General features: G+C 73.0%; 193 protein-coding genes, 2 tRNA genes and 4 pseudogenes (2 of these 199 running past the window's edge). 117 read left to right on the forward strand and 82 right to left on the reverse strand.

Annotated elements, in window-relative coordinates; all coding sequences use genetic code 11:
* The 6 genes from OG309_RS31470 to OG309_RS31495 all read left to right on the forward strand — a co-directional run.
* Positions 1 to 254 carry the 3' portion of an MBL fold metallo-hydrolase gene (locus tag OG309_RS31470; protein WP_329426032.1) on the forward strand. Its footprint begins 1,033 nt before the window's first position, so 254 of the gene's 1,287 nt are visible here — the last part of the coding sequence; its start codon lies off the left edge, out of view; its stop codon occupies positions 252 to 254.
* Between the two features lie 324 nt (positions 255 to 578).
* Positions 579 to 2,489 (forward strand): sensor histidine kinase, encoded by a 1,911-nt coding sequence (locus OG309_RS31475; protein WP_329426033.1) that lies wholly within the window; start codon positions 579 to 581, stop codon positions 2,487 to 2,489.
* Between the two features lie 7 nt (positions 2,490 to 2,496).
* The gene (locus tag OG309_RS31480; RefSeq protein WP_329426035.1) at positions 2,497 to 2,931 is read left to right on the forward strand and encodes a roadblock/LC7 domain-containing protein; all 435 of its coding nucleotides are present in this window, start codon (positions 2,497 to 2,499) and stop codon (positions 2,929 to 2,931) included.
* Positions 2,932 to 2,933: 2 nt separating this feature from the next.
* Entirely contained in the window at positions 2,934 to 3,305 is a 372-nt protein-coding gene (locus OG309_RS31485) for a DUF742 domain-containing protein (protein ID WP_329426037.1), read from the forward strand.
* Positions 3,283 to 3,906: a GTP-binding protein gene (locus OG309_RS31490; protein WP_329426039.1), complete on the forward strand. Its 624-nt coding sequence runs from the start codon at positions 3,283 to 3,285 to the stop codon at positions 3,904 to 3,906. The genes OG309_RS31485 and OG309_RS31490 overlap by 23 nt, the downstream gene beginning before the upstream one ends.
* Positions 3,903 to 4,475 carry a GAF domain-containing protein gene (locus OG309_RS31495; RefSeq protein ID WP_329426041.1) on the forward strand — a complete coding sequence of 191 codons (573 nt, stop codon included), beginning with the start codon at positions 3,903 to 3,905 and terminating at the stop codon, positions 4,473 to 4,475. Before OG309_RS31490 ends, OG309_RS31495 begins: the two co-directional genes overlap by 4 nt.
* Before the next feature lie 84 nt (positions 4,476 to 4,559).
* Here the strand turns inward: OG309_RS31495 and OG309_RS31500 are convergent, their stop codons facing one another.
* Entirely contained in the window at positions 4,560 to 5,759 is a 1,200-nt protein-coding gene (locus OG309_RS31500; protein ID WP_329426043.1) for an acyl-CoA dehydrogenase family protein, read from the reverse strand.
* Between OG309_RS31500 and OG309_RS31505 the strand changes: the two genes are divergently transcribed.
* Both OG309_RS31505 and OG309_RS31510 read left to right on the forward strand, forming a co-directional pair.
* Positions 5,703 to 5,918: a hypothetical protein gene (locus OG309_RS31505; RefSeq protein ID WP_329428762.1), complete on the forward strand. Its 216-nt coding sequence runs from the start codon at positions 5,703 to 5,705 to the stop codon at positions 5,916 to 5,918. The genes OG309_RS31500 and OG309_RS31505 overlap by 57 nt on opposite strands.
* Before the next feature lie 389 nt (positions 5,919 to 6,307).
* Positions 6,308 to 6,670 (forward strand): MmcQ/YjbR family DNA-binding protein, encoded by a 363-nt coding sequence (locus tag OG309_RS31510; RefSeq protein ID WP_329426045.1) that lies wholly within the window; start codon positions 6,308 to 6,310, stop codon positions 6,668 to 6,670.
* Here OG309_RS31510 and OG309_RS31515 read toward each other — a convergent pair.
* Positions 6,663 to 7,556: a transketolase family protein gene (locus OG309_RS31515; RefSeq protein ID WP_329426047.1), complete on the reverse strand. Its 894-nt coding sequence runs from the start codon at positions 7,554 to 7,556 to the stop codon at positions 6,663 to 6,665. The two genes, OG309_RS31510 and OG309_RS31515, sit on opposite strands and share 8 nt — an antisense overlap.
* A 136-nt stretch (positions 7,557 to 7,692) precedes the next feature.
* Positions 7,693 to 8,424, reverse strand: a complete 732-nt coding sequence (locus OG309_RS31520) for a transketolase (RefSeq protein WP_402544631.1) — start codon at positions 8,422 to 8,424, stop codon at positions 7,693 to 7,695.
* A gap of 125 nt (positions 8,425 to 8,549) precedes the next feature.
* Between OG309_RS31520 and OG309_RS31525 the strand changes: the two genes are divergently transcribed.
* Positions 8,550 to 8,623, forward strand: a tRNA-Pro gene (locus tag OG309_RS31525).
* 153 nt (positions 8,624 to 8,776) lie between these two features.
* Positions 8,777 to 9,439: a deoxynucleoside kinase gene (locus OG309_RS31530; RefSeq protein WP_329426049.1), complete on the forward strand. Its 663-nt coding sequence runs from the start codon at positions 8,777 to 8,779 to the stop codon at positions 9,437 to 9,439.
* Here OG309_RS31530 and OG309_RS31535 read toward each other — a convergent pair.
* The 3 genes from OG309_RS31535 to OG309_RS31545 are packed head-to-tail and all read right to left on the reverse strand — an operon-like array spanning position 9,402 to position 12,722.
* Positions 9,402 to 10,526: a TolB family protein gene (locus tag OG309_RS31535; protein WP_329426051.1), complete on the reverse strand. Its 1,125-nt coding sequence runs from the start codon at positions 10,524 to 10,526 to the stop codon at positions 9,402 to 9,404. The two genes, OG309_RS31530 and OG309_RS31535, sit on opposite strands and share 38 nt — an antisense overlap.
* Positions 10,523 to 11,839 carry an MFS transporter gene (locus OG309_RS31540; protein WP_329426053.1) on the reverse strand — a complete coding sequence of 439 codons (1,317 nt, stop codon included), beginning with the start codon at positions 11,837 to 11,839 and terminating at the stop codon, positions 10,523 to 10,525. Before OG309_RS31540 ends, OG309_RS31535 begins: the two co-directional genes overlap by 4 nt.
* A 1-nt stretch (position 11,840) precedes the next feature.
* On the reverse strand, positions 11,841 to 12,722 hold the full coding sequence (locus OG309_RS31545; RefSeq protein WP_329426055.1) for an alkaline phosphatase family protein: 882 nt from the start codon (positions 12,720 to 12,722) through the stop codon (positions 11,841 to 11,843).
* A gap of 610 nt (positions 12,723 to 13,332) precedes the next feature.
* On the opposite strand from OG309_RS31545, the gene OG309_RS31550 reads away from it, so the two are divergent.
* From OG309_RS31550 to OG309_RS31565, 4 genes are all read left to right on the forward strand, one after another.
* Positions 13,333 to 14,748 (forward strand): family 2B encapsulin nanocompartment shell protein, encoded by a 1,416-nt coding sequence (locus OG309_RS31550; RefSeq protein ID WP_329426057.1) that lies wholly within the window; start codon positions 13,333 to 13,335, stop codon positions 14,746 to 14,748.
* Between the two features lie 140 nt (positions 14,749 to 14,888).
* Positions 14,889 to 16,127 (forward strand): family 2 encapsulin nanocompartment cargo protein terpene cyclase, encoded by a 1,239-nt coding sequence (locus tag OG309_RS31555; protein WP_329426058.1) that lies wholly within the window; start codon positions 14,889 to 14,891, stop codon positions 16,125 to 16,127.
* Between the two features lie 8 nt (positions 16,128 to 16,135).
* Positions 16,136 to 17,038 (forward strand): geranyl diphosphate 2-C-methyltransferase, encoded by a 903-nt coding sequence (locus OG309_RS31560; RefSeq protein ID WP_443067604.1) that lies wholly within the window; start codon positions 16,136 to 16,138, stop codon positions 17,036 to 17,038.
* 170 nt (positions 17,039 to 17,208) lie between these two features.
* Positions 17,209 to 18,480 (forward strand): serine hydrolase domain-containing protein, encoded by a 1,272-nt coding sequence (locus OG309_RS31565; protein WP_329426060.1) that lies wholly within the window; start codon positions 17,209 to 17,211, stop codon positions 18,478 to 18,480.
* Between the two features lie 76 nt (positions 18,481 to 18,556).
* Here the strand turns inward: OG309_RS31565 and OG309_RS31570 are convergent, their stop codons facing one another.
* Complete coding sequence (locus tag OG309_RS31570) at positions 18,557 to 19,237, reverse strand: hypothetical protein (RefSeq protein ID WP_329426062.1); 681 nt, start codon at positions 19,235 to 19,237, stop codon at positions 18,557 to 18,559.
* Between the two features lie 27 nt (positions 19,238 to 19,264).
* Positions 19,265 to 27,055 carry a ricin-type beta-trefoil lectin domain protein gene (locus OG309_RS31575; RefSeq protein WP_329428648.1) on the reverse strand — a complete coding sequence of 2,597 codons (7,791 nt, stop codon included), beginning with the start codon at positions 27,053 to 27,055 and terminating at the stop codon, positions 19,265 to 19,267.
* A gap of 655 nt (positions 27,056 to 27,710) precedes the next feature.
* Here OG309_RS31575 and OG309_RS31580 point away from each other — a divergent pair.
* Positions 27,711 to 30,836 (forward strand): DNRLRE domain-containing protein, encoded by a 3,126-nt coding sequence (locus tag OG309_RS31580; RefSeq protein ID WP_443067605.1) that lies wholly within the window; start codon positions 27,711 to 27,713, stop codon positions 30,834 to 30,836.
* Between the two features lie 76 nt (positions 30,837 to 30,912).
* Here the strand turns inward: OG309_RS31580 and OG309_RS31585 are convergent, their stop codons facing one another.
* On the reverse strand, positions 30,913 to 31,509 hold the full coding sequence (locus OG309_RS31585; RefSeq protein ID WP_329426065.1) for a carboxymuconolactone decarboxylase family protein: 597 nt from the start codon (positions 31,507 to 31,509) through the stop codon (positions 30,913 to 30,915).
* 98 nt (positions 31,510 to 31,607) lie between these two features.
* Between OG309_RS31585 and OG309_RS31590 the strand changes: the two genes are divergently transcribed.
* The 16 genes from OG309_RS31590 (at position 31,608) to OG309_RS31665 (ending at position 49,252) form a co-directional block, all read left to right on the forward strand.
* Positions 31,608 to 32,315, forward strand: a complete 708-nt coding sequence (locus tag OG309_RS31590) for an HAD family hydrolase (protein WP_329426067.1) — start codon at positions 31,608 to 31,610, stop codon at positions 32,313 to 32,315.
* A 327-nt stretch (positions 32,316 to 32,642) separates the two neighbouring features.
* A complete protein-coding gene (locus OG309_RS31595) occupies positions 32,643 to 33,443 on the forward strand; it encodes a hypothetical protein (RefSeq protein ID WP_329426068.1) in 801 nt (266 codons plus the stop codon).
* 182 nt (positions 33,444 to 33,625) lie between these two features.
* Positions 33,626 to 34,762 carry a hypothetical protein gene (locus OG309_RS31600; RefSeq protein ID WP_329426070.1) on the forward strand — a complete coding sequence of 379 codons (1,137 nt, stop codon included), beginning with the start codon at positions 33,626 to 33,628 and terminating at the stop codon, positions 34,760 to 34,762.
* A 21-nt stretch (positions 34,763 to 34,783) separates the two neighbouring features.
* On the forward strand, positions 34,784 to 35,176 hold the full coding sequence (locus tag OG309_RS31605; RefSeq protein ID WP_329426072.1) for a hypothetical protein: 393 nt from the start codon (positions 34,784 to 34,786) through the stop codon (positions 35,174 to 35,176).
* 2 nt (positions 35,177 to 35,178) lie between these two features.
* The gene (locus OG309_RS31610; protein ID WP_329426073.1) at positions 35,179 to 35,448 is read left to right on the forward strand and encodes a hypothetical protein; all 270 of its coding nucleotides are present in this window, start codon (positions 35,179 to 35,181) and stop codon (positions 35,446 to 35,448) included.
* A gap of 3 nt (positions 35,449 to 35,451) precedes the next feature.
* Positions 35,452 to 35,952: a hypothetical protein gene (locus tag OG309_RS31615; protein ID WP_329426074.1), complete on the forward strand. Its 501-nt coding sequence runs from the start codon at positions 35,452 to 35,454 to the stop codon at positions 35,950 to 35,952.
* Positions 35,953 to 36,028: 76 nt separating this feature from the next.
* Positions 36,029 to 36,379 carry a hypothetical protein gene (locus tag OG309_RS31620; protein WP_329426075.1) on the forward strand — a complete coding sequence of 117 codons (351 nt, stop codon included), beginning with the start codon at positions 36,029 to 36,031 and terminating at the stop codon, positions 36,377 to 36,379.
* Positions 36,376 to 38,079 carry a hypothetical protein gene (locus OG309_RS31625; protein ID WP_329426076.1) on the forward strand — a complete coding sequence of 568 codons (1,704 nt, stop codon included), beginning with the start codon at positions 36,376 to 36,378 and terminating at the stop codon, positions 38,077 to 38,079. Before OG309_RS31620 ends, OG309_RS31625 begins: the two co-directional genes overlap by 4 nt.
* The gene (locus OG309_RS31630) at positions 38,079 to 38,423 is read left to right on the forward strand and encodes a hypothetical protein (RefSeq protein WP_329426077.1); all 345 of its coding nucleotides are present in this window, start codon (positions 38,079 to 38,081) and stop codon (positions 38,421 to 38,423) included. Before OG309_RS31625 ends, OG309_RS31630 begins: the two co-directional genes overlap by 1 nt.
* A 14-nt stretch (positions 38,424 to 38,437) precedes the next feature.
* The gene (locus OG309_RS31635; protein WP_329426078.1) at positions 38,438 to 38,836 is read left to right on the forward strand and encodes a hypothetical protein; all 399 of its coding nucleotides are present in this window, start codon (positions 38,438 to 38,440) and stop codon (positions 38,834 to 38,836) included.
* Between the two features lie 3 nt (positions 38,837 to 38,839).
* Entirely contained in the window at positions 38,840 to 40,150 is a 1,311-nt protein-coding gene (locus OG309_RS31640) for a baseplate J/gp47 family protein (protein ID WP_329426079.1), read from the forward strand.
* Positions 40,147 to 42,363 carry a hypothetical protein gene (locus OG309_RS31645; protein WP_329426080.1) on the forward strand — a complete coding sequence of 739 codons (2,217 nt, stop codon included), beginning with the start codon at positions 40,147 to 40,149 and terminating at the stop codon, positions 42,361 to 42,363. Before OG309_RS31640 ends, OG309_RS31645 begins: the two co-directional genes overlap by 4 nt.
* Entirely contained in the window at positions 42,360 to 42,977 is a 618-nt protein-coding gene (locus tag OG309_RS31650; protein ID WP_329426081.1) for a hypothetical protein, read from the forward strand. The genes OG309_RS31645 and OG309_RS31650 overlap by 4 nt, the downstream gene beginning before the upstream one ends.
* An 11-nt stretch (positions 42,978 to 42,988) precedes the next feature.
* Positions 42,989 to 43,963 (forward strand): hypothetical protein, encoded by a 975-nt coding sequence (locus OG309_RS31655; protein ID WP_329426082.1) that lies wholly within the window; start codon positions 42,989 to 42,991, stop codon positions 43,961 to 43,963.
* Positions 43,964 to 43,979: 16 nt separating this feature from the next.
* On the forward strand, positions 43,980 to 47,693 hold the full coding sequence (locus OG309_RS31660; protein WP_329426084.1) for a hypothetical protein: 3,714 nt from the start codon (positions 43,980 to 43,982) through the stop codon (positions 47,691 to 47,693).
* Positions 47,690 to 49,252 (forward strand): hypothetical protein, encoded by a 1,563-nt coding sequence (locus OG309_RS31665; protein ID WP_329426085.1) that lies wholly within the window; start codon positions 47,690 to 47,692, stop codon positions 49,250 to 49,252. Before OG309_RS31660 ends, OG309_RS31665 begins: the two co-directional genes overlap by 4 nt.
* Here OG309_RS31665 and OG309_RS31670 read toward each other — a convergent pair.
* From OG309_RS31670 to OG309_RS31680, 3 genes are all read right to left on the reverse strand, one after another.
* Entirely contained in the window at positions 49,239 to 50,342 is a 1,104-nt protein-coding gene (locus tag OG309_RS31670) for a trypsin-like serine peptidase (RefSeq protein WP_329426086.1), read from the reverse strand. The two genes, OG309_RS31665 and OG309_RS31670, sit on opposite strands and share 14 nt — an antisense overlap.
* Positions 50,343 to 50,376: 34 nt before the next feature.
* Positions 50,377 to 55,677, reverse strand: coding sequence for a trypsin-like peptidase domain-containing protein (locus tag OG309_RS31675; RefSeq protein WP_329426088.1), 5,301 nt, complete (start codon positions 55,675 to 55,677; stop codon positions 50,377 to 50,379).
* Between the two features lie 111 nt (positions 55,678 to 55,788).
* Positions 55,789 to 56,649 carry a DNA/RNA non-specific endonuclease gene (locus OG309_RS31680; RefSeq protein ID WP_329426089.1) on the reverse strand — a complete coding sequence of 287 codons (861 nt, stop codon included), beginning with the start codon at positions 56,647 to 56,649 and terminating at the stop codon, positions 55,789 to 55,791.
* A gap of 107 nt (positions 56,650 to 56,756) precedes the next feature.
* On the opposite strand from OG309_RS31680, the gene OG309_RS31685 reads away from it, so the two are divergent.
* The gene (locus tag OG309_RS31685) at positions 56,757 to 57,566 is read left to right on the forward strand and encodes a caspase family protein (protein ID WP_329426091.1); all 810 of its coding nucleotides are present in this window, start codon (positions 56,757 to 56,759) and stop codon (positions 57,564 to 57,566) included.
* Positions 57,567 to 57,758: 192 nt separating this feature from the next.
* On the opposite strand, the gene OG309_RS31690 is transcribed toward OG309_RS31685, so the two are convergent.
* The 7 genes from OG309_RS31690 to OG309_RS31720 form a co-directional block, all read right to left on the reverse strand.
* Positions 57,759 to 60,815 (reverse strand): helix-turn-helix transcriptional regulator, encoded by a 3,057-nt coding sequence (locus tag OG309_RS31690; protein ID WP_329426093.1) that lies wholly within the window; start codon positions 60,813 to 60,815, stop codon positions 57,759 to 57,761.
* A gap of 227 nt (positions 60,816 to 61,042) precedes the next feature.
* The gene (locus OG309_RS31695) at positions 61,043 to 62,737 is read right to left on the reverse strand and encodes a S8 family serine peptidase (RefSeq protein WP_329428651.1); all 1,695 of its coding nucleotides are present in this window, start codon (positions 62,735 to 62,737) and stop codon (positions 61,043 to 61,045) included.
* Between the two features lie 706 nt (positions 62,738 to 63,443).
* The gene (locus OG309_RS31700; protein ID WP_329426094.1) at positions 63,444 to 64,292 is read right to left on the reverse strand and encodes a GNAT family N-acetyltransferase; all 849 of its coding nucleotides are present in this window, start codon (positions 64,290 to 64,292) and stop codon (positions 63,444 to 63,446) included.
* Positions 64,293 to 64,591: 299 nt separating this feature from the next.
* Positions 64,592 to 65,485, reverse strand: a complete 894-nt coding sequence (locus tag OG309_RS31705; RefSeq protein ID WP_329426096.1) for a hypothetical protein — start codon at positions 65,483 to 65,485, stop codon at positions 64,592 to 64,594.
* Positions 65,482 to 66,486 (reverse strand): SPFH domain-containing protein, encoded by a 1,005-nt coding sequence (locus OG309_RS31710; RefSeq protein ID WP_329426098.1) that lies wholly within the window; start codon positions 66,484 to 66,486, stop codon positions 65,482 to 65,484. The genes OG309_RS31705 and OG309_RS31710 overlap by 4 nt, the downstream gene beginning before the upstream one ends.
* A gap of 220 nt (positions 66,487 to 66,706) precedes the next feature.
* Entirely contained in the window at positions 66,707 to 67,759 is a 1,053-nt protein-coding gene (locus OG309_RS31715) for a DMT family transporter (protein ID WP_329426100.1), read from the reverse strand.
* Positions 67,756 to 68,562, reverse strand: coding sequence for a phosphatase PAP2 family protein (locus OG309_RS31720; RefSeq protein ID WP_329426102.1), 807 nt, complete (start codon positions 68,560 to 68,562; stop codon positions 67,756 to 67,758). The genes OG309_RS31715 and OG309_RS31720 overlap by 4 nt, the downstream gene beginning before the upstream one ends.
* A 168-nt stretch (positions 68,563 to 68,730) precedes the next feature.
* Between OG309_RS31720 and OG309_RS31725 the strand changes: the two genes are divergently transcribed.
* From OG309_RS31725 to OG309_RS31735, 3 genes are all read left to right on the forward strand, one after another.
* Complete coding sequence (locus OG309_RS31725; RefSeq protein ID WP_329426103.1) at positions 68,731 to 69,369, forward strand: TetR/AcrR family transcriptional regulator; 639 nt, start codon at positions 68,731 to 68,733, stop codon at positions 69,367 to 69,369.
* A gap of 29 nt (positions 69,370 to 69,398) precedes the next feature.
* Positions 69,399 to 69,788 (forward strand): DUF488 domain-containing protein, encoded by a 390-nt coding sequence (locus tag OG309_RS31730; protein WP_329426105.1) that lies wholly within the window; start codon positions 69,399 to 69,401, stop codon positions 69,786 to 69,788.
* Positions 69,789 to 69,949: 161 nt separating this feature from the next.
* Positions 69,950 to 71,218 (forward strand): cytochrome P450, encoded by a 1,269-nt coding sequence (locus tag OG309_RS31735; protein ID WP_329426107.1) that lies wholly within the window; start codon positions 69,950 to 69,952, stop codon positions 71,216 to 71,218.
* Here OG309_RS31735 and OG309_RS31740 read toward each other — a convergent pair.
* A complete protein-coding gene (locus tag OG309_RS31740) occupies positions 71,208 to 71,699 on the reverse strand; it encodes a DUF309 domain-containing protein (RefSeq protein WP_329426109.1) in 492 nt (163 codons plus the stop codon). The genes OG309_RS31735 and OG309_RS31740 overlap by 11 nt on opposite strands.
* A gap of 116 nt (positions 71,700 to 71,815) precedes the next feature.
* Between OG309_RS31740 and OG309_RS31745 the strand changes: the two genes are divergently transcribed.
* A tRNA-Pro gene (locus tag OG309_RS31745) sits at positions 71,816 to 71,889 on the forward strand.
* A 407-nt stretch (positions 71,890 to 72,296) separates the two neighbouring features.
* Here the strand turns inward: OG309_RS31745 and OG309_RS31750 are convergent.
* Positions 72,297 to 72,479 (reverse strand): hypothetical protein, encoded by a 183-nt coding sequence (locus tag OG309_RS31750; RefSeq protein ID WP_329426111.1) that lies wholly within the window; start codon positions 72,477 to 72,479, stop codon positions 72,297 to 72,299.
* A 205-nt stretch (positions 72,480 to 72,684) separates the two neighbouring features.
* Here OG309_RS31750 and OG309_RS31755 point away from each other — a divergent pair, with 205 nt between their 5' ends.
* Entirely contained in the window at positions 72,685 to 74,523 is a 1,839-nt protein-coding gene (locus OG309_RS31755; RefSeq protein WP_329426113.1) for an APC family permease, read from the forward strand.
* Between the two features lie 34 nt (positions 74,524 to 74,557).
* Here OG309_RS31755 and OG309_RS31760 read toward each other — a convergent pair.
* A pseudogene (locus OG309_RS31760) lies at positions 74,558 to 74,833 on the reverse strand (TetR/AcrR family transcriptional regulator); the annotation flags it as partial.
* Positions 74,834 to 74,847: 14 nt separating this feature from the next.
* On the opposite strand from OG309_RS31760, the gene OG309_RS31765 reads away from it, so the two are divergent.
* Positions 74,848 to 75,111 carry a hypothetical protein gene (locus OG309_RS31765; protein WP_329426114.1) on the forward strand — a complete coding sequence of 88 codons (264 nt, stop codon included), beginning with the start codon at positions 74,848 to 74,850 and terminating at the stop codon, positions 75,109 to 75,111.
* Here OG309_RS31765 and OG309_RS31770 read toward each other — a convergent pair.
* The gene (locus OG309_RS31770) at positions 75,108 to 77,063 is read right to left on the reverse strand and encodes an amino acid transporter (protein ID WP_329426116.1); all 1,956 of its coding nucleotides are present in this window, start codon (positions 77,061 to 77,063) and stop codon (positions 75,108 to 75,110) included. The two genes, OG309_RS31765 and OG309_RS31770, sit on opposite strands and share 4 nt — an antisense overlap.
* A 183-nt stretch (positions 77,064 to 77,246) precedes the next feature.
* Between OG309_RS31770 and OG309_RS31775 the strand changes: the two genes are divergently transcribed.
* Positions 77,247 to 78,005, forward strand: a complete 759-nt coding sequence (locus OG309_RS31775) for a DUF4118 domain-containing protein (protein ID WP_329426117.1) — start codon at positions 77,247 to 77,249, stop codon at positions 78,003 to 78,005.
* On the opposite strand, the gene OG309_RS31780 is transcribed toward OG309_RS31775, so the two are convergent.
* The 4 genes from OG309_RS31780 to kdpB (OG309_RS31795) form a co-directional block, all read right to left on the reverse strand.
* Positions 77,991 to 78,548 carry a hypothetical protein gene (locus OG309_RS31780; RefSeq protein ID WP_329426119.1) on the reverse strand — a complete coding sequence of 186 codons (558 nt, stop codon included), beginning with the start codon at positions 78,546 to 78,548 and terminating at the stop codon, positions 77,991 to 77,993. The two genes, OG309_RS31775 and OG309_RS31780, sit on opposite strands and share 15 nt — an antisense overlap.
* A 45-nt stretch (positions 78,549 to 78,593) precedes the next feature.
* Positions 78,594 to 79,379, reverse strand: coding sequence for a GNAT family N-acetyltransferase (locus OG309_RS31785; protein ID WP_329426120.1), 786 nt, complete (start codon positions 79,377 to 79,379; stop codon positions 78,594 to 78,596).
* A gap of 153 nt (positions 79,380 to 79,532) precedes the next feature.
* Entirely contained in the window at positions 79,533 to 80,342 is an 810-nt protein-coding gene (locus tag OG309_RS31790; RefSeq protein ID WP_329426121.1) for an SDR family NAD(P)-dependent oxidoreductase, read from the reverse strand.
* A 265-nt stretch (positions 80,343 to 80,607) separates the two neighbouring features.
* Complete coding sequence (gene kdpB, locus OG309_RS31795; RefSeq protein WP_443067606.1) at positions 80,608 to 82,749, reverse strand: potassium-transporting ATPase subunit KdpB; 2,142 nt, start codon at positions 82,747 to 82,749, stop codon at positions 80,608 to 80,610.
* Between the two features lie 879 nt (positions 82,750 to 83,628).
* Between kdpB (OG309_RS31795) and kdpF (OG309_RS31800) the strand changes: the two genes are divergently transcribed.
* Positions 83,629 to 83,718: a K(+)-transporting ATPase subunit F gene (kdpF, locus tag OG309_RS31800; RefSeq protein WP_329426123.1), complete on the forward strand. Its 90-nt coding sequence runs from the start codon at positions 83,629 to 83,631 to the stop codon at positions 83,716 to 83,718.
* The gene (locus tag OG309_RS31805; RefSeq protein WP_329426125.1) at positions 83,715 to 86,246 is read left to right on the forward strand and encodes an ATP-binding protein; all 2,532 of its coding nucleotides are present in this window, start codon (positions 83,715 to 83,717) and stop codon (positions 86,244 to 86,246) included. Before kdpF (OG309_RS31800) ends, OG309_RS31805 begins: the two co-directional genes overlap by 4 nt.
* A gap of 33 nt (positions 86,247 to 86,279) precedes the next feature.
* On the opposite strand, the gene OG309_RS31810 is transcribed toward OG309_RS31805, so the two are convergent.
* A complete protein-coding gene (locus OG309_RS31810; protein ID WP_329426126.1) occupies positions 86,280 to 87,011 on the reverse strand; it encodes a MerR family transcriptional regulator in 732 nt (243 codons plus the stop codon).
* Between the two features lie 54 nt (positions 87,012 to 87,065).
* Between OG309_RS31810 and OG309_RS31815 the strand changes: the two genes are divergently transcribed.
* The 8 genes from OG309_RS31815 to OG309_RS31850 all read left to right on the forward strand — a co-directional run bounded on the left by OG309_RS31815 (position 87,066) and on the right by OG309_RS31850 (position 96,646).
* A complete protein-coding gene (locus OG309_RS31815; RefSeq protein ID WP_329426128.1) occupies positions 87,066 to 87,353 on the forward strand; it encodes a hypothetical protein in 288 nt (95 codons plus the stop codon).
* A 231-nt stretch (positions 87,354 to 87,584) separates the two neighbouring features.
* Complete coding sequence (gene kdpF / locus OG309_RS31820) at positions 87,585 to 87,674, forward strand: K(+)-transporting ATPase subunit F (RefSeq protein WP_190102311.1); 90 nt, start codon at positions 87,585 to 87,587, stop codon at positions 87,672 to 87,674.
* Between the two features lie 8 nt (positions 87,675 to 87,682).
* Complete coding sequence (gene kdpA, locus OG309_RS31825; RefSeq protein WP_329426131.1) at positions 87,683 to 89,347, forward strand: potassium-transporting ATPase subunit KdpA; 1,665 nt, start codon at positions 87,683 to 87,685, stop codon at positions 89,345 to 89,347.
* Positions 89,344 to 91,455: a potassium-transporting ATPase subunit KdpB gene (gene kdpB / locus OG309_RS31830; RefSeq protein ID WP_329426133.1), complete on the forward strand. Its 2,112-nt coding sequence runs from the start codon at positions 89,344 to 89,346 to the stop codon at positions 91,453 to 91,455. Before kdpA ends, kdpB (OG309_RS31830) begins: the two co-directional genes overlap by 4 nt.
* A gap of 2 nt (positions 91,456 to 91,457) precedes the next feature.
* Positions 91,458 to 92,135 (forward strand): potassium-transporting ATPase subunit C, encoded by a 678-nt coding sequence (locus OG309_RS31835; protein ID WP_329426135.1) that lies wholly within the window; start codon positions 91,458 to 91,460, stop codon positions 92,133 to 92,135.
* Positions 92,136 to 92,238: 103 nt separating this feature from the next.
* The gene (locus tag OG309_RS31840; RefSeq protein ID WP_329426137.1) at positions 92,239 to 92,940 is read left to right on the forward strand and encodes a response regulator; all 702 of its coding nucleotides are present in this window, start codon (positions 92,239 to 92,241) and stop codon (positions 92,938 to 92,940) included.
* 53 nt (positions 92,941 to 92,993) lie between these two features.
* The gene (locus OG309_RS31845) at positions 92,994 to 95,537 is read left to right on the forward strand and encodes a sensor histidine kinase KdpD (protein WP_329426138.1); all 2,544 of its coding nucleotides are present in this window, start codon (positions 92,994 to 92,996) and stop codon (positions 95,535 to 95,537) included.
* 86 nt (positions 95,538 to 95,623) lie between these two features.
* Entirely contained in the window at positions 95,624 to 96,646 is a 1,023-nt protein-coding gene (locus OG309_RS31850; protein ID WP_329426140.1) for a hypothetical protein, read from the forward strand.
* A gap of 138 nt (positions 96,647 to 96,784) precedes the next feature.
* Here the strand turns inward: OG309_RS31850 and OG309_RS31855 are convergent, their stop codons facing one another.
* Positions 96,785 to 97,651, reverse strand: a complete 867-nt coding sequence (locus OG309_RS31855; RefSeq protein WP_329426141.1) for an SPFH domain-containing protein — start codon at positions 97,649 to 97,651, stop codon at positions 96,785 to 96,787.
* A gap of 187 nt (positions 97,652 to 97,838) precedes the next feature.
* Between OG309_RS31855 and OG309_RS38180 the strand changes: the two are divergent.
* A pseudogene (locus OG309_RS38180) lies at positions 97,839 to 97,952 on the forward strand (hypothetical protein); the annotation flags it as partial.
* Positions 97,953 to 98,089: 137 nt separating this feature from the next.
* Here the strand turns inward: OG309_RS38180 and OG309_RS31865 are convergent.
* The 3 genes and pseudogenes from OG309_RS31865 to OG309_RS31875 form a co-directional block, all read right to left on the reverse strand.
* Positions 98,090 to 98,371 (reverse strand): annotated as a pseudogene (locus OG309_RS31865) (NAD-dependent epimerase/dehydratase family protein); the annotation flags it as partial.
* On the reverse strand, positions 98,310 to 98,978 hold the full coding sequence (locus OG309_RS31870; RefSeq protein WP_329426143.1) for an NAD-dependent epimerase/dehydratase family protein: 669 nt from the start codon (positions 98,976 to 98,978) through the stop codon (positions 98,310 to 98,312). The gene OG309_RS31870 and the pseudogene OG309_RS31865, both read right to left, overlap by 62 nt.
* A 32-nt stretch (positions 98,979 to 99,010) precedes the next feature.
* The gene (locus tag OG309_RS31875) at positions 99,011 to 99,265 is read right to left on the reverse strand and encodes a hypothetical protein (RefSeq protein ID WP_329426144.1); all 255 of its coding nucleotides are present in this window, start codon (positions 99,263 to 99,265) and stop codon (positions 99,011 to 99,013) included.
* A gap of 441 nt (positions 99,266 to 99,706) precedes the next feature.
* Between OG309_RS31875 and OG309_RS31880 the strand changes: the two genes are divergently transcribed.
* The gene (locus tag OG309_RS31880; protein WP_329426146.1) at positions 99,707 to 102,256 is read left to right on the forward strand and encodes a discoidin domain-containing protein; all 2,550 of its coding nucleotides are present in this window, start codon (positions 99,707 to 99,709) and stop codon (positions 102,254 to 102,256) included.
* A gap of 276 nt (positions 102,257 to 102,532) precedes the next feature.
* Complete coding sequence (locus tag OG309_RS31885; RefSeq protein ID WP_329426147.1) at positions 102,533 to 104,950, forward strand: SpoIIE family protein phosphatase; 2,418 nt, start codon at positions 102,533 to 102,535, stop codon at positions 104,948 to 104,950.
* A 19-nt stretch (positions 104,951 to 104,969) separates the two neighbouring features.
* Here the strand turns inward: OG309_RS31885 and OG309_RS31890 are convergent, their stop codons facing one another.
* The 8 genes from OG309_RS31890 to OG309_RS31925 form a co-directional block, all read right to left on the reverse strand.
* Positions 104,970 to 105,368: a gas vesicle protein K gene (locus OG309_RS31890; protein WP_329426148.1), complete on the reverse strand. Its 399-nt coding sequence runs from the start codon at positions 105,366 to 105,368 to the stop codon at positions 104,970 to 104,972.
* A complete protein-coding gene (locus OG309_RS31895) occupies positions 105,358 to 105,669 on the reverse strand; it encodes a gas vesicle protein (RefSeq protein ID WP_329426149.1) in 312 nt (103 codons plus the stop codon). The genes OG309_RS31890 and OG309_RS31895 overlap by 11 nt, the downstream gene beginning before the upstream one ends.
* Positions 105,666 to 106,580 (reverse strand): GvpL/GvpF family gas vesicle protein, encoded by a 915-nt coding sequence (locus OG309_RS31900; RefSeq protein WP_329426151.1) that lies wholly within the window; start codon positions 106,578 to 106,580, stop codon positions 105,666 to 105,668. Before OG309_RS31900 ends, OG309_RS31895 begins: the two co-directional genes overlap by 4 nt.
* On the reverse strand, positions 106,577 to 107,035 hold the full coding sequence (locus tag OG309_RS31905; protein WP_402546591.1) for a gas vesicle protein: 459 nt from the start codon (positions 107,033 to 107,035) through the stop codon (positions 106,577 to 106,579). Before OG309_RS31905 ends, OG309_RS31900 begins: the two co-directional genes overlap by 4 nt.
* Positions 107,036 to 107,132: 97 nt before the next feature.
* A complete protein-coding gene (locus OG309_RS31910) occupies positions 107,133 to 107,381 on the reverse strand; it encodes a gas vesicle protein GvpG (RefSeq protein ID WP_329426153.1) in 249 nt (82 codons plus the stop codon).
* A 31-nt stretch (positions 107,382 to 107,412) separates the two neighbouring features.
* Positions 107,413 to 108,126, reverse strand: coding sequence for a GvpL/GvpF family gas vesicle protein (locus OG309_RS31915; RefSeq protein WP_329426154.1), 714 nt, complete (start codon positions 108,124 to 108,126; stop codon positions 107,413 to 107,415).
* 2 nt (positions 108,127 to 108,128) lie between these two features.
* Positions 108,129 to 108,644, reverse strand: a complete 516-nt coding sequence (locus OG309_RS31920; RefSeq protein ID WP_329426156.1) for a gas vesicle structural protein GvpA — start codon at positions 108,642 to 108,644, stop codon at positions 108,129 to 108,131.
* A 28-nt stretch (positions 108,645 to 108,672) separates the two neighbouring features.
* A complete protein-coding gene (locus OG309_RS31925) occupies positions 108,673 to 108,984 on the reverse strand; it encodes a gas vesicle protein GvpO (RefSeq protein ID WP_329426158.1) in 312 nt (103 codons plus the stop codon).
* A 201-nt stretch (positions 108,985 to 109,185) separates the two neighbouring features.
* Here OG309_RS31925 and OG309_RS31930 point away from each other — a divergent pair, with 201 nt between their 5' ends.
* Positions 109,186 to 110,382 carry a histone protein gene (locus tag OG309_RS31930; RefSeq protein WP_329426160.1) on the forward strand — a complete coding sequence of 399 codons (1,197 nt, stop codon included), beginning with the start codon at positions 109,186 to 109,188 and terminating at the stop codon, positions 110,380 to 110,382.
* 4 nt (positions 110,383 to 110,386) lie between these two features.
* Positions 110,387 to 111,466, forward strand: a complete 1,080-nt coding sequence (locus tag OG309_RS31935; protein ID WP_329426162.1) for an SRPBCC family protein — start codon at positions 110,387 to 110,389, stop codon at positions 111,464 to 111,466.
* An 89-nt stretch (positions 111,467 to 111,555) separates the two neighbouring features.
* Here the strand turns inward: OG309_RS31935 and OG309_RS31940 are convergent, their stop codons facing one another.
* The 4 genes from OG309_RS31940 to OG309_RS31955 all read right to left on the reverse strand — a co-directional run bounded on the left by OG309_RS31940 (position 111,556) and on the right by OG309_RS31955 (position 114,015).
* Positions 111,556 to 111,729, reverse strand: coding sequence for a CsbD family protein (locus OG309_RS31940; RefSeq protein ID WP_329426163.1), 174 nt, complete (start codon positions 111,727 to 111,729; stop codon positions 111,556 to 111,558).
* Between the two features lie 293 nt (positions 111,730 to 112,022).
* Complete coding sequence (locus OG309_RS31945; RefSeq protein WP_329426165.1) at positions 112,023 to 112,286, reverse strand: GlsB/YeaQ/YmgE family stress response membrane protein; 264 nt, start codon at positions 112,284 to 112,286, stop codon at positions 112,023 to 112,025.
* Positions 112,287 to 112,416: 130 nt separating this feature from the next.
* On the reverse strand, positions 112,417 to 112,947 hold the full coding sequence (locus OG309_RS31950; RefSeq protein WP_329426166.1) for a GNAT family N-acetyltransferase: 531 nt from the start codon (positions 112,945 to 112,947) through the stop codon (positions 112,417 to 112,419).
* A 24-nt stretch (positions 112,948 to 112,971) separates the two neighbouring features.
* Positions 112,972 to 114,015, reverse strand: a complete 1,044-nt coding sequence (locus OG309_RS31955) for an AraC family transcriptional regulator ligand-binding domain-containing protein (RefSeq protein WP_329426168.1) — start codon at positions 114,013 to 114,015, stop codon at positions 112,972 to 112,974.
* Between the two features lie 341 nt (positions 114,016 to 114,356).
* Here OG309_RS31955 and OG309_RS31960 point away from each other — a divergent pair, with 341 nt between their 5' ends.
* Together OG309_RS31960 and OG309_RS31965 are read left to right on the forward strand one after the other, a co-directional pair.
* Positions 114,357 to 120,482, forward strand: a complete 6,126-nt coding sequence (locus OG309_RS31960; protein WP_329426170.1) for a DNRLRE domain-containing protein — start codon at positions 114,357 to 114,359, stop codon at positions 120,480 to 120,482.
* Positions 120,460 to 120,657, forward strand: a complete 198-nt coding sequence (locus OG309_RS31965; protein ID WP_329426172.1) for a hypothetical protein — start codon at positions 120,460 to 120,462, stop codon at positions 120,655 to 120,657. Before OG309_RS31960 ends, OG309_RS31965 begins: the two co-directional genes overlap by 23 nt.
* Positions 120,658 to 120,716: 59 nt before the next feature.
* On the opposite strand, the gene OG309_RS31970 is transcribed toward OG309_RS31965, so the two are convergent.
* The 3 genes from OG309_RS31970 to OG309_RS31980 all read right to left on the reverse strand — a co-directional run bounded on the left by OG309_RS31970 (position 120,717) and on the right by OG309_RS31980 (position 124,303).
* On the reverse strand, positions 120,717 to 122,111 hold the full coding sequence (locus OG309_RS31970) for a cytochrome P450 (RefSeq protein WP_329426174.1): 1,395 nt from the start codon (positions 122,109 to 122,111) through the stop codon (positions 120,717 to 120,719).
* Complete coding sequence (locus tag OG309_RS31975; RefSeq protein WP_329426176.1) at positions 122,108 to 123,697, reverse strand: prenyltransferase/squalene oxidase repeat-containing protein; 1,590 nt, start codon at positions 123,695 to 123,697, stop codon at positions 122,108 to 122,110. Before OG309_RS31975 ends, OG309_RS31970 begins: the two co-directional genes overlap by 4 nt.
* A 96-nt stretch (positions 123,698 to 123,793) precedes the next feature.
* On the reverse strand, positions 123,794 to 124,303 hold the full coding sequence (locus tag OG309_RS31980; protein ID WP_329426178.1) for an NUDIX domain-containing protein: 510 nt from the start codon (positions 124,301 to 124,303) through the stop codon (positions 123,794 to 123,796).
* Between the two features lie 142 nt (positions 124,304 to 124,445).
* Between OG309_RS31980 and OG309_RS31985 the strand changes: the two genes are divergently transcribed.
* From OG309_RS31985 to OG309_RS32025, 9 genes are all read left to right on the forward strand, one after another.
* Positions 124,446 to 124,691: an acyl carrier protein gene (locus OG309_RS31985; RefSeq protein ID WP_329426180.1), complete on the forward strand. Its 246-nt coding sequence runs from the start codon at positions 124,446 to 124,448 to the stop codon at positions 124,689 to 124,691.
* Positions 124,688 to 125,890, forward strand: a complete 1,203-nt coding sequence (locus OG309_RS31990) for a beta-ketoacyl-[acyl-carrier-protein] synthase family protein (RefSeq protein WP_329426182.1) — start codon at positions 124,688 to 124,690, stop codon at positions 125,888 to 125,890. The genes OG309_RS31985 and OG309_RS31990 overlap by 4 nt, the downstream gene beginning before the upstream one ends.
* Complete coding sequence (locus tag OG309_RS31995) at positions 125,887 to 127,119, forward strand: wax ester/triacylglycerol synthase domain-containing protein (RefSeq protein ID WP_329426184.1); 1,233 nt, start codon at positions 125,887 to 125,889, stop codon at positions 127,117 to 127,119. Before OG309_RS31990 ends, OG309_RS31995 begins: the two co-directional genes overlap by 4 nt.
* 51 nt (positions 127,120 to 127,170) lie before the next feature.
* The gene (locus OG309_RS32000) at positions 127,171 to 128,496 is read left to right on the forward strand and encodes a cytochrome P450 (RefSeq protein ID WP_329426186.1); all 1,326 of its coding nucleotides are present in this window, start codon (positions 127,171 to 127,173) and stop codon (positions 128,494 to 128,496) included.
* Between the two features lie 142 nt (positions 128,497 to 128,638).
* Positions 128,639 to 129,226 (forward strand): hypothetical protein, encoded by a 588-nt coding sequence (locus tag OG309_RS32005; protein ID WP_329426188.1) that lies wholly within the window; start codon positions 128,639 to 128,641, stop codon positions 129,224 to 129,226.
* Between the two features lie 108 nt (positions 129,227 to 129,334).
* Positions 129,335 to 131,182, forward strand: a complete 1,848-nt coding sequence (locus OG309_RS32010) for an ABC transporter ATP-binding protein (RefSeq protein ID WP_443067607.1) — start codon at positions 129,335 to 129,337, stop codon at positions 131,180 to 131,182.
* A gap of 102 nt (positions 131,183 to 131,284) precedes the next feature.
* Positions 131,285 to 132,337 (forward strand): Dyp-type peroxidase, encoded by a 1,053-nt coding sequence (locus OG309_RS32015; RefSeq protein WP_329426192.1) that lies wholly within the window; start codon positions 131,285 to 131,287, stop codon positions 132,335 to 132,337.
* A 6-nt stretch (positions 132,338 to 132,343) separates the two neighbouring features.
* On the forward strand, positions 132,344 to 133,168 hold the full coding sequence (locus OG309_RS32020; RefSeq protein WP_329426194.1) for a family 1 encapsulin nanocompartment shell protein: 825 nt from the start codon (positions 132,344 to 132,346) through the stop codon (positions 133,166 to 133,168).
* A gap of 8 nt (positions 133,169 to 133,176) precedes the next feature.
* Positions 133,177 to 133,812 (forward strand): DUF1345 domain-containing protein, encoded by a 636-nt coding sequence (locus OG309_RS32025; protein WP_329426196.1) that lies wholly within the window; start codon positions 133,177 to 133,179, stop codon positions 133,810 to 133,812.
* A gap of 2 nt (positions 133,813 to 133,814) precedes the next feature.
* On the opposite strand, the gene OG309_RS32030 is transcribed toward OG309_RS32025, so the two are convergent.
* From OG309_RS32030 to OG309_RS32055, 6 genes are all read right to left on the reverse strand, one after another.
* Positions 133,815 to 134,279 (reverse strand): GreA/GreB family elongation factor, encoded by a 465-nt coding sequence (locus tag OG309_RS32030; protein WP_329426198.1) that lies wholly within the window; start codon positions 134,277 to 134,279, stop codon positions 133,815 to 133,817.
* Positions 134,280 to 134,464: 185 nt separating this feature from the next.
* Positions 134,465 to 135,460, reverse strand: coding sequence for a LacI family DNA-binding transcriptional regulator (locus OG309_RS32035; RefSeq protein WP_329426201.1), 996 nt, complete (start codon positions 135,458 to 135,460; stop codon positions 134,465 to 134,467).
* Positions 135,457 to 137,247 carry a glycoside hydrolase family 36 protein gene (locus OG309_RS32040; protein WP_329426203.1) on the reverse strand — a complete coding sequence of 597 codons (1,791 nt, stop codon included), beginning with the start codon at positions 137,245 to 137,247 and terminating at the stop codon, positions 135,457 to 135,459. Before OG309_RS32040 ends, OG309_RS32035 begins: the two co-directional genes overlap by 4 nt.
* A 14-nt stretch (positions 137,248 to 137,261) precedes the next feature.
* Positions 137,262 to 138,098, reverse strand: coding sequence for a carbohydrate ABC transporter permease (locus OG309_RS32045; RefSeq protein ID WP_329426205.1), 837 nt, complete (start codon positions 138,096 to 138,098; stop codon positions 137,262 to 137,264).
* On the reverse strand, positions 138,095 to 139,024 hold the full coding sequence (locus tag OG309_RS32050; protein ID WP_329426207.1) for a carbohydrate ABC transporter permease: 930 nt from the start codon (positions 139,022 to 139,024) through the stop codon (positions 138,095 to 138,097). The genes OG309_RS32045 and OG309_RS32050 overlap by 4 nt, the downstream gene beginning before the upstream one ends.
* Positions 139,021 to 140,385 (reverse strand): ABC transporter substrate-binding protein, encoded by a 1,365-nt coding sequence (locus OG309_RS32055; protein ID WP_329426209.1) that lies wholly within the window; start codon positions 140,383 to 140,385, stop codon positions 139,021 to 139,023. Before OG309_RS32055 ends, OG309_RS32050 begins: the two co-directional genes overlap by 4 nt.
* Positions 140,386 to 140,555: 170 nt before the next feature.
* On the opposite strand from OG309_RS32055, the gene OG309_RS32060 reads away from it, so the two are divergent.
* Positions 140,556 to 142,538, forward strand: coding sequence for a hypothetical protein (locus OG309_RS32060; protein ID WP_329426211.1), 1,983 nt, complete (start codon positions 140,556 to 140,558; stop codon positions 142,536 to 142,538).
* Complete coding sequence (locus tag OG309_RS32065; RefSeq protein WP_329426213.1) at positions 142,535 to 143,773, forward strand: aminotransferase class V-fold PLP-dependent enzyme; 1,239 nt, start codon at positions 142,535 to 142,537, stop codon at positions 143,771 to 143,773. Before OG309_RS32060 ends, OG309_RS32065 begins: the two co-directional genes overlap by 4 nt.
* A 101-nt stretch (positions 143,774 to 143,874) precedes the next feature.
* On the opposite strand, the gene OG309_RS32070 is transcribed toward OG309_RS32065, so the two are convergent.
* On the reverse strand, positions 143,875 to 144,837 hold the full coding sequence (locus OG309_RS32070; protein ID WP_329426215.1) for a GlxA family transcriptional regulator: 963 nt from the start codon (positions 144,835 to 144,837) through the stop codon (positions 143,875 to 143,877).
* A gap of 70 nt (positions 144,838 to 144,907) precedes the next feature.
* Between OG309_RS32070 and OG309_RS32075 the strand changes: the two genes are divergently transcribed.
* Positions 144,908 to 145,873, forward strand: coding sequence for an NADP-dependent oxidoreductase (locus tag OG309_RS32075; protein ID WP_329426217.1), 966 nt, complete (start codon positions 144,908 to 144,910; stop codon positions 145,871 to 145,873).
* Here the strand turns inward: OG309_RS32075 and OG309_RS32080 are convergent, their stop codons facing one another.
* A complete protein-coding gene (locus tag OG309_RS32080; RefSeq protein ID WP_329426218.1) occupies positions 145,874 to 146,689 on the reverse strand; it encodes an alpha/beta hydrolase in 816 nt (271 codons plus the stop codon).
* A gap of 155 nt (positions 146,690 to 146,844) precedes the next feature.
* Here OG309_RS32080 and OG309_RS32085 point away from each other — a divergent pair, with 155 nt between their 5' ends.
* The gene (locus tag OG309_RS32085; protein ID WP_329426220.1) at positions 146,845 to 147,462 is read left to right on the forward strand and encodes a LysE family translocator; all 618 of its coding nucleotides are present in this window, start codon (positions 146,845 to 146,847) and stop codon (positions 147,460 to 147,462) included.
* Between the two features lie 12 nt (positions 147,463 to 147,474).
* Here the strand turns inward: OG309_RS32085 and OG309_RS32090 are convergent, their stop codons facing one another.
* A complete protein-coding gene (locus tag OG309_RS32090) occupies positions 147,475 to 149,925 on the reverse strand; it encodes an endo-beta-N-acetylglucosaminidase (protein ID WP_329426222.1) in 2,451 nt (816 codons plus the stop codon).
* 158 nt (positions 149,926 to 150,083) lie between these two features.
* Positions 150,084 to 151,109 (reverse strand): LacI family DNA-binding transcriptional regulator, encoded by a 1,026-nt coding sequence (locus OG309_RS32095; protein ID WP_329426224.1) that lies wholly within the window; start codon positions 151,107 to 151,109, stop codon positions 150,084 to 150,086.
* A 196-nt stretch (positions 151,110 to 151,305) separates the two neighbouring features.
* On the opposite strand from OG309_RS32095, the gene OG309_RS32100 reads away from it, so the two are divergent.
* From OG309_RS32100 to OG309_RS32140, 9 genes are all read left to right on the forward strand, one after another.
* Positions 151,306 to 152,601: an ABC transporter substrate-binding protein gene (locus tag OG309_RS32100; RefSeq protein ID WP_329426225.1), complete on the forward strand. Its 1,296-nt coding sequence runs from the start codon at positions 151,306 to 151,308 to the stop codon at positions 152,599 to 152,601.
* An 8-nt stretch (positions 152,602 to 152,609) separates the two neighbouring features.
* On the forward strand, positions 152,610 to 153,488 hold the full coding sequence (locus OG309_RS32105) for a carbohydrate ABC transporter permease (protein WP_329426229.1): 879 nt from the start codon (positions 152,610 to 152,612) through the stop codon (positions 153,486 to 153,488).
* Between the two features lie 3 nt (positions 153,489 to 153,491).
* The gene (locus tag OG309_RS32110; RefSeq protein ID WP_329426231.1) at positions 153,492 to 154,331 is read left to right on the forward strand and encodes a carbohydrate ABC transporter permease; all 840 of its coding nucleotides are present in this window, start codon (positions 153,492 to 153,494) and stop codon (positions 154,329 to 154,331) included.
* A gap of 61 nt (positions 154,332 to 154,392) precedes the next feature.
* Positions 154,393 to 155,697, forward strand: a complete 1,305-nt coding sequence (locus tag OG309_RS32115; protein ID WP_329426233.1) for a glycoside hydrolase 5 family protein — start codon at positions 154,393 to 154,395, stop codon at positions 155,695 to 155,697.
* A gap of 150 nt (positions 155,698 to 155,847) precedes the next feature.
* Positions 155,848 to 158,901: an alpha-mannosidase gene (locus OG309_RS32120; RefSeq protein ID WP_329426234.1), complete on the forward strand. Its 3,054-nt coding sequence runs from the start codon at positions 155,848 to 155,850 to the stop codon at positions 158,899 to 158,901.
* A 133-nt stretch (positions 158,902 to 159,034) separates the two neighbouring features.
* Complete coding sequence (locus OG309_RS32125; RefSeq protein ID WP_329426235.1) at positions 159,035 to 159,829, forward strand: maleylpyruvate isomerase family mycothiol-dependent enzyme; 795 nt, start codon at positions 159,035 to 159,037, stop codon at positions 159,827 to 159,829.
* Positions 159,830 to 159,919: 90 nt separating this feature from the next.
* On the forward strand, positions 159,920 to 161,137 hold the full coding sequence (locus OG309_RS32130) for an ROK family transcriptional regulator (protein ID WP_329426236.1): 1,218 nt from the start codon (positions 159,920 to 159,922) through the stop codon (positions 161,135 to 161,137).
* A gap of 98 nt (positions 161,138 to 161,235) precedes the next feature.
* Complete coding sequence (locus tag OG309_RS32135; RefSeq protein ID WP_329426238.1) at positions 161,236 to 162,708, forward strand: ABC transporter permease; 1,473 nt, start codon at positions 161,236 to 161,238, stop codon at positions 162,706 to 162,708.
* Positions 162,709 to 162,744: 36 nt separating this feature from the next.
* A complete protein-coding gene (locus OG309_RS32140) occupies positions 162,745 to 163,437 on the forward strand; it encodes an ABC transporter ATP-binding protein (protein WP_329426240.1) in 693 nt (230 codons plus the stop codon).
* A gap of 33 nt (positions 163,438 to 163,470) precedes the next feature.
* Here the strand turns inward: OG309_RS32140 and OG309_RS32145 are convergent, their stop codons facing one another.
* On the reverse strand, positions 163,471 to 164,463 hold the full coding sequence (locus tag OG309_RS32145; protein WP_329426242.1) for a M23 family metallopeptidase: 993 nt from the start codon (positions 164,461 to 164,463) through the stop codon (positions 163,471 to 163,473).
* Positions 164,460 to 165,521: pseudogene (locus tag OG309_RS32150) on the reverse strand (SPFH domain-containing protein); the annotation flags it as partial. The pseudogene OG309_RS32150 and the gene OG309_RS32145, both read right to left, overlap by 4 nt.
* A gap of 234 nt (positions 165,522 to 165,755) precedes the next feature.
* Between OG309_RS32150 and OG309_RS32155 the strand changes: the two are divergent.
* The 3 genes from OG309_RS32155 to OG309_RS32165 all read left to right on the forward strand — a co-directional run bounded on the left by OG309_RS32155 (position 165,756) and on the right by OG309_RS32165 (position 169,160).
* Positions 165,756 to 167,192: a WGR domain-containing protein gene (locus OG309_RS32155; protein ID WP_329426243.1), complete on the forward strand. Its 1,437-nt coding sequence runs from the start codon at positions 165,756 to 165,758 to the stop codon at positions 167,190 to 167,192.
* Positions 167,189 to 167,656 carry a hypothetical protein gene (locus OG309_RS32160; RefSeq protein WP_329426245.1) on the forward strand — a complete coding sequence of 156 codons (468 nt, stop codon included), beginning with the start codon at positions 167,189 to 167,191 and terminating at the stop codon, positions 167,654 to 167,656. The genes OG309_RS32155 and OG309_RS32160 overlap by 4 nt, the downstream gene beginning before the upstream one ends.
* A 289-nt stretch (positions 167,657 to 167,945) precedes the next feature.
* A complete protein-coding gene (locus tag OG309_RS32165) occupies positions 167,946 to 169,160 on the forward strand; it encodes a serine hydrolase domain-containing protein (RefSeq protein WP_329426248.1) in 1,215 nt (404 codons plus the stop codon).
* A gap of 16 nt (positions 169,161 to 169,176) precedes the next feature.
* Here the strand turns inward: OG309_RS32165 and OG309_RS32170 are convergent, their stop codons facing one another.
* The 3 genes from OG309_RS32170 to OG309_RS32180 all read right to left on the reverse strand — a co-directional run bounded on the left by OG309_RS32170 (position 169,177) and on the right by OG309_RS32180 (position 171,741).
* Positions 169,177 to 169,599, reverse strand: a complete 423-nt coding sequence (locus OG309_RS32170; protein ID WP_329426250.1) for a DUF350 domain-containing protein — start codon at positions 169,597 to 169,599, stop codon at positions 169,177 to 169,179.
* Between the two features lie 134 nt (positions 169,600 to 169,733).
* Positions 169,734 to 170,336, reverse strand: a complete 603-nt coding sequence (locus OG309_RS32175) for an HdeD family acid-resistance protein (RefSeq protein WP_329426252.1) — start codon at positions 170,334 to 170,336, stop codon at positions 169,734 to 169,736.
* A 4-nt stretch (positions 170,337 to 170,340) separates the two neighbouring features.
* Positions 170,341 to 171,741, reverse strand: coding sequence for a dipeptidase (locus tag OG309_RS32180; protein WP_329426254.1), 1,401 nt, complete (start codon positions 171,739 to 171,741; stop codon positions 170,341 to 170,343).
* Between the two features lie 234 nt (positions 171,742 to 171,975).
* Between OG309_RS32180 and OG309_RS32185 the strand changes: the two genes are divergently transcribed.
* From OG309_RS32185 to OG309_RS32200, 4 genes are all read left to right on the forward strand, one after another.
* A complete protein-coding gene (locus OG309_RS32185) occupies positions 171,976 to 172,536 on the forward strand; it encodes a DoxX family membrane protein (protein WP_329426256.1) in 561 nt (186 codons plus the stop codon).
* A 4-nt stretch (positions 172,537 to 172,540) separates the two neighbouring features.
* Entirely contained in the window at positions 172,541 to 173,470 is a 930-nt protein-coding gene (locus OG309_RS32190; protein WP_329426258.1) for an NADP-dependent oxidoreductase, read from the forward strand.
* A 100-nt stretch (positions 173,471 to 173,570) separates the two neighbouring features.
* Entirely contained in the window at positions 173,571 to 174,482 is a 912-nt protein-coding gene (opcA, locus tag OG309_RS32195) for a glucose-6-phosphate dehydrogenase assembly protein OpcA (RefSeq protein WP_329426260.1), read from the forward strand.
* 184 nt (positions 174,483 to 174,666) lie between these two features.
* The gene (locus tag OG309_RS32200) at positions 174,667 to 175,083 is read left to right on the forward strand and encodes a hypothetical protein (protein WP_329426262.1); all 417 of its coding nucleotides are present in this window, start codon (positions 174,667 to 174,669) and stop codon (positions 175,081 to 175,083) included.
* A gap of 234 nt (positions 175,084 to 175,317) precedes the next feature.
* Here OG309_RS32200 and OG309_RS32205 read toward each other — a convergent pair whose 3' ends face one another.
* On the reverse strand, positions 175,318 to 176,454 hold the full coding sequence (locus OG309_RS32205; RefSeq protein ID WP_329426264.1) for a winged helix DNA-binding domain-containing protein: 1,137 nt from the start codon (positions 176,452 to 176,454) through the stop codon (positions 175,318 to 175,320).
* 200 nt (positions 176,455 to 176,654) lie between these two features.
* Here OG309_RS32205 and OG309_RS32210 point away from each other — a divergent pair, with 200 nt between their 5' ends.
* The 6 genes from OG309_RS32210 (at position 176,655) to OG309_RS32235 (ending at position 187,594) form a co-directional block, all read left to right on the forward strand.
* Positions 176,655 to 177,974 carry a nucleotide disphospho-sugar-binding domain-containing protein gene (locus OG309_RS32210; protein WP_329426266.1) on the forward strand — a complete coding sequence of 440 codons (1,320 nt, stop codon included), beginning with the start codon at positions 176,655 to 176,657 and terminating at the stop codon, positions 177,972 to 177,974.
* 131 nt (positions 177,975 to 178,105) lie between these two features.
* Positions 178,106 to 179,143: an alpha/beta hydrolase gene (locus OG309_RS32215; RefSeq protein ID WP_329426267.1), complete on the forward strand. Its 1,038-nt coding sequence runs from the start codon at positions 178,106 to 178,108 to the stop codon at positions 179,141 to 179,143.
* The gene (locus OG309_RS32220) at positions 179,140 to 181,311 is read left to right on the forward strand and encodes a hypothetical protein (protein WP_329426269.1); all 2,172 of its coding nucleotides are present in this window, start codon (positions 179,140 to 179,142) and stop codon (positions 181,309 to 181,311) included. The genes OG309_RS32215 and OG309_RS32220 overlap by 4 nt, the downstream gene beginning before the upstream one ends.
* Before the next feature lie 34 nt (positions 181,312 to 181,345).
* Positions 181,346 to 182,290: an AAA family ATPase gene (locus OG309_RS32225; protein WP_329426271.1), complete on the forward strand. Its 945-nt coding sequence runs from the start codon at positions 181,346 to 181,348 to the stop codon at positions 182,288 to 182,290.
* A complete protein-coding gene (locus OG309_RS32230; RefSeq protein WP_329426273.1) occupies positions 182,283 to 187,106 on the forward strand; it encodes a NaeI family type II restriction endonuclease in 4,824 nt (1,607 codons plus the stop codon). The genes OG309_RS32225 and OG309_RS32230 overlap by 8 nt, the downstream gene beginning before the upstream one ends.
* 281 nt (positions 187,107 to 187,387) lie before the next feature.
* On the forward strand, positions 187,388 to 187,594 hold the full coding sequence (locus tag OG309_RS32235) for a hypothetical protein (RefSeq protein ID WP_329426275.1): 207 nt from the start codon (positions 187,388 to 187,390) through the stop codon (positions 187,592 to 187,594).
* Here the strand turns inward: OG309_RS32235 and OG309_RS32240 are convergent.
* On the reverse strand, positions 187,579 to 188,325 hold the full coding sequence (locus OG309_RS32240; RefSeq protein ID WP_329426277.1) for a 4'-phosphopantetheinyl transferase family protein: 747 nt from the start codon (positions 188,323 to 188,325) through the stop codon (positions 187,579 to 187,581). The two genes, OG309_RS32235 and OG309_RS32240, sit on opposite strands and share 16 nt — an antisense overlap.
* Before the next feature lie 180 nt (positions 188,326 to 188,505).
* Here OG309_RS32240 and panD point away from each other — a divergent pair, with 180 nt between their 5' ends.
* From panD to OG309_RS32260, 4 genes are all read left to right on the forward strand, one after another.
* Positions 188,506 to 188,931, forward strand: coding sequence for an aspartate 1-decarboxylase (gene panD / locus OG309_RS32245; RefSeq protein WP_329426278.1), 426 nt, complete (start codon positions 188,506 to 188,508; stop codon positions 188,929 to 188,931).
* A 50-nt stretch (positions 188,932 to 188,981) separates the two neighbouring features.
* Positions 188,982 to 189,326, forward strand: a complete 345-nt coding sequence (locus OG309_RS32250) for a GNAT family N-acetyltransferase (RefSeq protein WP_329426280.1) — start codon at positions 188,982 to 188,984, stop codon at positions 189,324 to 189,326.
* Positions 189,323 to 189,988, forward strand: a complete 666-nt coding sequence (locus OG309_RS32255) for an aspartate/glutamate racemase family protein (protein ID WP_329426282.1) — start codon at positions 189,323 to 189,325, stop codon at positions 189,986 to 189,988. The genes OG309_RS32250 and OG309_RS32255 overlap by 4 nt, the downstream gene beginning before the upstream one ends.
* 354 nt (positions 189,989 to 190,342) lie before the next feature.
* Positions 190,343 to 191,785: a transglycosylase family protein gene (locus OG309_RS32260; RefSeq protein ID WP_329426284.1), complete on the forward strand. Its 1,443-nt coding sequence runs from the start codon at positions 190,343 to 190,345 to the stop codon at positions 191,783 to 191,785.
* On the opposite strand, the gene OG309_RS32265 is transcribed toward OG309_RS32260, so the two are convergent.
* On the reverse strand, positions 191,666 to 192,661 hold the full coding sequence (locus OG309_RS32265) for a DMT family transporter (RefSeq protein ID WP_329426285.1): 996 nt from the start codon (positions 192,659 to 192,661) through the stop codon (positions 191,666 to 191,668). The genes OG309_RS32260 and OG309_RS32265 overlap by 120 nt on opposite strands.
* Positions 192,662 to 192,778: 117 nt before the next feature.
* Entirely contained in the window at positions 192,779 to 192,970 is a 192-nt protein-coding gene (locus OG309_RS32270; protein ID WP_329426287.1) for a hypothetical protein, read from the reverse strand.
* 52 nt (positions 192,971 to 193,022) lie between these two features.
* Between OG309_RS32270 and OG309_RS32275 the strand changes: the two genes are divergently transcribed.
* From OG309_RS32275 to OG309_RS32285, 3 genes are all read left to right on the forward strand, one after another.
* The gene (locus OG309_RS32275; protein ID WP_329426289.1) at positions 193,023 to 193,736 is read left to right on the forward strand and encodes an IucA/IucC family C-terminal-domain containing protein; all 714 of its coding nucleotides are present in this window, start codon (positions 193,023 to 193,025) and stop codon (positions 193,734 to 193,736) included.
* Positions 193,737 to 193,801: 65 nt separating this feature from the next.
* Positions 193,802 to 195,286: an SDR family NAD(P)-dependent oxidoreductase gene (locus OG309_RS32280; RefSeq protein ID WP_329426290.1), complete on the forward strand. Its 1,485-nt coding sequence runs from the start codon at positions 193,802 to 193,804 to the stop codon at positions 195,284 to 195,286.
* A gap of 240 nt (positions 195,287 to 195,526) precedes the next feature.
* Entirely contained in the window at positions 195,527 to 195,697 is a 171-nt protein-coding gene (locus tag OG309_RS32285; RefSeq protein ID WP_165961965.1) for a hypothetical protein, read from the forward strand.
* 94 nt (positions 195,698 to 195,791) lie between these two features.
* Here OG309_RS32285 and OG309_RS32290 read toward each other — a convergent pair whose 3' ends face one another.
* From OG309_RS32290 to OG309_RS32305, 4 genes are read right to left on the reverse strand one after another with little or no spacing between them, the layout of a single operon-like run.
* Positions 195,792 to 197,216, reverse strand: a complete 1,425-nt coding sequence (locus OG309_RS32290) for a lipase maturation factor family protein (protein ID WP_329426293.1) — start codon at positions 197,214 to 197,216, stop codon at positions 195,792 to 195,794.
* Positions 197,217 to 197,246: 30 nt separating this feature from the next.
* Positions 197,247 to 197,402: a hypothetical protein gene (locus OG309_RS32295; protein ID WP_329426295.1), complete on the reverse strand. Its 156-nt coding sequence runs from the start codon at positions 197,400 to 197,402 to the stop codon at positions 197,247 to 197,249.
* A 48-nt stretch (positions 197,403 to 197,450) separates the two neighbouring features.
* Positions 197,451 to 198,035 carry a DUF1990 family protein gene (locus OG309_RS32300; protein WP_329426297.1) on the reverse strand — a complete coding sequence of 195 codons (585 nt, stop codon included), beginning with the start codon at positions 198,033 to 198,035 and terminating at the stop codon, positions 197,451 to 197,453.
* Entirely contained in the window at positions 198,032 to 199,129 is a 1,098-nt protein-coding gene (locus OG309_RS32305; protein ID WP_329426299.1) for a YndJ family protein, read from the reverse strand. The genes OG309_RS32300 and OG309_RS32305 overlap by 4 nt, the downstream gene beginning before the upstream one ends.
* Before the next feature lie 158 nt (positions 199,130 to 199,287).
* Between OG309_RS32305 and OG309_RS32310 the strand changes: the two genes are divergently transcribed.
* The 7 genes from OG309_RS32310 to OG309_RS32340 all read left to right on the forward strand — a co-directional run bounded on the left by OG309_RS32310 (position 199,288) and on the right by OG309_RS32340 (position 207,921).
* On the forward strand, positions 199,288 to 200,472 hold the full coding sequence (locus OG309_RS32310) for a DUF6777 domain-containing protein (protein WP_329426301.1): 1,185 nt from the start codon (positions 199,288 to 199,290) through the stop codon (positions 200,470 to 200,472).
* 207 nt (positions 200,473 to 200,679) lie between these two features.
* Positions 200,680 to 202,671 (forward strand): SpoIIE family protein phosphatase, encoded by a 1,992-nt coding sequence (locus OG309_RS32315; protein WP_329426303.1) that lies wholly within the window; start codon positions 200,680 to 200,682, stop codon positions 202,669 to 202,671.
* A 76-nt stretch (positions 202,672 to 202,747) separates the two neighbouring features.
* Complete coding sequence (locus OG309_RS32320; protein WP_329426305.1) at positions 202,748 to 203,620, forward strand: Fpg/Nei family DNA glycosylase; 873 nt, start codon at positions 202,748 to 202,750, stop codon at positions 203,618 to 203,620.
* 28 nt (positions 203,621 to 203,648) lie between these two features.
* A complete protein-coding gene (locus tag OG309_RS32325; protein WP_329426307.1) occupies positions 203,649 to 204,416 on the forward strand; it encodes a LytR/AlgR family response regulator transcription factor in 768 nt (255 codons plus the stop codon).
* A gap of 82 nt (positions 204,417 to 204,498) precedes the next feature.
* A complete protein-coding gene (locus tag OG309_RS32330; RefSeq protein ID WP_329426309.1) occupies positions 204,499 to 204,897 on the forward strand; it encodes a hypothetical protein in 399 nt (132 codons plus the stop codon).
* Between the two features lie 10 nt (positions 204,898 to 204,907).
* Positions 204,908 to 206,719 carry a sodium/solute symporter gene (locus OG309_RS32335; protein WP_329426311.1) on the forward strand — a complete coding sequence of 604 codons (1,812 nt, stop codon included), beginning with the start codon at positions 204,908 to 204,910 and terminating at the stop codon, positions 206,717 to 206,719.
* A complete protein-coding gene (locus OG309_RS32340) occupies positions 206,716 to 207,921 on the forward strand; it encodes a histidine kinase (RefSeq protein WP_329426313.1) in 1,206 nt (401 codons plus the stop codon). The genes OG309_RS32335 and OG309_RS32340 overlap by 4 nt, the downstream gene beginning before the upstream one ends.
* Positions 207,922 to 207,925: 4 nt before the next feature.
* On the opposite strand, the gene OG309_RS32345 is transcribed toward OG309_RS32340, so the two are convergent.
* The 3 genes from OG309_RS32345 to OG309_RS32355 all read right to left on the reverse strand — a co-directional run bounded on the left by OG309_RS32345 (position 207,926) and on the right by OG309_RS32355 (position 209,558).
* Complete coding sequence (locus tag OG309_RS32345; protein WP_329426315.1) at positions 207,926 to 208,396, reverse strand: hypothetical protein; 471 nt, start codon at positions 208,394 to 208,396, stop codon at positions 207,926 to 207,928.
* A gap of 182 nt (positions 208,397 to 208,578) precedes the next feature.
* A complete protein-coding gene (locus OG309_RS32350; protein WP_402546647.1) occupies positions 208,579 to 209,001 on the reverse strand; it encodes a PaaI family thioesterase in 423 nt (140 codons plus the stop codon).
* Positions 208,989 to 209,558 carry a sigma-70 family RNA polymerase sigma factor gene (locus OG309_RS32355; protein WP_329426320.1) on the reverse strand — a complete coding sequence of 190 codons (570 nt, stop codon included), beginning with the start codon at positions 209,556 to 209,558 and terminating at the stop codon, positions 208,989 to 208,991. Before OG309_RS32355 ends, OG309_RS32350 begins: the two co-directional genes overlap by 13 nt.
* Positions 209,559 to 209,786: 228 nt before the next feature.
* On the opposite strand from OG309_RS32355, the gene OG309_RS32360 reads away from it, so the two are divergent.
* The gene (locus OG309_RS32360; protein WP_329426321.1) at positions 209,787 to 210,977 is read left to right on the forward strand and encodes a CapA family protein; all 1,191 of its coding nucleotides are present in this window, start codon (positions 209,787 to 209,789) and stop codon (positions 210,975 to 210,977) included.
* A gap of 57 nt (positions 210,978 to 211,034) precedes the next feature.
* On the opposite strand, the gene OG309_RS32365 is transcribed toward OG309_RS32360, so the two are convergent.
* Positions 211,035 to 211,481: a universal stress protein gene (locus tag OG309_RS32365; RefSeq protein ID WP_329426324.1), complete on the reverse strand. Its 447-nt coding sequence runs from the start codon at positions 211,479 to 211,481 to the stop codon at positions 211,035 to 211,037.
* Positions 211,482 to 211,571: 90 nt separating this feature from the next.
* Here OG309_RS32365 and OG309_RS32370 point away from each other — a divergent pair, with 90 nt between their 5' ends.
* Positions 211,572 to 212,435, forward strand: a complete 864-nt coding sequence (locus OG309_RS32370; protein WP_329426326.1) for a polysaccharide deacetylase family protein — start codon at positions 211,572 to 211,574, stop codon at positions 212,433 to 212,435.
* An 81-nt stretch (positions 212,436 to 212,516) separates the two neighbouring features.
* On the opposite strand, the gene OG309_RS32375 is transcribed toward OG309_RS32370, so the two are convergent.
* A complete protein-coding gene (locus OG309_RS32375) occupies positions 212,517 to 213,176 on the reverse strand; it encodes a class F sortase (protein WP_329426328.1) in 660 nt (219 codons plus the stop codon).
* Positions 213,177 to 213,502: 326 nt separating this feature from the next.
* Between OG309_RS32375 and OG309_RS32380 the strand changes: the two genes are divergently transcribed.
* Positions 213,503 to 214,030: a hypothetical protein gene (locus OG309_RS32380; protein WP_329426330.1), complete on the forward strand. Its 528-nt coding sequence runs from the start codon at positions 213,503 to 213,505 to the stop codon at positions 214,028 to 214,030.
* A 135-nt stretch (positions 214,031 to 214,165) separates the two neighbouring features.
* Here the strand turns inward: OG309_RS32380 and OG309_RS32385 are convergent, their stop codons facing one another.
* The 3 genes from OG309_RS32385 to OG309_RS32395 all read right to left on the reverse strand — a co-directional run bounded on the left by OG309_RS32385 (position 214,166) and on the right by OG309_RS32395 (position 216,357).
* The gene (locus tag OG309_RS32385; protein ID WP_329426332.1) at positions 214,166 to 214,726 is read right to left on the reverse strand and encodes a hypothetical protein; all 561 of its coding nucleotides are present in this window, start codon (positions 214,724 to 214,726) and stop codon (positions 214,166 to 214,168) included.
* A 166-nt stretch (positions 214,727 to 214,892) separates the two neighbouring features.
* Entirely contained in the window at positions 214,893 to 215,657 is a 765-nt protein-coding gene (locus tag OG309_RS32390) for a bestrophin-like domain (protein WP_329426333.1), read from the reverse strand.
* A 28-nt stretch (positions 215,658 to 215,685) separates the two neighbouring features.
* Positions 215,686 to 216,357: a hypothetical protein gene (locus tag OG309_RS32395; protein WP_329426335.1), complete on the reverse strand. Its 672-nt coding sequence runs from the start codon at positions 216,355 to 216,357 to the stop codon at positions 215,686 to 215,688.
* Positions 216,358 to 216,863: 506 nt separating this feature from the next.
* Here OG309_RS32395 and OG309_RS32400 point away from each other — a divergent pair.
* Both OG309_RS32400 and OG309_RS32405 read left to right on the forward strand, forming a co-directional pair.
* The gene (locus tag OG309_RS32400) at positions 216,864 to 217,676 is read left to right on the forward strand and encodes an SAM-dependent methyltransferase (RefSeq protein ID WP_329426337.1); all 813 of its coding nucleotides are present in this window, start codon (positions 216,864 to 216,866) and stop codon (positions 217,674 to 217,676) included.
* Positions 217,673 to 219,847 (forward strand): putative bifunctional diguanylate cyclase/phosphodiesterase, encoded by a 2,175-nt coding sequence (locus tag OG309_RS32405; protein ID WP_329426339.1) that lies wholly within the window; start codon positions 217,673 to 217,675, stop codon positions 219,845 to 219,847. Before OG309_RS32400 ends, OG309_RS32405 begins: the two co-directional genes overlap by 4 nt.
* Positions 219,848 to 219,886: 39 nt before the next feature.
* Here OG309_RS32405 and OG309_RS32410 read toward each other — a convergent pair whose 3' ends face one another.
* On the reverse strand, positions 219,887 to 220,789 hold the full coding sequence (locus tag OG309_RS32410) for a LysR family transcriptional regulator (protein WP_329426340.1): 903 nt from the start codon (positions 220,787 to 220,789) through the stop codon (positions 219,887 to 219,889).
* A 227-nt stretch (positions 220,790 to 221,016) separates the two neighbouring features.
* Between OG309_RS32410 and OG309_RS32415 the strand changes: the two genes are divergently transcribed.
* The 5 genes from OG309_RS32415 (at position 221,017) to melC2 (ending at position 225,880) form a co-directional block, all read left to right on the forward strand.
* Entirely contained in the window at positions 221,017 to 221,643 is a 627-nt protein-coding gene (locus tag OG309_RS32415; RefSeq protein ID WP_329428657.1) for a succinate dehydrogenase, read from the forward strand.
* The gene (locus tag OG309_RS32420) at positions 221,644 to 223,587 is read left to right on the forward strand and encodes a fumarate reductase/succinate dehydrogenase flavoprotein subunit (RefSeq protein WP_329426342.1); all 1,944 of its coding nucleotides are present in this window, start codon (positions 221,644 to 221,646) and stop codon (positions 223,585 to 223,587) included.
* Complete coding sequence (locus OG309_RS32425) at positions 223,584 to 224,330, forward strand: succinate dehydrogenase/fumarate reductase iron-sulfur subunit (protein ID WP_329426344.1); 747 nt, start codon at positions 223,584 to 223,586, stop codon at positions 224,328 to 224,330. Before OG309_RS32420 ends, OG309_RS32425 begins: the two co-directional genes overlap by 4 nt.
* 287 nt (positions 224,331 to 224,617) lie before the next feature.
* Positions 224,618 to 225,010, forward strand: a complete 393-nt coding sequence (gene melC1, locus OG309_RS32430) for an apotyrosinase chaperone MelC1 (protein ID WP_329426346.1) — start codon at positions 224,618 to 224,620, stop codon at positions 225,008 to 225,010.
* A 42-nt stretch (positions 225,011 to 225,052) separates the two neighbouring features.
* Positions 225,053 to 225,880 carry a tyrosinase MelC2 gene (gene melC2, locus OG309_RS32435; protein ID WP_329426347.1) on the forward strand — a complete coding sequence of 276 codons (828 nt, stop codon included), beginning with the start codon at positions 225,053 to 225,055 and terminating at the stop codon, positions 225,878 to 225,880.
* Between the two features lie 4 nt (positions 225,881 to 225,884).
* On the opposite strand, the gene OG309_RS32440 is transcribed toward melC2, so the two are convergent.
* Positions 225,885 to 228,389, reverse strand: a complete 2,505-nt coding sequence (locus OG309_RS32440) for an excinuclease ABC subunit UvrA (protein WP_329426349.1) — start codon at positions 228,387 to 228,389, stop codon at positions 225,885 to 225,887.
* Positions 228,373 to 229,440: an LLM class flavin-dependent oxidoreductase gene (locus tag OG309_RS32445; RefSeq protein ID WP_329426351.1), complete on the reverse strand. Its 1,068-nt coding sequence runs from the start codon at positions 229,438 to 229,440 to the stop codon at positions 228,373 to 228,375. The genes OG309_RS32440 and OG309_RS32445 overlap by 17 nt, the downstream gene beginning before the upstream one ends.
* A gap of 101 nt (positions 229,441 to 229,541) precedes the next feature.
* Here OG309_RS32445 and OG309_RS32450 point away from each other — a divergent pair, with 101 nt between their 5' ends.
* Complete coding sequence (locus OG309_RS32450; protein WP_329426353.1) at positions 229,542 to 230,030, forward strand: phosphatase domain-containing protein; 489 nt, start codon at positions 229,542 to 229,544, stop codon at positions 230,028 to 230,030.
* 11 nt (positions 230,031 to 230,041) lie between these two features.
* Here the strand turns inward: OG309_RS32450 and OG309_RS32455 are convergent, their stop codons facing one another.
* Entirely contained in the window at positions 230,042 to 230,257 is a 216-nt protein-coding gene (locus OG309_RS32455) for a dodecin (RefSeq protein WP_329426354.1), read from the reverse strand.
* 264 nt (positions 230,258 to 230,521) lie between these two features.
* On the opposite strand from OG309_RS32455, the gene OG309_RS32460 reads away from it, so the two are divergent.
* Positions 230,522 to 230,686, forward strand: the beginning of a protein-coding gene (locus OG309_RS32460) for an extracellular solute-binding protein (protein WP_329426356.1). It continues 1,083 nt past the right edge of the window; the window shows 165 of its 1,248 coding nt (coding positions 1-165); it begins with the start codon at positions 230,522 to 230,524; its stop codon lies off the right edge, out of view.

Below are 230,686 nucleotides of genomic sequence, written 5' to 3' on the forward strand. Positions count from 1 at the left end.
CGCTGCCCCGGCCCGGCGAGCCCTTCGAGCCGGGCGCGGCGACGCTTCCCGACGCCCCCTGGTGGCGGACGGTCGCGCACGCCCCCGCGGGCGGCTGGGACGCCCCCGACGGAGTCGACCGGCACGGGGCGCGCCCCGGCGGGCCCGACGCGAACGCGAACGCGAACACGGGCGCGGTGAACGAGGGCGACGCGACCGAGGAGCGGCGCGCGGACAGCGGGCGGAGCGCGCAGGAGGCCGCTCCCACCCCCTAGTTTGCGCCCCCGCATCGGATTCCGGTCGCGGGCGAATTCCGTGCAGGGCGGAGGTGTATGTACACCTCCGCCCTCTTCCGTTCCCGCCTCCGGAACCCCTTCGTCGAGTTTCGGCCGACAGGTATCGGCCTGTCGTGCGACGGGTGCTAGCAGACCGGGGCTCCCGACGGGGTAAGTTTGCCAACTGCGCACCGCACATGAACGGTTGACCACTACAGTGGCTGCTTGGTGATCATCGGTAGGCTCATCACACCCACGTAGTCCACCTCCTCGTAGTGCACCCCCCGTAGTACGCCGATTCCTGGGCACGTACCAAGGACACTCATGTCTCAACTTCGCGCACCCGCCGCGCGGTCCGAACGCCGCGAGGGCGGGCGTCACGGCCGGTCGGGCGCCCGCAACGCCGGTCCGGCCGGCGCCGGCACCGCACAGTCCCCCGCGCAGCTTCCCACCGAGGCGCGCATACGCCCCCAACTCCTGCGTACCTCCGTGCTCCCGGCCGTCGCGGTCGCGCTCGGCGGCGCCGCCGCCGTGCTCTTCACCATCCGCTCCAGCGGAGCCGAGGTCACGCCGGGCCTCTGGGCCGCGCTCACCGGGGCCGCCGCGCTCACGGTCGCCTCGGTGACCGCCGCCGCGCTCGGCGCCGACCGGGCGGCCAAGGCGGTCATCGACCGGGCCAACGCGCTGCGCCGCACCAGTGCCCGCGGCCAGAGCGAACTGCGTACGGTCGTCGAACAGTTGCGCAGGGGCGAGACGCCGGAACCCCGGACCACGGCCCCGGCCGGCACCGGGTCGAGCGACGAGTTCGACCTGCTCGCGCACGAACTGACGCGCTCTCACGAAGCCGCCGTCAGCGCCGTCGTGCAGGCCTCCCGGCTCTCCAGCAGCGTCGGGAACGAACAGAAGGTCGAGGTCTTCGTCAACCTCGCCCGCCGGCTCCAGTCCCTCGTCCACCGCGAGATCCAGCTCCTCGACGAGCTGGAGAACGAGGTCGAGGACCCCGAGCTGCTCAAGGGCCTGTTCCACGTCGACCACCTCGCGACCCGCATCCGCCGGCACGCGGAGAACCTCGCCGTCCTCGGCGGCGCCATCTCCCGCCGCCAGTGGTCCAACCCGGTCACCATGACCGAGGTGCTGCGCTCCTCCATCGCCGAGGTCGAGCAGTACCCGCGGGTGAAGCTGGTCCCGCCGATCGACGGTACGCTGCGGGGCCATGCCGTGGCCGACGTCATCCACCTGCTCGCCGAACTCGTCGAGAACGCCACCCTGTTCTCCGCACCGCACACCACGGTGCTGCTGCGCGCGCAGTACGTCACGGCCGGCCTCGCCATCGAGGTCGAGGACCGCGGCCTGGGCATGCCCGTCACCGAGCAGAACAAGATGAACGCCCTGCTCGCCGACCCCGACCAGGTCAACGTCGCGCACCTGCTCCAGGACGGGCGCATCGGACTCTTCGTGGTCTCCGCCCTCGCCCGGCGCCACGGCATCGCCGTCCGGCTCCAGTCGAACATCTACGGCGGCGTCCAGGCCGTCCTCGTCCTGCCGCAGGGCCTCCTCGGCGCCGACCCCGAGGGCCTCGCCCGCACCGAGAACCGGAGCACGGCCGCGGCCCCGGCCGCCGCCCCGCACGTCCAGGCCGCACCCCCGGCGGCCCAGGCCGTCCCCGCGCCCGCACCGATCCCGGCGGTCGCCCCGGTCGCGGCCCCCGCCCCGGTCGCGGCCCCCGCCCCGGTCCGGGCCCCGGCCCCGGTGGCGCCGGCCGCCCCCGCGCCCGCGCCCACCCACGTAGCCGCCCCGGCGCCCGTACCGGTGCAGGCGCAGGCACAGGCGCAGGTGCGGAGGCAGGCACCGCAGGGCCCGGCGTACGGGCAGGCGCCGATCCCGCCCCTCCCGGTCTACGCCGAAGCGGCCCCCGCCGCCTCGGGCCTGCCCGGAGTCCCGCCCCAGCCCAGCCACGCCGAGCCCGCACGGCCCGGCGGAGCCTTCCCCGCCCCGACGCCCGAGGTCCCCCCGGCCCCGCGCGCCGGAGCATCGGGCAGGCCGGTCCTCCCCAAGCGGCGCGCCCAGGAGCACCTCGTCCCGCAGCTGCGCGACGAGCCCGCGGCCCGCAAGCCCGAGGAGCACGCCCTGCACGACCCGGGCCTGATGGCCGCCTTCCAGCGCGGCATCGGCCTCGCAGAATCCCAGCCCGCCCCCCGTGAACCGCTGCGTCCAGGCGACGAGCACAAGGAGTAGATGCACCATGGCGAGCAATGTGCCGAACGGCCATTCCTCGGATCTCGACTGGCTGCTGAGCGGTCTGGTCCAGCGGGTCCCGTACACCCGTAACGCCGTTCTGCTCTCCTCCGACGGCCTCGTGAAGTCCGTGCACGGCCTCGACCCCGACGCGGCCGACCACATGGCCGCGCTGGCCTCAGGGCTCTACTCGCTCGGACGCAGCGCCGGCGCGCGCTTCGGTGACGGCGGCGAGGTGCGCCAGGTCGTGGTCGAGCTGGACTCCACCCTGCTCTTCGTCTCCACCGCCGGGTCCGGAACCTGTCTCGCCGTCCTGGCGGGCCGCGAGGCCGACGCCGCCGTCCTCGGCTACGAGATGGCGATGCTCGTCAAGAGCGTCCGGCCGTATCTGGTCACCCCGGCCAGACAGGCCGCCGGCGCGGCGGGCAGTGCGGGACAGTGAGCATGGGGTCCCACCAGGAAGGACCCTGGCTCGACGACGCGGCCGGCCGGCTGATTCGTCCGTACACCGTCAGCGGTGGCCGGACCCAGCCGACCGCCGCGCTCGACCTGCTGTCGATGGTGATGGCGACCGGCAGCAGCCCGCAGCCGCACATGGGGCCCGAGCACAGCCTGGCTCTCGGGCTGTGCGGCGGGCCCACCTCGGTGGCGGAGATCGCGGCGCACTTACGGCTCCCGGCCGTCGTCACCAAGGTCCTGCTCTCCGACCTCGTGGACTGCGGGGCGATCACCGCCCGCGCGCCCCGCTTCCACGCCAATCCAACCGACCGTTCCTTGCTGGAGGCAGTGCTCGATGGCCTACGACAACGGCTCTGAGCGCCACGAGAGTTTCGCGGCCGACCCCTTTCCGACCGCGCTGAAGATCCTCGTGGCCGGCGGGTTCGGGGTGGGCAAGACCACCTTCGTGGGCGCGGTGAGCGAGATCGAACCGCTCAGCACCGAAGAGCTGCTGACCTCGGTCAGCGCGGCCACCGACAGCCTGGAGGGCGTGGAGTCCAAGACCACGACCACCGTCGCCATGGACTTCGGGCGGATCACCCTCGACGACCGCAACGTGCTCTACCTGTTCGGCACCCCCGGCCAGGAGCGCTTCTGGTTCATGTGGGACGAGCTGTCCGAGGGCGCGCTCGGGGCGGTGGTCCTCGCCGACACCCGCCGCCTGCAGGCCTGCTTCTCCGCCGTCGACTTCTTCGAGCGGCGCGGCATCGGATTCGTGGTGGCCGTCAACGAGTTCGACGGCGCCCACCGTTACGACCCCGACGAGGTGCGGTCGGCCCTCGACCTCAAGCCGACCGTGCCGGTCCTGCTCTGCGACGCCCGGATATCCAGCTCCGGCATCCGTACCCTGCTGACCCTCGTCCAGCACCTCCTCACCACCATCCCGGCCGCCGTGCCGAGCTACGGAGCCACGACATGACCTACGACCCGACCGGTCATATGCTGCTCACCCCCGTCGACAACGAGGCGCCCGCCCGGGTCCGCCGACTGCGCGAACTCGGCCTCGGCGAGCAGCCCGACCCGGCCTTCGACGAATTCGCGCGCCGGCTCGCGGACGTGACCGGCGCGCCCTTCTCGATGGTCAACTTCATCGACGAGAACCGGCAGTTCTTCGCCGGGCTGCACACCCCGGCCGGCACCCACTCGGGCTCCGACCTCGGCGCGGCAGCGGCGAGCAGCGGCGGTGTCGGCCGCTTCATGGCCCGCGACCACGGCTACTGCCCGCACGTGGTGGTGCGCCGCAAGGCCCTGGTCCTGGAGGACGTCTGCGACTACCCGCGGTTCGCGGGCAACCCGGTGGTGGACGAGATCGGCATCCGTTCGTACATGGGCGCCCCGCTGATCGACCGCACCGGGGTCGCGCTGGGCACCATCTGCGTGGTCGACACGGACGTACGTCCCTGGGGCCGGGCCGGCCTGGAGACGATCAAGGCGATGGCGGCCGAGCTGGTGGAGCAGATCCACCGCCGCGAGGAGGGCATGATCTGACGGCCCGTGCCGTCGCCTCGTACGGGTGCCCCGGTGTTCGGCTCCTTCGCCGGACCCCGGGGCACGGTTCTTCGGTGGACTCCTTCAGCAGCCCGCGGGTTCCATGCGGACCACGTCGGACAGGCGCTCCGACCAACTGCCCTTGTCCTGTCCGAGGGCGACCTCGGCGAGGCGGAGGAGCTGGATGTCGGAGGTGCCGGCGGGGGCGAAGATGTGGTGCGCGTCGCGGAGGTACCGCTCGATGGAGCGGTCGGTGAAGAGACCCGCCGCGGCGTGGATCTCCATGGCGTTGCGGCCGGAGTCGATGGCGGACTCGACGTTGACCAGTTTCGCGTTCATCAGCTCGGTGTCGCAGGACATGCCCTGGTCGAGCAGGTGTACGGCGTGGTAGGCGGCGAGCCGGGCCGTCATCAGGCGCGACTGCATCTGGCCCAACTTCAGCTTGACGGTGGGGAGTTCGGCGAGTGGGTTGCCGTAGCGGATCCGCTCGGTGGCGAATTTGGTCGTCTCCTCCAGAATGGCCTGATGGATACCGAGCGACACGGCCGTCAGGTTGGCCCTGCCGTAGAGGACGCTGGACGAGTACGCGACGGCGAGGCCGTCACCCTCGTCGCCGAGCCGGTTGGAGGCCGGAACGCGGCAGTTCTCGAAGACGAGCTCGCCGAAACTGAACCCGTGCAGGCCCATGGCCGGCTGCTGGGGACCGGTCCTGAACCCCGGGCGATCGGACTCGACCAGGAAGGCGGTGAGCCCCTTCGATCCCGGACCCGTCCTGACCACGACACCGTGGAGGTCGCCGACATGGCTGTTGCCGACGTACACCTTGCGGCCGTTGAGGATGTAGTCGTCGCCGTCGCGTTCCGCGGTCGCGGACATGCCGAGGACATGGCCCCCGGACTCCGGTTCGGTGACCGCGATGGTCGGCAGGCACTCGCCGGCCGCGATGGCCGGAAGCCAGGTCTTGCGCTGCTCGTCGCTCCCGAAGTGCACGATCTTGGCCGTGCCCAGCTGTGAGGCCTGGACCATGGCGCCCATCGCGCCGCTGACCCGGGACAGCTCCTCGATGATGATGGTTTTGGCCAGATGGCCTGCGCCCATCCCGCCGTACTCATGGCTGATAGTCGCGCCCAGCCAGCCCTGCTCGGCGATCAGCCGGGACAGCTCGTGGTGGACCGAGCGTGACGCCTCCATCTCGGGTATCCGTGGCCGAACCTCACTCTCCGCGAAGTGCCGCACCGTCTCTCGGAGTTGATGATGCAGTCGGCTGCTGAAGTAGCCGTCCATACGAGTCCCTCCCCTGCGAAACGCCTGCTCGCCTCGTGGTCCGAGCAGGTGGTGCATCGGCAGTGGTCCCGTCCCGAGCAGGCCGACCACTTCATGGTGTTGATCTTTCTCGGGCGGATCAATATCGCCACCAAGTTTGTCCGAAACCGGAATGGTTGACGATTGTTTCCGACTGTGTTGTGCGCGATGTTGGCCTGCTCAGTCCGGCCCGAAGGTCATTCCCCGAGGGCATCTTTCTGCCACATGCCAACGGCAAAGGTTTCGTGGGCATATGGCGGCGAGGCCCCTCGGATCGCATCATGCGCCACTTCTTCACCAAAGAGGCGGCATTCCGGAAGTACCCCGGAGGGGCGTGAAGCCAGGAACCGCAAGGCCTGTGAGCGCTTCGCGCCTCCCGGAAGGGCCCTGCGCGGCGCGGAAGGGGCGCACAGAGGCATTGGCGAGCGCAGCAGCGCGTCACTGAGCGTAGGGGGTGCGAGTGACGGAGCGTGCGCGGGCGCGTACGCCGTTCCGCGCCCCTCGGCCGCCGGGGGTCGTACGGTCGGAACATGGCCACTTCCGATGACGTGCGCAGGATCGCCCTCTCCCTGCCGGAGGCGGTGGAGAAGCCGGCGTGGGGCATGCCCACCTTCCGGGCGGGCCAGGGGGGCCGGATGTTCGCCTCGCTGGACGACACCGATCAGGTGAGGGGAGTGAAATGCCCGAAGGAGGACCGGGAGGAGCTGATCGCCGCCGAACCCGAGAAGTTCTTCCTGCGCGAGGGGCACGACGACGGGTACGCGTGGATCAGGGTCGGGCTCGGCGCCCTCGACGACGAGGAGGAGCTGCGGGCGATCCTCTCCGACTCCTGGCGCCAGGCCGCGACCCGCGCGCTGCTCGACCGGCACCCCGGGGTCGGCGGGATCACCTGAGGAACGCGCCGATCCGCGCCCGCAGGCCCGCCGGGTCGAGGCCCTGACCGGTCAGGTGCTCCTCGACCGTCCCGTACCGGCGCAGCTCGCGGCGCCCGATGCCGAGCCCCAGCACCCGGTGGGGCACCTCGGCCAGGGCGTCGTTCGCGGCCGCCGTCGAGGTCCCTTCGAGATACGGCTCCACCAGGACCACGTCCGGCCGGGCGGCGCCCGCCGCCCGCCGCAGCGCCTCCCCGTCGAAGGGACGCACGGTCGTCGCGTACAGCACGCTCACGTCGAGCCCCTCCGTCGCCGCCAGCACGTTGTCGAGCATCGGCCCGACCGCGACGACGACCCCCCGCGAGCCCTCGCGCAGCAGGCTGAAGCCGCTCCGGGCACGCGGCCGCGCGACGGCGTTCGCGTGCACCGACAGGCGCACGTACACCGACCCCTCGCCCGCCACGGCCTCCCGCACCAGGGCCTCGGCCTCGTCGGGGTGCCCCGGCACGTGCACGGTCCAGCCGTCCAGGGTGTCCATCAGCGCCACGTCGCCGGGCGCCATGTGCGTGAACCCGCCGGCCGGCCAGTCGTACGCACCGCCGGCGCTGACCAGCACGCCGTGCACGCCCTGATGCCCGAAGTCCAGCTTCAGCTGCTCGAAGGGCCGCTCGACGAGGAAGCTGGCGAAGGTGTGCATGAGGGGCCGCATCCCGGTGAGGGCGATCCCCCCGCCCGCCCCTATGAGCAGCTGCTCGCGGATCCCGACGTTCAGCACCCGGTCGGGGTGCCGCTCCAGCGCCTGCTGGAAGCCGTCCTTGCTGATCTCGGCGAGCACGACCGCGAGCCGGGGGTCCTCGTCGAGGAGGCGGGTGGTGGTGGCGATGAAACGATCACGCATGGTGTCCATGGGGACGGGTCTCCTCGGGATGCTCAGGGGATGGGGGGAACGGTCGGCCGCGGGTGCCGGGCTGGATGTCGGGCCGGGTGCCGGGTGCCGGGTGCGGGGAGAGAGGGGGAAGGCGGAAGGTGCAGGCCGCCGGCCGTCACGCGCCCTTCGCCTCGACGCGGGCGACGACGGCGCGCGGGCGTCCGGGGTGCGGGGCGGTGAAGGCCGCGTACAGGGCCTCGTGGTCCCGTCCGTCCACCGTCTCGGCGGACCACCCGGCGGCCTCGAACCGCGAGGCGATGCCCCCGGGCCAGCCGTAGGTGGCGGAACCGTTGTCGATCACCAGTGTGTGCAGCTGCTCGAGACCGGCCGGCCCCGCGTAGCCGATGGCCTCGTGGTTGCTGCCCTCGTCGAGCTCGGCGTCGCCGATCAGCACCCACACCCGCGGGTCGGTGAGTCCCTGCGCCCGCAGCCCCAGCACGCTCCCCACCGCGAGCGGCAGCCCGTGCCCGAGCGACCCGCTGCCGATCTCGGCGCCCGGCACGAGCGTCCGGTCCGGGTGGTGCCCGAGCGGAGACGCGTACTGCCCGAACCCGCCGAGCAGCTCCTCGCCGAAGAAGCCCTTGGCGGCCAGCACGGCGTAGTACGCCATGGGCCCGTGCCCCTTCGACAGCAGGAACCGGTCCCGCCCCTGATCGTCCACGGTCCCGGGCGAGACCCGCAGGACGCGGTCGTAGAGGACCCAGAGTGCGTCGAGGGTGGAGGTGGCGGCCGTGGAGTGCTTCTCGTCCCCGGTCATGAGGGCCATCAGGCGGTGCAGCTCGCCCACGGCTTCCTCCGGCGCGGACGGCGCGGACCGTGCGGACGGCGTGTACGTCGTGTTCGTCATGGTGTACACCGTGCTACCTCAAGCGCACTTGAGGTCAAGCGTCGAACTGGTTCGTGACCACCCGGGGAAGTGCGGTATGGTTCTCATGCGCGTTCGGCCGGGGAAACCCCAGGTCAGACGGGCACCGGGACGTGGCGCAGCTTGGTAGCGCACTTGACTGGGGGTCAAGGGGTCGCAGGTTCAAATCCTGTCGTCCCGACTGTGCGGAAACGCAGTCGGAGGTCGTTCTCTCGTTCACGAGAGGACGGCCTTTCGTGTTCTCCGGGGGGCGTGCCGATCGCGGCCGCCTGTCCCCGTGGTGTGGGCAGCCCGTCCCCGCCCGCGAACAGAAGTCCCCAGGGAGAAGTGAGGTATGTCAGTGATCTGCGTCGGCGGCATGATCGGCATCGGCAAGACGTGTGTGGCCGAGCTGCTGGCCAAGGAGCTGGGCAGCGAGGTCTTCTACGAGAGCGTGGACGACAACCCGATCCTGCCGCTCTTCTACACGGCGAGCGCCGAGGAGATCCAGGCGAAGCGCTACCCCTTCCTGCTCCAGCTCTACTTCCTGCAGACGCGGTTCGCCTCGATCAAGGAGGCGTACAAGCAGGGCGACAACGTCCTCGACCGCTCCATCTACGAGGACTGGTACTTCGCCAAGGTCAATCACGACCTGGGCCGCATCAGCTCGCTGGAGATGCAGGTGTACGAGGGGCTGCTGAACGAGATGATGCGCGAGATCGACGGCCTGCCGTACCGCAAGGCGCCCGACCTCATGGTCTACCTCAAGGCGGACTTCGAGACGGTGCTGCGGCGCATCGGGCTGCGCGGACGCGACTTCGAGCAGGACGAGGCCCTCGTCGAGTACTACCGGGTGCTGTGGTCCGGCTACGACGACTGGGTGCACAAGCACTACTCGGCCAGTGAGGTCCTCGTCATCGACATGAACCACACCGACGTGGTGAACAGCCCGGACGACGCGGCCCGCGTGGCGCGCGAGGTCAGGGAGGCCCTGGCCGCCGCCAAGAGCCGCGCCTGAGGCACCCCCCCGTGAGGCCGTTCTCCCGTCCCTGGGAGAGCGGCCCTTCGCGTTCCCCCGCACCGCCCAGCACGACCGGTGCGAGGCCGGCCGTCAGGAGGCGCTTCGGGGCGCCCGAGCCGTCGGCGGGGACCGCGTAGAGGTCGGCGCCGAAGTCGCCCGGGAGGGAGTACGCGACGGTGCGCGCGTCCAGCCAGACCGCCTGGTCGTCGACGCTGCGACGGTCGGCGAGCGGGGTCTCGCGGAACGTGGACAGGTCCAGGGCGTAGAGCCGCCAGGGCGCGTCGGCGGGTGCGCCGGCGACGCGCTTCTTGTAGACGACCCGGGTCTCGTCGGGGGAGAGCGACGGGCACTCGACGTTCTGGTGGAGGGTGGTGACGGTGCGCGCCCCGAGGTCGCCGCGCACGAGGTAGGTCTTCCCGCCCGTCGCCATCGTCGCGTAGAAGTGCCGGTCGTCGCGGGAGAAGGTGACGCCCCAGAAGTTGGTGTCGGCGGCGCGGTGCTCCGTGCCGTCCTTGATCACCGTGAACTCCTCCAGGGACGCCGTGAGCCGGTTCGTCCCGGTGTCCAGGACGGCGGTACGGGTGGAGAAGTCGGTGCCCGCGTACGAGTCGCCCCCGACGAACACCGTCCACGCCACGAACCGGCCGGACGGGGAGACCCGGGCCCGGGTGGGGATGCCGGGCAGCGCGTAGTGCGCCCGCTCCTTGAGGCCCGCGTCCAGGACCACCGCCCGGTAGGCGTCCTCCACCGTGCCGCGCTCGGCCTGGAGGCAGATCCCCGTTCCCGCGGCGGCGTGGAAGCGCAGGCACTTCACCCCGGACGCCGTGCGCGGACCGCCCGGCGCGTCGGCGGGCACGGTGGCCAGCTCGTCGCGGTGCGGACCCCAGGCCATGTTCCGGAAGACGATCCGTCGGGTCGCGTCGGGCGTCAGGGTGATCCGGCCGGACGCGACCGGCGGGCCGCCCGCCTGCGCACGGTCCTTCTCGGCGGCCCGGTCCGAGGCGTGCAGCAGCGAGGCCGCCGCGACGCCGCCGAGCACGGCCAGCGCCGTCAGCAGGACGAGCAGTTTGATGCGCAGGGTCATGCGGGCCTTTCCTTCGAGTCCGTCGCGCGGCTCGGCGCGGTGTCGCGGGAGGGCGCGGGGAGGAGGGCGAACGCCGCCGCCGCGCACACCGCGAGCGCGCCCGTCGCCGTGCCGAGGGCGGTGCGGTCGCCCCACGCGCTCCAGGCGGCGCCGAAGGCGATCGAGCAGCCGAAGCGGGCGAGCGCCTGGCCCGTCTGGACCAACGCGAGCCCTGAGGAGCGCAGTTCGGCGGGGACCACGCCGGCGGTCGCGGCCATCAGGACGCCGTCGGTCGACGCGTAGAAGCCGCCGTGCAGCGCGAGGACCAGGTAGGGGAGTGCCGTGCCCTGCCAGCCGCTGAGCAGCGCGACGTACGCCAGGAGCAGGGCGAGGTGGCCGCCGAGGAAGACGCGTCGGCTGCCGACGCGGTCGGCGAGCCGGCCCAGCGGTACGGCGAGCAGCAGGAAGGCGGCGGCGGTGCCCAGCGGCAGGAGGGCGAACCACTGGTCGGAGACGCCGAGGCGCCGTTGGAGCAGCAGGTAGACGAAGGAGTCGCTGACCGTGGCGAGGCCCAACAGAAGGGCGCAGAGGGCGAGTCGGCGGACCTCGTGGACCCGGAGCAGGGCGAGCGCCGCCTTCAGGGAGGCGCGCGGGGCGCCGGCCGGAGCGGTGGCGGGGGCGTCGGCGGGCGGGCGTCGGCGCGACGGCACGAAGAGGACCAGGACCAGGACGCCGACGGCGGCCACGCAGAAGCTGACGGTGAACACGGCGTCGTAGCCGTCCACGGCCTGGCGGAGGATCAGGAAGGCGACGAGCGGCCCGATCAGGGCGCCCGCGGTGTCCATCGCCCGGTGCACGCCGAACGCGCGGCCGCGGGACTCGGCGGGGGAGGCCAGCGAGATCAGGGCGTCGCGCGGGGCGGTCCGCAGGCCCTTTCCGGTGCGGTCGGCGGCCAGCACGGCCCCGATCAGCGGGAGTGAACCCGCCACCAGCAGAAGGGGTTTGCACAGCGCCGACAGGCCGTAGCCGAGGACGGCCACCGTCTTGTGGCGCCCGCCGCGGTCGGCGAGGTGTCCGCCGACCAGCCGGACGAGGGCGCTGAAGCCGTTGTAGACGCCGTCGAGCAGGCCGAAGCCGAGCGGTGAGAGGCCGAGCCCGGCGACGAGGTAGAGCGGGAGCACGGCCGTGACCATCTCCGAGGACACGTCCGTGACGAGGCTGACCGTGCCGAGGGCGAGGACCGTGGGGGCGACGGCGGCCCGCCGCCCGGAGCGGGTGCTCCGGGCGGCGGGCGCGGGTGTCGCGGGGGTGCTGCGACTGTCCGCTACGTACACGTCACGGAGTCCAGATGCCCGTGATCGGGGTCGCGTTGGCGGCCTGTCCGGCGTGCGAGGTGCCGTACATGTCCTCGATCGTGCGGAGCAGGTTGTAGTGGTTGTACGTCGTCGCCGAGGTCGATCCCGGGGTGACCTGCTGACCGTAGAACACGGTCGGGATCTTGTTGCCGGCGAGCCGGTTGTCCTCGTCGAAGGTGACCACGAGCAGGCTGTTGTGGGTCTTCGCCCAGGTCGCGTAGGCGCCGAGGTTGTTCTTCAGCCAGGTGTCACCGGTGCCGACCGAGCAGTCGTGCATGTCGCTGCACAGGTTCGGGACGACGAAGGAGACCTGCGGCAGCTTGGTGTAGTCGGTCGGGAACTGCGTGAACGTGTACGCCGACGAGGTCGGCACGTTGGAGAAGCCGAACCAGGGGTTGTGCTTGCGGGCGTACTTTCCGCTGCTGCACGTGGTCGAACCCTGGCTGGGCAGCGTCTCGTTGTAGCTGGCCCAGGTCTTGCCCGCGGCGATCAGCTCGGAGGCCAGGTTCGGCGCGGACGAGAAGCCGGGCGTGTAGCAGCTGTCGTCCGTGATGCCCTGGGTGGAACCCGAGAACATCGCGAAGTAGTTGGGCTGGCTCGGGTGCGTCTCCCCGTACGACTGGGTGAGGTTGGCGCCGCCGGTCTTCAGCGAGTTGATGTACGGGGCGCTGGAGCTGCCGATGACCTGGCTGTAGGCGTGGTTCTCGAAGACCACGACCACCACGTGGTCCGGGGTGGGCACGGTCGCCGCGGCCTGGGCCGAGGACGTCCCGCCGAAACCGGCCCACAGGCCGAGCGAGGCGGCCGCGAGGCCGAGGGCGGAAAGAAGGGCGGTGCGGCGTTGTCTGGGCGCGCCGGACACGGCTACCTCCGGTTGAGGGGGATGACTTGGGGGCGGTGCAACCGAAGGGTAGGAGTGTCCATGCCAACCCGGAAGGTGTCCCATGTGAAGACCCGGGAAACGTCTCGTGCCGCGCGCGTATGCGCGCGCGGAGACGCCGCGGAGACGCCGCGGATGTCCGCACGAGAGGGGAACGGTGGGCGTCGCGGCGGCCCGGGCGAGGGTGCCGCACGGACGGCGCGGTGCGCCTCTCGTACGCCTTCTTCCGCAACTCCGGTCCACAGCACGGCCATTCGAGTGGGGTGAAGCATGCGTGTGCGCTCCCTGGCCGGATCCGGCGCCTTTGCCTCCGTGCGCCTTGCGGTGTTCTCCGGACTATGCCGCGGGTTTGTGCGCGGCCCCTCTCGCGCGATGGCCGGAATGTCGTCGTTCACGCGAATAAACCCCGCACGCAACAAGATCACCGCTTCGAGGTAATGCCCCCGGTCCGACGAGGTGAGCCGGTCTCCCAGGCCGTTACTGTTCCCCGGGATCTGGGGCGATTCCCAGAGATTTCCACCACTGTTCCCCTCTTCCGGTGATCTGTACAGGAATGCGCAGATCGCCGCCTTCGTGAAGGAGAGCTCGCCCGATGACCGTTGACACCGGCGCGGAAGCCCAGCTGGAGCCATCCCGGCCGCAGTCCAGCCTGAGCACCGCGGCTGCCCGCAACCTCGCCACCACGACCAAGTCCGCCCCGCAGATGCAGGAGATCACCTCCCGCTGGCTGCTGCGGATGCTTCCCTGGGTCGAGACCAAGGGCGGCGCCTACCGGGTGAACCGCCGGCTGAGCTACACCGTCGGCGACGGGCGCATCGAGTTCGTCCAGGACGGCGCCACCGTCCGGGTGATCCCCCGGGAGCTCGGCGAACTCGCCCTGCTGCGGGACTTCGACGACGTGGACGTCCTGACCGCCCTGGCCGACCGCTGCGAGCAGCGTGAGTTCCGCACCGGCGAGGTGCTGGTCGAGCGGGGCGCGCCCGCCGACAAGATCCACCTGATCGCCCACGGCCGGATCAGCCAGACCTCCGCCGGCAAGTACGGCGACGAGATCTCCGTCGCGGTCCTCGCGGACGGCGAGCCCTTCGGCGAGAACGCCCTCCTGGACGCGGACGCCAAGTGGGACTACACCGCGACCGCGGAGACCTCCGGCACCCTGCTCACGCTCTCCCGGGCCGACTTCGCCTCCGTGCTCTCCTCGGCGCCGAGCCTCCAGGCCCACATCCAGGAGTTCAGCTCCCTCCCGCTCCAGCGGCAGAACAAGCACGGCGAAGCCGAGATCGCGATGTCGGCGGGCCACGTCGGCGAGTACGACCTGCCCGGCGCCTTCGTCGACTACGAGCTGAAGCCGCGCGAGTACGAGCTCTCCGTCGCCCAGACCGTGCTGAAGGTCCACACGAGGGTCGCCGACCTCTACAACGGGCCGATGAACCAGACCGAGGAACAGCTCAGGCTCACCATCGAGGCGCTGCGCGAGCGCCAGGAGTACGAGCTGATCAACAACCGCGAGTTCGGCCTGCTCCACAACGCCGACTTCAAGCAGCGCATCCAGACCCACTCCGGACCGCCCACCCCGGACGACATGGACGAGCTGCTCTGCCGCCGCCGCGGGACCCGGCTCTTCCTCGCCCACCCGCGCACGATCGCGGCGATCGGCCGCGAGTTCAACGCCCGCGGTCTCTACCCGGACCACGTCGACCTCGGCGGACAGGCGGTCCCGGCCTGGCGCGGGGTGCCGATCCTGCCCTGCAGCAAGATCCCGATCAGCAAGGACAACACCAGCTCGATCATCGCCATGCGTACCGGCGAGGACAACCAGGGCGTCATCGGCCTGCGCCAGACCGGCCTGCCGGAGGAGTACGAGCCGGGCCTGTCCGTGCGGTTCATGGGCATCAGCGATCAGGCGATCATCTCGTACCTGGTGACCACCTACTACTCGGCCGCCGTCCTGGTGCCCGACGCGCTGGGTGTGCTGGAGAACGTCCAGATCGCCCGCCGCCGCGACTGAGCGGCGCGAAGGAAGCGCGCGACCGCAGGGCGCGACCACAGGTTCCGTCCGACGTCCGCGACCCGGCCCGGACCTTCCCGGGCCGGGCGAGCATGTCCGGGAGCCGGGGACAGCCCACTCACCTCAGCAAGGAGCCACGGATGCCCGACCCCGGGCTTTCCCCCCTTCCCCCCGTCTCCCTCCCCGCCCCTCCTCCCACCTCTCCTCCCGCCCCTCCTCCCGCCTCTCCTCCCGCCCCTCCACCCGCTGGGCTCTCGCCCATCGACCGGATCCTGCGCGGGCCCAGCGGTCTCGGCACGAGCACACTGTCCCTGGCGCGTCGCCCGGAGCCGGCCGCGGTGCCGGAGCCGCCGGAGGCTCCCGCACCACCCGCACCGTCCGAGCCGTCGGCGCCGGTGGACGCGCTGCACATCCCCGGCCTCTACTACCACCCGGTGCCGGAGCCCGATCCGGTGCGGGTGGCGGAGGTCAGCCGCCGCATCAAGGACTGGGCCGTCGACGAGGTCGAACTGTTCCCCGACGACTGGGAGGGCGAGTTCGACGGCTTCTCCGTCGGGCGCTACATGGTCGCCTGCCACCCGGACGCGCCCACCGTCGAGCACCTGATGCTCGCCACGCGCCTGATGGTCGCCGAGAACGCCGTCGACGACATGTACTGCGAGAACCACGGCGGCTCGCCCGTCGGCCTCGGCGGGCGCCTGCTGCTCGCGCACACCGCCCTGGACCCGCTGCACATGCCGGCCGAGTACCAGACGGCGTGGGCCGAGTCGCTCGGCTCGGACGCCCCGCGGCGCGCGTACCGCTCCGCCATGGAGTACTTCGTCGGCCGGTCCACCCCCTCCCAGGCCGACCGGTTCCGGCACGACATGGCCCGGCTGCACCTGGGATACCTCGCGGAGGGGGCCTGGGCCGAGACGGACCACATGCCCGAGGTGTGGGAGTACCTGGCGATGCGCCAGTTCAACAACTTCCGTCCCTGCCCCACCATCACCGACACCGTCGGCGGCTACGAGCTGCCGGCCGACCTGCATGCCCAGCCCGCCATGCAGCGGGTGCTCGCGCTCGCCGGGAACGCCAGCACCATCGTCAACGACCTCTACTCCTACACCAAGGAGCTGGCGAGCCCCGGCAGGCATCTGAACCTGCCCGTGGTGATCGCCGAGCGCGAGGGCCTCTCCGAGAAGGACGCCTACCTGAAGGCCATCGAGGTCCACAACGACCTGATGCGCGCCTTCGAGGCCGAGAGCGCCCAGCTGGCCGCCGCCTGCCCCCTGCCGTCCGTGCTGCGCTTCCTGCGCGGGGTGGCCGTGTGGGTCGACGGCAACCACTACTGGCACCAGACCAACACCTATCGATACAGCCTTCCCGACTTCTGGTAATCGAGAGAATGGATTCATCCGTGACCAGCACCGAGTTCACCACCCTCGACAGCACCTCCTCCGCGGCGTTCGTCCCCTCCCCGGCCTCGCCGTACCAGGGTGACATCGCGCGTTACTGGGACGCGGAGGCCCGGCCGGTCAACCTGAAGCTGGGCGATGTCGACGGCCTTTACCACCACCACTACGGCATCGGCGACATCGACCGGGCCGCCCTCGGCGACGTCGAGGACAGCGCTTACGAGAAGAAGCTGATCGCCGAGCTGCACCGCCTGGAGTCGGCCCAGGCCGAGCTCCTCCTCGATCACCTGGGGCCCATCGGCAGCGAGGACACCCTCGTCGACGCCGGCTGCGGCCGCGGCGGTTCGAGCGTCATGGCCCACCAGCGCTTCGGCTGCAAGGTCGAGGGCGTCACCCTCTCCGCCGCGCAGGCCGAGTTCGGCAACAAGCGCGCCAAGGAACTGGGCATCGAGAGCCACGTCCACGCCCAGGTGTGCAACATGCTCGACACCCCCTTCGAGAAGGGCAGCATCGCCGCCTCGTGGAACAACGAGTCGAGCATGTACGTCGACCTGGACGACCTCTTCGCCGAGCACTCCCGCTTCCTCAAGGTCGGCGGCCGCTACGTCACCATCACCGGCTGCTGGAACCCGCGCTACGGCCAGCCCTCGAAGTGGGTCTCCCAGATCAACGCCCACTTCGAGTGCAACATCCACTCCCGCCGCGAGTACCTGAAGGCCATGGCCGACAACCGCCTCGTCCCGCAGGCGGTCATCGACCTCACCCCCGAGACCCTGCCGTACTGGGAGCTGCGCGCCACGTCGTCCCTGGTCACGGGCATCGAGGAGGCGTTCATCAACTCGTATAAGGACGGCTCCTTCCAGTACGTGCTGATCGCGGCCGACCGGGTCTGACGCACCGGACGGCCCCCGGGGCCCGTCACCGGACGGGTCCCGACCGACCGGCCGGGCGTGTCAGGAACCGTTCCCCCGCTCCGGCACTCATGATCCATGGTGGCCGCGTTCGACCGACGACCGCGGCCCGCCGTACCGATCGAGCACGAGCAAGAAGCCGAGGAACCACCGTGTCCCTGCCGTCCCGCCGACGCCTGGCGCTGAGCGCCACCCTGATCGCCGCCCTCGTCGGAGCCGTCGCCCCGGGGGCCCAGGCCGCCCCCGCACCGGCACCGGCCCCCGCCTCGGCCCCCGCGCCCGACATGGACGGCGTGACCGCCGCCCTGAACTCCGCGATGGCCAACGGCGCGCCCGGCGCGATGGCCCGTTACACCGCCCCCGACGGCGTCCGCACCCGGACCGCCGGCGTCCGTGACCGCGTCTCGGGCGCGCCCATGGACATCCACGCGCGCTTCCGCATCGGCAGCGTCAGCAAGACCTTCTCGACGGTGGTGCTCCTCCAGCTCGTCCAGGAGGGCCGCCTCGAACTGGACGCGCCGGTCGACCGCTACCTGCCCGGGCTGCTCCCCGACACCCGCATCACGGTCCGCCACCTGCTCACCCACCGCAGCGGCCTCTCCGACTACACGAACGCCATGTTCAACGACACCGTGCCGGGCTTCGAAGCGGTACGGAACAAGGTCTTCGGCTACCGCGACCTCGTCGCCCTCTCCCTCGCCGAGCCGCGCACCGGCGAGCCGGGCGCCGCGTACTCCTACTCGAACACCAACTTCGTGGTCGTCGGCATGCTCATCGAGGAGCTGACCGGCCGGCCGGTGGCGGACGCGTACGAGCGCCGCATCTTCAAGCCCCTCGGCCTGCGCGGCACCTCGTACGTCCACCCGGACACCGCCATCAAGGGCCTGCACGTCAACGGTTACCTGCACCCCGACGCGGAGGGCGCGCCGCTCGTCGACTCGACGGAGCAGACGGTCTCCTGGGCGCAGTCCGCCGGCGCGATCATCTCGACCCCGGCCGACCTGAACACCTTCACCAGCGCCCTCATGCGCGGCCGCCTCCTCTCCGCGCCGATGCTGGACGCGATGACGACGGTGACCCCGACCGACACCACGAACACCCGCTTCTACGGCCTGGGCCTGCGCCGCTACGACCTGACCTGCGGCACCCAGGTCTACGGCCACACCGGCACGGTCCAGGGCTACTACACGTACGCCTTCTCCACCCGCGACGGCCGCAGGAGCCTGTCGGCGGTGGCGAACACGTCCAACCACGGCGCGGCGAACACGGCGCTGGGCGGGGTCCTGGAGTCGGCCTTCTGCGGGAAGAAGCCGACCACGGCGAAGACGGCCGCGCCGTCCACGCGGGCGGCGGGCGGCGCGGGGCGCGCGGTGCAGGGGGCCACGGGGTACGCGGCGGAGCGTGATCTGGCCGAGCGGCACTGACACACGCCGGGCCGACCGAGGCCGGAGACGCGGGAAGCCCCGCCGAAGTGATTCGGCGGGGCTTCCAGGACGGGTCTCAGACCCATCGGGCCGGGAGTTCGGGGAACTCCTGCCCGACGGTCGAGATCATCGGACGCGGCAGGGATCCGACGAGGTCGGATCCGACGAGCGGCGCCGGGTCCGCCACCACGAGATGAACCCGCGGCGGGCGGTCCGGGTCGCCGGTCAGGAACGGCTCCTCCAGGACGACCGCGTCGTCGAAGCGCGTCCATCGGGTGAGGCTCCCGCCCGTCACCGGGCGGGTCCTTCCCCTGGAGACGAACTCCACGGCGTCGTCGTACCGGAGGCCGAAGCCCGTCAGGACCGTCCAGCCCCGTAGCGTCGACCACAGGGCCACCGTCTCCACGAACTCCGTGAAGCCGGCGAACATGTCCGTGTACTCACCGTTCCAGGAGACCCCGACCCTGCCGTCGCGCCGCAGCACGATCGCGCAGGGAAGGCCGTGGTTGCCGGCGATGCGCACGAACTCGTCCCCCGAAGGGGAGGAGGTCCAGCCGCCCGCGGAGACCGAGAGCCGGTTCCATCCGTGGTAGTTCCCCCCGTAGCAGGGAAGGACGCAGCCCTCCCACTCCTGTGTGAGCACGTCGATCAGGGCTCCCGTCTCGGACGGGAAGTCGATCGAGTCGAGCTCGCGAAGACCACGAGGGGCACGTACCTCCTCGTTGAGGAACCGGACGGACTCGGCTGTCGGTTTCACGCGGGCTTTCCTTTCCGGGGTGGCGGGCTAGTGATTGACGGTCAGCAGGTAGGTGAAGAGCTTCCTACAGGAGGGGCACATCTCCCGGTGAGCGCCATGGCGCTCCCATTCGTAATCGTCGGATCCGCCATGGACGTCGACGGCCTGTGACCTTGCGCCTCCGATCGGCAGTCCGCGCCGCTCGAGTTCGCACAGGGCGCCGATCTCTCCGCAACCGCCGTGGTGCTCCTGCAGCTGCACCGCGGTCCGCACGTTCGGGGTGAGGCCCGAGATCGAGCGGTTCATGCTCATGCCGAGGGCGAAGTGCTCACCATCGGCCGTGAAGACCTGGGCCACCACGTTGGTCTGGCCCTCGTGCTCGTCGGCGTAGTCGAGCAGCTCGTCCGACGGGTCGCCGGTGATCTCGCAGACGTGCGGCTCCTGGCCGCCGTCGTTGTGGACCAGGACCGGCGTCGCACCCGCGAGCGCGTAGTAGGTGTGGACGTCGGAGACCGTCAGGTTGTAGACGGTCGCGGCCTGCGCGGTCCAGCGCCGGACGGACGCGATCTGGACGTAGGTGCCCTTGCTCGTCTGGAGCCACTGACCGGTCCGGAGATCGGTCGCCTTGATCCACTCGCCGAGCTCGGGGACCCAGAAGGGGTGGCCGTCGGTCGCGGTGACCATGGCCGTCTTCGTGCCCTTGGCGCCGTCGACGTCGATCGTGACCTTGACCAGCTTCTTGAGGCCCTGGCCCTTGATCTCCGCCGTGACCGTCTCGACCCGGGTCTCCCCGGTCTTCTCGTCGGTCGCGAGGACCTTGTCGCCGGCCTTGACCTGGTCGATCGGCTTGGTGGAGCCGTCGGCCATCAGCACCTTGGTGCCCGGCACGAAGCTGTTGCAGCCTCCGCCGCCACCGCTTCCGCTGCGCTGGGAGTCGGCCTTGCCCGAGCCGCCGCCGCCGCTGGTGCCGCCCTTGCCACGGGAGGAGCCACCGGAGGAGCCACCGGGCTTGCTGGTGTTGACCTTGCTGCCGCCGCCGGCCTTGCCACCGCCCTTGTTGGACTGCGAGGACGCCTTGGGAGCCGACTTGGCCTGGGCCTGCTTGTGGACCGGGTTACCGGTCTTCTTCGTCTGCTGGACCGCCTTGTCGGCCGTTCTCTTGGCTTGCTCGGCGGCCTTCTTCTGCGCTCTCTGAGCGGCCTCCTTCTTCGCCTTCTCGATGGCCAGTGTCTTGGCCTTCAAGGCTGCTTCCTCGGCGGCCTTGGCCGCCTTCAGGACGATCTCGGCCGCCTTCTTCGCGGCCTTGAACGCCTGGATGGCGTCGATGGTGCGGTTGACCGCCTTCAGGACCGACGGGATCTTGCCCAGCTTCGACCACGGGATGGCCCCGATGATGAGGCTGCCGCACGACCACATGTCACCGCCGAAGCAGGCCATGGCGTCGTTGATGCCGATGAAGTCCTTCAGCGTCTCCCACGCGACCGCGAGGATCACGGACGTCAGGGACTTGCCCTGCATCGCCTCGGCCTCCGCGACCTGCGCCGCCGACAGACCCGCGCCCGCGAGGGCCGCGGCCCGCTCGGTAGCGGTCAGGCTGATCGACAGACCGGTGGGGTCGGCGAACGTCACCGGGTTGTTGTGCGCGTAGCCGTACCCGTTGGACTGCAACGGGTCGTTCAGGTCGAGCACCGGGTCGACGGAGAGGAAGCGTCCGACCGCCGGGTCGTACAGACGGGCGCCCAGCGGCTGGAAGCCGGAGGCGTCGTCACGCGCCTTGCCGAGGAACCCACGGTGGTTCTGGATGTTCTGGCCCGCGGTGTCGGCGCCGCGCTGGTTGCCGTACGGGTCCTGCTTGCGGATCCGGACCGGCATGCCGCTGTAGAGGCCGACCTCGGTGTACGCGCTGCCCTGGTGGTCGGCGGTCTGGGCGAGCAGGGTCTCCCCGCCGGTGCCGTTGGCGTAGCGCATGACCGCACCGCCGGGGACGGAGTACGTGCGCTGCGTCTGGACCAGGATGCCGCCCTGCTGGACGGTGACCTCGGAGTCGCCCAGGGTCAGCGTGGCCTGCTTGCCCTTGATGGTGAGCAGACGGTTGCCGTCGGGGCCGTAGATGTGACGGGTGTCGTTCTGCGCCAGCCACTGCTGGGCGGCCTGGGCCGCGTCACAGGTGGCGAGCACGATGGCGGTGCCGTTCACGTTCGCCGCGCCCTGCACCGCGAGGCACAGGCCGGAGGCGACGTGGGTCAGCTGCCCGGACGCGTTGCGCTTGAGCTGCTGCGCGGTCGCGGCCGCGGTGGTCGTGCCGCACTTCTGCAGCTGGACCGCCGAACCCGCCGTGTTGCCGGTCGGCTGGAGGCACCAGGTGTCGTAGACCTCCATGGTGCCGAGGTTGGCGTCGGCCTGGCCGGGGACCGGGTCGAAGTGCCAGGCCTGCGCCACCGTGGCGTTGCACTGGTAGAGCTGGACGGCGTTGCCGGCGCTCGCGAGGCCGGACTTGAGGTCGAGGCACTTCTGGCCGAGGCCCACGTACGGGGTCTTGCCGCCCGAGCCCTGACCGGTGATCCGGTCGATCTTGCCGTCGTAGGTCCAGCTCAGGTCCTGCTTGTCACCGTTCTGGATCGAGGTGATCGACTTGGTGTCGCCGGTCAGCTCGTACAGACGCGTGGCCTCGGCCGTGACCTGCGCCCCCGCGGGGGTCTTGTAGGTCTTCGACACCTTGGTCAGCGTGTGCGGCTGGTCCTTGGCGACGTTCTTGCCGTAGGCGTAGGTGGTGACGGCGTTCTTGGTGGTGTCGCCGGTCAGGTCGTTCTCGGTCAGCTTGGTGCGGTTGCCGAGAAGGTCGTACTCGTACTCCTGCCAGTAGCCGGAGTTGTCCTTGCCGGCGGCCACGTTGAGCGTGCCGTCGGTGTTCTTCGGGGTGGAGCAGGCCGTCTGGTCCTTGGAGGTCCAGGCCGACTTCAGCTGACCCAGCGGGTCGTAGGAGAAGCACTGGCGCTCCTCGATCCCGACGGACTTCTCCTGGATCGAGGTGACGTTGCCGGCCGGGTCGTAGGTGTAGCCGCGGTTCGACACCAGGTTGCCGCTGACCAGGCCGGGGTCGTTCTTCTCCCGGTACACGGCCTGCTCCTGGAGCGCGCCGCTGCCCTCGTCGTACGAGTTCTGCGTCCACACGCGGTACGGCTGCGAGCCGAGGGTGGAACGGAGCACCTGGCCGTACGGCGAGTACGTGGTCTCGGCGCCGTACCAGTCCTTGCCGGACAGTGAGAGGGCGTTGCCGTCCTTGTTGTAGCGGACGACCAGCTTCTCGGCGTCCAGCTTGCCGATGGCGGGGACCTGCGCCTCTTCCAGCGCGCCCGTGTCCGAGTAGGAGTACCCGTAGGTGTAGTCCTTCTTCAGACCCCACGTGTCGACGATCGACTGCGGGAGGGACAGCGTGGTGGAGGTCGGGTCGTAGTCCTCGGTGTAGCCGTTGACCTTCTGCGTGTACGCCAGGCCGTCCGTCCAGCGGGTGGCGGTGGCGGGCATGCCCTTGCCGCCCGGGACGGTGTCGTACGTGTAGTCGGCGAGAACGGTGCCGTTGGCGTCGTTCAGGCGCTGCTGCTTCGGCCGCGACAGCTCGTCGTAGCTGTTCCAGACCTTGGTGCCGACGGCGTTGGTGCTCGTCAGCGGCCGGCCGAGACTGTCGTACGTGTTACGCGTCGTGCCGGAGTCCGGGTCGGTCGCCGTCTCCAGACGGCTGCGCCGGTCGTAGGTCCAGGACCACGGGTGGGCCTTGTCGGCCGAGCTGGTGGCCTTCACCATCAGGCCGCGCGTGTCGTAGTCGTACGACATCGACGTGCGGCCGTTGGGTGCGGCCGGGTTGAACGTGTCCGTCCGGACGGTGCGGCCCAGGGCGTCGGTGAAGACCTGGTAGGACGAGGCGCCCTGCGGCTGGATGACCTTCGACCAGTCCTGGCCGTACTCGTACTTCGTGGCCCGCTCCTCGAAGGGTTCGGACGAGGCCTCACCGGCCGCGTTGACCTTCTTGAGGTACGGGGTCTCCTGCACCACGCGGCCGAGGCCGTCGTAGGAGTATCGGGTGATGTTCGGGATGGCGGTGTCGGCGAGCGGGGTGAAGAGCTCGCCGGGCTTGGCGTCCTTGGTGAGGTAGGAGTTGTTGGTCTGCCAGACCTCGCCGGAGCTGTTGTAGAGGGTGTCGGTGACGAGCCAGCCGGCGTCGTTGTCGGCCTCCTCCAGCGCCTGCCGCTCGCGGCCGAGGCCGTCGTACAGCGTCACCGAGGTCTCGACCCGGTCCTCGTAGCCACGCGCGTACGTCGTGACGAACGGAGGCTTGCGGATCTTCTTGTTCGGGTCCTCCGGGTCGTTCTCCTCCGCGGGGATCGTGTAGACCGCGCGGAAGTCCGGCACGGCGCCCGTCGTCGGCGTGCGGCCCGGGGACCAGGCCTCGGCGAGACGGCCCAGCGGGTCGAACTTCGCCTCGCTCACGTTGCCGTTGGGGTCGGTCGTCTTCAGCGTGACGGCGCGACCGGGCTCCAGCTCGCGGGTCTGCTCGTGCAGGAGCGCGTTCTTCTCGGTCACCTTGAAGACCTGACCCGTGGGCGGGTCGTAGGTGATCGTGGCGGACTTCTGCGCGGGGTCGGTCTGCCGGACCACCCGGCCGACGGCGTCGAAGCCGGTGGTGCCGTTGGTCTGGAAGCCGGTGCCGTCGCCGTTGAGGGACCAGGACTCGGTGGCCAGGCCACGGGTGGTGTCGGCGAGCGCGGTGCCGTAGGCCGTGCCGTCGTACGCCGTGCGGTTGGCGCTGGTCAGCGTCTTCAGATCGGCGAAGTTGGCGTTGGCGCAGGTGCCGGGCGAGACGAGGACCTGCTTGGACAGACCGATGAGGTTCTTGCCCGGGTGGTGCAGGTACTCCAGCTTGGTGCAGGTCTCGTCGCCGGGCTTGGTCGTGTCGCCGAACGACTCGACCTGCGTCGGCAGACCGTACGTCGGGTCGTACGTCGTCAGGGTGCGGACCGAGCGCAGGGTGCGCGGATCGTCCTCGTTGGTACCCGAGGACTTCGTGTACGCGAACTCCTCGGGCGCCGTGACCCGCCACGCCCGCAGCGGCTCGAGGCCGTCGTCGCGGTCACGCTTGGCCAGCTCGGTGGCCTCGGGGACCGTGACGCTGCGGGTGAGCCAGTCGGTGTCGGCGTCGGTCGCGTTGGTGTACGTGAGCTCCTCGGCGACGCGGCCGGCGAAGGGCTGCCTGTCCTTGGCTATCTCGGCGCCGGTGATGTCCTTGACGGACACCGTGTCGCCCAGCCCGCGGAAGTAGCGGGTGACGGCCTTGGACTGCCTGCTGTGGATCGCCGGGTCCTCGGAACCGGTGAGCACCGTGGTCTGCTCGAAGCCCGCGAACTGCGAGTAGGTGCGCGTGGACTTCTTGCTGAACTCGCCGTCGGCGAACTTCCAGGCCGGGTTCTTGTACTGGTACGCCGTCCTCGTGGCGTACGAGCCCTCGATGTTCGGCAGTTCCTCGATCGACTCGACCGCGTACTTGTGGAACCAGTCGATGTCCTCGAACTCCGGGTCCGGGTTCCAGTAGACCGGGTAGCACAGGCGGTCGTTCGACTTCAGGGCCGCGGTGTCGGCCTTGCCGGGCAGCGGCCCGGTCTTGCACTCGCCCTCGATGGGCTTGTAGGTGACGTAGGTCTCGCCGCCGTACTCGTTGATGACGCGCGCGATGCGCAGGCGGGAGAAGCCGGGGCGCTGCGGGTTGACCGCGAGGACGCGGTTCGGCATGTCCTCGGCGTTCGGCTCGAAGCGGACCGCGTTCAGGCTGACGCTGGCGTCGGTGGAGCCGTTGCGCGCGTAGCCCGTGCGCTGGACGGACTCCAGCCACAGGGCCGTGTTCGGGCCGGTCTTCAGCGACGCGAAGGACTGCTTGAGCTGGTACTCGTCCACGACCTGGCGGGCCGTGGTGTCGGTGCGGCGCTGGGCCGAGGTCGTGATCTTGTCCAGGCGCTTGCGCGTCCAGAAGGACGGGCCCGCGTTCCAGCACTTCTTGCCGGACTCACAGCGCAGGTCGGCCGGGGTGTCGAACCAGGGCCGGTACTGGCCCGGGTCCTTCGACTTGAAGTTGTCCTCGGTGCAGGCCACACCCCCTACTTCGTAGCAGCGCTCGGCGACGGTGAAGCCGATGCGGGCCGGGGCCGTCGCGGAGAAGATCGAGTCCTTGCGCTGGCCGTAGTAGATGTGCGACAGGTAGCCGTCGCGGTCGTAGATGACCGGCGCCTTGAAGTTGAAGTTCTTGGCGTAGTAGTTCTGGTCCTTCTTCCACCACAGCGACATGGCGTTGCCGTGGACGTCCTCGACGTAGTCGAGGCCCCAGCGCCAGCCCTGCGTGCAGGAGGAGTTCTTCCAGTCCTCGGTGGTGGAGCCCTTGTAGCAGGGCTCACCGGCGTGGTTGCCGTAGACCGGGACCGTCAGGACGGAGTCCGTGGTCGGGTCGTCGGCGGCGGTGCCGTTGTCGGACCAGCCCGGCAGCTTGTTCAGGCCGAAGTGGTAGCGGATGCCGTCCTTGGTGGTGACGACCCAGTACTCACCGTCCTTCGCGCCGTTGCCCGTGGCCTGGCCCTTGACCTGCTGGACGGTCGAACCGTCGCCGTTGGCCGTGAACCACTTGCCCTTGGTGTCGTCCCAGACGAGCTCGGTCGTCATGCCGCCCAGTGAGAGGGTGGCGTTCTCCGAGCCCCAGCACAGGTCCGCGGTGCGGTGCGTCTTGTTGTTCGCACCGGTCTTCTTCGAGTCCTGGCGGCAGTTGACGTACGTGCGGGTGATGGAGCCCGCGTTGTAGTCCCAGCCGTCGCCGATCCAGGAGGCCTGGTTGTTCGACGACGAGGTACGGCCGTCGACGGACTGCGAGGAGTAGGAGAGGTTGACCTTCGGCATCAGGCCGCCGGCGGTCTCCGGGACCTGGACCTGGTAGCCGTAGGTGAAGGCACCGGAGGAGGAGCCCGCCGACCAGGAGCCGGAGGACAGCAGCGGCGAGGCCGTGAAGTCACCCTGCGCCGAGGAACCGGTGTCGAGCATGCCGACCGCGCTGCCGCCGGCCGCGTTCGCGACCGGCTGCACGCCGTCGCGGTACGAGGCCTTCGTCTGCGAGGAGGTGAAGCCCTCGCCCAGCAGGCTGGAGACGGGGATGGTGCCCGTGACGATGCTGCGGGTCTTGGCGTTCGGCGCGGCCTTCGAGTGGGTCGGCGCGTCCTTCGCGGGGACGGTCTCCGCCTCGGAGCTCAGCCGCTTGAAGGCGCCGGAGTCGTCCTTGCCGGACATCGGGGTCGTGCCGCCGTCGTCGGCGCAGTCGCCCGTGGTCGGGGAGGAGTAGACGCACTCGGGCAGCAGCATCAGACCGAAGCGCTCGGCGGCCTGCGGGCCGTAGAGGTCCTTGAAGCCGCTCGTGTCGACGGTGAGGGCCACCTCGGCGGCCGGGTCGGCGGTCGCCGGCGGGGTCACCTTCATGACCAGACCGGAGACGCCCGCGTCCTGCGAGGTGGTCGCCGGTGCCAGGCCGACCTGCCAGTCGCCCGCGAGCGCCGTCGCGTCGCCGCCCTCGGGCACACCGATGGCGATCGGCAGGTTGTTCGTGACCGGAACGGTGTCACCAGGCGTACTGGTCGACGAGAGAGTCGCGTTGCCCGTGCCGGAGGCCCAGGCCGCCGTGTCCTTCGCCGTGTACTGCGGGATCACGGTCTCGGGCGCGAGGGTCAGGTCCTTCTGCGCCGTCGCGTCGCCCTCGAGCTGCGTGCTCTTGGGTATGTCCGGCAGGTCGACCTGGGAGGTCGTCTCCTCACGGCTCATGCCCGGGCCGGGGATGGCCAGGGCCTGCCCGCCGAGGCTCGTCACCGTCAGTGTCGAGGACAACAGAAGGACGGTCGCCGTGCGGCTTCGCCGCCGGCGCCGTCGTTGTGACTCCGTCATGGCTGGGCGTCCCCGCCCCAGCCATGACAGCGGACCTGAAGCACGCATACGCGTCGACTCCCACCCAGCGCAAAGAAAAAGAAAAGGAAGAGGAAACTCGGTGCGGAAACACCAAAGAGCGCACCTCTGTCGAGGTGCGCGCGTCGGCACTCTCCGTCATCGACACTGCGTAATCAAGGTCACTCATGGTGACGGAGGGTGATTTCCGGTGAAGTGGATCACAGTGCAGGATGGGGTGAATCGGGGTGATCACGCGCAAGCGGACTAAACGTCAGATGAGGTTCGCCGAGGGGGATTTAGGGGGGGTGTACCGGGTGGTTCGTGTCAATTCGGGCGTCACTATGGTGCGTTCATCCGAATGGATAACGTCTTCATAAAGTTCTCATTTGTGGACTGGCGAACCCCGGCGTGTGATTGTTTGCCCGCCTTCTGCCCCTCGGTCCGCCGTACGGGGCTGTTTGTGCTGTCCCTGATCCGCCTGGTCCACACGGGAGAGACCGCCGTGACCGCGCCGCCTCGTTTTCTCAGCCCATTCGTGCGCACGCGCACACGGCTGTCCTTGACCCTCGGCCTCGTACTGGCCGCCCTCACCGCCGCCCTGCTGCCCTGGTGGCAGCCGGCCGGCACCGCACCCGCCGTGGCCGGCGGTGCCGCCAAGGCCAAGCCCGCCTCGACCGGCCTCAAGGACGAGGCCACCGCGATGGCTCAGGCCATTCGCACCCGCAAGCAGGTGCTGATCGACACCGCCACCACCGCCACCTCGCTGACCTGGGCCCTGCCCAACGGGCAGCTGCGTTCGCGGATCACCGCGACGCCGACCCGGGCGAAGAACGCCGAGGGCGAGTGGGCCCCGATCGACAACAGGCTGAAGCGGTCCGCGAAGGCCCCGCGGGGTCTCGGCATCGCACCCGCGAACGCCGCAATCCCGGTGCGCTTCGCGAGCGGCAGCCCCGACAAGGGCCGTGCCGACCGCTCGTTCGTCCGGAGCGAGGCCCCCGGCGAGACGCCCCTGGCCGAGATCGAGCTCGGTGGCCACACCGTCGCCTACACCTGGCCGGGTGCGCTGCCCGAGCCGGTGCTCGACGGCCCGCGCGCCCTGTACTCCGAGGTGTTCCCGGGCGTCGACCTGCTGCTCGTCGCGCGTGAGGAGGGCGGTTTCGCCCAGGTCCTCGTCGTGAAGAACGAGAAGGCCGCGCAGCAGGAGCAGCTGAAGACCGTCTCGTACGGTCTGCGTTCCGCGACCGCGACCTTCCGGCAGGACACCAAGGCCAGCCGGGTCCAGGTCCTCGACAAGAAGGGCAAGGAGGTCGGCTCCATTCCGACCCCCTTCGCCTGGGACTCCAGCGGCCGCGACCCCGAGCTGCCCCAGGGCACCCCGAACCGCACCGCCACCGCCACCCCGGCCGACGTCCTCAAGCTGTCGGGCCTCACCGGCATCGAGCCCGGTGCCGAGGCCGCCCCGCTCCCGATCGAGCTGGTCGGCGAGAACACCGGTTCCGTCCGCCTCGGCCTCGGCGTCGCCGCGTCCGGGCTCCTCGCCCGCAAGGGCGTGACGTACCCCGTCTTCATCGACCCGCCGATCAACGGTCCGTGGCAGGCGTGGACGGTCGCGTACAAGCCGTACCCGAACACCAGCTTCTTCAACGGCACCAACTTCTCCTCCGGCACCTCCGACGCCCGCGTGGGCCACGAGAGCGACACCGGCGGCACCGCCCGCTCCTTCTGGCGGATGGGGTTCCCCACCGGCATCGCGGGCGCCGCGTTCACCCGTGCCGACTTCAAGGTGCTGAACAACCACTCGTGGTCCTGCACCACCCGCACGTTCCAGTTCGCCCTGACCGGTTCCATCTCCTCCGGTACGACCTGGAACGCGCAGCCGAGCTGGTCGACCGTGCAGGACACCAAGTCCTTCGCGCACGGCTGGTCCTCGACCTCCTGCCCGGACGACTACGAGTCCTTCTCCGTGATGGACGCGGTCCAGAAGGCCGCGACGGCCGGCTGGTCGAACATCACCCTCGGCATGAAGACGACCGCCGAGTCGGACACGCAGACCTGGCGCAAGTTCAGGGCCACCTCCGCGGTCCTGGAGGCCGACTACAACCGCGCCCCGAACGAGCCCACCGGCGGCACCACCACCCCGGGCGGCGCCTGCGTGCCCGGTCCGGGCACGGGCGTCACGGTCGGCAAGACCAACATCACGCTGAAGGTCACCGCCAAGGACGACGACAACAACCTGAAGCAGGTCCGCTTCCGCTTCTGGAAGACCGGCGGCACCGTCCCGGCCGGCTGGCTCGTCCCCGCCCCGGCGGCCGGCGGCACCGTCTCGTACACGGTCCCGGTCACCTTCCCGCTGGACGACAAGGCGACCTACTCGTGGGACGCCCAGGCGCAGGACTCCGCGGGTGCGGGGTCGAACAACTACCCGCCGGGCGACGAGCCCTGCCGGATCACCATCGACGGCTCGGCTCCGCCGGCGCCGACGGTGGACGAGTCCACGACCCCGTTCAAGCGGGCCACCTCCGACGGGGCCACCTGGGCGAGCGTCAAGTTCGGCCAGACCGGCGCGATCACCTTCAGCTCGGCGGGCGCGGCGAAGTTCCGCTACGGCTTCGAGGGCTTCTACGGCCCCGACGTGACCGCCGTCAACGGCTCCTACACGGTCCCGAACCTGGCGCCGCCGCACGCCGGCCCCAACTGGCTGCACCTCTTCGCCCTGGACGCGCTCGGCAACGTCAGCGCCCGCACCGACTACGCCTTCTACGTCCCGCCGCGTGACACCGGCGACGGCCCGGGCGACGTCGGCGGCGACGGCATCGCCGACCTCCTGGTCATCGACGCCAACGGCAACCTGATCTCGTACGCCGGTGGTCCCGGCGGCGAGTTGTACGGCGGCATGGCCGGTTCGTACACGAGCGACAACAAGCTCTACCCGTCCGGCCACTGGTTCGACAAGACGACCGGCAAGGCCGCGCTGATCTCGCACTACCAGGACGCCTACCCCGGCGACGGCTCGACCGACGTCTTCGCCCGCACCCCGGACGGCAAGTTCTGGCTCTACCCGGGTGACGGCTACGGCACGTTCAACGTGGACAAGCGGCTGAGGATCCGGCTGCCCGCGAACATGCCCGACCCGAAGGACTGGATCCAGATGAAGGCCGTCGGTGACATCACCGGCGACAAGCTGCAGGACGTGGTCGTCCGCGTCGGCACGGCCTTCTGGTTCCTCTCCGGCTACACCGGCGCGACCTTCCAGACCGCCACGCTGATGGAGGGCACCGTCTGGGCCCGCCGCGAGATCGTCAACGTCGGCGACATCAACCTCGACGGCACCCCCGACATGCTCTGGCGCAGCCTGGACAGCGGCACCATCTACATCCGCCACGGCAAGCCGGGCGCGGTCGCGGGCAGCGTCGACATCAACTCGCTGATGGTGTCGGCCAACTCGCTCAACGGTGACCAGACGTACGGCACCAACTGGACCGAGGCCCACGTGACCGCGATCGTCGGCATCCCCGACGTCAACGGTGACAGGATCCCGGACCTCTGGGCCCGTTTCGAGGACGGTCAGATGCGCGTCTACTACCCGTCCGCCACCAACACCAACGGCGCCGTGAAGGTCGTCCTGTCGGTGGACTGGAACGCCATCAAGGCCTTCGGCTGATGCCGTAGGCACCCCGCAGGACCCGATCCACAGGAAGGGCCGTCCCGGAACGATCCGGGGCGGCCCTTTTGCCGTCCTAGCCGAGCTCCTCGTCCTCCGGCTGGATCCCCGCCAGCAGGTTGAACGCCCCCGTGAGCAGGTTGAGCGTCACCACCCCGACCACCTCCGCGATGACCCGGTCGCTCCACCCGTGCGCCCGCAGCCCGGCCACGTCCTCGTCGCCCAGGGCGCTCGGCTCCACCAGCACGCGGAGCGCGACGGCGATCAGCGCGGCCTCGCGGGCGTCCGTGGAGGTGCCCTGGCGGGCCAGCTCGATGTCGGCCTCGCTCAGCCCGGCGGCCCGAGCGGCGGCCGCATGCGCCTCGCGGCAGGTGCCGCAGCCGATCCACTCCTGGACGGCGAGGGAGAGCTTCTCGCTCAGCGCCCGGGGGATCTTCACCCGCTTCATGGCCCGGGACAGGCTGAGGTAGCCCTCGATGAGCGCGGGCGAGTGCGCCATCGTCGAGACCATCTCGCCGGCCGAGCCGTGCCGCTCGACGATGTCGGTGAGCAGCTCGCGCGCCTTCCCGGTGGCCTGCTCGGGTTCGAGCGCGGCCAAGCGCCGCGCCCGGCCCGGGGTCCCGCCCGACGCCGTGCCCCGTGCCACGCCCTGGGTCTCGTCTTCCGTTCGCACCTTGCCTCCTCCTCGGCACACCGCACCGGCATACCCATGGGGGGTATAACGTCGCCGGGCTCTCCCGAGTTCCCGGCCGGGCGTTCTACGATCGGGGGATGATCAAAGGCGTGATGTTCGACTTCTCCGGCACGCTGCTGCGTGTCGAGTCCACCGCGCACTGGCTGGACGCCGTCCTGTCCGACACGGGCGCGCGGCTGTCCGGCGACGAGTTCGGCCACGCCGTGGAGCGGCTGACCCGGTACGGGGCGCTGCCCGGCGGCCCGTCGCCGCGCGAGGTGCCGGCGCGGCTGCGGAAGCTGTGGGACGAGCGCGACCTCGACGCCGAGCGGCACCGCGCCGCGTACTCCGGGCTGATCCAGGAGGCCGGGGTGACCGAACCGGAGCTGGTCCGCGCCCTGTACGACCGGCACATGGACCCGGCGGCCTGGCATCCGTACCCCGACACCGCGCGGACGCTCGGCGAGCTGAGCCGCGGCGGGGTGCTGGTCGCCGTCGTCAGCAACATCGGCTGGGACCTCCGGCCGGTGTTCCGCGCGCACGGTCTCGACGAGTGGGTCGACCTCTACGCGCTCTCCTACGAGGTCGGCGTCCAGAAGCCGGACCCGGAGATCTTCCGGTTCGCCTGCGACGGGCTCGGGCTCGCCCCCGCCGAGACGCTGATGGTCGGCGACGACCGTACCGCCGACGGCGGCGCGCTGGCGCTCGGAGCCCGGGTGCACTTCGTCGACCACCTCCCCGTCGACCGGCGGCCCGACGGCCTGCGTCCGGTCTTCGGGCTGCTGGGTGACGCGGGCCGCGCCTGAAGGGACCCGTGTTGACGCCGGCGTGGGTTTCCGGCTGAGGTGATGTGGCCTCAGGTCTGCCTGAGGGAAGGGAAGTTGTCCGCGAGGTGAGCGGGGGCGTGCGCTCCGGCGCACAACCTCGCGCCCTGCTCGCGCGCTCACCCGAAGGGGCGGGGGAGGCCCTCGAAAACACCGATCGGAGCGCAATCGCCCGATCGGTGTCTCTTCTCCTCCGCACGGAGTAGAAGCCCTTGTCGGAGGGTGTGCGGACATGCGTCCCTATGTCCTGCCGCACGCCGGAGTCGCGTTCTCGCTCCGCGGTCCGCCGCGGCGCGAAAGGACGCGTGCATGGGTGTCATCCAGGACCGGGCCATGGTCCGGCTCGCCGACCCGGCGTTACTCGGCGCGCTGCTCGAACCCCGGGCCCGGTTCCTCGTCGAGCGGACCCACGAGCTGGAGTACGAGCGGATCGACTCCGTGGCGGCGCTGCGGGTCCGCAAGGTCTCGGCCCAGTGGCCGCTGTTCCCGCCGGACTCCCGACGGGGCAGCTGGAGTCAGGTCGTCCCCGGCACGACCCTCGCCGACTTCTCCTGGTCGGGCGAGACGCCCGAGCCCGTGTGGATCGACGTCCTCGCCGAGCTGGAGATCGACGTGGTCGCCGAGACCGACCCCGGCGGCCTCGACTCCCTCGTGGTCAAGGCGGTCGACGAGTACGCCACCCTGGACGAGTTCCGCGCCCAGTTCCGCTTCCTGGACCTGGACGCGTTCATGCGCGGCCACGGTCTCGTCACCGTGGAGGACCTGCGCGAGTCCGGCGAGTACCTCCGTACCGAGGTGAGGCTGCGCCGGCCGCCCGTCTTCGACCCGGGGCATCCCGCGAACCGTCGGACCGTCGCCGTGGACGCCGCCGTGGTCGTCGGGGCCTCCGACGACGTCGCCGGTGCGGTACGGGCGGCCCGCCTGGTCGCCGCCGCGGCACGCGACCGCCCGCTGTCGCCGGGGGCCTTCGGGACGCGCGTCGCGCCGTACGCGCTGGTGGCAGCCTTTCCCGCCCCCGTACCGCAGCCGCCCGCCCAGCCGGGGCTCACCCAGGCGCAGATCGAGAGCCTCCTCGAAGGCGCGGGCATCGCGGCGCTCTTCCTGACCTGACGCGACCGCTGCCTCCGTTCCGCCGCCTCCGCGCCGCTGCTCCTGTTCCGCCGCCTCCGCGCCACCGCCTCCGCATCGCCGCTCCCGCACTGCCGCCCGGGGACCCTCCGGGGCCGACGCCCCGCCCGATCCCGACCGGCGAGCCCCGAAGACCGTCCCCGTTCCGGAAGGAAGCAGGTCCCATGCCCGACAGTCCCGTCCGCTACGTCCGCGTCAAGACCGAGGGCGTCCCCTTCGCCCCCGCCGTCCGCGCCTACGGGAACATCGCCGTCATCGGCGTCGCGACCCCGCCGACCAACCCGCCCGCGGACTTCCTCCCGCCCAACACGCCCTACCTGTTCACCGACGTCAACGAGGCCCGCAGGATCGCCGCCGGGCCCCTCGGCGACGCCATCGCGACGGCCCTCGTGCAGGAGCCGGGCCCCAGCGAGGTCTGGGGCGTACGGCTCGCGCAGTCCAACGCCCACGACGACGCCTTCACCAAGGTGGGCACGCTGAACGTGCAGATCGTCGTCGTCGCCGACACCGAACTGACCCTCAGCGCTCCGCCGGGCGGCGGCCCGGTCGCGCCGACCCCCGGCATCGCGAAGCTGGCCGAGCACGTCGCCGCCCCCGCGGCCGACGGCATGGAACGCATCGGCGTCGCGATGCTCGCCAAGGGCGCCGCCGACCCCGCCGTGGTGACCGGCAACCTCGTCACCGAGCGCATGGTCTACGTGGCGCACAAGAGCGACGAGGACGTCGCCGCCGCCGTCGCCGGGACCATCGCGGGCCACGAGCCGCACGTCTCCCTGCTCCTGAAGAGGGTCAAGGTGCGCTCCGACGCGTTCTCCGCCGCGGACCTCGTCAAGCTGAACGACTCCGAGGGCCCGAACAGCGCGGGACCGGCCGGCAAGGGCGTCAACTGGCTGGTCGACCCGCCGCTCATCCCCGGCGCGGGCGTCTACCTCGGCGAGGGCTACACCGGCAATCCCCGCGGGAAGAAGTACATCGACATCGTCCGGACCGTCGACGACATCACCTTCCGGCTCAAGGCTCGGCTCATCGGCACCATCGGCAACCTGCGGATCAGCCGCTCCGGCCTGCGCGGACTCGTCGCGGAGATGGAGACCGTCCTCGAACCCCTGCGCAGGTCCGAGGTCATCGAGGCGTACGAGATCGTCGTCCCCATCCTCTCCCTGCTCGACAAGCCGCAGCGCACCCCGGTCGAGGACGCCCTCGTCCAGGCCGCCCAGACCGACCGCGCCGCCGAGGCCATGGTGCGGGTCGACTACGCGGGCGCGATCCACCGCATCAACATCACGCTCAAGTTCGACTGATCCGACCAAGGAGCCGTCCCCATGTCCGACTGGAACACCCGGCTGGAAGTGAAACTCGCCGGCCGGACGATCTCGCCGATCACCAACTTCTCCCCGTCGTTCAACGTGCCGCACACGGTGATCCACAGCCTGGAGGCGGACGGCGTCGGCTATGTGCGCCAGCCCTTCACCTTCACCTTCACGCTCACCATCCCGGCCATCGCGTCGGCCGTCGCCGATCTCACCGAACTCGCCGTCAACGGTGGTGAGTTCGCCATCGCGGTCGCCGAGAAGAAGGGCACCGACTGGGCGTTCTCCTCGCTCAAGTTCAGCCGCTGCGTGGTCAGCGCCGCCCAGCCCAGCAACATCACCGTCGACGGCGTCCCGCAGGCCACCTTCACCTGCATGGCCCTCAACGTCGGCGTGGAGGACTGACCATGACGCCCGACGACGCCCCCGAAGCGACGGCCCGCGCCGGCGACCGGGTGGAGCGCACCGGCATCGCCCTCGTCCACGAGGGCGAGTACATCGTGCCCGCCCCCGGCAGCGAGGCCGTGGTGTCGCACCAGAGCGACGCAGGACAGGTCGTCCACTACCACTTCCCCGTGGAGGTGGAGGTGGTCGGCGCCCTCCAGGACCACCACGTCCGGCGGATCGCCGCGCACGTCTTCGAGGAACTCGACCGTGAACTCGGCAGCCGGGGATAGCCCGTGGCGGACAAGGTGCTCGTCGGCACGATCCCCCTGCTGTACGTGCAGAGCATCACCATGACCGAGGGGTACCGGGTCGAGCGGATCCTGGGCAGCAGGTTCTCCCAGGCCACCCAGCCGTCCACGAAGACCCTGACCGTCGAGGCGGTGCTGCTCGGCCCGGACCGGTTCGCGACGAAGAAGGCGCTGGAGGTGCTCGCCCTCACCTCACGGGCGCTGCTCTCCGCCGCGGGCCCGACGCTCGCCGCCACCGGCATCCCCGTCGTCTGCGGGCTCACGCTCAGCCTCGACATGCAGATCACCGACCTGCGGTTCGCGCAGAGCGTGCAGAAGCGGGACGCCTTCGACCTGTCCATGACCCTCCAGTACGTGCCCCGCTCCAGCCTGAGCGCGTTGGCCGGCGAGGCCGCCGACTTGGCGCTGGCCGCCGGGAGCGCCGGCGTCCCCTCCGTACCCGCCCCCGGAGCCGTACCCCGCTCACCCGGCCCCCCGCTCCTCTGAGCCCGGCCCCCCACCCCGACCCCCATCCCGATCCCGACCCCACGAGAACGCCGCCCCGTCCCGAGAGGAGGCCCCGATGCAGGCGAGTCTGCCCGTCGACGCCGACGAAGGATTCCCGCAGTCCTTCCGGCTGCGCTTCGGCGAGCGCGTCTACCGGATCGAGCTGTACGTCAACGCCGCCGAGGAGACGGTGGCCGCCGGCGGCGTGCTCGACCTGCTCGGCGGCGGCCCGTTCCTCGTGATCGCCGTATCCCGCGAGGAACCCGGCGGACTCGTCCCCCTGCTGCGCCGCAAGGCCGTCCGCGACCTCCCCTGCCCGGCCGGCGAGCTTCGGCTCGTCTTCCGGGAGGCCCGCGTCGACGTCCGCAACCTCAACGGCACCGGCAGCTACGGCTCGAAGGTCCTCGCGGGGGTGTCGGCCCGGTGAGCTTCGCCATCCGCTACAGCCTCACCGTCGCCGAGGAGGAGAGCACCGACGTCGCCGCCGCGGGCCGCCTCGCCGAGGCGGCCGCCACCGAGGCCGGCCCGCTCGCGGGCCTCGGCGGCCTCACCGCCCTCCCCCTGACCGTCTCCAACGACGTCTTCGGCGGCTCCCTCGTCCTCGACGCCGACATCACCGTCACCATGGGCGAAGGCGCCGTCGCGAGCACCTTCGATGCGGTCCTGGTCAACCTGCCCGCCGAGACCGTCAAGACGCTCCGTGACACCCTCGCCCGCCGGCCGCTCGCCGCCACCGTACGACTCGGCTACTTCGACGACCCCGGCATCGGCCGCCGGCCCGTCATGACCGGCCGGGTCGTCAAGCTGACCTCCTGGGTCGCCGAGGACGGCCTCAGCCGGGTCAGGCTCACCGGCCAGGACGCCGGGGGCTACGCGCTGCGCATGACCTCCGCGGCCGTCCACCGGGCCCAGTCCACCGACGCCCTGGACTTCGCCGACAAGGTCGTCCACGCCGCCGGCCTCACCCTCGCCGAAGGCTCTGCCCTCGCGACCCGGCTCGCCGACCACACCGTGCGTAACCCCACCGCGCTCGACGCGCTCCGTGAACTCGCCCGCACCGCCCGCGCCCCCGTCGTCATCCGCGACCGGAGGGTCCTCATCGGCCCGGCCGTCGGCACCGACGACCCCGCCCCGGTCGCCTTCGACCCGGAGGTCAACCTCGTCTCGTACGGCGACGCGCAGGGTGAGGAGACGCTCGTCGTGGCCCCCGGAGAGGAACGCCCGCCGGTCCGCAACTCCTTCGACCTGGTCGTCCTGGGCCACCCCGACCTGCGGGTCGGCCAGGTCGCCACCTTCCACCGCTTCCCCGACGCCCCCACCGGAACGCTCCGCGTCAACCGGCTCGTGCACCGCTTCGGCGTGCGCACCGGGTACGTCTGCGAGGTGCAGCTCGTCGCCGCCCGCGCCGGGGAGTCCGTCGAGGCCGTCGACGGGGTCCGCGCCTTCACCGACCGCCTCGACGCAGGCGCCGAACGCGCCCTGCTCGCCCGCCCCTCCGTCGACGTCGGCGAGGTCAGCGCCTACAAGGGCGCGGGCCACCAGGTCTCCCTCCGCTACGGGCAGTCGCCGCCGCCCTCCATGACCATGCCCAGCGTCACGGGGCCGGTCGGCGACGACGTCCTGCTCGACAAGCCCGTCGCCGCGCCCTTCGCGTTCGGCCCGTGCGGGCTCATGACGCCCGTCTACCCCGGCATGCGGGCCCTGCTCGCCCACAACCGCAACCTCGTCAACGACGCCGCCGTCGTCGGCTACCTCTGGCCCCGTACCCCCGGCGCCCGGGCACCCGCGCCCGAACCCGGCGACTACTGGCTCGCCCTGCCCACCGGCACCGACGCCGACGGGCAGCCCACCGGCCCCGGCGTCAACGACCTCACCGACGCCACGGGCGGCCGGATCGTCCAGGCCCGCGGCCTGCACATCCTCGTCGGCACGCCGAAGCTCCCGCAGGTCGGCACCCGCCCCACCCCGCCCGACGACGACTCGATCACCATCGAGCACCACACCGGCACCACCATCGAGATCGACGCCGCCGGCGCCGTCACCGTCCGCACCGAAGGCGGCGGGATCACCCTGACCAACGGGACCGTGAGCCTGTCCCTCGACGGCGCCTCGGTCCAGGTGACGTGATGCCCGAAGTCCTCACCACCGCCTCCGTCCTCACGTGCGCCCACGGCGCCACCGTCCTCACCACCGCCTCGCAGAGCGCGCTGACCATCGACGGAGCCCCCGCCCTGCTCGTCACCGACCTGCTCACCGCCACCGTCCCCGCCTGCCCCAACACCGACGTCAGCAAGGGCCAGACGCCCTGCGTGAAGATCACCGCCGTCAGCGTCGGCGCCAGCCGCCTCCTCAAGGTCAGCGGCACCCCCGTCGCCCTCGCCACCGCGAAGGGCACCACCCAGGCCACCCCCGTCCTCCCCTTCGCCTGGCAGGTCGAGGACCCGGGCCAGACCCTGCTCCGTACGGACTGAGGAGCCGCAAGCCCATGCCACCCCAAGCGCCGCTCGAACCCCTCGGTCACAGCCTCCTCCTCGACGACGGCGACCTCGTCGTCCGCGGCACCGGCCTCGCCGAGGTGCGCGGCCTCGCCAACCTCGTCCAGGCCCTCACGCTGCGCCTGCTCACCCCGTACGGCAGCGACCGCTGCGACCACCGCTACGGGCTCAGCGCAGGGCGGGCCTTCACCCACCCCGGCGGCACCCGCGTCCTCAAGGACCTGCTGCGCCTGGAGATCGTCCGCACCCTGGCCGCCGACCCACGGGTGCGGGAGGTCGCTGACGTCGCCTTCACCGAGGACCCCGCCGACCGGGTCCTGACCGTCCGGGTCCGCGTCGAGGCCCTCGACGGCCGGACCACCGCCCTGACCGCCGAAGTGGAGGTGTGAACCATGGCGTACGGCGTGACCCCCGACGGCTTCGTCCTCAAGGGTCTCGACGTGATCCTCGCCGAGAGCAAGGCCCGCACCCGGGCCGCGCTCGGCGCCGACGTCGACCTGTCTCCCACCAGCCCCCTCGGCAAGATCCTGGAAGTGGTCGCCCAGGAGGACGCCGAACTGTGGAAGCGGATGGAGGCCCTCTACTACGGGCAGTTCACCGCCACCGCCGACGGCGCCGCCCTCGAACTCCTCGGCGACGACGCGGGACTCGCCCGCCACGCCGCCTGCCGCGCCGGGACCGTCGCCCTCACCCTGACCGGTGGCGTCCCCGGCCGGACCTACGTGGTGCCCGAGGCGACCGTCCTGCTCGGCGACGGCGACCCCGCCCGGGCCTTCGCCACCACCGCCCCCGTCGAACTGACCGCCGCCGCCCCCGCCCGTACCGTACGCGTCCTCGCCGTCGACCCCGGGGAGGCCCCGGTCGCGGCCGGGACCGTCGACGACGTGCACCCGGTGCACCGGGCCCAGTACCTCGCCGACTGGCCGCCCGCCGCGCTCGTCGTCACCAACCCGGCGCCCTTCGACGAGCTGATCCCCGAGGACGACGACGCCTACCGCGCCCGGATCATCGCCCTCCCACGCGCCCTGTGGACCGTGGAGAGCGTCCGGCAGGCCGCCCTGGGCGTGCCCGACGTCATCGACGCCCGCGTCTCCGACCCGCTCGGCGGCATCGACGTCTCCCAGGCCTACTTCGGCGGCTTCGACTTCGGCGGCCGCACCTTCAGCGACGAACGCCGGGTCGGCGAACCGTACTTCGCCGAGGTCGCCGTCGCCCACCGCGGCCTGCGCCCCTGGCGCACCCTGCCCGCCCCGGGCTCCGTGACCGGCGTGTACGAGCTCGTCGAGGCGGCCGTGGACCGCGTCCGGCCGATCGGCGTCCACGTGGACATCGTCGAGGCCGACCACATCGACGTCGCCGTCCGCGCCGAGATCGTCCTCGCCGCCGGCTTCGACGGCCCCACCGTCATCGACCGCATCCGGGCACGCCTCACCGCCGACATCGGCCGTCTCCGGCTCGGCGACGACGTCCTCTACGCCCGCGTGATGTGCGCCGTCGCCGAACAGCCCGGCGTCGACGACGTCCGCCGGCTCCACCTCCGACGCTGCCCGCCCGCCTTCGGCCGCTTCGGCTTCGGCGGCGTCCCCTACCAGCTCGGCATCGTCGAGGCCGCCATCGGCGAGTCCCTCGCCATGGGGCCGACCGAGATGGCCGTCTTCGCCGCCGACGCCGCCCTCGGCAGCATCGAGGTGGTCGGCCGATGAGCGCCCCCGCCGTCCCGGTCGCGCCCGCCGCCCCGGCCGCCGTGCCCGACCCTCCGCGGCTCGCCGCCGCCGACATGGCCGCCCGGCTCACCGTGCCGTTCGCGCGCGGCGCCGACCGGCTGCGGCTCGTGGTGCGCGGCACGGCCGTCGCCCCGTACGACTTCCAGCTGCACACCGCGCAGTTCGGCGTCACGCCCCGGCCCCTGTACATCCTCCAGGCCCGCCAGGACGTCCCCGCCGGGACCACCGTCACCCTCGGCGTACGGGGCGGCCCGGCGCTGTCGCTGCCCGTGCCCGACGGGCTCACCGCCGGCACCTCCGTCCCCCTCCCCGACGGCACCGGCATCCTCACCGGCATCCAGTCCGCCCTCGCCGGACCCCAGGAGGACTGGTGGCAGCTCACCGCCCTCCTCGGCACCATGGGCCGGCTGCTGTGGGCCGTCGGCTGGGAACGCGACCACCTGCGTCGCCAGCTCTCCCGCACCGCCGCCCAGCGCACCGTCGCCCACGCCTTCGGCATCCACCTCGACCGCAACGGCGCGGGCCTCGGCGTCGTCCGCGCCCCCGGCGAGACCGACGACGCCTACCGGCGCCGCCTGACCGTCGCCCGCCGCTGGACCCTGCCCACCCCCGCCGGCCTCCTCGCCGCCCTCAACGACGCCGTCGGACCCGTCGACGGCGTCGCCGACCCCCTCGTCCTCGACGACACCGACGCCGAACTCCGCCGCGGCCTGCTGCCGCTGCGGGTCGCCCCCCTCGACCTGCCGCCCGGACAGAGCGTCGACCTGCTCGGCACCGTCGGCACCGACCTGCCCCGGCCCCCCGTCGAGGAGGTCTTCCATCCCGGCCTCCTGGTCGCCCTGTCCCCCTTCGCCGCCGAGTCCCGGCCCCTCCCCGGCACCCCCGACCCCCTCCTCGTCCAGCCCGTCGTCGCCGCGGCCATCGCCCGCCTCAACCTCTTCGCCTCGCGGTCCGTCGTGCACGCCGGATACGACCCGAGGGCCACCGACGCCCGCGCCACCGGACGCGCCGTCCTCCTCAGCCACGACACCATCCCCACCGAACGGATCGCCGCCCTCGCCCACTGGTCCGGATTCGACCTGGTCACCCACCGCACGGACGGACTCGCCTACGCCGAATGCGCCCCCGGCGAGCTCCTCGGCATGGAGACCGGGGACGGCACCCTCCCCGTCGACGGGACGACCACCCTCTCCGTACGGCCCCTCACCCCGCCGCCCGGCTCCCTCGTCCGCTGGTACGTGCTGCGCGGCGGCGCGGGCCGCGCCGAACTCGTCGGACCCACCGAAGGCAGCTCCGTCGTCCTCCGCGGCAAGGCCGCCGGCCGGGTCGTCGTGGTCGCCGAACTCCGCCTCGCCGACCTCACGGCCTCCGCCACCCGCGAGATCGTCGTCCGTCCCGTCACGCTCGCCGACACCACCGCGATCGGCGCCGACGGCACCCTCGACCCGGCCCCACCACCCACCATGCCGCCCGGCGAGGGCCTCCATCCCGCCTTCCTCGTACGCCACGACGACCCCGCCCACGCCGAGTACGGCACCGACGCGGAGACCCACCGGATGCGGCGCGAGGTCGCCGAACACCTCGACGCGCTGATCGCCCTCCTACCTCCGGCCACCACCGGCAAGCTGGCCGTCCGCAGGGACCTGAGCACGACGGCGAGCCCCCTCGCCAAGGAGGCACGCGAACTGCGCCTCAGCCACCCGGGCCTGCCCCCGGGAACGCTCGGCGCGCTCGCCCACCGGGCCGGCTTCAGCTACGTCCGCGTCGCCGGGGGAGTCGTGACGGTCTCCCAGGAACACCGGGACCCGGTCAGGGTCACCGCCCCCGGGATCTTCCGCGACGTCCTGCCGATCGGCACCACCGTGCCCCTGACCGTGACACCCTCGCCCGCCGAGATCGGCGCCGCCGGAGTCCTCGGCTGGTCCACCGGCGACGGCGCCGCGACCCTCCTGACCACCGCCCCCGGCGCGATGTCCGTCCGCGGCGAACACGGCGGCCCCGCCTGGGTGCAGGCCTCCTACCGGATGGGCGACAGAACCGGCGCCTACCAGTTCACGGTCCGGCTCCGCCCCGAACTCGCCGGCCACACCCTGCCGCCCGCCACCCGAACCCTGATCGTCCGACTCCTCGACGACCTGCGCCCCCTGGGCGTCGAGGTCGTCACCCGTCTCCTGCCCGGAGGGAACCCGTGACCGACATCGTCTTCAGCCCCACCTTCAAACACGTGGCGTGGGTCGACAACCGCGACCGCGTGGCCGCGAGCGGGCAGAACGGCTTCAACGTGCGCTTCGACGCGATCCAGAGGGACCTGGAGAACCTGTCGAAGGTGGTGGGGCAGGTCGACGTGGGGCTGAAGGCGGCGGGGCAGCGGCCGTTGGTCGAGCGGAAGCTGACGCTGGCGCCGGCCTTCGTCCCGGTGGAAGGTAGTCCGCCGTGGACCATCGACGGCCACGGCGTGGCGATCAGGCAGGACGGGAACCTCCTGCCCGTCCGAGGCATCATGAGCGTCACGCCGCCCGACGGCGTCGTCCTGCGCAAGCTGCGCGCCACGGGACAGAACAGCGCCACCAGCCCCTTGCAGGTCACTCTCCACCGCATTCCGCTCGCCGACTCCACCAACCTCGAAACGGTCGCCCAGGTGTCGTGCTCCGGCGGCCCCTTCGGCGATCCGGCGGAGGTGCCGGCCGACCGGAACCGGGTGGACATGGGCACGTACCGCTACTTCATCGAGGCGTACGTGGCGAACGCCCCCGCCGGAACCACGCTTGGCATCACGAGCATCCAGCTCTCCTACCTCGGAATCTGAACGGAGGCCCCATGACCGACCACCTCTACATCCGCATGTCCGACACCGACGACGGCGTACGGCCGTGGCCCGACAGCAACACACCCAAGTTCTGGGACAACGACGGCCTCTGGATCCGCACCTTCCCCGACCCGAACCACCCCCAGGACCACGTCGACGGCAACACGACCCGGGTGGGCCTGAAGACCCTCGTCATGGTGCGGGTCAAGAACAAGGGCCCGGAACTCATGCAGGACGTCCGGATCCAGGCGTACCTGTTCCCACCGGGGTTCGGCGCCATGACCCCCTCGGCCAAACAGGCGGTGTTCAACCTCGCGCCTCCGACGAACATCAATCCGGGGGCCGTCGTCGAGATCGAAGTGCCGCCGCAGTGGACGCCCCTTGATTCCGACTACCAGAAGACGAGCGGCGGGCACTTCTGCATCGCCGCCAACGTCTACACGAGCACGGACGGCAAGGAGGTCGGGGCGTTCGAGACTTTCGAACCCGTCAACAACGCGCACCACGCCCAGCGCAACCTCGTCCTGAACGACGCCCCGCACGGCCCCGGAACGTCGTCGAAGGTCCCCACGACGCAGTACCCGCCGCCGGTGAGCGACATGCTCTACCTCGTCACCGCCGAGCACGTGACGACGAAGCCCAGCCCGGGCCAGCTCGACATGCTCGTGCACCATCCCCGTGTCGTGTCGACCGAGGCCGGGCTCGCCAGGGGAGAGGTCGGCCTGAGCACCTCCAGCGGGACCGTGCCCATCACGGTCGGCACCGAGCCGCCTGTCTTCGGGCTGAGCTCGGACTTCATCCCCGGGCTCGACACCCGCTTCAGGTTCGCCCCCGACCGGCCCGACCGGATCGACACCGACCTCATCGTCGACCTGCCCAAGGACGCCCCCCTCGGCAGCCTCTACACCTTCGACATCGCCCTGTGGAGTGAACGGGGCGACATGGTCGGCTGCCCGCTGCGCGTGATGCTCCTGGTCACCGAGTAGCCCCGGCCCGACCGCGATGGAGATCCACGTCCACGTGCCGGTGAGGATCACCCTCACCGGCGAGCCCGGACCCGACGAGCTGGCCGCGCTCACCCGCCGGCTGACCGCGCTCGTCGCCCGGCGGCTCGCGCAGGCCGAGCGCGAGGTCGGGCGCGGGCACCGGACCCCGCCCTGGGCGACGGCGGACGGCACAGGGGCGCAGGAGCTCCACGAGCCGGAGCGGGACGTGGAGGACGGCTACGCGCTGCCCTCGTACGCCGGCGCCGGCCGCCGCACCAAGGTCCCCGTGCGCCGCCGGGAGCCCTGGACCGTCGTCCGCACCGTGCGGGCGCGGGTCGAGGTGGACCGGTTCCTCGGCCACGTGGGGGAGGTGCTGGGGCAGCCCTTCCCCCAGGCCGTGCTGTACCGCGGGCTGGCCGGGACCGTCCGCGACGTCGACGTCTGGCTGGTGCGCCTCGACACGGCGTACGTGCCCGAGGCGCTGGGGCAGGAGCTCATGGCCAGGAACGCCGCCGCGGAGAAGGGCGGGAAGAGCGATCAGGCCTGGGCGCTCTCCGCGTCCGAGACCCTGCTGGGGCGGCTCGCCGAGGCGGACGAGAGCGGGACCGTCGCCGCCCGCATCCCGCACGTGCCCCTGCGGCACGCCGTGTTCGCCGCGATGCGGCTGCCGCACGTCGACCTCACCGAGGTCGCCGTCCTCGGTCGCCCCAACTGGGTCGGGGTGACCGTGCGCGAGGCCGGGTTCTGCGTGGACCCGGACGTCTTCCAACGGGCCACCGGCGTCCCGTGGAGCCGGTACGCCGAGGAGTTCGGGAGCGAGCCGATCACCGTCGCGACCCAGCCCGCCGTGCTGCGCGCCGCCTCGAACGCGGTGCGCACCCCCGCCGGCATCGAACGCGAGCTCCTCCTGGCGCTGTTCGACCGGCACGCGTTCGACGGGCACCCGCACCTCCAACCGGCCTCCCGCCTCTTCGTCGCCGAGGGTGACGCGCTGCCCGGCGTGCCCGACTCCGTGCGGCAGGAGATCCTGTGGCCGGATGCGGAGGGCGAGCGGGTGCTCTACTGCCGGGCCCTGCTCGATGTCAGCGCCGAGACCCTCGGCGCCGCGGTCTTCCGGCCGCAGGCCCGGAAGCTGGCCGGCGGCCTCGTCCCGCTGATCGGGGACGACCGCTTCGGCGCCGCGCTCGACACGGTGCTCGCCGAGACCCTCTCGCAGGCGGGCGGCCGGTTCGGCGGCCTCTTCGCGTACGTGCTGGACAGCATCGAACGGCACGGGAAACTGGTCGAGTTCTTCGACGCGGCCGACGCCACCCGCCGGTTCGACCTGCGGCTGCGCCTGCTCCAGCAGTGCGAGACCACCCGGTACGCCCGTCACGGGCGGGTACGCGCCCTGCGCACCACCCTCGCCAAGGAGCGGGCGGTCACCACCGCCCACGCCTACACGGTCGGCGGCACGTTGCGGGGGGCCGTCCAGCTCGACCGGCGGGAGGACGGGACCGTGCTGGCCGGGCAGCTCCTGGGGGACGTCGACCTCCTCTACGAGAAGACCCGCACCGTCACGCGCCCGAAACCGGGCAGAGCGGAGGCACTGCTCGCCGCGCTCGACGTCGAGCGTGAGCGGATGATCGAGGACATCCTCGCCGGGCGAGACCAACACAGCTACGAGGAAGGGGAGTTCCTCTCCGTCGCGATGGAGCGGGCCGCACGGGCGGCACATATCACCGCCGACGACTTCGAGAAGGTCGACATCGAGTTCGGCATCAGGCTCGTGGAGGTGTACGCCACCCAGGAGCACGGACTGCCCTCCTACGACGTGGGGTTCGAGATCGTCTCGCGCGAGAAGGGTTCCGGTGCCGGGTGGGGACTCGCCGTCGGCCCCCTGCGGGAGACCGTCGGCGCGTTCGAGGCACGGCTCGTGGAGTGGCGACTCGGCCGCGCCGGAGAGGCCTACCGGATCGCGGGCTTCGCCGTGGTCGCCATCGGCGGACTCGCCCTCGCCTGGGAGGCGGGCGTCGTCGCCTCCCTCGTCCGGCTGGGCGGCGGGATCGGCCAGATCGGCTTCGGCATCACCGTCTCGGAGGCCGTCTACCTGTACAAGATCCTGCGCCGTCAGGAGGAGGCCACCGCCGGCGGGTTCCTCACCGCCGCCGTCGACGGCTACCTCGGCACCGTCGGCTACCGGATCGGCGGCGGGCTCGGCGGCTGGGCCGGCAGCCGGATCGGCAGCGCCCTGCTGCGCGCCCGGATCGCCGCCTGGATCACCGGCAAGCTGGGCGCCGGCGCGGTGGGCGGCGCCGCCGGGGCGGTCCTGGTGACCTTCGGGCACGACATCGTCGACGCACGCTCGTCGGGCATCGACGCCTATGTGGCCACCATGGAGTTCCCCGCGGTCCTCGGCATCGTCGCCGCCTTCACCGTCGAGCCGTTCCTGCACGCACTCCTGACCCGGACCGGGCCGACGGTGATCAAGGCCGCCCTGCTGACCCGCCTCCTCAGTGCCGAGGGCGTCACCGCCGAACAGTGGGCCGAGGCCATGGCCCTGACCCGGCGACGGATGCAGAGTGCCCTGGGGCAGAGCCTCCCGGAGGCGGAGGCGCAGGCCTGGGCGCGGGCGCTCGGCGCCCGTGCCGACGAGGCGGCGGAGGGGCTCGCCCACGCGCGCCCCACGGGGACCGAGTCCCGCGTCCCCGCGCGCATCACGTCGGCGCACGAGACCCCGGCGCCCGCGCCCGCGACGGAGGCCGCGCCGGTGTCGCAAGCCGCGCCCGTGACGGAGACCGCGCCGGTCTCGCAGGGCGCGCCTGTCACGGAGGCTGCGCCCGTCACGGAGGCCGCTCCCGTCACGGAGGCCGCTCCTGTCACGGAGGCCGCTCCCGTCACCGAAGAGGCGAGCCCCGCGGCTCAGGCCGTACGGCGGCGGACCCCGCCCGTCTCCACCTGGCCGAGCTGGGCACGCCTCAGGGAGGCCTCGCTCACCGACCGGGAAGCGGCCCACGACCGGCGGTGGTACGAGACGGCGAGCATCGACGAGCTGCGCGCCCGCGAGGCCCACGACCCCGTGGCCAAGCAGTTGCTCGACGCGGAGTGGGGCGGTGCCAAGCGCCCGTACCAGCCCGAACGCCCCACCGATCCCGCCGTACAGGCGCGGCTGCGCGAGGACCTGCGCGCTGCGCGCGTCGCCGTGGAGGCCGAGCGACGGCGGCAGGTGGCGGCAGGGCTGCGTAAGCGGTCCGAACGGGAGCGCGCCGGGTGGGTCAAGATCAAGACCCGGGCCGGAACGTACTGGCTGGAGCCGACCGACAAGGCGGCCGCCGGGTACGAGGGCACGATCGCCGTCGCCCGCTCCGACATCCCCGCCCTCGCCGGGGAGCTGTTCACGGGCGGATCGCCGCGCGCCCTCGGCTCGTACGACGCCACCCATGACATCCGGCCGGCGGACAACGTCGTCGTGCCGCAGGCCCACGGGCACGCCGAGCAGGACGTCGGCCAGCAGATCGACGCGCGCCTCGCCCGCCTCACCGAGGCCGAACGGGCCGCCGCGCGCGGGCACACCGTGTACGTCCGGGTCGACCAGGAGGTCTGCACCGTCTGCGCCTCCGGACTCGGCGGCGGGCCGCGCGGCGGGGTGCTCGCCCGGCTCAGCGCCCGGCACCCCGACATCGTCTTCGAGATCACCGCCGACGACGTCAGCACGGTCTACCGGATCATCGCCGGAAAGAGGGTGAAGTGAACACCGGCCGCCGCGAACGCCGTTTCCACCCGCCCGACGTGCCCGCCCGGCCCGAAGGGATCTCCCCGGAGACCGCACGGCTCCTGGAGAGCGCCGTCCGGCAGGCCCTGTCGGACGCGGTACGGACGCTCGGCGACGGCACGTCCGGCGCGACGCCGACGTCGGCAGCCGCACCCGACGGGGCCCGCGACGCGGCGGCGCCGCCCCGGCCGCCCGGCGAGGGCACCTCCGGCGACGGCTACGAGGTGCCCAGCTACGCCGACGCCGGCCGCCCGGTGACCGTGCCGCTGCGCGACGGCCCGGGGGTGCCGGCCACCGGGCCCGTCGGCCGCCCGGCGGGCGGCCTCGGTCCCGCCGAGGTCACCGGAAGCGGTACGCGCGACCTCGGCGGCGGCGCACGCCCCTGGGACGCGCCCGCACCGCCTGCCCGCCCGGGGGAGTGGGCGCCGGAGCGGCTCGCCACCCTGCGGACCCGGATGGGGGACGGCTTCGAGCACGCGCCGCTCGGCAGGATCTCCCTCGACGACCTCACGGTCGGCTCCACCGAGGTCGCGCTGGTGCCCGCGCTCGGCGACACCGGCCCGGGGCGGACCGTGGCCGACCGGCTCGGCCCCGGGGCCTTCTACCTCGACCCGGTCGCCCGCGAACGCCTCGGCCCGGCGGCGACGCCGGTGCCCGGCGCGGGGTACGCCGTGCACCGGGTCACCGCGGACGGGCACCGCCACGACACCGGGCTCCGCGTCGTCACCCAGGACACCGGTACGGTCCCGTCCGGCATCCTCGCGTGCACCGGAGACCTCGGTCCCGTCCGCGAGCACACGGGCGCGGTCAGGCCGCGCGTCCCCGAAGGCGCCGACGGGGCAGGCCTGTTCAGCGGTGTCCTGTGGGGCGCGGACGAGCACCTGGACCAGGTCGTCGAGTGCGTCCGCGTGCTGGCGGAGGCGGTGCGCCCCGAAGGGCCCGGACGGGACCGGCACTGGTTCTGGGACGCGACCGCCGACTGCGTCGAGCATCCGCTGGTGGTCGCCTCCCGGGGCCCGAGGGAGCTGCGCGAGCTCTACGTGGACAAGCTGGATCAGGGCGAGTTCTTCCTCGCGGGGCGCGTCCTGTGCCAGCTGGTCCTCATGCTGCTCAGCCTTCCCGGACGGCTCGCCGACCCCGGCCCGCTCACCCTGAGGCGCGTCGGCCCGGCGGACCTCGGCGCCCTCGGACTGCGGGCCGCGGACGTGATCCGCTTCCTGTTCGCCGGGCCGCACGCCGTGCTCACCGCCGAGGGCGCCCTGCTCGGCCTGGGCGGCGGCGCCGACGTCCTCGTGGCCGGGCCCTGGGACAAGGGCACCTCCGCGCTGTGCCGGAGCGGGCTCGCCACGGCACTGGAGGAGGGCGACCTGCCGCTCGTCCCCGGCGAGACCGAGGAGCTGGCGCGGGCCCTCGGACTGCCCCCCGGACCCGGCCCGCACGAGGACCGCGTCCGGCGGGAGACGGCGCGCAGGCTCAGGGAGCGACACGAGCGGCACGATCCTCCGGGGCCCGACGCCCCGCCCGTCACACCCAGTTGACCTTCGCCTGCGCCAGCAGCGGATCGTCCACCATCTCCCACAGCGGCACGGCCACGTTGCCGATCCGGTAGCGCCCGCCGAAGTGGAGGCCGAGGACCCGGTGGTCGGTGAGGTCGAAGACCGGGGAGCCGCTGTTGCCGCCGAGCGTCGAGCAGTCGTGCTTCATCACCCGGCCGCCGGGCGTGAACTCCGTGGTCATGCCCGGCTGGAGCCGCTTCACGTTGTAGATGTCCATGAAGATCCGGCGCATCGACTCCGGCTCGTTGCGGCGCCCGTCCCACGCCGGGTAGCCGACGACGTACACCGGCCGGCCCGGCACGCTCGCCGGGGCGTCCGCCGCGACCGCCAGCGGGGTCGGCAGCTGCTCGCCGTCGGGCGGGGCGATCCGCAGCAGCGCCATGTCGACCTCGGGGTGGATGCCGATCACCTCGGTGATCTCGTACGGGAGGGAGGCCGGGGTCGGCACCGGTCCCGGGGCCTGGGCGGCGGGCAGTTCCTCGCCCGGGTCGATCCGGGCGGACATGCCCTGCTGGAAGGTCCAGCCGGCTCCCTCGGCGCGGCTGAACTCGGCGGCCACGTGCCGGTTGGTCATCACCGCGTCGGGCCCCACCTGGAACGCCGTGCCGATCCACGCGAGGCTCGGGTGTCCGGTGACCTCGACCCGGCCGACCCGGGCGATCGACTCGTGGATCGCCGGCCGGCTCGCGTCGAGGACCGCCCAGTCGCCCGGCTGGGAGGGGAAGTCCTGTCCCTGCACCAGGATCGCGGGCCGGCCCTCCAGGAGGACGATCGCCTCCACGCCGAAGTACTCGTCGTCGTCGATCTCGTCGGCCCGGCCGTCGGCCAGCTTCTCCAGGCCGGAGACGCCCGCCTCCAGGACCCGGGACCGTTCCTCCTGCGCGAACTTGGCGATCTGGGCCGCGGAGGCCACGCCGGGCGGCAGTTCCGCCGCCGACTCCTCGTACTCGATCTCCGCCTCCAGGCCCGCCCGGACCCGGGCGGCCACCTCGCGCAGATCGCCGAAGACCCGTTCGGGTCCGGTCGCGACCGGTGACCCGCCGTGCGAGCCGCCGCGTGATCCGTAGCCCATCTCCCGTCACCTCCGTCTGCCCCGCCCGCGTGTGTCACGACTGGCCGAAGAGGGCGGCCTGGGCCGCCATGATCTCCTCGTACAGCTCCGGCCGGTGCTCCCGCAGGTGGGCGAGGACCTGGCTCATCTGGGTGCCGACGTTCACGAACGCCGTCGCCCTGCCCTGGAAGTCGACCTCCTCGATCCGTTTGGTGCCCCGGTGCAGCGCGACCACCGTCCAGCCGTCGTCGAGGACGGGCGAGCCGGACGAGCCGCCGCGGGTGTCGGTGAAGTAGACGACGTCCTTCTCGTCCGCCTGGTAGACCAGGTTGTTGCGCAGCGCCACCCGCTTCGGCCGGCCGCCCGGGTGCTGGATGATGTTGACCGCGACCGGCTCGCTCGCGGCGGGGGCCAGCGGCACGGTCGCCACCCGCAGGACCGGGCGCTGCGGCTGCTCCGCCGACAGCCGCATGATCGCGTAGTCCAGGGCCTCGTCCCAGGCGACCAGCGCGCCCGCGGTCGCCTCCTCGGTCTCCGTCTCGTCCGAGCCGTAGTCGAAGCGCGAGCGCGAGTTGCGGACCTGGAGCTGGAGGTCGTCGTCGGTGACCCGGGCCCGGGGGGTGCCGGGCGTGCGGGTACGGGCAATGACCACGTGGTGGTTGGTGACGAGCAGGCCGGGCGCGATGAGCCAGCCGGTGCCGGCGTGCGGGTACGCGGGCTGGAGCGGCGCCCCCGACTCGTACGGCGGGACGCTGATCCGGGCGACGGCGGCACCGGCCTGGAAGCCGCCCTGGAGGAACTCGAAGGGGACCGTGTCGTCGCGGAAGACGATCTCCTCCTTGGCCTCGCCGGGCAGGAAGTCCGCCGACAGCTCGGGTTCGCCGGCCGCGTCGCGGGCCACGTCGTCGAGGGCGCGCTGGAAGACGGCGACCGGTCCCGGCTGGGTGGTCAGGGTGAGGGCGTTGCGCAGCCAGACCTCCAGCGGGACCGTGCCGTCGATCAGCCGCTCCACCCTGTTCACGATCCGCAGGTCGGAGCGGATCTGCTCGAACGGTGTCTTCCGGAGCGGCAGCCCGGCCCGGAAGTGCCGGGTGGTGCCGGCGAACAGCCGGGGCCGCAGTTCGGCGTCGGCGAGCCCGGCCTCGACGGCCGCGCTCTGCACCCGCAGCAGCTCGTCGTCGGTCAGGTACGGCACCGTCCGCCAGGCCGCCTGGGCGGAGTCGGGCGGCGGGGCGAGGCCGGCCTGGCCGCCCGACCCCGGACCGAAGCCGTGCCCGTGGCCCGGGGCGGGCACCGGGGTGCCGGCGTCCATCGCGGCGGCCACGCCGAGCAGCAGGTCGCCGCTGTGGTCGCGCAGGGCCAGCGCCCGCCGCGCGACGCTGTCCAGGGTGCCGTGCCGCAGGGCTTCCCTCAGGGCCTCCTCGACCTGGGCGTACGGCAGGGCGTGGACGGCCGAGGAGGAGCCCGGTACGGCGTGCACGGCGCTGACCTGCTTGGCGCGTGACGGGTCCGTGTCCGGGAGGTCCGGCCGGTCGTCCGCCCCGGCTCCGGCTGCGGCCGACTCCAGGATGCGGGTGAGGGGTTCGCGCAGCTGCGGTTCGTCGGCCATCGCGGTGTCCATCCAGCGGGCCAGCGCCGCCAGCACCGCCTCGTCGTCGCCGGGCAGCCCGACCAGCCGCAGGGTGTGCTCCAGGACGTGCGGGTCGACGCGCCCGGCGGAGGCGGCGGCGGCCCGGGCCAGGGCGGGCTGCTGGGCGAGCGCCTCGTCAGGGATCCCGCGCAGCGTGCGGGCGAGGCGCCGGTCGGTCTCGTCGGAGTCCTCGTCGGCGACGGCGGCGAGCCGGGAGCGGGCGACGAGGACGCCCATCGACTCGTACGGCAGCCCGAGGCCGGCCGCGAGGGACTCGGCCTCCTGGAGGGACCGGTCGGCGTCCACGAAGTCGCCCGCGTCCTGGGCGAGCCGGGCGGACAGCTGGAGCAGTTCGAGCCGGCTCTCCGCGCAGCCGGCCTCCTCCGCCCGGTCCACGGCCCGGTCGGCGGTGTCGCGGGCGTCCGCCGAGCGGCCCGAGCGGGCCAGGGTCTCGACGAGGAGGGCGTGCAGCCTGCTGCACGGGGTCCACGGCAGCCGCTCGGCGAGCCGTTCGGCGGCGGCCTCCACGTACCCCTGGGTGAGCAGGTCCTCGACCTCGCGGGCGGCGATCCGCTCCCAGTCCTCCTGGTCGGCCTCTGCCATGATCTGGTCGGGGACGTGGCCGCCGATCCGGGCCAGCAGGAAGGCCGCCGAGCGGGGGGACATGTCGTGGTCCGCGTCCACCAGGTAGCTCTCGACGCCCGGCTCCCACCGCAGCTCGACCGTGCGCGGGTTCTCGCCGAGCCGCAGCCGGTGGTAGATCTCCTCGGCGCGCGCCGACGGCCCTTCGCGGGCGGCGTAGTAGGCGACGGCCCGGGTGTCGACGGCCCGCATCAGGTCGGTGCGGGCGCTGTCGGAGAGCCGCAGCACGATCGTGCGCAGGTCGGCGCGGTGCCGGATGGCCTGCGGTCCGGCCGACTCCATGAGGTCCAGCCGGGAGACCAGCTTGCCGAAGAGCAGGCCCGCTTCGGAGGCCGAGGTGACGGTGAGCCCGGCCGGCACGGCGAGGACCTCGCGGACCAGTTCGGGGGTGATGACGCGCAGCGCGAGGCCGGCCTGCACCAGGGACCGGACCGTGTCGTCGGAGATGTGCTTGAGGATCCGGTCGTACAGGGTGCCCTGGATGAGCATCTGGTCGACCTTGTAGTGGAAGTACCGGCGCCGCGACGGCAGGGTGGTGAGCAGCTCGCCCAGGGTCTCGGACTCCTCGCCGAGGAGGACGGCCGTGCGGGCGGCCAGCTTCAGGCTGAGCGGATGGCCGCCGACCCGGTCGTACAGGTTCCCGGCGACGTCCTCGTCGTCGACGCCCGAGGACATGAGCAGCTCCACGGCGGCCGGTTCGTCGAGTTCGCCGAGGGCCATGGTGCGCGGGGTCATCACCTTGGCGGGGTGGTCGATGGGGGCCCGCCCGGCGACCACGTAGCGCAGCCGGGGATAGGCGGCGCGCAGCGCGGTCCAGACGGCCCACATCCGGGACATCACGGGGGAGCCGCGGTACTGGGCCTGCTCGAAGGAGTCGAGCGCGATCAGCAGCGGCGGGTCCATCCCGCCGGCCGGGGTGGCGGCGGCACGGGCGACGAGCTCGGCGAGCTCACGGGCGAGCTCCTGCTCGTGGGCGGAGGCGCGGGCGTGGAAGCCGGCCGAGTAGTCGCGGCCGAGGGTGGCCCGGGTCGCGGAGAGCTGGTACAGCTCGTCGAGCTGGTTGCGTTCGCCGCGCTGGGCGGCGGCGGTCTCGCCGCACCGGTCGGCGAGCGCGTCGAACGCCTCCCGGTGGGCGGGGTACTGGATGCCGAGCTGCCGGGCGGCCTCGGCGATCATCGTGGCGGGTTCCTGGATGGAGAGCGTGGGGCGCTCGAAGTCGATGTAGGCGAAGGGGAACCCTTCGGGCGCGGACTCGGCCAGGCTGTCCAGGAGGAACTTGGCGAGCAGGGTGCTCTTGCCGATGCCGCCGATGCCGTGGATGAGCACGGGGGGTTCGGCGGGCTCGGCGGGCAGCGCGAGATAGGAGCGCAGCGCGTCGAGTTCGCGGATCCGGCCGTGGAAGGTGCCCTCGACCAGAAGCCGCATCGGCTGGAGCAGCCGGGCCCGTTCGAGCCGCCGCTGGACGTCCTCGGCGTCCGGCAGCAGTCCTTCGGTGCCGGGCACGTGGCGCAGCCACAGCACGGCCTGCAGGAGGTCGGACAGCTCCTCGACGCTCGGCTCGGAGCCGGTCGGCAGGGCGCCCCACAGCAGGGCGGCCGCGGTGCGTTCGACGCGCGGGCCCTCGGAGAGCGCGTCGAAGTCGGCGGCGCCCAGGGCGGCCTTCGCCGCCGCGGGCCCGCTGAACCCCTTCAGCGTCGCCTCCCGCACCTCCGGGGTGAGCACCCAGCGCAGGGCGTGCTGGGAGGCGGCGAGCGCCGTGCAGTCGTCGACGAGCTCGGCGACGGCCCGGCCGGTGGCCCGCTCCTCGCCGGGCAGCCGCAGGCGCGCGGGGTCGAAGTCGTCGAGCAGGCAGGCCGCCTCGCGGTAGGCGCGGCGCAGTTCGGACACGGCGGGGGTCGCCGGTGCGGCGGGGGTGCGCAGGGCCCTGCGGAGCGGGCCCGTGACGTCATGGCCGGGGGCCAGCGCGAGATAGGTCCGCACGGTCTCCTCGACCGCCGTGCAGACCCGGCGCATGTAGCTGTCGGCCGGGTCGGCGGCCCCGACGGCCCGCAGCACCTCGGCGACGGTGGTCTCCACGAGCCCCGGCAGCAGCTCCTCCTCCGGCGGGGTCGGCGACTCCCGGAAGAACTGCCCGAAGAACGCCCGCAGATCGTCCGCGTCGGCCGCCCGCGAGGTGTCGCGGACCTCGTTCTTGCGGATGTCGTACGGGAGTTGGCGCATCGCGCTGGAGTAGCCGAGCAGGACGAGCCGGGGCACGGTCTGGGAGCGGACCGGGGTGTGCTCGTAGATCGCGAGGGCCAGTTTGCCGATGCAGTCCCAGACGTCGGAGTTCGGGTCGAGCGTGTCGCACTCGTCGAGGACCAGCCAGTAGCGCTCCTCGGCGGCGGTGGCGCGGCTGACGAGCCGGTGCACGGCGTCGTCGATCGAGGGCAGTGGATCGTTCAACTGTGTGGGGTTCAACGGAACTCCGTCGAGGCCGGGCTCCGTCACGAACTCGTCGAGCCGCCCCACCAGCCGCGCCGCCGTCGTGGTCCGCGACAGCGTCACCCGCACCGGACGGAACCCGCAGTGCTGCCCCAGATGGCGGATCAGCTGGTACGTGTACGAGCGCCCGGTGTCCGGCTCGCCGTCCACCACCAGGACCGTCTGCTCGGGATCGGCGACGAAACGGCGCAGCTTCTCGCGCAGCTCGGCCCGGTCGATGAAGACCGCCGTGCCGTCCCGCAGCACCACCGTCGAGAACGGGTCGCGCTCGGAGTGCGCGACCTCCTCGTCCTCGCGCAGCCGGCCCAGCAGCGACCGCAGCTCGGTGCCCCGCCCGGCCGCGTCCTTGGCGTCGAGGCGGTCGAGCGTGTCGAGCCGGGCCAGCGTGGCGAGCAGCCTCCGCTGGTGCCCGATGTCCTTGCGCGCGGCCCCCACGATCCGGCGCGCGTTCTCGTCCCGGTCCGGAGTGAGCGGCAGGTCCGCCACGAAGATCCTGCTCAGGGCGGAGCGCAGCAGCCCTCTGCGGGGGTCGGGGTTGTCGAGAAGGTGGTCCCGCACCCAGCTGGTGACGAGGCCCCACTCCGTCTCGGTGAGAGGCATGGCTCACCTGCCCGCCGTCCTTGCGCCGAATGAGGACGGACTTCCCTGCCATCCTCTCCCCGGGCCCGCAGCGCCGCAATCGCTGCCGGACCCGGGGCGCGCGAGGCGTACTCAGCCCTGCATCGCGATGTCCTCGAAGCTCTCCAGCCGGCGCCAGCGCTCCTCCGGCGCCCGCGTCGGAGGCATCAGGTCCACGTCCGGCAGCGGCCCGAACTCCAGCTCCGTGATCTCCGCGACGTCCGAGACCGGGACCTGGTACGTGCGGTACGGGCCCAGCGGCGGCGGCGCGCCCGCCGTCGCCCCGGCCAGCGCCCGCTCGGCGTCCTTGCTGAGGTCGGGGCTCTGGTCGAGGACGTACGCGGTGGAGGCGAGCGCCCCGTCCTGCATGAAGGCGACCACCTTCCAGAAGCGCAGCGGCACCTGGATGCCCCGGTAGGGCGGGTCGGCGTCCTGCAGCACCGGCCCGGTGAGCACCACCAGCTTCCGGTCGTACTCGGCGGCGTGCTCCAGGAGGTAGTTCTCCAGGCCCTGCCACAGCTGTTTGCCCTGGTTGAACACGTCGGCCTGCGGGGCCGCGTTGGTGTAGTGGAAGGTGTCGGCGTTCGCCGCGTCCGCCACGCCCGCGGCGCCCCACACCGGATCGAGGCGCCGGACCAGGTGCCCGCGGTCCAGGCTGTTGTTGCGGTAGACGTCGTTGCCGGCCTGCTGGTCCTGCGGCACCCGCGGGTCGAAGTTCCAGACGTCCTCGCGGGGCACGTCCTCCAGGAGCTGGGCGCCCTCGATGCAGACGCCGGTCGACGCGGCGAGCCGCCGGTCGGGCCGGAAGACGACGGTGAAGTGCGTGTACGGCAGGAGCACGGTCCGCACGGACTCGCGCACCGGCAGGGGCAGGGGCACCACGGGGCCGAGGAAGGCCTCGTCGTACCCGGCGCGGTCGGAGAACTGGTCGTGCCGGGAATCGCTCGGGTTCATACGATGTAAGTACCGCGCGGGGGAGGGCTGCCCACGGCACCGGACCCGTAGGCCACTCGAACAGACGCCCCCCGGTGCCCCCTCACCCCGGCCAAGGAGGCACCACCATGCCCACCGGCCTTTCACTGCACGTCGGACTGAACAGTGTCGATCCCGACCGCTACGACGGCTGGGACGGCACCCTCGTGGCCTGTGAGAACGACGCCCGCGACATGGCGAGGATCGCCGGTGCCGTGGGCTTCACGCCCACCGTCCTGCTCACCGAGGAAGGAACCGTCGACGGGATCACCGCCGCACTGCGCGACGCGGCGGGCAAGCTGTCGGGCGGGGACATCCTGCTCTTCAGCTACTCCGGCCACGGCGGCCAGGTCCCGGACGTGACCGGCGGGGACCACGAACCCGACCGGCGCGACGAGACCCTGGTCTTCTACGACCGCCAGTTCCTCGACGACGAGGTCCACCAGGAGTTCCTGCGCTTCGACGACGGTGTACGCATCGTCACCTTCTTCGACTGCTGCCACAGCGGCAGCAGCATCGAGTTGCCGGGCACGGCGGAGGTCAGAGGGCGCTATGTGCCCGAGCCCCGGCAGATCGCGCTCTACGACCGCGACCGGGACTTCTACGACGACCTCCAGCGCTCGCTCGCCAAGGCGGCGGCCGCCGACGGCGACGGACAGGGACCCCCCGTGATCCTCGTCTCCGCCTGCCAGGACAACCAGGTCGCCGCCGACGGAGCCGTCAACGGCGCCTTCACCGAGGCGCTCCTCGAGGTCTGGCGCGACGGCGCCTTCCACGGCGACTACCGCACCTTCCACAAGGCGATCCAGGCCAAGCTGCCGCCCACCCAGAGCCCCAACCTCTACACGACCGGCTCACCTACGGAGGCCTTCCTCGGTCAGAGACCCCTCACGGTCTGACATCCCTCCCCGACGACGGTCCGGACGGCCCGACGCTCCACAGGCTGCCTCCCCGGACCGCCGTCCCGTCCCGGCCGGACCGCGCCCCCGGCCACGGCTCCACGCGGCCGCGGTCACGGCGCCGGCGGCCCCGGGCACTGCTCGGCGCTGCCCCGGCCACGGTCTGGGCCCGCGGTCCGGGCGCTGCCCGTTTCACGGCCTGAGCGCGGTCGCCAGCTGGGCGCGCGAGCGTACGTCCAGCTTCTGGTAGATGCGCGTCAGCCGTGCCTCGACCGTCTTCACGCTCAGGTACAGCTTCGCCGCCGCCTCCTGGTTGCTGGCCCCCTGCCCGACCAGCCGGGCCAGACGCAGCTCCGCCTCGGTCAACGCGGACAGCGCGGGCAGCGCCTCCTCGCCCACCGGACCCTCACCCGCCGGCCCGGCCGGCGTCTCGCTCGTCAGCACGAGCCAGGGCGCCGCCCCCGCCCGCTCGAACACCCCGGCCGCCGTCTGCAGCGCGGCCTGCGCCGCCGACCTGCGCCGGCGCCTGCGCTCGACCCGGGCCAGCGCCACCAGCGCCCGGCCCCGCTCCAGCGGCAGCCCCGCCCGCGCGAAGCGCTCCGCCGTGCGGGTGAGCAGCTCCGCCGCCTCGTCGGTGCGGCCCTCCGCCGCCAGGCACAGCGCGTACGCCCGGTCGCAGCCGAGCAGCACCGAGGTCCGCCCGAGCCGCTCGGCCACGGGCCGTACCTCCGCGAGGACCGCGACGGCCTCCTCGACGGCGTCGTGCGCGAGCAGCGCCTCCGCGAGCTCCTCGTGCCAGCGCAGCATCGACGGGTCGACCGTGGACTGCGCGCGCTCGTTGGCCTCGACCCGGCGCAGCGTCTCCAGGGCGGCGGCGACGTCCCCGTTCACCAGCTGGACCCGGCCCAGCGCGTACAGGCTGCGGGAGAGGAAGACCCGGTCGCCCTCCTCCTCGGAGGCCTGGACGCTGCGCCGGGCGTAGCTCGCCGCCCGGCCGAAGCTGCCGCCCGCGGTCTCCGCGAGCGCGAGGGCGTACCACGCGGGCCCCGGCGACAGTCCGGCCTCCAGGGTGAGCCCGAGCGACTGGCCCGCGTGCGCCAGGGCCGCCGAACAGGGGCCCAGCCGGGACTCGATCTCCGCGAGGGTGCTCAGCAGCTCGATGGCGTCCTCGACGGAGCCGCGCCGCTGCACCAGCGGGAGCAGCGCGTTCAACTGGTCGCGGGCGTCCACGAGACGTCCGTCGAACAGGGCGTGACGGATCGTCAGGATCTGTGCCGCGTTACGGATCCCGGACGGACGCTCGGCCGTCTCCAGGGCCCGGGCCTGTGCGAGCACCGCGTCCGCGTCCGAGGAGCCGAGCGCCCGCTCCATCCGCGCCTGCACGGTCAGGGCCTGCGCCGCCGTGCGCGGATCGCCCATCGAGGCGGCGAGCGCGGCCGACTCCACCGCGGCCGCCCGCGAGCGCAGCGGATCGCCGTCCGCCAGCACGTACTTGACGGCCAGCCGGAGCTGCACCGCCGCCCGCAGCGCGGTGTCGCCCTCGGAGTCCTCCATGGCGTGGACGTACATCTCGTCGAGCCCCGTCAGGCCCTGCCCGGCGGTGTCCAGGACGGCGAGCCGGGCCCGCACCCGGTCGGCGGGCACCGCGTCCCGGGCCAGCAGGTCGGTCGCGGCCCGCATGGCCAGATCGGCGCGGGCCGCGCGGGCGGCCTCCTCGGCGGCGTCGACGAGCCGGGCGATCCGCCGCGGACCGTACTGCCCGGGGGTCGACTCGGCGGCGAGCAGGGCGAGTTCGGCGGCCAGCGCGCGGTTGCCGCGGCCCCGGGCCAGGTCGGCCGCCGCGCCGACCTCCGCGGCCAGCTCCTCGTCCGGTGCGTCGGTGGCGAGGGCCCGGTGGCGTACCGCCTCGACGGGATCGTCGACGACCTTCGCCAACGCCGCGTGCCCCGCACTGCGTTCGGCCCAGCAGGCGTCGTGCACCAGGGTGGACGGCAGCAGCCCGGCGGTGAACGCGACCGTGCCGTCCTCGGCGAGCGACACCAGGCCGGCCCGTTCGGCCGCCGCGAGGTCCGCCTCCGCGTTGGGGCGCCCGGCCCGGCGGACCAGCGCCGCCGAGGGGCGCAGCGCGAGCGCCGCCAGGAGCAGGGTCTCGCGCACGTCCGGCGGCGCGGTGCCGAGGAGTTGCCGGGCCAGGTCGCGGGCCCGGCCGGACAGGGTCAGCGCCTCGGCGTGGTGCACCGGCGTGCGGGCGTCGGCGAGGGAACGGCCCACGGCCAGCGCGAGGCGCGGGTTGCCGCCGCTCGCCTTGTGGATGCGCCCGGCCATCCGGGAAGGCAGCCGGTGGTGGATGAGGAGTTCGGCGATCTCGTCGGCGTGCAGCGGCGGCACGAGCAGCACGTCCGCCTCGGACGGCACCCACAGGTGCGTGTCGTGCGCGTCCTGCGTGCCGTACGCCTCGTACGCCTCCGGCGTCTCCACGGAGACCACCCGCAGCGTGGGCGGGGCCAGGTGCAGGGCGAAGCGGAGCAGGTCGGCGCTGTCGGGGTCGATGTGCTGCACGCCGTCGACGACGAGCAGCGCGGGGCCGCGCGCGGTGATCGCCCGCAGGATCCGGGCGATCCCGAGGCGCAGCGCGATCGGGTCCCAGCCGCCCTCGTGCAGCGGGGCCTCGCGGCAGAGCATGGCCACCGCGGTCCGCTGCGGGCCCGGCAGCGCGTCGAAGACCCCGGAGGCGGAGACGCCGAGCGGACCGTGCGCGGCTGCCGGGGGACCGGACGGCGCGGTGTCGTACGCGGGGGTGGAGTCGTACGCGGCGGTGGATCCGTACGCGGGGGCGGCGCCGTCGGGGGCCGGGGACCGCGGCTCGGGGAACGCGAGGTCCTCGTCCGCGGCGGGCACGCCCCTGGGCGTGCCGTGTGCGGCCCCGGGCGTGCCGTACCCGGCGCCCGGCGGCGTGCCCGTGGGCGCGTCCGGTACGGCCGGGGCGGCGGGCCAGGTGACGGTGGCCGCGACCGAGGCCAGCAGCGCGGCAGCGGTCGCGCCCGGTATGTCCCGGTCGGAGGGGAGCGTGGCCAGCCACAGCACGGTCTCGCCGCGCGCCTCGGCACGCGCCGCCGCGGCCAGCGCGACCTCGGTCTTGCCGACCCCGGCCGGCCCGGTGAGCAGTGCACGGCCCCGCGACTGCAGCACGCGTTCGAGGCGGGCGAGGAGTTCCTCCCGGCCCACGGGCGCTGGGGGCGCTGTCGTCATGCTTCCACCACCCTCCGGCCCTCGGGGCCCGGCCCATGAGCCCCGTTGCGCAGAGAATACGGAGCCTGTCGCCCCAGTCCAGGCCCTGTGTCCGGCATACGGACAGCGGGTGCCGGTCGACGGTCCGTCACCGGCACCAGGAAGCGCCCGTGGTGTAGACCACGAGCGCTTCGCTGACCAGCGGTGATGCTGATGTGGGGGGTGGTTCTGACGAGAAGCCGACCGAATCAGAAGGTCAGGCTCCACGAGTCGATGTAGCCGGTGTCACCCGAGGCCACATCCCGGACCTGCAGCTTCCAGGTGCCGTTGGCGACCTCGCTGGACGCGTCGACCGTGTAGGTCGCGAGCACGTTGTCCGCGCTGTCGGACGAGGAGGACGCCTTCAGGTTGCGCACGGTGCCGTCGGGGGCGACCAGGTCGACGACCAGGTCCCCGCGCCAGGTGTGCTTGATGTCCACGTCGACCTTGAGGGCGGCCGGCGCGTTGCCGGTGCGGCCGGTGACGGCGATCGAGGAGGACACGGTGGTGTTGTCCGCGATGGTGACGTCGGTCGCGTTGGTGAAGACGGTGCCGGCGGGCGGCGTGGTGGTGACCGCGTCGACCGTCTTGGCGGCGTCGGCGATGCCGGTGCCGCAGCCGCCGGTGCAGGTGCCGGGCAGCGGGCGGGCGTTGGTCTTGATCGCGGACTCGATGTCGGCCGGGGTCAGGGTCGACTTGGCCGACTTCAGGAGCGCGGCGAGACCGGCGATGTGCGGGGCCGCCATCGAGGTGCCCTGGTAGGGCTTGTAGGTCTCGGTCGACTGGACGGTGGCGCCGGAGTTCAGCGTGGAGTAGATGCCGTTCTCGGGCGTGGTGACGGTGCCGGGGGTGTCGGTCGCGCGACGGGTCTCGCCGCCCGGGGCCGCCACGTCCACGATGGTGCCGAAGTTGGAGTAGAAGGACCGGTTGCCCTCGCGGCTGGTCGCCGCCACCGTGATGACGTTCGAGCAGTTCGCCGGGGTGAAGCCGGACGCGTTGGCGTTGCTGTTGCCCGCGGCCACGACGACGGTGGTGCCGCGCGAGACGGCGCCGTTGATCGCGTTCTGGTAGACGCTCGGGCAGGTGGCGCTGGCGCCGCCCAGGCTCATGTTGATGACCTTGGCCGGGGTCGGGTTGGCCGGGATGCCCGCGACCGTGCCGCCGGAGGCCCAGGTGATCGCGTCGGCGATGTCGGAGGACGAGCCGCCGCACTTGCCGAGCACGCGCACGGGCTGGATCTTCGCGTTGTACGCGATGCCCGCGATGCCCTTGGTGTTGTTGGTGACCGCGGCGATGGTGCCCGCCACGTGGGTGCCGTGCCAGGAGGAGTTGGAGGCCTTGGAGCCGGTGCCGCACTCGCCGTCCGTGGCGTTCCAGTCGCCCTCGTCCTTCGAGTCCGCGTCACGGCCGTTGCCGTCGCGGGCGTCGGCGGAGGTGGAGATGAAGTCGTAACCGGGGACGACGTTGGCGGCCACGTCCGAGTGGGCGGCGTAGCCGGTGTCGATGACGGCGACGGTGACGCCCGAACCGGTCGTCTTGTTCCAGGCGGTGGGGACGTTCATGCCACCGGTGGGCTCGAAGAGGTCCCACTGCTTGGCGTAGTCGGTGTCGTCCGGGGTGACCGCCATGGCGTACGCGCGGATGTCCGGCTCCACGGAGGCGACCTGCGGGTCGGCGCGGAAGGCGTCCATGACCTCGGCGACGTCCTGCTGGGAGGCGGAACCGCCCAGGTCGACCAGCGCGGCACCGCCGGACAGGCGGCGCTCGAAGGAGAGCTTCTCGCCGGTCTTGGCGGCCTTGTCGGCCGCGTCGCTCTTGGCGGCGGTGTTGGAACCCGCCTCGGCGGACGAGGACTTGTAGGTCACGATGACCTTGTCGACCGGGGCGCTGGGCAGCGCGGTCATCGACTGGGAAGCCGGGACGGGCTTCGGGGTGGCAGCGGCCGGGACGGCGGCGAACGCCCCGGTGGTGGTGGCAGCGGCGCCGAGGATCGCGGCGCTCGCGACGACCACGGATATGACTCTCCGCCTGGAACCGTTCAAGGTGTGGCCCTTTCGAGTACGACGTGAGTGGAGCAGTGGCGGCGGCGCGGGATCCGCGGGGCGAAGTGGGGTCGCTTCCGTGTCTCCCTGGGCGTGGGGGCCCGTGCGCCGCCACCGGCGCGACGGCCCGGGTCAAGGCCGTCCCCGACGGACATCACTGACCCTTCTCATGCACCTGACAGGTGGAGAAGGGGGAGGGGATCCGCCGGTGCGGCAGACAGTAGGGAAAGCCGAGGTGAACTCGATACGGGGAAAACCCTTGTCACCCCTCGGGGGAGGGAGGGGGAGGGGTGGGGAAACCGGCCCGCGAGGAAAGGGGAGCCGCGAGGTTTACCAGGTGACGGCGCCTGAGGGAGGGGGCGGGACGGGGCCGGAGGGGCGCCGGACACAGGCCGGGCCGGGGCGGATCCGAGGGGCCGTCGGACGGGGCGGCGACGGGGTGACGCCCTGGTGAGGAGGGCGGGGGAGGCTTCGGAGCGGGGACGGTGGACGGTGGGAGGAGGAGGGGCCGTGGGCCGGAGGGGCGGGGCGGCGGGGTCGCACCGCCTCCGCCCGCTCGGCCTCCGGGTCAGCCGAGTTCGAGGGTGGTGACCCCGAACACCCGGTCCGCCGCGACCGGGCGGATCGGACCGGTGTACATCCGGGCCGTCTCGAAGGTCGGCTCCAGACCCCGCTCCTCGGCGAGCCGGGCCGCCGCCGGATTGGCCTCCGGCATGTCGACGGCGATCCGCTCCGAACCGAACGCGCGGGCCTCCGCGGCGAGGGCGTCCAGGAGCGCCGCCGCGTCGGCGGGGGTGTCGGCGAAGAGCGGTCCGACCCGGGCCTCCTGCTCGGCGGGCCGGACCACGCCGTAGCCGGTGACGCGCCCGTCGGTCAGCCGGACCAGCGCGCGGTGGCCGGGCGTCGCGAGCCAGGACGCCAGGAAGCGCGGGCGGTCGGCGGGGTGACAGGCGCCGTCGTACGCGGCGAGGGCGGCCGGATCCACCCGCTCCACGGGCACCACCCCGGCAACCGTCCCCCCGGACAACGGGACTTCCCCGACGAAACGGGCGGTCCGGTAGGCCGGGGCGAACCCGGACCTGCGGTAGTTGTCCTGCTGCGCCGGCACCCCGTCGAGCCCGACGGTCCGCTCACCCGCGTGCGCGAGCGCGGCCCGCCAGGTCGCGAGACCGTGGCCGAGACCGCGCTGGTCGGGGCGGACGAGATAGAACCCCAGGAAGGAATACGCGTCGCTGTAGTTGACGACGGAGATCGCCGAGACCGGCTCCCCGTCGAGCCGTCCCAGGAAGAACCCCTCGGGGTCCTGCGCGAAGAACGCCGGAGCGTCGGAGACACCGGGGTTCCACCCCTCGTCGGCCGCCCAGTCGCGCACCAGCGCCCAGTCCTGGAGCGAGGCGCGGGTGATCTGCAGGGTCATGGAGGTCCCTTCGGCGGAGGACGGAGCGCGGCGCGCACGGGGAGGGGAGCCGCCGAGCATAGCGGCGCGGCCCCGTCCCCCCGACGTACCGCAGTCGCTTTCCGGCCGCCCCCGGTCAACCCTCCCCCGACCCGACCCGACCCGACCCGACCCGACCCGACCCGACCCGACCCGACCCGACCCGTTCCGATCCGCCCCGTTCCGATCTAACCCGTTCCGATCCGACCCGATCCGACCCGAGCGGCCGCCGACTCGTCGGGCGCGAGAGGTGACACCGGCCCCGGCCCGAGCGCCGACGGTCACCCCACCAGCCGCAGCGCCGTCTCCGCGACCCCCACCCGTACGGATTGACCCCAGGTCAGCTCCAGGGCGTCCGACTCCATCCCGTCCCCGAACGCCACCAGCCGGTCCGACTCGACCACGAGCCGCAGCGTGTCGCCGGCCCCGAGCAGCCCCTCCACGCGCCCGGTGCCGGAGGCCGGCGAGGGCCAGGCCTCGCGCACCGACCAGGCGAGGCGCGGGGCCGTCGGGGCGGGCAGCGGGACGGGGCTGGAGCGCTGGTGCCAGAGCGAGCGCAGCCAGCCGGTCGCGCCCGTCCCGGTGCCGACGAGGACACCCGAGGAGGCCTGCCGCTCCGCCGGTCCCGACGGCGCCTGGAGGGTGTAGCGGGCGGTCTGGTGGCCGGGTGCGCCGACGTAGACCTCGTTGAGCGCGAGCAGCCGCTGCCCGTCGTCCGTGACGGCCTCGGCCATGGTCAGGCTCTCCACCGCCGTCCGCACCCCCGTGGCGGACGGCAGCAGCCGGTGGGCGTCGGCCGCCCGGTGACGGACCAGGACGCCCGGGTTGCGCCCCGGGTCGACGTCGATGCCGACGACCGGCTGACCCGTCAGGTACTTGGCCGCGTTGGCCACCAGGCCGTCCTGGCCGACCACCACGACCACGTCCTCGGGGCCGAAGAGGAAACGGTCGAGGTCGGCCCTCTCGACCTGGGCCCGCCGCCACCGCAACGGCACCGCGGCCGCCACCTCGGCGAGCGCCCGCGCGGACCGCTCGTGACGGTCCCGGACCTCGTCGGCCGAACGCCCCCGCGCGGCCAGGAAGAACGCGGCCTGCCCGTGCGTCCCGTGCCGGGCCAGCAGCTCCTGGTACTCGGTCGTGCGGTGCACGAGCACCGCGCGCGGGGCCAGGCTCACGAGCCCGTACCGCCGCCCAGCCGGGCGAGCAGCCCGGTCAGGACGTCCGGCGAGAGGGTGAGGTGCTCGATCCTCGGCAGCTGCTCGGCCGCCCGGGTCGCGGCGAGGGCGTGCAGCGTCGCCGCCGGGACGTCCGCGTGCGCCCGCAGCCAGGCGGTCTGCGCTTCGGCGCGCGCGGCGCCGACCTCGCGCGCCGCCTCCGCCTCCGCGCGCGCCAGCCGTACCGTGCGCGCGGCCTCGGCCTCGGCCCGTACGGCGTCGGCGGCCGCGCTCTCCTCGGCCTCGCGCCGGGCGTTGATGCCCCGCTGGTCGACGAGCCGCTCCTCCTGCCGGGCCAGCTCGATCTTGCTGGCCAGCTCGTTCTCGGCGATGGCGCGCTCGCGTTCCACCGCGACCGCCCGCCGCTCGTAGGTGGCCCGGTCGGCCTCCTGCTGGATCTGCTCACGGGCGGGGGTGCGCAGGGCGCGCTCGACCTCGGGTTCCGGGCGCAGGGCCACCACCCGTACGGCCACCACCTCGATCCCCGTGTCCGGCAGTCGCGGTTCGGCGCCGAGACCGGCCGCCATCCGGTCCCGTACCGCCGCGACCCCGTCGACGAGCGCCTCGGCCAGCGGGATGCGGGCCAGCACGTCGAGGGCGTGCTGCTGGGCGCTCTCGGTGAGCAGGCCGGCGATCTGCTCCAGCGGGGTGCCGCGCCAGACGCCCGTGTCCGGGTCGACGGAGAAGTCGAGTCGGGTGGCGGCCGCGCCGGGGTCGGAGATCCGGTACGTGACGGTCGACTGGACGCTGACGTCCTGGAAGTCGGCGGTGCGGGCGTGGAAGGCCATCGCCAGCTCGCGGTCGTCGACCGGGACCTCGGAGAGGGCGGCGGACAGCGCCCGGAACCAGAAGCTGAGCCCGGCGCCGTCCTGGACGATCCGGCCGCCGCGCTGGTAGCGGATGTGGGCGGTGGGCGCGGAGCGCAGATGGCGCCAGCCGGCCCGCCGGGTGATGTCGGCCATGTGGGACCTCCCCTTGTCGTCAGGATGACGATAGGAGGGGATTCCGCTTGTCGTCAAGATGACGAGATGACGAGATGACGAGATGACGAGATGACGAGATGACGAGATGACGAGATGACGAGATGAGGGGATGAGGAGATGGCGGGATGGCGGGATGGCGGGAGGGAGATGCAGGGAGGGGAGGGGCTGGGCTCAGGCGCCGGGAGGGCCGGTGCCGGGCTCAGCGCGCAGGCTCGGGTACGGGCGAAGGAACGGGCACGGGCACGGGAACGGCCAGGCCGGGCAAGGGGCCGGCCGACGGCGGCGCGGTCAGCGGTCCGGACTCGACGCCCGTGGCGCGCCCGGCGGGTTCCGGGATGCCGCTCAGGAGGGTCTCGTGCGCGGGCTCCGGGCCCGCCGCGGACTCCTCGGTACCCAGCCCGGTCGTCAGCAGGACCACCCCGCGGGCCGCCACCAGCGAGGCGGTGGCCGCGACGGCCCAGCCCCAGGCGCCGGCACGGAAGGTCTCGCCGAGCAGGGCCACGCCGATGACGGCGGCGGCGGCCGGGTTGGAGAGGTTGACGACGGCGAGCGGAGCGGCGAGCCCGCCCCGGTAGGCGGCCTGGGAGAGCAGCAGCCCGCCCACCGCGAAGGTGGCGATCAGCACCGCGAGCAGAGCGGTCTGCCACCAGCCGGTCGGGCCGCCGGGCAGGTCGCGGGCGAGCGCCGCGGTCAGGGTCTGGGTGAGGGCCGAACCCACCCCGGAGGCCATCCCGGACGCGGTGGCGTGGCCGAGGCCGCGCCCCCGGGAGGCGGTCCCCGCGCGGGCGCGTGAACGGGAGGCGAGCAGTCCGATGAGGAGCAGCGTGGCCGCCGTGACGATCAGGGCCTCGCGCAGGTTCAGGGCCTCGCCGGGCGCGGCGGGTCCGGTGACGGCCACCAGGCCCACCAGGCCCACCAGGGTCCACAGCGCGCCGCGCCACTCGGCGCGGGTGACGCGCCGGTGGGCGCCGTACGCGCCGATGGGCAGGGCCGCGACGAGGGTCAGCGCACCCAGCGGCTGGACGAGGGTGAGCGGCCCGTAGTGCAGCGCGGCCACGTGGGCGAGGGCCCCGGCGGCGTTCAGGCCGACCGCCCACCACCACTGGGGGCGGGCGAGCAGCCGGCGCAGCGCCCCCGGCCCGCCGGCGGAGGCCGAGGCGAGCCGCGACTGGGCGACGGCCGCCAAGGCGTACCCGGCGGCGGAGACGAGGGAGAGGAGGATCGCGACGGCGGTCCCGGTGGCGGGGCTCATCGCAGCGCTCCGACGGTGGCAGTGGTGGGGGAGAGCGGCACCAGGGTGCCGGGTCCGGTCTTCCGGCCCGGCACGGGCACGACGAGCAGGGCGAGGCCGAGCAGGACGGCGGCGGCGAGGGCGTCGGACCAGTAGTGGTTGGCGGTGCCGACGACGACCAGCAGCGTGAGCAGCGGGTGCAGCAGCCACAGGAAGCGCCACCGTGAGGAGGTCGCGGCGATCAGGCCGACCGCGACCATCAGGGCCCAGCCGAAGTGCAGGGAGGGCATCGCGGCGAACTGGTTCGCCATCGAGTCGGTCTCGGGCGTCGCGCCGTACACGGAGGGTCCGTACACCTGGGCGGTGTCGATCAGGCCGGTGGCGGCGAGCATCCGCGGCGGCGCGAGCGGCAGGAGCAGGTGCAGGCCGAGGGCGGTGGCGGTCAGCAGGGCGAGGGCGCGGCGCGACCACACGTAGTGCGCGGGCCGGCGCCAGTAGAGCCAGGCGAGGAAGGCGAGGGTGGCGGGGAAGTGCACGGCCGCGTAGTACGTGTTGGCGGCCCGGACCAGACCCTCGCCGTGCAGGAGCAGCTGCTGGATCGTTCCCTCGCCCGGAAGGTGCAGGGCGCGCTCGAAGTCCCACACGCGGTCGGCGTTGTGGAAGGCGCGGGTCTCGTGCCCGTTCGCGAAGAGCCGGCCGAACTTGTAGACGAGGAAGAGCGCCGTCACCAGCAGCAGCTCGCGCACGAGGGGCGGTCTGGGGGTAGCCGTCACCCCCGGTCCTGCAGGACGTGGTCTCCGTATCCCGCGTATCCCGGCAGCCATGGCTCGGCCCCTTTTTCCGTCAATTCGGACAGCAAACGGAGGAACTCTAGATCCGAATTCATCGAGACGCAAGCGTCTCGATACGTTTGCGTCTCGATTGTGCACCCCCTACTCTCGTATGTGCAGAGACAGCTGTCCGCTGGGTACGGGGTGTCCGGGAGGAAATCGATGTCCACGCAGGCCGCGACCGCCGCCGCGAAGCGCGGCAAACTCACCCCCGAGCGGGAGACGGAGCTGTACGAGGCCGTCATCTGTCTGCTCCGTGAGGGCGGCTACGACTCGGTCACCATGGAGGGCGTCGCGGCCCGCACCAAGTGCGGCAAGGCCACGCTCTACCGCCAGTGGGGCACCAAACCGCGCCTCGTCACCGCCGCTCTCGACAAGCGCCGCTGCGCCGTCTTCACCGGCATCGACACCGGCACCCTCGTGGGCGACCTGCGCGCGGCCGCCGGTGTGGCCGCCTCCCGCCGCGAGCGGGACGCGGAGCTGATGGAAGCCGTCAGCCAGGCGTACATCCAGCACCCCGACCTGCGCGCCGCGCTGCGCGAGACCGTCATCGAACCCGAGGTAGCCGCCCTCGACGCGATGCTGCGGCGCGCCGTCGAACGCGGCGAGATCGACGCCGGAAACCCCGCCATCGGCTTCGTCGCCCCCAGCTTCCTCGGCATGCTCCGCATCGAGCGCCTCTTCGAGGACCGCTTCGCCGACCCCGACACCCTGCGCACCTTCGTGGACGCCGTCCTGCTGCCCGCCCTCCGGGTACGGGACATGCCGGCCGCCGGGCCCCCGCACACCTCCGAGATGTGAACCGCCCACCGCTCCGGCACCCTGAACCCATGCCCGAGCCCACGCCCCCCACCTCCCCCTCCGGCGTCCGCGTGCGGCGGATCTACGAGCCGCCCGAGCCGGACGACGGACTCCGGGTGCTCGTCGACCGCCTCTGGCCCCGCGGCCTGGCCAAGGCCGACGCCCGCATCGACGAGTGGCCCAAGGCCCTGACCCCCTCCACCGAACTGCGCCGCTGGTACCACGGCCCGGACGGCGCGTACGAGGAGTTCCGCCGCCGCTACGAGCGGGAACTCGCCGAACCGCCCGCCGCCGAGGCGCTGGCGGCCCTGCGCGCCCGCGTGGCCGAGGGCCCGGTGACCCTGCTGACGGCCGCGAAGGACCCGACGGTGAGCCATACGGCGGTGCTGACCGCGCTGTTGGGGCAGGGCGCGGGCTGAACCGCGGCCGGCGGGACGCCGTCACGGTGCGGTCCTTTCGGGCCACCTCGGCCCCGGCCCCTGTTCAGCGGCCGGACCCGTCGGCACCATGGGCGGCGGGACCCGGCGCGGCAGCGCACGGCCCCACCCCTCTCGTCTCGGCGCTCGCGAGGAGGCACCGCGTGGACCCGGACCAGGCCCGCCGACGACGGCACGCCGTGCTCGACGCGCTCCAGCGCGACCCGTACCCCCTCTACGCCCGCGCGCGCCGCTCCCAAGGCCTGACCTTCGTCCCCGCCTTGGACGCCTGGCTGGTGGCACGCGACGCCGACATCCGCGAGGTGCTCCTGAGGCCGCAGGACTTCTCCTCCGCGCAGGCCCTGCGCCCGGACGTGCTGCCCGACCCCGCCGCGCTCGCCGTCCTCGCGCGGGGCTTCGCACCCCGGCCGACCGTCGTCTCCACGGACGGCCCGGCCCACAGCCGCCACCGGGCCCCGCTCAACAGCGGCCTCTCGGCCACCCGTACCGCCGCCCTCACCCCGTACGTCCGCCGACAGGCGGAAACCCTGGCGGACGCCTTCGCCGGCACGCTCGCCGAGCAGGGCCGGGCCGACCTCATGGCGCACTACGCGAGCCGTCTGCCCGGCGCCGTCGTCGGCCGGCTCCTCGGCCTCGACCCCGCCGACGTGCCCGCCGCCGTCCACGGCTCGTACAGCGCCGAACGCCTCCTGTTCCGGCCGCTGCCCGAAGAAGAACAGATCGCGGCCGCCGAGGACGTCCTCGCGCTCCAGCGGCTCCTCGACCGCTACGCCCGCGACCGGCGGGCGCAGCCCCGGGACGACCTGATCAGCACCATGGTCGGCGCGCTCGCCCCCGACGCGGGACTCGGCCCCGGACCGCGCGGCCTCACCGAGGACCAGCGCTGCGAACTGGTCTCCAATCTGCAGAACCTGCTGATAGCCGGCCACCTCACCACCACCGCCCTGATCGGCGGGACGGTGCTCCACCTCCTGCGCCACCCGGACCAGTGGCGGCTGCTGTGCCGCCGGCCGGAGCTGATACCCGCCGCGGTCGAGGAGGCGGCCCGCTACGACACGGCGGTCCAGGGCTTCCGCCGCACGACCACCCGCCCGGTCGTCCTCGCCGGCACCGAACTGCCCGCCGGGGCCGTCGTCTTCCTCGCCTACGGCTCCGGGAACCGCGACCCGGCCCGGCACCGCGACCCCGACTCCTTCGACATCACCCGGCCCCGCCCGCACGCCCGCCACCTGGCCTTCGGCCACGGCCGCCACGGCTGCCCGGGCTCCCAGCTGGCCCGGGTCCAACTCCGCACCACGCTGGAGGTGCTGACCGACCGCCTCCCCGACCTCCGCCTCGCGGACGGCCCCGCCCCGGTGATGCGCCCGACCCTCATCCACCGCTCACCGGAGGAACTGCTCCTCACCCGCTGAGCAGCAGCCGCGGCGCCTCCGCCGCGGCGTCCGGCACGGCGGCGCCGGTCACCTCCACCCGGGCCGCCAGGCCCCGCGCCCACACCACCACCCCGGCGACGTCGACCCCGTACGTCGCGGCCCCCGGCCCCGCCGCGTACCCGGCGATCCGCTCCGCCCCGCGCCGCAGCAGCCGCGCACCGCCCGTCGCGTTCCCGCGCGCCGCGTGCGTCAGGCCCACGGCCAGCTGGGCGAGCCCCTGCCACAGGTCCCGCTCCCGCCCGGGCCCCGACTTCCAGGCGTCCTCGAACACCTCGTGCGCGTGGAACGGCATCCCCGCGTCCAACAGCCGCTGCGCCTCGCGCACCGTCTCGCCCGGCGCCCGCACCAGCCCCTCCGGCTGCCGCGGCACCCCCTCGACCCCGTACGGCAACGGCCGCCCGAGCCCGTCCCGCGGCCGCGCACTCCGCGCCCGCCCGTCCCGGTCCCGATCCCTGTCCATCCCCCCATTCTCCGCCGCCCCACCCGGTGACACCCCGTGTGGTGATCCACCCCGTGAAGTGAGGTAATGTTCTCTTGCACGCAGCCGCCGGGGACAAATCGGAGGCAGACGGGCACCGGGACGTGGCGCAGCTTGGTAGCGCACTTGACTGGGGGTCAAGGGGTCGCAGGTTCAAATCCTGTCGTCCCGACTTGCTTGTACGCAGGTCGGAGGCCGTATCGGAAGGATCCGATACGGCCTCAAGATCGTTTTTGGGGACCAGTTGGGGACCAGGACGGTCGTCGTGGCTCGTCAGAGGGCGGCAACTGCCATCCCCAGCCGCCCCTGGGCAACTCATTCTCCCGAGATTCTTCCCAGCGGCGGCTGGTTCGTGGGGCGGATCGCTGCCGGCGAGGGAAGCGATCCGAGTTCTTACTCGCATCGCGCGGCGTAGCCGAGTCGCAGGTGGCCCCCGCCCGGTATCCAGGTCAGTGATGCGAACTTTCCGCCCCGCGGGGCGACTTGGTGTGGCGGCCCCTAGAGGGGGTGGGGAAGTCGTGCTGCACTACTGCGGATAAGTGCTGCCCGGCGTCCAGAAGACCCCGTTGATGAGGGTCATCAGGGCCGGTAGACCAGCTCCAGGAGGACGGCCGCGATGAGGAGCCACGCGCCGGCGCCGAGCAGCCACACGCTGTCGAGGACCAGCCCGAGGGGACTGGCGAGGCAGGCTCCGCCGGCGAGTGCGACCGAGTGCCGGCGCAGGCTGTGGTCGGAAGGGAGGCGTCCGTCGGGTCGCTTCATGGGGCCGAACTGTAGGGCGCGGTCGGGCCGGCCGGCCGTTGCCCGTGAAGTCTTCACGCGAACCTGACGCCCCGCGCCGTCGAGGACGGCGTCAAGGAGCTGTCAGGGGAAGGGCGGGTGGCGCCAAGAACGCGCCAGGAAGGGCAGACATGCCCGGGGTGGGGCCGGACGCTGATCGGAGCCCGATGTGAAGGAGTCCGTCCGCATGACCACCTTGACCACCGAGAAGGACGCCGTGCCCGGTGCCGAGGAGCCCCCTGACAGCGGGGCGCGGCACAAGCTGACCGCCGTCACCGGTCTGGCCGCGCTGTCGCTGGACGCGATGGCGTCGGTGGCGTACGGGCCCGAGGCCATCGTGCTGGTGCTGGCCGCGGCCGGCGGGTACGGGCTCGGTTTCACGCTCCCGGTCACGCTCGCCATCGCGGGCCTGCTGGCCGTCCTGGTCGCCTCGTACCGGCAGGTCATCGCCGCGTTCCCGGACGGCGGCGGCTCCTACGCCGTGGCGAAGGCGCACTTGGGGCGGCGGACGAGTCTGGTCGCGGCCGGCTCGCTGGTCCTGGACTACGTCCTCAACGTGGCCGTGGCCGTGACGGCGGGTGTGGCCGCGCTGACGTCGGCCTTCCCGGGCCTGTATGGCGACCGGCTGGTGATCTGCCTGGGCGTCCTGGTGCTCATCACGGCCGTGAACCTGCGCGGGATCGTCGACTCGGCCCGCGCGTTCATCGCGCCGACCGCCGTCTTCGTCGGCGCGATCCTCGCCATGATCGCCGTCGGCCTGTTCCGCGACGCGCCCGTCTCCACCGCCGCCTCCGACGGGCACGCCTCCGTCCTCGCCGACAACGCCACCACCGTCGGCGCCCTGCTCCTGCTCAAGGCGTTCGCATCCGGCTGCTCCGCCTTGACCGGTGTCGAGGCGATAGCCAACGCCGTGCCCTCCTTCCGGGCGCCGGCCGCCCGGCGGGCGATGCGCGCGGAGGTCGCGCTGGGGGCACTGCTCGGTGTGATGCTGATCGGACTGTCGGTGCTGATCTCCCGCTTCGGGCTCCAGCCGGTGGAGGGCGTCACCGTCCTCGCCCAGCTCGCCGACGCCTCCCTGGGGCACAACTGGGCCTTCTACGTCATACAGTTCGCGACCATGGTGCTCCTCGCGTTGTCTGCGAACACGTCCTTCGGAGGCCTGCCCGTCCTGCTGAAGCTGTTGGCGCGTGACAATTACGTTCCGCACGTCTTCGGGCTCAAGGCCGACCGTCAGGTGCACCGGCACGGCGTGGTGTGGCTGGCGGTGGTGTCGGCGGCGCTGCTGGTGTTCTCCGGCGGTGACACCAACACCCTGGTTCCGCTTTTCGCGATCGGGGTGTTCGTGGGCTTCACCATCGCCCAGACCGGCATGGTGCTGCACTGGCGGGCCACCCGGCAGTGGGGCAGGGCCTTCCTCAACGGTCTCGGTGCCGTCCTGACCGGCGTCTCCGCGATCGTCGTCACTGCCGCGAAGTTCCACGACGGTGCCTGGCTGATCGTGATCGCCCTGCCGCTCCTCGTCCTCGCCTTCGAGACCGTCCACCGCGCTTACGGGCGGATCGGCGAGCGCCTGGGCGTCGGCCGCGTCCCCGAACCGCCGCACCGTGAGCGCTCCCTCGTCCTGGTCCCCGTCTCCTCGCTCACACGGCTCACCAGCGAGGCCCTCACCGCCGCCGTCTCCCTCGGTGACGAGGTCCGGGCCGTGACCGTCTGCCACCCCGACCCCGAGGACCGTGGGCAGACCGAGGCGCTGGAGCGGGACTGGGCGCTGTGGAACCCGGGCATTCCGCTGGTGCGGCTCTCCTCCGAGAGGCGCTCGCTCGGCCGGCCCGTCAGCTCCTACGTACGCGAGCTGCGCGCGGCCGCGCCGGGCACCCGGGTCACTGTGCTGATCCCGGAGGCCGAGCCGGAGCACCTGTGGCAGCGGCTGCTGCAGAACCAGCGGGGCGCGGTCGTGGCCCACGCCGTGCGCAGGGACACGGATGCCGTGATCTGCCGGCTGAGGTTCCGGCTCGGGGCTCGTTAGCCGGCTGGCTCGTCCCTGTCAGCTGCGCCTCGAAGCCGTCGAGGATCGCCGCGAGGCCGAACGCGAAGGTGCGGTCGGGGGCGGCGGTGTACTCGGCCGCGGCGCTGCCGTCGAGGCGTTCGCGCAGACGGGGGAAGTGCATGGCGACCTCGGTGGCCGCCGCCATCGCGTCGGCCAGCTCTTTCTCCGGGTCGCCGCCCTTGCCGAGGCGGCGGGTCAGCGAGACGTGCGCGGCGGCGCCCAGCGCGCTGCCGAGGACGTAGACGAAGACGGTGGCCGCGGCCCGGTCGGCGTCGGCGGGCGCGAAGCCGGCCTTCTCGTACCATGAATCTCGACATCGCCACCGACGGCACGCGGCTCACCCTGGCCGTGGAGATCAAGCCGGAGCTCCGCCAGGCCTCGGAAGCCGACATGCCGCCGGACGTCGCCCCCGCCGCCATGGGCTTCCTGCCCGGCGACGGCGACGAATACGTCCTCACCGAGGGCACCCTCGCGGGCAGCGCGGCTTCTTCACCCGCGACGCCGCCGGTCGCGTCACCGGGGTCGACCTGGGTGGCCGCCTCTTCAACCGGTCCGCCGTCCAGCTAGCCGACGTGGACGCGGGGGCGCCGGTCCCGGTCGGATTCGGCCTCGCGCAGGATCTCGCGGGTGACGGGGGCGATCTCGCCCTGGCCGAAGAGGAAGAAGCGGAGGAAGTTGGCGAAGGGGTTGCCCTCGGTCCACTCGAAGTAGATGTGCGGGCGGGTGCCGGTGAGGTCGCGCGAATGGAGGAGCAGGGCCGCGAGGGCGTTGGGGACGGAGGAGCTCTCCACGGTGAGGACCCGGAAGCGGTCGTGGAGGACTTCGCCCTTCACGGTCAGGCCGGCCTCGAACTCGGACGGGTCGGTGATCGTGACCTCGACGAAGACGAAGTCCTCGGTGCCGGGGATGTCGTTGTCGGCGCGGATCTGGTCCTTCTTCGCGCGGTACTCGTCGGCGTCCCGGTCGCCGGGTTCGTTGGCGATGAAGCGGGGGGTGCGGCGGGAGATGTCCTGGATGAAGCGCTCGGCCATGTCGTCGAGCTCGATGTGGGTGACGCGGAGCTCGAAGGCGCGGCCGAGGCGGGAGAGGAGGGAGATGAGGATGATGCCGGCGATGAAGCAGGCGCCGATCTTCACGCCGTCGGGTCGTTCGATGACGTTGACGACGGTGGTGTAGAGGAAGACGACGGAGATGACGCCGAAGCCGATGGTCCAGCCGCGCTGGCCGGCCTTGCGCGCGGCGATGGTGACGGCGATGGCGGCCGAGGAGATCAGGACGAGGACGCCGGTGGCGTACGCGCCGCCCTGGGCGTCGACGTCGGCGTCGAAGATCCACGTCACGAGGAAGGCGACCAGGGTGAAGACGATCACCATGGGGCGCACCGCGCGGGCCCAGTGGGGGGCCATGCCGTACTTGGGCAGGTAGCGGGGCATCAGGTTGAGCAGGCCGGCCATGGCCGAGGCGCCCGCGAACCACAGGATCGCGATGGTGGCGATGTCGTAGACGGTGCCGAAGGTGTTGCCCAGGTACTCGTGGGCGAGATAGGCGAGCGCGCGCCCGTTGGCGCTGCCGCCGGACTCGAACTCCTTCTCGGGGATCAGCACGGTGGTGATGAAGCTGGTGGTGATCAGGAAGACGCTCATGATCAGCGCGGCCGTCGTCAGCAGCTTCTTGGTGCCGCGGATCCGCCCGGTCGGCTTCGCCTCGGTGTCATCGAGGTCGCCCTGGACGTGGGGCATGACGGCGACGCCGGTCTCGAAGCCGGACAGACCGAGCGCGAGCTTGGGGAAGACGAGCAGGGCGACGCCGATCATGGCGAAGACGTTGCCGTGTTCGGCGGTCAGTGCGGTGGTCCAGTCGGTGACGACATGGCCCTCCGTCAGGACATGCCACAGGCCGTTGACCACGACGACCGCGTTCAGGGCCAGGTAGATGCCGACGAGGGCGACGGCGACGCCGATCGCCTCCAGGAAGCCCTTGAGGAACACCGCGCCGAGCAGCGCGATGAGGATCATGGTGATCAGCACCTGCTTGTCGTGCAGGGCCGACTCCAGGTGGGGGTTCTCCACCAGGTGGGTGGAGGCGTCGGCCGCCGACAGCGTGATGGTGATGAGGAAGTCGGTCGCCGCGAAGCCCAGCAGGGTGAGGACGAAGAGCTTGCCCTTCCAGAAGGACAGCAGGCGCGCCAGCATGGCGATCGAGCCCTCGCCGTGCGGGCTCTCCTCCGCCACCCGCCGGTAGACCGGCAGGGCGCCGGCCAGGGTGACGATCACCAGCACGATCGTGGCCACGGGAGAAAGGAGGCCGGCGGCCAGGGCGGCGATGCCGGGCTGGTAGCCGAGGGTGGAGAAGTAGTCGACACCGGTCAGGCACATGACCCGCCACCAGGGCTGCCCCTTGTGCCCGGCGTCCGCGGCGGGCTCCTTGGGGCGGGAGGGCTTGCCCTTGCCCATGTCGGACAGCCCCTCCAGCATCCACGCTCGCAATCGGGCGGTACGAGCGTCGTTCGTGGCGGCCATCGGTTGTCCCCGGGTGTTCAAGGCGATCGTTTCTTGCCATCACGCTGACGGCCGAGCCAGCCTAAGCAGAGCACCCGTGGCAGACTCCGGGTCGCGCGTCAGGAAAGCGTCAAGATGGCCCGGTCGGGTGTCACGTCCCTCACATCGGGGGCAGCCTTGAGTCGTACGCGGAGGAGGCCGTGAATGCGGACGTCACTCCGGGACGCGGTCGCGATGTCGGCCGCGGTCCTCGCACCGTTTCTGATGGGGCTGGCGCTGGTGCCGCTGCGGACGAGCCTCTCGCACACGAATCTGGCGTTGCTGCTCGTCGTCGTGGTCGTGGCCGTGTCGGCCCTCGGCAATCGGTTCGCCGGGGCGCTGGCAGCCTTGTCTGCGGTCGCCTGGTTCGACTTCTTCCATACCGAGCCGTACCAGAGCTTCCACATCCAGGACCGCGCCGACGCCGAGACGGCGGTGCTGCTGCTGTTCGTCGGCCTGGTCGTGTCCCAGCTGTCGGCCCGTGCCCGCGTGCTGCGGAGGGCCGCGGTCTCCGATGCCCAGCACCTGGAGCGGCTGCATGCCGTGTCGAGGCTGGTCCGGTCGGGCCGATGCTCGGCCGACGAGCTCGTCGAGCGGATCCGGGAGGACCTCATCGAGGTCCTCGATCTGCGCGGCTGTCGCTTCGTGCGTGGTTCGGGGCCCGTCGACGGTCCGCCGCCCGGACTGGAACCCGACGGCTCGTTGCGCGTCGAAGGCTGGATCTGGGACCTGGACCGACAGGGCTGGCCGGACGGGGAGACGGAGTTGTGGGCCGTCGCCCACGGGCGCTGCCACGGGGTCTTCGTGATGACTCCTGTGCCAGGGGTCGCACCGGCGTCGCCGGAGGCCCGGCTGGTCGCCGTCGACCTGGCGGGGCTGGCCGCGCTCGCGCTCAGCGGCCAGAAGGATCTAGCCCAGCCCTGAGACCTTGAGAACCGACCGTGTCGTCTCGTGGTGGATGTAGAGGGAGAGCCGGGCCAGATCGCGGGTGCCGGGGCTCAGCGTGCCGCGCTGCAAGGAGGCGCGGGCGCCGGCCTCGAGGCGGAGCCAGAGCGCCGGATTGGCGGTGAGAACGCGCAGGTCGACCTCGGCTCGACCGCCTTCCGTATCCCTGAGCATCACACGATGCGAGGTGCCTCCGGCCGGCCAGGCGAGCGCCGTGAGCCGGTCCATGCGGACCGTCCGCGTCACCCACAGGCCCTGGACGATCAGCAGGTCCGGTGTGGCGCTGACCCGCGGGGGCAGCAGGACCACCAGCAAGAGCGACGCGAGAGCGATGAATCCCACCGTGCGGAGCAGCGTCAGGCCGTGCGTGCCGGCGTCGACGGTCAGCGACGCCGCCAGCAGGAGCGCCGCGCAGCCGACGGCGGCGCGAGCCTCTCCCGGCCACCCCGCGTCTGACAGGACGTCGCCGGGGACGTCGGTTGCACGACGGGCGATGCGACGGAACGGCTTCATGGCGCTCACGCTAGGACCGTTGCCCGGCCCCGCCACCGGGCTCGTACGCCGTGTTTACGCTGCTGCCCGCAGGATTGACGGGTTGCTGACGGCGATGGGTCCGGTCGTGTGGTGCACGTACTCGCGGACGAGGCGGAAGCCGGCCGTCCAGGCCAGGAGGCGGCTGGCACGGTTGTCGCGGGAGCAGCTCCATGTGGCGGTTCGGCCGCGGGCGGTGATGTCGGCGGTGAGGCCCTGGACGCAGGCGAGGGCGAGGTGCTGCCGTCGCTCGGAGGGGTCGGTGGCGCAGGCCACGTCCTCGTACCGGCTTCCGGTGAAGCGCGTGCAGGCCAGCGCGAGGACACGGCCCTTACGGAAGGCTGCCCAGCCCTGCCCTGAGGCGGCGAGGCCCGCGGGACCGCCCCATGTGGCGTGGATCCAACTCATGGAGGGGTCGAGCGCCGCGAGCGCCGGGCCGTCCTCGGAAGTGAGCCGCCGTACCGTCACCGCGCGCGGCACGCGTGGTGGAGCCCCGGCCGCGTGGTGCATGTAGAGCATGCGGTCCCAGGGGTGCAGGCGGTCGAAAGCGGCGCCGAGCACCGGCAGGAAGCGGTCGGATGCCTCGACACAGTGACCGGTCAGCGGGGCGAGGTCGGTGGGGGTGAGGGCGGTGGGGTCGCCGGCCAGGAGGGCGTGGTCGCCGCAGGTGACGGCGATGACGCGGGGGCGTTCGGTGCGGTCGGTCCACCAGGTGCCGTGGCCGGTCGCGAGGACGTGCTCGGCGAGGGCGGCGGTGCCCGGTCCGCCGACGGGGAAGACGCGGGCGCAGGCGGGCGGCTGGTGGGCGGGGTGAGGGATCACGGGAGAACCTCCGGTACGGACACGGGGCGGCCGGCCACGGGGCGGGCCGCCCCGGTCGGGGTCAGCTTCCGCAGGCCTTACGGCCGTGGTTCGCGTTCTTCTTGCGGCGGGCCTTCTTCTTGCGGGCGCGCTTGGACATGCCTCGGGTTCCCTTCAGGCGGTGTGGCCGACGAGGACGTCGGCGAGCTTGGTGAGGCGCTTGATCGTGCGCTCCTCGGTGGCTGCGGGCGCGGGTGCGACGCGGTGTTCGCGGTCGTAGTACGCGCCGTTGACGATCTCGACGGCCGGGTCGCAGAGCCGTACGACATGGGCGGCGCCCTCGGCGGGGGAGACGCCCTCGTGCGCGTACAGCGGCAGCAGGCTGGTGGTGCAGATGCCGGGGTGGACGGAAACGGCGGTGACCCGGGGGTCGGCGGTGAAGACCGTCAGGGCCAGCTGCGACTGGGCGTAGGCGGCGAGCCGGGAGTAGCGGCGGGCGCGGTTGGGGTCGGCCCACTGGATGGAGCCGGTGCGGTGCAGGGAGGAGGAGACGTTGACGACGCGGCCGCCCGGCTCGGAGGTCAGGGCCGGCTCCAGGAGGTTGGTCAGGAGGTAGTGGGCGAGGAAGTTGACCTGGAAGGCGATCTCGTTGCCGTCGATGGTGACGGTGTGCCGCTCGGGAGCCGCCATGCCCGCGTTGTTGACCAGGACGTCCAGGTGCGGGTGCTCGGCGAGGACCCGGGTGGCGAGCTGCTCGACCTCCTCCAGACGGGAGAAGTCGGCGCCGAAGGGGCACAGTTGCCCGGCGGAGACGTCGGAGAGCGTGACGAGACGGTCGAGGGCGGCGTGCGCCTCCTCGGTGGTCCGGCCGTGGAGGAGCACGGTGGCGCCGCGCTCGGCCAGCTGCCGGGCGGTCTGGTGGCCGATGCCGGAGGTGGCGCCGGTGACGAGCACGGTGCGTCCGGACAGGGAGGAAGAAGACATGGTTCATCCAGGGATGGTCGATGAGGTACGAGAAGAGGGGCGCCGTGACCGGTTGCGACGGTCACGGCGCCCCTGTGACGTGGCGCGGGCAGGCGTCAGCGCAGGGCGGACGCGCCCGGTCGGCAGCGGGGCGTGCGACTCGGCGACGCCTGATGAGGCGGCCGGTCGAGCAGGAGCCACGCGCTGTTCACGCTTCTCATCCAATCCCGGGACACATCCCGGGGCAAGGCCAAAGGCCCTTCCCTGACGCCGCCCTGACGGAGATTCACCCGAGCCCCGGAATCATCGACACGAGCAGGTCGATGGCCTTGATGCCGATGAACGGCAGGACGAGGCCGCCGAGACCGTAGAGCAGCAGGTTGCGGCGGAGCAGGTCGTGCGCCGATGCGGGCGTGTAGCGGACGCCGCGCAGCGCGAGTGGGATGAGCGCCACGATGATCAGGGCGTTGAAGATGATGGCGGAGGTGATCGCCGAGGTGGGGCTGTGCAGACCCATGATGTTGAGCGCTTCGAGGCCTGGATAGGCGCCGGCGAACATCGCGGGGATGATCGCGAAGTACTTGGCCACGTCGTTCGTGATCGAGAAGGTCGTCAACGCGCCTCGGGTGATGAGGAGTTGTTTGCCGATCTGGACGATCTCGATGAGTTTGGTCGGGTTGGAGTCGAGGTCGACCATGTTGCCGGCCTCCTTCGCGGCCGACGTGCCCGTGTTCATGGCCACGCCGACGTCCGCCTGGGCGAGCGCCGGAGCGTCGTTCGTGCCGTCTCCCGTCATCGCGACCAGCTTGCCGCCCTCCTGCTCCTTCTTGATGAGGGCGAGCTTGTCCTCGGGGGTGGCTTCGGCGAGGAAGTCGTCGACCCCGGCCTCGTGGGCGATGGCGCGCGCGGTCAGCGGGTTGTCACCGGTGATCATGACCGTGCGGATGCCCATACGGCGCAGCTCCGCGAACCGTTCCTTGATGCCGTCCTTCACCACGTCCTTGAGGTGGACGATGCCGAGGACACGGGGACCGTCCCAGTCGTTGACGGCGACCAGGAGCGGGGTGCCGCCGGCCGCCGAGATCTGGTCGCTCCAGGCGCCCGCCTCGCCGGGAACCTTCCCGCCGTACATCTCCACCCAGGCGATGACCTGAGCCGTCGCCCCCTTGCGGATGTGGCAGGCGGCGCCGTTGTCCCAGCGGAGGTCGATGCCGCTCATCCGGGTCTGCGCGCTGAACTCCACGAACCGGGCGTTCGCGAGCTCGCCGTCGGCCGGGGCCCGCAGCCCGTACCGCTCCTTCGCCAGGACGACCACCGAGCGGCCTTCGGGCGTCTCGTCGGCGAGCGAGGACAGTTGGGCGGCGTTCGCGAGCATGGCCTCGTCGATGCCTGGCAGCGGGACGAAGTCCGCGGCCTCCCGGTTGCCGAGGGTGATGGTCCCCGTCTTGTCGAGGAGGAGTGTGTTGATGTCGCCGGCGGCCTCGACGGCCCGGCCGGACATGGCGAGGACGTTGCGCTGGACGAGCCGGTCCATGCCGGCGATGCCGATGGCCGAGAGCAGCGCGCCGATCGTCGTCGGGATGAGCGTCACGAGCAGGGCGACGAGGACGGTGGTGGAGGGGGCCGCGCCCGCGTACGTGGCCATGGGCTGGATGGCGACGACGACGAGGACGAAGACGACGGTGAGCGCGGCGAGCAGGATGTTCAGCGCGATCTCGTTCGGCGTCTTCTGCCGGGAAGCGCCCTCGACCAGGGCGATCATCCGGTCCATGAAGGAGTGGCCGGGGCGTGAGGTGACCCGTACGACGATCCGGTCCGACAGCACCGTCGTACCGCCCGTCACTCCCGTCCGGTCGCCGCCCGCCTCGCGGATGACCGGGGCCGATTCACCGGTGACGGCGGACTCGTCGACCGCCGCGACCCCGTCGACCACATCGCCGTCGGCCGGGATCAGCTCGCCCGCCTCGACGAGTACGAAGTCGAACATCTTCAGATCCGTGGCGGCCACGGCCTCCGTCTCCGCCCGGTCGAGATCCGTCCCGTACCGCCAGTGCCGGAGGCGCAGGGCCACCGTGTCCGTACGGGCCTTCCGCAGCGACTCGGCCTGTGCCCGGCCTCGTCCTTCGGCGACCGCCTCGGCCAGGTTGGCGAAGACGACCGTCAGCCACAGCCAGGCGCTGATCACCCAGGTGAACACGGACGGATTGACGACCGCGGACAAGGTGGTGAGGACCGAGCCGACCCCGACGACGAACAGGACCGGGTTACGGACCAGGTGCCGTGGATGAAGTTTCCGGAGGGCGTCGGGGAACGAGCTGATCATCTGGGCGGGGTCGAGCAGCCCACCCTCCACGCCGCGTCTGCGCCGTGGTGGATGCGTGAGGGGCGGGAGGGAAGGCGCCTGGTGGACTGGAGCGGCGGGATTCATGGGGTCAGGACCTTCATGAAGGAGCCGCCGCCCGGGACGGCGGGCGACGGCTGGACCGGCAGGACGCACCGGGAGTTCCGGGTGCGTCGGACAGAGGGACGGGAGCGAGGCGCCCTGCCGATCCCGAGGATGGGAGGTGATCGGCAGGGCGCCGTTCCCGGCTCGGCGCATGCGGATGGGGAGGCATGGCACCGAGCGGCCTTCGTCGAGGAGGGTCGAGCCACTGACGTCCTCGGCGGTGAGCGGCGGTTGCTGAATGTAGTCGCCGACTCCGTCCGCACGGACGGACGTTGACGTCCCTCTGACGGTCTGGGGCGTGGCTCTGACGGTTTCCTTGCACCCCGCCGCGCCGTCTGTCAGGACGGTGTCAGGACTCGCGTGCGGTGCGTCAGGGTCGCGTCAACAGCGATCGTTTTCGGTTCTCGCCCGGTCAAGACTGATCGGCACGGGGGGACGGACGACCGTCGGTTCGGCGGGCGCACGACCATCGGCGCCGGTACAGGGCACAGTCTGGGGGCGGGGGCCCCGACAGAAGCCCAACGCCATGCGACGGCCGTCCGGCCAGGGGCCCCGCCCGGCCCGTGACCCTGAGGGGGGTCGCGGGCCGGGCCGGCCGCGGGCCGGGGTGTCCCGGGAGTTCTGACACGCACTCCTGGAACGGCACCCCGGCCCGTTCTCGGTTTCTGTGCCTGGCTGTGCGAACCGCGGATGACGTCCGTACGGATCGCGTCAAGAGCCTGTCAGCATCACGGGCCTGGGCGCCAGGGAGCCGTCAAGGTGGCTGCGCAGGACATGACGAGGGGCGTCTTCTTCGGGAGTGCGTGCGACACGCGCGCAATTCCGAGGAAATGCCGCGCAGTCGAAGGGGCAGTCTGGAACATGAGTGTCGAGAACGTCGTCGGTCTGATCGTCGCGGTCGCCCTGGTCGGTTACCTGGTGGCCGCCTTCATCAAGCCCGAGAAGTTTTGAACGCCCGGAACCCCGCCGACGCGGCCCGTGGTCGCCGCGGCCGGCTCAAGGTCTACCTCGGGGCCGCCCGGGGCGCGGGCAAGACGTGCCGGATGCTCGACGAGGGTCGCCGCAGGGCGGCGCGAGGCACGGACGTGGTCGCCGGACTCGTGGAGTCACACGGGCGCCCCTACACGGAGACGATGCTCCAAGGGCTCGAACGGGTCGCGTCCCGGGGCCGGGAGCTCGACCTGGACGCGGTGCTGCGCCGCCGCCCCGAAGTCGTCCTCGTGGACGACCTCGCCCACGCCAACGCCCCCGGCTGCCGCAACGAGCGCCGCTGGCAGGACGTGGACGAACTCCTCGCCGCCGGAATCGACGTCGTCACGACGCTCGACATCCAGCACCTGGAATCGCTCAGCGACGTCGTCGAGCGGATCACGGAACTGCCCGGCGGGGAGACCGTCCCCGACACGGTCGTACGCGGCGCGGACCAGATCGAGCTCGTCGACGTGGCGCCCGAGGCTCTGCGCCGCCGGATGGCCCACGGCGACATCCTCCCGCCCGGTGAGGTCGACGCCGCCCTCGCCCGCTACTACCGCATCGGCAACCTCACCGCTCTGCGTGAACTCGCCCTGCTGTGGCTGGCAGACCGCGTGGACGACGCCTTGCGCGCCTACCGGTCGGAACACCGCATCGGCGGAGTCTGGGAGACCCGCGAGCGGGTCGTCGTGGCGCTCACCGGCGGGCCCGAGGGGGAGACCCTGATCCGCCGGGCCGCTCGCATCTCCGCCCGCGCCGCCCACGGCGAACTCCTCGCCGTGTACGTGGCGCGCAGCGACGCACTGAGCGCGGGCGCCTCCGCCGCCGCTCTGGGTCGTCAGCGCCGGCTCGTCGAAGACCTGGGCGGCAGCTACCACACAGTCGTCGGCGAGGACGTGCCCACGGCCCTGACCGACTTCGCCCGCGCGGAGAACGCCACCCAGCTCGTCGTCGGCACCAGCCGCCGCCGGCGGCTGGAACGATTCCTCACCGGGCGGGGCATCGGCGAGACGACCGTCGCGCTCTCCGGCGACATCGACGTCCACATGGTCACCCACGAGCGGGCCGGACGCGGCCGCCTGCTGCCCTCCCGGCGCCGCACCCTGCCGACCTCCCGGCTCGTCGCCGGACCCGTCGCCGGACTGGTTCTGCCGGTGCTGCTGACCCTGGTGCTCGACCGCGCCCGCGGCACGCTCAACCTCACCAGTGAGGCGCTGCTCTTCCTCCTCACCGTGGTGGGCGTCGCGTGCATCGGCGGTGTCGCCTCCGCGCTCGTCGCCGCGCTCACTGCCTCCCTGCTGCTCAACTACTGGTTCATACCGCCGGTGGGTCAGTTCAGCTTCCAGGACCCGGACAACGTCCTCGCGCTCGTCGTCTTCGCCGTCGTCGCGGGTGTCGTCGCCGCGGCCGTCGACCGGTCCCTACGGCTCTCCCGCAGAGCCGCCCGCGCCACCGCCGAGGCCGAGACCCTGTCCTCGCTCGCGGGCTCCATCGTCCGTGGCGAGGAGGCCATCTCCGCCCTGCTCGGCCGGGCCAAGGAGGCCTTCGGGATGGCGTCGGCCGAGCTCATGGACTCGGCCGAACTCGGCGCCGCCCGGGAGGCGGGACCGGACGACGGCATGGACATCACCGGCGTCGTCGTCGACGACGACCTGCACCTCGTCCTGCGCGGCCGGCCCCTCTCGTCCTCCGACCGGCGCGTCCTCGCCGCGTTCGCTGCCCACGTCTCCGCCGCCGCCGAACGTGACCGGCTCGCCGAGGCCGCCGCCGAGGTGGAACCCGTACGGGCCGCGGACCGCATGCGCACCGCGCTCCTCGCCGCCGTCAGCCACGACCTGCGCACCCCGCTCGCAAGCGGCTGGGCCGCGGTCGCCTCGCTGCGCAGCCCCGACGTCGAGTTCACCGAGGAGGAACGTCAAGAGCTCCTCGACACCGCCGACACCTCCATGGCCCGGCTCGGCCGGCTCATCGACAACCTCCTCGACATGAGCCGCCTCCAGGCCGGGGCACTCTCCCTGTCACTACGACCCACCACCCTGGAAGAGGTCATCCCCTCGGCCCTCGGCACCCTGCCACCCGGTTCCCGTCCGCCCACGGTCGGCAGCCTGGAGAACACCCCCGCGGTCCTCGCCGACCCGCCCCTCCTCGAACGGGTCGTCGCCAATCTGGTCGCCAACGCCACCCGCTTCGCCCCGCCCGAGCACCCGGTCCTGATCACCGCCAGCAGCCTCGCGGGCCGCGTGGAGGTCCGGATCGTCGACCGCGGCCCGGGCCTCCCCGCAGGCGTCCACGAACAGGCCTTCGAGCCCTTCCAACGCCTCGGTGACACCGACAACACCACGGGCGTCGGCCTCGGCCTCGCACTCTCCCGAGGGCTGACCGAGGCGATGGGCGGCACGCTCACCCCCGAGGACACCCCGGGCGGCGGCCTGACCATGGTCATCAGCCTGCCCTGCGCACCGCTGGAGAGGAGCGGCACCGACGGAGTCACGCGGGTGGCCCGATGAGTGAGCCGAACCCGGTGTTTCCTTTACGCCGAGTCATACCTTCAGACGGGTGCGGATGAGCGTGTCGAGGTGCCGCCACGCCGCGGACTCGGCATTGACCGCGCCCTGGATGAGGGCGGGGATCTCGGAGGCCGTGTCCAGCTCGGGCAGTTCGTCGGGCCCGTAGCGCGCTCGGGTCGCCTCGACGATCCGGCGGGCGAGGTCGTCGAGGCGGGGGTCGTCGGCGTCGAGGTCGTGCGCGTGGTCGTAGTCGAGGAACAGCTGCCGCCGCGCGGGGTCGGAAAGGATCTCGTTCTGGTCCTCGAAGAGCGTCATCGCCTGGTCCGGGTGGGCGGCGAACACGAGGATCCACAGATCGCGTTGCAGGTCCACCCATCGGGGGGTGAAACCCCAGCGGGCCAGCCGCTCCAGAAAGCCGGCGACCTCGGTGGGCAGTGAGGACAGTTCCCCGGCGGCGAGCCTGCGCAAGCGCCCTTGCGTCGCCCGCAGGCCACGGATGCGGGCGGTGAGCTCGTCGTCGATCTCACCCAGCGCCTGCTGGAAGTCCTCGTCGGTCGCTGCTCTCAGGTCCCGGATACGGGCCAGCGGGACCCCGGCTTCCGTGAGGGTGCGGATCTTGATCAGTTCGATGGCGTCAGCAGCGCCGTACCGTCGGTAACCAGACGCGTCGCGGTCGGGCTCGGGGAGCAGTCCCTTGTCGTGGTAGACGCGAATCGTCTTCGTCGACACTCCGACGTACCTGGCCAGCTGCCCGATGGTGATCACCTGGCCATCGTCCCATTTGACCTTTCCCCTGGGGCAGGGTTGCACCCTGGCGTCATGGTGAACGAGAACATCGATCGGGAGACCCTGCGGGCGCTGGCCGACGAGGGCAACGAGACGGCTCTGGACCGGCTGGCCGACCTCGCCGACGCCCACGGCGACCTGGAGGAGCTGAGCGAGCTGTTGGACGAGGGGTCCATGCGTGCCGGGCTCCTGCTCACGCGGCGCGCCGTCGCGACGGGCAACCTGCGCGAGCTGCAACGGATCTCGGACGCCGGGTACGACGACGCCGGGAACGAGCTGGACCGACTGCTGAAGGCGCCGGTCGGCGAGGAAACCGACTGATCCAGGACGCCGGCGCGTACGGGTTGTGTCAAGACGGCCGCAGTGCACGTTAGGGGGACGTCAACGTCGGCGGTGTGGTGGCTGAAATGCGCTTTCCTCTAACAGGTCCGACGGACCGCTCATCTCATCCACTCACATCCGGGAGCTCACGATGGCCGACCTGGCCTTCGTCGTCACCACGATCGCGATCTTCGCGCTGGTGGCTTTCGTCGCCAAGGGGGTGGCGAAGCTGTGACTGTCGAGAACATCGTCGGTCTGGTGGTCGCCGCCGGCCTGCTGGCCTATCTCGTCCTCGCCCTCGTCAAGCCGGAGAGGTTCTGAGTACGGATATGAGTCCCGTCCTTGCTGGAGTCCTCCAGCTCCTCGCCCTGGTCGTCGCCCTCGGTCTGTCCTACCGGCCGCTCGGCGACCACATGGCGCGCGTCTACTCCTCGGAGAAGCACTACAAGCCCGAGAAGTGGATCTACAAGGCCATCGGCGCCAACCCGAACGTGGAGATGCGCTGGCCCGCGTACCTGCGCGGTGTGCTCGCCTTCTCCGCGGTGAGTGTGCTCTTCCTCTATCTGCTGCAGCGCGTGCAGGGCTCGCTGCCGGGCTCGCTCGGCTTCGTGTCGATCGACCCGGACCAGGCCTTCAACACGGCCGCGTCCTTCGTCGCCAACACCAACTGGCAGTCGTACTACGGCGAGCAGGCCATGGGGCACGTCGTGCAGACCGGCGGCCTGGCGGTGCAGAACTTCGTCTCCGCCGCGGTGGGCATCGCGGTGGCGGTGGCTCTGGTCCGTGGTTTCGCCCGTTCCCGTACCGGTGAGCTGGGCAACTTCTGGGCCGACCTGGTCCGCGGCACCGTCCGCATCCTGCTGCCGATCTCGGTGATCGGCGCCCTGGTCCTGGTGGCCTGCGGTGCGATCCAGAACTTCGCCGGGATCCACGAGGTCGGCCAGTTCATGGGCGGCACGCAGCAGTGGAACGGCGGCGCGGTCGCCTCGCAGGAGGTCATCAAGGAGCTGGGCACCAACGGCGGCGGTTACTTCAACGCCAACTCGGCCCACCCCTTCGAGAACCCCAACGGGCTCTCCAACCTCTTCGAGATCTACCTGATCCTCGTCATCCCGTTCGCGCTCACCCGCACCTTCGGCCGCATGGTCGGCTCGATCAAGCAGGGCTACGCGATCCTGGCGACGATGGCCACCATCTGGCTGGCCTTCGTCGGTCTGATGATGTGGACCGAGTTCGCCCACCCCGGCCCCGCCTTCGACATCGCGGGCGGTGCCATGGAGGGCAAGGAGACCCGCTTCGGCATCGGTGGCTCGGCGATCTTCTCGGTCTCCACGACGCTGACGTCGACCGGCGCGGTGAACTCCTTCCACTCCTCGAACACCGGCTTCGGCGGCGGTATCAACCTGCTGGGCATGCAGCTCGGCGAGATCGCGCCCGGCGGTGTCGGCTCCGGCCTGTACGGCATGCTGATCATGGCGGTCATCGCGGTGTTCATCGCCGGCCTGATGGTCGGCCGCACGCCCGAGTACCTGGGCAAGAAGATCGGCACCCGTGAGATCAAGTTCGCCGCGCTCTACATCCTGATCACGCCGGCGCTCGTGCTGTGCTTCACGGCGGCCTCGTTCGTCCTGGACACCCCGTCGCACTCGATGACCAACTCGGGCGCGCACGGCTTCTCCGAGATCCTCTACGCGTACACCTCGGGCGCCAACAACAACGGCTCCGCCTTCGCCGGCCTCAACGCCGACACCCAGTGGTTCAACTCGACCATCGGCATCGCGATGCTGCTCGGCCGGTTCCTGCCCATGGTGTTCGTCCTCGCACTGGCCGGCTCGCTCGCCGAGCAGAAGCCCGTCCCCGAGACCGCAGGCACCCTGCGCACCGAGAAGCCGCTGTTCACCGGCCTCCTCGTCGGCACGATCATGATCATCACCGGTCTCACCTACTTCCCGGCCCTCGCGCTGGGTCCGCTCGCCGAAGGGCTCGCAGCATGAGCGCCATCACTCCTACCCGGGCACCGCACCCGGACGTACCCACGGGGCACAAGCCCGAGGGCGGCCGTGTAGGCGGGGGCCTGTTCGATCCGAAGCAGCTGGTCAAGTCCTTCCCCGACGCGATCAGGAAGCTCGACCCGCGGGTGATGGTCAAGTCACCCGTGATGTTCGTGGTGTTGGTCGGCTCGGTGGTCACCACGGCGCTCGCGATCAAGAACCCGGGGGACTGGTTCGGCTGGGCGATCACCGCCTGGCTGTGGCTGACCACGATCTTCGCCAACCTGGCGGAGGCGGTCGCCGAGGGCCGGGGCAAGGCCCAGGCCGACACCCTGCGCAAGGCCAAGACCGACACCGTCGCCCGCCGCCTGAACCAGGACGGCAAGAGCGAGGAGCAGGTCCCCGGCACCGAGCTGAAGATCGGCGACCTGGTGGTCTGCGAGGCCGGCGACATCATCCCCGGCGACGGTGACGTCGTCGAGGGAGTGGCCTCGGTCGACGAGTCCGCCATCACCGGCGAGTCCGCGCCGGTGATCCGCGAGTCCGGCGGCGACCGGTGCGCGGTCACCGGTGGTACGAAGGTGCTGTCCGACCGGATCGTCATCAAGATCACGACGAAGCCCGGCGAGACCTTCATCGACCGCATGATCAACCTGGTCGAGGGCGCCGCCCGCCAGAAGACGCCCAACGAGATCGCGCTCAACATCCTGCTCGCCTCGCTGACCATCGTCTTCCTGCTCGCCGTCGTGACGCTGAAGCCGTTCGCGATCTACGCGGGCGCCGACAAGCAGACCTCGACGATCGTCCTCACGGCGCTCCTGGTCTGCCTCATCCCGACGACGATCGGCGCCCTGCTCTCCGCGATCGGCATCGCGGGCATGGACCGGCTCGTCCAGCGCAACGTCCTCGCGATGTCCGGCCGCGCCGTCGAGGCCGCCGGTGACGTGTCGACGCTGCTGCTCGACAAGACGGGCACCATCACGCTCGGCAACCGCCAGGCCTCGGAGTTCGTCCCGGTCAAGGGCGCCACTGACGCGGAGGTCGCAGACGCCGCCCAGCTCTCCTCGCTCGCCGACGAGACGCCCGAGGGCCGCTCGATCGTGGTCCTCGCCAAGGAGAAGTACGGGCTGCGCGAGCGCCACCAAGGCGAGCTGGCGCACGCCACCTGGATCGAGTTCACCGCCCAGACCCGCATGTCGGGTGTGGACGTGGACGGCAAGAGCATCCGCAAGGGGGCCGCGGGCTCCGTGGTCACCTGGGTGAAGGAGCAGGGCGGCACGGTCTCCAACGACGCCGACACCCTCGCCAACGCCATCTCCGAGGCCGGCGGCACGCCCCTCCTCGTCGCGGTCAAGGACGGCAAGGGGGCGCGCGTTCTCGGCGTCATCCACCTCAAGGACGTCGTCAAGGACGGCATGCGGGAGCGGTTCGACGAGCTGCGCCGCATGGGCATCAAGACGATCATGATCACGGGTGACAACCCGCTGACGGCGAAGGCCATCGCCGAGGAGGCCGGTGTCGACGACTTCCTCGCCGAGGCCACCCCCGAGGACAAGATGGCCCTCATCAAGCGGGAGCAGGCGGGCGGCAAGCTCGTTGCGATGACCGGTGACGGCACCAACGACGCCCCCGCCCTCGCGCAGGCCGACGTCGGCGTGGCGATGAACACGGGCACGTCGGCCGCGAAGGAGGCCGGCAACATGGTCGACCTCGACTCCAACCCGACCAAGCTCATCGAGATCGTCGAGATCGGCAAGCAACTCCTCATCACCCGAGGCGCGCTGACCACCTTCTCCATCGCCAACGACGTCGCCAAGTACTTCGCGATCATCCCCGCTATGTTCGCCGTCGCCTACCCGTCGCTCGACAAGCTCAACATCATGGGCCTCGCCTCGCCCGAGTCCGCGATCCTGTCCGCCGTCATCTTCAATGCGCTGATCATCATCGCGCTCGTGCCGCTCGCCCTCAAGGGCGTGCGCTACCGACCGTCCAGCGCCGACTCGATGCTGCGCCGCAACCTCGGGCTCTACGGTCTGGGCGGCCTGATCGCCCCGTTCATCGGCATCAAGATCATCGACCTGCTCATCTCCCTCATCCCCGGAATCGGCTGACCATGACGAACAACTCCGTAGGAAACGCGGGACGTCTGCTCTGGGCCGCTCTCCGTGCCCTGCTCGTCCTGACCGTGGTGACGGGCGTGCTCTACCCCCTCGCCGTCACCGGCGTCGCCCAACTCGCCTTCCCCGGAAAGGCGAACGGTTCTGAGATCAAGGACGCGAGCGGGAAGGTCGTCGGCTCCGAGCTCATCGGCCAGACCTACAACCTCCCGCTGAAGGACGGTGAGGAGACCGCGAGCCCGGACCTCAAGTGGTTCCAGCCGCGCCCCTCCAACGGCCTCGGCGCCAACAGCGTCAACCCCCAGTACAAGATCATCCTCTCCGGCGCGACCAACCGCTCCGGCGACAACGAGGACCTGATCAATTGGGTGACGGACGCGAAGGCCGCCGTCGTGAAGGACAACTCGACGGCCGACTTCAAGGTGAAGCCGTCCGACGTCCCCGCCGACGCCGTCACGTCCTCCGGCTCGGGTCTGGACCCGCACGTCTCTCCGGAGTACGCGAAGCTCCAGGTCCACCGGGTCGCCGAGCTGAACCACCTGGACGTCGCCGCCGTCGAGAAGTTGGTCGCCGACCACACCGACGACCGCATCCTCGGTTTCATCGGCGAGCCCCGTGTCAACGTCCTCCAGCTCAACATCGCGCTGAAGACGCTTGTGGCGGCCAAGGGCTGATGGCCTTACGCCCGACGCAAGGGAGCCGGCAGTCCGGGAACGTCCCGGCTGCCGGCTCCCGACGCGCATCCGACGCCATGCTCAAACGAAAGGCAGTACGCCGATGACCCGGGTCCTGGTCGTCGAGGACGACGCGCAGCTCGCGCGCGCTCTGACGATCAACCTCAAAGCACGCAAGTACGACGTGGACGCGGCCCACGACGCCGCCGCCGCGCTCCGGCTCGCGGCCACCGAGCCACCGGACGTGATCCTCCTGGATCTCGGGTTGCCCGACATGGACGGCATCGACCTCATCCGGGCGCTGCGAGGCTGGAACCGGGCCCCGGTGCTCGTGCTCTCCGCCCGCAGCGGGTCCGAGGACAAGATCCGGGCCCTCGATGCGGGTGCGGACGACTACATGACCAAGCCCTTCAGCATGGACGAACTGCTCGCCCGGCTGAGGGCGGCTACCCGCCGGATCGAGGAGTCGCCCGCGCAGGCGCGGCCGAGTACCGGAGCGGCGGCCGCGCTGGTCACGACCGACGAGTTCACGGTCGATCTCGTGGCGAAGAAGGTACGCCGCGGTGACCGCGACGTCCGGCTCACCCCGACGGAGTGGCACCTGCTGGAGATCCTCATCTGTAACCCCGGCGTCCTCGTCAGCCAGCAGCGCCTCCTCAAGGAGGTGTGGGGGCCGAGCTACAGCAGCAAGACCAACTATTTGAGGGTCTACATGGCGCAGCTGCGTCGCAAACTGGAGGCGGACCCGTCACACCCCCGCTATCTGATCACCGAGCCCGGCATGGGATACCGCTTCGAGGCGTGACGTCCCGCCCGCTCGGCCACACGCTCTGTCCGACATCGACGAGAAACGAAACCATGGGACGCGGAAAACTCCGTATCTACCTCGGCGCGGCACCGGGCGTCGGCAAGACGTACTCGATGCTCTCGGAGGCCCACCGGCGGGTCGAGCGCGGCACCGACTGCGTCGTCGCCTTCGTCGAGCACCACCACAGGCCGCGCACGGAGGTGATGCTGCACGGCCTGGAGACGATGCCGCGTACGGAGATCGCCTACCGGGACACGGTGTTCACCGAGATGGACGTGGACGCGGTGCTGGCCAGGAAGCCCGCCGTCGCGCTCGTGGACGAGCTGGCCCACACCAACATCCCCGGCTCCCGCAACGCCAAGCGCTGGCAGGACGTCGAGGAGCTGCTCGCCGCCGGCATCGACGTGATCTCCACGGTCAACATCCAGCACCTGGAGTCCCTCGGCGACGTCGTCGAGTCGATCACGGGGGTGCGGCAGCGGGAGACCGTCCCCGACGAGGTGGTACGCCGCGCCGACCAGATAGAACTGGTCGACATGTCGCCCCAGGCGCTGCGGCGGCGGATGGCGCACGGCAACGTCTACAAGCCGGACAAGGTCGACGCGGCCCTGTCCAACTACTTCCGCCCCGGCAACCTCACCGCCCTGCGCGAACTGGCGCTGCTGTGGACCGCCGACCGGGTCGACGAATACCTCCAGGAGTACCGCACCGAACACCGGGTCTCGAAGATCTGGGGCTCCCGCGAGCGGATCGTCGTCGGTCTCACCGGAGGACCCGAGGGCCGCACCCTCATCCGCCGCGCCGCCCGACTGGCCGAGAAGGGCGCCGGAGGCGAGGTCCTCGCCGTCTACATCGCGCGCAGCGACGGACTCACCTCTGCCTCGCCGAAGGAACTGGCCGTCCAGCGGACCCTCGTCGAGGACCTGGGCGGCACGTTCCACCACGTCATCGGCGACGACATCTCCACCGGACTCCTGGAGTTCGCGCGTGGGGTCAACGCCACCCAGATCGTCCTGGGCGTCAGCCGCCGCCGCTCCTGGCAGTACGCCTTCAGCCCCGGTGTCAGCGCCACGGTCGCCCGCGAGTCGGGGCCCGACCTCGACGTCCACATCGTCACCCACGACGAGGCGGCGAAGGGCCGCGGCCTGCCCGTGGCGCGTCGCGCGAAGCTGGGACGGTCCCGCACGATCTGGGGCTGGCTCGTCGGCCTCGCAGGACCGGTGCTCCTCACCCTGCTGCTCAGCAGCACCCTCCCGGACGTAGGCCTCGCCAACGACGTCCTGCTCTTCCTCACCCTCACGGTCGCCGCGGCACTCCTCGGCGGCCTCAGGCCCGCCCTCGCCTCCGCAGCTGTCGGATCGCTGCTGCTCAACTACTACTTCACCCCTCCGATACACGAACTCACCATCGCCGACCCGAAGAACGTGGTCGCTCTGGTGATCTTCGTGGGCGTGGCGATCTCCGTCGCTTCCGTGGTCGACCTGGCCGCCCGCCGCACTCACCAGGCCGCCCGCCTGCGTGCGGAGGCGGAGACGCTCTCCTTCCTCGCCGGCAGCGTGCTGCGCGGCGAGACCGGCCTGGACGCGCTGCTCGAACGGCTCCGGGAGACCTTCGCCATGGAGTCCGTCGCGCTCCTGGAGCGCCGCCACGACACCGAGCCGTGGACGTGTGTCGCGGTCGTCGGCCCCGGCCGCCCGGTCGGCCGGCCCGAGGACGCGGACGTCGACATACCGGTCGGCGACCACCTGGCCCTCGCCCTGACGGGGCGGGTCCTGCCGGGCGAGGACCGGCGTGTGCTCGGCGCGTTCGCCGCCCAGGCGGCGGTCGTGCTCGACCGGCAGCGTCTCGTCGACGAGGCGGAGGAGGCCCGCCGGCTCGCCGAGGGCAACAAGATCCGCACCTCGCTGCTCGCCGCCGTCAGCCACGACCTGCGCACCCCGCTCGCCGGCATCAAGGCCTCGGTCTCCTCGCTGCGGGCGGAGGACGTCGAGTGGTCGGAGGAGGACCGGGCCGACCTGCTCGCGAACGTGGAGGAGGGCGCCGACCGGCTCGACCACCTCGTCGGCAACCTGCTGGACGTCTCCCGCCTGGAGACCGGCACCGTCACCGCCGTCCTGCGGCAGACCGACCTCGACGAGGTCGTTCCGATGGCACTCGTCGGCGTGCCCGACGACAGTGTCGAGCTCGACATCCCCGAGACCCTGCCCATGGTCGTCGTCGACCGCGGCCTGCTCGAACGGGCCGTCGCCAACGTCGTCGAGAACGCGGTGAAGTACAGCCCTGACGGAGCACCGGTCCTCGTCGCAGCCAGCGCGATCGCCGACCGCGTCGAACTCCGGGTCGTCGACCGCGGCCCGGGCGTGCCCGACGAGGCCAAGGACCGCATCTTCGGCGCCTTCCAACGCCACGGCGACGCCCCGCGCGGCGCGGGAGTCGGCCTCGGCCTCGCCGTCGCCCGCGGCTTCGTCGAAGCCATGGGCGGCACGGTCACGGCCGAGGACACCCCGGGCGGCGGCCTGACCATGACCATCAGCCTCCGCAGGGAGGACGGCACCCCGCCCTTCCACCCCGACGCGACGACCGAGACGACCTGACCGCTCGGAACCGTACGGCCGGATGATCAGTCATCCATCAGGGTGCCGGCAGGGCACCGAGGACGCGGACGAAGGGGGGAGTGCTGGTGAGCGAGACGGAGCACTCGCGAACGAAGGCGCGCATGACCGGGGTCAAGGCACTCGCCGCCGCTCTGGCGGTGGCGGCGGCCGCCGGCGCGGTCTGGTTCGGACTCGGCGGCGGCGAGGCGTCCGGCGACGACCTGGGGGACAGCTGCCGGGGGTCGCTGGCGGTCGAGGAGGCCCGGACGTTCTTCGCCGGTGCCGACCTGGAAGCGCGCGGGCACACCGGTGAATGGGTCGGACACGACACGGAGTGGTGCTCGGTCACGGCGCGCGGACAGGACTCGGCGCCCACCCTGCGGCTGCAGATCCGCCCGGTCGCCGCACACCGGGCCAGCGGTGCGGCGGAGGAGGCCTCGGCGACGCCCATCGGATACGGGTGGAACGGTTCGTTCGTCGGCCGGAGCCGGCCTGAGGCGGCGGTGCTCGTCGACTGCGAGGCGCTGCCCGGCAAGGGCCTCCTCGTTCTGACCGAGGCCACGGCGAAGGCCGAGGACCTGACGAAGGAGCAGGTCGGCCAAGTCGCCCGGCTCGCCACGGAGACGGCCCGGAAGGCCGCCGATCGCTTCCACTGCGAGGGAGCGCTCGGCACACGTCCGTCCGGGGTGGACCTGAGCGAATGGCGCGAGGTACCGCCCGCCCGCGCGACGGGGACCTGCCGGAACGTGCTCACCGCAGCGACCGCGACCCGGCTGGGCGTCACGGCAATCTCCGAGAAGCCGGCCGGCCGCGCGCTGACCGAGGCCTGCGCGCTGAAGCGCGGGGCGAAGACGCTCGCCGAGCTGACCGCCTACTACGGCGCCTCCGCCGAGCAGGAGATGTATCTCGACGGCCGCTACCCCGGCAGCGTCAAGGGCGCCAGCACGCGCGCCCTCACCTGCAAGGGAGCCCTCGGGACCGCGTACGTCAAGCTGGTCGGTCCGTCCGGCGGCCACGGCGGGCCGGGGGAGCTCCGGCCCGCCGACGTCCAGGAGCTGCTGGGCAGCTTCGCAGCCGCGTCGACGGCCCGCCACGGCTGCCCCGCGTGAGCCGGTACGAGGAACGGGCGTTCAGGCGTCCGAGCCCGGGCGTTTCCCCCCGGGGGCATCTGCCGCGCAGGGGCGGACCCGGCCCTGTCGGAACCGGCCACCGCCGGACCGTAGGTCGGTAGGTCCGTCGGCCGTCGATCAGGAGGCGTCCGCCGGGGCGGACCGATCGGTCGCGGTGGCCGTCTGGGTTTCCGGCGTCTCCGGTGTCGGTGTCGGTGTCGGTGTCGGCGTCGGAGCGGCGTCGAGGTTGCGGGCCGCCCGGTCGAAGTAGCGGAGCAGTTCCACCGGGAAAGGCATCACAAGCGTGGAGTTCTTCTCCGCGGCCACCTCGACGACGGTCTGCAGCAGCCGCAGCTGCATCGCCTCCGGCGTGTCGGCCATGATCCGCGACGCGTTGGCGAGCTGCTGGGCCGCCTGGAACTCGCCGTCCGCGGTGATCACGCGGGCCCGCCGCTCGCGCTCGGCCTCCGCCTGCCGGGACATCGACCGCTTCAGCGACTCCGGCAGCTGTACGTCCTTGATCTCGACCCGGTCGATGTGGATGCCCCAGCCGGCCGCCGGGCTGTCGATCATCAAGGCGAGCCCTTCGTGCAGTCGCTCCCGGTCGGACAGGAGGTCGTCCAGGTCGCTCTTGCCGATGATCGAGCGCAGCGATGACTGCGCGACCTGGCCGACGGCGAAGGCGTAGTCCTGCACCTCGATCGTGGCACGGGCGGGGTCGGTGACCCGGTAGTAGACGACCGCGTCGACCTTGACCGAGACGTTGTCCCGGGTGATGCCCTCCTGTGTCGGGATCGGCAGGGTCGCGACCTGCACGTTGACCTTCCGCATGCGGTCCGCGACGGGGATCAGGAAGGTGATGCCGGGCTGTCGATGGCCGGGCAGAGCCTTGCCGAAGCGGAACACGACGCCCCGCTCGACCTCATTGATCACCCGCATCCCGCTGCGCAACAGCAACAGAAGGAAGACGACCACGACGACCACTCCGACAACCGCGCTCTCCATGGGAACGCCTCCTTCGTGAAACCGGTTCGACACTGGTCAGGACGGCCGAGCGGGACCCGCGGATGCGCCTCCGGCGTCAGGAACACGTCAAACTCGCGGGCCTGCGCGGGTGTCGGAGTGTGACGGGGGCCGGGCGCGCATGATGGAGGGAGAGCGTGTGGGTGTGGCGTATCGGTAGGAGCCCCCGATGGCGCGAGGACGATTGCGGATCTACCTCGGGGCCGCCCCGGGGGTGGGGAAGACGTACGCCATGCTCGAGGAAGGGCAGCGGAGGTCGACTCGGGTGGTCGGGGCGGCGGAGTCGCCGAGCGAGCGCAACCCATGGCTCCTCGGCTCTGCGGCGTGCAGCTCGGAGGCCAGAGCCTGCATGTGGGCGTGCATGCCGTTGCGAAGGTCGACCTGGGGCTTCCACTCCAGGACCTCCTGGGCGCGGCCCCGGTTGGCACGGGTGGTGAGGACGTCGCCGCTGCGAGGGCGCTCCTGTTGAACCTGGACCTCGAGTCCGGTGAGGCTGCGCGCAATGCTGATCACTTCGAGAAGGGAGGCGCCCGAACCGCCGCCCACGTTGATCACGCCCTGCGCCGTCGGGAACGTGGCCGCGGCAATGGTGGCCGAGACCGCGGCGTCGACGTACGTGAAGTCCCGGCGCTGGTGACCGTCACCGTACAGACGGAGCGGTTGACCGGTAAGGGCCGCCGTGAGGGCACGGTGGGTGAACATGTCCGGCCGCTGCCGGGGGCCGTAGACGGTGAAGTACCGCAGGGCGACGACGCTGGTCGGGCAGTGGGGCCTGTGTGGAGTGCGCGAGGCAGAGCTGCTCCTCGGCGAGCTTGGTGACCGCGTACGGGGACGCCGGCTGGGGCCTGTCGGTCTCCACGCTCGCACCGCCGTCCGTGGCGCCGTAGACGCTGGAGGACGAAGCCACCACGAGTCTGGGCACGCCCATGCGGGCGACGGCGTCCATGACGCGATGGGTTGCGAGGATGTTCGAGGCGACGTAGTCGCTGAACTTCGGTCCCCAGGAAGGGCGTACCCCAGGGATACCGGCCAGGTGGAAGACGGCGTTCGCTTCCACGAGAAGCGGCTCGATCGCACAGCTGAGGAGGTCGGCGGTGACGTGCATGTATCCCGGGATCCCCTGCAGAGCGGCGAGGTTGGCGGCGGCCGTGGGGTCGGTCGCCGGGTCGCGCCGGTCGACGCCGATGACGATGGCGCCGGCCTGGACGAGGGCGCGCGCGAGGTGGGAGCCGATGAAGCCGGCGGCGCCGGTCACGACGGCCCGACGCGGGACGGTGGTGGTCAGGTGGGCGGGCGAGTTCCGTGACACGGGAATCTCCAGAAGGTGGCGAAGGGATACGTTCAGGAGAGGCGGGCCAGCACGGTGCGGCCGTGGGCGCTGAGGGCGGGGTCGTCCTGCTCGTATCCACGCACCAGGGCGGTGACGGCTTCGATCGCGCCGAAGGACTCCAGCAGCCGCTGTTCGGTGTCGTTCAGCGGCTGTCCGTACCCGGCGAAGAACGCCGTGCGGAGGTTGGGCGCTGCCTGCCAGCGGCGGAACTCGAGCCGGGCAAGTCGCGGATGCGGGCGTCGCGGCGCATGTGCTCGAAGTCGCACAGCCCGAAGGCGTCACCGACGAGCCAGTTCCGCGGTTGGTAGTCGAGGTGGCATGCCGCGCTGTCCATGGGTGTGTTCGCCAGGTCGTCGGCGCTGTGGCTCAGGCCGTTGCGTTCGACCGCGGAGATGAGGCCGGCCCGGTCCGCACGGGCGATCCAGTCGCGCAGTCGCTGGGCGAGTTCCGTGCCGACGGCTCCGCTGGGCGGCACCGAGTTGGCGCGGCAGCGCATCGTCCACCTCCTCGCCAGGATCAGGAGCCACTCCGCCTGACCCACCTGTACGGCGGCACGCACCCGCCGGACGCGGGCGACGCCACCCGACCGGGCAAAGCGGCACGGGTTCGCGTCAACTCCCTCCCGACAAGGGTTGATCTGAGCCGGTCTGCCCTATGTTCTAGGGGCCCACCGCGGTTCAGGTCCACGGTTCGCCCAGGAGGTCCGATTGCAGCCCAGACGCGTCCACGCCCGTGCCCGAGCGTTGCGCCGCTCCCATGTGCTCATCGCCTTCGGCCTCGGCTCGCTGCTCGTCGGGGCCACGCCCTGGCTCGGCGTCGCCAGCCCGGGACCCGGCGCACACGGTCCGACCCCGCCGCCGACGCCCTTCACCCAGCGGACCGCGCAGCAGTCGCCGCACCACGGCGTGGCCCCCGCGAACGCCATGGAGCCGATGGCTCCCGTCCTCGACCGGACCGGATGGACGGCCACGGCGAGCGACGAGGAGACCGCCAAGGAGAACGGGCGCGCGGCCAACGTCCTCGACGGCAAGACGGCCACCCTCTGGCACAGCAGGTGGTCCGGGACCCCGGCCCCGCTGCCCCACGTCATCACCATCGACATGCACCGCACGACGGTGGTCTCGGCGCTCCTCTACCAGCCCCGCACCGACAACAAGGCCAACGGGCGCGTCGGTGAGTACAGCATCAGCGTGAGCACCGACGGCCGCGCCTGGGGCAGTCCGGTCGCCACCGGCACCCTCGCGGACGACGCGAGCACCAAGACCCTCGGATTCGCCCCGCAGGGCGCCCGGTTCGTCCGGCTCACCGCCGTCACCGAGGCCGGCAAGCGCGGCCCGTGGACCTCCGCCGCGGAACTCAACCTGCTCGGCGACCCCGGAACCCCGGCGGCCACCGTCGACCTGCCCAGGACCGGATGGACGGCCACGGCGAGCGACGAGGAGACCGCCAAGGAGAACGGGCGCGCGGCCAACGTCCTCGACGGCGACGCCGCCACCCTCTGGCACAGCAGGTGGTCCGGGACCCCGGCCCCGCTGCCGCACAGCATCACCATCGACACCCACCGCACGACGGCCGTCTCCGCCCTGGTCTACCAGCCCCGCAAGGACAGCCCCAACGGGCGAGCGGGCACCTACACCGTCACCACCAGCACCGATGGCACCACCTTCGGCGCAGCGGTCGCCTCGGGCACCTGGCGCGACGACGACACCGTCAAGACCGCCACGTTCACCCGCACCGTCAACGCCCGCTACGTACGCCTGACCGTGACCCGCGAGGCCGGCAACCGCGGGCCCTGGGCCTCCGCCGCCGAGATGCGCCTGAGCGGACCGGCCAACCCGGCCGCCCACGGCTCCTGGAGCCGGATCACCGGTTTCCCCCTGGTGCCGGTGGCCACCGCCGTCCTGCCCGGCGACAAGCTCCTGGCCTGGTCGGCGTACGCGATCGACCGCTTCGGCGGCAGCAACGGCTACACCCAGACCGCGATCCTGGACCTGAAGACGGGCAAGGTCACCCAGCGCCGCATCGACAACACCGGCCACGACATGTTCTGCCCGGGCATAGCGATGCTCGCCGACGGCCGGGTCCTGGTCACCGGCGGCAGCAACGCCGACAAGGCGAGCATCTACGACCCGGCCACCGACAGCTGGTCCTCGACGACCAGCATGAACATCGCCCGCGGCTACCAGGCCATGACCCTGCTCTCCACCGGCGAGGCCTTCGTCCTCGGCGGATCCTGGAGCGGAACCGCGGGTGACAAGGCCGGCGAGGTCTGGTCCCCGGACACCCGCACCTGGCGCAGACTGCCCGGCGTCTCCGCGGTCCCGGCGATGACCGCCGACCCCGCCGGCGCCTACCGCGCCGACAACCACATGTGGCTGTACGCCACCTCGGGCGGCAAGGTGCTCCAGCTCGGCCCGAGCAAGCAGATGAACTGGATCACGACCTCCGGGAACGGCACCCTGACCCCCGCCGGCACCAGGGCCGACAGCCCGGACGCCATGACCGGCAACGCCGTCGCGTACGACATCGGCAAGCTGCTCACCCTGGGCGGCTCGCCCGGGTACCAGAGCACGCCCGCCACCCGGCGCGCGTACACCGTGAGCGTCGACGGCACGCAGGTGCGGGCCGCGCGCACGGGCGACATGGACCACGCCCGCGCCTTCGGCAACAGCGTCGTCCTGCCCGACGGCAAGGTCGCCGTGTTCGGCGGGCAGGCGTTCCCCGTGCCGTTCAGCGACGCCACGTCCGTGCTGACCCCCGAGCTGTGGGACCCGGCGACCGGACGCTTCACCCCGCTCGCCAGCATGGCGATCCCGCGCAACTACCACAGCGTGGCCAACCTGCTGCCCGACGGCCGGATCTTCTCCGGCGGCGGCGGCCTGTGCGGCGACTGCGCCACCAACCACTCCGACGGCGCCGTGTTCACGCCGCCGTACCTGCTCAACGCGGACGGTTCGGCCAAGGCGCGTCCCGTCATCACCGGCGGCGTGCCGCCCCGGGTCGCCGCCGGCAGCTCGCTCACCGTCGGCACCGAAGGGTCGGTGGCCTCCTTCGTCCTGGTACGGGCCGCGGCCGCGACCCACTCCACGGACAACGACCAGCGGCGGGTCCCGCTGGTGTCCACGGCCACGGGATCCGGCACGCACACGGTGTCCATCCCGGCCGACAAGGGCGTGGTCCTGCCGGGCACCTACATGCTCTTCGCCCTGGACGGCCACGGGGTGCCGAGCGTCGCCCGCCTCGTCACCGTCTTCTGACGGTACGGCGTCGGCGTCCGCCCCCGGCCGGGTCACCCCGCCGGGGGCGGACGCCGACGCCGGGCCCGGCCGACCGGGCCGCGTGGGCCTCCACGCTCCCCGAGAGGGGGCGAAGGGCTCCGAGGCAGCCGTCCGCATCCGGTAGGAGTCGCCGGTGTCCACCCATCCGTCCCTGCCCGGCGACCGCCCTGGAAGGCCGCACCGATGTGCTGCCGCGCGGAACCCGGGCGCATCGGCTACGAGGCGTGGCATGCTCGACTCATGGAGGGCGATTCCGTGACTTCAGGGTCCGGTGCGACCGCGACCCCCGAAGTGCTGGCCTTGGCCAAGGTCGTCTCCCGGTTGCGTGCCGAAGTCGTGGACCTGGAGAACCTGGCCGCGACGACGGCCGTCGTGGAACGGGCCAAAGGCGTGCTGATGGGCCGCGAAGGCGTCACACCGGACGCGGCCTACCAGCTGCTGCTCGATCACGCCGCCCGGCAGCGGCGCACCCTCCTGGAGGAGTGCTGGATCACGCTGGGTCGCACCGGCGGGCACGTGGTGTCACCACCCCCGGAGGCGGCCGACCCGACGGCTCGGGCCGCGCCGCCGGCACCGGAAGCCTCGCCCTTCCGTACGAGCCGCTACGTCGCCGCCGCCGACGGCGGCACCCGCCCGCCCGGGGATCGCGCGCTCCTCGCCGGCCTGGCCCGGGAGCTGGCCCACGTCCGCACCCCGGAGGAGATCGCCCAGCTGCTCCGGACGCTGCTGGCCGACGCCGCGGACGTCGACGCGGTGATGATCTACACCGTCGCCTCGGCCGGCAGCCTGCGCCTGATCGGGCACGCCGGAACCGGGGACGCGCTGGCCGACCAGTGGAGTCACATTCCTCCGCTCAGCGGCATCGCCGGAATGGAGGCCATCGCCGCCGGGCAGCCGGTGTGGCTCGAAGACCCGGAGTCGGACGCCGCCCGGTACCTGCTGATCGGCGATCCGCCCGAGCGGTGGCCCTCGCGCGCCTGGCTGCCCGTCCCCACCGACGGGAACGTGACCGCGGTCGTCGGGTTCTTCCGGGGGCGGCACGGGCCGTTCGACGTCCGGACCAGGGCGCTGCTGCGGCGGGCGGTCAGACTCTGCGGCGGGTCCTTGCGCGAGGACCGGGACCGCTACCGGGACGCCCTGCGGCGAGAGGACGTCGACGCGATCCAGACGGTCCTCGACGCGCTGTCCGGGCCCGCGGCCCTGCTGACGCCCCTGTTCACGGCCGAGGGCGAGGTGGAGGACTTCCGGATCGACGCGGCGGCGCCGGAGTCGCTGGACGTGACCGGACGGCGCGGCAAGGAGCTGGTGGGCCGACGGCTCCTGGAGAACTACCCGACCGTCGCGGGCACCGCGCTCTGGGAGGGGTACCTGGACACGCTGACCACGGGCGAGGTCTACGAGGGCGAGCCCTTCGTCTACGAGGAAGTGACCGCCGGGGTACCGCAGGAGTCCGTGTACTCGGTCCGGGCGTCCCGGCTGGGCGAGCGCCTGGTGGTGTCCTGGATCCGCCACGACGCCGCGGAACGGGAGACCCGTCTGCTGGACGACCTGCAGCGGCTGGGCAACCTCGGCTGGGCCCACTGGGACCTGGTCACCGACTCCATCACCTGGTCCGACCAGGTGTACGCCGTCTTCGACCGCGATCCCGCCCTGGGGCCCATGCGGCTGGAGGAGCTGCCCCGGCACCTCCTGGCGGAGGACCTGCCGCGGATGGGCGCGGCGGTGCAGCGGCTGCTCGGTGAGGGCGTCGCCGTCGACCAGTACTTCCGCATCACCACCGAGCGCGGCGTGCGGCACCTCCGGGTCGTCGCGGAGGCGCAACGCGACGCGGGCGGCAGCCCGGTGGAGGTGCACGGCTTCTTCCAGGACCTGACCGAGCTGCGGGACGCCGAGCTGGCCCTGCGCGAGAGCGAACGCGCCAACCTCGTCCAGCGCGGCATGCTGAAGGCCGAACGCGCGCTCGGCGCGCGGCTCCAGGACACCCTGCTGCCGATCCCCGAGCAGTCGCTGGAGCTGGCCGGTCTGTGCGTCGACGTGGCGTACGTCCCCGTCGACAGCGGACTGAACGTCGGCGGCGACTGGTACTCCGCCATCGAACTCCCCGACAAGAGCGCGCTGTTCGTCGTCGGAGACGTCGCCGGACACGGTCTCGCCGCGGTGGGGACCATGGCGCAGCTTCGGTTCACCACCAAGGGCATGAGCGTGACCGGATCGCCGCTGCCCGACGTGCTCGACCGTCTCAACGCCCTTCTGCTGCACACTGCTTCGGACACGGGCGGCGCCACCGCCACGGCGGTCATGGGGCGCTACGAGCCCTGGACGCACCGCCTGACCTGGGTGAGGGCGGGCCACCTCCCGCCCTTGCTCATCCGCGATGGCGAGGCCCGCTTCCTCCCGCAGCCCGAGGGCACCCTGCTCGGTGCCGCGTCCGACTCGACGTACACGCAGGACGTCATCGAACTGCGGCCCGGCGACCATCTGTTCTTCTACACGGACGGCCTCGTCGAGGAGCCGGGCCAGGACATCGACACCGGCCTCGTCCAACTGGCCGACACGGCCGCCCGGCTCGTGCGGGAGGTCGAGAGCGGCATGCTCGCCAAGACCCTCGCCGACCTGCGCCCGCGGAACCGCGACGACATCTGCGTCCTGGAGATCCGCGTCCCCGAGGAGTGATCCGCCGTGCGCGCGGCCCTCACCCCGGATCGCGCGGGAGGAGCGGACCGAGCGGGCCGAGGTCGAGGTTGAGATCGCCCAGGCTGAAGCCGTGCTGAGCACAGAGTTCGCTCATGCGGTCGTGGAGGGCCAGCAGGGTGGCGCCGAGTTCCTCCTCCTGCTCGTCGGTGAGGTCGCCTTCGTCGACGCGGCGCAGCGCCTGGCGTTCGATGAGCTGCCTGAGGAGCTCGACCACGGTCAGGACCAGTTTGAGCAGATCCTCCTCGACGGTGTCGGCGCCGGTGCGGATCCGTCGCGCGGGTGGCCGCCAGACGGAGTCGGCACGCGCCTTCCCGTCGGGCGGGAGGGCGGGCATGACCCTGAGCACGTCCGCCATCGCCTTGCCGAGGTCGTGCACGTCGGCCCGCTCATCGGCCATCGGGCTCACCGCCGTCCGCTTGCGACGGACGCGGGGACCCCGCGTCCGTGGCGGAGCCGATCGAGCCGACGGAGCCGACCGGGCTGACGGAGCCGACCGGGCTGACCGGACCGAGCGGGCCGACCGAGCTGACCGAGCTGACGAGGGCCCGGAGCGAGATCCGGACGAGGTCGATGTCGGCGATGGACAGGACCACGTCGCCCGTGATGACGACGCCTCCCGCGAGCAGCCGGTCGAGCAGGTCGACGAGTGCGACCTGACGCCCGGGCAGGGCCGGGTCGGCCCGGCCGGGGGTGCTCATGACACCGGCCCGCGGCCCGGGGGCGGGGGTTCGGGTGGCGGCGGGGGAGCGGTGAACGAGTACGGGGCCCAAGGGCCGTTCAGTTCGAGCAGCACTCCGGGAAGGTCGGCTGCTGCGGCCCGGACCGCCGCCCGGAAGGCGCCGGCCGCGGCGTCGGGGACGAGAAAGGCGTCGTTGACGACGTTCTCCCCGGCCCCCGCTGCGGCCTCTGCCCCGGTCTCCGCGAGCGGCCCGCTCTGCGGAGGGTGGGAGACGTGCCGGGCCGAGTGCCGACGGGCGATCGCGGCGACGCGGTCGGCGGCGATCCTCGCCTGCCGGTGGTGGTCCTCGTCGGCGTCGCGCTGAGCCCGGCGGGCCCGCAGGTACGCCCGGCCCGGGCCGGCGGACGGGCCCGTCGCGCCGTCCCTCTCCACGGCGGGTTCCGGAGCCGGGTCCGGAGCCGGAGCCGGGTCCGGGTCCGGGCCGGCGGCTCGCCCACGCACGTAGATCTTCACGCCGTATTCGGTGTGGGCGGCGAGCTGGGCCAGTCGGGCCGCGAACTGCGGGCTCTGCGCGCTCAGGGCCCGCACGGCGCGGGAACGGTCCTGGTAGAGCGTCGCCATGCGGAGGGGGAGGACGGTGGTGCGGGCGGCGAGGGCCTCGATGACGAGGTGGTGGGCGCGCGCGGTGGCCTCCAGCCAACGGAGGTCCTCGAAGCGCTCCGGGAGCACCTCCTCCGCGAACTCGGCCCGGGGAACGTCGCTGACGGCGAAGGCGACGAGGGGCGGCCCGGCGGCGTCGGGGGCGGCGCCGATGAGGGCGACCCGGCAGCCCGCGACTCCGGTCAGCGTGGACAGGACGTCGTCCAGGCCGGGAGCCGGCGGCGTGACGCCGTAGACGTAGGTGAGCGCCGCCGCGGGAGCCGCGTTCATGGTCCGGTCCTCCGCTTCGGGGTGCGGCGCGTCGGACGCACCTCGTCGGCGGGCTCTTCTTCTTCTTCCTCTTCTTCCTCCTCCTCGCCGCCGGCCACGTAGGGGTCCTCGCCGGAGCCTGCCGTGAGCTCGTCATGGCGCAGCCGCGCGATCTCGGTGCGCAGGCGCTCGTTCTCGGCGGCGAGGGAGCGGTCGTGGGGGCGTGAGGAGAGCGACGGGTCGTGCTCCCACCAGTCGATGCCCATCTCCTTGGCCTTGTCCACCGAGGCGATCAGGATGCGCAGCTTGATGGTGAGGAGCTCGATGTCGAGGAGGTTGATGCGGATGTCGCCGGCGATCACGATGCCCTTGTCCAGCACGCGCTCCAGGATGTCCGCGAGGCTGGCGGAGGAACTGGACGGATAGCCGCCCATCGCCGGATCGGTGCCGAACCTGCGGCTGACGGGGTCGCTCACGAACGTTCACCTCCGTCGTACTGCGTCGTGCTCCGTCGTACTGCTTCGAACCGGCGCCGTGGTGCCGTCGGCCTGCCGCTGCCCGTGCCGCGATCGTTCAAGCGCCGCCCGAGCGGTATCGGTCGATCTCCTCCAGGCGGTCGAGCAGCAGGTCTTCCTCCTGCTCGAAGGCCTCCTCGTCGATCTCGCCCGCCACCAGCTGCCGTTCCAGCTCCGCGAGCCGGGCGACGACCGGCGCCGGGTCGTAGTACTCGGCCTCCGCCTGGTCCGCCACCTGCCGGGCGGCCCACAGAGCGGCGCGGACCGGGGCCAGCGGCAGCATGACCAGTTGCCCCAGGAGACCCATCTCTTCCACTCCTTCCGGCCGGGCGGCGAAACTAGGACACGAAGCTGTACGGCGGGAGCGGGCCGCTGAGCCGGAACTCGACGCCGTCGTCGCCGCTCCGGACCCGCTCGTCGAGGGCCTTCGACACCTCTTCGTCGTCCTGGCGCACGAGCAGGGACAGGGCGAGGAAGTCGTCCCCCTGGGCGGGGTGGACGACGTGTTCCCGCCCCAGCGGTGCCAGGGAGCGCATCAGGCCCTCCGCCGCATGGGCACGGCGTCGCTCGACCTCGGCCGCGACCAGGCGCCCCAGTTCCAGCGGCAGCCGTGGATCCGCGGAGCCGCCGACGATCTCGCGATTGAGTCGCCGGGCCTCGGGCAGGTCGTCGAGGATCTCCCGGAGGAGCAGGTCCTGCCCACGGGAAGCCTTCACCTGGTACTCGGCGCAGCCGTCGACCCGGGTCAGGGTCGCCCGGTAGGAGTCCGCGTTCTCGTCGAGCGCCCGCAGCACGGCGGCGTCGTCGGGGGCGGTGTAGCCGAACCTCAGCGGCAGCGGGGTGCCGTCGGACAACAGGCGCTCCTGGACCGCCTGATGGGCGGCCACGTCGCGCCGCTTCGGACGGATCTCCTCGTCGATGTCGCTGACCACGGCACGCAGCCCGTCCGTGGACACGACCCGTACCTCCGCTCCGGTGGATCCGACGCCCGTCAGACCGTCGACCCGGCAGGGGTGGTCGCGCGATGTCACCGCGTAGACGTAGACGGCCATGATCACTCCCTGTCACGCCTGGCCGGGCGCCGCGCGGGCCTCCGGCGCCGGGGAGGCGGCTGCGCCTCCTCGGTCTCGTACTCGGCGTCCTCGGCGTTCTCGGCGTCCTCGTTCTCCTCGGCGTCGTCCTCGCTCTCGTCCTCGGCTTCCTCGGCCCCGCCCGACAGCGACTGCGTGACGGCATCGATCGCGCCGCCGAGCGCGCCCTTGGTCTTGCCCCGACTACCGCCCTCGACCATCTTGCCGACGACGTCGGGGAGCTGGGCGGGAGCGTTCCGGCCCGCTTCCAGGTCCAGGCGGTTGCACGCTTCGGCGAAGCGGAGGTAGGTGTCGACGCTGGCCACCACGACCCGGACATCGATCTTGATCAGTTCGATCCCGACCACGGAGACGCGCACGAAGGCGTCGATGACCAGCCCGCGGTCGAGGATGAGCTCCAGGACGTCGTAGAGGCTGCCGGTCCCTGCCTGGCCGCCGCTTACGGGGCCTCCGCTCGTTCCTTGCGGCATCACCGTCATGGCGTGTCCCTTCACGGCTCGGCAGCCCTCAGCCGCCGTGCCGGTCGATCATGCCCCGGCTGTATCTCCGGATGCGTTCGTAGGAGATCAGGTCGCCGGCCTCGTCCAGCTCGACGCGGTAGCTGCCCATGACGCTGGTGGTGTCGGGGATGCGTTCGAGCTCCACCACCTCCACCACCGCCTCCCAGCCGTCCTCTGTGGGCTTCAGCGACGACACCGCCTCAGGGCGCCTGCCGAGCAGTTCGGAGAGCTGATCGGCGGCGGCCCGCAGTGCGGCGGCCGCGCCGCCCTGGGGCCGACGCGGGCGGCGCCGGCGGCGCTCTGGCTCCGGTCCGGTCATCTGACGCCCTCGTGAATCGGGTTTCCCTTTGACTCACGCATCTCCCCGCGGATGCGCGCTCCATTCCGGATAAGACGAACTTTCTTCTCATATGCCGCATATCTGGAGATGGGTTGAGCAGCCACCACATGAGGCCCCGAGCGTCGGGGGCGGCCTGTGATGTCGACACCGGCCACCGCTCATCCCGAAAGGACGAAGCAGATGGAGGACACGACCAAGATCGCCCTTGCGGCCGCCATCGCAGGCGGATACGTACTGGGGCGGGCGAAGAAGGGCCGCATGGCCCTGTCTCTCGCGACCTATGTCGCGGGGCGCAGATTCGGGCTCCAGCCCGGCCAGCTCGTGGCACAGGGGGTGCGGAAGCTGGGGGAGATGCCCCAGACCGCCGAACTCACCGAACAGCTGAGGGGTGAAGCCCTCCAAGCCGGCCGCAAGGCCCTCACGGCCGCGGCGAACCGCCAGCTCGCCGGCCTCGCTGATTCCGTGCACCAGCGCACCCTGGGCCTCACCCGTGAGGGCGATGAGTCCGACGAGGAGTACGCGGACGACGACGGTGAGTACGAGGACGAGTACGAGGACGAGTACGAGGACCAGGACGAGGACCAGGACGAGGAAGGCGAGTACGCGGACGAGTACGAGGACGAGGACGAGGAGGAGGAACCGTACGGAGAGGAGCCGGAGGAGCCGGAGGAGCGGACGGAGTCGGCGGACGAGGAGGACGAGCAGGGCGAGGAGGACGAGGCCGCCCAGGAGGACGAGGAGCGGGAGGCGCCGAAACGGTCGCGGCGCGAGGGATCACGGTCTTCCGCCACTGGTCGCACCCCCTCGACCCGTAAGAGTGCGGAGTCCGCAGGGTCGTCCGGATCCGGCGGCGCGTCCCGACGCGCACCGGCGAAGAGGTCGGAGACCGCGGACGCGAAGCCGACCGGGAAGACCACGAGGCCGTCGAAGTCCGCGGAGAGGACCGCCTCCACCGGAGGCCGCTCTGCCGCGAAGAAGCCCACGTCGACGGCGAAGAAGGCACCCGCGAAGAAGGCACCCGCGAAGAAGGCCACCACGTCGACCACGGCGAAGAAGGCCACGTCGACCACGGCGAAGAAGGCACCGGCGGCCACGGCGAAGAAGCCCACGTCGGCCACGGCGAAGAAGGCACCGGCGAAGAAGGCACCGGAGAGGAAGACGCCGGCGAAGAAGGCACCGGCGCGGAAGACCGCCTCGTCAGGGGGTCGTACCGCGGCGAAGAAGACCGCGTCGACGCGGCCCGCCGCCAAGAAGGCGGCGGCGAAACGGGCACCGGCGAAGAAGACCGCCGCGCGCAAGCCCGCGAGCGGCAGCACCGCCAAGAAGTCCACGCCGGCCAAGAGGACGACGGCACGCAAGCCGTCGACGCGGAGGTAGCGCCATGGCCACCGATCGTGCACACAAGGAGTCCAAGGCCCGCAGCCCCATGGACCAGCTCTTCGACGAAGTCGGCGAGTACCTGCTGGCGCGGGCGGACGACTTCACCGGCAAGGCCATCGACAAGGTGGGGGACCTCACCGACCAGCTCTCCGACGTGGCGGACAACGGCGGCTCGCTCGCCGACATCGGCGGCCGCCTCCTCCAGGGCGATTCACCGCTGAAGGCGGCGGCGGGCAGCACCTTCGACAGTCTCAAAGGCGCGGTCAAGGACATCGGAGGCGGACTGATGGGCCGAGGCAGGTCCCGCAAGAGCGGATCCAAGCCGACGCACATCTGCGAGGCCGTCGACATAGGCGTCCCGTTGCGTACGGCTTACGACCACTGGACGCAGTACGAGGACTTCAGCACGTTCGCCAAGGGGGTGCGGAGCGTCTCGCAGAGCGACGAGACCAGCACGGACTGGAAGGTGAAGGTCGGCCCGTCCACGCGGAGCTGGAAGGCCAGCATCCAGGAGCAGGTACCGGACGAACGGATCGTGTGGACCTCCGAAGGCGCGAAGGGCACCACGCGTGGCTGTGTCAGTTTCCACGAGCTCGCGCCGTCCCTCACGCGCGTGGTGGTGGTCGTGGAGTACTACCCCTCCGGACTCTTCGAGAAGACGGGCAACATCTGGCGCGCCCAAGGCAGGCGGCTGCGACTCGACCTCAAGCACTTCGTCCGTCACGTGACCCTCACCGACGACGAAGCTGACGGATGGCGCGGCGAGATCCGCGACGGCGAGGTGGTCCGCACGCATGAGGAGGCCGTCGAGGAGGACGCGGACGAGCAGCCGGAGGAAGCCGAAGGGGAGGGCGCGGACGACGGCGAGGGCGAGGGCGAGGAGGAAGTGGAAGACGAAGAGGAACCGGCCGAGGAGTACGACGAGGAGGAGCCCGAGGAGGAGGGCGAGTACGAGGACGAGTACGAAGACGAGGACGAGGACGAGGAGTACGAGGCCGAACCCGAGGCCGAACCCGAGGACGATGCCGAGGCCCGGGAACCGGAGGAAGCGCGCCCGAGCCGCCGCCGCGCCAGGCGCTGAAGCCGGGAGCCGGGGAAGGACCCACGACCCCGGCGCATGCCGGAGGCTGCCGCCCACGAAGGGCGGCAGCCTCCGGCATGCGCAGGCGTTCAGTGCTTCATCGCGTCCTTCGCCTTCTGCCCGGCCTGCTTGGCGTCCGCCGCCGTCTGCTCGAGCTTTCCCTTGATCTCAAGGCTCTCGTTGCCGACGGCCTTACCGGTGGTTTCCTTGGCCTTTCCCTTCGCCTTTTTTCCCATGTTCTTGGCCTTGTCTCCGGTCGCCATTGCTGTTCACCTCCGATATGTCATCGATATGTCATCCCCCCGGTTTGGGGATTCAGTAGGGACTCGGGCCGGGCAGCCACACCGCCAGCCGAAGCCATCTCGGCATCGCGGCCCGAAACGCCCTGCGCACCGTCCGGCGCGTCATCCACAGTCCGCCGCGCACGGCCATCTTCATGGTCCGCCTCGTCACGCCCGCGGAAGCCCGGCACATCACGGCGCGCGGTGTCCACCGCGTGAGCCCGTGTCGACGGGCCCAGGAACGTCGAGGCCATGCCCGGTTCACGGGGTCCTCGCTACTGCCGTCTGCCGGCCACGAGCCGGTAGACGGTCAGGAGAAGGAGGGATCCGACGATGGCGGCGATCCACGTGGAGAGTTCGAAGAACCCGTCGACGGCGTCGACATGGAAGATGACCTTGCCGAGCCACCCTCCCAGAAGGGCACCGGCCACACCGATCAGAATGGTCACGATGCAACCGCCCGGGTCCCGCCCCGGCATCAAGGCCTTCGCGATGATTCCGGCGAGCAGGCCCAGCAAAATCCAGGCAATGATTCCCATCAGGTTCCTCCTGGGCAGCAATCCTCTCCCTAAGCCACCTGCACCGCCCGACGCCCTCCAAACATGAAAATCCGGAAAAATCTCCGGTGGCTGGGAGCGGCGACGAACGAACACGAAGGATCGCGCGTGACTACGAGGTCTCCCGCGCCGGCCCGAGGGCCTTCTCCAGCAAGGTGAAGGACTTCGGCGCCCCTCCGGGCTGCGGCTTGCCCTCCTTGTGGCCCACGACGCGGTAACCGGCTCGCTGGTAGTAGGCGTTGAGCGGTGCGTTGCCGGCCAGGCAGTCGAGGCGTACGCGGGTGCGCCCGGCCGCCGCCACCCGGGCCTCCGCGGCCTCCAGGAGCAGACGGCCCGTTCCCGGCGCGGCGGTGTCCCGGTCGACCATGAGCCGGTGCACGTACCCCGCCACGGGCGGCTGGGGTCCCCAGGCGGCCTCGTCCGCCCACCACAGCTCCCAGGCGCCGACGACGAGCCCCGCGTCCTCCGCGAGCCACACCTCGTCCCGGTCCATGATCCGGCGGAAGTGGTCCTCGTCGAGCTCGCCGGGCCGCCACTGTCCTGCGACGCCCGTGGTCGGCATCCAGCGGGCCGCGTCGTCGCGCAGGCGGACGAGGGTGGTCAGGTCGGCGTCGGTGGCCGGGCGTATGCGCAGATCACTCACGCGGGGATCCTCGCACGCCCCGGTTCACGTGGCCGGGCGTGCGGCCTGCCGGCGCAGGGCCGTGGGGGTGTGGCCGGTCCAGCGGTGGACCGCGCGGCGGAGGGCGCGGGCGTCGGCGTAGCCGTTGCGTTCGGCGACCACGTCGAGTGGCAGGTCCGTGGTGCGGAGCAGCCGGGTGATGTCCGCACGCCGTACCGCCTCGATCTCGGCGGTCCACGTCGTGCCGTGCGCTTCGAGGCGGCGCTGGAGGGTCCGGGGGCTCAGGGTCAGGCGCGCGGCCGTCGCGGGCAGCGTCGCCTCGTCACCGCGGGCCGCCTCCGCGAGGGCGAGGCGGAACAGGTCGAGCCAGTCGTGCAGGGGGATCGAGTCGGCCATGACCCGCTCGGCGTGGCTGCGCAGCACGTCCGACAGTCCCGGCTGGACGTGCGGGGTGGCGCCCCGCAGGTCGTCGGCGTGGAAGGTGATCGAGCTGACCGGGCACTCGAAGTCGACGTTCCGGGTGCCGTAGAGGTCGAGCAGGGGGCCGCGGTGCCGCGGCGCCGGCGTGGCCAGCCTGACGCGCAGCGGCACGAGCTCCTTCCGCAGGGCGAGGCAGAGGCGCCGCTGGAGCAGGCCCAGCACGTACGCGCGGATGGCGGAGGCGACCTCGTAGCTCAGGTCGGCGGCGTTCACGTGAGTGAGGGTGACGCCCTGCTCGTCCTCGGCGATCAGCAGGGTCTCGGTGCCGATGTCGGCCACGGTGGCGAAGTACGCCGCCGCATCGCGGAGCCCCTGGAGCGGGGTGGGCGCCGAGGTGATGAGGTAGTCCCACACGCCCAGCAGGCCGAGCGTCGTCTGCTCCGTCATCAGCAGGGCGGTCTCGGTCCACGGGACGCGGGTGACCATCAGCTCCCAGAGGCGCACGTTGGTGGCCGCCGGCGTCCGGTACCGGTCGTCGTGCAGGTGCTCGGGAGCCATGCCCAGCAGCCCGGCGTACTTCTCCGGAGCGATGCCCAGCAGGTCCGCGCTGACGGCGTTGATGCGGGTGAAGGCGGACGGCGTCGTACCGGGGTGCGTTTGCAGGGACACGAGCGGCGAGCGTAGTTCGCCGGACCCTCCCGATCATCCCCGCTTCCGATAGTTCGTCACTGTCCCTGGCGCGAGAAGTCCCCCCGCTGGCGCGCTCGGACCTCGGCTTGGTCACACACGGCCATCTAGCGTCGCGTTCGGTGCCGGGGCGGGGGACCGGAGGGGCGAGGAGGCGGCGGCCTGTTCGCCGCTCCGGCCTTCGCCCCGGCACGTGAGACATGTCCATGGGGAGGGATCTCGTAGTGAGTGAGCGTGTGGATCTGCCGGACAGATGGGGCAGGGGGTCGAGGTGGCTGCGCCGTGGCGCACTGCCCGGCATAGCCCTGTCGGTGTCCGGCCTGATGGCTTTCGAGGCCGCCGTCGTCGTGGCGACGACCGGGCAGGCGGTGGCACTCGCCTCGCAGGAGGCCGCGGCCGAGCGGCCCGCGTACGCGACGGAGGCGGCGGATCTTCCGTCGGCGCGGGTCGCGGCCCGGTTGTCGGGCAAGCGGGTGGAGGCGAAGTCGGAGCGCACGGAGTCGTCGACGACGTGGGCGAACCCGGACGGGACGGTGACGACGGACAGTGCGTCCGGTCCGGTCCGTTTCCGTGACGGGGCGGACGGTCAGTGGCGGGACATCGACGTCGAGCTGACGAAGCAGGACGGCGTGATCGCCGCGAAGGGCCATCCGCTGGGGCTGCGGCTCGGCGGGAAGACGCCCGCCGCGCAGGCGGCGAAGGTGCGCGCGTCGGGTGCGGCCGGTGAGGCGGGCACCGCGGAGGTTCCGCTGGTGACCCTGGCCGCCGGCGAGGGCCGTGAACTCGGCCTGTCGTGGCGCGGGGTGCTGCCGGAGCCGAAGCTGTCGGGGACGACGGCACGTTACGTCGACGCGCTGACGGCGACGGACCTGATCATCGAGTCGACCCGGACCGGCTTCGAGCAGTTCCTGGAACTGAAGAACCGTTCCGCCGTCGAGGCGAACGGCTCGGTGACGCTGACGCTGAACGCGAAGGGCGTCAAGGCACGCGCGAACGCGGACCGTTCGGTGACGTTCGTCGACGCGAAGACGGGCAAGCAGGTCGGTCTGCTGCCGGCGCCGGTGATGTGGGACGCGACCGTCGACGCGAAGTCGGGCGAGCACACCCGCCGCGCGGACGTGGGCCTGAAGGTCACCCAGCGCGGCAGCCGGGTGGACCTGACGCTGACGCCGGACGCGAAGTTCCTGGCGGACCCGGCGACGAAGTACCCGGTGACCGTGGACCCGGCGGTCAACATCGGCGCCAGCTTCGACACCTTCGTGCAGCAGGGCTACACGACCGACATGTCGACGTCGACCGAGCTGAAGCTGGGGAACAACGGCTCGGGCCAGATCGCCCGCTCCTTCCTCACCTTCCCGATGACGGGCATCTCGGGCAAGCAGATCCTGGGCGCCAAGCTCAACCTGTTCAACTCCCACTCCTGGTCCTGCACGCCGTCCAGCTGGGAGGTGTGGGACACCCCGCACGCCACGACGGCGAGCCGGTGGACGGCGCAGCCGAACTGGAACACCAAGTGGGCCACGTCCACGGCCACGAAGGGCTTCTCGTCCGCCTGCGCCGACGGCTGGGTCTCGCAGGACATCAAGAACCTCGCCGTGGCCTGGGCCGCCAACGGCAACAGCACCAACTCGATGGGCATCAGGGCCACCACCGAGTCCGACCCGAACTCGTGGAAGCGGTTCAACTCCGGCAACGCGGCCTCCAACACGCCGTACATGTCGGTCACGTACAACACGATCCCGGTCGCCGGTAACCCGATGACCGCGACTCCGGGCCGTACGAACGCGGGCAAGAACTGGGTCACCACCACGACGCCCGACCTCTCCTACGCCGCGAGCGACGCGGAGACGTACTTCCTGCGGCAGAAGTGGGAGATCTGGGAGGGCACCACCAACCTGGAGGTGTACGACACCGGCACCGAGGACCCCGTCCTGGGCAAGACGGTCTCCCACCAGGTGCTGCCGGGCAAGCTGGTCAACGGCAAGACCTACTGGTACAAGGGCCGCATCTACGACGGCAGCTCCTGGTCGAACTGGACGCCGTCGGTGTACTTCACCGTCGACACCACCAAGCCCAACGCGAGCTCGGTCGCCTCGACGGACTTCCCGGCGAACACCTGGTCGGGCTCCCCGGACGCCAACGGCAACTTCTCCGGTTCGTTCACCCTCACCCCGCCCGCCACCGATGTGGCGGCGGTGGAGTACAAGCTGGACTCCGGCGCCTGGGCGGAGGCCACCACGACCGGCGCCGCGGTGGCCAAGACGTTGACCTTCCCCGCGGGCAAGCACACGGTGACGGTCCGTTCGAAGGACCCCGCCGGCAACGTGTCCGCCGAGGCGTCGCACGTCTTCTACGCGGGCTCCGGTGCCGCGCTGCTGACCCCGGGCCAGGGCGAGCGCCCGGCCCGCCGCGTCGGTCTGTCGGCCGAGGGCCTGACCTCGTACACCGGCGTCACGTACCAGTACCGGCGCGGTGAGACGGACGCGTGGAAGGACGTGCCGGTCGCCGACGTCCGGCAGGGTTCGAACACGGTCCCCGGCTGGCCGGTGGCCTTGACGAACGGCAAGCCGGCCGGGCTGACCTGGAACATCACCGACACCCTCGCCGAGGACGGGCCGATCGAGGTCCGCGCCGCGTTCGCGACCGGCTCCACGCCCGTGTACTCGCCGGGCAACGACATCACCGTGGACCGCAACGCGGGCACGGCGCCGTCGGAGGAGGCCGGTCCTGGTTCGGTGAACCTGCTGACCGGTGACTACGGCCTGTCGGCCACGGACACGTCGATGTTCGGCCTGTCGGTCTCGCGTACGGCGTCCTCGCGCCGTCCCGACGCGGGCTCGAAGCAGGACGGTCAGGCGGCGATCTTCGGTCCGCAGTGGACCTCCGGCACGGCCGCGGACCTGACCGAGTCGGACTGGACGTACCTGAAGAAGTCGACGGCGACCTCGGTGGCGCTGGTCGACATCGACGGTGAGGAGCTGGGCTTCACCGCCACGAGCGGGGGCGGCTGGAAGCCGGAGCCGGGGTCCGAGGACCTGACGCTGACCGGCTCGCTCACCGGGTCGTTCACGCTGAAGGACACCGAGGGCACCGTCACCGTCTTCACCAAGGCGGACCCGGCGGCCACGTCGTGGCAGGTCGCGTCGAGCACCGTGGACGGTCTGACGCAGTCGACGACCACGGTGATCTCCGAGGCCGTCACGGTGGGCGCCAACAAGCTGGCCCGCCCGAAGCTGGTCATCGCCCCGACCTCCGCTGCCTCGGCCACGACGTGCACGGCGACGCCGTCCACGAAGGGCTGCCGCGCGCTGGAGTTCGTCTACGCGACCGCGACGACGGCGACCGGCACGGTCTTCGGCGACTTCGCGGGCCAGGTGAAGGAGATCCGGGCCTGGTCCACCGAGCCGGGTGCCGCCGCGGCGACCGCCAAGACGGTGCAGAAGTACGCGTACGACGCCTCGGGCCGCCTGCGGGAGACCTACAACCCGCAGATCAGCCCCGCGCTGACCACCGCCTACAGCTACGACTCCGTCGGTCGTGTCACCGGGCTGACCCCGCCCGGCGAGCTGCCCTGGTCGTTCACCTACGGCAAGGCGGGCAACGCCGCCACCGCCGGTGAGGGAATGCTGACGAAGGCCAGCCGCTTCGGTCTGCAGCAGGGCAGCAAGGACGTCGTGTCCGGCACCGCGGCGACGAGCATCGTCTACGACGTGCCGCTGACCGGGACCAACGCCCCCTACAAGCTGGGCGTCTCGGACGTCGACGCCTGGGGCCAGACCGACGCCCCCACCGACGCGACCGCCGTCTTCCCCGCGGACGCCGTTCCCGCGGCGAACTCCGGCGACGGACTGACCGCCGGTGACTACCGCCGTGCGTCGATCACGTACACCAACGCCTCCGGGCGCGAGGTGAACACGGTCGACCCGGGCGGCAACGTCACCACCACGGAGTACGACCGGTTCGGCAACACGGTGCGTGAGCTTTCGGCCGGCAACCGGGCTCTGGCTCTGGGCGGCACCGCGTCCGATCAGGCGACCCTCACCGATCTCGGCATCATCGGCCTGCCCGCCAAGGACCGTGCCGACCTGCTCTCCAGCAAGTCCGTCTACGACGCCAAGGGCATCCGCAAGGAGCAGGAGTTCGGCGCGCTGCACCGGATCACCCCGAGCGGCGGTGCCGCGTCGGTGGTGGCGCGTTCCTGGCTGGTCAACGAGTACGACGCCGGCCGACCGGCCGACGCCAAGGTCGAGAACCAGATCACCAAGGTCACCACCGGCGCCCAGGTGTACGGCACCGTGGCGATGACCGACGCCCGCGTCACCCAGACGCTCTACGACTGGGCCAAGGGCCTGCCGGTCAAGACGGTCAAGGACCCGGCCGGTCTCGCGATCACCGAGACCACCGAGTACGACGACCAGGGCCGCATCACCAAGCAGCTCCTGCCCGACGCCACCGGCACCGACGCCGCCACCCGGGTCACCACCTACTGGTCCGCGAGCGGCACCGGCACCTGCGCCGGCCGCCCCGAGTGGGCCGACCAGGTCTGCTCCACCGGCCCGGCCGGCGCGATCACCGGCGGCGGCAGCAACCCGAACCAGCTGCCGACGACCACCACCGAGTACGACTGGTGGGGCAACCCGGCGAAGGTCACCGAGACCGCCAACGGCGTCACCCGCACCACCACCAACACCCACGACGGCGCCGGCCGCCCGATCAAGAGCGTCATGACCGGCGGAGTCGGCCAGGCCGTCCCTGAGACGACGACCGAGTACGACCCGGCGACCGGCCAGGCCGTCAAGGCGACGTCGCCGACCGGCGGCACCACCGTCAAGGAGTACGACAAGCTGGGCCGCCAGATCTCCTACACCGACGCCGACGGCGGGGTCACCCGCACCGAGTACGACCTGCTGAACCGGCCGGTCAAGACCACCGACTCGACTCCGTCGACCGTCACGTACACGTACGACAGCACCGCCGAGCCTCGTGGCCTGGTCACCTCCACCACGGACTCGGTCGCCGGAACCTTCGCCGCCACGTACGACGCCGACGGCTCCGTCGCCACCGAGAAGCTCCCCGGCGGTTACACGCTCACGACCTCCGAGGACACCACCGGCGCCACCAGGACCCGGGTCTACACCCGCGACAGCGACAAGCAGGTCGTCTACTCCGACACGGTCGAGGAATCCGTCCACGGCCAGGTGACCGAGCACGCCGGCTGGTCCTCGCAGGACTACGCCTACGACGCCACGGGCCGTCTGACCGATGTCGACGACACCCTCGGGGACATCTGCACCAGCCGGACCTACGCCTTCGACAAGCGCACCCGCCGCACCGGGCTGACCACCGCGTCCGGCAGCGCCGGCGCCGGGTGCCCGACCACCGGAGGAACCAGCACCACCTCCACGTACGACAGCGCCGACCGGATCGTCGACACCGGCTACGTCTACGACGCCTTCGGCCGGACCACCGACATGCCGGGCAGCCAGATCGGCTACTACGCCAACGACCTGGTCCGCCAGCAGACCAGCGGCAACCAGCGTCAGACCTGGCAGCTCGACGCCAACCAGCGTCTGCGCTCCTGGACCGTCGAGGAGAACACGGACGGCACCTGGGCCCAGACAGCGGCCAAGGTCAACCACTACGACAGCGACGGCGACAACCCTCGCTGGACCGTGGAGGACCCGGCGGACGGCACCCTCACCCGTAACGTCGACTCGGCTTCCGGCGACCTCGCCGCCACCACCAGTGGCAACGGGAACACCGTCCTGCAGCTGACCAGCATCCACGGCGACGTCGCCCTCCAGCTCCCGCTGGACAGCAACGACGCCCCGCTGGTCCTGGACAACGACGAGTACGGCAACCCCCGCACCGGCCAGCCCGCTGTGCGCTACAACTGGCTCGGTGCCAAGCAGCGCTCCAGCGAGACCCTCACCGGCCTCGTGCTCATGGGCGTCCGCCTGTACAACCCGAGCACCGGTCGCTTCCTGTCCACCGACCCGGTGTACGGCGGCAACGCCCATGCCTACGACTACGTCAACGGCGACCCGCTCAACCGCTACGACCTCGACGGTCGCTGGGGCTGGTTCAAGAAGAAGTGGAAGCGGGCGAAGGGGTGGTGGGGCCGGACGACCCGCAACCCGCATGTCCGCCACTACTACTACGGAGTCCGATTCATCGGCAGCTTCTACAACCCGCTGCGGAAGTACCGCACCATCAGGCGCTGGGCTTCCAACCCCAGGCGTGCCTGGCGCACGTGCTCCCGGGGCTGGAGGGCAGCCGCAGGGTGTGGGGCGCTTGCATGGGGTGGCGGCTCCGGCCTCTACTACGGACGCAAGTACTGGCAGAACTACCGCTATCTGCGGGAGTACAGCCAGGCGCTCACGTACCAGCGCAAGGAAGAGATCTGCCGTCAGTACACCGGATACCGTGGTGGAAGCAGCTGCCGATGACCGGCATCGCGAGAGCGAGAAGGACACCATGGAAGACCTGGCGGGGATAGCGCTCCGTGCGGTGCGATGGGCCCTCAAGGGGCTCGGCACCTTCCTCGGATTCGTCAACGCACGTGACGGCTATCGAGGGTTCAAGCACGACATGAGACAGGCCCGCAGGAAGCACGTGAAGTAGTTCCCCTCCTGTGGGCAGGCCAGGCCGATCCGTCATCGACGGATCGGCCTGGCCGACTTCTACTCCGGAGATACCCGTTCGGCCGCCGCACCCCCGGTGCGCCCCTCCACCCGCATCCGCATCCGCCCGCAGGCGAGCGAGAACAGCGGCGTCGGCGTGACGGCGGCGTCGGAGAGGGGCCGCAGGCGCCAGCGGCCGGTGAGGGTGGCCAGGGCGATGGTCATCTCCGTCCACGCGAAGCCCTCGCCCAGGCAGCCGTGCTGGCCGAGCCCGAAGGGGAGGAAGGCCTCGGGCGTCACCTCCGACGTGTGTTCGGGGAGCCAGCGGTCGGGGAGGAAGCGCTCCGGTCGGGGGAAGAGGCGCGGGTCGCGGTGGAGGGAGTACGGGGAGAACAGGACCGTGGTGCCGGCCGGGACCGCGTACGGGCCGAGCGCCGTGTCCCGGACGGACGCCCGGGAGAGCAGGTAGCCGGACGGGTACAGCCGCAGGGTCTCCGTGAGCACGCGCCGGGTGTACGGGAGGTGCGGCAGGTCGTCGAAGCCGGCGGCCCGGCCGGCCAGCACCGCGTCCACCTCCGCGTGGAGGCGCTCCTCGGCCTCGGGGTGACGGGCCAGCAGGTACAGGCACCAGGCGAGGGTGCGGGAGGTCGTCTCGGTGCCCGCGGTCAGGAGGGTCATCACCTCGTCGTGGACCTGCCCGTCGGACATCCGCTCGCCGGTCTCGGCGTCGGTCGTCCCCAGCAGCCAGGTCAGCACGTCGTCCGGGGCCTCCGCGCCCAGGCCGTGCCGGTGCGCGATGACGGCGTCCACCAGGGTGTGCAGGGTGCGCGAGCCGCGGGCGAAGCGCCGGTTGACCCGGGTGGGCAGCTTCGCCAGGAACGGCAGCGGGTCCGAGCCGCGCGCGCCGACCCACGCCATGACGTCCGTCATGGCCTCGACGACGGACGTGGCGTCCTGCCCGGTGATGCCCTGGGTGAACAGGCTGCGGACCACGATGGAGGAGGCGAGGTTTCCGAACTCCTCGTCCATCGCCACCACTCGGCCCTCGTGCAGCCCCTCCGTCCAGGTGCGGGACAGGTCGGTCATGAGCTCCGCGTAGTGGCGCACCCGGGCGTGCCGGAACGCCGGCCGGATGAGGCGGCGCTGGCGGCGGTGGAAGGCCCCCTCGGACAGCAACAGGCCCCGGCCGGTGACCTGTTCCATCAGCCGGTACTGGGGACTGGGGCCGAAGTCGTCCGCCCGCTGCACCAGGAGTTCGCGCACCAGGTGGTGGTCGGTCGCCATCAGCATCCGCTGCGGCCCCAGGCGGAGGGCGACCAGACCCGCGTCGAGGCGCTGGACCTCCTCCAGCAGGTCGAGCCGCCGCCGCTGCATCGCCACGGCGTGGCCCAGCAGCGGCAGTCCGCCCGGAGCCTGGTGCGGAATCAGCGGGCGGGGCGGTGCGGGGAGGCTCATCGGGCGCCTTCCCGCGCGCCCGGTACGGCCGTGGCGCGCACTCCCGGGACGGCCGTGGCATGCGACAACGCCAGCAGGACGAAGACGTCCGCCAGGGCCGGCACGTCGTACAGCAGGGGCCTCGGCCCCGCCTGGTCGGGGCGGCTGCGGTAGCCGCCGTCGGGGCGCTGGCGGGAGATCAGGTAGGCGAGCGCCCGGTGGAGCGTGGGGCCGTCGCGGAGGGGCCCGGCGGACGCCAGGGCGATGACGGCGTACGCCGTGCTGATCGGGTCGCTCGGCTCGGCTTCGGCATGGCCCCAGCCGCCGTCCGCGTGCTGGGTGGCCGCGAGGTGGGCGAGCGACCGCTCGGCCGCGCGCGCCCGCGCCCCGTGCTCCTCCCCGTACGCGTCGACGCCGTTCAGCGCCAGCACCGCGCGGAACACCGCGTTCGTCGCGTTGCGGCTCCAACTGCGCTCGAACGTCCCGTCGGACCGCTGGTTCCGTACGACGTAGCGCACGGCCTCGGCCACCACGTCCCGCCGGTCGGGATTGGGGGCCAGCGCGCTCGCCGCGGCGGCGGTCATCGCGATCTCGGAGCTGGTGCCGCGGGCGAAGGTGGGGAACCCGCCGTCGGGATTGCGGACCTCCAGCAGATAGCGCTCCGCCTCGGCGACGGCCGCCCGGTGCCGGACGGGCGCGGCGCGGCGGAGGAACTCCAGGACGTAGCAGGTGTCGTCGACGTCGCTCTGCGCCACGCCGGAGTGGAAGCCGTAACCGCCGTCCGGATTGCGGCGCAGCGCGAGGGCGTCGGCCATCGGCGTCACGCACGGCGGGGGCGCGGGCAGCAGGGACAGGGCGAGACCGGCGGCCGCGGTCGTGAAGACGGCCATGCCGTCGATGAACGGCACGCCGCCGTCCGGGCGCAGCCGGCCGGCGACGTGCTTGAGGACGTCGCCGAGCGCCGGGCGACGGCGCGGCGAGTGGCGCAGTGCGAGCAGTGCGAGCAACTGCGCCAGGTTGTTGCGCTCCCACGCGGGACCGGGTTCGAGAGCGGGCAGCAACGCGTCCCAGTCCGCCTCGCGTACGACCTCGGCGCGCCCGGTGCCATGCGCGGCGAGCACCTTCAGCGCCTTCATCTCCATGTGCAGCCAGCTCTGTTGGGGCTGCGCGTCGTACGCCTCCCAGGGGACGTCGGGGAACGCGGTCGCGCCGAGCGCGGCGAGCACCGTCCCGAACATCAGCCGCTTGCGGCCGGCGGTGAAGTGGTCGAAGCCGTCGAGTCCGGCGTCGAGCGCCGCGCCCGCGTCGCCGTCCCGGCCGAGGACCGCCCGCGCGACGGCGCGCTGGAAGGGGTCGGGCGGACTGGTGCGCAGCGTCGTGCGGAGGTACGCGGTGAGGCGGGCGGTCGCGTCCTCCTCGGCCCGCTCCGCCGTCAACAGGGCGAGGGCCAGGGCGGATTCCAGGACCCGGCTCTCGCACGGGGCGGGCAGCAGGCCGTCGGGGCCGACCCCGGCGACGACCCGCCGGGCCAGCAGGGTCCGGCAGCGGAGGGCGGCGGGGGTGACTTCCGTGGGCCTGGTGGCGGTGGACGTCGGTGATGCGGTCACGGTGTCCTTCTCACGTCGGACGGGTGGTGGTGGGGGGTGGGGGAGTGTGGGGAGGCGGTGGGTGAGGAGAAGGCGCGGGGGCTCGGAAGCCGGCCTTCAGGGGGACGTCAACGGGACGCCCCGGGCCAGTAGTTGGGCCAGGACCCGACGGCCCTCCGGGACGAACGGCGTCGGCGGGTGGTCGAGGAGCTCGGCCGGCGGGGCGAAGAAGTGCTCCGCGATCTCGCGCGGGTCGACGTTCGACGGCTCCGGGACCTCCGCCACGTGGACGGCCAGCCAGCAGCGTCCGACGGGGGACGGGCGCGGCTGGTGGAGCGCCAGGCGCGGTGCGGCCACGACGCCCAGCTCCTCGCGCAGTTCGCGGGCCGCGGCCTCCGCGTAGCCCTCGCCGGCCCGGGGGCAGCCGCCGATCAGGATGTCGTGGTGGTCCGGGTAGACCGCGGCCCAGGCCGGGCGGCGGTAGACCAGGAGGCGGCCTGCGGCGTCCGTGCAGACGGTCGCGGCCACCCGGTAGTACAGGCCCCGGGCCGCGGCCCCGCCGCGTGGTCCGCGCGTCACGGGACGGTCGTCCGCGTCGACGTAGTCCACGGTTTCGTGCGCCGTCACGCCGCCCCTCCAGTGCCGGTGATCGTTCCGGCGGCGAACACTACCGTATGTGATCAAGTGAGTTCGCACGGTAATATCCGCCGGGTTCGAACCGCGGTGCCGCGCGTGCGGCACCGGCCCGGCCGCACGATCCAGGAGCGCCATGACCTTCGACGAGCTCAAGAGCACCCTCATCGGCATGGGAATGCCACCGGAGCAGTTGAACCCGGACGCCCTGCGCGACGAGGCGGGCCTCGACTCGCTGTTCGCGGCCGAACTCGCCCTGATCCTGCGCCAGGAGAAGGGCATCAGGATCCCCGAGAAGGAGATCCTCGCCGCGGCGACGCTCGCCGACGTGGCCGCGGCCGTGGCGCACCGCGCGGGTGCGGGAGCGGGGGCGGAGCGGTGACGGACGCCGCCATCACCGGTGTCGGGCTGCTGACGCCCGCGGGGGACGGCCGGGCGGAGAGCTGGCGCCGGGTGTGCGCGGGCGAGCCCGCGGCGGCCCTCCACCGGAGCCCGCACGGCACGTTCGTGGTGGGCCGGGTGCCGGAGTTCGACGCCGGGCGGCTGGGCGAGGCCCGCCGCTGGAAGCCCGACCGGGCCGGGCAGTTCGCCCTGCTGGCCGCGCGGGAGGCGCTGGACGACGCGGGCCTCGACCCGGCGGAGTGGGACGGCGACCGGGTCGCCGTCCTCGTCGGCTCCGGGACGGCCGGCGCGGAGACGTACGAGCACTACCTGCCGCTGCTGGACACCGCGCCCGAGGACGTCCCGCCGTTGGCGCTGCCCAGCAGTCTCGCCAACTCGCCCGCCGCGCTGGTGTCGATGGCCTTCGGCGCGCGCGGCACCAGCGCGGTCGTCAACACCGCCTGCGCCTCCGGGGCGACCGCCCTGGCCGTCGCGTGCGACATGCTGGCGCTCGGACGCTGCGACGTCGTCCTCGTCGGGGGCACGGAGGCCGGCCTCACCCCGTACCACCTGCGCGGCTTCGACCGGCTGGGCGCCCTGTCCCGCCGGTACGAGGACCCGCTGGGCGCCTCCCGCCCGTTCGACGCGCAGCGGGACGGCTTCCTCATCGCCGAGGGGGCCGGATTCCTCGTCCTGGAGCGGCCGGAGCACGCCGCCGCCCGGGGTGCCAGGGTCAGGGCGCGGATCGTCGGGCACGGGTCCGCCTCCGACGCGCACCACGCCGTCGCACCGCACCCGCGGGGCACCGGCATCGCCGCCGCCGTGGACGACGCGCTGCGCGACGCCGGTCTGCAGCGGCGCGACATCCAGCACGTCAACGCGCACGGCACCAGTACACCCCGCGGTGATGCGATCGAAAGCGCCGCGCTGGCCCGCGCGTTCACCCATCGGCCCTCCGTCACGTCCACCAAGGGGGTCACCGGGCATCTGATGGGGGCGGCCGGAGCGGTGGAGGCCGCGCTCACCACGCTCTCCCTCCAGAAGGGCGTCGTCCCGCCGACCGCCAACCTCACCACGCCCGGCCCGGGCATCGAGGTCGACGTGTCCGGCACCCGCCGCACCGCGCGCATCGACGCCGCGCTGTCGCTGTCGGTCGGTTTCGGCGGCCACAACGTGGCCCTCGTCCTCGCCGCCGCGTGACCGCCCGCACCGGCGCGACGAGCGCCCGCATCCCCGCCCCGCGCGGCGGTGTTCCCGCGCTGCCCCGGGTCGCGCTGTCCGACCGGGACCGCGTCACCCTCGAACTGGCCCGCCACGGCGGCGACATGATCCTCGGCGCCGTGCTGCTCCTGGACGGGCCGCCGCCCGCGACCGGCGAGCTGGCGGACCACCTGCGCGCGCGGATCCGGGACGTGCCGGAGCTGACGTACCGCCCGTACGGGCTGACGGGCAAGCGCCCGTACTGGGCCCAGGACCCGGAGTTCGACATCGCCCGGCACGTGTACGAGGCCGAGCGGCCCGAGGGTCCCGCCGGGGCCGCCGACGCCGCCCTGGCGGCCGTCCTCGACCGGCCGCTCCCCGAGGACCGGCCGCTCTGGGGGGTGTGGCTGGTCAGGCCGCGCGAGCCCGGGGCGGAGGGGTACGCGCTCTGCTACCGCGTCCACCACGCCTTCCAGGACGGCCTCGCCGCGATGGCCGCCGTCGAGGCGCTGTTCGGACCGGCGCCGGGGACCGCCCCCGTGCCGCTCGCCGCCGAAGCCCCCGAGGACGCGGCTGCGCCGGCGGCCCCCGGCCCGGGGAGGGTCGTCACCGCCCGCCTCGACACCGCCGTCCTGTTCCGGGCCGCCCGCGCCGCCGGGGTCTCGCTGCACCAGCTGTGCCTCGCCCTGGCGACCGCCACGGCCCGGCAGTGGCCGTCGCTCGCCGGGACCACGCCGCTCCGGGCCAACCTCGGCATCAGCCTCCGGCCGCCCGCGACACCCGTCCGCCCGATCGGCAACCAGGTCGGCGTACTGAGCGTCGAACTCCCCGTCGACGAGCCCGATCCGCTCGCGCGGCTGCGGCGGCTGGCCCAGGGAGTGCCGGGGGAACGGCTGGTCGGCCGCGCGCGCCGGGCGCACCGGCTCCGCGCGCGCTGGCCCGTCCTCGACCGGCTCGCCCTGCGCCGCGCCATCGACCCGCGCACGGCGGCACTGAGCGTCGCCGACGTCCGGCTCCGGCGAGCCCTGGAGTTCGCCGGAACGCCCGTGCGCCACGTGTACCCGATCCCGGTGCTCGTGCCGGGCCAGCGCCTCTTCATCGCGTGGACGTCCTACCGGGGGCAGCTGCACGTCAGCTTCCGCACCGACCGGCCGACGCCGGAGCTCGACCTGCTGCCGCGGCTGTGGCGGTCCGCCGTCGACGACCTGCGGCGCGCCCTCGACAGCTGACCGGCGGGGTGCCCGTGGGGCACGCCGCACCAGGAAACCAGTAAGGAAGCCATGTCCCCCTCCGCGCACGTGTCCACCGACGTGTCCGCCGCCCCCGTTCCCGGCCCCGGCTCGCCGCCCACCCCACCCCCGGCCGCGGGCGGCGTCGTCGAGCTCCTGCGGGAGGCCGCGCAGGCCGGGCCGCTGACCGCCCTCCGCATCGGCGAGCGGCCCTTCGTCCTGGCGACGGGCCCCGACCAGACGCAGGAGATCCTGGCCAAGCGCCCGGAGGTCTACGTCAAGCACGGGCACCGCGCCCGTCCCCTTCTGGGTGACGGACTCATCTCCGCCTCGGGTGACGCCTGGAAGCGCCAGCGCAAGCTGCTCCAGGGCCGGTTCACCGTCGCCGGGACCCGGCGCTGGGCCCACCACATCACGGCGGCGGCCGAGCGGATCGCGGCCCGCTGGGAGGCGGCCGCCGGTGCCGGCGGGCAGGTCGACATCGGGCGGGACATGCGTTTCTTCGCACTCGACACCATCTGGCGCACCCTGACCGGCACCCCCCTCGACGAGACGACCGAGCGCGAACTGGAGGCCGTCGACACGGTGGTCGCCTCCCTGCCCACGCTCGCCGGCGCCCGGCCCGACCCCGCGCTCGCCGTCGACGAGGCACTGGCGCAGATCGACACCACCGCCCACCGCGTCATCGGCCTGGCCCGTGCCCGGCGCGCCGACGCGCGGCCCGGCGGCCCGCCGCACCTCCTCGACCTGCTCCTGGACACCGCCGAGACCCGGCCCGAGTACACCGACGGGCTCATCCGCGACGAACTCGTGACGCTGCTCGTCGCGGGACACGAGACGACCGCCCAGACCCTGTGCTGGCTCTTCGTCCTCCTCGACCGGCACCCCCACGTCCACGACCGGTTCCTCACCGCGTACGCGGCGGCCGACGGGCCCGCCGCCCGCGACACCCTGCTGGGCGCCCTCGTCCAGGAGACCCTCCGGCTCTACCCGGCCGTCTGGCTCGTCCCCCGGCACGCGGCCCGCGACGACGTCCTCGACGGCCTGCCGATCGACGCCGGCACCAGCGTCCTGGCCTGCCCGTACCTCACCCACCGCATCCCGGAGCTCTGGCCCGACCCGGAGCGCTTCGACCCCGCCCGCTTCCTCCCGGGCGGGCACCGCCCCCACCACCCGGCCGCGTTCCAGCCCTTCGGCGTCGGGGCGCGCGCCTGCCTCGGGCAGCACTTCGCGCTCCAGGAGATGCTCACCCTGCTGCGGCTCCTGCTCCCCGCCCACCGGCCACGGCTCACCACCCCGCCCCGGGGCGCCGTCTTCGGCGCCAACCTGCGGCCCGACGGACCCGTACGGGGGACCCTCACCGCGGTCCGGGCGTAGCTCCTGGTACTCCCGCGGTAGCACCCTCCCTCGGTCGCTCGGCGGAGCCGGTTCGGTCCGCCGGGCGATCCACCGGACCCTCCCGCGCGCGATCGTCGAGGCGTACGGGCCGACCGGGCCCGTCGCGACGGAGGGAACCCCGATGCGTCCGCCCGCACCCACCCGAGAAGCCCGCCCCGGACGGTTCCGCGCCGCGTGGCGGGCGGCGCACGAGCCCGTCGCGGGGGTGTCCCGGCGCACCCGGCTGGCCGCCTACGGGGTGGTGCTCGCGGTCCTGCCGTCGAGCCTGTGGCGGCTGCCCGCCGCCTTCGACCGGGACATCGGCGCCGGTGAACGCCTGTACGTCGTGCTCCTGTCGGTCCTGTCGGAGGCGCTCGCCTTCACCGCGTTCGGCCTGATCGCGCGCTGGGGCGAGGTGGTCCCGGGCTGGATCCCGGTCCTGCGCGGCCTGCGGGTCCCGACGGGCGCGGCGGTCGTCCCGGCGGCGGTCGGCGCGGCGCTCCTCACCTTCCTGTGGACGCTGCTGACCCCCGTCACCCAGCTCCTGGGGAGGACCGTCCGGGGCGACGCCCTGCCCGGGGACTTCCCGAGCGAGGCCGGCGGCTGGGAGGCGGCCTCCTTCTATGTCTGCTACTCGCCACTGGTCCTGTGGGGACCCCTGCTGGCCGTGTTGACGGTGGCGTACGCGCGGCGCCGACATGCGGCGGGAAAGACGCCCGTGAGCGTCTGATGTCCTGTCAAGTCCTTTTCCGTGCACCGGAAAACCCTTGGACGGCGAAGGGGCCCGCGCGGAACACTCCCCATCCTGTCCCGTCAGGTCCGACAAAGCAGGGTTGGTATGGGTACGTCTGAATCACCCGGAGGTCCGCCAGCGCAGGCGCCCGAGGGTCCGTCCGCCAGGGGCCCGGTGCTCCTCGCACTTCGCTTCTACACGAAAGAGCTGGTCAGGCTGAGACGTCTGACCGTGCCCGCCCTGCTGCTCCCGGCGCTGGGCAACATCGGCATCTACTACGTCGCGCCCCTGCTCGTCGCGAAGCTGGTCGGCCGGCTCGCCGGGGGCTCCGGTGGCGGGCCGGGTCCCGTGCTGCCCTACGTCCTGGGCTTCGCCGGCGTGCTGCTGCTCGCCGAGACGCTGTGGCGCCTCGGGCTGCACTGTCTGAACCGCCTCGACGCCCTCGGCATCGAGCAGCTGTACGTCCTCGGCATGGACGAGCTGTTCGCCAAGGACTCCGCCTTCTTCCACGACAACTTCGCGGGGTCGCTCACCAAGCGGGTGCTGAGCTTCGCCTCCCGCTTCGAGGAGTTCGTCGACACCCTCACCTTCTCGGTCTTCGGCAGCTTCGTGCCGCTGCTCTTCGCCTCGGTGGTGCTGTGGACGTACGAGCCGCTGCTCGTCGTCGGACTCCTGGTGATGATCACCCTCACGGGTGTCGTCGTACGGCCGCTCATCCGCCGCCGCCAGGTCCTGGTCCGGCACCGGGAGGAGGCGATCGCCCGGGTGTCGGGGCACGTCGCCGACAGCCTGATGAACATGGACACGGTGCGGGCCTTCGCCGCCGAGGGGCGCGAGGCCGCCGAGCACCGGTCCCGCGTCGCCGAGTCGCGCCGGCTCACCCTGCGCTCCTGGGACTTCGGCAACCTGCGCATCGACACGCTCGTCGCACCGCTGTCGGTGCTGACCAACGTGCTCGGGCTGGTGCTCGCCCTGTCGCTCGGCGCCGGCGACCACGGTGTGGAGGCGCTCGTCGTCGCCTTCACGTACTACTCCAACGCGACGCGGATCATGTTCGAGTTCAACCAGATCTACCGCCGCCTGGAAAGCTCGATGACGGAGGCCGCGCAGTTCACCGAGTTGCTCCTGGTCCCGTCGACCGTGCGCGACCCGGAGGTCCCGGAGCCGCTCCGCTCCCGGGACGCCGACGTGCGCTTCGAGCGGGTCACCTTCGCCCACGCGGGTGGCGACCCGCTCTTCCAGGGGCTCGACCTCGACGTGCCGGGCGGGGCGAAGATCGGGCTCGTCGGGCGGTCCGGGGGCGGCAAGACCACGCTCACCCGGCTGCTGCTGCGGATGACCGACATCGACGCCGGGCGGATCCTCGTCGGCGGCCAGGACATCAGCCGCATGCGCCAGTCCGACCTGCGCGGCCTGATGGCGTACGTGCCGCAGGACCCGGCGATGTTCCACCGCACCCTGCGGGACAACATCGCCTTCGCCCGGCCGGACGCCACCGAGGCCGAGATCCGGCGGGCCGCCGAGGCCGCGCACGTCACGGAGTTCGCCGACGCGCTGCCGGACGGCTTCGACACCATGGTGGGCGAGCGCGGGGTGAAGCTCTCCGGCGGGCAGCGCCAGCGGGTCGCCCTCGCCCGCGCGATCCTGCGGGACGCGCCGATCCTGCTCCTCGACGAGGCGACCAGCGCGCTGGACTCGGAGAGCGAGGTCCTCGTCCAGGACGCCCTGTGGAGCCTGATGGAGGGGCGTACGGCCTTCGTGGTGGCCCACCGGCTCAGCACGGTCGCGCACATGGACCGGCTCGTCGTCCTGGACCGCGGCCGGATCGTCGAGCAGGGCTCGCACCACGAGCTCCTCGCGGCGGACGGCTCCTACGCCAAGCTGTGGCAGCACCAGTCGGGCGGTTTCCTGGAGGAGCCGCCAGAGCCGGCGGAGCGGACGGGGGTGCGCTGAGCACGTCCCCGGACTGCGCACGGGTCCGGGCCCGGCTACGCTGGGCCCGGATCTTGTGCCCGCTTTGCGGCCTTTGTCGCTTCTCGTCCGTCCGGGAGTCACGTGGTCACCCCGCAGCCCGTCCTCGCCCCTCCCTCGAAGGCCGCCGTGTACCTCGTGGCCACCGTGAACCCCGGCGGCGAGGCCGTGGCACGGGACGCGCTCGCGGGCCTCGCCGGGCTGGTCCGCACCGTGGGCTTCCGCGAGCCCGAGGGGGCGCTCAGTTGCGTGCTCGGGATCGGTGCCACGGCCTGGGGCCGCCTCTTCGACGGGCCCGTCCCGCGTGAGCTGCACCCCTTCGTCCCCCTGGAGGGGCTCCGGCACCGCGCCCCCGCCACACCCGGGGACCTGCTCTTCCACGTACGCGCCCAGCGCATGGACCTCTGCTTCGAGCTGGCCCGGCTGATCGCACGGAGCCTCGCGGGCGCCGCGACCGTCGTCGACGAGGTGCACGGCTTCCGCTACTTCGACGAGCGCGACCTGTTGGGCTTCGTCGACGGCAGCGAGAACCCCGAGGGCCAAGTGGCGGCCGACGCCGTCTTCGTCGGCGACGAGGACCCCGGGTTCCGGGGCGGCAGCTACGTCATCGTGCAGAAGTACCTGCACGACATGACGGCCTGGCAGGGACTCACCGTCGACGAGCAGGAACGCGTCATCGGCCGCCACAAGGCGGACAACGTGGAGCTCGCCGACGACGTCAAGCCGCCGGACTCGCACGTCGCGCTCAACACGCTCACCGACGAGGACGGCACCGAGCGGCAGATCCTGCGCGCCAACATGCCCTTCGGGAACGTCGGCAGCGGTGAGTTCGGCACGTACTTCATCGGCTACGCCCGCACCCCGGCCGTGACCGAGCTGATGCTCTCCCACATGTTCCTGGGCGACCCGCCCGGCACCACCGACCGCATCCTCGACTTCTCCACGGCCGTGACGGGCTGTCTCTTCCACGTGCCGAGCGCCGACTTCCTCGACGACCTGCCGGACCCGCCGGCCACCACGGCCGCCACGGCCGCGCCCGCGGTCGGCGCAGTGACCACCGCGACCGCCGGGAGCGCCACCCCCGTCCGTACGCACGGGGCCGGCGGTCTCGGCATCGGCAGCATGAAAGGAGCGTGACCTGCCATGACGCCTCCCGGTGACCCGGCCGGCACCACCAACCTGCACCGCGAACTCGCCCCCGTCACCCAGGCCGCCTGGGAACAGATCGAGGAGGAGGCCCGCCGCACCTTCCGGCGCCATGTCGCGGGCCGCCGCGTCGTCGACGTGCCGGACCCCGGCGGCCTGGGCCTGGCCTCGGTCGGCACCGGACACCTCTCCGAGATCGCCCCGCCCGCTCCCGGGGTGACGGCCCGGCTGCGCGAGGCGAAGCCGCTGGTGGAACTGCGCGTGCCGTTCACCGTCAGCAGGGCCGCCGTGGACGACGTCGAACGCGGCTCCAGCGACTCCGACTGGCAGCCGGTGAAGGACGCGGCGCGTGCCATGGCCTTCGCCGAGGACCGGGCGATCTTCGACGGCTACCCGGCGGCGGGCGTCGACGGCCTGCGCGACCGCAGCTCCAACCCGGTGCTCGCGCTGCCCGCCGAGCCGCGCGACTACCCGGACGCCGTCAGCCGCGCCCTGACCTCCCTGCGACTCGCCGGAGTCGACGGCCCGTACGCACTGCTGCTCGGCGCCGACGACTACCGCGCGGTCAGCGAGACCTCCGACCACGGCTACCCGATCGCCGCACACCTGGCCCGGATGCTGGACGGCCCGCCGCTGTGGGCGCCGGCGCTGAGCGGCGCGTTCGTCCTGTCCACCCGGGGCGGCGACTTCGAGCTGCGGCTCGGCCAGGACGTGGCCATCGGCTACACGTCGCACGACGCCCACGGCGTCGAGCTGTACTTCCAGGAGACGCTCACGTTCCTGACCTACACGGACGAAGCAGTCGTCGTGCTCAGCCACTGAGCCGCGCGATGCGTCGGCTGCTGCCGCTGTCCGCGGTGCCCCGTCTGGTGGGCTCGACCCTCGTCGGCGTGGGCGTCGGCCTGGCCGTCGCCCTGCTGACCGGGAGGGCACTGGGCACGCTGTCCGGGATCGCCACCGCCGAGACGGTCTTCGTCGTCACCGGCTGGGCGGTGCTCTGGCCCATGGACGCCGCCGCCACCCGCCGCAACGTGGGCCGCGAGGACTTCCGGCCGCTCCTCGCGGAGCTCGCGGTGGTGTCGGCCGCGCTGAGCGGCCTGGTCGCCACCGTGCTGCTGCTCCTGGGCGCCGACCCCGGCACCGGTCACGCCGCCGCGGCGGTCGCCCTCGCCGGCGTCTTCATGGCCTGGGCCGCACTGCACCTGATGTACGCCACCCGCTACGCGGACATGTACTACGGGGAGCCCGGCGGCGGGATCGACTTCCACTCCGAGGAGCCGCCGCGGTTCAGCGACTTCCTCTACTTCAGCTACAACCTCGGCATGACGTACCAGGTGTCCGACAACGACGTCTCCAGCTCGACGGTCCGCGCGGTCGTGCTGCGCCACTGCCTGCTGTCCTACGTGTTCGGCGCGAGCATCCTCGCGACGACGATCAACCTGGTGGCCACCCTCGTCACCCGCTGAGGCTAGGGAGTCCCGAGGGACACCACCGTCGCCGTCGTGGTGCCCTCCGGCGTCCGGTACGTGACGGTGTCGCCCGCGCCCCGCCCCAGCAGGGCGCGGCCCAGCGGGCTGTCGGTGGTCACCAGGTTCAGGTCGGGGGCCTCGGCGAGCTCGCCGACGGTGACGGTCGCCTCCGAGCCGTCCGCGAAGCGCACGGTGACCGTGCTGCCCAGCCCCACCGCGTCCGCCGGAGGCGGTCCCGCGACGGACGCCGTGCGCAGCCGCGCCTCGATCTCCTCGATGCGCCGGTCGACACGGGCGACGTCCGTGGCCCGGTCCAGCTCCTCGGCCGTGTCCGCCTGGTCGCCCACCATGTCGTCGTCCGGCAGCGTCGCCGCCACCTTGCCGCGTTCGGCGCGGAGCTCGGCGAGTTCCCGCTCCAGCTCGCGCAGGTCGTCGGGGCTGAGGGGCTGGGGGCCGTCGGTCATGGCTGCTCCCGCGTCACTGGTGGGGCGGATGGGGATACGGCGTTCCCATTACCGCATCAGCGAGTGAACCCGGCAAACCGGGCCCTCGCACCGGTGATCCGCCCCCCCCGGCGCACCCTCGCACCGGGCTCGCCACCGGCACGAGGGGCCCGCACCGGCAGGTGCGGGCCCCGGTCCGTCCCCGGTCAGGCGGGGGCGGGTCCCGTGGAGGCCCGGATCACGAGCTCCGGGTCGAAGAGGAGCTCGCCCGTGGGGACCTCCCGGTTGCTGACCAGGGCCAGCACGCTGCGGCCCACCTCCAGGGCGAGCCGGTCGGCGGGCTGGCGGACCGTGGTGAGGGCCGGGTCGGTGAACTCGGTGACCGTCGATCCGTCGTAGCCCACCACCGACACGTCGCCCGGCACCGACAGGCCCTGTCGGCGGATTCCCCGGACGGCGCCGAGCGCCATGAAGTCGCTGGCCGCGACGATCCCGGTGGCGCCCAGGCCGACCAGCGAGGAGGCCGCGGACTGGCCGCCCTCCACGCTGTAGGACTGGCGGACCACCCAGCGCTGCGCGTCGTCGATGCCCCGGCGGGCCATGGCCGCCACGAAGCCCCGTACCCGCCGGTCCGCCGGACGGTTGCCCGCCGGGCCCGAGGCCATGCCGATCCGCCGGTGTCCGAGGCGGTGCAGGTGGTCCACGGCCAGTTCGGCCGCGAGGGCGTCGTCGGTGGAGAAGACCGGGGCGGCCACGCCGTCCGCGAACTCGCCGTTGATGCCGACGTACGGCACGCGCCGCTGGCGCAGCAGCTCGTAGCCGTCGGTCTCCGCGCCCTCCACGGTGTTGGACGCGGAGAGGAAGACGACGGCCGCGATGCCCTTGTCGACGAGCGAGCTGAGGAAGTCGAGCTCCTGCACGCCGCCGGGGAAGACCGGGCAGAGCACCGTCTTCAGGCCGTGCGGGGCGAGCGCCGACTCGATCCGTTCGGCGACGTCCGCGAAGAACGGGTTGGAGACGAACTCGGTGACCACGGCCACCAGTTGCCCCTGGGTCTGCCGCTCGTAGCCGAGCTCGGCCATGGCCTGCTCGACGGCTTCGCGGGTCTTCTTCGACACCCCTTGCCGCCGGTTGATCACCCGGCTGACGGTGGCCTCGCTGACCTGTGCCCGGGCTGCGACGTCGGTGATGCCGACCTTCATCGCGGTCCTTCCGTGAGTACGAGCGAAACCAGACCGCCGCGCGGTACGGCCAGGGAGCGGGGCCCCTCCGGCGGGACCGACAGCGGATCATTCATCATAAGGCCGTCCGGCCCGTGGACCAGGGCGGTCACGCCGGTCCCGCCGCCCCGGACCTCCACCATCAGCCGGTCCCGGTCCGAGCCGTTGACCAGGTGGTAGCTCCGGTACGCGGTGAAGTCGAGCTCGGCCACCCGGTCGCCGTGCACGCTCACCAGGCATTCGTCGCCCCGGGCCGCGGTCACCACCGGATACAGCTCGTCCGGCCGTCCCGGCTCGACCAGACCGTCCAGGAGCAGCTCGCGGTGGCGCAGCCAGCGCCCGAGCCAGAACCGTACGGCCGCCAGCTGCGCGTCCGGCAGTTGGTCCAGGAGCACCGAGATCTGCGGCACCGAGTGCAGCGCGCCGATCAGCTGGCGGGCCACCGCCTCGACCGGCGCGGTGCGCGACCACATGACCATGTCGGAGTGGACCGCGCCGCCGATCGCGAGGAGCGCGGTGTCCAGCGTGCGCACCCGGTTGGCGGTGGCGTCCGCGGGGCAGTCGAAGGAACGCAGCATGTTCCCGTACGGCGCCATGCCGGGACCGGCGTACGGCTGGCGCAGTTCGAGCAGCACCCCGGGCCGTACGGATTCCAGCGCGGCCCGCAGCTCGGCGAGGAGTCCGGTCATCGCGCGGCCCACGTCCTCACCGCCGTCGCCCGCGTACACGGCGGCCTCGTCGAGGAAGTCCAGCTTGAGGCCGTCGAGTTCGTACTCGGTCACGAGGGAGACGCACAGGTCGACGACGTGCCGGCGCACCTCGGGCAGCCGGGGGTCGAGGACCCGGGCGCCCGGCACGGTGGCCGGGGCGGGCGCCGCCTCGGCCCACCGCCCGAAGCAGTCCGCCTCGGGTCCGACGAGCAGCGGCGCGACCCACAGCAGGTACGCGAGGCCGGCGGCGCGGACCCGGGCCACGTGCTCGCCCAGGTCGGGGAACTTCGCCGGGTCGGGGAGCCAGTCCCCGCAGCCGGCGTAGCCGCGCCCGTTGCCGTACTTCTGCCAGCCGTCGTCGAGGATCAGCACCCCGCAGCCGAGCCCGGCGGCGATTTCGGCCTGGGTCTCGACGGCGGCGGCGGAGACGTCCTGGTTGAAGGCGTACCAGGTGGAGTAGACGGGCAGCCGCGCGGTGTCCGGTACGGGCATGGGCGGGCGGTCGGCGGCGAACCAGGCGCGCAGCGGGCGCAGGGCGGCGGCCACCGAGGGGGCGCGCGGCACGAGGAGCAGCCGGTGCGGCGCGGCGGAGGCGGGCAGGCCGAGGTGGACGACGTGGGTGTCGTTCTCCTCCGACACCCCGAAGCGCAGGGTGGCCTCGGGGACCGGGTCGGCGGCGGCGAAGGCGAGCAGGGTGGCGCCCGAGTGCTCGTACAGGCACCCGACGGCGGCCCCGTCGACCAGGCTGACCCGGGCCTCTCCCTCCCAGTCGGCCACCAGGGTGCGCCGCCAGGCGCCCTGCGGATGCCAGTAGCCGGCGGCGTCGCCGAGCGGCACCGAGAGCCGGATCTCCACGGGGCCGCCGTCGGTGGCCACTTCGAGGATCCGCAGGCCGTCGGTGAGCGGGCCCAGCGTCCAGCGGGGGCGCGGGCCGTCCTGGCCGGGGGTGAGGACGGCGATCGACACGTCGTCGAGCAGCGGCTCGGCGGGCGCGGGCGCCAGGTGGGCGGTGGTCACCGCCGGGGCGGGCGGGGGAACGGTGGGGCTGAGCTGGCTCATGTCGCTTGTCCGGTTCATTCCTTCACGGCACCCGCGAGGAGGCCGGAGACGAAGTGCCGCTGGAGGGCGAGGAAGACCACCGCCATGGGGACGGCGGCGATGGAGGTGCCGGCCAGGATGGCGCCGTAGTCGGTCTCGTCCAGGCCCTGGAGCGAGGCGAGTGCGACCGGGATGGTGAAGGCGCTCTCGTCGCGGAGCACGATCAGCGGCCAGACGAAGTCGTTCCACTGGTAGAGGAAGAGGAACAGCGCGAGGGCCGCGAGCGCCGGGCGCATGGGCGGCAGGGCGACCCGCCAGAACAGCCGCAGTTCGCCGCAGCCGTCCATCCGCCCCGAGTCGAGGAGTTCCTGCGGCAGCGTGCCCATCGACTGGCGCATCAGGAAGATGCCGAAGGGGAGCGCCAGGTTGGGGGCGACGACGGCCTGGTAGGTGTTCAGCCAGTGGAGCTCGGCCATCATCTTGAACAGCGGCACGAGGGTGATCTGCGCGGGCACGACGAGCCCGAGCATCAGCAGTCCGAACAGGGGCTCGCGGCCGCGGAAGCGGTAGACGGCGAAGCCGTATCCGGCGAGGGTGCACACGGCGCCCGCGAGGAGCGTGTAGACCACCGCGATGCCGAGGGAGTTGAGCACCACCCGGCCGAAGTCGGCGGTGTCCTGGAGGGTGGCGAGGTTCTCCCCGAGATGGCCGCCGGGCAGCAGCGGCGGCGGGCTGTCGAAGATCTCCGCCGAGCTGTGGGTGGCGCCGACGGCCAGCCAGTAGAACGGGACCACGACGACGGCGAGCGCGAGGGCGAGCGCGGAGGTGAGCAGGATGCTCCGCCCGGGGTTGCGGGCGCGGCGGGCGGTCACGGCTTCTCCCCGAGGAGGCGGAACTGGATCAGGCCGAGCAGCCCGACGAGGACGGTGAGGGCGTACGCGATCGCGGAGGCGTAGCCGAAGTCGAAGTACTTGAAGGCGTTCTGGTACAGGTACACGCCGATGGTCAGGGTGGCGTTGTCGGGGCCGCCGCCGGTCAGCACGTACGGCTCGTCGAAGAGCTGGAGGGTGCCGATCGTGGACAGCACCGTGGTGAGCAGCAGCGCGGGGCGGATTCCCGGCAGGGTGACGTGGCGGAAGGCGGAGAACGCCCCGCCGCCGTCCACGGCGACCGCGTCGTAGAGCTCGCGCGGCACCGTCTGCAGTCGGGCCAGCAGGATGACGGCGTTGTAGCCGGTGTAGTGCCAGGTCAGCGCCAGGCCCAGGGAGATCCGTGCCCACATGGGATCGGTCAGCCACGGCACGGGGTCGGCGCCGAACTGTCCGAACACCCAGTTGACCAGGCCGTAGTCCTTGTTGAGCAGGACGGAGAAGACGATGCCGTACGCGACGAGGCCGGTGACCATCGGAAGGAAGAAGCCGAGCCGGAAGACCGGCCGGCCGCGCAGCAGCGTGGAGTCGAGGGCGACGGCGAGTCCGGTCGCGAGCGCCAGCATGAGCGGCACCTGGACGGCGAGGATCAGGAGGGTGTTGCGCAGCGCGGTCCACAGCAGCGGGTCCTCGGCCAGCCGCAGGTAGTTGTCGGCGCCGACGAAGGTCTCGACGCCGCCCACCGTGCGGTGCAGGCTGATCAGGAAGGACCAGGCGATGGGGTAGAGCTTGAACCCGGCGAAGAGCAGCAGGGCCGGCAGCACGAAGAGGTACGGGGCGGCCCGGCCGCGCCGCCGGGGGCGGGGCGCGGCGGGCCGGGGTGCGGCGGCGGCCGGCGTGGTGCCGGCCGCCGTGGTGACCTGCGTCATCGGACGGCCTTCCGCCCCGTCTGACGGGCCAGCTCACCGGCTGCCTCGGCGAGCACCTTCGCCGGGTCGGCGCCCTTGAGGAGCACCTGGGACTGGGCGTCGGTCACCAGCTTGAGGGCGCGGGCGTAGTCCCCGGTGTAGTTCACCGCGGGGCTGGGGGCCTTGAGGGCGGAGAGGAAGACCTCGCCCTTGCGCTGCCCGCTGAAGAACGCCGACGGCTCGTGGAAGACCGGGTCGTCGTACGCCTTGATCAGGGCGGGCGCGATGCCCTTGCCGCGGTAGATGCTCACCTGGGAGGCGGGCCGGGTCAGCGCGAACTCGATGAAGGTCCAGGCGGCGGCCTGCTGCTTGCTGCTGCCCGCGACGGCGAGGTGGGTGGAGTTCACCGTCGCCGCGGTGGGGCCGCCGCGGCGGACGGCCGGGGGCAGCCGCACCTTCCACTTGCCGGCCTCGGCGGGCACCTGCTCCTGGATGATCCCGCCGAACCAGGTGGGCCAGGGCAGCACGGCGGCGGTGCCCCGCTTCAGGGAGCTCATCAGGGCGTTCCAGCCGCCGGCGAGGTCGCTGACCAGACCGGCGTCGTTCATGGTCTTGATGAGCGTCATGGCCCGGACGGCCTCGGGGGACTCCAGGGTGATGCGGCCCTCCAGGTCGAAGTAGAAGGCGCCCTGGAGCTGGAGGAGCATCTGGAAGAAGTTGGCGGCGTCGGGCTGCGAGGCGGGCTTGTCGATGCCGAGGAGGTGGACGCCGGTGCGGGCCTTGAGCCGCTTGCCCGCCTCGATGGTCTCGTCCCAGGTCTGCAGCGCGCCGACGTCGATACCGGCCCGCTCGAACAGGTCGGCCCGGTAGTAGAAGCCCGCCGAGTTGGCCTCCCAGGGGAGGGCGTTGACGCGCTTGCCGTCGGGGCTGACGGTCTGCCACAGCCCCGCGGCGAAGGCGTCCTTGTGGGCGGTGGCACCCAGCGGCGCGAGGTCGGCGAGGCCCCCGGGGAAGCGCTCGACGTAACCCGGCAGGTAGTCCACGCCGATGTGCAGGACGTCGGCCAGGCCCTGGCCGCCGGCGGCCAGACCCGCCGTGATCTTGTCCCAGATCGCCGGGTTGCCGATGTCCTCGACGGTGACCTGGATGTCCGGGAACTCCTTGTTGAACTTCGGTATCAGGGCCTTGAGCTCGGCCGCCGGTCCCTGCCAGGACCAGACCGTGATCTTTCCCTTGCGGGGGTCGCCCGCGGTGCCCGAGCCGCCCGCGTCGGCGGCGCCGCTGCCGGTGCAGCCGGCGAGCGCGAGGGCCAGGGCCCCGCCGCCTCCCATCTGCAGGAGGTGGCGCCGGGAGGGGATTCTTGCCGAGTCTCTGTCTGTCATGGGGCGGGACGCTACAAGCCGACCTGCCAGAGTTGCAAGCCCTCAATGAAAACTTTCAGTTTGATCCGGCAGGGAATGTTGCCGGAATCCATTGCGATCCGTCGGGACCGATTGCTAGCGTGCCGCGCGCCGACCCGACCCGACCCGACCCGATCCGGGAGACCACCCTCATGACGCGCACCCGCCTGACGCTGCTCTCAGCCGTCGCGCTGCTCACCACCCTCGCCCCGCTCACCACCGCGCACGCCACCCCCTCGCGTCCCACTCCGCCGACCGCCCCCGCCCTGCTGGCCGTCACCGACCCCGGCTTCGAACAGGGCGGCCAGGGCTGGGAGTTCACCTCCGGCACGGGCGTCGCGAGCAACAACCCGCACGCCGGTGGACGCCTCGCCTACCTCGACGCCGGCAGCGGCATGAAGGTCTCCCAGACGGTGACCGCCACCGGCCACGGCGGCTACCTCGTCTCCGCCTGGGTCGCCACCGGCGGCCCCGGCGGCCGCTACCTCCTGCGCGTCAACGGCACCACCGTCGCCGAGCAGCCCCTCCCGGACGGCGCCAACTACCGCCGCCACACCCTCGGCAGGATCACCCTCGCCCCCGGCGACCGGCTGGAGATCGCCTTCGAGTCGGGCCAGGGCTGGATCAACGTCGACGACGTGATGGTCTCCCCGGCGGCCCCCGCCGACCCCCGGGTCACCTCCAGCGACCCCCAGGTCGTCGAGATGTTCGACTGGGCCAAGCACAAGGCCAACAGCTGGGTCCACCTCCCCGGCACCGAGGGCCCCCTCGACGCCGACGAACGCCAGACCGGCGGCACCGGCAACGGCGTCTACGGCCCCTCCTACTGGGCCGGCTACGCCAACCGCAGCGGCTACTACTCCCGCGACATGGCCCACCAGCTCGCCGGCGCCGGCGTCCTCGGCCTGCACGGCGAGAACAAGGAGATGCTCCGCGCCTTCGCCGCCACGGCCACTCCCGAGCACGCCTACTACCCGGTGTGGGCGCTCAACTTCGACAACCGCAGCCCGCTCTCCATCGACTACCGCGGTCCCTCCCTCTTCGTCCGCGAGGTGCCCGCCCCCTTCGAACTCGTCCAGAAGGCCGAGGAGGCCTACCGCTGGAGCGGCGACCGCGCCTACCTCGACGACCCCGCCCTGTGGGACTTCTACCGGCACGCCACCGAGGAGTTCGTCACCCTCCACGACGGCCAGAAGGACAACGGCCCGGTGCGGGTCGCCGAAGGCACCGGCCGCGGCATCTTCCGGGGCACCGCCAGCTACAACGAGCAGAGCGACGAGCCGCTCGCCGAGGCCGGCGACGCCATCGGCTCCCAGTACCAGGCCTACCGCGCCATGGCCTCCCTCGCCCGCGCCAAGGGCGACACCGCGACCGCCGCCCGCTTCGACCTGCGCGCCCGCGAGCTCAGGACCTACTTCAACACCACCTGGAGCGGCACCGGTTCGGGCGCCGACATGGTTCGCGGCTACACCACCGACGGGCGCGCGCTCACCGGCTGGGGCAAGGAGAACAGCTGGTTCATGCCGATGAAGCGGATCATGGACCCCGGCGCCCGCCGCGAGGCCTACCTCGACTACATCGACGCCCAGGCCGAGGGCGACGGACGCCCCGACAACATCGAGGCCCTGACCTACCTCCCCGACACCTTCCTCACCGACAACCGCGCCGACACCGCCTGGAAGTGGATGCGCCGCATCTACGCCGAGAAGGACGTCCAGCACGTCAACACCCGCCAGGGCACCAACGGCGACTACCCCGAGGTCTCCTTCACCCTCGTCGCCCAGACCGTCCAGGGCCTCATGGGCGTCACCCCCGACGCCCCCGCCCGCACCCTCACCACCCAGCCGCGCCTGCCCTCCGGCATGGACTGGCTGAGCGTCTCTGACCTGCGCGTCGGCGACTCCGCCTTCACCCTGCGGCACGACACGGCACCGGCGTCCCGTCGCTCCACCCTCACCCACACCTCCGGCACCCGCCCCTACACCTGGGTGGCGCGCTTCCCCGGCGCCCACGCCTCCGTCCGGGTCGACGGCACTTCGCGCCCGGCCCGTACCGAGGTCGTCGACGGCGTCACGTACACGACGGTCCGCACCCGCGTGGCCCCCGGCCGCACCGTCACCGTGGAGGTCCGATGACGGCGCGGGACAGCTCCGGCCAGGCGCCGGAGTCCCCGGCGCCCGCCGGATCCACCGCGCCCGCCGGATCCACGGCGCGCGCCGGGTCCGGCTGGCCCGAGGTCCCCGGCGCGTTCCCCGGCGGCGCCTCCCTGTTCCGGCTCGACCCGTCGGTGGCCCACCTCAACCACGGCTCGTACGGCGCCGTCCCGATCCCCGTCGCGCGGGTCCGGACCCGGGTCGAGGAGGAGGCCGCCGCCGACCCCGACCGCTTCTTCCGCGACGTGCCCGACCGGCTCGCGCAGGCACGGGCCCGGATCGCCGCTCACCTGGGCACGGAGTCCGAGGGCCTCGCCTTCGTCGCCAACGCCACCGAGGCGGCCAACCTCGCCCTCGACGCCCTGCGCCTTGACCCCGACGACGAGATTCTGGTCACCGACCACGGCTACGGCACGGTCGTCACGGCCGCCGCCCGGCGCGCCCCGCTCACCACCGTCGCCCTCGACCCGGCGCTGCCGGACGAGGACGCGCTGGTCGCCGCGGTGCTCGCCGGGATCACCCCGCGGACCCGGGTGGCGCTCCTCGACCAGATCAGCTCGCCCACCGCGCGCCACCTCGGCACGCCCCGGCTGCTCGCCGAGCTCCGCGCCCGCGGGATCACCACCGTCGTCGACGGCGCCCACGCGCCGGGGATGCTCGGCGACCCCCTCGCCGGGGGGCCCGACCTCTGGTTCGGCAACCTGCACAAGTGGGCCTACGCCCCGTCGGGCACCGCCGTCCTGGTGGCCGCCCCCGGTCACCGGGACCGGGTCCCCGCCCCGGTGCCCTCCTGGGAGCACGCCCGCGGCTTCCCGGGCGCGGTCGAGTTCCGGGCCACCGCCGACTACACCGGCTGGCTGGCCGCGCCCGAGGGCCTCGACCTGATCGAGCGCCTCGGCGCCGCGACCGTACGCGCCCACAACAGCGCCCTCGTGGCCCACGGCGCCGAGCTGCTGGCCCGCCTCCCCGGCGTGACCCCCCTCCCGTACGACGAGGGGCTCGCGATGCGGTCCCTGCGGCTGCCCCGGAGCCTGGCCCGGACGCAGCCCGAGGCGGCCGCGCTGCGCGAGGAGATCGCGGCCCGCCTCGGCTGCCGGACCCTCGTCTGGGCCTGGCCGGACGGCGGGGGCATCCGGATCAGCGGGCAGATCTACAACCGGCCCGAGGAGTACGAGCGGCTGGCCGCCGGACTGGGCGCACTGCTGGACGGGCGCTAGGGAGTGTCCCAGGCGGCGCCCGGCCCGGACCGCACCCAGGCCGTGTCCGGAACACCCGCCTGGCTCGTGGCGGGCGGACGGCGCTGCCTTCCGGACGCGACCTAGACCCCGACGCCCACGCCGCTGCCCCGGAACGTGCGCCGGTACGCGAGGGGCGTGACCCCGATGGCGGCGTGCAGGTGCTGCCGCAGGGACGTGCCGGTGGCGAAGCCGACCTGGCCCGCGATGTCGTCCACGGCCAGGTCGGTGGACTCCAGGAGGTCGCGGGCCCGGGACACCCGCTGCTGGATCAGCCAGCGGCCCGGGCTCAGGCCGACCTCCTCGTTGAACCGGCGCGCGAAGGTGCGCAGGCTCATCCGGGCGTGTCCGGCGAGGTCGGCGAGGGCCAGCGGCTCGTGCAGGTTCTCCAGCGCCCACTGACGGGTGGCGGAGGTGCCGTTCGCGTCGGGTTCGGGCACCGGCTGCTCGATGTACTGGGCCTGGCCGCCGTCCCGCCACGGCGGGACGACGCACAGGCGCGCGACCCGGTTGGCGAACGCGGTGCCGTGGTCGCGCCGCAGCAGATGCAGGCAGACGTCGACGCCCGAGGCGGCACCCGCCGAGGTCAGCACGTCGCCGTCGTCGATGAACAGCAGGTCGGGGTCGAGCGCCACCTGCGGGTACCACTCCCGGAACCGGTCCGCGAGCCCCCAGTGGGTGGTGGCCGGCCGGCCGTCGAGCAGACCGGCGGCGGCCAGCAGGAAGGCCCCCGTGCAGATGGACACGATCCGCGCGCCCTCGGGCACGGCCGCGAGGGCGGCGCGGATCCCCTCCGGCAGCTCGCGGGTCAGGTTGGCGATGTCGCAGGGCGGCAGGATCACGGTGTCGGCCGTGCGCAGCACCTCGGGCCCGTGCTCGACGGTGACCGAGAAGTCGGAGTTGGTCCGGACCGGCCCGCCGTCGACCGAGCAGGTCAGGACCTCGTAGCGGCCCCCGGTCGTGCCGAAGACCCGGTTGGCGATGCCCAGCTCGAAGGGGTACACCCCGTCCAGGGCGAGAACGACGACACGGTGGGCGTTTCCCATGGCACGATCCTGTCGAAAGATGGCATTCATGCCATGGTACGGGGTGGGGGTGCCCGGCGAGGCTTGCGTCATGACGAACACCGCCACCATGCGCGCCATCACCCAGCACACCCACGGATCCCCCGAGGTCCTCCAGGAGACCGAGGTCCCGCGCCCCGTGCCCGGCCCCAGCGAGATCCTGGTCGCCGTCCGCGCCTCCGGTCTCAACCCGACCGACTGGAAGCACCGCGCCACGGACAGCCTCTTCCTGCGCGCACTGCCCCAGGTCCTCGGCTGGGACGTCTCCGGCGTCGTCGAGGCCGTCGGCTTCGGCGTCACCCTCTTCGAGCCCGGCGACGAGGTCTTCGGCATGCTGCCGTACCCGCACGGCGTCGGCGCCCACGCCGAGTACGTCACCGCCCCGGCCCGCGCCTTCGCCCGCAAGCCCGCCGAGGTCGACCACGTCCAGGCCGGCGCCCTGCCGCTGGCCGCCCTCACCGCGTACCAGGCGCTCGTCGACACCGCCGACCTGCGGGCGGGTCAGCGCGTGCTGATCCACGCCGCCGCCGGCGGCGTCGGCCACCTCGCCGTACAGATCGCCAAGGCGCGGGGCGCGCACGTGATCGCCACCGCGAGCGCCCCCAAGCACGACTTCCTGCGCTCGCTCGGCGCGGACGAGGTGATCGACTACCGCTCGGTCGACTTCCGCGAGGTGGCCAAGGACATCGACGTGGTCCTCGACCCCGTCTCCGGCGACACCCGCACCCGCTCCCTCGACGTGCTGCGCCCCGGCGGCATCGTCGTCTCGATCCTGCCGCCCTCCGACCCCGACGACGCCGCGAAGGCCGCCGAGCGCGGCGTCCGCGCGGTCACGATGCTGGTCGAGGCCGACCACGGCGGCATGGCCGCCATCGCCGACCTCGTCGCCACGGGCGCCCTGCGCGCCCACGTCGCCTCCGTCTTCCCGCTCTCCGCCGCGGCCGAGGCCCACGCCCTCGGCGAGACGGACCGCACGAGCGGGAAGATCGTGCTGGTCGTGGACGGTGCCGGGGCCTGACTACCGGGCCGTGGCGAAGAAGGCGGTCAACTCCTCCACGTACCGCTCGGGGTGGGTGACGTGGGGGATGTGGCCCGCGCCCTCGAAGACACGGGTGCGGGCCCCGGGGAGCGTCCCGGCGATCCGCTCGAACACCGCCCGGAACCATCGCGGGCTCTCGGAGCCCCGCGTGAGCAGCGCGGGGGCGGCGCAGTCGCGCAGCCCTTCGAGGTCGAGGGCGGCCCAGTGCGGGTCGCCCTGCTCGTCGAGGAAGGTGGGCGCGTCGGCGACGAAGGTGTCCTGAAGCTCCCGTGGGAACCGCTCCCACGAACCGGGCCCGAAGGCCACCGTGTCGACGAAGGCCCGGGCACCGGCGAGGGCGTCGCCCGCCCGCAGCAGGTCGCTGACGCCGTCGATCCGGTCGCGCGTCGCGGCCACCTCCTCCCGGTACTCGGGCACGTCGGCCACCACGTCGAGCAGGGGCGGCTCGTGCACGGCGATCGCCCGGAACAGTTCGGGGCGGCGGGCGGCGAGCCCGAGGGCGGTGGACGCGCCGAAGGAGTTCCCCACGACGAAGGCGGGCGCGAAGCCCAGCGTCTCCATCAGCGCGGCCAGGTCCTCCTCGTCCTCGAAGCGCGAACCCGGCCCGGCCGGCCGGTCGCTCTCGCTGTGCCCGCGCCGGTCGTAGACGAGCACCCGGTGCCGCAGGGCCAGGGCGTGGACGACGGCGTCCCAGTCGTGGTGGTCGCCCCAGGAGCCGTGCACCAGGACCAGGGGGTCACCGTCACCGCCGGTCTCGTAGAACAGTCCGACGCCGTTGACCTCGACCCTTGCCATGCGCGCTCCCTGCGACGTTCCGGCACAGGGGTTCATTGTCCGGTCGCCGTACGGCCCGGGGGTGGGAGAACACGCGGGCCGTGCGGGTGTCGGGGGCACCGCTCACACCCGTGGCCGCGGCGTCGGCCCGGCCGGACGGGTGGCAGACTCGGCCCATGGTGTTCGAACTCCTCGCGGCGACGGGCGTGCTCGCGCTGCTGACGATGGTGCCGGGGCCGGACATGGCGGTCGTCACGCGCAGGGCCGTGACCGCCGGCCGGCGGGACGGGCTGCTGACCGTCGGCGGGATCGCCAGCGGGCTGCTGGTCTGGGGCGTGCTGTCGGTGGCCGGGCTGGCCGCCGTCCTGGCGGCGTCGGCCGTCGCGTACACCGTGGTGAAGCTGGTCGGCGCCGCCTACCTGGTGTTCCTCGGGGTGCAGGCACTGTGGCGGACCAGGCGTGGTGGGGCGGCGGCGTCCGTGGACGCGCCGCCGCCCGCCGGGAACCCGTGGCGGACCGGTCTGGTGGGCAACGTGCTCAACCCGAAGATCGCGGTCTTCTACACCGGACTGCTGCCGACCCTCGCGCCGTCCGGGCTCTCCCCGCACACCGGGATGGCCCTGCTGGTGCTGATCCACGCGGCGCTCACGGTCGTGTGGCTCTCCGGCTACGTGCTGCTGCTCGCCGGAGCCCGCTCCTTCTTCGCCCGGCCCGCGGTGCGGGGGGCCATGGAGCGGGTCACCGGTGTGGTGCTCATCGGCTTCGGGGTGAAGGTCGCGACGGCGACCTCCTAGGGCGTCAGGCGCTCAGGAGCCCCAGGCCTCGAACTCGTAGATCCGGGCCGCCGGATCGGTCGTCTGCGTCGGCGCGGTGACCACCAGGCGGACGTACCGGGCGGTCAGCGCGACGGGGTGCGTCGTGGTCGCCGCGGTGTTGCCGGTGACGGTGACGGCGGTGGTCCAGGCGGCCGTGGTGCTGTCGCGGACCTCCACCCGGAAGTCCCGGGTGTTCCAGGCCGCGCTCTCGCCGCCCGCCGCCGCGTGCTTCACCACGAAGCGGTTCAGGGGCCGGGCCGAACCGAGGTCCACCTCCAGCCACTTGGCGGAGGTCGTGGTGCACCACTTGTCGGTGTTGCCGCCCGAGACGCTGCCGTTGACCGCCTTGGCGGGGGTCTCCGCCGTGTTGCACTGCCCCGAGGCCGTCGCGGGCCGGTTCAGCGCCAGGTTGCCCTCGGTCGTCCCGGACCAGGTGACCGTGGTGCTCGCGGCGGGGGAGCGGCCGAACTCGGTGGAGACGGCCTCGACGTCGAGCGTCGTCGAGGTCTCGCTGCCGACCCGGTCCAGCTTCGGCACGAAGTAGGCGTCGTTGGGCGTGGCGCCCAGGAAGGTGCGGCTGCCGTCGGCGTTGCGGCGGTACACCTCGTAGTGATGCACCTCGCCGGAGGCCGAAGCGGTCCAGCCGAGCCGCAGCGACTTGCTCGTCCCCGTGTCCGTCGTGCCGAGGACGGTCGGCGCGGCCGGGGCGGCCGGAACGTCCACCGTGGCGTCGTACAGGGCCAGTTGGCCCACCTTGATGTCGTACGACGAGGCCGTCCCGGTGGTCTCCAGGCCGAGCTGCGCGACCGTCCGCCCGGCGTACGCGGAGAGGTCGAGCACCTTGCGCTCCCATCCGGTGCCCGTGGTGGAGCCGAGGTCGAGGGTGGTGAAGCTGGTCGGGGCGTCGGTGAAGGAGACCGCCGCCTTCAGCCGGGTGGGCCCGGCCGCCGGGGTCTTCACCACGACCGCCAGCTTGGTGTCGGCCGCCACCGGCAGCCGCGTCTGGTACAGCCGCACGGAGTTCACGGCGTCCAGCGGGCCGCTCAGGCGCAGGGCGGAGCCGCCCTCGTAGGCGTCGGTGAAGTCGATCGACGGCTTGAGCCGCGTGCCGGTGGACCGCACCAGCCAGCGGTAGGTGGGCGGCACGTCCTGGAGGGACAGGTTGTTCCAGCCCGCGCCGGACACCCGGGCCCCGCCCGAGTGGTAGAAGTCGCCCTGCCCGGCGTCGAAGTTCGTGACGAAGGGCTTCGTCGTGACGGGGGAGGACTCGGCCACGTACTGCGCGAGGCCCTTCCACGAGGAGCTGGTCGTGGTGTCGGACGGATCGCCGTTGGCGCCGTCCCAGTAGCGCGCCTCGCGGGCGACGGAGTCGGCCCGGTCGGCGGCGGACTTCCAGGTCCACTCGGGGCGGTAGAGCCCGAGCGACGTGGTGTGCGGCTGCCCGGCCGGGAAGAGGGCGTTCCAGTCGACGCTCGTGTGGTAACCGTCGGACTCGGTGTCCACGCCGCTGAACAGCTCGTACTCGCCGCGCCCGAGGCCGCGGGCCAGCGAGCGGGACGAACTCAGACCGCCGGAGCTCCAGTTGAAGTTGAGGAACATCGAGTCGCTGGTGCGCTGCGCGCCCTCCTGGAGGAAGGCGTCGTTGGCCGAGGTCAGCGCGTTCTGCCAGCTCACGGAGCCGGACTCGGTCATCGCGTCGTACCACATGAACTCGACCGGGCCGAGGGACCGGGCGTAGCGCATCGTGTTGCGCACCTCGGTCGCCAGCGCCGAGTCGCCGCCGGCCGTCTCCTGGTTGACGAACCAGCCGTCGAAGCCGTAGTGCTGCGCGACCTGCGCCAGCTTGTCGGCGACCGGGTAGCGGCCGCCCGACTTCTGTGTGAAGTCCCGCACCCACTGGAGCTGGCCGCCGTAGGCGCCGGGCGGGAAGAAGACCGTGCCGTAGACCTTCACGCCGTTGCGGTGGGCCGCGTCGATCACCGTGGGGTTCGGCGCCAGGATCAGGCCCTCGCCGGCCGAACCGCCCCAGAACACCAGCTTGTCGACGTACTGCCAGTGCCCGAAGGCGTAGTAGTTCGGGTCGGCCGAGCCCTGGGACGGGTTGTTCGAGGTGGGCCCGAAGGAGACCAGCGACACGACCTTGCCCTCACCCGCGCGGGCGTTGGCGTTGGCCTTGAGCGCGGGATCGGACACGCGCGGCCGGAGCGGGACGCGGGAGCGGTTGAAGCGCGCGTCCGGGTCGGTGGCCGGGTCCCAGGTCAGGATCGTGTTCGGGTACCAGTACGAGGCGTACGGCTGGTCGCCCGCGGCGGCGGGAGCCGCGGGGCTCGCGGGGGCCTGAGGGCCCTCGGCGGCGGCCGACGCGCTCGGCGCGGCGGCGCCGAGGCCGAGCGCGGCCGCGGACAGCGCCGCGGCCAGGAGGAGGTGCAGGGGTCGTCTCATCGGAGCTCCGGTCCAGCGGAAGGGGTGGGGGCTGGTGGTGCCGGTGGCGCGATGGTGCGGATGACAACGATGGCAGACCGGCGTCGGCGAGGACGCCGGGCCGCTCGGTCGGGGAGGCTAAACGGCTTTAGCGACCGGGGTCAAGAGGGCCGCCCCGGTCAGACGCCGGGCGGGGCCGTGCTCTCGCGGACCGTCAGCCGGGGGGTCGGGTTCTTGACGTCCTGGGCCGAACCGGGGGCGTCGACCTGCGCGAGCAGCGCCGTCGCGACCTGCTCGCCGAGCGCGAAGGTGTCCCGGGACAGGGCGGTCAGGGAGGGGTGGACGATCCGGGTGAGCGCCGAGTCGTCGAAGGAGACGACGGACAGCTCGCCCGGGACCGTGACCCCCATCTCGGTGGCGACCCCGAGGCCCGCGACCGCCATCACGTCGCTGTCGTAGACGATCGCGGTCGGGCGCTGCCGTCCCGGCCGCGCGAGCAGGGCCCGGGTGGCCGCCGCGCCCTCCGCGTCGCTGAAGTCGGTCGGCACGGAGACGGCGTCGGCGAGGCCGAGCCGCCGCGCCGCGTCCCGGACCGCCCGGATCCGGCGCTGGGTGTGCTGGAAGGAGGGCAGGCCGGCGAGGTGGCCGATCCTGCGGTGCCCGAGGGCGGCCAGGTACTCGACGATCGAGGTCATCGCCTCGCGGTCGTCGGCCCAGACGGCGGGCAGCCGCCCGTGCCGGCCGGGGCCGCCGAGCACCACGGTGGGGACGCCCAGTTCCTCCAGGACCGGGATGCGCGGATCGCGCACCTGGAGGTCGACGAGGACGAAGCCGTCCACCCGGTGCTCGGAGGTCCAGCGCCGGTAGACCTCGATCTCGGCGGCGGTGTCCTCGACGACGAGCAGCTGGAGGGCGGTGCCCCGGCCGGACAGGGCGGCCTGGAGTCCGGAGAGCAGATGGCTGAAGAAGGGTTCGAGGCCGATCGTGCGCGCGGGGCGGGCGAGCACCAGGCCGACGGCGCCCGCGCGGGCCCCGCCGAGCGCGCGGGCGGCGCTGTGCGGACGCCAGTTCATCCGCTCGGCCACCCCCAGGATCCGGTTCCGGGTCGCCTCGCTCACCCCCGGGCGCCCGTTGAGCGCGAAGGAGACGGCGCCCTTGGAGACGCCCGCCTCCCTGGCGATGTCGGCGATGGTCGGTCTGGCCACCGGACGCCCTCCCTGATCCGCCGTTCCCGCTCCGCCGCCGCCCCCGTGAGGACGGCCGGTTTCCGCGGGCTCTCTTGACACCGGAGTTTAGCCGGGAGGATAGTCCCGCATCGCTAGAGCGGTTTAGTAAACAGGGTGGTTGCCTCCCGACGGCCACCGCACTCCCTGCACCACCGATCAGCAAGGAGACACCCTCGTGCGAGTCATTCGAAGGAGCCGCTGGGCGTGGTGGACGGCGGTCGCGGTGGCGGCGGTGACCCTCGCCGGCTGCGGCCTCGGCGGCGCGGAGGACTCCGGCGCCCCCGGCCCGGCGGTCTCGGGCGGGGAGGTGAAGGGCAAGGTATCGCTCCAGACCTGGGCCCTGAAGCCGAAGTTCACCGCCTACATGGAGGGCGTGATCGCCGGCTTCGAGAAGAAGCACCCCGGCGTCGAGGTCGAGTGGCTCGACCAGCCCGGCGAGGGCTACTCGGAGAAGGTCCTCAGCCAGTCCGCCGGCGGCACCCTGCCCGACGTCGTCAACCTGCCCCCGGACTTCGCCCTGCCCCTGGTGAAGCAGAACCTGCTGCTCGACGTCGCGGGGTCCGACCCCTCCGCCTCCTCCGACTACGTCAAGGGCGGCCTCGACGCGTACCGCTTCCCCGGTCACGACGGCACCTTCGGCTACCCCTGGTACCTCAACACCGACGTCAACTACTGGAACGCCGAACTGCTCACCCGATACGGCCTCGACCCGAAGAAGCCGCCGGCCTCGCTCGACCAGCTGGTGACGGCGGCCCGCACCGTCAAGGCCAGGTCCGGCGGCCGGACGTACCTGATGAGCCGCAAGCCCAACCTCATGGACCTGGCCAACGCCGGGGTGCCGGTCATGTCGGCGGACGGGCGCAGCTTCACCTTCAACACCCCCGAGGCCGCCGCCGTCCTCGACACCTACCGCGCGGCGTTCAAGGAGGGGCTGCTGCCCAAGGACGTCCTGACCGAGACCTACGCGGGCAACACGAAGCTGTTCGCCTCCGGCACCGCCGCCTGGACCACCGCGGGCGCCAACTACATCACCAGCCTCGCGGTCGACAACCCGACCCTCGCCCCCAAGGTGGTGTCCTCGCCGGCGATGGGCACCCCGCCCCTGTACGTGCAGGGCCTGTCGATCCCCCGGTCCACCAAGAACCCGACCGCTGCCCTGGCCCTCGCCCGCTGGGTGACCAACGCCGCCAACCAGGCCGCCTTCGCGCACGAGACCAGCATCTTCCCCTCCACCACCGCGTCCGCCGCCGACCCGTTCTTCAGCAAGAGCGACGGCACCAACGCGGCCGACGCCAAGGTGGCGGCCTTCCGCTCGCTCGCCGCCGCCCGCGTCCTCGAACCCGTCCAGGCCAACGACGCCGTCAAGACCGTCATCAACCAGCAGATCTCCCTCGCCGTCAGCGGCCAGACGAGCTCCCAAGAAGCCCTGGACACGGCCGTCGCCCGCGCCAACCAGCTGATCAAGGACTAAGCCCCACGATGACGCTGACGCACCGGCGCTGGTTCACGCCCTGGCTGCTCGCCGGCCCCGCCCTGGTCTGGCTCGCCGTCTTCAACCTGTGGCCCGCGGTCAACACCGTGATCCTGTCCTTCACCAGCGCCCGGCCGCTCGGCGGCGGCCGCTTCACCGGACTCGCGAACTACGAACGGGTCCTGGACGACGCCCAGTTGACGGACGCACTCGTCAACAGCGTCATCTACCTGCTGGTCTGCCTGCCCCTGCTCACCCTGCTGCCGCTGCTGCTCGCCCTCCTCGTGGAGCGGAAACTGCCCGGCATCACCTTCTTCCGCACCGCCTTCTACACCCCGGTCGTCGCCTCCGCCGTCGTCGTCGGCCTGGTCTGGGGCTGGATGCTCGACGACCGGGGCCTGCTCAACGGCCTGCTGCAACAGCTGGGCCTCGCCGACCGCCCCGTCTCCTTCCTCACCGACCGCTGGCTGCTGCTGTTCAGCGCCATCGGCCTCACCGTGTGGAAGGGCCTCGGCTACTACATGGTCATCTACCTGTCCGCGCTCGGGAACGTCGGACGGGAGCTGCACGAGGCCGCCGCCGTCGACGGGGCCGGCGCCGCCCGCAGGTTCTGGCACGTCACCCTGCCCGGCGTGCGCCCCGCGATGCTGCTCATCTCCGTGCTCGTCTCGGTCTCCGCGCTGCGGGTCTTCTCCGAGCTGTACGTGCTGTCCAACGGCACCGGCGGCCCCGGCGGGCGGGACATGTCGGTGGTCATGCTCATCCAGATGTACAGCCGCGGCTTCACCGGGCACATCGGCTACGCCTCCGCCCTCAGCGTGCTGCTCTTCGTCCTCACCGTCGGCCCGATGCTGGTCCTGGCCCGGCTCAACCGGAAGGCGGCCTGACGGATGACCCTGAACCGCACGCCCTCCACCGCCGCGAAGGCGGTCCGCTACCTCCTGCTCGTCCTCGTCCTCCTCCTCACCGTCGGCCCCTTCCTCTGGCAGCTGTCCACCTCGCTCAAGGGCCCCGCGGAGGACGTCTTCTCCCGCACGCCCCGCTTCCTGCCCGAGGACCTCACCCTCGACAACTACGCCAAGGTGGCCGACACCATCCCGGTGTGGAGCTACGCGGCGAACTCGCTGATCGTCGCGGGGATCGCCGTCCTCGGCAACGTCGTCGGCGCCACCCTCGCCGGCTACGCCCTGGCCCGGCTGCGCTTCAAGGGGGCCGGACTCGCCCTCGGCCTCTTCGTCGCCACCCTCGTGCTGCCCGGCGAGGTCACCATCGTCTCCCAGTACGTGACCGTCCGCAGCCTCGGCCTCACCGACACCCTCCTCGGCGTGGCGCTGCCCGGGGCGATCGGCATGCTCAACGTGCTGCTGATGTACACCGCCTTCCGCGCGGTACCGCCCGAGCTCGACGCCGCCGCGCTCGTGGACGGCGCCAGTGTCCGGCAGCGCCTGTGGCACGTCGCGCTGCCCAGCGTCCGCGGCATGCTGAGCGTCGTCGTGATCTTCACCTTCATCCAGGCCTGGGACGACTTCCTGTGGCCGCTGATCGTGCTCAACGACCCGGGGCGCTACACCCTCACGGTCGGCCTCCAGTACCTCGACGGCACGTTCAGCGCCAACCCCCGGCAGATCGCCGCCGGCACCATGATCGCCTTCCTGCCGGTCGTCGCCGTGTTCGCGCTGCTCCAGCGCTTCTTCTTCAAGGGGGTCGAGGAGGGCGCGGTCAAGGGATGACCCGCCGGCCCCGCCACCCGACCCGTCAGCACCCCTCCTTCACGAAGGAACCGCACCCCGCATGACGAACCGTCCACACCGCACCGGTCCGCGCTTCGGCGTCAACTACACCCCCAGCCAGGGCTGGTTCCACCACTGGCTCGACTTCGACCTCGACGCCGTCCGCGCCGACCTGGACTCCGTCGCCGAACTCGGCCTCGACCACATCCGCGCCTTCCCGCTGTGGCCGCTGTTCCAGCCCAACCGCACCCTGATCCGCCCCCGCGCCGTCGAACAGCTCGGCCTGCTCGTCGACGCGGCCGGGGAACGCGGGCTGGACGTCGCCGTCGACGGCCTCCAGGGCCACCTCTCCAGCTTCGACTTCCTGCCCGCCTGGACCCGCACCTGGCACCGGCGCGGCCTCTTCACCGACCCCGAGGTCGTCGACGGGCAGAGCGCCTACCTGCGCACCCTCGCCGCCGCACTCGCCGACCGGCCCCACTTCCTCGGCATGACCGTCGGCAACGAGATCAACCAGTTCTCCGGCGACCCCCACCCCGACCCCGACCGGATCACCCCCGACGAGGCCGGGACCTGGCTGCGCCGGATGCTCGCCGCCTGCGAGGAGGGCGCCCCCGGGCGGCTCCACCTGCACGCCGAGTACGACGCCGCCTGGTACCAGGACGACCACCCCTTCACCCCCGCCCAGGCCGCCCGGCTCGGCGGCGTCACGGCCGTCCACTCCTGGGTCTTCAACGGCACCGCGCAGCGCTACGGCCCCGACTCCGTGGCCGTCGCCCAGCACGCCGCCTACCTCGTCGAACTCTCCAAGGCCTGGGCCACCGACCCCCGGCGGCCCGTCTGGCTCCAGGAGGTCGGCGCCCCCGCCCCGCACATCGCCGCCGACCGCGCGGCCGAATTCACCCGGACGACCGTCGCCGCCGCGCTCGACTGCCCCGATCTGTGGGGTATCACGTGGTGGTGCTCCCACGACGTCGACCGCTCGCTCGCCGACTTCCCCGAACTGGAATACAGCCTGGGCCTGTTGACCACCGACCGCCGGGTCAAGCCGGCCGGCCGGGCGCTCGCCGAAGCCGTCGCCGAGGCCCGCGCGGCCACCCCCGCCCCGGCGCCCCGCCGCACCGCGCTCGTCCTCGACCTGCCCGACGAGGGGCCGAAGCGCTCCGCCTGCGCCCCCGGCGGCGCGTACTTCGAGGCGTTCATGCGGCTCGCCGCGGACGGAGCCCGCCCGGCCGTGGTCCTCGCGGCCCGCGCCGACGACCCCGCGTACCTCGCCGCGCGCGGGATCACGGAACTCGTCACGCCCGAGACCCTGGGCACCACCGGGACCGGCCCCGGCACGGACCGAGGCCCCGGCGCCGCCTAGGGCCCACACCCGGCCGCGCCCCCGCACCCGACCCGCCCCCGCACCCGATCCGCCCCCCCGCCCGTACGCCCCCGCCCGTACGCCCCGCTCCGCCGCCGCCCCGCACTGCCGACCCCCCTCCGCCCCTTCGCGATCCGGAGAGTCCCGCCCATGCATGACGACCGCAGCCTCGTCGAGAACCGCCTCAAGCGCGTCCTCGACGAACGCGTCCGCCCCGCCGTGTACCCCGCCTCCGTGCCCCTCCAGGTCGGCATCTGGACCGCCCCCGGCGAACCCGTGCCCGTCGCCGAGGGGCTCGCCGCGCCGCGGACCCCGATCGGCGTCGGCGACGCCTGGGGTGCGCCGTGGGGCACCAGCTGGCTCACCGTCTCCGGGACCGTGCCCCAGGAGTGGGCCGGCCGCACCGTCGAGGCGCTGATCGACCTCGGCTTCGACGCCAACATGCCCGGCTTCCAGTGCGAGGGCCTGGTCTACCGCCCCGACGGCAGCCCGGTGAAGGGCCTCAACCCGCGCAACCAGTGGGTGCGGATCGCCGAACCGGCGCGCGGCGGCGAGGAGGTGCTGCTGCACGTCGAGGCCGCGTCCAACCCGGTGATCCTCGACTACCACCCCTTCCTGCCCACGGAGCTCGGCGACCGGGACACCGCCGGCGACACCCCGCAGTACAAGCTGGCCCGGATGGACCTCGCCGTCTTCGACGAGACGGTCTGGCAGCTCGTCGTCGACCTGGAGGTGCTCGGCGAGCTGATGGCCGAGCTCCCCGTCGAGGGCGCCCGCCGCTGGGACGTCCTGCGCGCGGTCGAACGGGCCCTCGACGCGCTCGACCTCCAGGACGTGGGCGGCACGGCCGCCGCCGCCCGGGCCGAGCTGGCCGAGGTCCTCGCCTCGCCCGCCGAGCCCTCCGCCCACCGGATCAGCGCCGTCGGACACGCCCACATCGACTCCGCCTGGCTGTGGCCGCTGCGCGAGACCGTCCGCAAGGTGGCACGCACCACCGCCAACATGACCGCGCTCCTGGAGGACGAGCCCGACTTCGTCTACACGATGTCCCAGGCCCAGCAGTACGCCTGGATCAAGGAGCACCGGCCCGAGGTGTACGCCCGGGTCAAGAAGGCCGTCGCCGAGGGACGCTTCGTCCCGGCCGGCGGCATGTGGGTCGAGTCCGACACCAACATGCCGTCCTCCGAGGCGATGGCCCGTCAGTTCGTGCACGGCAAGCGCTTCTTCATGGACGAGTTCGGCGTCGAGAACCAGGAGGCCTGGCTGCCGGACACCTTCGGCTTCGCCGGCGGGCTCCCGCAGATCATCAAGGAGGCCGGATCGAAGTGGCTCCTGACCCAGAAGATCTCCTGGAGCCAGGTCAACTCCTTCCCGCACCACACCTTCTGGTGGGAGGGCGTCGACGGCACCCGGATCTTCACCCACTTCCCGCCCATCGACACGTACAACTGCTCCATGCAGGGCAAGGAGATCGCCCACGCCGCCCGCAACTTCAAGGACAAGGGCCGCGCCCGGCACTCCATCGCTCCCACCGGCTGGGGCGACGGGGGCGGCGGCACCACCCGCGAGATGATCGCCAAGGCGGCCCGGCTGCGCGACCTGGAGGGCTCCGCCCAGGTGCGCTGGGAGCGGCCCGCCGAGTTCTTCGCCAAGGCGCAGGCCGAGTACCCCGACCCGCCGGTGTGGGTGGGGGAGCTGTACCTGGAGCTGCACCGGGCGACCCTCACCAGCCAGGCGCGGACCAAGCAGGGCAACCGGGCGAGCGAGAACCTGCTGCGCGAGGCCGAGCTGTGGTGCGCCACCGCCGCCGTGCGCACCGGACTCCCCTACCCGTACGCGGAGTTGGACCGGATCTGGAAGACGGTGCTGCTCCACCAGTTCCACGACATCCTGCCCGGATCGTCCATCGCCTGGGTCCACCGGGAGGCCGAGCGCACCTACGCCGCCGTGGCCGAGGAGCTGACCGGGCTGGTCGACCGGGCCCAGCGGGCCCTCGCCGACGGCCCCGGGGGCGCGGCGGACCCGGGCTCCGCCGAGGTGGTCTTCAACAGCGCCCCGCACCCGCGCGGCGGCGTCCCCGCGGGCGGCGCCCGCCGCGCCGCCGCCCTGCCGGCGGCCCCCGGGCGGTGCACGGTCACCGCACGCCCCGAAGGAGGCTTCGTCCTCGGCAACGGGCTGCTGCGGGTCACCGTCGACGCGCGCGGGCTCGTCGTCTCCGTCGTCGACCTCGACTCGGGACGCGAGACGGTCGCGCCCGGAGCCGCCGCCAACCTGCTCCAACTCCACCCGGACTTCCCGAACATGTGGGACGCCTGGGACGTCGACCGCTTCTACCGCAACACCGTCACCGACCTCACCGGCGTCGACGAGCTGACCGTCGCCGCCGACACGGCCGCGGCGGTCGCCGTCCGCGTCACCCGCTCCTTCGGCTCCTCCCGGGCCGTCCAGACCCTCACCCTGACGGCCGGGGCCAAGCGGCTCGACCTCGACACCGAGGTGGACTGGCACGAGACCGAGAAGTTCCTCAAGGCCGCGTTCCCCCTCGACCTGCACACCGACCGCTACGCCGCCGAGACCCAGTTCGGGCACCTGCACCGGCCCACCCACGCCAACACCAGCTGGGAGGCGGCCAAGTTCGAGGCCTGCAACCACAAGTTCGTCCACTTCGAAGAGCCCGGCTGGGGCGTCGCGCTCGTCACCGCCTCCACGTACGGCCACGACGTCACCCGTACCGTCCGCCCGTCCGACCAGGGCACCACGACCACCGTCCGGGCCTCCCTGCTGCGCGCCCCGCGCTTCCCCGACCCGCACACCGACCAGGGCGCGCACCGCTTCCGGCACGCCCTCGTGCCCGGCGCGGGCATCGGCGACGCCGTCCGCGAGGGGTACCTGATCAACCTGCCCGAGCGACGGGTGCCCGGCGCCGCCGACGTGGCGCCGCTGGTCGGCGTGGCCGACCCGGCCGTGGTGGTCAGCGCCGTGAAGCTGGCGGACGACGGGAGCGGCGACGTGGTGGTCCGGCTCTACGAGGCCGGGGGCGGCCGCGCCCGCACCCGCCTCTCCGCCGGATTCGCCCTGGCCGGGGCGCGGGTCTGCGACCTGCTGGAGCGCCCCAGGGAGGGGGAGGTGGCGGTCGAGGGCGACGAGGTCCCGATCACCCTGCGCCCGTTCCAGCTCCTCACCCTGCGCCTGAGCCGCGCCTGATCCGCGCCTGATCCGAGCGGGTCGCCCCCACCGGCACCGCCCCTGACCAGTGGGGGGTTACCCCTGGTCACGGACGGCACCGGCGCCCTACTCTTGCGCCCTGATCCGTCGGGGCGCGAGGAGTGGGCGAGACATGGGTGTGCTGCCGGAAGGGCTCGGGGACGCGATACGCGGCACCGCGCGGGACGTCGCCGACGTGCTGCGCGCAGCGCCTGACACGGGGCTGCCGGTGCCCCGGCTGACGTGGACGGTCGGTGAGACCGCGGCCCACCTGGGCCAGGCCAACCTGCTGATGGCCGAGCTCGCCGCCGGCCACGCCCGCCCGTACGCCGACGGCACCGCGGCGGGCATCGCCGCCGCCAACGAGGAGGCCCTGGCCGCCTTCCCCGAACGGGGCGCCGGACCGCTCGCCGACCTGATCGTCGACCAGGCACTCGCGTTCCTCGACGCCGTGGAGGAACGGACACCCGAGGAGGTCGTGGAGACCCCGATGGGCCCCCTCGACCCCGCCGGCCTGGGCGCCTACCTGCTCACCCACATGCTCGGCCACGGCTACGACCTGGCCCGCGCGCTCGGCCGCCCGCACATGGTGGACCGCAACCGGGTCGAGCTGACCCTGCCGTTCATGGTCGCCGCGATGCCCCGGGTGGCCGACCCCACGGCCGTCGCCGGGGTCACCGCCCGCTATCGGGTCCGGCTCTGGGGCGGCGCCCAGTTCGGCGTGACCGTCGCCGACGGCACGGTCACCACCACGCACGGTCCCCTGGACCGGCCGGACTGCACGGTCCTGACCGAGCCCGTCGCCTTCCTGCTGATGGCTCTCGGCCGGATCGACCCGGTCCCGGTGATGGCCACCGGACGCGCCCTCGCCTGGGGCCGCAAGCCATGGCTGGGCCCGCGCTTCCCCTGGATGTTCGTCGCGCCGTAGGCCCGGACGCCTGCACCGTCGAGGGGAGCAGGACGCGGCCCCCTCGCCGGGAGCCCCGTTCCCGCGCCCTCCGGCTAGGCTCTGCGCACGATGAACAGCCCCCACCACCCCTCGGAGCCCAAGGCCGACAAGGCGGGCGTACGCCGGCACAACCTGAGCCTCGTCCTGCGCACCGTCCACGAGGCCGGGGAGACGACCCGGGCGGCCGTCGCGGCCCGGGTGGGCCTCACCCGCGCGGCCGTGTCCTCGCTCGCCGAACAGCTCCTGGAGCTCGGGCTGCTCGTCGAGTCCGGGAAGACCTTCAGCGGCCAGGCGGGGCGCCCCGGGACCGTCCTCAAGCCCGCCGGCACCGGACCGGCCGGCCTCGGCGTCGAGATCAACGTCGACTACGTGAGCGTGTGCGTCGCCGACCTCACCGGCGCCGACCGGGTGCGGCGCACCGAGCCGCTCGACCACCGCCCCCGCCCCGCGGCCGAGGTGCTGCGCCGGGCCGCGGACATCGCCGCCGAGGCCCTGGCGGAGGCGGCCCGGCAGGAGCTGCGCCCCACCGGCGTACGGCTCGCGCTGCCCGGACTGGTCTCCGGCGGCACCGTCCGCCAGGCCCCCAACCTCGGCTGGCACCAGGTCGACGCCGACGCCCTGTTCACCGAGGCCCTCGCCGCCGCCACGGCCCGCCCGCCGGGCACCCGCGGCCTGCCCGTCGCCTCCGACAACGAGGCCAACGTCGCCGCGCTCGCCGAGCTCTGGTTCGGCGAGCTCGGCGGGATCCGCAGCTTCCTGCACGTCACCGGCGAGATCGGGGTCGGCGGCGCGATCGTCCTGGACGGCGAACTCCTGCGCGGCGCGCACGGGTTCGCCGGCGAGATCGGGCACCTCCCGGTCACCCCCGACGGCCCCCGCTGCCGCTGCGGCTCGCACGGCTGCCTGGAGCAGTACGCGGGCCAGCCGGCCCTGCTGCGCGCCGCAGGGGCCCGCTCCCTCGACACCCTCGTCGAACGGGCCGCCGCCGCCGAGCCCCGTGCCCTCGCCGCCCTCGACGAGGCCGGCCGGATGCTCGGCGTCGCCCTCTCCGGAGCCGTGAACCTCCTCGACCCGCAGGCCGTCGTCCTCGGCGGCATCTACCCCCGGCTCATGCCCTGGCTGGCCCCCGCCGTCGAGGGCGAGCTCGCCGACCGGGTCGTCTCGGCCCTCTGGACGCCGGACGCCGGCCGTCTGCGCGCCGCCTCGACCACCGCCACCACGGCCCGCGGCGCGGCGGCCCTCGTCCTGCGCGACATCCTCGCGGACCCCCTCACGTACGGCGGCTGACGGGGCGGGACCACGCCCGAGGGGCCCCGGGCGCGCTCTCATCACATTCTTACGCGGGCCTTATCCGTCCATCACCGGGCGCTCCTAGCTTCGCCGTCATGTTCTTCACCTACCTCCGGCGCGAACTGCGCCGCCGCAGAAAGGCGGCGCTCGTCGTCGCCTCCGGGCTCGCGCTCGGCATCGCGCTGGTCATCGTCGTCAACGCCGTCTCCGCCGGGATGCAGCGGGCCCAGGGCAAGGTCCTCGAATCCCTCTACGGGCTCGGCACGGACCTCACGGTCACCAAGGCGCAGGAGCAGCCCAAGGCCGGGGAGCAGCCGCAGCGGCCGCGCTTCGAGTTCCAGGGCAGAGGAGAGGGCGAGGGCGAGGAGCAGAGCAGCGACCGGCTGATGGTGCAGGGCTTCCAGACCCTGCCCGACTCCACCGTCGGCACCGTTGCCAGGCAGCAGGGCGTCGCCCAGGCCGTCGGCGGGCTCAGCCTCGTCAACCTCAAGATCAACGGTCAGTTCAAGCGCGGCGAGATCCAGCGCGGCGAGAGCGGCGGGAGCGTCCGGCAGGGCGGTCCCGGCGGCGGCTCGGGCCCCGGCGACACCGTCACCGGCGGCGGCGCGGCCTTCGACGTCGACTCCTTCACCCTCTACGGCACCGACGTCACCGCCCCCGGCCTCGGCCCCCTCACCACCTCCACCCTCACCGGCGGCCGCACCTTCAAGACCACCGAGACCGACGCCGAGGTCGCCGTCGTCGACAGCGCCTACGCCCGGCAGGAGGGCCTCACCGTCGGCAAGACGCTCACGGTCAAGAGCGTGGCCTTCACGGTCGTCGGGATCGCCACCGCCGACAGTGGCCAGGCCGCGGCCCAGGTCTACCTCCCGCTGCGGCAGGCCCAGACGCTCGCCGACGCCAAGGGCAAGATCACCACGGTCTACGTGAAGGCCGTCGACTCCACCCGGATCGACGCCGTCAAGGCCGGCATCCGGAAGAACGTCCCCGGCACCACCGTCACCACCTCCGCCGACCTCGCCCAGACGGTCTCCGGCTCCCTCGACACGGCCTCGGGCCTCGCCGCCACCGTCGGCACCTGGCTCTCCTACGCCGTGCTGCTCGCCGCCGTCCTCGTCGCCGGACTGCTCACCTCCTCCGCCGTCAGCCGCCGGGTCCGCGAGTTCGGCACCCTGAAGGCCCTCGGCTGGAAGAGCGGCCGGGTCACCCGCCAGGTCGTCGGCGAAGCCCTGGTCAACGGGCTCATCGGCGGCGCCCTCGGCATCGCGGTCGGCCTCGGCGGGGCCTGGCTCGTCACCGCCGTCAGCCCCACCCTCACCGCCGACCTCGGCGCGGGCACCGGCGGACCCGGCGGGACGCGCGGCGCCATGGGCGGCGGCCGGATCTTCGGCGGCGGCGCGGCGGGAGCCGGCCGGACCCTCGACATCGCGCTCACCGCCCCGGTCAGCCTCACCACCGTCGGCCTCGCCGTCGTCCTCGCCCTCGGCGGCGGCCTCGTGGCGGGCGCGTTCGGCGCCTGGCGCGCCTCCCGGCTGCGCCCCGCCGACGCACTGCGCCGCGTCGAGTAGCACCCGAACCCCACCCCGTACCACAGGAGTCGCACCATGTACGAACTCACCGGCGTCACCAAGCAGTACCGGCGCGGCCAGGAGCGGGTCGACGCCCTCGCCGGGGTCGACCTGACCATCAGGGAGGGCGACCGGCTGGTCATCCAGGGCCCCACCGGCGGCGGCAAGTCCACGCTGCTGCAGATGCTCGGCGGCCTCGACCGGCCGACCTCGGGCAGCGTCCTGCTCGACGGCACCGACCTGGCCACGCTCCCCGAGAGCCGGCTCACCACCGTCCGCAGCGAGAACATCGGCTTCGTCTTCCAGAGCTTCAACCTCATCCCCACGCTCACCGCCCAGGAGAACGTGGAGACCGCGCTGGTCCCGCTCGGGGTCAAGACCGCCGAGCGGCGCCGCCTCGCCGCCGAGGCGCTGGACTCCGTCGGCCTCGGTGAGCGCCTCGCCCATCTGCCGTCCGAGCTCTCCGGCGGCCAGCAGCAGCGCGTCGCCATCGCACGGGCCCTGGTCAAGCGGCCCAAGGTACTGCTCGCCGACGAACCCACCGGCAACCTCGACGAGTCGATGCGCGACGAGATCGTCGACCTGCTCGAAGGCCTCTGGAAGGAGCACGGCCTGACCTTCGTCATGGTCACCCACGACAGCGCCGTCGCCCGGCGCGCCCCGCGCCTGGCGACCCTCCGCAAGGGTCGGATCACCCTCAAGGAGAACGCGTCGGCGGACAGGTCCTGAGACCTGCCCGCCGGCCCGGGCGCGGACCCGCCCCTACACGCGCACCCCGTGCGCGCGCAGGTAGGCCAGCGGGTTGACGTCCGAGCCGAAGTACGGCGTGGTCCGCACCTCGAAGTGCAGGTGCGGACCCGTCACCCGGCCCGTCGCCCCGGAGCGCGCGATGCGCTGACCGGCCGACACGCTCTGGCCGGGGGACACGTCGACAAGGGAGAGGTGGGCGTACTGGGTGTAGCGCCCGTCCGCGTGCCGGATCACCACCTCGTTGCCGTAGCTCCGGTTGTACCCGGCGTGCACCACCCGGCCCGGGCCGACCGAACGGACCGTGGTGCCGGTCGGCACCGCGAAGTCCTGGCCCGTGTGATAGCCCTTCGACCAGGAACCGCGCTCCCCGTAGGAGCCGGTGAAGACGTACGAGGAGACGGGCGCCTGCCAGCCCCGAGAGCCGCCCTTCGACGGACCGCCCGCCGAACCGCCCGTCGAGCCGCCGCCCTTGGAGCCGGTGCGCTGCTCGTACTTCTCCTTGTGGCCGGTCCAGTACCAGTGGCCGCCGCTCCGGAACCAGTACACCCGGTCCGTCGCGTCCCAGCCCTGCCGCCCCCGGAAGACCGGCTCCCCGCCGGCGCGCCGCGGCTGCTGCCGCGCCATCGCCGCCGTCTCGCCCGTGCGCTTCGCGTACGTGGCGTGGTGGCTCGTCCAGCGCCACTGGCCGGCCTCGTTCTTGAACCAGTAGCGCGAGCCGTCCCATCCCGCGTGCGACGGGGCGGGTTCGGCCGCCGCCGTGCCCGCGCCGGTGCCCGCGAGGGCCACCGCGCCGACCGTCGCGACGACCGCGCAGCGCACTCCGCGCAGGGCCGCGGCTCCGCCGCCGCGCTCGGCGCGGGCGGCCGTGCGGGCCGCCGCGCAGCCCGCGCAGTCGCACCCCGTCCCGGCCGTCTCGTCCGTGAAGTCGGGGGTCCGCAGTTCCATGGTGTCCTCGCTCTCTCGGGGGCGGTCGTCGGCGTCGGTACGGGTGGGCGCGGCGCTCATTCCCGGCCCTGTTCGGCCGCTCCGCCGCGCCGGGTGTAGAAGGCCACGGTCAAGTCCTTCACCAGGGCCTGGCGTTCGAAGTCGTCGAGCTCGACGAGGCCGCGGGTGGTCAGCCGGGTCACCGTGTCGTCCACGGCGTCGATCACGCTGGTGAGCACGGTGTCGCGGTGCTTGGCGTCGAGCGCGGCGATCTGGCGCCGCTGCATGGCCGCCGCCACCTCCGGCGCGTACTCGATGCGGGTCGGCTGCGCCGAGAAGACCGCGATGCCGACCGGCCGGCACTCGGCCGCCAGCACCCGGGTCAGCGTGGCACCGACCGCCTCCGCGTCCCGCAGCGTGGGCCCCTCGCCCCGGAACGCGTCCGCGGGCAGCTGGGACAGGACGCGGGCGGCGGCCGCCTCCACCTGCGCGCGCAGATAGTCGAGATGGGCGTCCACGGCCAGCAGCGCCCGCGCGGTGTCCTTCACCGACCAGACGACCAGGACGACCACCCGCAGCGCCGCGCCCTCCGCGTCGACCACGGCGATCGGCTCGCTGCGCCAGTGCCGCAGCCGCACGTCGATCCGGCGGCGCAGCACGAACGGGCTGATCCACACGAGCCCGGTGCGCCGCACGCTGCCCCGGTAGCGGCCGAAGAGCGAGAGCACCCAGGCGGAACCGGTCCGGCCCCTGGTCAGCCCGCCGAAGGCGAGCACCACGACGGCGGCGCAGCCCCCGATCGCGGCCCATTCCCAGGGCGCCAGATGGACCGTCCGCAGCGGCCGGGCCCGCCACAGCAGCGTCCCGGCCCCGCCCAGCGCGGTGAGGCCGACGAGGACGGCCAGCCAGCCGGGGGCCGCCGGACCGCGGCGCTCGACGAGCTCGGGATCGTCCGGCGGGGGGCGCCGGGGCAGCCGCGGCGGCTCGTCCGCCTCGGGCCGCGCCTGCTGCTCCGGCGGCCGGGGGCGCGAGGGCCGGGTCGGGAGGGCGGGGCGCGCCGGCTGGGTGAGCGGCGGGAGGACCGCGGTCGGTGTCGTGGGGTCGGCCCGGAACAGGTCGTCCATCGGTATGCCGTCGGTGTGCCATCGCGTGCGTACGGGCAGGGGCCGCTTCGGTCGCTCGGTCATATGGCCCTTCCGGCCGTCCCCCGTCGAGGTGACGAGGTGTCGGATGATCTTCGGAAGCCATCGTCACAGGGGTTAATGTCCGAAATGCCGTGGCGAAGGTCCCGAACCGGACGGACTTTGGTCCCTGACGTCGGCCCGGCAGGCCGTCCGCCGCGATTGTCAGTGGCTCCCCCTACCGTTCTCGACATGACGACGAAGACCTATCTGGAGCTGTCCCAGGACGGCGGCGGCGCGCACAAGTTCTACGAAGTGACGGTCACCGGCACGGTGGTGTCGGTCCGTTACGGACGCATCGGCGCGGCCGGTCAGACGCAGACCTCGACCTTCGCCACCGTCGAGAAGGCGCAGGCCGCGGCGGCGAAGAAGATAGGCGAGAAGGTCCGCAAGGGGTACGCGCCGGCGGTCCAGGGACAGCGCGCGGCCCGCGCGGTCAGCCGGCGCGCGGTCAGCTCCGCGCCCTCCACCGCCCGCGCCGTCGCCCCCGTCCTGTGGCGCTTCCGCACCGGCTCCGCCGCCTTCGGCATCCACGTGGACGACGAGCGCTGCTGGGTGGGCAACCAGGCGGGAGAGGTCTTCACCCTCGGCCACACCGGCGAGGTCCAGGCCCGCTTCAGCCTCCCGGACGGCGTCAAGTGCCTGGTCGCCGACGACTTCTGGATCTACGCGGGCTGCGACGACGGCCGGGTCTACGACCTGTCGTCCAAGCTGCCCTTCGCCGCCTACGACATCGCGGCCGACGTCGACATCTTCTGGCTCGACATCCACGAGGGCGTCCTCGACGTCGCCGACCGCTCCGGCCGGCTCACCGTCATCGACCACGAGGACGAGCACCAGTGGTCCCGCTCCGGGCCCGGCGAGCACGCCTGGATGGTGCGCGCCGACGCCGACGGCGTCTACTACGGCGACAGCCGCGGCGTGACGGCCTACGCCCCCGACGGCGGCGGCGAGCTGTGGCACACCCCCGCCGAGGGCGGGGTGCTCTTCGGCTGGCAGGAGGACACCGCCGTGTACGCGGGCACCGCGCGCCGCAAGGTCCACCGGCTCGCCAAGAAGGACGGGCGCACCGAGGCGGTCTACGGCTGCGACAGCCCGGTGTACTCGTGCGCCACCTCGCCCGGCGGCCGGTTCGTCTTCGCCGGGGACAACGCGTCCTCCGTCTACTGCTTCGCCGAGGACGGCACCCGGCTGTGGAAGCTGGGCACCGGCGGCGGTTCGGCCCTCTCGATGCAGTACCGCGACGAGCGCCTCTACCTGGTGACCACGGACGGCTCGCTGCTCTGCGTGGACGCGAGCGAGGCGGCCATCGCCGCCGCCCAGCAGGGCACCGTCCCCGTCGCCCAGGACATCAAGCTGGCCGCGGCCCTGCCCACGTACGCCCCGGCGACCACCGTCGCCGCCGTCGACGCGGTCCGCGCCGCGCCCGCCGGCACGGTCGTCGTGGAATGCGTCATGGAGGGCGGCAGGACCCGGGTCCACGTCGTCACCGAGGGGTACGAGACCGGGTGGAACGTGCAGTTCCCGCGCGCCATCCGGGAGCCCGGCGCCCGCTACGTCGTCGACGCCCTGCACCCTGCCTCGGGCGGCTTCTACCGGGTCCGCGGCGACATCCGGCGGCTGCTGTGAGCACCTTCCACGCGGCCACGGGGGACGGGCCCGCGCTGCCCGAGGAGGACGCGGAGCAGCGCTCGCGCGAGGTGCGGGCCGCGTTCGAAGGGCTGCTCCAGATCAGACGGCTGACCAACCGCCAGGGCGGCGACCCGGCGGCGAGCCCCGCCGCCTGGGAGCGCGGGCAGCCGGTGCGGGCGATCGCCCTCGCCCTGGAGGCGGCCCGGCAGCCGCCCTCGGCGCTCGACGCCACCGGCGCCCGCACCGCCACCGGCTACCGGGTCACGCCCGGCGAACGGCCCGGCACGGCCGTGGTCGAGTGGCTCGGCCCGCCGGGCGCGGGCGCCGCCCTCCAGGAGGAACCCGCCCTCACCGCCTGCGCCGCCGCCCTCGACCGGCTCGGCTGGGACGCCCTGCTCTACCGGGGCCCACGTCGACGCCACTTCCTGGAGGTGGAGGCGGCCAGGCCGGCGGAGGCGTAGGGCGTGCGGAGGCGTAGGGCGTGACGGTGCGCCGGGCCCCCGGGGCGGCCACGGCTTCCCGGGGAACCGTGGCCGCCCCGGCCGCATGGTCGACCTGCGGCGACCTGCCGCGGCCCACGGCTACCCGCGGCGACCCGGGGCGGCCCAAGGCCTCCCGGGCCGCCCCGGCGATCCCGGGCGGCTCCGATCGAGTGGACTCCCCGGAACACGCCCGGGAGCGGCGCGCCCGTCGCCCGGCGCCGGTGGTCATCTGGCCCTCCGAGCCCGTGACCGGAAGAAGCCCCCCGAGATGCGACGACGTACCCCCTCCCGCCGGCTGCTGGCCGCGACGCTGCTGGTGGCGTCCGTGCTGGCCCCGGTGGCCGCGACCCCCGCCACCACCGTCCACGCCGCGAGCGCGGGCCCCCACGCCACCGTCCGGCACGGCGACGACTGCCCGTCGGACGGACTCGGCCCCGAGCTGACCGCCAAGCTGGACAAGGCGATCGAGGACGTCCGCAAGCAGGCGGGCATCCCCGGTGTCGTCGTCGGACTCTGGATGCCGGGCCAGGGCGACTACGTGCGCGCCACCGGCGTCGCCGACAAGGCCACCGGCCGGCCGATGTTCGCCGACACCTACGCCCGGATCGGCAGCGAGACCAAGACCTTCACGGTCACCGCGCTCCTGGAGCTCGTGGACGACGGGCGGATCGGGCTGGACGACCCGATCGCCACGTACGTCCACGGTGTGCCGAACGGCGCGCGGATCACGCTGCGCCAGCTCGCCGAGATGCGCAGCGGCCTCTTCCCGTACACCTCGGACGAGGACTTCATCCACGCCCTGCTCAGCGAGCCGCAGCGCCAGTGGACCCCGTACGAGGTGCTGAAGTACGGCTTCAAGCACAAGAACACGTTCGCGCCTGGCGCGAAGTTCGAGTACTCCAACACCAACCTGGTCCTGCTCGGGCTGGTGGTGGAGAAGGTCAGCGGGCACCGGCTCGCCGACTTCATCCACCACCGGGTCCTGCGGCCTTCGCACATGAAGGACACGGCGCTCCCGTACGCCGCCGAGTTCCCGGAGCCGCACGCCCACGGCTACACCGACCAGACGCTGAGCGGCGAGGTCGAGGACGCCACCGACTGGAACCCCAGCTGGGCGTGGGCGGCCGGGGCGATGACCTCGAACCTGCACGACCTGCGCCGCTGGGCCGAGATCCTCGCCACCGGCCGCCTGCTCAGCCCGGAGACCCAGGCGCAGCGCCTCAAGACGCTGCCGACCGGCTTCCCGGGCACCTCGTACGGCCTCGGGATCCTCGACACCAACGGCTGGATCGGGCACAACGGCTCGCTGCCGGGCTACGAGACCGTGACGGTCTACCTGCCCGAGCGGAAGGCCACCCTGGTCCTCATCATCAACACCGACTCGCTCGTCGGAGGCCAGGAGCCGTCCACGCTGCTCGCGCGGGCGATCACCGAGGTCGTCACCCCGGACCACGTCTACGCGGGGGCGATCCCCCCGAGGTGACGCCGGTGCGGACGGGTCAGGCGATGGAGGCGGACAGGACCGCCGAGACGGCGATGTTGCACGAGGCGGTCACCCAGACCGCCGGGTGCGGCTCGGGGTCGACCAGGGTGGCGCCCAGCTTGCCGGGCGTCACCAGGTCCACCACGAGGAACGCGATCGCCATCATCACCAGACCGAGCAGGCCGAACGCGGCCGTGGACACCAGGCCCTTGGCGAAGTCCTCGTAGGTCGTCCAGATCGACGTGAAGACGATCCCGCCGACGCCGAGCAGCGCGGAGGACAGGAGTATCGCGGCGTTGCGGTTGCGGTCCTCCCAGATCTGCCGCCCCAGCTTCCCGGGGGTCAGCAGGTCGACCAGGAAGATGCCGAGGATCAGCAGGACGACGCCGAGGGCGCCGTACGCGGAGGCCCGGCCGAGGCCGTTGACGATGTCGCTCATGGGAATGCCGGCTCCGGAGGGAAGAGATCGCGCGCGCTGTGCTCGCGATCGATCGTGTCAAGGACCGGCAAAATGTAGCGCAGCGCGCCGAGGCCCCGGCCGGGTGGGCCGGGGCCTCGGAACGGGGCGGTGTCTCAGACCCCCGGCGGGAGCCGCTTGGCGCGGGACCGGACCATGAACGCGGTCACGATCTCGGCCACGCCCACCACCAGCAGCCAGATGCCGCCGAGGACGGTCAGCACCGCCACCGACTCCAGCGGCGAGACGATCAGCACCACACCGGCCAGCGCGCTGATGACACCCAGCGTGATCTGCCAGCCCCGGGCCGGCATCGCCGGGTCGGAGGCCGCCGCGACCGTCTGCATGATGCCGCGGAACAGCCAGCCGATGCCGATCCACAGCGCCAGCAGCAGGATCGACTGCGTCGCGCCCCGGAAGCAGAACAGGCCGAGCAGGATGCCCAGCGTGCCGCTGATGAACGCCATCACCCGCAGCGAGGTCCTGGCGTGCGTGCCGAAGGCCGCGACCAGTTGCAGCACACCGCTGACCAGCAGGTAGATGCCGAACAGCACACCGACCACGGTCAGCGTGGCCTTCGGCCAGGCCAGCACCAGCACACCCAGGATCAGCGCGAGGACACCGGCGATCAGCAGTGCCTGCCACGCGACGCCCGCCAGCATGGCGAGCGGTCCGGGTGGCAGGTCGCCCCGTGAGGGACGGTCGTCCGTCTGAGTCATGACGTCACTCCACTCCTCTTCGCGCGCCCTCGGAGCGGGTCGCGTACGTCCGCAGGAACAGCGCCTCGGCCAGCGCCATCGTCTCGATCTCGGCGGGGTCCACGCTCTCGTTGGGCGCGTGGATGAGGCAGCCGGGCTCCTCGACCCCGATCAGGGCGATCTCGGCGTCCGGGAACTGCGCGGCGAGCACGTTGCACAGCGGGATCGAACCGCCCTGCCCCGCCTGGACCATGTCCTTCCCGTACGCCCGGCTCAGCGCCGAAGCGAGCGCCCGGTAGGCGGGCCCGTCGGTGCGGGCCCGGAACGGCCGGCCCACGCTCTCCGGCTCCACCTCGACCCGCGCGCCCCAGGGCGCGGCGGCGAGCAGGTGGGCGCAGAGCGCGTCCCGCGCCTCCTCGGCGTCGACCCCCGGCGGCACCCGGAGACTGACCCGGGCCCGCACCTTCGCCTGCACGGCGGCCGAGGAACCGACCACCGGGGGGCAGTCGATGCCGAGCACCGTCACCGCGGGCCGGGCCCACAGCTCGTCGGCGACCGTGCCCGTGCCGAGCAGCGACACCCCGTCCAGGGCGCCGACGTCGGCGCGGAACTGGTCCACGGGATACGGGACGCCGTCCCAGCTCCCGTCGTCCGCGAGGCCCTTGACCGTGGTGTTGCCGGCCTCGTCGCGCAGGCTGTCCAGGATCCGCACCAGCGCGGCGAGCGCGTCCGGGGCGGGGCCGCCGAACATGCCGGAGTGCATCTCGCCCTTGAGCGTCGAGACGGTCACCACCACGTTGGTGAGGCCGCGCAGGGAGGTGGTCGCCGTGGGCAGACCGAGCGCGAAGTTGCCGGTGTCGCAGACCAGGAGGGCGTCGGCGGCGAAGAGTTCCGGGTGCTGCGGCACCAGCTGCTCCAGGCCGCCGGTGCCCTGCTCCTCCGAGCCCTCCGCGACGAACTTGAGGTGGACCGGGAAGCCCGTGCCGTCGGGGCCGCCGAGCGCGCGCAGGGCGGTCAGGTGCATGGCGATGTTGCCCTTGCAGTCGGCGGCTCCCCGCCCGTACCAGCGCCCGTCGCGCTCGGTCAGCTCGAACGGCGGGGTCTCCCAGGCGGAGTCGTCGAGCGGCGGCTGCACGTCGTAGTGGCAGTACAGGAGCACCGTCGGCGCGCCCTCGGGGCCCGGAGCGTGCCCCACCACCGCGTCCGTGCCGTCCGGGGTGGTCACCCGCCGCATGTCCCGCAGTCCGGCCTCCGCGAACGCCTCCACGAGGAAGTCGGCGGTCCTGGCGCACTCCTCCGGCGGGAACTGCCGGGGGTCGGCGACCGAGCGCATCGCGACCAGCGCGGTCAGGTCCTCCTTGGCGCGTGGCATCAGCTCGCGGACCCTCGCGCGCAGGTCGGCGGTCTCCGGGGAATCGGCGGTCATGCGTCCCACTTCCGTCGGGCGGGCCATGCGCTTTCACTAAAGCAACACCGGACGAACGCCGCAAAACATGTCAAAAATAGCCTGGATGGCCGAGCATCGCAGAGGGTCGCGGCGCCACCCGGAGCAGAGTGGGAGCACCTGTGGAGTCCACACCCGTGGAGTCCACGCCTGTGTTGTGTTCAGCCTGTGGAGGTCGCGCACCCGCCGCGACCCCGTCACGCACCGGGAGACCCCATGACCCCGCTCAACCGCCGCGACCTGGGACTCCTCGTCCTACGGGTCGGCACCGGCGCCGTCCTGGCCGCCCACGGAACGCAGAAGCTGTTCGGCTGGTTCGGCGGCGGCGGCATCGAGGGAACGGCCCAGGGGATGGAGGCGATGGGCTTCTCACCCGCCCGGGAGAGCGCCATCGCCGCCGGGCTGGGCGAGGCGGGCGGCGGCGCCCTGCTCGCCCTCGGCCTGGCCACCCCCGCGGCCGGCGCCGCCGCGGCGGGCGCCATGGCGGGCGCGGTCGCCGTGCACGCCCCGGCCGGCTTCTTCGCCCAGAGCGGCGGATACGAGTACCCCGCGTTCCTCGGCTTCACCGCGGCCGCCATCGGCGTCGCCGGAGCCGGCCGCTACTCCCTCGACCACGCCACCGGGCACGTCCTCGACCGCCCCTGGGTGGTCGCCGTCGCCTTCGTCGGCACGGCGCTCGCCGCCGCGGCCGTCGTCGGGCGCCGCGCCCAGGCCCAGGCCGAGGCCCGTCCCGAACCCGAGCCCGAGCACGGGACCGCCCCGGACCCGGAGGGGTGACGCCATGCGCGCCATGACGATGCCGCGGTACGGCGGCCCCGAGGAACTCGCGCCGGCGGACCTCCCGGACCCGAAGGTCGCCCCCGGCGAGGTCCTGATCCGGGTGGTGGCCGCGGGCATCAACCCGGTCGACTGGAAGCTGGCCGCCGGCGGACTCGACCCCCTGATGGTCACCCACTTCCCGCTGATCCCCGGCTGGGACGTCGCCGGGGTCGTCGAGCGCAACGGTCTGGACTCCACCGAGTTCGCCCCGGGCGACGAGGTGTTCGGCTACATCCGCAAGGACAGCGCCGAGCACGGCGCCTACGCGGAGAAGGTCTCCGCCCAGGTCCGGATGCTCGCCCGCAAGCCCCGCGCGCTGAGCTGGGCCCAGACCGCGGGACTCCCGCTCGCCGGACTCACCGCCCTCCAGGCGGCCGACCGCGTCGGCGTCGGCGCGGGCGACACCGTGCTCGTGCACGCCGCCGCCGGGGGTGTCGGCTCCCTCGGCACCCAGCTCGCGCTCGCCCGCGGCGCCCGGGTCATCGGCACCGCGAGCCCCGCCAACCACGCGTTCCTTCGCGAACTGGGCGCCGAACCCGTCGCGTACGGCCCCGGTCTCGCCGACCGCGTACGCGAACTGGCCCCGGGCGGTGTGGACGCGGCGCTCGACTTCGTCGGCGGCGAGGCCGTCGACGTCTCCGTCGAACTCCTCGCGTCGGCCGCCCGCCTGGCCTCCATCGCCGACCACCGGGCGGCCGCGCTCGGCGGCCACTACGTCTGGGTGAGACCCGACGGCGCGGGCCTGGCCACCCTCGCGGCCCTCGCCGACGAGGGCCGCCTCACCGTCCCCGTGGAGAAGGTCCTGCCGCTGAGCGAGGCCGCCGAGGCCTGGCGGCTCAACAGCGAGGGGCACACCCGGGGCAAGCTGGTCCTCTCGGTCGGCGAGGCCTGAACACCTCGATAGTGTTCGGGAAGATCCGGAACCCGCCCGGTGCTACGGGGAGGGCGGGGGAGCGCATGCGGACACGCGAGGGAAGGAACAGGCGCCGGCCATGAAGATCGATCTCACGGACACCAACTCCAGCAAGATCAACAAGGCGATCCTGGAGGGCCGCCGTGCCGTCGGCACTCCGGCCGTCGGCATGGTGCTCACCCTGGTCATCGTCACCGACGAGGAGCACGCCTACGATGCGGTGAAGGCGGCCAACGAGGCCTCCCGCGAGCATCCCGCGCGCACCCTGGTCGTCATCAAGCGGCACGCCCGCTCCCCGCGCGGCCGCGGCGAGACCCGCCTCGACGCCGAGGTGCGGGTCGGCACCGACGCCGGCCCCGGCGAGACCGTCCTCCTCCGCCTCCACGGCGAACTCGGCCGACGCGCCGACTCCGTCGTCCTCCCCCTGCTCCTCCCCGACGCGCCGGTCGTCCTCTGGTGGCCCGTCGACGCCCCCGAGGTGCCCTCCCAGGACCCCCTCGGCGCCCTCGCCCAGCGCCGCATCACCGACACGTACGCCGTCGAGGACCCGCTCGCCGCGCTCGCCGCCCGCGCCGCCTCGTACGCCCCCGGCGACACCGACCTCGCCTGGACCCGGCTCACCCCCTGGCGCTCGCTGCTCGCGGCGGCCCTCGACCAGGCCGGTACGACGGTGGTCTCGGCCGCCGTCGAGAGCGAGGCCGACAACCCCAGCGCCGAACTCCTCGCCCGCTGGTTCGGCGACCGACTGGACGTCCCGGTCGAACGGGTCGTCACCGACGGCCCGGTCGTCACCGCCGTCCGCATGGGCACCCCGGACGGCGAGATCCGCATCGACCGCCCGGAAGGCCCGGTCGCCCACCTGGCCATCCCCGGCCAGCCGAGCCGTGTGATGGCCCTCAAGGTCCGCACCACGGCGGAACTCATCGCGGAGGAACTGCGCCGCCTGGACCCGGACGAGGCGTACGCGGCGGCCTTGAGGTACGGGCAGTAGGGGGCGCACCGCGCCGAGGCGTCCGCCGGGAGCCCGAGGGGGCGAGGCCGTCCTCCGGTTCGGCGCCCCCGGCCGCCGCCGCCAAGCCGCCGCGCATGAGTACCCGTACTCATGCGCGGGAGGATGCGGAGGAGGCAGTCTTGGCGGCTCGACCAGGTCCGCGATCAACAGGGGGTAGACAGCCATGACACGTTTCAGAGCCGTACTGGCCACGACGGCCGCGGCGTTCCTCGTCTGGGGCGCCGCCGGTGCCGCGACCGCCGCGTCGGCGGACGACGTCCTGCTGCCGCACCCGGGGCCGGACGGCCTGGTGTGGGTGGAGGAGCACTGGGGAGACGGCGGCGTCGCGTCGGGCGGCGCGTGGGAGGGCCTCCCCACCGTCCTCACCGTGGCCTGCGAGGGCGGCGGCACCGTGACGGTGACGATGGAGTCCCAGCAGGACCAGGTGGCCGCCTTCACCGCCGACTGCCCGGCCGGCGAACCCGGCCGCGGCTCGGTCACCATGCCGGCCGGCGTCGTCCGCTCCGGCTCCTTCACCATCGGCGTCGACGCCTCGTCGGACTCCGTCCGCTGGGCCCTGACGGTCACCCAGCCCGAGTAGCCCGCCCCGGACGACCCGGACCGAACGGCGGCCCCGACCGGACACGAGCCCGGTCGGGGCCGCCTTCGGCCACGGCGCCCGAGGGTGCGGGGCGACGAACCCGGTCGATGCGGGCCGGTTCGGCGACGTGGCGGGTGCCGGCAGTCTGGTGGGGTCCCCGCGCTGTTCACGGTCCGGGTGATCGGACTCGTCGGCCTCCTCACCTGACCCGGGTCGCGTGGGGTGGGACGCGCCCTACCCCGGCAGCACGCGCACCCGGCCTTCGGGCAGTTTGGCCCACCAGTTGGCGTAGCGGCGGTAGAGCCACGGGTCGCGGGCGGTGAGGAGTGCGGTCAGGGTCCGGGCCTCCTCGGCCAGTGCCTCCCACGTCGGGGCCGGGAGCTCGTGGAAGGCCGTCGCCTCGATGCCGCCCTCGACCGGGCGCCACACGCCCGCCACGTATCCGTCGACGAGCAGCGTCGGGAGGACGTCGCCGTTCACGCGGATCACCACGCGGCGGTACTCGGGCGGTATCACCCGGCTCCGGTCGGCGTACGCGAGGAGGACGCTGTCCCACATGGGCAGCAGGCGCGGCGGGGCGGGAGTGTCGCCGGGCGGTCGTGGGGCGCCCGGGACGTCGAAGAGCGCGGTGCCGTCGGGGGCTTCCAGGTGGTCCAGTTCGGCGTCGAGGTCCTTCAGGGCACGGCGGATTGGGGTGCGCCTGACCATCGCGAACTGGGCCACGTCCGCCACCGACGCGGGGCCGAAACCCTCCAGATAGCGCCGGACCAGACCCCGCAGCGCCTCCGCTGAGGGCTCGCGGCCCGTGACGGGAGGGCCGCCGGAGGTCACGTACGACGGGCGCAGACCGAACGACCAGGGCCCGCCCGTCGGATGGTGGTGCAGCGGCGCGTACGCCCGCAGCCCCCACCACGCGCCCTCCGCCCGCTCCGCGCCGACCCGCTCCGCCAGCCACCCGCGCAGTTCGGCCACCGTGCGCGGCTCCTCGGCGAACGCCAGCAGGCCCGGCACCAACTCCTCGCCGTCGGCGGGGGTCAGGCCCGTCTCCGCGAACCGGAAACCGAGCCGCGAACCGTACAGCGTCTGCTGCAGCGCCTCCCGGAACATCCGGTAGTCCCCGGCGTGCACCGCGTGCAGGGTGATCCGCATCAGCGTCGCCTTCACCACCTCACGGCGCGCGAAGACGCCGTCCACCTCGGCCGGATCCAGTCCGACGAGCCGGTTCCACAGCGCCAGGTACGGCGACCCCGGGTGCTGCGCCTGCAGTGCCACGACCCGCCGGACGCCCTCGGCGACGCCCAACGGGGCACGCGCGAGCAGCAGCTGACGGCCGAGCGTGGCGCGGTTGAGCTCCCGTGCGGTGATCTTCACGGGGGCATTGTCCCCGGGATCCGGAGGGCGGGCGGCGGCGGGGGCGCTCCGCACCCGCCCAGCCGTGCGCGGCGGGCCGACGCGCCGTCGCGCGACAACGCTTCGAAGTCGCGTCGCCGCAGGTCGTACGCTCGCTACGCGCGTCACCCGCGAGGTGCGCGCCGACCGCACGACATCCGTACCCAGGGGGGAACGTCACCGTGTCCAGGATCCTCGTCGCCGCCACGCCCGTGTCCGGCCACCACGCGCCGCTGCTCCAGATCGCCCGCCACCTCTGCGGCCTCGGCCACGAGGTCGTCTTCCTCGGCGGATCCCGCTTCGGCGCCCAGGTCGAGGCGGCCGGCCCCGCCTTCCGGGCGCTGCCCGCCGCCGCCGACTACGACGACCGCGATCTGACGGCCCGGTTCCCCGGCCGGGAGGGGATCCCCGCCGGACCCGCGCAGGTCATGTGGGACGTCATGCACGTCTTCGGCGACCCGATCCCCGCCCAGCTCGGGGCGCTCCGCGAGGTGCTGGCGGACTTCCCGGCGTCCGTCGTCCTCCACGACAACCTGTTCCTCGGGGGCGTGGCGCTCGCCCTCGGCGAGGAACCGGGCCGCCGCCCGGCCGTGTTCAGCGTGGGCATCTCGCCGCTCGGCGTCGACAGCCGGGACACCGCGCCCCACCTGCTGGGACTGCTGCCGCCCGTCGACGACACCGAGCGCGCCCGGTACGCCGAGCTGGCCGCGCGGATGGCCGAGCGGAGCAAGCCGCTCGCCGAGCACCTGCGCGGCTGCTTCACCACCGCCGGGGTGAGCCTGGCCGAGGGCTCGCTCGGCTGGCTCCGGATCCAGGCCGCCGACGCGTTCCTCCAGCTCACCGTCGCCGGATTCGAGTACCCGCGCAGCGACCAGCCCGCCAACATCCGCTTCGTCGGTGCGATCCCCATCGACCCCGGCACCGCCCAGGAGCCGCCCGCCTGGTGGCCCGAGCTCCTGAAGGCCCGCGCCGACGGGAAGCGGATCGTCGTCGTCACCCAGGGCACCCTCGCCAACACCGCCCTCGGCCGGCTCGTCGTTCCCACCGTGCGGGCCCTCGCGGACCGCGACGACGTCTTCGTCGTCGCCGCCACCGGGCGCCCCGACGCGGCCGAGCGGGTCGCCGCCGACCTGCCCGCCGTCCCCGCCAACGCCCGCGTCGCCGGATTCGTCCCCTTCGCCGAACTCCTCCCGCTGACCGACCTGCTCGTCACCAACGGCGGCTACGGCGGCACCCAGGCCGCCCTCGCCCACGGCGTCCCGCTGATCGTGGCCGGCGACACCGAGGACAAGCCGGAGGTCGCCGCCCGCGTCGAATGGTCCGGCACCGGCGTCAACCTGCGCACCGGCGACCCCACCGTCGAGGCGCTCCGCTCCGCCGTGGACACCGTCCTGTCCGTACCCTCCTACCGCGAGCGCGCCGCCGCCCTCGCCAAGGAGTACGCCGCGCACGACGCCCTCGCCCTGATCGACGGCCTCGTCACGGCGACCTCCGGCCGCTGAGCCGGACCGCCGTGATCCCGCCAAGCTGACGGAGGAGTTGGCCGAGACCAGGTGAAGCTTCCGCAACAGCTTGCTCCCGCCCCGCCCCACCCGTAAGGATCGCCCGCAGGCAACTGGAGAACGGGGACGCCATGAAACCTCGCCTGGTCTTCGTCCACGGCATCGGCGGCCCCCGCGACGCCGCCGCCGACCTGGACGAATGGCTGCGGGCCGTGGCCTCGGGCGCGCGCGCCGCCGGGCACGGCGCACGGGTCTCCGGCCTGACCGGAGGCTGGGCCGCCGACGCCCGGTTCGCCTACTACGGCGACCTGTTCCGTACGGCCGGCAGCCAGGGGAGCGGCAGCGGCGCGGGGGACGACCAGGACGACGAGGTGCTCGCCGAGCTCCTCCTGGAAGCGGTCGACGAGCGCCTCGCCGACCCCGACGCCCCCCTCTCGGCCGCCGAGACCCGCGCCCTGCGGCACGCCCGCACCCAGCTCGCCCCGCCTCCCGGGGCCCAGGGCGCGGGCGCGCCCGCCCGGCGCGTGGTCAACGCCGTCACCACCCTGCTCGCCGTCCCGGGCGTACGCGCCCTCGGCGGCTGGCTCAGCGCCCGCACCACGGCCGGCATGCTCGGCCAGGTCGCCCGCTACCTCAACCGCGCCGAACCCGACACCACCGGCGCCACCCTCGACCGGCGCATCCGCGCCCGCGTCGCCGACTGCCTGGACCCCGAGGGCCCCAACGTCGTCGTCGCCCACTCCCTCGGCACCGTCGTCGCGCTGGAGACGCTGCACGAGATCACCTACGGGAAGGCCGCCGGCACGGGGACGGCGGGCGCAAGCCCGGACGGCGCCCCGTCCTCGCGCCGCCGCCCCGACGTGCCGCTCCTCGTCACCCTCGGCTCGCCCCTCGGCATCCGGAGCGCCGTCCAGCCCCGGGTCCGCCCCCACCCCCTCGCCACCCCCGCCTCCGTGGGGCGCTGGCTCAACTTCTGGGACCGGGACGACATCGTGGCCGCCCGCCCGCACCTGGAGACCTTCGTACGCCCCAACGCCACCGCCGTCGTCCCGGCCTCCCGCCGCGTCGACTCCGACGGCGCCTGGGTCCACCCGGCGGCGAAGTACCTGGCGCAGCCGGCCGTCGCCGGTCCGCTCGTCGAGGCCCTGACCACCCTCGCGGAGCGATGACCGGACCGCGCCATGTGCTGGTGATCGGGGCCCAGTGCCCCGGTCTCGGCCTCCTCGACGAGCTGGAGCAGGCCACCCGCGCCCTGCACGACACCCTCACCACCCCCTGGGCCGGCGCCTGCGAGAAGGACCAGCCGCACGGACCGACCCTGCTGTACGGCCCCGGGCTCACCCGTACCGGCGTCGAGGAGGCCGTCCGCCGGGCCGGGCGCGCCGCCGCCGAGGCCGGAGCGGTCCTCGTCCTCGGACTGCTCGGCCACGGCATGGCGGCCGGCACCCGGCTCTACTTCATGGCGGGCGACTCCCACGCCGAGGACCCGTCCAGCGCCGTCGACGTCGGCTCGCTGCTCACCGGACTCGTCGACACCCCCGGGATCGACGGCGTCGTGGCCCTCGTCGACACCTGCCACGCGGGCAACGCCACGCCCGACCTCGGCTCACTGGCCCTCGGCATCCGGCGCGGCGACACCCGGTTCTCGCTGCTCATGGGCTCCGGCGCCGAGGAGGAGGCGTACGAGCTCCGCTTCAGCCGCACCCTCGTCAAGGTGCTCGACGCGGGCATCGCCGAAGGCGGCGAGACCCTCGTCCCCTCCGCCGTCGTCCGCGCCGTCCGCGAGGACGGCGGCGCCGAGGGCCAGGCCGTCCACCACACCGACTACGACGGCGCCCAGTTCGCCGAGGCGGAGTTGTGGCTCGCCCGCAACGCCCGCCACGGCGACGCCCGTTCGGGCTCCCTGTTCGGCCCGGTCGGCCGGACCGACCTCGACCGTGCCGTCGGCACCGCCGACGGACCCGTCGCCGACACGCTCGTCCACCCCAGGGAACTGGACGGGCTCCGCGCCCGCGTGGCCGCGCTGCCGGAGCCCCGGCGGCGCTGGGCCCGCCGGGTGACCACCGCCCTCCAGGGCGCCGTACGCACCCAGGCCCTGCTCGCCGACTGGCCCGGCGACGACCTGACCAGCGCCCTGCTGCGGCGCGCCCTCGCCGAGGCGTGCCCGGCCCCGCTCTCGCCGCTGCCGGACTCCTCCGGCGGCGAACTGCTGCGCGACACCGTGGAGTACCTCCTGCTGCGGGCCCCACGCGCCGAGCAGCGGCCCACCGAACCCCTCGCGGCCTTCGTCGCCGTCCTCGCCAGGGACACGCACGTCGACCCGCGCCACCACGTCCTGCGCGCCTGGGCGAGCGCCGTCGACGCCGCCATCGACCTCAACGACGCCTTCGAGCGGCTCGCCGAGCACGACCGGGAGACCCGGCTGCGGCTCGTCGTGAGCCTGCACGCCGCCGTCGGCGACGACTGGCCCGAGTCGCTGGCCGTCTGGCTCCTCGACGGCGGGACCGTGCTGCGCCACGAGGAGTTCCCCTGCCCCGCGCAGGACCGCACCGGCGTCGAGCGCACCCTCGGCGGCGTGCTGCGCTGGGCGTCCCGGCACGCCGACGCCCTCGACACCCCGTTGCGCCGGGTCGAGATCGCCGCCCCCGCCCCGCTGCTCGCCACCTGGCGCCCCGAGGACACCGACTTCGGCATGCGCCTCGGCGACCTCCACGACGTGGTGCTGCGCTGGAGCGACCGCATCCAGCCCCCCGACCACCTGTGGTGGATCAACGACCAGGCCCGTACGACCCTGAAGGCCATGGACGCCCACGCCGACGGCAGCCGGGTCGACTGGCTCGGCGAGGCCGACACCCGGCGCACCGACGAACTCCACGAACGGCTGCGCCGGTCCGCGCCCCGCAGCCGCGCCGTCGCGCTCGAACACCGGCCCGCCCACCTCAAGGACATGATGGAGATCCTGCTGGCCTCCTCGCCCATCGTGATGTGGCCCAACCCCGAACAGGCGGGGCAGGCGGACCAGTCGGTGCCCGGCGCGCGCAACGGCTCCGGCGCCGCCGCTCCCGTACCGGAGCCCGTACGGCGGTCCGTGGACACCTACTGGCACCTGCTGCCCGCCGAGTTCAGCCGCGCCTACCGGGAACGCCGGCGGTCCGCCCCCGGGCCCGGGGGCGCGTGCGGGCACGCCGACGCGGGGCGACGCCATCTCGCCGGACTGCGCACCGTGTGGGACGGTCACGAGTGGCTGGAATTCTGCAAATGGTTCGATCGCGAGCACACGGCTCGGGAACAGTTCCTCCCGGAACGGTTCCTGACGGAGGGGGAGAGCCCCGCATGACCCGGCAGCGTTACACGGAGGGGGAGGAACCCGCATGACCTGGCAGCCTTTCTACGTCGGCGACGGCGCCGCCCCGGCCGACCCCGAGAGTCCCGTCGCGCTCCCTCCGGCCCCGCCCTGGCGCGAGTTCCCGCGCCGCTCCCTGCACGAGCAGTTCGTGCCGCCGCCCGGCCTCGTCGAGGCCGTCAACGCCGCGCTCGCGCTGCGCCGGCCGCTGCTCGTCACCGGGCCGGCGGGCTCCGGCAAGTCCACCGTCATCGAACAGGTCGCCGCCGAACTCGCCCTGGGCACCGTCCTGCGCTGGCACATCACCTCCCGCAGCAGCCTCACCGAGGCGCTCTACCGCTACGACGCCCTCGGCCGGATCCACGCGCAGCGCCTCAAGGGCCGCGACGGCGGCGACGACATCGCGCCCTTCCTGCGCATGGGCCCCCTGGGCACCGCCCTGCTGCCCACCGACCGGCCCCGCGCCCTGCTGATCGACGAGATCGACAAGAGCGACCTCGACCTCCCCAGCGACCTGCTCGACGTGCTCGAACGCGGCGAGTTCGAGATCCCCGAGCTCGCCCGCTACGGGACCGACGTCGTCGCCGTGCGGGAATGGCAGGGCGACGCCCACCACGCGGTACGGCGCGGGCGCGTGCAGTGCACCGAGTTCCCGTTCATCGTCATGACCAGCAACGGCGAACGCGACTTCCCCGCCGCCTTCCTGCGCCGCTGCGTCCGCTTCACCATGCCGCTGCCCACCCCCGAGACCCTGCTGCGGATCGTCGAGGCCCACATGGGCCCCGAGACCGCCCGCACCCCCGAGGCGGACCGGCTCCTCACGGTCTTCCTCGAACGGCTCACCGCGGGCGAGAGCCTCGCCGTCGACCAGCTCCTCAACGCCGTCCACCTGCTCGCCGGGGCCGGCGCGCCCGACGAGAACCGGCGGCAGGCCATCGAGGACCTGATCCTGCGCGAGCTCTCCCATGCCTGATCCCCTGCCCGGACTGCTCTCCGCCCTGCGCTCCGCCGTCCCCGACCTGGACGGCACCGCGCTGGCGGAGGCGCTCTGGCTGGCCGCCCACATGGCCGGGGACCGGACCGCCGCCACGGACCGGCCCGCACCCCCCGCACCGCCCACCGCCGACCGGGCCGAGCCGTCGCGGCCGCCGGACGCCCCGCCCCGCCCGAGGGAGCCCGCCCCGGCCCCGGCGCCCCGCCCGCCCGACGCGGCGGGCCGACCCGCCCCCGACACGCGCCCCCTGCACGAGCGGCTGCCCGGCAGCGGCATCCACGTCCGCGGGCACGCCGTGGGCGCGCCCCGCGCCGCCGGACTGCCCCACGCCCTGGAACTGACCCGGGCGTTACGCCCCTGGAAGCGGCGCTGGCCGCGGGGCCGCCATGCCGAGCTCGACATCGACGCGACCGTCGACGGCTACGCCCGCAGCGGCGAACTGATCCCCGTCCTGGCGGCGGCGCCCGAGCGCTGGTTCGACCTGGCCCTCGTCGTCGACCGCTCGCCCGGCATGCGCGTCTGGCGCGAGACGATCGCCGAGTTCACCGCCGTCCTCGACCGGCTCGGCGCCTTCCGCACCCTCCAGGTGACCGACCTCGCCTTCGACGACTCCGGCGAACCCCTCGTGCCCGGACAGCTGCGCTCCTCCGACGGGCGCCGGCTCGTCGTCGTGGTCTCCGACTGCATGGCCGACGCCTGGCGCCGCCCCGAGGTCTGGCACCTGCTGCGGGAGTGGGCGGGCGCCACTCCGACCGCCGTGCTCAACCCGCTGCCGACGCGCCTCTGGCGGCGCGGCGGCCTCAACCTCCCCACCGCGCGCTTCACCCCCGCCGCCCCGGGCACCCACCGCAGCCGCGTCCCCGTCGACCCCCCGCCGCTGCTCGGCCCGCCCGGGCCCCGCGACCCCCACGGCCCCGATGGCGCGGGCGGCACGGACGGCGACTGGCTGCCGATCCCCGTGCTCTCCCTGACCCCGCACTCCCTGGGCCGCTGGTCGCACACCCTGATGCGCGGCGCCCCCGAGGGCTGCACCGCCGTCCTCGTCCCGCCGACCGGACGCACCCCCGGCCCCGCCCGGCCGCCGGCGCTCCCGCTGCCGCCCGGGACCCTCGCCCGCAACCTGCTGCGCACCGCGTCGCCGCGCGCGGCCCGACTGGCCGTGCTCTGCTCCCCGTTCGAGCGCCTCAGCCTGCGCCTGATCCACGTCCTGCGCGAACAGTTGGTCCCGGAGGCGGGCGTCGCGGACGTGGCCGAACTCGTCACCAGCGGCCTCTTCGACCTGGAGGAGAACGCCGCCGGCGGCATCGAACTGGTGCTGCCGCCCGAAGCCCAGGCCGTCCTGCGCGCCGAGCTGCCCGCCCACGAGCTGTGGGCCGTCCACCAGGAGCTCGACCGGTACGTCGCCACCCGCGACGCGGGCCCCGGACGGCTGCCGTCGGTCGCCCACGACGGGGACGGTCCGCACGACTGGGCCGCCGAGAAGGAGGCCTTCGCGCGGGCTTCACGGCGCACCCTGGAACTGCTCGGCTTCGCGGAGCCGAGCCGCCCGGACGGGCCGGACCCGTCGTCGGCGCCGGCCGGAGCCGACGCGTTCGTCGGACACGCGGAGCTCGTCGAACGGGTGGTCCGCGAGCTCGCCGAGGGCGACGGGCTCGTCTACGTGACCGCGCGCGACGGTGTCCCCGGCGCCGGGCGCACCGCCTTCGCCCGGCACGTGGCCGACCGCCTCCGCGAGCACTTCCCCGACGGCGTCGTCTTCGTGCCGCTGCGCGGCTCCACCCCGCACCCGCTGCCGCCGGAAGCCGCGCTCTACCGGGTGCTGCGGGAGCTGGGCGTCGCGGAGGAGGAGATCCCGGACGAACACCCGCCGCGCCTGTTCGAAGCCCTGGAGCAGACGCTGCGCAGGACGCTCGCGGGCAGACGGGTCCTGCTCGTCCTGGACGACCTGGGCGGCCAGCAGAGCATGCACCGCTTCTCCACCACCCCGCCCCGTGGTTGCGCCTGCCTGGTCACCGGTCGCGAGAAGCCCACCGGGTGGCAGGCCGAGGACACCGTCGAACTGCCGCCCCTCAGGGGCGAGGACGCCGCGCGGCTGCTCGTCTCGCGGATGGGGCCGGACGCCACCGTGGACGAGGCGCTGGAGGTCGTCGGCTCCAACGCCTGGTGGCCGCTCTCGCTGCGCATCCTGGGCGGCACGCTGACCCTCGACCTCGACCCGGAGCACAAGGTGAGCGGCATTCCGGGACTGCGCCGTTCGACGGAACAGGCCGTGGCCCCCATGCTGCTGGTGCGCCATCGGCTCGACCTGGACCGCTGGCAGGGAAGCCTCGCGGGCGCTCTGGAGCGCCTCGCGGTCGTCAGCTCGGGCGAGTTCACGCTCCAGGAGGCCGTGGCCGTACTGGAGAGCAGCACGGCCGGATCCTCCCGCCTCCTCGACACCCTCGTCCGCGCGGGCCTCCTGGAGCGCACGGGGCCGGAGCAGTACGCCTTCCCCAACGCCGTCCACGCGGAGGTCGAGAAGGGCACACCCTTCGAGCCCCGGCGCGTGGTGGCCCGCGAGCGCATCGCCCGCTTCCGCCGTGCCGCCGCCGCGGCCCTGCGCGAGGAGCGGCACCCGGGCAGCGCGCTGCCCGCCCTGTTGGGCGTGACGCCCGAGCCGGCGCCGCACCCCGAGGTGTGGATCCCCAACGCGCTGTCCCCCTCGGGCCTCGGACCCCCGGGCCCGGAGGCAGACACCCTCTTCCTCCTCCACGAGACCGGCGCCTCGCCGCTGTACCGCGCGCGCTTCGCGCGGGCCGCTCGCTCGCTGGTCGACGGGCGCTCGCTGCACGCCGACGAGGCCTGGGTCCGGGCCGTCGTCGCGCTGGCCCACGCCCAGCAGGCGTCCGGGCGTCCGCGCGAGGCCTGGGACACCGTGCACAAGGCCAGCACCTTCCAGCTCCAGGGTGACGCGGCGACGTACGGTCCGACCGCCCTGCTGTTCGCCCGGCTCTCCCTCGACGGGCAGCCGGACGACACGCGGCCGGCGGTCTCCTGGGCCGAGGAGGCCCTGGCGTACCTCGACGCGCCCCCCACCGCCCGGAGCCCGGAGACCACGGAGGCGCTGCGCTGTCTGGAGAAGGCCCTCGCCGCGTCCGGAGAGTACGAGGAACTCCTCGTCTCCCAGCGCCGGTTGGCCCTGCACCTCGCGGACCGCGGCCTCGGTGAGGAAGAGGGGCAGGCGCTGGTCCGGCTGGCCGACACCCTCCTGTTCCTCGACCGGGGCGGCGAGGCTCAGGAGCCGGCCCGGCGTGCCCTGGAGCTCCTCGATGCGGCCGGCGACGCGGCGGGCCGGGAGGTCGCAGAGCGCCTGCTCCGTACCGCCCGGGCGAACGCGTCGGCCGGGCGGACCTTCGTCGTGCTGGAGGGCCCCGACCCGCGGCTCCTCGGTTCGGACGTGCGGGCCGCCCTCCGGCTTGGCGCGGTCGCCGGCCCGTACGAGATCGAGCTCCTGGACCACTCCGTCCTGCTGCTCGTCGACTCCGTCGTACCCGTCGACGCGGTGCTGCGGGCCCTGGTCGACCAGCTGCCCGGACGGTCGCAGGGCGGCATCGGCCGCCCGCTGCGCATCGGGGTGCACACGGGTCCGGCGCGCCTCGGCCCGGACGACCCGCACCCCGGCCTCGGCGTCGAGTACACCCGGGAGATGCTGCGGTCCGCCGAGTTCCACAGGGTGTCCGGGAACTACCCGGACGACACCACGCTCTGCGTCTCGCCGGAGGTGTTCGCCCAGGTGCGCGACACCGACGCCGTGCGGCGCTTCACCGCGCAGGAGGTACGCACGCAGGACGGCACCGAGGTCTGCGTGATCCTCACCCCGCTCCTCGACCTCTCCGCGTACGACGGCGAACTCCTTTCGCTGGCGCGGGTGTTCAACGAGCTCGACCCGGACGGCCGGCGCTTCGCGGGGATCCTGCGGGACTGCCTCGACGGCGCGCTCGACGCGAGGAACACGGGCCGCTTCGACGTGCGGGACCTGGAGGCGGACGAACAGGCGCGGATCCGTGGCGACGTGCGAGCGGCGCTCCAGGACGTCTTCCCCTTCGTACGGGGCCGGACGTTCGGCCTGCTGTGGCAACGTCCGCAGGGCGACGTGCCGTTCGACGTGAAGTTCTCCCTCCACGGCCCGCGCGAGACCTTCGCCCCGAACGCCGTCGGGACCGTGGCCCTGATCGTCTACGCGGACGACCTGCGGACCACCTGGTCCGCCGGGCTCGTCCGGGTACGGCCCGAACACCTCAGGCCCGCCGGTGAACGGCACGGCCTCTCGGCGCTCACGGCGGACGCCCACCGCAGCGGGGTCCTCTGGCTGCACCGGGACGCGCCGCTCCCCGAGAACGTCCTGCTGCATCTGGCGCCGGACGCCCGGGACGCGGTCGTCTCCCGCCCCGACGGCGTCTCCCGCGTCGCCGAGCTCTTCCGCCGGGTCCGCTTCCGCGCGGTGCCCGCCTCGGCGCTGCGCCCCCTGGTCCGGGAGACCGACCCGGCCCGCACCGTACGCCTCGCGGGCGCCGCCCTGCGCGAGGACGGCCTGCTGCTCCTGACCGGCAACCCGCGGGGCCGGGAGACCGCCGAGACACTGCGGCTGCCGGTCCCGGAAACGGACGAGTACGTGTGCGCCCCGCTCGTCCGGCGCCGCTCCGAGCACGGCGCGCGGCCCTCCGTCGTCGCCGACGGGGCCGCCTGGGTCATCGCGGGGGAGGACGACGAACTCGCCCCGCTCCCGGCCGGGTTCCCCGCCCTCCGCAGCCGGTGAGGGGGTGCGTGGCGAGGACCCCGGGATCCGCCGCGTGATCTGATTCCGGGAATGCGCTTCGGAATCCCCGGCGACACCCGGGCCTGGCACGACGACGGCACCGAAGTGGCCCTCGGCGGTCCCGCGCGCAGGGCCCTGCCGGCCCTGCTCCTCGTGCGTCCCGGCGTCGTCGTGTCGGCCGAGCGGCTGGCCGAGGAGGTCGAACCGGGCGGCGCGGTGACCGCGCACGCGCTGCAGTCCCAGGTGTCCCGGCTGCGCGCGGCGCGAACCGGATGGTCGCGATGTACAGCGCCCGCCACAACACCGAGGCGAAGGCCGTCTTCTCCTTCGGCTCCCCGGACGCGGACCTGGACCGGCGGGACGTGGCACGCCAGCAGGAGGTGCTCGTCGAGCGGTTCGCGGGCAACGGCCGGGAGAGCGAGCGGCTGCTCGACGCCATGCGGCACGCGCCCGACAACATCGTCCTGCGCGACTACGCCACCGGGTGAGACACCGGGCGGGCCACGGTGTGAGACCGCGCCTGAGGCACCGTGCGCACCGCGCACGCCGCCGCGAAGCCCCGCGGGACGCGCACGTCGGTGAGCGTCCAGCCGGGCACGGGCAGCGGGCGCGCGCCCGTCCCCACGACGGTGTCGGCGAACCCGCTGCCGGACAGGCCCTGGCCCGTCCCCTTCAGATACGCCTCCTTCCGCGTCCAGCAGCGGGTGAAGGCCGAGGCGAGCGGGGCGCCGTCGAGCAGGGCGAGCTCACGCCGCTCGTCCGGATGGAGCGCGCTCGCCACGTTGCCGACCGTCCGCGCCTCGGGCACGCCCTCGACGTCAGCGCCGACGGGGACGGGCGCGAAGGCGACCAGGGCGAGGTCCCTGCTGTGGGAGAGCGAGAAGTGCAGCCCGGCCGCGTCCCCGGCGAGCACCGGCCGCCCGTGCGGTCCGCCGCACCCCGGGCACTCCTGACGCGCGAACACCAGCCTTGCGGGCGCCTGCCCGAGGTAGGCCCCGGCCAGCACCCGCAGCGCCGTGTGCGCGGCCACGTACACCTCCCGGTCGACCGCCCGCCGCAACCGCCCCGCCCGGTGCAGCTCCTCGGCGTCGAGCACCCCCGGGCCTCCGTCCGCCGCGACCGCCCCGGGCGGCACCAGCCACACCTCGGCCGCCCCGGGCAGCCCGGCCGCCGGCCGGTCCCGGCCGAACTCCTTCGGGATGATCTCGGCATCGTCCACGGCCCCGACTCTAGGGCGATCCGGCGCCCGGGAAGCCCCGTTCTCCCGGTTCGGGCGTGACGGGACTCTCGGTGCGCCCGCCCACCACGTTCCGTACCCTCGAAAAGCCGTCCGCTGTACAGTGAACAACGCCCTTGACCTGCACAAAGCGGGCAGGGAGCCGAGTCTAGGAGCGCTTTCGTGCTGCGAACCATGTTCAAGTCCAAGATCCACCGTGCCACCGTCACCCAGGCCGATCTCCACTACGTCGGGTCCGTCACCGTCGACGCCGAGCTGATGGAGGCCGCCGATCTCCTCCCCGGCGAGCTGGTCCACATCGTCGACATCGACAACGGGGCCCGCCTGGAGACCTACGTCATCGAGGGCGAGCGCGGCTCCGGCGTCATCGGCATCAACGGGGCCGCCGCCCATCTCGTGCACCCCGGTGACCTGGTCATCCTCATCAGCTACGCCCAGGTGGCGGACGCCGAGGCGCGGACGCTCGTGCCGCGTGTCGTGCACGTGGACGGCGAGAACCGCATCGTGGAGCTGGGACAGGACGCGTCCGCGCCGGTCCCGGGCAGCGAGACGGTGCGCGCGCCGCACGCGGTGCCCGCTCAGGTCTGAGCCCCAGGCGGCCGGCAGGCCGCAGCCGAGGAGTCCGGGAGGACCGCAGCATGGCCGACTTGACGATCCGAGACGACCGGGAGAAGGGGCGCCTGGAGGCGTTCGACGACGGCGACTACGCCGGTGTCGTCGTCTACTTCGCCCTGGACGGCGAACCGCACGCCCTCGTCGCGGTGCACACCGTGGTCGAGGCGACCCACGAGGGGAAGGGCGTCGCGAGCGCGCTGGTCGGGGAGTTCTACCGGATCGCGGCCGCCGCGGGCGTCCCCGTCGTCCCGCTCTGCCCGTACACGGCGAAGTGGGCCGAACGGCACCCCGAGGAGGCCCCGGTGCCTCCCGAGGAGGTCACCCGGGCGGCCAAGCGGCAGCTCAAGGCCTCGCCGGAGCTGTGGTGACCCCGGCGCCCGGAGGCCCGCTCGCCCTGCTGCACACCTCGCCGGTCCACGTGCCCGTCTTCGACGCGCTGCGGGACCGGCACCACCCCGGGCTCGGTCTGCGCCACCTCGTCCACGAGGGGCTGCTCGACCGGGCCCGGGCCGAGGGGCCCGACGCCGTCGCGGACGACGTCGGCCGCGTCCTCGCCGAGGCCGTCGCCGACGGGGCGGGCGCCGTCCTGTGCACCTGCTCCACCCTCGGTGCCGTCGCCGAGGCGCGGGCCGGCGCCCTCGGCGTGCCCGTGCTGCGCGTCGACCGCCCGATGGCCGCCGAGGCCGTGCGCGCCGGGCGGCCCGTGGTGATCGTGGCGGCCGTGCGGTCCACCGTGCGGCCCACCCTGGACCTGCTCCGGGAGGAGTCCGCCGACCGGACCACGTTCGTCGGCACCCTGCTGGTGACGGAGGCGTGGGAGCGGTTCGAGGCCGGCGACCGGGAGGGCTACCTCGACGCCGTCGCCGCCGCCGTGGACGGGATCGACCCCGCCGAGGAGCCCGTGGTCGTGCTGGCCCAGGCCTCCATGGCCGACGCCGCAGAGCGCGTACGCGCCCCGCTGACGGTGCTGTCCAGTCCTGGTACGGGGCTCGCGGCGGCGGCCCGCGCGGTCGGCCACGGACCCGAATGAACGGGCTCCGCGCGCGCGGGCGCACGGACCGGGGGAACCTGGAGCCGACCCTGCCCCCGAGCGCCGGAGTCCGCCATGACCCAGCCGCCGTACCCCGATCCGCTGTCGCCGCCCGTCCCGACGCCGGTCCCTCCGCCGGTGCCCTCGCCCCCGCCCGTACCGCCGCCGAGCCCGGTGCCGGGGCCTCCGCCGGGCCCGGTGCCCGTACCCGAGCCGGAGCCCCAGCCGCAGCCGGGTCCCGCGGGCCCCTGACGGCGAGGTGACGGAGCAGCCCGGGGATTGTGCCAGGGGCCTTGTCACGTACGGTTGCCCACCCTTACCGTGGGCGACTGCCGATGCGTTCAAGGGGGGCCCATGGCCTTACGCGGGAGACACCGCCGCCGGTACCAGCCGAGCCTGATCAACCGGGCCTCGCTGACCGTCACCGCGGGCGGTGCCGGAATGGCGCTGCCGCTGATCGGCGCGGGCACGGCCCAGGCGGCCTCGCTCGACGTCTGGGAGAAGCTGGCCGCCTGCGAGTCCACCTCCAACTGGCAGATCAACACCGGCAACGGCTACTTCGGCGGCCTCCAGTTCAGCCAGTCCACCTGGGAGCGGTACGGCGGCACGCACTACGCGCCGCGCGCCGACCTGGCCTCCAAGGACCAGCAGATCGCCGTCGCCGAACGCGTGCTCAAGGGGCAGGGCCCGGGCGCCTGGCCGGGCTGCGCGCCGGGCGCCGGGCTCGAACGGGGCGGCGAAGCCCCCGACGTGGCACCGCAGACGCAGCGCACCCGCCCGCTGACCGACACCGGTACGGCCGCCGGCGCCTCGAAGGCCGCGCTGCCCGCCCAGCGGAAGAAGCCCGCGGGCACCAGCCCCACCGCCGTGCCGAGCGTCCGCGAGATGTACACGGTCACCCCCGGCGACTCCCTCTCCGCCATCGCCCGCGACGAGCACCTCCGGGGCGGCTGGCAGCGGCTCTACGAGGCCAACCGGAAGGTCGTCGGCGACGACCCCGACCTCATCTACCCGGGCCAGCGGCTCACCCTGCGGATGAGCGCCCCGACGGCGCCCCCGAAGGCCGAAACCAAGCCCACGCGCCCCACGAGCCCCACGCGGCCCGCCAGGCCCGCGGGCGAGCCCTCGAAGACGAAGCCGGTCGCCAAGCCCCCGGCCACGAAGGCACCCGCCACCCAGTCGCCCGCCCCGCACGCGCCCGCCCCGCACGCGCCCGCGACCAAGCCCGTCACCCGGCCGGTGACGCGGCCCGGCACCAGCCCGGCGGCCAGGCCCCCCGCCGCCCGGCCCGTGCACAAGCCCGCGCCGAAGCCGGCCGCGAAGCCCGTCCACAAGCCCGCGCCCAAGCCGGTCCACAAGCCGGCCGCCCGGCCCGCCGCCCCCGAGGCCGACCGCTTCGCCGCTCCCGTCTCCGACACCGACATCGGCACCCGGTACCGCAAGGAGGGCTCGTCCTGGGCCAGCGGCTACCACACGGGCGTCGACTTCCCGGTCCCCACCGGCACGTCGGTGCGGGCCGTCGCCTCCGGCAGGGTGGTCTCCGCCGGGTGGGCCGGCTCGTACGGCTACCAGGTCGTCATCCGCCACGAGGACGGCCGCTACAGCCAGTACGCGCACCTGTCGGCGCTGAACGTGCGCGAGGGGCAGCGGGTCAACCCCGGTCAGCGCATCGCGCGTTCAGGATCGACCGGCAACAGTTCGGGACCGCACCTCCACTTCGAGATGCGCACGGGTCCCGGGTACGGCTCCGACATCGACCCCCTCGCCTACCTCCGCGCCAGGGGCGTGTCGATCTGATCGTGTCCCGCCGGCCCTCGCCCGGTCTGACACCGCGGGCGAGTCCTCGGCCCGGGTCAGCCGGTCGAGGGTGAGCTGGACCAGGCCGCCCGCCGCCACCGCGCCGCAGATCAGCGCGGCGACCGTGCCGGCCGTCCCGTAACGGAAGGACTCGCCGAACAGCGTCAGCCCCACCGCCGCCGCGATCACCGGGTTCACCACGGTGACCGTGGCGAGCGGGGCCGCGAGCCCCGCGCCCCGGTACGACGCCTGGGACAGCAGCAGTCCGGTCACCGCGAGCGCCGAGAGGGTCAGCAGGCTGGTCCACTCGGCGAGCGGCGCGCGCGCCGTCCACTCCTCGGCGACCGTCTTGGTGAAGACCGAGGCGATGCCGAAGGACACCCCGGCCGCGGCGGCCAGCACCACGCTGCGCAGCACCGTGCGGCCGACCAGCCGGGCCAGGACGAACAGCAGGACCACGGCACCGAAGGTCGTCACCGTGAGCAGGTGCCGCTCGCCGTCGGAGAGGGTCTGGGTACCGGTGCCGCCGGTCAGGCTGAGCAGCCCGGCCAGGCCGACGGTCGCCATCACGGCGCCACACCAGGCCGTGCGGCCGGCCTTGCGGCCCACCAGGAGTGCCGCCATCGGCAGCGCGAACACGATGGTCAGGGCGCCCAGCGGCTGGACCAGGCTGAGCGGACCGTAGGCCAGCGCGGCCACGTGGAGGGCCGCGCCGAGCCCGTTGAGCAGGACGGAGCCCCACCACGCGGGGGTGCGCAGCGGGGCGTAGCGCGGTCCGGTGGCGGAGGCCGCGACGCGCTCCTGCACGATCGCCGCGGCCGCGTAGGCGACCGCCGAGACCAGGGCCAGGAGCACGGACAGCAGGAGGGGGCTCATACCCTCCACGATCTCTCTCCTCGGCGCTCCCGTCTTCGTACCTGGGGACGCGATCGGAGGTACCGCGGATGGAGTACGAAGCCCCCTCGTACACCCTGGGATGTACGCCTGTGCAGGTCAGGCCGGGTGGAATGCGACTTTTCCGGTGTCCAGGTCGAAGCGGGCGCCGACGATCCGGGCGTCGGCGAAGTCCGCATCCCGAGCCAGTCGGCGGGTGACGCGGTCCACATTGGCCCGCATCGTGTTCCCGACCCGGTCGCCCGGCAGGTGGAGGGTCGCACGGGCCGACGGAGCGAGCTCCTCGGCCATCCGCTCGGCGGCCCGGGCCGGTCGGGCCGCGCGCGTGCGGGAGGATGCCGGAGTGGATCTCGACGACAGCGCACAGGTGGGCGGCTTCTTCGCGCTGCGCACCGCCCCGCCCGGACCCGGTGCGGCACACGTCCCGCTTGCCCGGCTGTACGCGGGGGAGGACGGGCCCCTCGCCGCGCGCGTGGACCGGGTCGCCGCCCGGCTCGGCGCCCCCGAGCGCAGGGTCGGCGCCTCGGTGGCGCACCTCGGCCTCGCCGCCCGCCTGTGGTCCACCGCCCTCGGCCCCGCCGCCCTGCACGGCCGCTTCCCCGACCTGGCGCCCGCCACCCTGCACTGGGACGGCGCGCTCACCTCGCCCGACGACCTGTGGTGGTCCGGCACCGCCACCCGCCCCGCCGGTGTGGACGAACTGCGGGCCGCCGTCCACGAGGCCCACCTCGTCCCGCTGCACGCGGCCTTCGCCCGCGACGGGCGGATCTCCGAGCGGCTGCTGTGGGGCAACGCGGGCTCCGCACTGGCCGGAGCGCTGCGCGAGCTCGTCCGCTGGTCCCGCGCCCACGCGCGCCCCGACGCCGCCGAGCGGGCCGCCGCCCTCGTCCAGGGCCTCTTCGGCCACCCGGACCTGGCCCGCACCGTCCGGGGCCCCGCGCTGCGCCGTACCAGCTGCTGCCTCTACTACCGCTGCCCTTCCGGTGGCCTGTGCGGCGACTGTGTGTTCGACCACGCTCCTCGAACGGGTTTGGAGGGGCGGCCCTCCGCTCCGTAAAGTTGCGTCTTTGGAAGTACTGACGGAGTACTCACGGCGCGAGCGATCGAGGAACGACGAAGGCCATGACGGTGACTGAAGAGACCCAGGACTACGGGCCGGGCATCGACCCCGAGCGCCTGGCCGTCTGCCTGAGCGTGCTGGACGAGCTGGACAAGATCGACGTCGACCACCCGGACGCCATCACCGTCCGCCGTGCGACCGCCGGCATCTACCGGACCGTGAAGCAGCGTCGCCGCCAGGAGCGCCGGGCTTCCAAGACCGCCCACGACAAGGCCGTCACCGAGGCCACGGCGACCGGCTCCGCGCAGCGCATCGACGACGAGACCGAGGGCATCCTGCCCACCTCGGTGACCGAGGCCGGAAAGATCGCCGGGATACTCCAGCGCCCGCGCTCCTGCTACACGTGCAAGACGCGCTACGTCGAGGTCGACTACTTCTACCACCAGCTCTGCCAGGACTGCGCCGCCCTGAACCGGGGCCGCCGCGACGCCCGGACCGACCTCACCGGCAAGCGCGCCCTGCTGACCGGCGGCCGCGCCAAGATCGGCATGTACATCGCGCTGCGGCTGCTGCGCGACGGCGCCCACACCACCGTCACCACCCGCTTCCCCAAGGACGCCATCCGCCGCTTCAAGGCGATGGAGGACTCGGCGCAGTGGATGCACCGCCTGGAGGTCGTCGGCATCGACCTGCGCGACCCGGCGCAGGCCGTGGCCCTGGCCGACCAGGTCGCCGAGGCCGGACCGCTCGACATCCTCGTCAACAACGCGACGCAGACCGTGCGCCGTCTGGCCTCCGCCTACGCGGCCCTGGTCGACGGCGAGAACGCCCCGCTGCCCGCGGGCGAGCTCCCCGCCCACCACGTCATCGGCGCCTTCGGCTCCGGTGCGGTCGGCGAGCTCGGCGCCGGGACCGCGCTGCCCGCCGGTGTGAGCGGGCTCGACGCCCAGCAGGTCGCCGACCTCGCGCTGGTCGCGGGCAACGCGAGCGTCGCCCGGCACCTCGACGGGACCGCCATCGACGCGGGCGGCCTGGTGCCGGACGTCGTCGAGTCCAACACCTGGGTGCAGTCCATCGAGCAGATCTCGCCGGTGGAGCTCCTGGAGACGCAGCTGTGCAACTACACGGCGCCGTTCATCCTGATCAGCAAGCTGCGCGCGGTGATGGCCGAGGCCGCCGCCAAGGCGCCCAGCGGGCGCTCGTACGTCGTCAACGTCTCCGCCATGGAGGGCGTCTTCGGCCGCGGCTACAAGGGTGCCGGCCACCCGAACACCAACGCGGCCAAGGCCGCGATGAACATGGTGACGCGGACCAGCGCCCAGGAGATGTTCGAGACCGACCGCATCCTGATGACCTCGGTCGACACCGGCTGGATCACCGACGAGCGTCCCCACTTCGACAAGCTCCGACTCGCCGAGGCCGGCTTCCACGCCCCGCTCGACCTGGTCGACGGCGCGGCCCGCGTCTACGACCCGATCGTCCGCGGCGAGCTGGGTGAGGACCTTTACGGCGTCTTCATGAAGGATTACGCGCCCGGTAACTGGTAGTCCGTCCGCTTCTGCCCGAAAAGGCGTCACCCGTTCGCGTCACACTTTGGTGCCCCATAGAGCGCTGGCGTGCTCATCTGGTTAGTCTGATGTCCACGGTCGGCCACCGGGGTTTCACCGAACCCTCACGGTCGGCCTGGGGACAGGCCTGACACCAAGGCCGCGGTCCCGCCCGAACAACGGCGCCACCGCGACCGACGGTCCCTGTCCCCATTGGTACGCGACACAAAGGAGTGCGCGGTGACACCAGAACTGACCCAGCAGGAGCAGCGCCCGGCCGAACCGACCGAGCGCAAGCGCCGGTCCGGAGAGCTCGGCAGCCTCGAGGTCTGGGCCCGCTCGGCCCCGATCCGTCTGGCCGGCTACGAGGACGACCTCGCCGAGCCGCACATCCTGCCCGGCATCGACTGAGCCGTACCCGTCGTACGGTCGCTCCGCCCCGTGCCCCCGGCCGCCCCGCGCGCCCGGGGGCACGTGCCTGCCCGGACCCCGCACCCGGTGCGTCTCAGCGGCGCTCCGCCGTCTCCCGCAGCCGGATCGGCGGCAGGTACTCCCGCAGCAGCGTCCGGTGCCACCACGCCCCGGTCTCCCGCAGCTCGCGCCAGGTCGTGTACCGGTAGCGGTAGAGCCGGGCGCGCACGTGGGTGGGAGGCGCGTCGGGGAACGGGTTGTGGCGCAGCAGCCGCAGTGTGTCGCGGTCCCCGGTGAGCAGCCGCTCGACGAAGGGCCCGAACCAGTCGCGGGCGTAGCCGGGGGAGAGCGCCGCGAACCACATCAGCCAGTCGAGCCGCAGATGGTACGGGGCGAACTGGCGCGGCAGCCGGCGTGGATCGCCGGGCTTGCCCTTGAAGCCGTACTCCCGCCACTCCGTGCCCGCGTGCGGCCGCGGATCGTCCGTGCCCTCGATGACGATCTCGTCCCGGATCCGGCCGACCGTGCCGAACGCGCCGTAGGTGTTGACCAGGTGGAACGCGTCGAAGGAGCGGTTCATCGCCTGCCGCCGGGAGAGCAGGTTGCGCACCGGATGACGGCTGAGCACGAGGACGAGGGCGGTGGCGGCGCAGACGACGACCACGTACCAGAGCGGGGGGTCCGGCCGTGGGTGGGCGCCCGCGACGGGCGAGCCGTCGATCGCCGACAGGGCGAGGACGACGGTCAGCCAGTTCAGCCAGGCGAAGTTGCCGGAGAGCACCAGCCACAGCTGGGTCGCCACCATCAGGCCGGCCGCGACGGTCGCGACCGGCTGCGGGGTGAAGAGCAGTACGGGGACGCCGAGCTGGACGACGTGGTTGGCGGCGCACTCGACCTTGTGCAGCGGCCGGGGCAGGTGGTGGAAGAACCAGCTCAGCGGACCGGGCATCGGCTGGGTCTCGTGGTGGTGGTAGAGGCAGGTGAGGTCACGCCAGCAGCGGTCGCCGCGCATCTTGATCAGTCCGGCGCCGAACTCGACCCGGAACAGCAGCCAGCGCAGCAGGAACAGCACGAGCACGGGCGGCCCGGTGTCGTCGTTGCCGAGCAGGACGGCCAGGAAGCCGGTCTCCAGGAGCAGTGACTCCCAGCCGAAGGAGTACCAGGTCTGGCCGACGTTCACGATCGACAGGTAGAGCCCCCACAGCAGCAGCCACAGCAGCATCGAGACGGCCAGCGGCACCGCGTCGCCCGCGCCCGCCGCCATCGCGAGGGCCAGGCCCGCCCCGCCCCAGGCCACCGAGGCGAAGAGGCGGTCGGAGTAGCGCCACTGGAAGAGGCTGGGCGCGCCGCGCGCCGGCACCCGGCGCACGAACTCCGGCACGGGCAGCATCCCGCGCTCGCCGATGAGGGCCCGGAACTGGAGGGCCGCCGAGAGGAACGCGACGAGGTACAGCCCGGCGAGCCCCCGCTGGAAGACGATCCGGCTCAGCCAGTAGTCGGGTGCGGTGAACCACTGCATCGCGTCCGGTGCCGCTCCCGGGAGCCGCCGCTACTCTTCGTCGGCCTTCCGCTCGCCCTCCGCCTGGGACGGGGTCGTGCGGGTCGTCTGCGGGTGGAGCTGCGCCTTCTGCTGCGCGTCCATGTCCTCTTCGAGACGTTCGCCCTCGGCCTGCGCCGGGGTCGTGTACTCGTCGTACTGGCTCATGGCCGCCTCCTTCAGGAAGCACGGATGAGTACAGAAGGAGCGTAACTCCTATCGCCCCGTGACGAGACCCGCCAGAGACCGGCCCAGGCGGCGCGCGTAGGCCAGCTGGAGGGCCCGTACGACGGGCCCGCCGAGCCGGGTGTACCAGGCGGCGGCGTTGCTGAAGGCGGTCACGGTGAACCAGACCGAACCGTCCTCGCGCAGGTCCACCACGAAGGACTCCTCGCCGCGCTCCGGGTGCCCGGTCCGCGTCCCGTACGCGAAGCCCGTCTCGGTCTCCGTGTACGCGGTCCAGATCACCTGGCACGGGGCGGTGAAGCGGACCGGGCCGAGGCCCATCGAGACCTCCAGGGTGACGCCGGGCTCGGCGCGGACGGCCTCGCTGGTCACCCGGGCGCCGGTCGCCCGGTGCATCCGCCAGGTGGTGACGGCCGCACCCGCGGTCGCGTAGGCCTCCCGCCCGTGGCCGACCCGGACGGTGTGGTGCAGGTGGTGGTAGCCGGCGGGCAGCGGCCGGGTGCGGGTGGCGCCGACCTCGGGGTAGTTGGGGCCGCCTGCGGCGGGATGGGCGGGTCGGGTCCGGAGGGCCGGGCGCGCGGGCTCGTCGGAGAGGCTGCGGATGAGACGGGTCATGCCGGGAGCTCCGTTCGGGGAGTGGGGTGCGGGGCGGTGCGGGGGGCGTGGGGGCCACGGGGGTCACCGGGGCTACCGGGGTCACGGGGGCTACCCGGGTTACCGGCGTCACGCGGAAGGGGCGGGCGTGTGCGGGCCTCGTGGCGCTTGGGGAGCGCGCGCAGTCGGCGCCAGGCGAGGAGCGAGCAGAGGGCGAAGCCGAGCGCGTTGCCGAGGCCGTGGGTCGCGGCCATCCAGGTCAGGCTCGGGTGCGGAAGCCCGGTGGCCTCGCCGAGCGCCCAGCTGAGGGCGAGCAGCATCGTGGCGACCAGGACGACGGCGGAGACCCCGAGCAGGGTGCGGGTGACCCGGTCGGGCGCGGTGGTGCGCAGCTCGCGCCAGGTCAGCAGGGCGACGGCCCACATGCCCGCGGTGAGGACGAGGGCTCCGGCCAGTTCGGCCCAGTCGTCGACGAAGTAGCCGAGCAGGACGAGCAGGGTGCCGAGCGGGACGCTGAGCGCGGCGAACCGGGCCGTGCGTCCGCCGGTCGTGCGGCAGACGAGTCCGGCGACCAGGGCGGCGGTGAACCCGGCGAAGTGGAAGTGCGGGACGGTCAGGGCGAGGATGCCGGGCTCGAAGCCGAACAGCGCGTGCCCGCCCCGCTCGGCGACCAGCGCGAGGCCCGCGACCGAGGGGGTCACCAGGGCGGTGAGGACCGCGACCTCGGCGGGGACGAGGGAGCGGGTGACCGCGAGCCGGGCGGGGGCGTGCAGGGCGAGGGCCAGGGTGGCGAGCGCGTAGAGGCAGGCCGACCCGGCCGCGAGAGGGGAGCGGGGGAGCCAGAGGGCGAGCACGCCGGGTGCGGCGAGCAGGGGCCAGGCGCGGGCGAGCAGCCGGAGACCGGGCGGCCGGGGAGCGGCGGGTCCGGCGTGCACGACAGGTCCGGCGGGTCCGGTAGGTCCGGCGGGTACGTCCTGCCCGGCGTGCTCGGCGTGCTCGGCGTGCCCGGCCGTCTCGTCGATGAGCCGGAGGCCCATCGGGACGATCACCAGCATCCCGAGCGTCACGATCAGTGCCACGAGCACGGACACGGCGGCCACCCCCCTGTTGAACATGTTCAACCGTCTGGGATGAGCGTAGAGCCTCCCTTGAACACGTTCAAGGGAGGGGTGGGTGACGGGCGACTCGCCGGATGGGCGTACCCGGATTGCGGGTCCCCGGGCCCTGCGGGAGACATGGAGGAACGGCTCGGGGGCGAAAGGCGGGAGACCAGGTGCGTACACCCAGACGATGGCCCACACGGCCCGGTGCCGTGGCGACGGGCGCGCTGGCCTCGGCCCTGCTGATCGGGGGCTGTTCCTCCGGCGGCACGGGGGAGGCCGGGGCGGAACAGGCCGCCGCCGCGCCCTCCCGGGGGGTGCTGCTCCAGTCGGCCGCCGCCCAGGGCCCCGACCCCTTCACCCCGTCCACGGCGCAGGAGGGCGCCCCCGCGACGTCCGGCACGGCACCCGACGGCGTCACCGGCACCCCCGTCCCGGCCGCCCGCGAGATCGGCGGCGCCACCCCCGGCCTCTACGCGGGCACCCGCTCCGTCGCCAGCTGCAACGTCGCCCAGCAGGCCGCCCTGCTCACCGCGGAGCCGGCCAGGGCCCGCTCCTTCGCCGAGGCCGCCGGAATCCCCGAGGCCGACGTCGCGGGCTGGCTGCGCGCCCTCACCCCCGTCCTGCTGCGCGCCGACACCCGCGTCACCGACCACGGCTACCGCGACGGCCGCGCCACCGCCTTCCAGACCGTCCTCCAGGCCGGCACGGCCGTCCTCGTCGACCAGTACGGCACCCCGCGCGTCCGCTGCACCTGCGGCAACCCGCTGCGCTCCCCGGCCGCCGGGCCGGGCGCCGTGCACACCGGGAAACCCTGGCCCGGCTACGTGCCGGACCGGGTCCTCGCCATCACCCCCACCAGCACCGTCGTCACGAGCCTGGTGATCGCCAACCTCACCGACAACACCTGGATCGAGCGGAAGGCCGCCGGCTACGGCGTCCAGGACCGCAGGCCCGACGTCCTGCCGCCGTGCGACCCCGCCTCCTGCGACCCGGTCACCGCACCGGCCGCGCCGCCCGAGGGCGGCCAGGCACCGCAGACGCCCGCCGACCCGCGGACGCCCGCCGACCCGCGGCGACCGGCCGACCCGCAGACCCCCGCGCGGCCGCAGGCGCCGACCACCCCGCAGTCGCCCGATCGCGGCACGCGCCCCGCCGAACCCCTCCCCGACGTCCCCTCGCACGACGCCCCCTCACCCGACGTGCCCGCACCGGACGTGCCGACCCCCGACCTCCCGATGCCCGATGCCCCCCATGACCTGCCGCCCGACCCCCCGTCCGCCGAGCCGCCTCCCTCGTTCGAGGAACTGTTCCCGAACGACCCCGCCGCCGAGCAGCCCGAGACCTTCCAGGGCTGACCGTCCCCCGTCCGGCCCGGTCCCCCTCCCCGATCCCGATCCGAACCCATTTCCGATCTTCGCCGTGCGCGCGGGCGGGGCTGCGCCTAGCGTGGCCCCATGAACGCGGGCAACGGGGGCGGGGAGGCGGCCGAGCAGTGCCGCTGTGAAGCGGGCTCGGCGGGGCCGACCTGCTGTTTTCTCCATGACTTCGGCCAGGAATTCCGGATGGGCAGCTTCGACTGGGACCTGCTCACCGGTCGGATGACCATGGACGAGGCCGCCCTCGACGTCTTCGACATGGACGCCGACGCCTACGACGGCGACCCCAGCAGCCTCGGTTCGCGGGTCCTGCCCGACGAGGGCCGCCGCCTCGACACGCTGGTGGCGCAGGCGCTCAAGGACGGCAGCGACCGGTACGGCGCCTACTTCCGCATCCGCACCCGCTCCGGCATCCAGCGCTGGACCCACACCCAGGGCCTCGTGCGGCGCGACGAGAACGGACGCCCCTTCCGCATCGTCGGCATCGTCCGGGACGCCTCCGAGGAGCTGACCGAGTCCGCCGCCCGGCTCGGCCTCGACGAGGGGCGCCGCCGGCGCACCAGCGTCGTCGAGGGCACCACGGCGGCCCTCGCCCACGCCCGCACGGTGCAGGACATCATCGACCTGCTCAACGACTCCCAGGGCCTCGAACACTTCGGCGCCGCCAGCCTCGTCATGGGCCTCCTGGAAGCCGGGCGCATCCACCTCGTGGCCGAGGGACCCGACGGCGCCTTCGTCCCCGGCACCCGGTTCACCCGAGTGGACGAGCCGTATCCGATGGGCGAGGTCATCCGTACCCTGCGCCCCCGCTTCATCGAGTCCCCGGAGGACTTCGCCGCCTCCTACCCGGTCCTCTGGCCGCACATCAGCGGGCTCGGCATCACCTCCGCCGCCTATCTCCCGCTCATCGCGCAGGCCCGCCCGATCGGCGCCCTCGGACTGCTCTACAGCGGCGACCGCACCGGCTTCAGCGCCGACGAGCGCAACCTGCTCGTCGCCCTCGGCAGCTCCATCGCCCAGAGCCTCCAGCGCGCCATGCTCTACGAGCAGGAGCACGACCTCGCCGAAGGCCTCCAGCAGGCGATGCTGCCCCGCCGCATCATCGACGTCCCCGGCACCCAGATCGCGGTCCGCTACCGCTCCGCCCGGCTCGGCCAGGACATCGGCGGCGACTGGTACGACATCATCCCGCTGCCCGGCGGCCGGGTCGGCGCCGTCATCGGCGACGTCCAGGGCCACGACACCCACGCCGCCGCCGTCATGGGACAGCTGCGGATCGTGCTCCGCGCCTACGCCGCCGAAGGGCACACCCCCGCCACCGTGATGGCCCGCGCCTCCGTCTTCCTGCACGAGCTCGACACCGAGCGCTTCGCGACCTGCACCTACGCCGAGGCCGACCCCGCCACCGGCCTCGTCCAGATCGTGCGCGCCGGCCACGTCGACCCGCTCGTCCAGGACCCCGACGGCACGGCCCACCGCCTCCCCGTCGACGGCGGCCTGCCGCTCGGCCTCTCCGCCGAGTTCGCCCGGCTCGACTACCCCGTGACCACCGTCGAACTCGACCCCGGCCACACCCTCCTGCTCTACACCGACGGCCTGGTGGAGAAGCCGGGCGCCGACCTCGACGAGGGGCTCCAATGGCTCTCCTCGCTGGTCAAACGCGGCCCACGGGACCTCCAGGAACTCGCCGACCACCTCTGCGACGTCGTCGACGAGCGGGGCGGCGAGGACGACGTCGCCGTCCTGCTGCTGCGCCGCGAGGGCGCCCACCCGCCTCAGCCCGGCGGGCGCCTCCAGCAGCACGTCGGCCAGAACGACCCGGAGGCCCTGAGCTCGGCCCGGCACATGATCCGGGCCGCGGTACGGGCCTGGGGCGCGGGCAGCCGTTCCGACGAGATCGAGCTGGTCGCCGACGAGCTCATGACCAACGCCCTCATGCACACCGACGGCGGCGCCATCGTGACCCTGCGGATGCTGCCCGGACCCGAGCGGCGGCTCCGCGTCGAGGTCGAGGACCGCTCCAGCGCGCTGCCGCGCCGCCGCGAGGCGGGGGACTCGGGGGTCTCGGGGCGCGGGCTGCTCCTCGTGGACCGGATCTCCGACCTGTGGGGCGTGGAGCCGCGCGGCGGCGGCAAGTGCGTGTGGTGCGAGTTCGTCACGGAGCAGCCGGAGGACTGACCGGAAGGGCGGCCCGGCGGGCCGCGCACCCAGCCGCCGGCGGGCGTCCGCCCTCCCCGTACGGCAGGGTGGGACCATGCCGGAACTGCCCGAGGTCGAAGCCCTCCGCGCCTTCCTGGACGAGCATCTCGTGGGCAAGGAGATCGCCCGCGTGATGCCCGTCGCGATCAGCGTGCTCAAGACCTACGACCCGCCGCTCGGCGCCCTCGACGGGGCACGGGTCACCGCGGTCGCCCGGCACGGCAAGTTCCTCGACATCGGCACCGACGGCGCGGCCGGCCCGCTCCACCTGCTGGTCCATCTCGCCCGGGCCGGCTGGCTCCAGTGGAAGGACGTCCTGCCCGACGGGCCGCCGCGCCCGGGGAAGGGCCCGCTGGCCCTGCGCACCGCGCTCACCGGCGGCGACGGCTTCGACCTCACCGAGGCCGGCACCACCAAACGCCTCGCCGTCCACCTCGTCCGCGACCCCGCCGAGGTGCCCGGCGTCGCCCGCCTCGGACCCGACCCGCTCGCCGAGGACTTCGACCTCGCCGCGTTCACCGCGCTGCTCGCGGGCGAACGGCGCCAGATCAAGGGCGCGCTGCGCGACCAGAGCCTCATCGCGGGCATCGGCAACGCCTACTCCGACGAGATCCTGCACGTCGCCAGGATGTCCCCCTTCAAACCCACTCAGAACCTGACAGCGGTGGAAACCGCCGCTCTCTACACGGCGATGCGCGACACCCTCACCGAGGCCGTCGAGCGCTCCCACGGACTCGCCGCCGGCAAGCTCAAGGCCGAGAAGAAGAGCGGCCTGCGCGTGCACGGCCGCGCCGGCGAACCCTGCCCCGTCTGCGGGGACACCATCAGGGAGGTCTCCTTCAGCGACAGCGCCCTCCAGTACTGCCCCACCTGCCAGACCGGCGGGAAGCCGCTCGCCGACCGCCGCATGTCGAAACTCCTGAAGTAGGCGCCCGGGGGGTGTCTAGACTCCCCGCATGCTGCGCGTACTGGCCGTCGACGACGAGGCGCCGGCCCTCGGGGAACTCCTCTACCTGCTGCGGGCCGACCCACGGGTGCGCAGCGCCGAGGGCGCGGGCGACGCCACCGAGGCGCTGCGCCGGATAGGCCGCGCCCTGGAGTCGGGCGCCGCCGCCGGCGACGGCGCCGACGGCATCGACGGCGCCGACGGCATCGACGTGGTCTTCCTCGACATCCACATGCCGGGACTCGGCGGCCTCGACCTCGCGCGGCTGCTCGGAGGGTTCGCGCGGCCGCCGCTCATCGTCTTCGTCACCGCACACGAGGGCTTCGCCGTCCAGGCCTTCGACCTGGAGGCCGTCGACTACGTGCTCAAGCCCGTGCGCCGCGAACGGCTCGCCGAGGCCGTCCGCCGTGTCCACGAACTGGTGCACGCCACCGCCCTGGCGCCCGCCCCCGAGCAGGTCCCCGTCGAACTCGGCGGCGTCACCCGCTTCGTGTCCGTCGACGCCATCGCGTACGTGGAGGCGCACGGCGACTACGCCCGCCTGCACACCGACCACGGCAGCCATCTCGTCCGCATCCCGCTGTCCGCCCTGGAGGAGCGCTGGGCCGACCGCGGCTTCGTCCGCATCCACCGCAGCCATCTCGTCGCCCTCGCCCGCATCGACGAGCTCCGCCTCGACGGCGGAGCGACCTCCGTGCGGGTCGGCGACGCCGAGCTCGCCGTCTCCCGCCGCCACGCCCGTCACCTGCGCGACCTCCTCATGCGGCGCGCCCCGTAGGGCGGTTGCCGACCCCTACCGGGCGCGGAGGCCTTCTGCGTACACTCCACGGGCCCAGCAGACCGTGAGAGAGCGGACGGCGATGTCCGAGCACCACCCTCCCCCCGCCACCGACCGGGGGGACGCCCCCCGGCCCCGGCGCGAGACCGTCACCTACGCCTCGGCCCTCGGCGGCGCCGCGCCCCGCCCGCGGCCCCAGCACGCGCCCGCCCGCTCCGAGATCAGCGAGCAGACCACCCTCGGACACACCTACGTGCGCTCCCTGATGCGCAGCCAGCTGCGCACCGCGCTCACCGCACTCGGCGCGCTCGTCCTGCTCGTCGGCCCGCTGCCGCTGCTGCTGGCCCTGCCCGCCCCCGAGCCCGCCGTCTGGGTCGCGCTCGGCGTCGGCGTCCACCCCGTCATCTGGGCCGTCGCCCACTGGTACGTGCGCCGCGCCGAACGCAACGAACGCGACTTCACCGGCCTCGTCGAGCGGTGACCCCCGCACCGTGAACCACACCTACGCGGTCGCCGCCGTCACCGCCGTCGTCCTCGCCACCGTCCTCATCGGCGCCCTCGGCCTGCGCATCTCCCGCACCACCTCCGACTTCTACGTCGCCTCCCGCACCGTCGGCCCCCGCCTCAACGCGGCCGCCATCAGCGGCGAGTACCTCTCGGCGGCCTCCTTCCTCGGCATCGCCGGACTCGTCCTCGTCCAGGGCCCCGACATGCTCTGGTACCCCGTCGGCTACACCGCCGGCTACCTCGTCCTGCTGCTCCTCGTCGCCGCCCCGCTGCGCCGATCCGGCGCGTACACCCTCTCGGACTTCGCCGAGGCCCGGCTCGAATCGCCCCAGGTCCGCAGGCTCGCCAGCCTCTTCGTCGTCGGTATCTGCTGGCTCTACCTGCTGCCCCAGCTCCAGGGCGCGGGCCTCACCCTGGAGATCCTCACGGGCGCGCCCGACTGGGTCGGCGGGCTCCTCGTCGCCCTCGTCGTGACCGGCACCGTCGCCGCGGGCGGCATGCGCAGCATCACCTTCGTCCAGGCCTTCCAGTACTGGCTCAAGCTCACCGCCCTGCTCGTCCCGGTGCTCTTCCTCGCCGCCGCCTGGTACGGGGACGGCGCCCCGCGCGCCCGCTTCGACGCCCCCGCCGTCCTGCGCGCGCACACCGCCGTCCGGGTCGCCGAGACCGTACGCGTCGAGGTCGACGCCCCGCTGACGCTCACCGTCACCGGCCGGATCGACTCCCGGACGTACGAGGACGACCGCGTCACCCTCGCCCCGGGCACCCACCGGGTGGAGGCGGACACCGCGCTCGGCTTCCCCGAGGGCGCGCCCGTCCCGCGCCGGGCCGGCACCGGCGCCGACCCCCTGGGGTGGTCCCAGCCGCTCGCCGGCAGCCGCGACGGGCACCAGCTGTACGCCACCTACGGGCTGATCCTGGCCACCTTCCTCGGCACCATGGGCCTGCCCCACGTCGCCGTCCGCTTCTACACCAGCCCGCACGGCCGCGCCGCCCGCCGCACCACCCTCGTCGTCCTGGGCCTGGTCGGCGTCTTCTACCTGCTGCCGCCGCTGTACGGGGCGCTCGGCCGGATCTACGCCCCCGAACTCGCCCTGACCGGCGCCGCCGACGCCGCCGTGCTCGTGCTGCCGGAGCGGATGCTCGGCGGGGTCCTCGGCGACCTGCTGGGCGCGCTCCTCGCGGGCGGCGCCTTCGCCGCGTTCCTGTCGACCGCCTCGGGACTGACCATGTCCGTGGCCGGTGTCCTCACCCAGGACGTGCTGCCCTCCCGGGGCGTGCGCCACTTCCGGCTCGCGACGCTGCTGGCGACGGCCGTGCCGCTGGGCGCGGGGACGGTCGCCTCCCAGGTGCCGGTCGCGGACGCCGTCGGCCTCGCGTTCGCCGTCTCCGCCTCCTCGTTCTGCCCGTTGCTCGTCCTCGGCATCTGGTGGCGGCGGCTGACCCCGCCGGGCGCGGTCGCCGGACTGATCCTCGGGGGCGGGTCGGCGCTCGCCGCCGTGATGGCGACCCGCGCCGGACTGGCGCCGGCCGGCTGGCCGCACACCCTGCTGGCCTGGCCGGCCGTCTGGTCGGTGCCGCTCGGCTTCCTCAGCATGGTCCTGGTCTCCCTGGCCACCCCGCGCCGCGTGCCGCCCGGGACCCCGGCGATCCTGGCCCGGCTGCACCTTCCGGAGGAGTTCAGCGGCCGGCCGGAACCCCGCGAGCCGGGCCCGGCGTCACCGAGGACGGCGGTCCGGGGGGCCGCGGTCCCGAAGGCGGCGCACCCGGCGCGTCCGAAGGCGGCCGAGCGGTGAGCGGCATCGCGTCGGCTGCGGCGGGCGCCGTCGGGGCCGTGCTGCTCGCCGTCGGCTTCGTCCTCGGCCGGACCACCGCCCGGCGCGGCGACCGCTCCACCGCCGCCGGACTCGGCACCCCCGTCGAGCGGGCCACCTTCCACACCCTGCACACCGCCTCGCTCGCCGCGCCCCCGCTGCGCGCGGGGCTCACCGAGGAGACCGCCGCCCGGGCCGCCGGGCGGCTGCGCTCCCTGCTCGGCACCGAGGCGCTGTGCCTCACCGACCGTACGGCGGTGCTCGCCTGGGACGGGCCCGGCGACGGGCACCACCGCGACCGGGTCGTGGAGCTCGTCGCGGAGACCCTCGCCTCGGGCCGCAGCCGCTCCGCGCACACCGGCTGCGCCGACGACTCCTGCCCGCTGCGCTGGGCGGTCGTCGCCCCCCTCACCGGCGAGGACGGGGTGCTGGGCGCGCTCGTGGCGTACGGCTCGCGCGAGTCGGCGGTGCTGGTGCGGGCGGCCACCGAGGTGGCCCGCTGGGTCTCCGTCCAGCTCGAACTGGCCGAGCTCGACCGCTCGCGGACCCGGATCGTCGAGGCGGAGATACGGGCCCTGCGCGCCCAGATCTCCCCGCACTTCATCTTCAACTCCCTCGCCGCCATAGCCTCGTTCGTCCGCACCGACCCGGAGCGGGCCCGCGAGCTCCTCCTGGAGTTCGCCGACTTCACCCGCTACTCCTTCCGCAGGCAGGGAGAGTTCGCCCGGCTCGCCGACGAACTGCGCTCCATCGAGCAGTACCTGGCGCTCGCCGGGGCACGTTTCGGCGACCGGCTGAAGGTGACCCTGCGGATCGCGCCCGAGGTGCTGACGGTGGCGCTGCCCTTCCTCTGCCTCCAGCCGCTGGTGGAGAACGCCGTCAAGCACGGGCTCGAGGACTCCGCGGCGGGCTGCCGGATCGTCATCGCGGCCCGCGACGCGGGCGCCGAGGCGGTCGTCACCATCGAGGACGACGGGGTGGGGATGGACCCCGAGGAGCTGCGCGCCGTCCTGCGCGGCGAGCGCCCCTCGGACTCGGGCATCGGGCTCAGCAACGTCGACGAGCGGCTCCGGCAGGTGTACGGGCCGGAGCACGGCCTCGTCATCGAGACGGGTCCCGGCGCCGGGATGAAGGTGACGGTGCGGATCCCCAAGTACCGGCCCGGGGTGCACCCCGCGGCCTGACCGCTCAGTGCAGGTGCAGTGCGAGATGGGCGAGGGCGACGCCCAACTGCCAGGCGGGGAGCCACACCTGGCGTTCCTCGTCGATCCCGGCGGCCGGGGACGGCGGGACCGGCCCGGCCACCCCCGCGAGGTCCGCCAGGTCGGCGGCGCGCAGCTCGGTCGCGCGCAACTGCCGCCAGGTGGCCCGGGCCAGGGCCAGATCGGGCCCCTCGGGCGCCGGTGCGGAGAGCCGGCCGGCGACCCAGCCGGACCAGGGATGGTCGTGGGAGGTGCGCCACAGCCACTCCTCGACCCCGGCGCCCGCGAGGTGGACGGTCAGGGCCAGCGCCTGGACTCCGGCGCGGAACTCCAGCGATCCCGGCTCGACGAGACCGCTGGTGCGCAGCAGGTCGTCGGCGGCGTACTCGGCGCACAGCCAGTCCATGGGGACGGCGAGCCCGCCCCCGCCGGCGCCGTTCGTGCTCTCGGGCAGCAACGCTCCACCTTCTCCCGGACGTCCTCACGAGGCCCCGACGACGAGCCTCCACCAGGAAGCACGTGCGCGGGGCGCACTTGGCTCAACTCGCCCGAGCGGTTCCGGATACGGCCCCCGCCACATCGGTGCAGGTGGGAGCCGTGTGACTCGGGTGAGATGCGAGGCGGGAGCGCTCGTGGTGGTCAGCCGAGGAGCGCGTACACCGCCGTCGCGTGGGCCGCCGTCTCCTCGCTTCCGTCGGCGGTCATGGTGATGTCGGCGAACGCCATCCGCTTGCCGGACTTGGTGAGCCGCGCCCGCACCAGGACGTCGGTGCCGACCACCGCGCGCTGGAAGCTGATCGACTGCTGGACGGTGGTCATCGGTACGAAGCCGCCGCGGGCGGCGGCCACCGCGAGCACCGTCGCCGTGTCGGCGGCGGCCATCAGCGCCTGCCCGGACAGGCCGCCGCCCTCCCGGGCGAGCCGGTCGGACCAGGGGAGCCGGAGGACGGCCTCCCGGCCGTCGACGGAGGCCACGGTGAGCCCCAGGTCGAGCACCCAGGGGGCGAAGTTGTCGGCGAGGATCTTTTCGGCGGAGGTGAGAGTCAGCGTCACGAAGGGCATTGTGGGGCGGTGGCCCGCGGCCGGGCAACGGGCGTGCGCCGGGGCGGCCGGTAGCCGGGCAGCCGCCGTCCCAGCAGGCGCAGCGCGTAGTGCGAGCGGGACTTGACCGTGCCGGCCGGGATGCCGAGCTCGGCGGCGGCCTCGTTGACGGTCAGGCCGTGGAAGTAGAGCCGGACGAGGACCGCGCGGTGCTCCGGGCTGAGCCCGCGTACGGCGGCCCGTACGTCGAGGGCGGCGTCGGCGGACTCGGTGGCGTCGCCCGGGTCGGCGGTGACGGCGAGCACGGCGTCGCCGATCTCGGTGGGGCGGGCGAGCCGGGAGCGGCGCGCGTCGATGGCGAGGCGCCGGGCGACGGTGAAGAGCCAGGGCCGCATCGACTCGTAGGGCGCGGCGAAGGCCTCGGGATGGAGCCAGGCCCGCACCAGGGTCTCCTGCGCCAGGTCCTCGGCGCGCTGCCGGTCGCCGTGGGTCAGTCCGAGGAGGAAGGCGAGCAGTGCCGGACCGTGCTCGGCCTGGAGCTCCTGCAGGGTCCGCTCGTCGGTGGTTGCCGTGGTCATGGCCCGTATCCGAACGCATCCGGGCGGTGAGCGACAGGGAACGGACAACGGTCTGCGACGAACGGTCGCACCGCGCGGTGAACGGTACGGCGAACGGTCAGACGGAACCTTTGCGTCCGATTCAGCGGGGTTTGGTGTGAAGTGCGGCAATGACCCTTGACTGAGGCCTTCGGCGGCGATGAATTCACAGGAACAGATGTTCATCCTATGAATCGGTGGAGCCGGCAGATGACCTCACGCACCAGACCCGGCGCGGCGGCCCTCGCCGCCCTCCTGCTCGCCGCGGCCACCGGCTGTGCCGCCCAGGACCGCGCCGCCGACGCCCCGGCCGCCCCGAGCCGGGCGCCCCGCCCTCCCGCGGCCCCCGGGGGAGCGTCCGCCCCGGCCGGCTTCACCCTCGTCGCCTCCGGCGACGTCCTGCCGCACGACTCGATCATCCGTCAGGCCGCCGCCGACTCGGGCGGCGCGGGCTACGACTTCCGCCCCATGCTGGCCGGCGTGAAGTCCGTCGTCTCCGGCGCCGACCTGGCGATCTGCCACATGGAGACCGTCTACGGAGAGGAGGGCGGCCCCTACACGGGCTACCCGGCCTTCAAGTCCCCGCCCGAGGTCGCCGCCGCCCTCAAGGAGACCGGCTACGACTCCTGCTCCACCGCCTCCAACCACACCCTGGACGACGGCGCCGCCGGACTGCGCCGCACCCTCGACGCCCTCGACAAGGCGGGCGTACGGCACGCCGGATCCGCCCGCACCGCCGAGGAGGCGGCCAGGCCCGCCCTGCTCAAGGCCGGCGGCGCCACCGTGGCCCAGCTGGCCTACACGTACGACACCAACGGCTACCCGCTGCCCGAGGGACAGCCCTGGGCCGTCAACCTGATCGACGAGCAGAGGATCGTCGCCGACGCCAGGGCCGCCCGCAAGGCGGGTGCCGACGTCGTGGTCGTCTCCGTCCACTGGGGCACCGAGTGGCAGACCGAACCCGACGGGCGCCAGCTCACCCTCGGCCGCTCGCTCACCGCCTCACGGACCGGCGAGCGCCCCGACATCGACCTCGTCCTCGGGACGCACGCGCACGTCCCGCAGGCGTACGAGAAGGTCAACGGCACCTGGATCGTCTACGGCATGGGCGACCAGATCGCCGGCGACATGATCAACTACGAGGGCACCTACGACAGGCGCGGCAACCAGGGCACCCTGGCCCGCTTCACCTTCACCCCGCCCGCCGCGCCCGGCGCGCGCTGGGAGGTCTCCCGGGCCGAGTTCGTCCCGCAGCTCTTCGACACCGCCCGGGGCCGGGTCGTGAACCTCAACGAGGTGATCCGGAAGGGCGAGACGCAGTACACCGAGCCCCGCGACGCCATCCGCGGGGTCGTCCTCGGCCGCGGCGCCGCCCGCGACGGGCTCGTCATGGGCGAGTGAGACCCCGGCGCACGCCTGGCGCACGCCCGGCGCGCCCTTGGCGTGCCAGGAGTCCGGCTAGGGCACCACGGTGACCGGCCAGCGGCCCGCCTTGACCAGACGCACCGCGACCGAGCCGACGAAGCGGTGCCCGGCCGACTCCGAGACGCCCACCACCACCGCGTCCGCCTTCAGTTCGTCCGCGGCGGCGACCAGGCCCGCGTACGGGTCCCCGCGGAAGGTGTGGAACTCCCAGCGCACCTGCCAGATCTCCTTCACCCGCTCCGTCGCCTCGCGGATCTCGGCGACCAGGCCCTCGGCGATCTCGTCCGTGGTGTCGGCCACCGGCGCGCCCACGGCCGCTCCCGCCGTGAGCAGGGGCTGCACGTACACCAGGGCCAGCAGGGCGTTCTGCCGCCGGGCGAGACCGGCCGCGTAGGAGGCGGCGCGCAGGGAGGACTCGGAGCCGTCGACTCCGGCCACGATCACCTTCGGGCCGTCGGTACCTCGTTCGAAACCACTCACCCTCCGAGGCTATCGGCTCATCGGGTGCTTTCGGCCGGGGGCCCGGTGTCGCTGAGAAGCACGCGGGGTCCTCCGTACGAACCATTGGTCATGAAAAACGATGAGAAGCCCATGGGGCGGCGGTCCCTGCTGAGGCTCGCCGCCGCGCTCGGGGCCACGGCCACGGTCGGGGTCTTCGCGGCGGACCGCATGAGCGGCTCCGGCACCGGCCCCGCGACCGGGGCGGCGCCTCCGGCGCGTCCGCATCCGGCCGGTGCGCCGGGCGCGCAGGCGCAGGCCAGGCTGCGCCCGGCCGCCTACCGTCTCCAGCCGATGACCGGCTACGCGCCCCCGGCCTTCCGCCGGGCGATCCCGCCCGTGCGCACCCGGCCCTTCCTCCATCTGACCGGCGTCGGCCGCTCGATGGTGCTCACGTTCGACGACGGACCCGATCCGCGCTACACCCCGGAGATCCTCGCGACCCTGCGCCGGTACGACTGCCGGGCGATGTTCTTCGTCTGCGGCGAGATGGCGGTCGACAACCAGGACCTGCTCAAGGAGATGGCCGAGGACGGGCACGTGGTCGGCAACCACTCCTGGTCGCACCCGCTGGTCCCGAAGCTGCGGCCCTCCCGCATCCGCCAGGAGCTCGGCTCCACCAGCGAGGTCATCGAACAGGCCCTCGGCACCCCGCCGCTCTGGTACCGGGCGCCGTACGGGGCGTGGAACCGGCTCTCGTTCGAGATCGGCGCCGAGCTGGGCATGGAGCCCATGGCCTGGACCGTCGACACCCTGGACTGGCAGGAGCCGCCCACCGACTCCATCGTGCGCCGGGTGCTGGACGGCGCCGGGTCCGGGGTCGTCGTGCTCAACCACGACGCGGGCGGCAACCGCGCGCACAGCGTGGCCGCCCTCCAGCGCTATCTGCCCCGACTCCTCGACGCGGGCTACAGCATCACCGTCCCGCGCCGCTGAGCGCGCCGCCCGGCGCACCACGACGAGGGCCCCGGCACGGGAGAGCGTGCCGGGGCCCTCGTCATGGTGCGCCGGGCGGCGCTACCGCGAGCCGACCATCCGCGCGTACACGACGACGTTGCCGTCGTAGCCGTGCGCCCGCGAGTAGCCGCCGCCGCAGGTGATCACGCGGAGTTCGGGCTCGCCGGTGTCGGCGTAGACCTGCACGGGGAAGTCGTTCTTGGCGTAGACCTCGACCCCGTAGATCTCGAAGACGGCCACCCGGCCGTCGAACCGTTCGACCTCGACGTGCTGGCCCTTCTGCAGGGAGCCGAGGCCGTAGAAGACGGCGGGGCCCGCCAGGTTGTCGACATGGCCCACGACGACGGAGGTGCCGCGCATGCCCGGCGCGATGCCGTTCTGGTACCAGCCGGCGAGGTTGGCGTCCTGCGGCGGGGGAGCACTGATCCAGCCGTTGTCGTCCAGGCCCACGTCCATGATCGGTGCGGCCACCCGGAGCGCCGGGATCCTGATCCGGGAGGCCGGGGCGAAGGGGAGCGGTTCGAGTCCGGCGGCCGCGGTCGGAGCGGGGCCGACGGGACGGGTGATCGGGCGGGCCGCGGCGGCGGGCTGCGGAGGACCCGATTCGAAGCCGACGCCGTTGCGCATTATCGCCAGGCCGGACAGCATGACCAGAGCCAGCGCGCCCCAGGGTTGGCGTCTCCTGGCGGCGTCGAGGACGCTGAAGTCCTTGGTCCTCATGGTTCTCCCTTCGTGGGCGTCACGGGAACGGTAAGGGCGCCCGGTGAGACCGGCGATCGGGGCGCGGCGAACGGGTGTCGGCCGTCGGTGCGGCGGCGTCCGGGTGATGCCCCATCCGAGTAATCGTCAGATCATCGGCCTGACGCCGTGTGACCTGCGGAACCGTCAGGCACCGACCCCCGTTCGGCCGGTGCCCCGCGTCACCGGGGTGGCCCAAGGCCGACATGCGGGGCCCGACCCGACTTGTGATGGTTCGTCATGGAAGGCGTACTCGTCGAATCTCCCGGAGCACCGCTTTGGGGCGCCTTCCATCTGGAGGTTCCACCATGCGTGCTGCACGCACTCTGGCGGTGACGGCGACCGCGTTCGCGGCGCTCGGGCTCGCCGCCCCCCTCGCCACTGCCACCAACGGGCCCAGCAGCGTGTCGGTCAGCCCTTTCCAGGCCGAGCGGGGCGGAGACGGTTCCAACGGCGTCACGGTGTCGCCCTTCGCGGTCCACCAGGGGGCGATCCTCACGATCACCGTCCGGGGCTGCGCCGGTGGCACGGTCACGTCCAACGCCTTCCCGACGACCACGCTCTCCGCCACCGTCAACGGGGTGTCCACCGCCACCGCCCGCATCTTCAACAACGCCACGCCCGGCCAGTACAACCTGGCCGTGCAGTGCGGCGGCCGTACGCTCACCCAGCCGTTCCGCGTCCTGGCCGGACAGGGCGCACAGGGTGGCCTCGGCGGCTCGCTCGCCCCGAGCTCCACGGAGATGGCCGTCGGCGGTTCGCTCGTCGCCGCGGCGGCGCTCGGCGGCGGTCTGTTCATCGCCCGTCGGCGCCGCATGGCCGGCGCCGGGGTCTGACCGGTCGAACCTCCCGGTCGGCCCGTCACGCCCGTCGCCCCCGGGTCCTTCTCCAGGACCCGGGGGCGACGGGCTCGTGTCCGGTCCTGCCCTGCGCGACGACGGCGGTGTACGGCGGGGGCACCGTCCGCACCGTCAGTGACGGCGGCCGTCGGCGGCCCTGCGCCGTACGACGAGCACCACACCGGCGACGGCGGCGAGCACCATGGCACCGCCCACGGCCGGCGTCCAGGCGTCCATCGAGCCGACGGAGCCGCCGAGGCCGCCCTGCACTCCGCGCGGCGGGGTGAGCAGCGTCGAACTGGCCGTGGGCGTCGAGGTGGCCCCGCCGCTGATCGTCAGGTCGACGGTGCCTCCGATGCCGCCCGTGCAGTTGAACGACACCGTGTAGACGGCCCCGCGCTTCGCGTCGGTGTCCACCGTCGCGGTCGCCGCCGAGCCCGGGGCGATGGTGACGGTGTCGAAGATGCCGGCCGACGCCGTCGCCGTACTCGCGCAACCCGGCGCGCTCAGGGTGATCCGGCCGCCCGGCGCGACGACCCCGGGGGAGATGACGAAGTCGCCCGCCTGCTTCGCGCGGGGCGCCTGGGGCGCGGGCACGGCGGGAGCGCCGTCGGAGGCGACGGCGAGCGGGGCGGCCAGGGCGAGGGCGGCCGCCCCCAGCAGAACGGTGGACGCGGCACGTATCGCGCGCATGGTGAATCCTCCGGGTACCCGAGGAGCAGCTGCGGAAGGGTTTCCGCACATCGGACGACCTGCACCTCGATGCCCGAAACGCTAGGAGCCCCCTATCACAGCCGCGATCCCAGAGGTGCGAATGGGGCACCGATGTCCCCCGACCGGCCTACATTCGGCGCCCTGATCAGCCGGTGAGCTGCGGAAACAGATCGGTGAACGGCGCGGCGGTCGCCGCGATGCCCCGGCCGAAGGGGGCGTCGAAGTCCCAGATGAGGAAGAGCAGGAAGGCGATGAGGGCGCTGAAGAGGCCGGCGAGGAGCAACTCCTTCCCGGTGCGCCGGATCTGGAGCGTGAAGATCAGGCCCACCGTCACCAGGGCGCCGATGATGAGGCCGAACCACACCACTCCCGGCATCGTGTCCCCGGCGCTCTGCCCGCGGGCGCCCCGCGCGTCGTCGGCGACGGCCACCTGGTCCACCAGCGGCTGGTAGGCCTGGCCCTCGAAGTCGTTGGCCGGCTGGTAGTCGGTCACGCTCCGGCGGACCTTCTCCAGGAGCTCCGTGCCCTTGTCGCTGAGTTCGCCGTGCTCCGTCATGTGCGGGAACTCGTCCTCGACGACGTAGCGGACGTACGTGTCGACGTCGGAGCGGATCCGTTCGCGCACGACGACCGGGTACACCTCGGCCCGTGCGGAGATCTCGTGCAGCGCCTGCGCCTCCTGGCGCACGGTCTCCTGGGCGGCGCTGCGGGCCTCCCAGACGCCCGCGATGGCGAGACCGAGGACGATGGCGTAGACCACGCCGATCATCATCGTCATGTACTCGATGACGTCAGGGGTCTCGCTGGGGTCGTCGTCCTCGGGGATCCTCCGGTGGTTGATGACGACGATGGCGAGGACGACGGCGCACGCGGCGGCCATCGCGATGGTCAGGACGAGCCATTCGGACAAGGGTTCCTCCGGTGGCGGAGCGCGGGGCTCAGCGGGAGCGGGGGCGCAGGATCGCGGTCGCGATCACGGCCGGGGCGGTGATGAGCAGGGTCGTGGTGAGGACGTTCGGGGCGCTCTTCGGCTTCGCCCGGGTCGCCGTGGGCCGGTAGTGCGGCAGGGCCACGGGCGCGGCCGGGCGCGCGGTGGGCGAGGGGGAAGGTTTCGGCGGCGCGGGCGGCTCGGCCTCGGGCGTGGTCGGGGCGGGCTCGGGCGGCGCGGGGCGCGGCGGGGGAGCCGGCCGCTCCGGCGGGGGCTTCGGCGCGGGAGGCGGCTCGGGGGCCGGCGGGGGCGGCGGAGGCGGAGTGGGTTTCGGGGGCTTCGGCGGTTCGGAGGGCGCCGGCGGCTCGGTGGGCTTCGGGGACTCGGTCGGTGTCGGCGGATCCGTGGGACACGGAGAGTGGGTGGGGTGCGGGGGATGGGTCGGATGGGTGGGGTGGGTGGGGTGAGTGGGGTGCGTCGGGTGGGGCGGGTGCGGGTGGTGGGCGGGGTGGCAGGGTCCCCGTCCGGCGAAGGAGACCGTGGTGTTCGCACCGTCGGGTCCGGTGGCGGCGGAGGCGCAGGCGTCGGCGGCGACGGGCACCGGTGTGGCGAGCAGCCACACGAGCGCGCCGGCCGCCAGGGGCCGCGCGAGGAGCGATCCGTACTGAGACAACAGAGACACGCCGAGCAGCATGATCACGTGAATCGGGCCGTAGGCCCGGAACGGCCTCGGATTCCCCGGATGGAGGGGTTTTCGAGGTGCACGTGTTTGACGTTCACCCCGGCGCTGTCGACCTGTTGGTGGGGACTGGCCCCAAAGGGCGTGCCGTTGCGCGGGATTGAGGCGTCTTAGGGTGGCTTGGGGCAGGTTGGGGCGGTGTCTTCCGTGGGGGACGGCGCATGCGGGGGAGGTGGCCGGTTGTCGTCCCTTGACGGGGCGGGTGGCGCGCCTCGATCCCGCCTGCCGTCTGGCGAGGAAGCGGGGCACGGCCATATGCACGTGAATTTGCACGGGCCGAAGGCGTGAACTCTTCCGTTCCCGCCGCACGTGCCAATGGCGTGTGACCAAGAACGGATCGCGAATTTCCGTTTCTACTCGCTCTCCAGGCAAGCGATCAGTAGCCTCGGCTCGAACGTCGGCCGCGAACACATGGCCGTATCCTCCGTGGCGACTTGTTGGAGACTTTGATGGAGCGTCCCGCCTGGGCTCCGCCGGGCATCGATATCTCGGTGCCGAGCGTGTCCCGAATGTACGACTTCTATCTGGGCGGCTCGCACAATTTCGAAGTGGACCGGGAAGCGGCCCGCAAGGCCATGGAGTTCATGCCGGGTCTCCCCAAGATCATGCAGGCGAACCGTGCCTTCATGCGCCGGGCCGTGCGGTACGCGGTGGACGGCGGCGTCACCCAGTTCCTCGACATCGGCTCCGGCATACCGACCTTCGGCAACGTCCACGAGATCGCCCAGGCCGCCAGCGACTCCGCCCGGGTCGTCTACGTCGACCACGACCCGGTGGCCGTCGCCCACAGCCGGGCCGTGCTCGCCGACGACGCCCGGTCGGCCGTGCTCGCCGCCGACCTGCGCAAGCCCGCCACGATCCTGCACAGCCCCGAGGTGTCCGAACTCCTCGACCTGGACCGGCCGGTGGCCCTGCTCCTCGTCGCCGTCCTGCACTTCCTGGAGGACGCCGACGGGCCGGACACCGCCGTCGCCGAACTGCTCGACGCGCTCGCCCCGGGCAGTCTCCTCGTCCTCACCCACGCCTCCTACGAGGGTGTCCCGCTGTCCCAGGAGCAGGCCGGCGGCACCGTCGACGTCTACCGCGACATCCGCAGCCCGCTGGTGATGCGCTCGCGCGAGGAGATCGCCCGCTTCTTCGACGGCACCGAACTCGTCGAGCCCGGACTCGTGTCGATGCCCCGCTGGCGTCCCGACAGTCCGGAAGAGGAGGAGGACCCCTACGCCTTCTCCGGGTTCGCAGGGGTGGGGCGTAAGGCGTGAAGGTACCGCCCCAGCCGGCCGGGTCGGACGCCGACGCCGACGGACCCGAGGACAGAATCAGACGGTTCGTCACCATCTGGAGCAGGGCCGTCTTCCCGGTCACCGCGACGTCGATGACCCGCCAGGAGTTCGAGCAGCACCTGCTGCCGCTCGCCCGCGGCCTCAGCGCGGCCCTGCGCGCCCGGCCCTTCGACACCGCGCCCGCGCACCGCGTCGGCCAGGCCCTGATCGCCGCGCACTGCACCGACCCGGACGCACTGGCCCGCAGCCTCGGCGTCGTCGACGCCTATCTGGTGCTGTACTGCGCGGACGAGCCGGACGCCGCCGGCGCCACCGCCGAGGAGCTGCGGGCCCGTTGCTCCCGGCTCCAGCACGCCATGGCCGCCGGCTTCGCGCAGGCGCTGCGCGAACGCACGCTGACCGAGCAGGAGACCATCGCGCACTCGGCGCTCTCCGCCCGCAGCGCCGCCGAACTCGCCCTGCACGCCACCGAGAGCCGCTTCCGCGCGGTCTTCGAGGGCGCGGCGATCGGCATCGGCATCGCCGACCTCAACGGCAACGTCCTGGAGGTCAACGAGACCCTCACCCGCATGTTCGGCGGCCTCGAACAGCACGTCCTCAGCCGCAACATCGCCGAGTGGTCGCACCCCGAGGACGGCCCGCACGTCTGGCGCCTGTACGACGAGCTGGTGCGCGGCGAGCGGGAGCACTACCGGGTGGAGAAGCCGTACTACCGCGGCGACGGCACCGCGCTGTGGACCAACCTCACCGTGTCGCTGCTGCGCGACGCCGCCGGCGTCCCCCGCTACCAGCTGGCACTGATGGAGGACACCACCGAACGGCGGCTGCTCAACCTGCGGCTGCGGTACGAGGCCACGCACGACGCGCTCACCGGACTGCCCAACCGCACGCTGTTCTTCGAGCGCCTGGAGAAGACCCTCGCGCCCGGCGAGCGCAGCCGCTTCGGCCTGTGCTACCTGGACCTCGACGGCTTCAAGGTCATCAACGACAGCCTCGGACACGCCACCGGCGACCGGCTGCTCGTGGAGGTCGCCGACCGGCTGCAGGGCTCGGTCACCGCGCCCGGCGAGATGGTGGCCCGGCTCGGCGGCGACGAGTTCGTCGCGCTCACCACCGGGCCCGACAGCGAGCACAAGGTCGCCGAACTCGCCGACCGGATGCTCGCCGCCCTCGCCTCGCCGATCCGGATCGACGGCCGCGAACTGACCGTGCGCGGCAGCGTCGGCGTGGTCGAGGGCCCGGCGGGGGAGCGCACCGCGGCCGAGGTGCTGCGCAGCGCCGACATCACCATGTACCGGGCCAAGTCGGCGGGCGGCAACCGCTTCGAGTTCGCCGACGCCGAGGCCGACGCCCGGGCCATCACGCGGCACGGGCTGACCACCGCCCTGCCGGCCGCCCTGGAGCGGGGCGAGTTCTTCATCGAGTACCAGCCGCTCGTGCACCTCCACGACGGCAGCGTGCACGGCGCCGAGGCGCTCGTACGGTGGTGCCACCCGCAGCACGGCGTGCTCGGCCCGGACCGGTTCATCCCGCTCGCCGAGAACACCGGCCTCATCGTCCCGCTGGGCCGCTGGGTGCTCCAGGAGGCCGTGCGCCAGGCCCGGTTCTGGCAGACCCGCCACGCGGACGGCGGCCCGCTGCGGATCAACGTCAACCTGTCGCCGACCCAGCTGCACCACCCGCGGCTCGTCGCCGACACGGTCGACGTCCTGGAGCGCTCCGGCCTCGAACCCGGCGCGCTCTGCCTGGAGGTCACCGAGTCGGCGCTCATCGGCGCGGACGACGACCTGCTCAAGCCGCTGCGGCAGCTCGCCGAGATGGGCGTGGACATCGCGCTCGACGACTTCGGGACGGGCTACTCCAACCTGGCCAACCTGCGCAGACTCCCGGTGAGCGTGCTCAAGCTGGACCGTTCCTTCACCCAGGGCATGCAGCAGCACCCCGTGGACCCGGTCGACCTGAAGATAGTCGAGGGGATCGTGCAGCTGGCCCACAGCCTGGAGCTGGCCGTCACGGTCGAGGGCGTGGAGACCGGGGCGCAGGCCCAGCAGCTCCGCGAGCTCGGCTGCGACACGGCCCAGGGTTGGTACTACGCCCGCCCAGGGGCCCCGGACCGCATCCACTCGCTGGTCCTGGCGGACGCGGTGTAGCGCGGGGCGGGTCCGGCGCGGTGTCGCCGGCCGGCGGCGTCAGGCCCCGGCCCCGGCCCCCGCCCTCCGGGAGGCCATGAGCAGCTTCTGCAGCTCGCGCGCCGCCCGCGGGGGCGCCACGTCGCTGCGGTGGGCGAGCGCGATCGTGCGCTGCAGCCCCGGTCGGGCCAGGGCCGTGACCCGCAGGTCGCGGCCCGCGCGCGCCGCGACCATCGTCGGCACGACGGCGAGCCCGAGCCCGGCCCGTACGAAACCGAGGACGGCGTCCATCTCGCCGCCCTCCACCGTGAAGGAGGGCTCGAAGCCCTCCGCCCGGCAGGCCGCCACGGTCAGCTCCCGCAGGTCGTAGCCGTGCCGGAACATCACGAGCGGCTGCTCGCGGAGGTCGGCGATCCGCACCGGCCGGCGCGGGGCGGGCGCCGACGCGGAGGAGACCACCACCAGGTCCTCGGTCAGCAGCTCGACCGTCGTCAGGGCCGGCGAGGGCGTCGGCAGCGGCAGCACCACGAGCGCCAGGTCGAGCGCGCCGCGCGCCAGCTCCCGTACGAGATCGTGCGAGCCGCCCTCCTCGATGAGCAGCCGGATGCCCGGGTGCAGGTCGTGGAAGGTGCGCAGTACGTCCGGCAGCAGGCCGGTGCAGAGACTGGGCGTCGCCCCGAGCCGCACCCGGCCGCGCCGCAGCTGCACGAGCTCCTGCACCTCGTGCCGGGCGGTGTCCGTGTCCGCGAGGATCCGGCGGGCCAGCGGCAGCAGCGCCTCGCCCGCGTCGGTGAGCGCGATGTTGCCGCGGGCCCGGCTGAACAGCTCCGCGCCCAGCTCCTGCTCCAGGGCCTTGATCTGCTGGGAGAGCGAGGGCTGGGAGACGTGGACCCGCTCGGCGGCCCGGGTGAAGTGACGGGTCTCGGCGACGGCGACGAAGTACAGGAGCTGCTGGAACTGCATGGGACCAGCCTACCCCGCACCATAGGGTCTTCCTATCGATATCAGCCGAACCATGTCTTGGACCTCTCGGGTCCTTCGCCCCTACCGTCGCTGGCATGGCTCTGGCAACCAACCCCGACCGGAAGAGCGACCGGAACGGCGACCGGCGGAACGGCCGGAAGGCGGACCGCCCGCCCGCCGGCCCCACCCGCGGCTTCTGGGCGTCCACGATCGGCAAGAAGACCGTCATGGCCGTCAGCGGCCTGACCATGCTCGCGTACCTCGTCGCCCACGTGGCCGGCAACCTCAAGGTCTTCTTCGGCCCCGAGGAGTTCAACGCCTACGGCCACTGGCTGCGCACCATGGGCGCCCCGGTCCTGCACCACCAGTGGGGCCTGTGGCTCGCCCGGATCGTGCTGCTCGCCGCCGTCGTCGCCCACGCCGTCTCCGCGTACCAGCTCAGCAGGCGCGACCTGAAGGCCCGCCCCACCGCGTACGTCCACCAGCGCAGGAGGGCGAGCTACGCCACCCGCACCATGCGCTGGGGCGGGGTCGTCGTCGGCCTCTTCATCGTCTGGCACGTCCTCGACCTGACCACCGGCACCGTCCACTCCGGCGGCTTCCAGGAGGGCAGGCCGTACGAGAACGTCGTCGACACCTTCTCCACCTGGTACGGGAACGTCGTCTACATCGTCGCCATGCTCGCCGTGGGACTCCACGTCCGGCACGGCTTCTGGAGCGCCGCCCAGACCCTCGGCGTCGGCAACGCCCGCCGCGAACGCCTCCTGAAGGCCACGGCCAACGGGCTCGCGCTGCTGCTGACCGCCGGTTTCGTCTCCGTACCCGTCGCCGTCATGACCGGAGTGGTGAGCTGAATGACCTCCCCCGACTACACCCTGGGCACCCCGCTCGCCGACGAGAAGGCCCCCACCGGCCCCGTCGCCGAACGGTGGGACACCCGCCGCTTCCAGGCGAAGCTGGTCAACCCCGCCAACCGCCGCGGCCACCGCGTCATCGTCGTGGGGACCGGCCTCGCCGGCGGCTCCGCCGGTGCCACCCTCGCCGAACAGGGCTACCAGGTCGTCCAGTTCTGCTACCAGGACTCCCCGCGCCGCGCCCACTCCATCGCCGCCCAGGGCGGCATCAACGCGGCCAAGAACTACCGCAACGACGGCGACTCCGTGCACCGTCTCTTCTACGACACGGTCAAGGGCGGCGACTTCCGCGCCCGCGAGTCCAACGTGCACCGGCTCGCCCAGATCTCCGTCGAGATCATCGACCAGTGTGTCGCCCAGGGCGTGCCCTTCGCCCGCGAGTACGGCGGACTGCTCGACACCCGCTCCTTCGGCGGCGTCCAGGTCTCCCGCACCTTCTACGCCCGCGGCCAGACCGGCCAGCAGCTCCTCCTCGGCGCGTACCAGGCGCTGTCCCGGCAGATCGCCGCGGGCAACGTCGAGATGCACCCGCGCACCGAGATGCTCGACCTGATCGTCGTCGACGGCCGGGCCCGCGGCATCGTCGCCCGCGACCTGATCACCGGACGCGTCTCCACCCACTACGCCGACGCCGTCGTCCTCGCCACCGGCGGCTACGGCAACGTCTTCTACCTCTCCACCAACGCCATGAACTCCAACGCCACCGCCGTGTGGCGGGCGCACCGGCGCGGCGCGTACTTCGCCAACCCCTGCTTCACCCAGATCCACCCCACCTGCATCCCGCGCACCGGCGACCACCAGTCCAAGCTCACCCTGATGAGCGAGTCGCTGCGCAACGACGGACGCATCTGGGTCCCCAAGGCGCACGGCGACACCCGGCCCGCCAACGACATCCCCGAGGACGAGCGCGACTACTACCTGGAGCGCGTCTACCCCTCCTTCGGCAACCTCGTCCCCCGCGACATCGCCTCCCGCGCCGCCAAGAACGTCTGCGACGAGGGCCGCGGCGTGGGCCCCGGCGGCCAGGGCGTCTACCTCGACTTCGCCGACGCCATCCGCCGGATGGGCCGCGCCGAGGTGGAGGAGAAGTACGGCAACCTCTTCGACATGTACGAGCGGATCACGGCCGAGAACCCGTACGAGGTCCCGATGCGGATCTACCCCGCCGTCCACTACACGATGGGCGGGCTCTGGGTCGACTACGACCTCCAGACCACGATCCCCGGCCTCTTCGCCATCGGCGAGGCCAACTTCTCCGACCACGGCGCCAACCGGCTCGGCGCCTCCGCCCTCATGCAGGGCCTCGCCGACGGCTACTTCGTCCTGCCCGCCACCATCAACGACTACCTGGCCCGCCACCCGCACGACACCCCCGTCACCGACGCCCACCCGGAGGTGCGGGAGGTCCTCGCCGAGACCGAGGACCGGCTGCACCTCCTGCTCGCCGTCGACGGTGACCGCACCCCCGACTCCTTCCACCGTGAACTCGGCGCGCTCATGTGGGAGTTCTGCGGCATGGCCCGCACCGAGGAGGGCCTGCGCACGGCGCTGCGCCGCATCCCCGAGATCCGCGCGGAGTTCTGGCGCCGCATCAAGGTCCCCGGAACGGGCGAGGAGTTCAACCAGTCGCTGGAGAAGGCCAACCGGGTCGTCGACTACCTCGAACTCGCCGAGCTGATGTGCCTGGACGCCCTGCACCGCGCGGAGTCCTGCGGCGGCCACTTCCGCGAGGAGTCCCAGACCCCGGACGGCGAGGCCGCCCGCCGCGACGAGGAGTTCGCGTACGTCGCCGCCTGGGAGTCCACCCCGTCCGGTGTCCCCGTCCTCCACAAGGAGGACCTCGTCTTCGCACACGTCCACCCCACCCAGCGGAGCTACGCATGAGGCTCACCCTGCGCGTCTGGCGCCAGAAGAACGCCGACACCGAAGGCGCCATGTCCACCTACGACGTGGACGGCGTCTCGCCCGACATGTCGTTCCTGGAGATGCTGGACACCCTCAACGAGGACCTCATCCTGCGTGGCGAGGACCCCGTCGCCTTCGACCACGACTGCCGCGAGGGCATCTGCGGTGCCTGCAGCCTCGTCATCGACGGCGACGCCCACGGCCCCGAGCGCACCACCACCTGCCAGCTGCACATGCGCTCGTTCCGCGACGGCGACACCATCGACGTCGAACCCTGGCGGGCCGCCGCCTTCCCGGTCGTCAAGGACCTCGTCGTCGACCGGTCCGCCTTCGACCGGATCATCCAGGCCGGCGGCTACATCAGCGCCCCCACCGGCTCCGCCCCCGACGCCCACGCCACCCCCGTCCCCAAGGCGGACGCCGACTTCGCCTTCGAGCACGCCGAGTGCATCGGCTGCGGCGCCTGTGTCGCCGCCTGCCCCAACGGCTCGGCGATGCTCTTCACCTCCGCCAAGGTCAACCACCTGGGCGTGCTGCCGCAGGGCGCGCCCGAGCGGGAGACCCGCGTCCTCGACATGGTGGCCCAGATGGACGCCGAGGGCTTCGGCGGCTGCACCCTCACCGGGGAGTGCGCGACCGCCTGCCCCAAGGGCATCCCGCTGCCGTCGATCGCGGCGATGAACAAGGAGTGGCTGCGGGCGCGGCGGACGGCGCGCGGCTGAATCCGGACAGTCTGGGAGCGTGAGCCCCACCACGTCCGGCGCCCCGGAACGAAAGATCGTTCACAAGATCCCCGTGATCTTCGCAGAACTTTCGTTCCGGGGCGCTTCCGTGTGCCGGAACCGCAAGATCGACTCCGTTCAAGGCTGTACTGATCATGGCGAGTTGTCCATATCGCAGCCAACCCGTTCCGGGCGATTTCCGGCGTCCGGGCACCCCCGGGTACTGATGGGTCCTGCCGGGGGCATATGACCAAACCCCCGGTCGTACCAGTTCATTTGGGGGTTTCATGTCCAGCATCACCCGCCGCCAGGCCCTGGGTGTCGCCGCGGGCGCCGCCGGCGCCGTCGCGGGCCTCGCCCTGGCCGGCTCCGCCGGCGCCGCCACTCCGCGCGCCGCCGCGCCGGCGGCCGGCGCGCAGCCGGCCGCCTTCGACGAGGTCTACCAGGGCCGCCGCATCAAGGGCGGCCCGTCGCACGGCGGCGGCCACCACGGGGGGCACCACGGGGGCGGCTACTCGGTGACGATCGACGGCGAGGAACTGCACGTCATGCAGAACGCCGACGGCACCTGGATCAGCGTCATCAACCACTACGACCCCGTCGCCACGCCCAAGGCCGTGGCCCGCGCGGCCGTACGCGAGCTCCAGGGGGCACCGCTCGTTCCCCTCACCCTCGCCTGACCCGATCCCGCACACCCCGTTTCACCCAGGAGCCGTACCACCGTGACCGTACGCAAGAACCAGGCCGCCCTCACCGCCGACGAGAAGCGGCGTTTCGTCGCCGCCCTCCTCGAACTGAAGCGCTCGGGCCGCTACGACACCTTCGTCACCACCCACAACGCCTTCATCATGAGCGACACCGACAGCGGCGACCGCGTCGGCCACCGCTCGCCCTCCTTCCTGCCCTGGCACCGCCGCTTCCTCATACAGTTCGAGCAGGCCCTGCAGTCCGTCGACGCGACCGTCGCCCTGCCCTACTGGGACTGGACCGCCGACCGCACCGCGAGCTCCTCGATCTGGGCCCCCGACTTCCTCGGCGGCACCGGACGGGCCCGCGACGGCCAGGTCCTCGACGGCGCGTTCGCCCGCTCCGGCAACCGCTGGACGATCAACGTCCGCGTCGACGGTCGCGACTACCTCCGCCGCGACCTGGGCGCCGGCGGCCGCCAGCTGCCGACCCGCGCCGAGGTCGACTCCGTCCTGGCCATGGAGACCTACGACATGGCCCCCTGGAACAGCTCCTCGGACGGCTTCCGCAACCACCTGGAGGGCTGGCGCGGCGTCAACCTCCACAACCGCGTCCACGTCTGGGTCGGCGGCCAGATGGCCACCGGCGTCTCCCCGAACGACCCCGTGTTCTGGATGCACCACGCCTTCATCGACAAGCTGTGGGCCGACTGGCAGGCCCGCCACCCCCGGTCGCCGTACCTCCCGGCCGCCGGCACCGCCAACGTCGTCGACCTCAACGACACCATGCGTCCGTGGAACGACGTGACCCCGGCGGACATGCTGGACCACACCCGCCACTACACCTTCGACACCGCGGCGTAGGCGCTCACCGGGCCTCCCCGGTCGCGGGGAGGCCCAGGGCCCGGGCGAGATACGGAGCGGTCCTGCTCTGCGTCGCCCGGGCCACGGCCGCGGGCGGGCCCGCGGCCACGATCCGGCCGCCCTCGTCGCCGCCGCCCGGACCCAGGTCGACGACCCAGTCCGCCGTGGCGACCACGTCCATGTCGTGCTCGACCACGATCACCGTGTGACCGGCGTCGGCCAGACCGTGCAGCTGGCGCATCAGCACCTCCACATCGGCCGGGTGCAGCCCCGTGGTCGGCTCGTCGAGCACGTACAGGGTGTGGGCGCGGCGGGGCCGCTGCAGCTCGGAGGCCAGCTTGATGCGCTGTGCCTCCCCGCCGGACAGCTCCGTCGCGGGCTGGCCGAGCCGCAGGTAGCCGAGGCCCACGTCGAGCAGCGTGCCCAGGCTCCGGGCCGCCGCCGGGACGTCCGCGAAGAACGCCGCGGCCGACTCCACCGTCAGGTCCAGGACCTCGGCGATGGTCAGCCCGCGCAGCCGCACCTCCAGCGTCTCCGGGTTGTAGCGGGCCCCGCGGCAGTCCGGACAGGGCGCGTACGTGCTCGGCAGGAACAGCAGCTCGACGGAGACGAACCCCTCGCCCTGGCAGGTCTCGCAGCGCCCGCCGGGCACGTTGAAGGAGAAACGCCCGGCCTTGTAGCCGCGCTCCCGCGCCTCGTCGGTGGCGGTGAACAGCTTGCGCACGACGTCGAACAGGCCCGTGTAGGTCGCGAGATTGGAGCGGGGCGTCCGGCCGATCGGCTTCTGGTCGACCGTCACCAGGCGCTCCACCCCGGGAAGTTCCCCGGCCAGGACCCCCACCAGGGTCGACTTGCCCGAACCGGACACCCCGGTGACGGCCGTGAGCACGCCCAGCGGGAAGGCCGCGTCGAGGCCGCGCAGGTTGTGCCGGTCGACCGGTCCGGTCCGCAGCCACCCGGAGGGCTCGCGCACCGCGCGCCCGGGCGCGGGCGTCCGGTCGAAGAGGAAGCGGCGGGTCGCCGACTCGGCCACCTCCGCGAGTCCCGCCGGCGGGCCGCTGTGCAGCACCCGGCCGCCGTGCACCCCGGCCCGCGGGCCCACGTCCACCAGCCAGTCCGCGTGCCGCACCACGTCCAGATGGTGCTCGACGACGAACACCGTGTTCCCCGCCGCCTTCAGCCGGTCCAGGACCACCAGCAGCGCCTCGGTGTCCGCGGGATGCAGCCCCGCGGACGGCTCGTCGAGCACGTACACGACCCCGAAGAGCCCCGAGCGCAACTGGGTGGCGAGGCGCAGCCGCTGGAGCTCGCCGTTGGACAGCGTCGGCGTGGCCCGGTCCAGGCTGAGATAGCCGAGGCCCAGCTCCGTGACCGTGCCGATCCGCGCCACCAGGTCCTCGCCGAGGACCCGCGCGGTCTCGGAGCGTGGCTCCGGCGGTGCCGCCGATGCCGCCGGTGCCTGTTCTGCCGGTGCCTCTTCCGGTGCCGGTGCCGCTTCCTCTACCGCTGCCGGTGCCGCCGTCCGTGCCGCGTTCCGTCCCGTCGCCCTGGCGAGCGTCCGCGCCAGATCGGTCAGCGGCAGCGCGGAGAGCTCCGCGATCGTCCGGCCGGCGAAGGTCACCGCCATCGCCTCCGGCCGCAGCCGGCCGCCCCCGCACACCGGGCACGGGCTGCTGGTCAGGAACCGCTCGGCCTTCGCCCGCAGCGTCGCGCTCTTCGAGTCCGAGAACGTGTGCATCACATAGCGCCGGGCACTCATGTACGTGCCCTGGTAAGGGCGTTGGATGCGACCCGCCTCGCGCACCGGATGGACCGTCACCACGGGCTGCTCGTCCGTGAACAGGATCCACTCCCGGTCCTTCGCCCCCAGCTCCCGCCAGGGCCGGTCCACGTCGTACCCCAGGGTGTCCAGGACGTCCCGCAGGTTCTTGCCCTGCCAGGCGCCCGGCCAGGCGGCGATGGCACCCTCGCGGATCGACAACCCCGGGTCGGGGACCAGCAGTTCCTCGCTCGTCCCGTGCACCCGGCCGATGCCGTGGCAGGAAGGGCAGGCCCCGGCGGCGGTGTTGGGGGAGAACGCGTCGGAATCCAGCCGCGGCGCCCCCGGCGGATAGGTGCCGGCACGGGAGAACAGCATGCGCAGCGAGTTGGACAGCGTCGTCACCGTGCCGACCGAGGAGCGCGCGTTCGGCGCGGCCCTGCGCTGCTCCAGCGACACCGCGGGCGGCAGCCCGGTGATCTCCCCGACCTTCGGCGCGCCCACCTGGTGGATGAGCCGACGGGCGTACGGCGCCACCGACTCGAAGTAGCGGCGCTGCGCCTCCGCGTAGATCGTCCCGAACGCCAGCGAGGACTTCCCGGAGCCCGAGACGCCCGTGAACACCGTCAGCGCGTCCCGGGGGACGTCGACGTCCACACCGCGCAGATTGTGCTCGCGGGCGCCCCGGACGCGGACGAACGGATCGTGGGGCGCGGGCGGTGCCGGCGGGACGTCAGTGCGGCTGTGCATCCGCCGATTCTAGGCCGTCCGTCGCATTTGCCCTGGTCAGGCCCGCCAGACGGGCGAGCCTGCGGTACGAGTCGAGCAGCGCGCCCCGGTCGTACGTGCTCGTCGTCACCAGCACCTCCTGGGCCCCGCTCTCCCGCACCAGCTCCGCCAGCTCCCCGGCGACCCGCTCCGGGGTGCCGTGGATGTGGCCCTGGAGGCCGGACGTGTAGAAGCCGCGCTGCCTCTCCGTCATCCCGGCCGCCTCCAGGCGCTCCACGCGCTCCGGCGGCGGCAGCGGCGGGAAGACGCCCTGGGTGCGCGAGTGGGCGAGCGACCACGCCTCCGGCTTCAGCAGCCGGTGGGCCTCGTCGTCGGTCGCGGCGACCGCGACCGTGCCCGAGACGACCACGTACGGCTCCGCGGACCAGACGGACGGCCGGAACGCGGACCGGTAGGCGTCGACCGCCGCCAGCATCCGCGAGCGCCCCCGCAGGTCGCCGATCACCAGCGGCAGGCCGGCCGCCGCCGCGATCGCCGCGCCCTCACCGGTGGCCAGGACGAACGGCGGCACCCGCAGCCCCTCCGCCGGCCGGGCGTGCACCTGCGGATGGGCGGTCTGCCCGCCGGTGAACCAGCCCAGCAGCTCCTCCACCTGCTCGCCGAAACGGTCGGCGTCCTCCTTGTCCCGGCCGAGCGCCCGCCGGATGCCGTCCGTGAACCCCACCGAACGCCCGAGCCCCATGTCGATCCGCCCCGGGAAGAGGGACTCCAGCACCCCGAACTGCTCGGCCACCACCATCGGCTGGTGGTTCGGCAGCATCACCCCGCCGGTCCCCACCCGGATCCGGGAGGTGGCCCCCGCGACCGCGGCGGCCAGCACCGTCGGCGCCGAGCCGGCCACCCCCGGCACGCTGTGGTGCTCCGACACCCAGAACCGGTGGTAACCCAGCTCCTCCGCCTCCCGGGCGAGCCGCACCGTGTCGCGCAGCGCCTGCCCGCCGTCCTCGCCCTCCCGGGTGCGGGAACGGTCCAGGACGGAGAATCGGATGCCTTCGAGTGCGGTCGTCGTCACGGTGCTCACGCAGGGTTCAACGCGCCGGGGCGCCGGGGATTCCCGGAAAACCGGGGCGCCCGGTCCGCTGGGCGGGCGTGCCCGGTGCCTAGGCTGGGGGAGTGACCCGACACCGCAGGCCCGTGGCCGTCTTCGACCTGGACAACACCCTCAGCTCCACCGCCCACCGCCAGCACTTCCTGGAGGGCAGGTCGCGCGACTGGAACGGTTTCTTCGCCGCCGCGCCCCAGGACCCGCCGCTCGCCGAGGGCGTCGCGCTGTGCAGGGAGACCGCCGAGGAGTGCGACATCGTCTACCTCACCGGCCGCCCCGAACGCTGCCGCCGCGACACCCTCGCCTGGCTGACCGCCCACGGCCTCCCCGAGGGCCCGGTCCACATGCGCGGGGACCGGGACCGGCGGCCCGCCCGGCAGACCAAGCTGGACGTGCTGCGCCGCCTCGGGGAGGACCGCGAGATCCGCGTGCTCGTCGACGACGACGAGCTGGTCTGCGAGGCCGCCGAGGAGGCCGGCTTCACCGTGGTGCGGGCGCGGTGGACAGCGCCTTCGGAGGTGCTGTCGGAGGCCCAGGAGGGGGAGGGGCGGACCTGACGGAGCGGATGTCAGGCCTCGTCCTCCAGCCGGAAGCCGACCTTGAGCCCGACCTGGTAGTGCTCGATCGCCCCGTCGGCGAGATGCCCGCGGACCTCGGTGACCACGAACCAGTCGAGGCCTCTCAGGGTCTGTGAGGCACGTTCGATTCCGTTGCGGATGGCCTGGTCGACGCCCTCGGTGGACGTGCCGACGATCTCGGTGACGCGGTAGGTGTGGTTCGACATGGGAGCCGGACTCCTCTCGGTGCGTTCCCTCCACCGTGCCCCACCCCGCCGGGGTCCGCGACACGTCCACGGCCGCCCGGCCGAGGCGCCGGGCCCGACGGCCCGATTGGTCAAGGACTTGACCATCCGCTTTGGTCCAGACCAGAATCCAGGCCACATACCCGCGCGAACCTCCCGTCAGGTCCCCCCACACGTCGGGTCAGCCCCCCGTGCCGCCGCACTCCATGCCGCAGCCCGTGCCCTGGAACGCAGAAGGTGACCTACGTGAAGAACCGCCGTCTCGTCTGTCCGCTGGCAGTCGTCTCCGCCCTCGTCCTGTCCGGGTGCGGTCTCCTTCCGGGCGGTGGTGGCACCCGCACGGTCAACGTCTGGCTGATGCGCGACAGCGTCAGCGACGACTTCCTCCAGCGCTTCACGGAGGCGTACGAG

It is taken from the genome of Streptomyces sp. NBC_01268 (assembly GCF_036240795.1).
Taxonomy (GTDB): domain Bacteria; phylum Actinomycetota; class Actinomycetes; order Streptomycetales; family Streptomycetaceae; genus Streptomyces.

Coding starts and splice junctions, on each gene's coding strand:
- OG309_RS32185 (WP_329426256.1), top strand. CDS start 171,976: ATGACCCCGCTCAACCGCCGCGACCTGGGACTCCTCGTCCTACGGGTC.
- OG309_RS31900 (WP_329426151.1), bottom strand. CDS start 106,580: ATGAACGCGGCTCCCGCGGCGGCGCTCACCTACGTCTACGGCGTCACG.
- OG309_RS31645 (WP_329426080.1), top strand. CDS start 40,147: ATGAGCGCCCCCGCCGTCCCGGTCGCGCCCGCCGCCCCGGCCGCCGTG.
- OG309_RS31680 (WP_329426089.1), bottom strand. CDS start 56,649: ATGAACCCGAGCGATTCCCGGCACGACCAGTTCTCCGACCGCGCCGGG.
- OG309_RS32330 (WP_329426309.1), top strand. CDS start 204,499: ATGTCCGAGCACCACCCTCCCCCCGCCACCGACCGGGGGGACGCCCCC.
- OG309_RS32170 (WP_329426250.1), bottom strand. CDS start 169,599: ATGAGCGACATCGTCAACGGCCTCGGCCGGGCCTCCGCGTACGGCGCC.
- OG309_RS31630 (WP_329426077.1), top strand. CDS start 38,079: ATGCCCGAAGTCCTCACCACCGCCTCCGTCCTCACGTGCGCCCACGGC.
- OG309_RS32420 (WP_329426342.1), top strand. CDS start 221,644: ATGACCTCCCCCGACTACACCCTGGGCACCCCGCTCGCCGACGAGAAG.
- OG309_RS32070 (WP_329426215.1), bottom strand. CDS start 144,837: ATGGGAAACGCCCACCGTGTCGTCGTTCTCGCCCTGGACGGGGTGTAC.
- OG309_RS31925 (WP_329426158.1), bottom strand. CDS start 108,984: ATGACCGGACCGGAGCCAGAGCGCCGCCGGCGCCGCCCGCGTCGGCCC.
- OG309_RS32165 (WP_329426248.1), top strand. CDS start 167,946: ATGCGACGACGTACCCCCTCCCGCCGGCTGCTGGCCGCGACGCTGCTG.
- OG309_RS32020 (WP_329426194.1), top strand. CDS start 132,344: ATGACGCCTCCCGGTGACCCGGCCGGCACCACCAACCTGCACCGCGAA.
- OG309_RS32030 (WP_329426198.1), bottom strand. CDS start 134,279: ATGACCGACGGCCCCCAGCCCCTCAGCCCCGACGACCTGCGCGAGCTG.
- OG309_RS32175 (WP_329426252.1), bottom strand. CDS start 170,336: ATGACTCAGACGGACGACCGTCCCTCACGGGGCGACCTGCCACCCGGA.
- OG309_RS32155 (WP_329426243.1), top strand. CDS start 165,756: ATGACGACGAAGACCTATCTGGAGCTGTCCCAGGACGGCGGCGGCGCG.
- OG309_RS32410 (WP_329426340.1), bottom strand. CDS start 220,789: ATGCAGTTCCAGCAGCTCCTGTACTTCGTCGCCGTCGCCGAGACCCGT.
- OG309_RS32320 (WP_329426305.1), top strand. CDS start 202,748: ATGCCGGAACTGCCCGAGGTCGAAGCCCTCCGCGCCTTCCTGGACGAG.
- OG309_RS32360 (WP_329426321.1), top strand. CDS start 209,787: ATGACCTCACGCACCAGACCCGGCGCGGCGGCCCTCGCCGCCCTCCTG.
- OG309_RS31595 (WP_329426068.1), top strand. CDS start 32,643: ATGGGTGTCATCCAGGACCGGGCCATGGTCCGGCTCGCCGACCCGGCG.
- OG309_RS32315 (WP_329426303.1), top strand. CDS start 200,680: ATGGGCAGCTTCGACTGGGACCTGCTCACCGGTCGGATGACCATGGAC.
- OG309_RS32135 (WP_329426238.1), top strand. CDS start 161,236: ATGTTCTTCACCTACCTCCGGCGCGAACTGCGCCGCCGCAGAAAGGCG.
- kdpA (WP_329426131.1), top strand. CDS start 87,683: ATGAGTCCCGTCCTTGCTGGAGTCCTCCAGCTCCTCGCCCTGGTCGTC.
- OG309_RS31775 (WP_329426117.1), top strand. CDS start 77,247: ATGCGGACGTCACTCCGGGACGCGGTCGCGATGTCGGCCGCGGTCCTC.
- OG309_RS32115 (WP_329426233.1), top strand. CDS start 154,393: ATGACGAACCGTCCACACCGCACCGGTCCGCGCTTCGGCGTCAACTAC.
- OG309_RS31755 (WP_329426113.1), top strand. CDS start 72,685: ATGACCACCTTGACCACCGAGAAGGACGCCGTGCCCGGTGCCGAGGAG.
- OG309_RS31930 (WP_329426160.1), top strand. CDS start 109,186: ATGGAGGACACGACCAAGATCGCCCTTGCGGCCGCCATCGCAGGCGGA.
- OG309_RS31550 (WP_329426057.1), top strand. CDS start 13,333: ATGACCGTTGACACCGGCGCGGAAGCCCAGCTGGAGCCATCCCGGCCG.
- OG309_RS31610 (WP_329426073.1), top strand. CDS start 35,179: ATGACGCCCGACGACGCCCCCGAAGCGACGGCCCGCGCCGGCGACCGG.
- OG309_RS31690 (WP_329426093.1), bottom strand. CDS start 60,815: ATGACGACAGCGCCCCCAGCGCCCGTGGGCCGGGAGGAACTCCTCGCC.
- OG309_RS32125 (WP_329426235.1), top strand. CDS start 159,035: ATGGGTGTGCTGCCGGAAGGGCTCGGGGACGCGATACGCGGCACCGCG.
- OG309_RS31710 (WP_329426098.1), bottom strand. CDS start 66,486: ATGGCCGACATCACCCGGCGGGCCGGCTGGCGCCATCTGCGCTCCGCG.
- OG309_RS31635 (WP_329426078.1), top strand. CDS start 38,438: ATGCCACCCCAAGCGCCGCTCGAACCCCTCGGTCACAGCCTCCTCCTC.
- OG309_RS32305 (WP_329426299.1), bottom strand. CDS start 199,129: ATGTTCAACAGGGGGGTGGCCGCCGTGTCCGTGCTCGTGGCACTGATC.
- OG309_RS32085 (WP_329426220.1), top strand. CDS start 146,845: ATGGTGTTCGAACTCCTCGCGGCGACGGGCGTGCTCGCGCTGCTGACG.
- OG309_RS32055 (WP_329426209.1), bottom strand. CDS start 140,385: ATGACAGACAGAGACTCGGCAAGAATCCCCTCCCGGCGCCACCTCCTG.
- OG309_RS31855 (WP_329426141.1), bottom strand. CDS start 97,651: ATGGAGAGCGCGGTTGTCGGAGTGGTCGTCGTGGTCGTCTTCCTTCTG.
- OG309_RS31495 (WP_329426041.1), top strand. CDS start 3,903: ATGACCTACGACCCGACCGGTCATATGCTGCTCACCCCCGTCGACAAC.
- OG309_RS31815 (WP_329426128.1), top strand. CDS start 87,066: ATGGTGAACGAGAACATCGATCGGGAGACCCTGCGGGCGCTGGCCGAC.
- OG309_RS32370 (WP_329426326.1), top strand. CDS start 211,572: ATGAAAAACGATGAGAAGCCCATGGGGCGGCGGTCCCTGCTGAGGCTC.
- OG309_RS32425 (WP_329426344.1), top strand. CDS start 223,584: ATGAGGCTCACCCTGCGCGTCTGGCGCCAGAAGAACGCCGACACCGAA.
- kdpB (WP_443067606.1), bottom strand. CDS start 82,749: ATGAATCCCGCCGCTCCAGTCCACCAGGCGCCTTCCCTCCCGCCCCTC.
- OG309_RS32005 (WP_329426188.1), top strand. CDS start 128,639: ATGCGTCCGCCCGCACCCACCCGAGAAGCCCGCCCCGGACGGTTCCGC.
- OG309_RS31605 (WP_329426072.1), top strand. CDS start 34,784: ATGTCCGACTGGAACACCCGGCTGGAAGTGAAACTCGCCGGCCGGACG.
- OG309_RS32400 (WP_329426337.1), top strand. CDS start 216,864: ATGGAGCGTCCCGCCTGGGCTCCGCCGGGCATCGATATCTCGGTGCCG.
- OG309_RS31840 (WP_329426137.1), top strand. CDS start 92,239: ATGACCCGGGTCCTGGTCGTCGAGGACGACGCGCAGCTCGCGCGCGCT.
- OG309_RS31620 (WP_329426075.1), top strand. CDS start 36,029: ATGCAGGCGAGTCTGCCCGTCGACGCCGACGAAGGATTCCCGCAGTCC.
- OG309_RS32375 (WP_329426328.1), bottom strand. CDS start 213,176: ATGAGGACCAAGGACTTCAGCGTCCTCGACGCCGCCAGGAGACGCCAA.
- OG309_RS32000 (WP_329426186.1), top strand. CDS start 127,171: ATGTCCCCCTCCGCGCACGTGTCCACCGACGTGTCCGCCGCCCCCGTT.
- OG309_RS31675 (WP_329426088.1), bottom strand. CDS start 55,677: ATGCCTCTCACCGAGACGGAGTGGGGCCTCGTCACCAGCTGGGTGCGG.
- OG309_RS32130 (WP_329426236.1), top strand. CDS start 159,920: ATGAACAGCCCCCACCACCCCTCGGAGCCCAAGGCCGACAAGGCGGGC.
- OG309_RS31670 (WP_329426086.1), bottom strand. CDS start 50,342: ATGGGCTACGGATCACGCGGCGGCTCGCACGGCGGGTCACCGGTCGCG.
- OG309_RS31500 (WP_329426043.1), bottom strand. CDS start 5,759: ATGGACGGCTACTTCAGCAGCCGACTGCATCATCAACTCCGAGAGACG.
- OG309_RS31960 (WP_329426170.1), top strand. CDS start 114,357: ATGGCTTTCGAGGCCGCCGTCGTCGTGGCGACGACCGGGCAGGCGGTG.
- OG309_RS32110 (WP_329426231.1), top strand. CDS start 153,492: ATGACCCTGAACCGCACGCCCTCCACCGCCGCGAAGGCGGTCCGCTAC.
- OG309_RS32050 (WP_329426207.1), bottom strand. CDS start 139,024: ATGACGCAGGTCACCACGGCGGCCGGCACCACGCCGGCCGCCGCCGCA.
- OG309_RS31845 (WP_329426138.1), top strand. CDS start 92,994: ATGGGACGCGGAAAACTCCGTATCTACCTCGGCGCGGCACCGGGCGTC.
- OG309_RS32215 (WP_329426267.1), top strand. CDS start 178,106: ATGAAACCTCGCCTGGTCTTCGTCCACGGCATCGGCGGCCCCCGCGAC.
- OG309_RS32080 (WP_329426218.1), bottom strand. CDS start 146,689: ATGGCAAGGGTCGAGGTCAACGGCGTCGGACTGTTCTACGAGACCGGC.
- kdpF (WP_329426123.1), top strand. CDS start 83,629: ATGAGTGTCGAGAACGTCGTCGGTCTGATCGTCGCGGTCGCCCTGGTC.
- OG309_RS31985 (WP_329426180.1), top strand. CDS start 124,446: ATGACCTTCGACGAGCTCAAGAGCACCCTCATCGGCATGGGAATGCCA.
- OG309_RS31765 (WP_329426114.1), top strand. CDS start 74,848: ATGAATCTCGACATCGCCACCGACGGCACGCGGCTCACCCTGGCCGTG.
- OG309_RS31515 (WP_329426047.1), bottom strand. CDS start 7,556: ATGGACACCATGCGTGATCGTTTCATCGCCACCACCACCCGCCTCCTC.
- OG309_RS32035 (WP_329426201.1), bottom strand. CDS start 135,460: ATGAAGGTCGGCATCACCGACGTCGCAGCCCGGGCACAGGTCAGCGAG.
- OG309_RS32105 (WP_329426229.1), top strand. CDS start 152,610: ATGACGCTGACGCACCGGCGCTGGTTCACGCCCTGGCTGCTCGCCGGC.
- OG309_RS32120 (WP_329426234.1), top strand. CDS start 155,848: ATGCATGACGACCGCAGCCTCGTCGAGAACCGCCTCAAGCGCGTCCTC.
- opcA (WP_329426260.1), top strand. CDS start 173,571: ATGAAGATCGATCTCACGGACACCAACTCCAGCAAGATCAACAAGGCG.
- OG309_RS31935 (WP_329426162.1), top strand. CDS start 110,387: ATGGCCACCGATCGTGCACACAAGGAGTCCAAGGCCCGCAGCCCCATG.
- OG309_RS32235 (WP_329426275.1), top strand. CDS start 187,388: ATGTACAGCGCCCGCCACAACACCGAGGCGAAGGCCGTCTTCTCCTTC.
- OG309_RS31520 (WP_402544631.1), bottom strand. CDS start 8,424: ATGACGAACACGACGTACACGCCGTCCGCACGGTCCGCGCCGTCCGCG.
- OG309_RS32190 (WP_329426258.1), top strand. CDS start 172,541: ATGCGCGCCATGACGATGCCGCGGTACGGCGGCCCCGAGGAACTCGCG.
- OG309_RS32230 (WP_329426273.1), top strand. CDS start 182,283: ATGCCTGATCCCCTGCCCGGACTGCTCTCCGCCCTGCGCTCCGCCGTC.
- OG309_RS32040 (WP_329426203.1), bottom strand. CDS start 137,247: ATGAGCCAGCTCAGCCCCACCGTTCCCCCGCCCGCCCCGGCGGTGACC.
- OG309_RS31685 (WP_329426091.1), top strand. CDS start 56,757: ATGCCCACCGGCCTTTCACTGCACGTCGGACTGAACAGTGTCGATCCC.
- OG309_RS31750 (WP_329426111.1), bottom strand. CDS start 72,479: ATGAAGCGACCCGACGGACGCCTCCCTTCCGACCACAGCCTGCGCCGG.
- OG309_RS31700 (WP_329426094.1), bottom strand. CDS start 64,292: ATGACCCTGCAGATCACCCGCGCCTCGCTCCAGGACTGGGCGCTGGTG.
- OG309_RS31530 (WP_329426049.1), top strand. CDS start 8,777: ATGTCAGTGATCTGCGTCGGCGGCATGATCGGCATCGGCAAGACGTGT.
- OG309_RS31920 (WP_329426156.1), bottom strand. CDS start 108,644: ATGACGGTGATGCCGCAAGGAACGAGCGGAGGCCCCGTAAGCGGCGGC.
- OG309_RS32265 (WP_329426285.1), bottom strand. CDS start 192,661: ATGAGCCCCCTCCTGCTGTCCGTGCTCCTGGCCCTGGTCTCGGCGGTC.
- OG309_RS31480 (WP_329426035.1), top strand. CDS start 2,497: ATGGCGAGCAATGTGCCGAACGGCCATTCCTCGGATCTCGACTGGCTG.
- kdpB (WP_329426133.1), top strand. CDS start 89,344: ATGAGCGCCATCACTCCTACCCGGGCACCGCACCCGGACGTACCCACG.
- OG309_RS31770 (WP_329426116.1), bottom strand. CDS start 77,063: ATGGCCGCCACGAACGACGCTCGTACCGCCCGATTGCGAGCGTGGATG.
- OG309_RS31940 (WP_329426163.1), bottom strand. CDS start 111,729: ATGGCGACCGGAGACAAGGCCAAGAACATGGGAAAAAAGGCGAAGGGA.
- OG309_RS31915 (WP_329426154.1), bottom strand. CDS start 108,126: ATGGCCGTCTACGTCTACGCGGTGACATCGCGCGACCACCCCTGCCGG.
- OG309_RS32260 (WP_329426284.1), top strand. CDS start 190,343: ATGGCCTTACGCGGGAGACACCGCCGCCGGTACCAGCCGAGCCTGATC.
- OG309_RS32075 (WP_329426217.1), top strand. CDS start 144,908: ATGACGAACACCGCCACCATGCGCGCCATCACCCAGCACACCCACGGA.
- OG309_RS31895 (WP_329426149.1), bottom strand. CDS start 105,669: ATGAGCACCCCCGGCCGGGCCGACCCGGCCCTGCCCGGGCGTCAGGTC.
- OG309_RS31490 (WP_329426039.1), top strand. CDS start 3,283: ATGGCCTACGACAACGGCTCTGAGCGCCACGAGAGTTTCGCGGCCGAC.
- OG309_RS31640 (WP_329426079.1), top strand. CDS start 38,840: ATGGCGTACGGCGTGACCCCCGACGGCTTCGTCCTCAAGGGTCTCGAC.
- OG309_RS32065 (WP_329426213.1), top strand. CDS start 142,535: ATGACGGCGCGGGACAGCTCCGGCCAGGCGCCGGAGTCCCCGGCGCCC.
- OG309_RS31575 (WP_329428648.1), bottom strand. CDS start 27,055: ATGAGCCGTGAGGAGACGACCTCCCAGGTCGACCTGCCGGACATACCC.
- OG309_RS31695 (WP_329428651.1), bottom strand. CDS start 62,737: ATGACCGCGCTGCCCAGCGCCCCGGTCGACAAGGTCATCGTGACCTAC.
- OG309_RS32140 (WP_329426240.1), top strand. CDS start 162,745: ATGTACGAACTCACCGGCGTCACCAAGCAGTACCGGCGCGGCCAGGAG.
- OG309_RS31890 (WP_329426148.1), bottom strand. CDS start 105,368: ATGGCCGATGAGCGGGCCGACGTGCACGACCTCGGCAAGGCGATGGCG.
- OG309_RS32250 (WP_329426280.1), top strand. CDS start 188,982: ATGGCCGACTTGACGATCCGAGACGACCGGGAGAAGGGGCGCCTGGAG.
- OG309_RS31560 (WP_443067604.1), top strand. CDS start 16,136: ATGGATTCATCCGTGACCAGCACCGAGTTCACCACCCTCGACAGCACC.
- OG309_RS32350 (WP_402546647.1), bottom strand. CDS start 209,001: ATGCCCTTCGTGACGCTGACTCTCACCTCCGCCGAAAAGATCCTCGCC.
- OG309_RS32145 (WP_329426242.1), bottom strand. CDS start 164,463: ATGAGCGCCGCGCCCACCCGTACCGACGCCGACGACCGCCCCCGAGAG.
- OG309_RS32290 (WP_329426293.1), bottom strand. CDS start 197,216: ATGCAGTGGTTCACCGCACCCGACTACTGGCTGAGCCGGATCGTCTTC.
- OG309_RS32010 (WP_443067607.1), top strand. CDS start 129,335: ATGGGTACGTCTGAATCACCCGGAGGTCCGCCAGCGCAGGCGCCCGAG.
- OG309_RS32060 (WP_329426211.1), top strand. CDS start 140,556: ATGACGCGCACCCGCCTGACGCTGCTCTCAGCCGTCGCGCTGCTCACC.
- OG309_RS32325 (WP_329426307.1), top strand. CDS start 203,649: ATGCTGCGCGTACTGGCCGTCGACGACGAGGCGCCGGCCCTCGGGGAA.
- OG309_RS32455 (WP_329426354.1), bottom strand. CDS start 230,257: ATGTCGAACCACACCTACCGCGTCACCGAGATCGTCGGCACGTCCACC.
- OG309_RS31970 (WP_329426174.1), bottom strand. CDS start 122,111: ATGAGCCTCCCCGCACCGCCCCGCCCGCTGATTCCGCACCAGGCTCCG.
- OG309_RS31725 (WP_329426103.1), top strand. CDS start 68,731: ATGTCCACGCAGGCCGCGACCGCCGCCGCGAAGCGCGGCAAACTCACC.
- OG309_RS32200 (WP_329426262.1), top strand. CDS start 174,667: ATGACACGTTTCAGAGCCGTACTGGCCACGACGGCCGCGGCGTTCCTC.
- OG309_RS31590 (WP_329426067.1), top strand. CDS start 31,608: ATGATCAAAGGCGTGATGTTCGACTTCTCCGGCACGCTGCTGCGTGTC.
- OG309_RS32295 (WP_329426295.1), bottom strand. CDS start 197,402: ATGAGCCAGTACGACGAGTACACGACCCCGGCGCAGGCCGAGGGCGAA.
- OG309_RS32440 (WP_329426349.1), bottom strand. CDS start 228,389: ATGCACAGCCGCACTGACGTCCCGCCGGCACCGCCCGCGCCCCACGAT.
- OG309_RS31655 (WP_329426082.1), top strand. CDS start 42,989: ATGACCGACCACCTCTACATCCGCATGTCCGACACCGACGACGGCGTA.
- OG309_RS31835 (WP_329426135.1), top strand. CDS start 91,458: ATGACGAACAACTCCGTAGGAAACGCGGGACGTCTGCTCTGGGCCGCT.
- OG309_RS31730 (WP_329426105.1), top strand. CDS start 69,399: ATGCCCGAGCCCACGCCCCCCACCTCCCCCTCCGGCGTCCGCGTGCGG.
- OG309_RS32025 (WP_329426196.1), top strand. CDS start 133,177: ATGCGTCGGCTGCTGCCGCTGTCCGCGGTGCCCCGTCTGGTGGGCTCG.
- OG309_RS32280 (WP_329426290.1), top strand. CDS start 193,802: ATGACGGTGACTGAAGAGACCCAGGACTACGGGCCGGGCATCGACCCC.
- OG309_RS32300 (WP_329426297.1), bottom strand. CDS start 198,035: ATGACCCGTCTCATCCGCAGCCTCTCCGACGAGCCCGCGCGCCCGGCC.
- OG309_RS32220 (WP_329426269.1), top strand. CDS start 179,140: ATGACCGGACCGCGCCATGTGCTGGTGATCGGGGCCCAGTGCCCCGGT.
- OG309_RS32225 (WP_329426271.1), top strand. CDS start 181,346: ATGACCTGGCAGCCTTTCTACGTCGGCGACGGCGCCGCCCCGGCCGAC.
- OG309_RS31485 (WP_329426037.1), top strand. CDS start 2,934: ATGGGGTCCCACCAGGAAGGACCCTGGCTCGACGACGCGGCCGGCCGG.
- OG309_RS31510 (WP_329426045.1), top strand. CDS start 6,308: ATGGCCACTTCCGATGACGTGCGCAGGATCGCCCTCTCCCTGCCGGAG.
- OG309_RS31715 (WP_329426100.1), bottom strand. CDS start 67,759: ATGAGCCCCGCCACCGGGACCGCCGTCGCGATCCTCCTCTCCCTCGTC.
- OG309_RS31910 (WP_329426153.1), bottom strand. CDS start 107,381: ATGGGTCTCCTGGGGCAACTGGTCATGCTGCCGCTGGCCCCGGTCCGC.
- melC1 (WP_329426346.1), top strand. CDS start 224,618: ATGTCCAGCATCACCCGCCGCCAGGCCCTGGGTGTCGCCGCGGGCGCC.
- OG309_RS32355 (WP_329426320.1), bottom strand. CDS start 209,558: ATGACCACGGCAACCACCGACGAGCGGACCCTGCAGGAGCTCCAGGCC.
- OG309_RS32415 (WP_329428657.1), top strand. CDS start 221,017: ATGGCCGTCAGCGGCCTGACCATGCTCGCGTACCTCGTCGCCCACGTG.
- OG309_RS31660 (WP_329426084.1), top strand. CDS start 43,980: ATGGAGATCCACGTCCACGTGCCGGTGAGGATCACCCTCACCGGCGAG.
- OG309_RS31475 (WP_329426033.1), top strand. CDS start 579: ATGTCTCAACTTCGCGCACCCGCCGCGCGGTCCGAACGCCGCGAGGGC.
- OG309_RS32270 (WP_329426287.1), bottom strand. CDS start 192,970: ATGGCCGAGGAGCTCGCTCCGTCGGCCCGTGCGACCCTCCACCTGCCG.
- OG309_RS32090 (WP_329426222.1), bottom strand. CDS start 149,925: ATGAGACGACCCCTGCACCTCCTCCTGGCCGCGGCGCTGTCCGCGGCC.
- OG309_RS32385 (WP_329426332.1), bottom strand. CDS start 214,726: ATGCGCGCGATACGTGCCGCGTCCACCGTTCTGCTGGGGGCGGCCGCC.
- OG309_RS31555 (WP_329426058.1), top strand. CDS start 14,889: ATGCCCGACCCCGGGCTTTCCCCCCTTCCCCCCGTCTCCCTCCCCGCC.
- OG309_RS31535 (WP_329426051.1), bottom strand. CDS start 10,526: ATGACCCTGCGCATCAAACTGCTCGTCCTGCTGACGGCGCTGGCCGTG.
- OG309_RS32380 (WP_329426330.1), top strand. CDS start 213,503: ATGCGTGCTGCACGCACTCTGGCGGTGACGGCGACCGCGTTCGCGGCG.
- OG309_RS31790 (WP_329426121.1), bottom strand. CDS start 80,342: ATGTCTTCTTCCTCCCTGTCCGGACGCACCGTGCTCGTCACCGGCGCC.
- OG309_RS31740 (WP_329426109.1), bottom strand. CDS start 71,699: ATGGACAGGGATCGGGACCGGGACGGGCGGGCGCGGAGTGCGCGGCCG.
- OG309_RS31600 (WP_329426070.1), top strand. CDS start 33,626: ATGCCCGACAGTCCCGTCCGCTACGTCCGCGTCAAGACCGAGGGCGTC.
- OG309_RS31945 (WP_329426165.1), bottom strand. CDS start 112,286: ATGGGAATCATTGCCTGGATTTTGCTGGGCCTGCTCGCCGGAATCATC.
- OG309_RS32180 (WP_329426254.1), bottom strand. CDS start 171,741: ATGACCGCCGATTCCCCGGAGACCGCCGACCTGCGCGCGAGGGTCCGC.
- OG309_RS31720 (WP_329426102.1), bottom strand. CDS start 68,562: ATGGCTGCCGGGATACGCGGGATACGGAGACCACGTCCTGCAGGACCG.